Below are 230,686 nucleotides of genomic sequence, written 5' to 3' on the forward strand. Positions count from 1 at the left end.
CTGCGGATAACGAGCAGGAGCATCTGCGCCGTGAGGCGCTGAGTGATAAGGTTTGGGAACGTTATTTCTTCAATGAATCCCGCGATCCTGTCCAGCGTGAAATGGAGCAGGATCGGCTGATTAGCCATGCCAAAATGGCCCGCGAACAGCAGCGCGTTAATCCCGATTTGGTGATTATTGCCGATGTAAGCGCCATGCCTGCCCATATCAGCAAGCCTCTGCTGGAGCGAATTAAATACTTCCATAGCTTGGGCAGGGCTAAAGCTTATTCCCGCTATCTGCGCGAAACAATCAGACCGTGTCTTGAGCGGCTGGAGCGCGTGCGTGACAGCCAGGTGTCTGCGTCTTTCCGGTTCATGGCGAGCCAAGAAGGGTTGGAGGGGTTGCTGGTACTGCCTGAAATGAATCAGGATCAGGTCAAGCGCCTTTCCACGCTGGTTGCGGCACATATGAGCATGTGTCTTGATGCGGCCTGCGGTGATCTGTTTGTCAGTGACGATGTTAAACCAGAAGAAATCCGCCAGGCATGGGAAAGGGTTGCTGCAGAAGCCATGCGCCTTGAGGTCATCCCGCCTGCCTTTAAGAAGTTGCGCCGCAAAAAGCGTCGCCGCAAGCCGGTGCCTTATGAATTGATCCCACCGTCGCTGGCGCGCATGCTGTGTGCGGACTGGTGGTATCGCAAATTGTGGCAGATGCGCTGCGAGTGGCGGGAGGAGCAGCTGCGTGCCGTCTGCCTGGTCAACAAGAAAGCGTCCCCGTATGTCAGCTATGAAGCGGTGATCCATAAACGCGAGCAGCGCCGCAAATCGCTGGAGTTCTTCCGCTCGCATGAGCTGGTCAACGAAGACGGCGACATGCTGGACATGGAAGACGTGGTGAACGCCAGCAACAGCAACCCGGCACACCGCCGTAATGAAATGATGGCCTGTGTTAAGGGACTGGAGCTGATCGCGGAAATGCGCGGAGACTGCGCGGTGTTTTATACCATCACCTGCCCGTCACGCTTCCACGCAACCCTCAACAACGGCAGACCTAATCCGAAGTGGACCAGTGCCACTGTCCGGCAGAGCAGTGACTACCTGGTTGATACGTTCGCCGCTTTCCGCAAGGCCATGCACAAGGCCGGGCTGCGCTGGTATGGCGTTCGCGTTGCAGAGCCGCACCATGACGGCACCGTGCACTGGCATCTTCTGTGCTTCATGCGCAAAAAAGACCGCCGTTCCATCACCGCACTGCTGCGTAAGTTTGCCATCCGTGAAGACCGCGAGGAGCTGGGCACCAATACCGGGCCGCGCTTCAAGTCCGAGCTAATCAATCCGCGCAAGGGAACGCCGACCAGCTATATCGCCAAATACATCAGTAAGAACATCGACGGGCGTGGGCTGGCTAAAGAAATCAGCAAAGAAACCGGCAGATCACTGCGTGACAGCGCCGAGCATGTCAGCGCCTGGGCGTCACTGCACCGTGTTCAGCAATTTCGTTTCTTTGGTATTCCTGGGCGTCAGGCATACCGCGAGCTGCGCTTGCTTGCTGGTCAGGCGGCGAGAGTGCAGGGCGAACGCAAAGCGGGTGCGCCGGTACTGGATAACCCGCGTCTGGATGCGGTACTGGCAGCTGCAGATGCGGGTTGCTTTGCCACTTACATCATGAAGCAGGGCGGTGTACTGGTTCCCCGCAAACATCACCTTGTCCGCACGGCTTATGAGCTTAACGACGAACCGAGCGCCTACGGCGATCACGGTATCCGTATCTATGGCATCTGGTCCCCGATTGTTGAGGGCAAGATTTGCACGCACGCGATGAAGTGGAAAAAGATTCGTAAGGCCGTTGACGTTCAGGAGGCGGCAGCCGACCAGGGCGCTTGCGCCCCTTGGACTCGTGGCAATAACTGTCCCCCTGTTGAAAATCTGAACAAATCAGGGGGTGATTTACCCGATATTAAAACCATGGATGAGAAGGAGCTGCAGGAATATCTCCACAACATGGGCCAGAAGGAACGGCGGGAGCTGACAGCCAGGTTGAGACTGGTAAAACCGAAGCGGAAAAAAGCATACATACAGAGTATTTCGGAGCAGCAGCGCCTGCAGCTTGAGGCAGAACTGACTACCAGGGGGTTTGAAGGTAGTGCATCTGAGATTGATTTGCTTCTGCGTGGCGGCAGCATTCCATCCGGTGCCGGTTTACGTATTTTTTACCGTAACCAGAGGCTGCAGGAAGGTGACAAATGGCGTCAATGGTACTAAGGCTGCTGTTTAACATTTCGTGCTTTATTGACCGACATCAGTACATCCAATTAACTGACAAAAAAGAGTTTTACATTTTTTCTTTCCTACTGTACTGTTTATATAAACAGTGGATATATATACAGTGGTTGTGTATCCGTGTAATGATAGGAGGGAAGATGCAGGACTATCTTTTGGAGTCATTGAAGCTCCAGCGTATTGATTTTTTTATCAAGCTTGTAGCGGCTAGTGAGTGCAGCGACGAAGAAAAGCGGCTGGCTATCCAGTGGGTGTCCGAACTGACAGACGAGTTGATGGCGAAAATTCGCAGCCATGAATACAGCCGGTCAATGGACGTTACCAGTTAAAGGGAATCTGTATGCGCATTGAAATAATGATCGATAAAGAGCAGAAGATTAGCCAGGCCACACTGGAAGCCCTTGAATCCGAGCTTTACCGTAATTTGCGCCCTCTGTATCCCAAAACAGCAATTCGTATCCGCAAGGGCAGCGCCAATGGTGTTGAACTGAGTGGGTTAAAACTGGATGAAGACAAAAATCGAGTGATGGAAATTATGCAGCAGGTCTGGGAGGACGATAGCTGGCTGCATTAAGAAACATTGCAGGCGTCAGAACTTGATTCTGACGCCTGCTAGGTTGAACAACGAATAAGGCGAGGCGTTAGGTGAAGGAACTCCTTATAAGCCATCTATGAATGAAGGGTGACTTTTTTTAACGTATCAAAAACGATTTTCGTAAACTCATTTTCATTTCTAACATCAATATAAGCAAGGCCGCTATTGGTGATCTTGAGCTTACCGGAATACTCTAATGAATTAACAGAGCAAACCAGCCTGTCAATTCGTATTTTTTTACCCTCTAATTCCTCTTTATAATATTTTCTAAGGTCACTGCTGCCAATTATTTGCATTTTAGCCGTGGCGTAATCAGAGACTCTAACCCTTGAAATATCAAGCTGTGTTAAATTTATATTTACACTTGAAGATATTTCATTAAGCCAGTCTATAGGGTTTATGTCAATTTCTTCCAAACTGACACCTAAGCCAAGATTTTTTACCAAAGCCTGCGAGAAAGGCTTTAAAGTTCTGGGGGGGTTAGTAATCTGCATTACAGGAAGAGAGTCTAAAGCCACACTGAAATTTGTAGTGCGATATTCGATTCTTTCAACGGTAGTTTCACTTCCGTCAAAGCTTGATATTTTATCGTGATAAACAATACGCTCGACAAAACGCCCATTTGCAAAGTCATGGCGTATTTTGTCAAAAATGAATCCTTTCCCTTTATCCTCTGTAAAAGAATCAAGGGAAAGACGTCTAACGGCTGTTTCAAACTCAAGCCGTATGTTTAACTTAAGCCATTTAACCTTTTTCATCTTCGTTCACCTCTGACCCTATTATTATATTATAGGCATTTTCAGCGGCGGACTCAATTAATTCACTAATATGTTTTTTCTCTTGTGCCGTTGCCGCGCGAATAGTAACATTGAAACCATCTTCTTTTTGATTGTTTATCCCTTTAATTTGATAGGCAAAGTCACAGCATTTCTCTGAGTCTTTGAAAAATGCTTCGACGTTGATTCTATCTCCAATTCCACTTGTCGGTTTTGAAGACCATGCAATACGCCCGATATAATAACCCTTCTCATGTAATTGAGAAAATATAGCTGAACTATTTACCCCTTCACCATTCAGGACTGCTCTCTTAACAAATCCGGTATCAATAGTTTCTTCCTTGTCTTCATCTTCACTAGCATCAGTACTGCGATTTAATTCGACTTTTGTTACGTCATCAGTCTCATAACCACGTAGGCCATTCATTAATTCTTGAAAGAACTGGCTTCGCAATGTAGGATCAGTTATTGCTAGTAATGATATTTCGAAGCGTTCGATAGGCTCGGATTTGATTTTAGATAGCTCGTTTTGCAAGCTCTCAATAACTTTTTTTGCCTCGGGGTTTTGAGGCATACGTACTTCAACTTTGTCAGTTCCAGGGCGAAGTTCTATTATAACATTCCGCTTGTCGATCTGGCGTAATGCAGTTTTAGACAGGTCTATTTCTTCATATTTGTATTCTACTGTAAGCGAACCATCTTTTTTAGCTACAATATTCAGGCTTTGACCTTTACTAGGGGAGCATGTTTTTTTCAGTGCTTCAGCAGCACTTTTTAACTCAGCCTGATTTGTTGAGGTTTGGAAGCTTACACTAGTAGTACTTTCTCTTGGGTCATATGTTTTGACCAGTTTTTTTATGTGTTCTAATTCATTGAATCCGTGAGGAAGTTTAGATATTTCCTCAATTAGTATTTCCTTGTCGAGTTCTGGTGATAAAAACACACCTCTATTCAACAATAATTCATGTAACTTTGCAGCGGTTATCCTTTTATGATGCAATGCATCATAAATATTTTTGTCAGTTGCGAAGTATAGTTTTTTAGCCATTATCGTTGCTCCATGCCGATTTGTTCAAGATTATATTCAACAACAATTTTGTCCGTTTTGTCGAAGTCAATTTTAAGAAAAAGTCTTTCATCCTCGCCTAAGAGCCAGTCTGTACTGTATTTCTTTTTCGCTCTTTCAAAGTGATGAATGGCATTTTCATTTGGATGAATGTGACAATGGCGTAATACGATTGGTTTACCTTCGGTTAGTATTTGATAAGTTGATAACATATCAAAGAAGTAAACAAATTCGTCTACTGAATCCCCCGGTTGATTGTAATAAACAACATATCCCTCAGGGTTTTTATCTCTGAGCCAACTAAAAGCCTCATGTTTTATTATAATATATGGTGATGTTAATAATTCAATTGTTGCAGGTGTTGTCTGATTAATAGGGTGTTTTATTCTTGTTAGGGAAAGATCTGGGTAATAATATGTGAACTTATCTGGCTGGGGAAGCTTGCCTGAACCAATTAATTTGGTTATGTCAGAAGATATGTTTATCAAATCTGATATTTTATAAGGGTCAAGTAAATGTAGTTTGATGTTTGGAGGGCAATTTATAGATGAGTGATCTAATTTTTTTGTGATATTCTCATAGAAGTCCTTATCATATAAATTATCATGGTTATATAAGAATAACAACCCTCTGACGTTATAACCTAAAGAATCATCATGAACATATTTCAATCGCCATTCTTCACTCACATTTGCACACTCGGTAGCTAAAGCAAGCGATGTTAAAGCTCCCTCGACTATTTTTTTCCCAATAGTACCTTCTGCATAACTTTTGAGGTCTGTGTTGAGATAGACCATTTCCTCCTCATATGGATCAATGTAGAAAAATACAACATCGCTTGGATGCGTTTTCTTGGAATGAGCCTCTTGGCAACAGTCCCAGTTCATGTCCGCTCTAGCGGCACGATCCCATTTGAACACTGAGAAAATATCATCAGAAATCTTACCCGCGACTCGTTGTATAGCCGAAGTCTCTCCACCCATTTCAATCTCGCTCCTTTACAATTGCTGTGGCAATCTACCTGAAAATCCATCTGACTTGATGAGTAATCTAACCATATGGTTCGTATGCGTTTGTTGCATGACTATAGCGCATGAAAATGAATGATCGCAAAAGGATCGTTTTTGCTCAGGCCCGCCAGTTCTGGCGGGCTTTTGCTTATGCCATGCAGGTGCATGAAAACCACTACACAAAGCGGGCAGGCGTGGCGGGGATACGAGCGCGCGGTTTTGGGGTTAATCGCGGTTTTGGGGCCTCAATGTTGGGCGGGCATGGTCATTTTTTGGGGCTGGTCGTGCGCGCCTGCGTCGTGATGAGGCGCTGCGTTTCGTCGTGAGCTATCAGGTGGCGAAAGCGCAGGAGCGCTCAGCGAAGCGCTGAGGCGCTCTGATGGTGGGGCAGGGCGTAAGGGAATAAAAAACCGCCCGGAGAAGGGCGGTTGATATTAAAGGTTGGTCGGCTGAGCGTCAGTCTTCATCGGTCAGGTAGGGGTTAAAGCGTATCACCTCATCACCCAGCCACTCGTTAACTTCTGTGATACGGCCCTGCAGGGGGGTAAGTTCGTTGCGAACGAAAACGCGCGCCGCTTTTTCCACATCGCCAAACCCGCCGGTATTCGTTGGAATGATCCCCATCAGCTGCGGCGGCACGCGGTGAGCTGCCAGCATGTCATCACGGCTCACATTCTTGATGTTCAGAAACTCATCTTTCGCTGCGACTTCTGACAGCGGGATGATCTGAATGCCGTCTTTCTTGCCGTTCGGGCTGTACATAAACAGGTTGCGGAAGTTGCCTGGCCCTTTCGATTTTTTAAGTGCTTCGCGTATGTTGTCCACATCTTTCTGGTCGGCGGCGGGGTCGCTCATGTACATGATGAAACCAGCATGGCTACCGTTAAGGTAATATTTACGGCGAAACAGCGTGGCCGATTCATTCAGCAGGGCGGAGGGAATGGCGGAGAGGTATTCCGGCATCCCGTAAAGCTCCTGGTTAACGTCGGGTTCCATCAGATGAAACACGCTTCCCTCATCGAACTGATAGGGCTGCGAGTTGTAGCCATACTGTGCAAACCAGTAGGTGTCCTGGTCAATGCCACGACGGGTATATTTGGCAAGCGAGGCGCGCAGCTCCATGATCTGCCCTAACCGGTTCATGCGTTTTTCAAGGTAGGCATTACCGAATACCAGAAAGTCCTGGGCGAACCGGGAAAAGGCTTGTTTAGACAGCCAGCGGTGAGGGATGAAGGTACTGGTAAGAATATTGCGTTTTACCTGAATGGCACTGGAGTGATGCACGGCAGCTCGGTAAGTTCGCGCCAGGCCATCCATGCTGATCGGTGGTTCGTACCAGCGGTCCACCTGCACGCACTCCAGGTAGTCAAATAACTCCCGGCGGTCCATTACGGGGATCGGGTCACCAAAGCTGAATGCTTCCGCTGCGGGACCGGCTGGTTTAGCGTTGTGCTCTACTGATGTGCGGTTATGTTTATTTTTACGTTTGCTCATGCCGCCTGCTCCTTATCAGCCTGGGGCCATTCGCACATAAACAGCATTTTCCAGTGCTCTGCAGATAATTCTTTTTTCATGTCATTCAGCCACTCATCATCAAAGAGTTCGGCTCCGGTTGCTGCCGCGTCATCTGCGGTAAAGGTCATGATGGTTGTGCTGTTACGGGCAATCAGCTTTTTGTATTCCTGCCATGCTTCCAGGCTGGGGCTAGGGGTGGTGTAGTAGGTAGCGTGATAGCGCGCGTGCATGGACATACTTTTGGCGAGAGCAATCATATTTTTAGGGGAATCTGCCCAAGCATACTCTAATACGTAGACGTTCCCATTAAGCGCGGCGCATAGGCTTTTTGGACCGACAAAATAAATTTTCGAACCGTTTGGTAGTTCCAGATGCGCTTTACCTGATTTTATTTTCCCCAGATGCGTGTGGGCTGCGGCCTGACTTAAAAAAGCTGAAATATAGGCTTTGACTGTCAGGGCCGATGCCGGGCTGCAGCCCAGAAAAATCTGGTTGCGTCCGGTATGCAGTGCATCGTTTAGGGCTTCGTAGGCGAAAAAATAATCTGCGCCCGCCTGGCGCATTTTTGTTAGTACGCGGTTCCTGCTGCGTGCGGCACTGTTCCATCCAAGCTGGAAAGCTAAGAAAGGGCGATCTACTGGCAGGCTGGCGCTGGTCATGAGGTTGGTCGGGGTTGAGTGCATTAGAAAATCTCCACGATGTTGCTGGTACTGGCGGAGGCTCCTGCCAGTGGTTCGTTATAAAGTGCGTGCATTGTTGCCCAAGCTAAATCCGCGTGGCTGGCTTCCTCTGTGCGAGCTGCTTCGTAGGTTGGCCGGTTGCCGCTGGCGGTGGTTGAACGGCGAATGGACATAAAGGACTGCGCGATATCCAGCATCCCCGCGTCAAACTCCAGGCGGCGTCCGCTGATGATGTCGTAGGCTTTAAGCACCAGGGCATTTTTTACGGTCGGGTTGTAGACAAACTCACGTGCGGCAGGGAAGAACTGCTTAACCGTTTTGTAAACGCCATCGCCAACGCCGGTCGAGTCAATACCGATGTAGGTCACGTTGTAGCGTCTGGTTATTTCCTCAATCGCTGAGGCCTGGGCGCGAAAGTCCATCCCGCGCCACTGGTGACGCTCAAGGATACGGAATTTACCGCCGGGGACGACGGGAGGCGCAATGACCACGCAACCGGCGCTGTCACCGTTCTGCGTTCCTTTTGCCGGGTCATAGCCGATCCAGACAGGGTGGTATGCAAACGGACGTAGTAAAAGCGGTTCGAAATCGTCCCACACATCCCAGCTGTCAACCATGCAGGACTGCAGCAACGCCAGCGGGAACACGGACGCTAGGTCGTCAACAAACTGACACATCAGCAGGTTGTTGTATTCGTCCGGGCTGTACTCCAGGCGCAGCTGGTCCAGGTCGAAAAGGTTACACCCGCCGTTTACGGCATCTTCAATGGTGACTATCTGGCGGTACTGGCCGTCAGGGCATAAAACGCCGTGCGCCAGGCTACTGTGAGAAAGGTCAAATTCTACCCTGTCAGCTTTCGGGCGCCCTTTATTAAACAGGGCACCAGACCAGAACGGGTAGGCGCTGTGCGTCAGGCTGGAAGGTGTAGAGAAGTAGGTCTGACGCCATTTTTTGTGCAGCGCCATACCGGAGGCCACCTTGCGCAGCTCCTGGAATTTCGGTATCCAGAAATACTCATCAAGATACAGATTGCCGTGGTAGCTCTGCGCGGTACGGGCATTTGTACCGAGGAAGTAAAGACAGGCGCCGTTAGGCAGCACCATCGGATCGCCTTTCAGCTCAACATCCACCTCTTTTGCGAAGTCGATGATGTACTGTTTAAAAACGTGCGCCTGAGCTTTACTCGCTGACAGAAAGATTTGATTTCGACCCGTGGTGAGCGCGTCTATCAACGCTTCACGGGCGAAATAGTAGGTTGCACCGATCTGGCGTGACTTTAAGAGATTGCGGATACGGTGCTTGATGCCAGCGTCCCACCAGTGGCGCTGGTACTCGAACATCCCGGCGCGGAAAATTTCTTCCAGCTTTTCGATCTGCTCGTCGGTAAACAGGTTTTTTTCCGGCGGCTTGCGCGGGCCTTTATTGCGGTTGGACACGTTGGGATTCAGGTCTGCTTCATTCCCGCCATTGTTAAATTTGCCGATTCTGGCCTGTCGTTCGGACTGACGCGCCAGCAGGTCAATTTCTTTAAAATCCTTTCCTTCCTTCTGCTCCTTCATGACGAGCTGGCAGTAACGTGCGGCGGTGGTGAGCTGCATCTGATCCAGTGGGCCATATTCGCCCCACTTATCGCGTTTTTTCCAGCTGTGAACGGTTGCAACTTTCTCGCCCAGCATTTCAGCAATGCGGGCTACGCGGTATCCCTGAAAGTACATCAGCATTGCCTGACGACGGGGATCGAGGTCTGCGGAGGTCAGTGTTGTCATGGCACAAACATACGGCCTCAAATCAGCACTTTCCCCGGCTTCGCATTGTGTGGGAGTTCGCACAAGCCCAACGCGTTGTTTACACGCGCCTATCACCGCAAACATAAGGCTCTGAACGTGTTACGAACTAACTAACCGGAGCCGGACCGATGGCAAAAAAATCTAAGCGTTTTCGTATTGGGGTCGAAGGGGCCACCACTGACGGGCGCGTTATTGAACGTGACTGGATCACCCAGATGGCGGCGAGCTATAACCCGCAGGTATACACCGCGCTGATCAATATGGAACACATCAAGGGTTTTACCCCTGATGGGCCTTTCCGTCGTTTTGGCATGGTGGAAAAGCTGGAAGCGGAAGAAATCACCGAAGGGGCTTTGTCCGGGAAGATGGCGCTGTATGGCTGGATTGCCCCGACGGACGATCTGATCACCATGACCAGTAACTGGCAGAAGCTTTTCACCTCAATGGAAGTTAACACCAGCTTTGCCGATACCGGCTCCGCTTATCTGGTTGGTCTGGCGGTTACTGACGATCCGGCAAGCCTCGGCACTGAAATGCTGCAGTTCAGTGCCAGCGCAGAACATAACCCCCTGGCGCGCCGCAAGCTGGACAAAGACAACCTGTTTACCGCTGCTCTTGAAACGCTGATCGAGTTTGAGGACGTGCCGGAAAAAATCAGCCTGTTTACCCGCGTGAAAGAGCTGCTGTCTCGCAAAGGCGCCGATGATAACGCCCGCTTTGCTGATGTGAATCAGGCTGTTGAAACCATCGCACGTGAGCATCAGGCGCTGGCGGAGCAGGTCAGCGCCCATCAGACCGATTTCAGCAACAAGGTGAGCGATATGCAAAAGGTTGTTGATGAGACAACCAGCGCACTCTCCACCCTGCGTGAGCAGCTTTCCACTCAGGACAGCCGCAGCGAACGCCGCCCTAATGCGACCGGCAATAACGGCGCAGAACAAACCACCGATTGCTGACGGAGCAAAAGCACAATGAAAAAAGAGACACGTTTTAAATTCAACGGCTATTTGACGCAGCTCGCCAAACTCAACGGCGTATCTGTGAGCGATATCGCCTCGAAATATACGGCTGAGCCGTCAGTGGCGCAGACGGTGGAAACGAAAATCCAGGAGTCTTCCTCGTTCCTGCAGAAAATCAACATTGTCCCGGTTGATGAACAGTCCGGCGAGCGTCTGGGGCTGGGTATTGGTTCCAGTATTGCCGGAAATACTGATACCACCCAGAAAGACCGTGAACCCGTTGACCCGACTTACATCGACGGTGAAGGGTACAAGTGTACCCAGACCAACTCTGATACGGCGCTGCCCTATGCGAAGCTGGATTTATGGGCCAAATTCCAGGACTTCCAGACGCGCATCCGTGACGCCATCATTACCCGCCAGGCGCTTGACCGCATCATGATCGGATTCAACGGCGTGAAGCGTGAGAAAACGTCAGACCGCGCGACCTATCCACTGCTGCAGGATGTGAATATCGGCTGGCTGGAAAAAATCCGCAAGGAGAAACCCGTTCAGGTAATGGATAAGATCGTGTCCGAAGGCGAGGTGATTTCTCAGACTGTCCGTGTCGGTAAAGGCGGTGATTTCCTGAATCTGGACGCGCTGGTTATGGGCGCCGTGAATGAGAAAATCGCGCCGTGGTATCAGGAAGATACGGAGCTTGTGGTTATCGTCGGGCGCCAGTTACTGGCGGATAAATATTTCCCGATCGTCAACCGTGACCAGCCAAATAGCGAAGCGCAGGCGGCAGATCTTATCATCAGCCAGAAGCGTATCGGCAACCTCCCGGCCGTTCGTGCGCCGTTCTTCCCGGCGAATGCCATGCTGATCACCCGCCTGGATAACCTGTCTATTTACTGGCAATCAGGCTCCCGCCGCCGTTCAGTCATCGACAATCCGAAGCGTGACCGCGTGGAGAACTTCGAGTCCGTTAACGAGGCGTATGTTGTCGAAGATTACGACGGCGTTTGCCTGGTTGAGAACATCGAACTGTTGCCCGTGCAGGCAGGTGGCAATGCCAGCCCAGCGCTGACAACTGAAACCATCCAGGAAATCGTCACGGCAGCGGTGAAAGGTGCGCTTGATGCGCAGGCAGCTGGCGGTGCTGGCGCCGGAGCGTGATAAATGAATCCGTTCCGTGCTCACACTCAGTATGTACAGGCACAGGATGCCGCCCGTCAGGGCGGCAGTAATGCCAGCCTGACAGGCTACAACCAGATGCTGTTACAGCTGACAGAACACCGCAGGCGCCTTAAAACCGTCCAGTCAAATGAGCGCAAGGCTCAGCTCAAACGTGAGTTTCTTCCCGCTTATGCCTCATGGATTGCCGGTTTACTGGATGCTGACGCGTCAGGCCAGGACGACGTGGCGATGTACGTCATGATCTGGCGCATTGATGCCGGAGACTATACCGGCGCGCTGGACATTGCCCGTCATGCCATTAAACACGGCTGGGTCCTGCCGCAGCGATTCAACCGGACCTGTGGGACCGCTGTTGCGGAAGAGTTTGCCGACGCGGCAATGCGCGCTTTTTCTGCCGGTGAATCATTCAGTGCCGCCATTCTTACCCAGGTGCTCGATATCGTTGAAGGTCAGGATATGCCGGATCAGTCCCGCGCCAGACTTCATAAGGCGATGGGCTACGCGCTGCGGGATAACGATCAGGCAGTGGCGGCACTTAACCATCTGAAGCGTGCCCTGCAGCTGGATAACAGTTCTGGCGTCAAAACCGAAATCAACAAGTTAGAAAGCCGATTGCGACAGGCAATGTCGGCTTAACGAATCGTGCCAACGCGCGGGGCGGCACGGGGTGGCGACAGGCTTTATGCCGCGTCAAAACCCCGTCCACCGCCCAACTATTTGGGAGTGCCAGAAATATGCAATTCGTTTCGCCGGAACAGGCCGGGGAAAGTACCCAGGACGTTATTAAAAACACCAGTTTCTGGCCTGATGTCAGGGTTTCAGAGTTCCGCCGTGATATGCGCATGGATGGGAGTGTCACCGATCCACGCCTGCGTCTGGCGTTGCTGACAGCGATTGCTGAAGTTAACGCCGATCTTTATGAGTTCCGAGAGAAACAACGGGAGCAGGGGTATGCGAGCCTGGCCGACGTCCCTGCTGATGTGATCGACGGCGAAAGTCAGCGGCTCATGCTGTATCGCCGTGCGGTGTTTTGCTGGGCAAAAGCAAACCTGGTTGAGCGCTATCGCGATTTTGACGCAACCGGCGACGGAAGCAAGAAAGCCGAAGATATCGAAACAACCTTAGGCGAGCTGTGGCGCGATGTGCGTTGGGCGGAGTCCCGCCTGCGCGATATGCCACATATGACGGTGGAGCTGATTTGATGAAAGTGCGTGCGCATCAGTATGACACGGTGGACGCGCTTTGCTGGCGTCATTACGGGCGCACGCAGGGGGTCACTGAGCAGGTTCTGAAGGCAAATCCGGGGCTGGCAGAGTACGGCCCATTTTTACCGCACGGGCTGCAGGTGGAACTGCCGGACATTACGGCGTCAACCACGGCGCAGACCGTCCAGCTATGGGACTGAATTATGACGCTTGAACGAATCAGCGCCTTTATTACTTACTGCATCGCCGTGCTGCTGGCATGGCTGGGCGATCTGTCGCTCAAGGATGCATCAACGGTTGGCGGCGTGCTGATTGGTGTGCTGATGCTGGCTATCAACTGGTACTACAAACACCAGTCTTTCAGGTTGCTGCGCGATGGAAAAATTTCACGGGGGGAATATGAATCCTTCAATCGTTAAGCGCTGCCTTGTCGGGGCGGTGCTGGCTATCGCCGCCATGCTGCCCGGTTTTCAGTCGCTCAAAACCTCCGTTGAGGGGCTGAAACTGATTGCCGATTACGAGGGATGTCGCCTGCAGCCGTATCAGTGCAGCGCGGGTGTCTGGACCGACGGGATCGGCAATACGTCCGGCGTGGTACCGGGGAAAACCATCACGGAACGGCAGGCGGCGCAGGGGTTAATAAACAATGTACTACTGACTGAAAAAAGGCTGGATGCCTGCCTGACGGTTAAGCCCCCGCAACATGTCTACGATGCGCTGGTGAGTATTGGTTTCAATGTGGGGACCGGCGCGATCTGCAGGTCAACCATGGTGTCATATATCAATCGCCAGCAGTGGTGGCAGGCATGCAACCAGCTACCGCGCTGGATTTACGTTAACGGTGTGAAAAATAAAGGTCTGGAGAACCGCCGCGCGCGGGAACTGGCCTGGTGCTTAAAAGGAACTGGGGCATGACGCGCTTGCTGGCGGTAGTGCTGGCGCTGGCTTTTGCGGTGCTGGGCTGGCAGTCGTGGCGGCTTAACAATGCCAGTCACACCATCAAGGCGCAGGGCGCGGCGCTGAAAAGCAAAACGCAGGAACTGACGAAGAAAAACAGTCAGTTGATCAGCCTGTCCATTCTGACCGAAACCAACAGCCGGGAGCAGACACGGCTTTATGCGGCAGCGGAACAGACCACCGCGCTGCTGCGAAGCCGCCAGCACCGGATCGAGGAACTGAAACGTGAAAACGAGGATTTACGCCGCTGGGCTGACGCTCCTTTGCCTGCTGACATTATCAGGCTGCGCGAACGTCCGGCCCTCGCCGGAGGTGCAGCTTACCGTGAATGGCTGTCCCAGAGTGACGCAGTGCCGCCTGGAAAGGTCAGCGCCGCGCAGTAATGGCGATCTGAATGCGGCGCTGGATGAAACAGAGGCCGCCTGGGCGGCCTGTGCTGACAAAGTCGATACGATAGTTGCGTGTCAGGAGAGAAACAGTGAACAAACCGCAGTCCCTGCGCAGCGCCCTGAATAAAGCGGTGGCGTATGTCCGCGACAACCCGGATAAGCTGCACCTTTTCGTTGATAACGGCTCACTGGTGGCAACCGGGGCCAGCTCTATGTCATGGGAATACCGCTACACCCTGAACGTGGTGATCGAGGATTTCAGCGGCGACCAGAATCTACTGATGGCCCCCGTGTTGCTGTGGCTCAGAGAAAACCAGCCGGACGCCATCAACAACCCGGAGCTGCGCGAAAAACTGTTTACCTTTGAAGTGGATATTCTGCGTAACGATGTGTGCGATATCAGCATGAACCTGCAGCTGACGGAGCGTGTGCTGGTCAGCACTGACGGCAGCGTGTCAAGCGTTGAAGCGGTGCCGGAGCCGGACGAACCCGAAGAAATGTGGACGGTGAAACGTGGATGAACTGCAGAGGGTGGATGACTGGCTGACGGCGCTGCTGGCAAATCTGGAGCCTGCAGCCCGCAGCCGTATGATGCGGCAACTGGCGCAACAACTGCACCGGACGCAGCAGCAGAACATCAGGCTGCAGCGTAATCCTGACGGCAGCGGCTATGAGCCGCGCCGGGTGACAGCCCGCAGCAAGAAGGGGCGCATCAAGCGCCAGATGTTCGCAAAGCTTCGCACCACAAAATACCTGAAAACCGCCGCCAGTGCGGACTCCGCCAGCGTGCAGTTTGATGGCAAGGTGCAGCGCATTGCCCGTGTTCATCACTACGGCCTGCGTGACCGCGTCAGCCGCAAAGGCCCGGAGGTCCGCTACGCAGAGCGCCGCCTGCTGGGCGTGAATGATGAGGTGGAAACCGTTACCCGTGACACTCTGTTGCGCTGGCTGGCGGGGTGATCTTTGTTTCATCGCTGGTACAACCGCCAGAACTGCCTCCCTTTTCCCACTGATGGCAACCTTTCGTTATGAATGCACAACTGACCGAAATCATGCGCCTTATCACCAATCTGATCCGCACCGGCACTGTGACCGAAGTGGACCGGAAAAAGTGGCTGTGTCGGGTGAAAGTGGGCGAGCTTGAAACCAACTGGATTAACTGGCTGACGCTTCGCGCCGGTGGTGCCCGTACATGGTGGTGCCCGTCGCCGGATGAGCAGGTGGTGGTGCTGAGCATGGGCGGCAATCTGGAAACCGCTTTTGTGCTGCCCGCCATCTACTCCAATCAGTTTCCGTCGCCGTCGGATTCCGTGGACGGCTGCGTGACGGAGTACCCGGACGGGGGATGGTTTGAGTATGAACCCGCTACCGGACGATGGCATGTCAGGGGCATCAAATCCATGGTGATCGAGGCATCAGACAGCGTCACCTACAAAACCAGTGAGTTTGTGGTGGAGGCTGACACCACGCGCATTAACAGCGAGGTGGTGATCAATGGCGGCGTCACCCAGGGCGGCGGCGCAATGAGTTCTAACGGGATCGTAGTTGATGACCATGAGCATAGTGGTGTTCTGAAAGGCGGCGACAACACGGGAGGTCCGGTATGACGTTATATATCGGTATGAGCAGGAATGACGGGCAGGCCATTGCAGATACAGACCATCTGCGCCAGTCGGTGCGGGATATTCTGCTGACGCCGCAGGGCAGCCGTCTTGCCCGCCGGGAATATGGCTCCCTGTTGTCTGCCCTGATTGACCAGCCGCAGAACCCTGCACTGCGTCTGCAGATTATGTCTGCAGTCTATGTGGCGCTGAACCGCTGGGAGCCGCGCCTTACGCTGGACTCCATCACCATCAACGGCAATTTTGACGGCTCTATGGTGGTTGAACTTACCGGACACAGCAATAACGGCGCGCCGGTTTCCCTTTCCGTATCAACAGGAGCAGACAATGGCAGTCATTGACCTTTCCCGGCTACCGCCGCCGCAGATTGTGGACGTGCCGGACTTTGAGGCATTGCTGGCAGAACGCAAGGCCGCCTTTGTGGCCCTCCATCCGGCTGATGAACAGGAAGCCGTTATGCGCACGTTAGCGCTGGAGTCAGAACCTGTCACCAAACTGCTGCAGGAAAATACTTACCGCGAAATCCTGCTGCGTCAGCGAATTAATGAGGCTGCGCAGGCGGTCATGGTGGCCTATTCCATGGGAAATGACCTTGAACAACTGGCAGGTAACTGCAACGTGAAGCGCCTGACGGTAGTCCCTGCAGATAATGACGCGGTGCCGCCGGTCGCCGCAGTAATGGAAAGTGATGAAGCATTACGCCAGCGCATTCCTGCAGCATTTGAGGGGCTGTCCGTTGCAGGGCCGACGGGGGCCTATGAGTTCCACGCCAGAAGCGCCGACGGGCGGGTGGCTGATGCCAGCGCAACCAGTCCTGCACCGGCAGAGGTGGTGCTTACCGTGCTGAGCCGCGAGGGTGACGGTATGGCAGGGGCTGACCTGCTGGCGGTGGTTGAGCAGGCGCTTAACAGTGAAAAGGTTCGCCCGGTGGCAGACCGCCTGACGGTGCGCAGCGCTGAAATTATTCCGTACAGCGTGGATGCGACGATCTTCCTTTATCCGGGGCCGGAGGCTGAGCCGGTGATGGCAGAAGCGAAAGCCAGCCTGCAGAAGTATATCGCCAGTCAGACTCGGCTGGGACGTGATATCCGCCGCAGCGCCATTTATGCCGCGTTGCACGTGGAGGGCGTTCAGCGTGTGGAGCTGACCTCCCCTCTGGAGGATGTGGTGCTGGATAAGACGCAGGCGGCATCCTGTACTGAATGGAGCGTCACCAACGGGGGCACGGATGAATAGTCTGCTGCCGCCGGGTTCGTCGCCGCTTGAGCGTAGACTTGCGCAGACCTGCAGCGGAATTTCCGATCTGCAGGTATCACTGCGAGATTTGTGGAACCCGGCAACCTGCCCGATCAGGTTCCTGCCTTATCTGGCCTGGGCGTTTTCTGTTGACCGCTGGGATGAGGGGTGGACAGAAAGCGTCAAGCGCCGCGTTGTGCAGGATGCTTTTTATATCCATCAGCACAAGGGGACAACCAGCGCCGTGCGGCGTGTGGTGGAGCCGTTTGGCTTCCTGATCCGCATCATTGAGTGGTGGCAGACCGGCGAAACGCCGGGGACGTTCCGTCTGGATATTGGCGTGCAGGAGCAGGGCATAACAGAAGAAACCTATCTGGAGCTGGAGCGCCTGATCGGTGACGCCAAACCGTGCAGCCGTCATCTGGTTGGCATGTCCATCAATTTGCAGACAGGTGGTCCGTATTTTGTGGGTGCAGCCACCTACATCGGTGAAGAAATCACGATCTATCCGTACATCAACGAAACCATTATTTCCGGCGGCACCGCTTATGAGGGTGGTGCGGTCCATGTTATTGACACGATGAGAGTGAACCCATGAGCGCAAAATTTTACACCCTGCTGACGGATATCGGCGCGGCGAAACTGGCTAGCGCCGCCGCGCTCGGTATCCCGCTTAAAATTACCCAGATGGCGGTGGGTGACGGTGGTGGAGCGCTGCCCACTCCCAGCGCACAACAGACCGCGTTAGTGGCTGAAAAGCGCCGCGCAGCGCTGAATATGCTGTATATCGACCCGCAGAACAGCAGCCAGATTATTGCTGAGCAGGTGATCCCGGAAAATGAGGGCGGGTGGTGGATTCGTGAAGTCGGCCTGTTTGATGAAACCGGTGCGCTGATTGCTGTGGGAAACTGCCCGGAGAGCTATAAGCCGCAGTTGGCGGAGGGCAGCGGACGCACGCAGACCGTACGCATGGTGCTGATTACCAGCAGCACCGATAACATCACCCTGAAAATTGACCCTGCTGTGGTTCTGGCAACCCGCAAATATGTGGATGACAAGGTGCTGGAGCTTAAGGTGTATGTGGATGACCTGATGGCAAAACATCTTGCTGCTGCAGATCCACATACGCAATATGCGCCAAAAGCCAGTCCGACATTCACTGGTACGCCAAAAGCACCGACGGCAGCGGCAGGCAATAATTCCACGCAACTTGCTAACACGGCTTTTGTGCAGGCGGCAATTGCCGCACTGGTGGCATCTTCTCCAGCTGCACTCGATACGCTTAACGAACTGGCGGCGGCGTTGGGAAACGATCCTAATTTTGCCACCACCATGACAAATGCGCTTGCCGGAAAGATGGACAAGGCAGCCAATGGAAAAGACATTGCTGATGTTTCGGAGTTTCTCAAAAACCTTGGTTTGCACGAAACCGGATTTGCCACCCTAACGACGAGTGGAAGCTTCACTGTTCCTGTGGGCGTTACTGAACTGTGTATCTCCGCTGTTGCGGGTGGAGGTGGTGGCGGTTCTGGTGGTGGCGGTGATTCATCATTCTTTGGTGGTGGTGGTGGCTCTGGTGGGGCTGGCGAGTCCATTGTAAAAAGGAAATTTGCAGTTACACCGGGAACGGTTATCAACATCACCATTGGTTCTGGCGGGATTGGTTCAATTGCCAGTGCCGCAACCGGGTCTGCACCTACCGCTGGGGGTAATACGGTTATTGGTTCTCTGATTACACTGCATGGTGGCCAGCCAGGAATAAATGCCGGCAACGGACAAACTACTGCACCCGGTGGAGGTTACGGGCAGGGTTTCCCGACCGGAAGCTATGGTGGAGATGGCAGTTTAAATGTCGGCTCTGGTAACGGATCGCCGGGAGCCTCATCGCCGTTCGGTGGTGGCGGTGGTGCTGGTCGTGCGGGAACAGATCAGGGAACTGACGGCACGGCGGGTTCCGGGTATGGCTCCGGTGGCGGTTCTGGCGGTGGTAAATATGGTACTGCCCCCTTAACTGCTCGCGGTGGAAATGGCGGTAACGGTGCACCTGGTATTGTGATGATTGAGTGGTGATGCGATGAGCAAAACATACGCAGTAATTGAAAATAACACCGTCGTAAACGTCGTCTTATGGGATGGTGAATCAGAATGGTCGCCTGATAATGGTGTCGCAATACCTGCTGCTGATGGTGTCGGGATTGGCTGGTCATATGCTGATGGCGCTTTTACGGCTCCTGATATTCCCGATCCGGTAAAGTCTCACGCTGAATTAGTCGCACAGGCTGAAGCAGAAAAACGCGCCCGTATTGATGCGGCGACCACCAGAGTTGTCGTCTGGCAGACAAAGTTGCTGATGGGGCGCAAGCTTACGGATGCTGAATCCGCAAGCCTTAACGCCTGGATTGACTATATCGATGCGGTGACAGCAATAGATACCAGCACCGCACGGGAAATCAACTGGCCTGTTCCCCCGGAGGTGTAGGCCAGTCAGGTTTTGACGTATCAACCCGCATCAAATCCAACCGGTAGTCCTGCCAGTTTATCAGGCCGGCGGATTCTTCAGCCGTCGCTTTGCCTGCATCGACCGCGTACTGTAGAGGTCCAATTCGATTGGTTGCTTCTGACAACAGTGACTGTTTTTTGGATTCAGCAAACCACCGCTGCTCTTCTTCAGTTAATTCCGGGACGTAATCTGCGGATGGGATGATCACCGGCATTCCATCACTTCCCGGTCTGATTACGCCGCCTGCGTTCTGGGCGGTAATTAACTCAGTTCGGAGCGACTCAGCAATTTCGAGCGCATCTGCGGGAAGAGTCTGGTTATCATCATAAAAACCGTTCTGGCTGGCACTGTAAAAAACTTTCATGTTTATCTTCCTTCTGCTTTCCAGTGAAATCCAATGGCTGCAGCGATAGGTGTTGCCCCTGCGTTTGCCCCTGTCAGATATAAACGCACCCCGGTTGTTGTAATAGTTCCTACCGTCACGATGTAGTTTGCGGGTTGTTGAGATGTTGGCGTCGCCGTTACGTTGAGATTGCTAGTCGTGGTAAATGCTTTCGGGAATACGATATCGGCTATTCCGGAACTGTTAGCAGCGCCAGATCCGTGCTGAAAAATATGCTGTCCATCACCTAAAGTCTGGTATTGAGGAAAACTTCCAAAACCAACGTTTAAGAAAATGCAGTTTTATAGTCTGACTGGCATCATTTGGGCTTTTGCATAAGGGAAAGTGAATGCTGGTTGGGTATGTGCGTGTATCAACAAATGAGCAAAACACGGCGCTGCAGCGTGACGCGCTGGAACGGTAAGGATGCGAGCTGATTTTTGAAGATAAAATGAGCGGTAAAACGTCAGAACGTCCAGGGTTAAAAAAGCTGCTTAAAACCTTGTCGCCGGGGGACACGCTGGTTGTCTGGAAGCTTGATCGACTTGGGCGCAGTATGCGGCATCTGGTGGTTCTCGTTGAGGAGCTGCGGCAGCGGGCTGTTAATTTCCGCAGTTTGACGGATAGTATTGATACCTCGACACCCATGGGGCGCTTTTTTTTCCACATCATGGGCGCCCTGGCTGAAATGGAACGTGAACTGATTGTGGAAAGAACCCGTGCGGGATTGGCTGCAGCAAGGGCGCAAGGGAGAATCGGTGGGCGCCGTCCAAAGTTGTCGCCGGAACAATGGGCGCAGGCCGGGCGGCTACTGGCTGCAGGTGAAACACGTCAGCGCGTGGCGCTGCTTTTCGATGTGGGTATTTCCACGCTGTATAAGAAATTTCCCGCCAGCCAGCCAGCCAGCCAGGCTGAAAACCCCGTTATTGTGTCAGTGATGGCACAGGGATAAACGCGTGCGCCGCGTGTGTATCAACCAGAACATAAGGCATCCCTGTCAACCGGAGATAATGCCTTATGGCTCAGGATTACCACCACGGGGTGCGCGTTGTTGAAATCAACGAGGGCACCCGATCCATTACCACGGTGAGCACCGCCATCGTGGGCATGGTCTGCACCGGCGATGATGCTGATGCGTCCATGTTTCCCCTCAATAAGCCGGTTCTGTTGACGGATGTGCTGACCGCCAGCGGTAAAGCGGGAGAATCCGGCACGCTGGCCCGTTCGCTGGATGCCATTGCCGACCAGGCTAAACCCGTGACCGTCGTTGTGCGCGTGGCGCAGGGCGAAACCGAAGCGGAAACCACCTCTAACATTATCGGCGGCGTGACTGCTGACGGTAAAAAAACGGGCATGAAAGCGCTGCTTTCGGCGCAGTCGCAACTGGAAGTCAAGCCGCGCATCCTCGGTGTGCCGGGACACGACACGCAGGCGGTTGCTACTGAACTACTGAGCGTGGCGCAGAGCCTGCGCGGGTTTGCCTACCTGTCCGCCTACGGCTGCAAAACGGTGGAAGAAGCGACTGCCTACCGTGACAATTTCAGCCAGCGAGAGGGGATGCTGATCTGGCCTGACTTCATCAACTTTGACACTGTGCTGAATGCAGATGCGACGGCCTACGCCTCCGCCCGTGCGCTCGGACTGCGTGCCAAAATTGACGAGCAGACCGGCTGGCACAAGACCCTGTCCAACGTGGGCGTGAACGGCGTCACCGGCATTTCCGCCGATGTGTTCTGGGATCTGCAGGACCCGGCAACCGATGCGGGACTGCTCAACCAGAATGACGTCACCACGCTTATCCGCAAAGACGGCTTCCGCTTCTGGGGTTCCCGCTGCCTCAGTGACGATCCGCTGTTTGCTTTTGAGAACTACACCCGCACGGCGCAGGTGCTGGCTGACACAATTGCCGAAGCGCACATGTGGGCGGTGGATAAGCCGCTTAACCCGTCACTGGCCCGCGACATTATTGAAGGTATCCGCGCCAAACTGCGTAGCCTGGTGAATCAGGGGTATCTCATCGGCGCAGACTGCTGGCTGGATGAGTCCGTGAACGATAAAGACTCCCTGAAAGCCGGGAAACTCACCATCGACTACGACTACACGCCGGTGCCGCCGCTTGAAAACCTGATGCTGCGCCAGCGTATCACCGATCAGTACCTTCTGGATTTCTCCAGCAAGGTCAGCGCGTAAGGGGACACCATGGCTTTACCACGCAAGTTAAAACACCTGAACCTGTTCAACGACGGGAACAACTGGCAGGGGATCGTTGAGTCTCTGACCCTGCCGAAATTCACCCGCAAGTTTGAGAAATATCGCGGCGGCGGTATGCCAGGCGCGGTGGATGTGGACATGGGGCTGGATGACGGCGCACTGGACACGGAATTTTCAATCGGCGGCACCGAACAGCTGTTATTCAGGCAGATGGGCAAGGCAACCGTTGACGGCATCCAGCTGCGTTTAACCGGCTCCATTCAGCGTGACGATACCGGCGAAGTGCAGGCCGTTGAGCTGGTTGTGCGCGGGCGTCATAAAGAAGTGGACTCCGGCGAGTGGAAAACCGGCGAGAGCAGCAGCACCAAGGTCAGTAGCACCAACAGCTACGCGAAGCTGACCATTAACGGCGAAGTGCTCTATGAGGTCGATCTGGTCAACATGGTTGAAATCGTTGACGGCGTGGACCTGATGGAAGAACACCGTAACGCCCTCGGCCTCTGATTAACCTTAACGGCGCGGGCAGCCGCGCCAGTAGTTTATTAACAGGAAACGAACATGAGCGACAAACTGACTGAAAAGACCGTAAAACTGGATACCCCCATCATGCGCGGTAAAACTGAAATTACCGAAATTGTGCTACGCAAGCCGCAGTCCGGCGCACTGCGTGGCACCCGTCTGCAGGCCATTATGGATATGGACGTGGGGGCTATGATGACAGTGATCCCGCGTATCTCCACCCCGACGCTGACCGCACAGGAAATGGCAGAACTGGACCCCGCCGATCTCACCTCGCTGTCGGTAGAGGTGGTCACTTTTTTGTTGAAGAAGTCGGTACTTGCCGGTTTACCGACAGCCTGACGGTTGATGACCTGGTGGCGGATATCGCCACCATCTTTCACTGGTCGCCGTCCATCACTGACGTTATGCCGCTGACTGAGGTGCTGGAGTGGCGGCACAAAGCGATTCAGAGAAGCGGGGCCAGCGATGAGTGACAATAACCTGCGTCTGCAGGTGATTCTGAATGCGGTTGACAAGCTCACCCGCCCATTTCGATCCGCGCAGGCCAGCTCGAGGGAGCTGGCTGCTGTGCTTCAAACCACCCGGAACAGCCTGAAAGAACTGAATAAACAGGCCGGGCGTATTGATGAATTCCGTAAAACCAGGTCACAGCTTGCTATTACTGCAAAAAATCTCAACGCCGCACGCGAAGAAGCCGCAAAACTTGCTATTCAGTTTGCTGCAACAAACCGCCCAACCGCTGCGCAGGCCAAGTTATTTAGCCAGGCGAAAACCCGCGTACAGGAACTGCAGCAGACATACAACGGTCTGTTGGGTTCGGTACAAAGACAGCGGCAGGCGCTGAAAGAATCTGGGATCGATACTAAACAGTTAAGTAGCGCACAGCGGGAGCTGCGGAAAAATGCAGATGAAACAAGGCAGGCTCTGGAGCGTCAGCAGAAATCCCTGAAACGTCTGGGCGAACAGCAGGCGAAAATGAATGCTGTCCGTGAGCAGTATTCCCGCCGTCTTGAGGTTCGTGATCGCATTGCGGGCGCTGGGGCGACCACGGCAGCCGCCGGTGCTGCGATGGGTGCGCCGGTTGTGGCGGCGGTCAGGAGCTATGCCAGCATGGAAGATGCCATGAAAGGCGTGGCAAAACAGGTCAATGGCCTGCGGGACGACAACGGCAACCGCACAAAGCAGTTTTATGAAATGCAGGACGCCATCAAAGCTGCCAGTGAACAGTTGCCGATGGAGAATGGCGCGATTGACTACGCAGCACTGGTTGAGGGTGGCGCCCGCATGGGCGTGACCAATCAGGATGATCCGTTTGAGGACCAGAAGCGCGATTTACTGGCCTTTGCCTCAACGGCAGCGAAAGCGGCAACCGCTTTTGAACTGCCCGCCGATGAACTGGCGGAGGGGCTGGGGAAAATTGCGCAGTTGTATAAAGTGCCGACGCGCAATATTGAGCAGCTGGGCGATGCGCTGAACTACCTGGACGATAACGCCATGTCAAAGGGCGGCGACATTATCAACGTCCTGCAGCGCATGGGGGGCGTAGCTGACCGCCTCGACTTCCGCAAAGCGGCGGCGCTGGGTTCAACCTTCCTTTCTCTGGGCGCTGCGCCTGAAATTGCCGCCAGCGCTTCCAATGCCATGGTGCGCGAACTGTCCATTGCCACCATGCAAAGTAAGCGCTTCTTTGAAGGTATGGACCTGCTGAAACTCGATCCGGAAGTGATTGAAAAGCAGATGACCAAAGATGCCATGGGCACTATTCAGCATGTGCTGCAGAAGGTTAACAGCCTGCCGAAAGACAAACGGCTGTCTGCAATGACGATGATTTTTGGTAAGGAGTTTGGGGATGATGCGGCAAAGCTGGCTAACAACCTGCCGGAGCTGCAGCGCCAGCTTGAACTCACATCAGGCAGTGGTGCTAATGGCTCCATGCAGAAAGAATCCGACATCAACAAGGATTCATTGTCCGCGCAGTGGTTGCTGGTTAAGACGGGCGCGCAGAACGCTTTCAGTAGCCTGGGGGAAACCCTGCGGCAGCCACTGATGGACATTATGTCCATGGTTAAGAACGTGACCGGGGCGCTGCGGCGCTGGGTTGAACAGAATCCTGTGCTGGCTGGCACGCTGATGAAAGTGGTTGCAGCCACGGCAGCGATAACTGTTGGGCTGGGCACGCTTGCGGTGGCGGTGGCTGCAGTGCTGGGGCCGATTGCGGTGATTCGGTTCGCGTTGTCGATGCTGGCGGTTAAGGCGTTACCTTCTGCCGCTGCAGCGACGACCCGCACCGGCGGCGTGCTGCGTTTACTGGTTTCTGGCCCGCTGGCGTTACTCCGTGTGGCGCTGTTCACAGTGGGGAGTTTGCTTGGGGCGCTGCTGAGTCCGATCGGCCTGGTTGTGGCGGCGCTGGCTGGGGTGGCACTGGTGGTCTGGAAATACTGGCAGCCTATCAGCGCCTTTCTGGGTGGCGTGGTGGAAGGGTTTAAAGCGGCAGTTGCGCCAATTCTGACAGCATTTGCACCATTAATGCCCATCTTTCAATGGGTAGGGGATAAGGTCCGGGAGCTATGGGGGTGGTTCACTAATCTGCTGACGCCGGTCAAATCGACGGCGGCAGAGCTGCAGAATGCGGCATCAATGGGGCGGTTGTTCGGGGAGATGCTGGCGGAAGGGCTGAACATGGCGCTGCATCCGCTGGAGTCTCTGAAATCCGGCGTGGTCTGGTTGCTTGAAAAGCTGGGCCTGGTCAATAAGGAGGCAGCCAGCACCCGGTTGCCAAATCAGACGCCTGCCACGGTAGGCGGTAACGGCAGCGTGATGTTACCGCCCGGCGGGTTCCCGGCTTACGCGGGGATGTACGACACGGGCGGGAGCATTCCACGCGGGCAGTTTGGCATTGTTGGAGAAAATGGCCCTGAAATTGTGAACGGACCGGCAAATGTCACCAGCAGGCGGCGTACTGCTGCGCTGGCCTCTGTCGTTGCAGGCGTGATGGGGGTAGCTGCTACACCTGCAGAAGCGGCTCCGCTTCATCCGTTCAGTCTGCCTGCCAGGGCATACCAGACGCAGCCAGTTAAGGCTGACAGCCCGCCGTCAGTTATTCGTTATGAGATAAATGCGCCTATTCATATTGTCGCGCAGCCGGGACAGAGTGCGCAGGATATTGCCCGTGAAGTGGCACGCCAGCTTGACGAGCGGGAACGTAGGGCCAGGGCAAAAGCGCGGAGCAATTTCAGCGATCAGGGGGGGTATGAGTCATGATGATGGTGCTGGGTTTATATGTATTTATGTTGCGCACAGTCCCTTATCAGGAGCTTCAGTATCAGCGTAGCTGGCGACATGCAGCCAACAGCCGGGTGAACCGCCGCCCGTCAACGCAGTTTCTTGGCCCGGATAATGATTCACTGACACTGTCCGGGGTTCTGCTGCCGGAAGTGACCGGAGGCAGGTTGTCATTGCTGGCGCTGGAGTTGATGGCAGAGCAGGGCAAAGCCTGGCCTTTGATTGAAGGCAGCGGAACCATTTACGGCATGTTTGTTATTGAAAGTCTGAGCCAGACAAAGACGGAGTTTTTTGCAAGCGGAATGCCCAGGCGCATTGAGTTTACGATCACCCTCAAACGGGTTGATGAGTCGCTGTCTGACATGTTCGGGAGTCTGAGTGACCAGCTCAGCAACCTGCAGGACTCTGCAGCTTCTGCTATTGAGGGGATTAAAAACACGGTTGGAGGATTGCTGCAGTGAACGTTAATTCTGATCTCCTGAATCTGAACAGTAAAAGCCCGGCATTCAGTGTCGTCATTGAAGGTAAGGACGTGACGACCGTGTTGGATACCCGCCTGATGAGTCTGACGCTGACGGATAACCGGGGCTTTGAAGCGGACCAGCTTGATCTGGAGCTGGACGACGCCGACGGTCTGATTGCTCTGCCGCGACGTGGGGCAGTGATTCAGCTGGCGCTGGGCTGGAAAGGCCGGCCGCTTTTCCCTAAAGGGGCTTTTACCGTGGATGAAATTGAACACAGCGGTGCCCCTGACCGGCTGACCATCAGGGCGCGTAGCGCAGATTTCCGTGAAACCCTCAATACACGGCGCGAAAAATCATGGCATCAGACAACGGTGGGAGAGGTGGTAAAGGAAATCGCCGCCCGGCATAACCTCAAAATGGCGCTGGGTAAAGACCTGACGGATAAGGCGCTGGATCATCTGGACCAGACCAATGAAAGCGATGCAAGCTTTCTGATGAAACTGGCGAGACAGTATGGGGCGATTGCTTCCGTTAAGGACGGGAACCTGCTGTTTATCCGCCAGGGGCAGGGAAGAACGGCAAGCGGCAAGCCGCTGCCGGTTATCACCATCACGCGCAAAGCCGGTGACGGTCATCGGTTCACCCTTGCTGATCGTGGTGCCTATACCGGTGTTATTGCCAGCTGGTTGCATACGCGTGAACCCAGGAAAAAAGAGACAACCAGTGTTAAGCGTCGTCGAAAGAAAACCACCACCCCCAAAGAGCCGGAAGCAAAACAGGGCGATTATCTGGTGGGAACGGATGAAAACGTGCTGGTTCTTAATCGTACCTACGCCAACCGGAGCAATGCAGAGCGCGCAGCAAAAATGCAGTGGGAACGTCTGCAGCGTGGGGTTGCTTCATTTTCCCTGCAGCTCGCTGAGGGGCGGGCTGATCTCTATACGGAAATGCCGGTGAAGGTGACGGGATTTAAGCAGCCGATTGATGATGCAGAATGGACCATTACCACCCTGACGCATTCTGTCAGCCAGGATAATGGATTTACGACCAGCATGGAGCTTGAAGTAAAGATTGATGATTTAGAAATGGAATAAATAAGTTCTCAATATTGGTTATTTGTGTATCATTATTGAGATTTTAAAGGTGACGGAGAATTGAAAATGATGAATTGCCCAAAGTGTGGACATGCGGCGCACACCAGGAGTAGCTTTCAGGTTACTGATAGCACGAAGGAGCGTTACTGCCAGTGCCAGAACATTAATTGCGGCAGCACATTTGTCACCCATGAAACGGTTGTACGATTTATCGTTACACCGACAATAATCAATAATGCCCCGCCACACCCTACGCCGGGTGGTCAAGGGCACATGAATTTTTAAAACAAGAACCTGCAGCGGCAGGTTTTTTTATGTGTCAGGAATTTCACCTGTTTCTATAAAATGCGCAAAACTTTCTTCATCAATGATGATCGTACCCTTCATGCGTGCAGCATTTACTTTGGAAGGACCGGCATTGTACCCGCAACAGAGCATCTGCAGATTTTGAGTAACTGAACTTCTCACTGTCAGGCTGTGCGCTTCGGCAACTTCAATCAAACGTTCTTTATCTGCCTTTTTGAAACCTGTAAAGCAGACGTCAAAAGTGAGGGTTTTAGGCTTGGTTGCCTTGGTTAGATGAATGTAATTTTCTGGTAGGAAGGACTGACAGGCTTGCTCTGCTTCCTCAGCAGATGTGCATTCTTGAAGTATTCTATCTTTACGAAACGTTCTTATTGAATGGGCTGATTGGCATATACCCTGAATGTGGGTATCGCTGTGGCTAACACTGCTTATTGAATGGGCACCAATACGCGCATTCGCATTGATGTAAACAAAGTGCATTTCTTCCATGTGAATCACCTTTATTACACAAACGGCTAAGACGTTAATGAACGGTGGGCAAATTGGCTGCCGCCATTTTGCCGCCACAGCCAAACAAAAAGGGGTTACGTTTGCACGTAACCCCTTGTTTTATTTGGTGGAGCTGGCGGGAGTTGAACCCGCGTCCGAAATTCCTACATCCTCGGTACTACATGCTTAGTCAGTCTTTACATTCGCCTGGCACCTGCGGACAGACACGCCACTACCAGACTAGCCTGATTAGTTTTAACGCTTCAACCCCAGGCAGGGCATCCACGCGATCTCTTTTGGGTTTGACCTCTCTTTGATCCCCGTCTTAAGAGCGGAAGCTAGGGAGAGAGGGCTCAGAGCAGGTTATTAAGCTGCTAAAGCGTAGTTTTCGTCGTTTGCGACTATTTTTTTGCGGCTTTTTACGAGGCCAACCGCCCCTCGGCATGCACCTTGGGTTTCGCGAATCCCGTCGAATCCAGAATCAGCCCCAATGTGTTAGAACAAGTATAACAGACTTGTGACACGCGTGACCAGCCCCCACAACCCTTTAACCGCAAGGATTTACCGCTCGCGCAGTGCTTCTTTTGCACGATTAAATGGTTTGATTAAATAGTCGACGATGGTTTTTTCACCTGTTTTTATATCCACAGTGGCAATCATGCCCGGTACGATAGAAAAATGGCGTCCCAGCTTGTTCTGCAAGAAGTCCTGATGGGTACGGATAAACACGCGGTAGTAGAAAATTTCCGGTTTCACTTTGTCCTGAATGGTGTCCGGGGAGATGGTTTCGACCACGCCCTCCAGCCCTCCGTAAATGGCGTAGTCATAGGCAGTAATCTTCACCAGCGCCCGCTGTCCGGGGTGGATAAACGCGATATCGCGCGGTGACAGGCGGGTTTCAATCAGCAAATGATCGTCTACCGGGACAATCTCCATCATTTCGCCGTTAGGAGGGATCACGCCGCCAATCGTGGTGACCTGGATGTTTTTTACGATACCGCGCATCGGGGCGCGAACGGTCAGGCGGGTGACGGAGTCTTCGCGACCTTTTAAGATAGCCGCCAGCATATCTACCTCGGCGTTGGCCTTCGACAGCGCTTCACGCGCCTGCACGTAATATTGCGAGCGCAGATCGGTTATTTTGAGTCCAAGATCACTTTTTTGTCGTTGCAGGCGCAGCACTTCTACGTGGCTGGCGGCACCGCTTTTCTCCAGCCGCTGAGTAATGGCCAGTTCTTTATTTACCGAGACCAGCGCATCCTGTAGTTCCGCCATAGAATCAGCAAGCTGCGCGCGACGGCTTTTATACAGACGCGTTTCAGAGGCGATAAGATCCGGCCAGGCCTGCAGCGAGCTGGGGAACGTTAGCGGCAAATCGTTAACTTCGGCATTGAGCCTTGCGCTGGAGGCCAGTGATGCGCGATAGCGGGCGGCGCTTTCCCCCACGTTGGACTCCGAACGCGTTGGGTCGAGGCGGGCGACAATCTGGTTGGCCTGAACTTTATCTCCTTCGTGCACGCTGAGTTCGGCGAGGATCCCTCCGTCAAGCGACTGCAATACCTGTTCGCGCGAGCTGGGGATTACTTTCCCGCTGCCCGTTGAGACTTCATCCAGCTTGCCGAAATATGCCCAGATCCCCAGGGCGGCAAACAGCAGCGTGCTGAGCAGAATAATGCGGCTGGCCCCGGAAAAACGGTGCTCGCGGCGAATATCGAGGTCGTCCATGGCGGCGTCATGCGGATTGGTTTTCATTTTTCCACTCCCGACTGTGAGTAGGGGCAGGTGCCCGGCTCGCATTCAACGCCTGCGCTTTCGGGGCATCCATGACCAGTTGACCCTCTTTCAACACCACCACGCGTTCGACCAGTTCCAGAACCGGAACGCGATGGGTAGCAACAATCAATGTGCGGTTACCCAGCCACAGGTTCAGACGCTGAATAAACTCCCGTTCGGTGTGTTCATCCAGAGAGGCGCTGGGTTCGTCGAGCAGGACAATATTGGGTGAGCGTAGCAGCATTCTTGCCAGCAGGATCGACTGCCGTTGGCCGCCGGACAGACCGTTGCCGCCTTCCATAATGGGGTGCGCCAGCCCTTTGGCGAGTTGTTTAACGAAAGCCGCCGCGCCGCTGACCTCCAGCGCGTCGAAGATCTGCGCGTCGCTGGCATGCGGTGCGCCGAGGGTCAGGTTCTCGCGTAGGGTGCCGAAAAACAGCCGCGCATTCTGGCTGAGAAAACCGATGTTGCGGCGTAAATCGGCCATATCGATCTGCGCCAGGCTCAGGTTGTCGAGCCGGACATCGCCCTGGATAATCTCCACACCACCCGCCATGGCCTGCAGCAGCGTTGATTTCCCGGCGCCGTTACGCCCGAGGATCGCCACCCGTTCGCCGGGCATGACCTCCAGACGCGAGATGCGCAGCGGAACGCGCTGATCGTCGCTGTGGTAGCGAAAGTGTGCGTTCTCAAACAGATAATGGCCGTGAAAAATCTCCTGGTGTACCCGGTCTTCATCGTGCTGCGTCTCGGTGGGAAGTTGCATAATGCTGTCCAGCCCCATTTTGGCTGCTTTGACCTGCTGCCAGCGGGCCAGCACACCACACAGGTTTGCCATCGGGGCGATCATTCTGGAACCGAGCATTGAAGCCGCCACCACGGCCCCGGTGGTCATCGTGCCTTCAATAACCATCGGCGCACCAAACATAATGATGGCGGCGTAAACCAGGCTTTGTACTGACATCCCCCAGCCGATCAGCCCCTGGGTAAGCTTGCGTGTGCGTAACCCGGACTCTCCTGTAATGCGGATATAGCTGTTCCATTGCTGTAAAAAGCGGTTTTCCGCCTGCATCAGCTTGATGTCTTCCAGCCCCTGAACGCTCTCGACCAGCACCGCGTTGCGCAGAGTGGATTCATGTGCGGCCTGGTTAGCAAGCACCGCCAGTTTTTTTTGTAATAACAGACCCGGCAGAATCATCAGAATGGCGGCGACGGGGGCTATCCACGCCAGCGGTGGAGCAATGCACGCCAGTACGACGATAAACAGAAAGAAAAACGGCAGATCGACAATGGTCGACATGGTCGAAGAGGTGATCATCTCACGAACCTGTTCCAGCTCGCGCAGTTGAGAAATAAAGCTCCCCGTTGAGCGGGGGACGGCGCTGTTGCGTAGCCGCAATGCGTGGCTAAACACGCGATCGGAAATGCGCATATCGGCGCGTTTGCCGAGCAGGTCCATGATGTGGGTACGCGCTTCGCGCAGCAAAAAGCCAAACAGCACCGCGACCAGAACACCGGTAGAGAGAACATACAGCGTTGGATAAGACTGGGCGGGGATCACCCGGTCATAGACCTGCATCGAAAAAATAATCCCGGCGAGCGACAGGACGTTAATCAGAAAGGCGGCAATCATGACCGGCAGGTAAGGGCGGATATCTTGTAAAACCAGATCGCGTATCCAGTCGGGTCTAAAGCGCGAAATATAGCGATCAACCCGACCGTCTTTTAATGCCGATAACGGGCGCAGTGCGGTGATAGTATGGATTTCTGGCAGAAGCTCAGCCACTGCCAGCCGGTTGCGTTGTCCCTCGTCGGCGATGATAAAAACATCCAGGGCATCTTCACCGTTAAAATGTTCGATCACCATGATTTGGCCGTCGTGCATTTCCGCCACCACCGGTAAACGCCATTGGTTAAGTACCTGCTTTGCGGTATCCAGCGTATGAAAGGAAAGTCCCGCCTGGCGCGCTAATTGCGTCAAAGCAAGGGTTTTGCTTTTCCCCTCAAACCATGGGGCGTTAGCCTGAATAGCACCAGGCGAACAGGCAACGCGATAGTGGCTGGCAATATGCGTCATTGCCTGCGCCCACTGGCTCAGGGTGGGTTCGCCAATAGCATCTTCAACAACAGGCTCGACGTCGCTCATAGCTGGATCTCCACCGATTGAATGCTGCGGTTATTTAAGGCGAACGCCTGGCGCAACGATCCGGTGTTGTAGAGGCAGTTCAGTTGTAGCTGGCGAAGCTGGCTTTGGGTCTGGAGTTCGGCAAAACGGGCCTGATACACCTCCTGTTCGGCGTTAAGAACATCAAGTAATGGGCGTGAGCCGAGATCCAGATACTGCTGTTGATACAGTTCGCGCGTTTGTTCGCTCAGCCGCTGCTGGCGGCGCAGGATCTGCAATGCAGTCGCGAGACTCATTGCCTGGCTGCGGGATTCCAGTAATTTCTGTCGTACTTCGAGTCGGGTGCGCTGAATAGAGTACTGTGCGGACTCTACCGCGTGGCTGGCGGCGTTGCGTCGGGCGGTGAGCCCGCCTCCCTGATACAGCGGCATTTCGACTTTTACCCACGCTGAGTACTGCGTTTTGTCGAGCACCTCATGGCTGGGGTATTTGTCGTTGAGATAGTGCTGAACAGATGGCTCCAGGGAAATGGTTGGCGTCATCTGCGCGTTGGCGTAATCGAGGTTGGCCTGCGCGACGTTCGCCTGCGCCCAGGCCGCCAGCACTGCAGGAACTAACTTATCCTCCGGTTTTACCACATCGCAACTGCTGTCCAGTTTTACCGGAAACTCATTGCTGATGCCGTTAAGCGAGTTCCAGCCGAGATAGCTCATCAATGTCGCTTTGCTACTGTCGAGATTGGCCTGATATTGCGCCAGTTGAGAACGTGCGGACTCGATACGCGCATCGGTTTGCACTACGTCTGACAGCGAGGTCGCCCCTTCATCATTACGTTCTCTGGTCAGTCGACCAATACCGTTTAGCGCGACCAGTTGCTCTTCGGCGGCATCCACCATCTGTTGCCATGTCTGAACCTGGACGATGGCATTGGCGGTAGCGTGAGCGACAGTATCGATGCTGAGTAACACGTTTGCCTGTTGCTGCGCTGAACCGGCGGTTTCGGCGCGCACCTGGCTGGCGACTTTGCCGAAGTCATACAGCATTTGTGACACCGAAATGACCAGTGCAGGGCTGAAGCCATGGTCAGTGTAGGTATTGCTGTAGCCGTTGTTCATTCCGGCTGTAACTTGCGGGTAATATTTCGCTTTCGCCACGTCTATCTGCTCATTTTGCGAGAGCAGTTTGCCAATGGATTCACGAATAGAAGGATGCCAGCTCACGGCGCGACTCACCGCGTCGTTAAGCGTCAGGCTTCCGGGAGCGGCAACGCTTAGCGCTAGATCGGCCACAGAACCATCCAGAGAGGGAAGCATCTGACTGGTTGCCAGCCCTTCCGGCGTAATAATTTGCGGTTCATCTTCGGCATTCGCACGAACGGAACAAAACGTTAATGCCAGCAGTACAGCAACAGGGGCGACATTTCTCATAGTTTATCCCTTGCAAAATAGGGCAGTGACGATTGTTATTGCCCCGGACGTCATGGCATCCGGGGCTGTTGTTATATCGTTATAGTGGTATGGCGTTCGTTTCAGGTCACAATGTGATTTTGTTGGATCAGCTCATCGAGCGTGGTGTGTACGTTCTCCAGCGTTACGAGGTTAGTGGTGTGGTACGTGTTGCCTGTACCGTCGCGATCAATGGACACGATGGTGTTGTTACCGCTGGTGGTCACTGTGAGGTAGTTGCCGAGCGTGGCATTTTGTCCGTTCCAGCCTACCAGCAGGTCGCCGATGTCGATTTTGTCGCCCTGAGCCAGTGAAAAGTTGGTCCAGTTGTCCGCTGACCCGTTACCGCCGGTAGCGTCGTTGGCATTGAGCAGGTGATAAATCAGCGTATCGCCGTAGACCGATCCGGTGATGACGTCATGCTGTGCGGTGCTTACCATCTGCGGATTCATATTGATGGTCAGCGTAGCGGTGTCCGTGTGCCCGTTTTGGTCGTTCAGCGTATAGGTAAAGGTCTCTTTGCTGAGCATCGACGCTACGGTTGTACCCGGCTTCAGCGTGTAGATGTATGAACCATCCAGGTTCATGGTCAGTGAGCCATAATGACCCTGAATGGTTGCGCTACTGGCGCTGCCGGCCGGATTGAGGGTGGCGGTACTGCCGTTAAAACCGGTGACAGTGAGCTGGGTATGGACGGTTGAGAGCTGATCGTGCGCGCCAGCGGCATCACTGCCATCAAAAATATTGCCATTCACCGTCGTGGTGTTAACGTCCCAGGTATTGAGGTGCCATGTCGTACCCGTGACGTTTGGCGTAATGCTGACGTTGCCAACGGCCAGTCCCCCCATTGTTCCTGTGAAGCTGATGCTGTAATGACCAGCGGCTAGCTCAGCATTACCCAGCGAGACGGCAATTGAACTGCCTAACAGGCTGATAGAGCTGGCGGGTACAGAGCCAGAAAGCGAGAATCCGTCAGGACCGGTGATTGTCCAGGTTACGCCCAGCGTACCGACGGTGATAAGTGTGCCGATGCTGAAGTTGAGCGTGGCGCCTTTCAGTACGTCATTTGTTGCGATATCAAACGAACCTGTACCGGTTGCTTTGCTCCCCAGCGTCGGAATTGTCGCGGTGCCCAGCGCGCCACTTCCATATGCCGCAGAGTCCTGAATGGTACTTACCGCCATCATGCTGCTGACGTCATTTACTGCGTCCAGCGCTTGCGGGGTCGCCGTAATGTTCAGCGAGGCGCTTCCTGTATCGCCATTGGGGGCTTTGACCGTATAGACGAAACTGTCCGGTGTGCTGATACCGTCTGCGCCCAGTCCGCTTTTCAGCGTGTAGGTGTAGTTCCCTTTTGCATCAATAGTCAGCGTGCCGTACTGTCCGTTAATGGTGGTAGTGCCCGTTGCGTTAACGGCGACACCGTTCACTTCGGTGATAACGGTATTAGCCGGAGCCGAGTCGTTGGCCAGCAGATTTCCATTGGTTGCCGCACTCAGGCTGTCGACGGCGTAGGTGTGATCGGCCTGAATATTCAGGGTATAGTTGGTCAGCAGCGTCAGGCCGCCGGAAGCGTTAAGCAGGAACAGATAGTCACCGCCCGGCAGCGTAATGGTATACGCGGGTGAATTGCCGCTCAGTAGGGCGGTTACCCAGTTCGGTTGTACCCGGTACTGCTCATACTGCTGAATAGACTCGTTGAAGCGGTAGACATAGAGATCAAAGCCGCCCAGCGTTACGCCAAGTACGCTGGCCTGAACCGTTATCGTTCGGGTCGCGCCGTCATCAACGTTGAATTTAATCGGGTTGGTCAAACCGTTGACCAGGCTGACATCCAGCAATTGTCCCAAACCAACACTGGCGAGCGTGAAGCCGGTTTGTTGTGATGGATGGTTGTCGACTGCGATGACCTGCGTCCCGTAAGTCAGCGCAGCCACATCGTCTGCCGCCGTTACCGTACTGGTGGTCGGGGCCTGACCCAGCGTGACCACCAGTTTTGCCGAGGAGTGATCGCTACCATGCGTTAGCGTGTAAGTGAAACTTTCGGAACGGCCATACACTGAGATTGACGTATTGGTCAGGGTATAGGTGTAGCTACCATTCTGATTGATATGCAGAATGCCGTATTTCCCCTGCACATCAATGCCGCCCGCCGGGACGTTCACGACGTTGCCGTTACCGTCAGTGATAGCGGTGACCAGCGTGCCGGAAGGGGCGTTATCTTGACCGTTAGTTGGATCGGTATCGGTGATGATGTTACCGGATTCTGTGGTCCCCCCAGTGATGGTTCCGCCGTTGGTTTTCACCACGGCAACGTCCAGGCTGGTGTATGCGCCAGTCGCCAGCAGGTTAGTGTTGAAGCTGACCACGCGATAATCCCCGCCTGTCAGCCCATCATAATTGAGCGTCACTCCAGAGGCTCCGATGGTCAGCAAACTGGCAAAATTGGGTTTTGAGGTATCGACCACGGTTATCCAGGTGTTGAGCAAGGAGTCATAGCGCTGGATAACAATCTCCATTGAGCTTAATAGTGACAGCACAATGCCGGTCGCCGCGGCGTTAATGGTGATGGAGCCACTACCGCCAGACTGGATGCTGAAATTAACACTTGCCGTGTCGTTACCCAGCACATTGGCGACATTACCCAGTGCGTTCACCAGCAGGAAACCGTAATCGCTTTGATGCTCAGTGCTGATTGTCACGTCAGTCTGTAGCGGCAAACGGGTGACATTATCTTCAGCCAGCAGGGGGAGTACCGGCGCGATGACGCTGGCAGGCGATGACGTGTTACCTGCCGCGTCGGTTGCCGTTGCAGATAACGACTGACCTTCAATCTGGCGTACAGGCAAGGTGGCACTGTAGACGCCACTGCTGTTGGCGACCGCTGTCACGCTGGTGCCGCCAGGCAGGGATATCGTCACCGTACTGCCGGCTTCGGCAATACCGCTCACTGTTCCGCCATCGGCGCTGATCAGAATCGTAGGAGGTGGCGGTGGCGTGGTATCCACAATGACGCTGAACGAGCCAGACAAAACGCTCGAGCCGTTGGCATTTGTGGCGTTGGCGGTAAACGCGTGGTTGCCTTCGCTGAGCGCACCGGATGGGGTAAAGCTCCAGATCCCATTCCCGTCTGCGGTTGTGCTCCCCATCAACGTGCCGTTGTTATACAGGTTGATAACGGCGTTTGCCTGCGCAGTTCCGCTCAGTGTTGGGCGGGTATCATTCGTGGTTTTCCCGGCGGTGACCAGGCCCGTGATAGTGCCGACATCATCGAATACGCTGGAGATCACTGGCGCAGGCGGTACGCCGGTAAACGGGGCCAGCACGTTACCCGCCGTACCGATGTTGCCTGCGGCGTCCTGTGCGCTAACCAGCAGCGTTTGTCCACTAATTTGCGGTGGATTCAGGGTAAAGGTGAAGTTACCGGAAGCATTCGCTGTCGTGGTGCCGAGTACCGTTCCGCTACCAGAGGTGATAATGACCGTACTGTTCGCTTCGGCCACGCCGGTTAACGCCGTACCATTGGCGTTGACCGCCAGCCCGGTTGGAACACCGGGCGCGATGGTATCGACCACAATGGCTGCCGCAGACGATAATCCACTGGTATTCCCCGCCGCATCTGTCGCCGTGATGGTAAAAGAATGAGCCCCTTGAGCCAGAGCAGTGGACGGCGTGTAACTCCAGTTGCCGGTGCTGTCAGCCGTTACGCTGATAACAAAACTGCCATTATCATAAATATCGACTCGCGCGTTGGCCTCTGTGGATCCGTTCAGGGTTGGGCGTGAGTCATTGGTGGGCTGGTTGCTGCCAATCGCACCGGTGTTGGGGCCAACATCATCAATAATGCTACTTATTGAAGGCTGTGCCGGGGCTGTGGTGTCCACCACCACGGTAAAACCTACTGTTGCGCCGCTGGTATTACCTGCCGCATCGGTAGCGGTCACAGTGAAGGTATGGGACCCGGTCGCGAGCGGCGTGGTCGGAGTAAATGTCCAGCTATTATTGCCTTGCACCAGCGCAGTACCAAGCAGAGTGTTCCCGTCATAGATGCTAACAGTGCTACCGGCTTCGGCGGTACCGTTGAGCGTTGGGCGGGCATCGTTGGTTAGCTGCCCATTGTTCAGCGCTGTATTGAAAACTCCCCCTGCGATGTCATCTATGACCGAGATCAGTTGTGGGATTGGCGGTGGGGTCGTATCGACATTAATAATAAATCCGCTTGAGGTGGCACCGATATTGCCTGCGGCGTCTGTGGCGATAGCCGTGAATGTATGTTGGCCGTTGCTCAGTGTGGATGGCAGATACTCCCACGTCCCATCTATTGTGGCTGTTACCGTCCCCAGCAGCGTGCCGTTATCGTAAATCGCGACCCGGGCATTCGCTTCCGTTGAGCCACTGAGCAGCGGACGGGTGTCATTGGTCCAGGCTCCACTGGACAGAGTCCCGGTGCCGGGCTGTACATCATCGACGGCCTGGATAATGGTGGGGGCAAGCGGGGCAACGGTATCCACAATGATGTTAAATGCGGCGGATGACTGACTGACGTTTCCGGCTGCATCCGTGGCGGTCACCGTGAGCGCATGGTTACCATTTCCAAGTCCGGCTGTTGGCGTGAAGTTCCAGGCTCCATTGGCGTCTACCGGAGCGGTACCGAGATAGGTGCCATTGTCATAAATTTTGATCGTGGAATTGGCTTCTGCCGTACCACTGAGCGTGGGTTGCGCATCATTTGTGGCCTGGCCGTTGTTCAGATTGCCCGTCAGCGGGCCGACATCATCTGCGACCTGAGAAATGACGGGTATACCCGGCGATATGGTATCGACGATGAGCCCAAAGCCGTTCGACGCAAGGCTGGTGTTACCTGCACTGTCGGTCGCGGTGACGGTCAATGTATGTGGTCCGTTGCTCAGAGCATCCGTTGGGGTAAAGTTCCAGATACCTCCCGCACCCACGGTGGTAGTGCCAATGGGTTGACCATCGCTCAGAACGGTAATGGTCGCTCCCACTTCGCCCGTGCCACTCAGTGCCGGACGTGTTTCGTTTGTCGTCTGCCCATTGGTTATCGCGCCTGTTGTGGGCGCCGTATTGTCCAGCACCGTGCTAATGATGGGGGGCTGCGGGGCGATAGAATCCAGTTCGAGGGTAAAGGACGAAGATACCCCACCCATATTGCCCGCCTGATCGGTGGCAACGGCGGTAAAGATGTGTTGCCCCTGAGTCAGTGGGGCATCCGGCGTGAAGCTCCAGTTGCCGGATTCATCAACCTGGGTTGTACCAATATCAACGCCTTTATCGCGGATGGTGATAGATGCACCGATCTCTCCTTTGCCGTTCAGCGTGGGTTGTGCATCGTTAGTCAATTGTCCGTTAGTCAGCGATGTGTTGCCGGGTTGATCGTCAATCACCGAGGTAATGTTCGGCGCCGCGGGCGGCAGCGTATCAACTACCAGAACGAAAGGTGGGCTTGCCGGGCTGATATTGCCAGCGCCATCCGTGACGGTTGCGGTTAACGAATGATTGCCTTCACTAAGTGCTGGAGCCGGTGTAAAGCTCCAGTTGCCGTTTTCATCGCTGGTGGTTGTGCCAATTACCGCGCCATTATCGCGAATGGTAACCACTGAATCGGCCTCGGTGATGCCAGCAAGCGTTGGGGTGTTGTCGTTGGTTAGCTGTCCGGATGTAAGAGATTGCGGGGTACCGACGTCGTCCGTTACCGTCACAATAGAGGGCGCGCTTGGGATTAACGTATCGACAATAACCCGGAAGCTGTTGGAGGGATCGCCCTGGTTGCCTGCCGCATCCGTTGCGCGTGCGGTAAAGATATGCTCGCCTTCTCCCAACCCATTTGTCGGAGTATAGCTCCAGTATCCGCTGCCACTCACGGTGGTTGTGCCAATCGCGATACCTTTATCGTAAAGGGTGATAGTCGCACCCGCTTCGCCGGTTCCATTGAAGGTCGGGCGTGCATCGTTAGTAATTTGTCCGGTATCTAACGATCCTGTACCTGGTAACACGTCGTCAATCACACTGGTGATCGCGGGTGCTTGTGGGGCGGCTGTATCGATAGTGATGGCGTAATTGGGCGACAACCCACTGGGTTCTGAGTTTACAGTTTGCGATACGGTGAAATTGTAGGTCGTGCCGTTTGTCAGTGGAGTGGATAATGGATAGCGCCATGCGCCGGAAACGGCATCGGCGGTGACCGTAGCGATTACATTCCCATCCTGATAAATTGTAACCGTTGCTCCTGCCGTGGCGGTTCCTTGTAACAGCGGTAAGGTGTCATTGGTGGATTTACCGTTGCCAATCACTCCTGTAACGGGAGTGACATCATCAATGATTTCGAGAATTGGCGGATGCGGAATACTGGAAGTGGCCGCGTTAAACGGCGTAGGGTCGCTGCTATTGCCCGCCTGATCCTGGGCGATTGCATTCAGATTCTGCCCTGTAGTTTGTGCGGGTGATATCGTGACGGTGTAGACACCTGTAACGCTGTTCGCAATGCCCTGGCCCAGTACCGTGGTACCATTTCTGATGATGACGGTACTGCCCGGCTCGGCTGTCCCGCTCACCAGCGTGCCGTTCGGGTTAACATAGGTGACGATTGGCTCGGCAGGAGGCTGCGTATCGAGTATCAACATCACAGGGTTTCCTGCCGCCAGGGAATTACCCGCGGGATCCCTGGCGCCGAACGTCAGCGTGTGCGGGCCATCGCCCGTCAGCGTAATCTCAATACTCCAGCTACCATTCGCCGCAACGAGGGTTTCGGCAATGGGATTGCCGCCATCGAAAATGACTACCGTACTGCCCGGCGCACCGGTCCCGCTGATTGTTGGGGTGGTATCATCCGTGACGCTACCGTTGGTCAATGAACCGATAATGACGCCAGCGTCATCTTCAATATCTGTAACCTGCGGTAGGGTCAGCACGGTGCTGCTAACCGTAAATGCTACGCTGTTTGATGGGGTACTGGCGTTCCCCGCCGCATCGGTTGCAATGGCCGTTAGCGTATAACTTCCGTTTGCCAGTGCCGTCCCAGGAGTAATACTCCAGGTGGTGCCAACCACCGTTGTGGTACCGATAATCGTACTGCCGTTGTACAGCGTGATCGTGTCGCCGTCAGTGCCGGTTCCGCGAATAGTTGGCGTCGTATCATCTGTTATTGCGCCAGGTGCAAGATCGCCCTGGAAACCACCGACATTATCATTGACGGCAAGAATAACAGGGGAGGCAGAGGGCGTTGTATCGATCTCCAGGAGGATGGCATCTGATGGCGGGCTGACGTTGCCAGCAGGATCGGTCGCCGTAATGGTCACCTGATAAACATCCTGGGGAAGTGGCACTGATGGTGTAAAGCTCCAGCTACCGTCTGCCCCAACCGTTGCGGTACCCTGCGACGAAGAGTTGCCATTAAGATAGAGGGTAATGAGATCGCCGACACTCCCCGTGCCGCTGAACGTTGGCGTGGTGTCGTTAGTCATGCCGTTTGTCACGACCCCGGTTATCGGATTGACGTCGTCCGTAATGGTGGGCGGGAGCGGTTGCGTTGGCGGCAGATTATCTACCGTCAGCGTAAAGCCCGCCGATGGGATCCCTGTGTTGCCCGCCGCGTCGGTCGCCGTGGCGGTGAATTTATGCGGCCCATCGGCAAGTGAGGTCGGGGTAAATGTCCAGGTGCCGTCTGGCTGTACGGTAGTGATGCCGGCGAGGCCGCCATTCTCATAAATCGTAATTGTCGCACCCGGCTCACCTGTTCCGGACAGTTTAGGGTTGCCGCTTTTCGTGCTGCCGCCATTACTCAGTGCTTTAGTTTCAATGCCAATAAGCCCTTCCGCTGAGGTGATGATCGGGGCCGCGGGTGGTGTTGTATCGACAGTCAGCATGAAACTTCCGGCGGTACTGGCGTTACCCGCCGCGTCTGTCGCGATAGCTGACAACGTGTGCGAGCCTTCACTAAGTGGCTGGGTGACCGGGAAACTCCAGCTTCCTCCGGCCACAACGGTGGTCGTTCCAATCGGTGTGGCACCATCGTAGATAGTGATGGTGGAGCCAACTTCTCCGGTCCCCTTCAGTGACGGCAGGTTATCGTTTGAACGGCTACCAGAAGGCAAGTCAACGGGTGCATTGCCGATGTCATCTGTGGCGGCTGAAATGACCGGAGCCCCAGGAGGCTGGGTGTCAACGGTAATGGTGACAGTGACGGGGGAGGTGACGACGTTACCGGCGGCATCTGTTGCTGATACTGTAAAATGATGGTCGCGATCGGCAAGCTGCTTGTTGTCCGGGACGGTATAGCTCCAGGTACCTGACTTGTCGATGAGCATCACCGTCATCAGCAAACCATTATCATACAGGTTCACCAGCGAGCCTGGCTCGCCGGTCCCGGAGAGGGTCGGCGTGTTGTCGTTGGTTACCCCGTTGTTATTCGCGATGTTACCGGTGATGGTTCCGACGTCATCGCTAATCAGAGTAATAACCGGGACGGTCGGCGCGACGCTATCGACAATGATTTTCCAACTGGCGGCGCTACTGGTGTTGTTGGCGGCATCAGTTGCCGTAACCGTAAACACGTGTGCGCCCTGGCTCAGCGCGGTGGTCGGCGTGTAGTCCCAGTTACCATTGATATCGGCGGTAACGGTGGTTAGCAGGGTGCCATTATCATAAATTTTTACCTGCGAGCCCGCTTCGGCGGTGCCCTTAATTTCCGGTTTATCGTCGTTTGTCAACGTGTTGTTATCAATTTTTCCGATGACGTCGGGAACATCGTCTAAGACGGCAATAATAATCGGTTGGTCTGGCGCGGTAATATCCGGAGCCAGCGCGGAAGCGGGCAGACTTTCGTTGCCTGCGCTGTCCGTTGCGGTCACTTTTACCGTTTCGCCATTGTTTTGTGACGGGGTGATCGACACGGCAAAGTGACCGCCGCTGTCAGCCTGACCCACGCCAATCGTATTCCCGTTGCTGTCTTTTACGGTGATAGTGCTGCCGATTTCAGCATGTCCACTGACTGAACCACCATCCCCGGCGACAATTACCCCTGTCGGTGCGTCAGGGGCGGTGCTGTCTGGTGCGGTGACTGCTGTGTTATCACTGGTATTACCTGCTGCATCCGTTGCATTGGCGACAAGATGTTCGCCGTTCGTTTGTGGCGGAACCAGTGTGGCGGTGAAATCTCCGTCAGCATCAGCGGTGGTCGTGCCAATGATAGTGCCACCAGAATTGAGAATATGTACGGTACTGTTGGGCTCTGCCGTGCCGGAAACCTCATCGCCCGCGTTATTGATTGTCAGGTTTGCGGGCGGTAGCGGGGCGGTGATATCGGGAGCGAGTGCTGTTTCTGGCAAACTCGGGTTTCCTGCTGGATCGGTAGCGATAGCGGCTATGGTTTCGCCATTGGTTTGTGGTGGGTTTATGGTGATAGTAAACGAGCCATCTGGCCCGGTAACGCCACTGCCGATTAAATGATTATTATTGTCGGTTATAGTCACGGTACTGCCGGGTTCAGCCGTACCAGTGACGACAGCACCATCGGCAGATACGTTCAGATTGTCTGGTGATAACGGCGGCTGAGTATCGATATTGATATTGAATGCCGTCGATATTCCCCCCGTACCCAGGTGGTTGGTTGCCGTAGCGGTGAAGGCGTATGAGCCGTCCCGCAAGTTTGTGCTGGAGGTCCAGTCCCAACTACCGTTGCTGTCGGCGACGACGCTGTCGATATATGCCCCGTTATTGTAAATTTTAACCGTACTGTTGGCGTCAGCTGTCCCGGAAAGCGTTGGGGTCGCATCATTAGTGGACTGATTGTTGGTCAATGACCCAACGGAGGGCGCGACATCATCCATAACGCTGACAATCACGGGGACGCCTGGATAACCGGAATTTGAGGCACTGAATGAGGTATCTGGCCCTATATTGCCTGCTTCATCCTGAATCTTTGCTGTCAGCGTTTCACCATGTGTTTGCGAGGGTGATATGCCAATAGTGAAGGTGCCGCCTGAACCGACGATTGCTGAACCCAGAACCTGGTTGTTACTGCCAATGATGGTGACAGTGCTTCCGGGCTCTGCACTACCCGTCACCATGGTGCCTTCCAGGTTCACTGAAGAAATTACTGCGGCGGCAGGTGGGGTGGTATCGACGGTAATGACCCAACTGTCTGAGATTGCGCTGCTGCCCGCATTGTTTGATGCGCTGACCGTAAACTGGTGAGCGCCTTCCGCGAGCGGGGAAGGTGGAGTAAACGTCCAGTTGCCGTTGGCATCGATAGTGACCTGTCCTATTTCGACACCGTTATCAAAAATATGTAAGGTGGCATTTGCGGGGCCAGTGCCCTGAAGAGTAGGCGTATTATCGTTGGTGGATTCCTGCTGATTGACAGGGCCTGTAATCAGCTCCTGATTATCGATCACGCTGGTAATAACGGGCACGTCTGGCATGTTAGGGGTTGTTGTCGGCGGATCGCCACCATCGCCGTTGCCATCGCCGTTGCCATTGCCGTTGCCATTGCTATTGCCGTTCCCACCATTATCGTTTCCGGCGTTGTTATCGCTCCCCCCACCGCCACCGCCACCGCCACCGCCACCGCCGCCACCTGCAGCGAGGCCAACTCCGCCAGCGACCGCGATCCCGCCAAGAACCCAGGGCCAAACTGCGCCTCCTTCATGACTGCCTTCGCTCGCCATCAATGGGGTGAGATCGTCCAGATGCTGATAGTGGAATGCGCCATCCGTATCCTGAACCCACCATAGTGCGCCGTTGCTATCTTCAAGTACGAGCTGGCTTTGTTCATCACCTTTGCCAACGTAAAAGTTTTTAATTGTGATAGTTTCACCAGAGCGGAGTGTGACAATCAGATCCTGATTTACGCGGGTAAGCTGACTGATTTCTTCACGAGAAACAGACAGCTTCACGATGGAAGGTGAATTGAGCGTGACTTCTGAAGCTTCAATATTTGTGGAAACACCAGTCAATTTTGATACAACGGCGAGTAGACGCATATATTCACTCCTGATGGCAGGCCGAGAGTATTAATCCACAATAGCGTGTTGGGAGAATGAGCTGACAGGTGCCCGTTCATCGTATAGATGAGTTTGCACATGTGGTTTCATTGATTAGGTCACGCAAGTATCAGTTTGTTTTTCGAATACGTCAGGGCCCCTGAGTCTGAATAGTTCTTTCGTATTAGATGATATAGTCAGAAAGGATGTATTACGCAAATTATCTATATTAAAAATACATTGAGGTAATTGAAAAGGATACTTTCCAGTACGTGTTTTGGTTGTTGTTGAAATCTAACTTGCTGTATATAAAGTTGTTTTTTCTTCTTTGTGGTTTTTTACAAATCTAATAAACACCAGTAATAATAGTGTTATTGGTGAGGCGTAAAATATAAACGATACGCTCTTGAAGTTTTATTTTATTAAGCTATGGACCCGATAAAATAATGAAAAGACTATTTTAGGTTTGAACGATTCAGCGGTGTAAAAACTATAATTTTGGTGAATATAATGGGTGGGTTTCAATAACTAAACAATAAGAGCCAGCCTCATGATGAGAGACTGGCCGCTGAGAGGGGATTTATCGACCTGCATTTTTCATAATACGAGCTTTGTCCAACTGCCACTCACGTTCTTTTACATCGGAACGCTTGTCGTGCTGTTTCTTCCCTTTTGCGACGCCAATTTTGACTTTGCACCAGGCATTCTTCCAGTACAGCGAAAGTGCCACGACGGTGTAACCGTCACGATTCATGCGTCCATATAAGGAGTCAAGTTCGCGTTGGTTTAACAGAAGCTTACGGGTGCGAGTAGGGTCACACACGACGTGCGTTGAGGCAACGGCCATCGGCGTGAAGTTGGCGCCAAACAGGAACGCTTCGCCGTCTTTGAGAATGACATAGCTATCGCCAATATTGGCCTTTCCTGCGCGCAGGGATTTGACTTCCCAGCCTTGCAGTGCGAGTCCAGCTTCGAACTCTTCTTCAATAAAGTATTCGTGTCGTGCGCGCTTGTTGAGCGCGATTGTGGCTGAGCCAGGTTTGTGTGCTTTTTTCTTCGTCATAATGCCGCTCAGTATAGGTAATCTGGAATTGAAAAACACCCCATTTCATCCAGCGGGGCGCAAGGCGCTATCTTAGCACGAGTTGGGCTATAGCGTTTTTTTTAGCGGATGATAAATGGTATTATTTGCACGATTGATATTGATGGAAATTGTTATGCCTCAGATTAGCCGGACCGCTTTAGTACCTTACAGTGCGGAACAGATGTATCAGTTAGTGAATGATGTTAAATCCTATCCTCAGTTTTTACCGGGTTGCACCGGAAGCCGCGTCCTGGAGTCGACTCCGGGGCAAATGACGGCCGCTGTGGATGTCTCGAAAGCAGGGATCAGCAAAACGTTCACCACGCGTAATCAACTGACCAGTAACCAGAGCATCCTGATGCATCTGGTCGATGGACCGTTCAAGAAACTGATTGGCGGCTGGAAGTTTACGCCACTAAGTCATGAAGCGTGTCGTATTGAGTTTCATCTCGATTTTGAGTTCACCAATAAGTTAATCGAACTGGCGTTTGGCCGCATCTTTAAAGAGCTGGCTTCTAATATGGTGCAGGCCTTCACGGTTCGCGCGAAAGAGGTTTACAGTGTCAGCGTCGGCTAAAATTGTCGTTGAAGTAGCGTACGCGCTGCCCGAGAAACAGTATCTACAGCGCGTGACGTTGCAGCAGGGCGCAACCGTCGAAGAGGCGATTCGCGCTTCGGGATTGCTGGAGCTACGTACTGATATCGATCTCAGCAAAAATAAGGTGGGCATCTACAGCCGTCCGGTAAAGCTTGCTGATGTTTTGCATGACGGCGATCGGGTGGAAATTTATCGGCCATTGATTGCTGATCCGAAAGAACTGCGCAGGCAGCGGGCAGAGAAATCCGCTAAAAAATAACAGACAATAAAAAAGGTGCTCATTGAGCACCTTTTTTTGATCTCTCAAACCTACTTGTTGTCGGTCAGAGCAGGTTTGTTATCAATGTTGGTTAATACGCCGCTGCTGTTAAAGGTCAGCGTCAGCGTTTGCTGAGTAACGCCTTCATGCCCTGGCTGCTGACGGAACACATAAAACCAGGTGTTAGTACCAAAAGGATCGGACATCATTGGTGTACCCAGTGCATAAGCAACTTGCTGTTGCGTCATACCTGTACGCACTTTGGCGACATCGGTAGGTGTCAGATAATTTCCCTGGTTGATGTCAGGGCGGTAAACCACTCGCTCCAGAGTGGAACAGCCTGCAGTCAACATCAGTAGTACTGCTGCAGCAGCAGTCAGCGTTTTACAGCGCATAGTGATTTGATTCCTTTTCGGGCCCGAGCAGTACGCGGCTCATATGTAATATGCCGATGATAATAGACCTTTCACCACTTTAAAACCTTTTGCTGTCGGGTCGGTCGGCGATTTTATGTTGAACTCAGACCGTCACAAGGTAAAAAAGTTTATGCCGCCAGCAGTTCTTTTGCATTTGCGAGGGTATTACGCGTCACTTCGCTACCGCCAAGCAGGCGGGCTAATTCCTGCAGGCGAGCGCGTTTATCCAGCGGCTGCATGTGTGTTTCGGTCATTGCGCCGTCAGTTTCTTTGCTGACATAGAAATGTTGATGACCGCAGCCAGCAACCTGCGGCAGGTGAGTCACACACATCACCTGGGTTGATTCACCCAATTGACGCAGTAGCTTACCCACAACCGCTGCCGTCGGACCACTGATACCAACGTCGACTTCATCGAAAATCAGCGCAGGAGTTTCCATTTTACGCGCGGTAATCACCTGAATAGCCAGCGCAATGCGCGACAACTCACCACCGGAAGCGACTTTCGCAATCGGCTGTAACGGCTGACCCGGGTTAGTGGTAACTTTGAATTCCACACGATCGGCACCGTCTGCGCTCAGATGGTGTTCCTCAAATTTCACATCAATGCAAAAGACACCGTGCGGCATCGAGAGAGCATGCATGCTTTCTGTGATGAGTTTCCCCAATTCCTGAGCATAATGCTGGCGCTGTTGGTGCAGCATTTTTGCCGTTTCCAGCGCCTGCTGGTGGTGCGTGTTTACCGCCAGGGTTAAGGTTTCGAGCGAGTCAGCCTGATCGTCAAGCTGCTGTTGTTCATCCAGCAATGACTGATAGAACTGTGGCAGCGCTTCAGGGGCAACATGATGCTTTCGCGCCAATGAAATTTGTCTGGAAATACGCTGCTCAAGTTCGAACAAACGGTTAGGGTCTAAATCCAGACGATCGCAATAGTGGCGCAACTCATCGCTGGCTTCGCTGAGCTGGATTGTCGCCTCTTCCAGCATGTCCAGAATACCGGAGAGCTTACCGTCCATTCCTGCCAGTTCACTAACCAACTGTTTTGCCGTGTACAGCTGGCTTTGCAGATTAACGTCTTCGCCGTCTGCCATGATCGCCAGCGCTTGCTGGCTGGTGGTGAGCAACTGCCCGCTGTTAGCCAGACGCTTGTACTCTTCATCAATTTGCTCAAACTCGCCTGCCTGGGGGTTGAATTCGTTCAGCTCTTTTAACTGATATTGCAACAGTTCCGCCCGGGCAGCGCGCTCCTGGCTTTGTTGCTGATGATGCGCTAGGTCGCGGCAGCTTTGGTGCCAAAGCTGGTAGCGCGCGGACATTTCCTGAATCAGGGATGCTTCATTAGCGTAACCATCAAGCAGGGACTTTTGGTGTTCCGATTTTGTCAGGAGTTGATGTGCATGCTGGCCATGGATTTGAATAAGCAACTGGCCCAGTTCACGGAGCTGTGACAGGGGAACGGCAGTGCCATTGATAAATCCGCGGGAGCGTCCGTCGCTGCTGATTACGCGGCGTAACAAACACTCACGACCTTCTTCAAGCTGGTTCTCTTCCAGCCAGCGTAGCGCCGCAGGGGTATCTTTTAAAGAGAAGCGCGCGCACAGATCGGCGCGTGTGGCATCTGTACGCACCATGTCGGCCTCTGCCCGCCCGCCCAGACACAACCCGAGAGCATCAATGGCAATGGATTTACCCGCACCGGTCTCGCCGGTGATGACGGTCATTCCGCTTTGGAAATCGATCTCCAGTTCACGAACGATAGCAAAATTGCTGATGGTCAGTTGTGCCAACATAGTTGTTTTCCTGTATGAAAAACCATAACTGTGATTACATACAGTATAAACTGGTTTTTTATACAGTAAAGAGGTTGACGTTAAATTAGAATAATTTTTTTGACCAGCCTAATTTAGTGCTTAATGTATTGAAATAACTGTAATCTTTTGGGTGTATCAGGTTCAGATGATAATCACAGCGGCGAATCAATACGTCTTCACCTTCCTGGATAGGCAGGGCGATCTGGCTGTCACAGCTGATCTCAAGATCGTTGCGGCGATGAGAAAAGCGCAGGCGAATGGTACTGCTACTGTTGATTACCAGCGGTCGCGCGGAAAGCGTATGCGGGAACATCGGCACCAGCGTAATAGCATCCAGGGAAGGGGTGAGGATGGGACCTCCGGCAGAGAGCGAATAGGCGGTAGAGCCGGTCGGGGTGGAGATAATTAGCCCGTCTGAACGCTGGGAGAAGGCAAAGATTTCATCGATATAGACTTCAAATTCAATCATGTGCGCCACTTTACCGGGGTGCAGCACAACTTCATTGATGGCCGTGCTAATACGCTTCTGGCAATCCTGCTGGCACACCTGGGCTTCGAGTAAAAAGCGCTTTTCGCTGATGTAGTGGCCTTCCAGTACGTCAGCTAACTGTTGTTGTGCATTGTCTGGGTCAAGGTCGGTCAGAAAACCGAGATTGCCGCGGTTAATCCCGATAACTTTGATGTCATAACGTGCCAGGGTGCGTGCGGCCCCCAGCATATTGCCGTCGCCACCGACGACTACGGCGAGGTCTGCTTGCTGACCAATTTCTGCGAGCGTACCGGTTTTCACATTTTTCAACTGCAGCTCGTGGGCGATTTGTTGCTCAACGATAACCTCATAACCTTTGACGCACAGCCAGCGGTAGAGCATTTCATGTGTGGTCAGTGCAGTGGGGTGACGTGGATGCCCCACAATGCCAATACACTTGAAATGTTTGTTCATTTTCTCGAGGTCCTTGTAACGAAGATTAGTGACAATGTGAGTACTTCCCTTGAAACCCTGAATCTTATCCCCATAATAATCCAGGTTAGCGAGATGAATGCGAAAAAAACGCGGAGAAATTCATGAGTAGTAAAGAACAGAAAACGCCTGAGGGGCAAGCCCCGGAAGAAATTATCATGGATCAGCACGAAGAAGTTGAGGCGGTAGAATCAGACGCTTCTGCTGAGCAGGTGGATCCGCGCGATGAAAAGATTGCGAATCTGGAGGCTCAGCTTGCAGAAGCTGAAACGCGCGAGCGTGACAGCGTGTTGCGTATCAAAGCGGAAATGGAAAACCTGCGTCGTCGTACCGAACTTGACGTAGAAAAAGCGCATAAATTTGCGTTGGAAAAATTCGTCAACGAACTGCTGCCGGTGCTGGATAGCCTGGATCGCGCGCTGGAAGTGGCGAACAAAGATAATGACGCGATGGCGGCGATGGTTGAAGGTATTGAACTGACCCGCAAGTCGATGCTGGATGTTGTGGCGAAGTTTGGCGTGCAGGTGGTTGCGGATATCGATGTGCCGATGGACCCGAACGTACACCAGGCTATTGCAATGGTTGAGTCTGATGAAGTTGCTGCCGGTAACGTGCTGATGGTCATGCAGAAAGGCTATACCCTTAATGGACGTACCATTCGCGCGGCAATGGTGTCTGTGGCGAAAGCAAAAAGCTAATCAGCCTCAGACCGGGTAGTGCTGATGCGTTACCCGGTCTGGATTATCCTCATTGGTCAGATACGCTTTCTCGTAGCGGTTTGACCGGCAATACCTGCACCTGCTTAATCATATTGTCCTGCACGTCGAGAATATCGATATCGTACTGCCCAATACGCACTCGCGTGCCGGCAACGGGGATCTCTTCCAGTGCTTCAAGGATAATACCGTTTACCGTTCGCGCATCATCTTCCGGCAAATGCCAGTTAAATGCCTTATTGATTTCACGAACGTTGGCGCTGCCATCAATAATTACTGAACCGTCATTCTGCGGCGTGACTTCTTCGGCAAGCGTTGGTGACATTGAAGTGGTGAAGTCACCGACAATCTCCTCCAGAATATCTTCAACGGTGACCAACCCCTGAATATCGCCATATTCGTTGACCACCAGGCCGACCTTCTTCTTATTACGCTGAAATTTGATCAACTGAGTGCTGAGCGGGGTGCCTTCCGGGACAAAGTAGATCTCGTCGGCGGCGCGTAGCATGGTCTCTTTGGTGAACTCCTTTTTCTCGGCCATGAGTCGCCACGCTTCACGCACGCGCAACATGCTAATGGCATCGTCCAGCGAGTCGCGGTACAGCACAATACGCCCGTGCGGGGAGTGAGAAAGTTGGCGGACGATAGACTTCCAGTCATCGTTAATATCGATACCGATGATTTCGTTACGCGGGATCATAATGTCATCGACGCTGACTTTTTCCAGGTCCAGCACGGACAGCAGCATATCCTGGTTACGACGAGAGATTTGCGAGCGCGATTCATTCACCAGCGTGCGTAGTTCATCTTTACTCAGCGAACCGCTCACCACGATATCCGTTTTGATGCCCATCATCCGCATCAGCAGACGCGTGATGGTATTCAGTAACCAGACAAGCGGCATCATCAGTACTTGCAGTGGCGCTAACAACACGCTGCTGGGATAGGCCACTTTTTCTGGATACAGCGCGGCAATGGTTTTGGGCAATACTTCAGCAAATACCAGTACCACAAAGGTCAGGACCCCGGTGGCGATTGCCACGCCCGCATCGCCATACAGACGCATACCGACAATGGTACCGAGTGCGGAGGCCAAAATATTCACCAGGTTGTTGCCAATGAGGACCAGGCTTATCAGACGGTCGGGCTTACGAAGTAATTTCTCAACGCGTTTTGCCTGACGATTTCCCTGTTTTGCCCGGTGTCGCAGACGGTAGCGGTTCAGGGTCATCATTCCGGTTTCGGAACCGGAAAAATAGGCGGAAATGACCACCATAATGAGAAGCGTGACAATAAGCGTGGTGGTGGAGATGTGTTCCACGTAGGGTTCCTTAAAGATTTAACTCACGAACTGCTGCAGGATGCGGCTGCCGAAATAGGCCAGCGTCAGAATACCTGCGCCTGCGACGTTAAACCAGACGACACGACGTCCGCGCCAGCCTTCATGGTAATGTCCCCACAGCAGAACGATATAGACAAACCATGCCACGATAGACAGAACGGCTTTATCAATATTTTCTGTGCTGAACAGGTTGTGCATATAAAACAGGCCAGTACACAGCGTCAGCGTCAGCAGAACCACGCCTATCTGGGTGATATGAAACATCTTCCGCTCAATGCTCATCAGCGGTGGCATTTCATTGCTGAAGGCCAGTTTTTTGTTTTTCAACTGGTAGTCAATCCATGCCAGTTGCAGCGCATAGAGCGCGGCGATAATCAGCGTGGCGTAAGCGAACAGCGATAACCCGATGTGAATCATCATGCCTGGAGTTGCTTCGAGATGGGTGATGTATTCGTTGGGCATAAACGTAGCGCATGCCAGATTGATTAATGCAAACGCATAGACGATCGGTAGCAATAGCCAGCCGCGGTTGCGCGAGGCCACAATGGTCATGACAGTACAGATCATCAGGCTAACCAGAGAACCGACGTTCAGCAGGCTCAGGTTTTGTCCGCTTTCACCACCTGGCAGAATACGTGCTTCCAGGGCAAACGCGTGACAGACCAGCGCGATAACCGCAGAAAGAATAGCCATACGCCGCCAGCCGCTGTTTTTTTGCAGCAGGGCGGGAACGATCAGCGCAAGGCTGACGGAATAGGCGACAAGGGCTAACAGAGCAAAAACGGGCATATGGGTGTCGACAGTTGGCCAAGGATAAAGAAAAGCAGTATAGCGTTACGTGACCGCTGCTCCAACCGTTGCATAACAACAAAGGCGGCTTCATGTTATACTGCGACAAATTTCTGTTGATGTGTCGCTGTCGCGACCGACCGTTTCCACCCCAGGCGAGAGACAATGTTTGATAATTTAACCGATCGTTTGTCGCGCACGCTGCGCAATATCAGTGGCCGTGGACGCCTTACTGAAGACAACGTTAAAGAGACGCTGCGCGAAGTGCGCATGGCGCTACTGGAGGCTGACGTTGCGCTGCCGGTAGTGCGTGAGTTTATCAATCGCGTAAAAGAGAAAGCGGTTGGTCACGAAGTTAACAAGAGCCTGACCCCGGGTCAGGAGTTCGTTAAAATCGTTCGTAGCGAACTGGTTTCGGCGATGGGCGAAGAGAACCAGACGCTAAACCTGGCGGCACAGCCACCGGCCGTGGTGCTGATGGCGGGCCTGCAGGGTGCGGGTAAAACCACCAGCGTCGGTAAGCTGGGTAAATTCCTGCGCGAGAAGCACAAGAAGAAAGTGCTGGTGGTCTCTGCCGACGTCTATCGCCCGGCGGCGATCAAACAGCTGGAAACGTTGGCCGAACAGGTCGGCGTGGACTTCTTCCCGTCGGATGTCGGCCAGAAGCCGATTGATATTGTTAATGCCGCGCTGAAAGAAGCTAAGCTCAAATTCTACGACGTGCTACTGGTGGATACCGCCGGTCGTCTGCATGTTGATGAAGCGATGATGGACGAAATCAAACAGGTCCACGCTTCTATCAAACCGGTAGAAACGCTGTTTGTTGTCGATGCCATGACCGGTCAGGATGCTGCGAATACTGCGAAAGCGTTTAACGAAGCACTGCCGCTGACCGGTGTGGTACTGACTAAAGTCGATGGTGACGCCCGTGGCGGTGCGGCATTGTCTATTCGTCATATCACTGGTAAGCCGATTAAATTCCTCGGCGTTGGTGAGAAAACGGAAGCGCTGGAGCCGTTCCATCCGGACAGAATTGCCTCACGTATTCTCGGCATGGGCGACGTGCTGTCGCTGATCGAAGATATCGAAAGCAAAGTTGACCGTGCACAGGCAGAGAAATTAGCAAGCAAGCTGAAAAAAGGCGACGGCTTCGATCTGAACGATTTCCTTGAACAGCTTAAGCAGATGAAAAACATGGGCGGCATGGCCAGCCTGATGGGCAAGCTGCCGGGCATGGGGCAGATCCCTGACAACGTGAAATCGCAGATGGACGATAAAGTGCTGGTGCGTATGGAAGCCATCATCAACTCGATGACGATGAAAGAACGCGCTAAGCCGGAAATCATCAAAGGCTCCCGCAAACGCCGTATCGCACTGGGCTGCGGGATGCAGGTACAGGACGTTAACCGTCTTCTGAAACAGTTCGACGACATGCAGCGCATGATGAAGAAAATGAAGAAGGGCGGAATGGCGAAGATGATGCGTGGTATGAAGGGGATGATGCCGCCCGGCTTCCCCGGTAGATAAATATATCGGGCTACCTTATTTGCCATTTTGACGCCGGAGTGTGCTCGAAATGCTCACGTACTGCGTGTACGCTCCGCTTTCTGCGCGCGCGCCGACGCCAAACTGGCTGCAACGGTAACGCCCTGGTATAAAGCTTCATCACATGTTGATTGCTTTTTTCCCAGAAATCAGTAAAATTTTCGGGCTTTTAATATGACACCCGGGCTCCGTTCCTCGATGGGGCCTGGGTGTTTTATTCACACAAGAGGATGTTATGGTTACTATTCGTTTAGCTCGTCACGGCGCTAAAAAGCGTCCGTTCTACCAGGTTGTTGTTACCGACAGCCGTAATGCACGCAACGGTCGCTTCATCGAGCGCGTTGGCTTCTTTAACCCAATCGCTAGCGAAAAAGAAGAAGGCACTCGCCTGGATCTGGATCGCATCGCTCACTGGGTTGGCCAGGGCGCGACTATTTCTGATCGCGTAGCTACGCTGATCAAAGCAGCAAACAAAGCAGCTTAATCTGTCACGGTGGTCATGATGAGCAAGCAACTCGCCGCACAGGCTCCTGTAGAACCCATCGTTTTGGGGAAAATGGGGTCTTCTTACGGTATCCGTGGTTGGCTCAGAGTGTTTTCTTCCACTGAAGACGCCGAAAGCATTTTTGACTATCAGCCCTGGTTTATCCAGAAGGCGGGTCAGTGGCAGCAAGTACAGCTGGAAAGCTGGAAGCACCACAATCAGGATCTGATCATCAAGCTGAAAGGCGTTGACGATCGTGATTCGGCGAATCTACTGACTAATTGCGAAATTGTCGTGGATTCCTCGCAGTTGCCAGCGCTGGAAGATGGTTCCTACTACTGGAAAGACCTTATGGGCTGCCAGGTAGTGACCACTGAAGGCTACGATCTCGGTAAAGTCGTCGATATGATGGAAACCGGTTCTAATGACGTCATCGTCATCAAGGCAAACCTGAAAGATGCGTTTGGTATCAAGGAACGTCTTGTGCCGTTCCTCGATGGGCAGGTTATCAAGAAAGTCGATCTCGCTACTCGTACTATCGAAGTAGATTGGGATCCTGGTTTTTAAACCACCGGATAAACGGTAAAAGTCGGCGTTATGGGGATTGGCTTGTGTTTATAGGTATCGTTAGCCTGTTTCCAGAAATGTTCCGCGCAATTACCGATTACGGGGTAACTGGCCGGGCAGTAAAAAATGGCCTGCTGAACATCCAGAGTTGGAGTCCTCGTGACTTTACTCATGACCGGCACCGTACCGTGGACGATCGTCCTTACGGCGGCGGACCGGGGATGTTAATGATGGTGCAACCTTTACGGGACGCCATTCATGCAGCAAAAGCTGCGGCTGGTGAAGGCGCAAAGGTGATTTATCTGTCACCTCAGGGACGCAAGCTTGATCAAGCGGGCGTTTGCGAACTGGCAACGAATCAAAAGTTGATTCTGGTGTGCGGTCGCTATGAAGGAATAGATGAGCGCGTGATTCAAACCGAAATTGACGAAGAATGGTCAATCGGCGATTACGTTCTCAGCGGTGGTGAGTTACCGGCAATGACGCTGATCGACTCCGTTTCCCGGTTTATTCCGGGGGTTCTGGGTCATGAGGCTTCGGCAATCGAAGATTCGTTTGCTGACGGGTTGCTGGACTGTCCACACTATACCCGACCTGAAGTGTTAGAGCAGATGGAAGTACCGGCGGTATTACTGTCGGGGAACCACGCTGAGATACGTCGCTGGCGTTTGAAGCAGTCGCTGGGCCGGACCTGGCTTAGAAGACCTGAACTTCTGGAAAACCTGGCTCTGACTGAAGAGCAAGCAAGGTTGCTGGCGGAGTTCAAAAAGGAACACGCACAACAGCAACATAAACATGATGGGCAGGCGTAAGCCCCCAATATCAGTTTACCCAGGATAAGAGATTAAATTATGAGCAACATTATTAAGCAACTTGAACAAGAACAGATGAAGCAGGACGTACCTTCCTTCCGTCCGGGTGATACCGTGGAAGTGAAAGTATGGGTTGTTGAAGGTTCCAAAAAACGTCTGCAGGCATTCGAGGGCGTGGTTATCGCTATTCGTAACCGCGGTCTGCACTCTGCATTCACTGTTCGTAAAATTTCCAACGGCGAAGGCGTTGAGCGTGTCTTCCAGACTCACTCTCCGGTAGTTGACAGCATTGCTGTTAAACGTCGTGGTGCTGTTCGTAAAGCTAAACTGTACTACCTGCGTGAGCGCACTGGTAAGTCTGCTCGTATCAAAGAGCGTCTTAACTAAGATTCGCGCAAGCGACATCCTGTTAGAAAAGGGCTGGCCGAAAGGCTGGCCCTTTTTTTACTCCGACCTTTATTTTTTGTTAGATGACTGCGCGACGCGCAGCCAGTTGGATATTGATTACGGTGTCGAGATCACGACTGCAACGCGGCGGTTTTCGGCACGGCCTTTTGACGTCTGGTTGCTGGCAAGCGGGTATTTCTTCCCGAGCCCTTGGGTTGTCAGGTTAGTTCGTGGAATATTGGCACCCCGAGCCCAGGCGTCTGCAACCACATTGGCTCGTTTGAGCGACAGAGCTTCGTTGTAGCTGTCCTCGCCATAGTTATCGGTGTGACCATCCAGACGAGCATGGTTTAACCCGGTAGCAGCCAGTTTGGATGCCATTTCCTGGATTTGTTTTTCACTTTCAGGGCGGAGTTTATAGTCGTTTTTGTCAAACAGGATGGTGTCAGACAAACCCAGAGACCAGTCTCCTGAAGCTTCAGTAAATCCGTACGATTTCATAGCTGCAATTTGCTCTGGGGTAAATTTCCCCTGAGGTGCCTGACAGCCTGCCAGAATCAGCATGATGAGAATAAACGGGGATAATAAACGTCTTAGCATGTGTGTAATTCCTTATTTTTTAATAATGCGCTCAGCGCGCAAATTTTTAGCCTGATACATATTATGATCGGCAAGTTCTTGTAATTTCTCGGCAGAGGCATGTTCCCACGTCAGCGCAAAACCAATACTGAGTGTCATGCTTGCCAGATGACCGTTATGCAGGTCAAAAGGTCGATTAAACTCTTGCGACAACGCCGCGCAGATACGTTGAACTTCGTATTCAGAATGGACGCTGTAAAGCACCATGGCAAATTCATCGCCGCCAAGTCGGTATGGGTGATGCCGATTACCACCAAATTCGGCCAGCCTTTTTGCGACTTCAATCAGGACCCGATCGCCCGCAGCGTGTCCCCAGGTATCATTAATAAATTTAAAATTATCGCCATCAAGGAATAACAACGCAGAGCTGCTGTGGGCCGCGTCGTCGTTCATCAGTGCGTTAATACTGCTGCGAAATGCGGCACGGTTCGCAAGACCAGTCAAAGGGTCATGTAGCGCGGTACGCAACAGTTGGGCATTCTTTGCCTGGAGACGTAGTTGCCACTCTTCCATTTCATCCAGCAGGCTATTAAAGTCCTGCGCAAACAGATGAAATTCTTCAATCCGTTCTTCAGATACGCGCCGTGAGAAATTACGATTGGTACGAACATCATGTACCACCTCAGTAATATTTTGCAGGGCGTCCACGACACCATTGTGTAAATAACGAGTAAGCATTAATGCAATACCCGATGCCAGTAAAATGCATCCGGTAAGAACCGCCAGCGACAAATAAATGAAATGACTAATAACGCTGTCGCGAGCAATCAGGCGCACCTCACCAATAACGTCGCCATTGTGCAAAATGGGTTGAGTTACCGGTTGTGGGAACAACCAGTGGCTGATGATACTGCTGATTTTGTCAGTAGCATCCTGCGCGTCATAGCGCCAGGTGGCGATCACTTTCTGCTTTTGATTGCGGACTTCTGCAACTGAAAATTGCCCTTGCTGTCCTAGTGCCGCCAGCGTTTCCGACGCTGCGACGCTATCCGAAAAGACTAATGCGGCTTCGAGCGTGCGGGTCATGGTTGCTGCCGTGAGATCCAGATTCTTTTGTGCGTATTGCTTCAGAGCCAGCACAGACGAAATGCTAAGCAGCAGCCAAATCAGCGTCATGGTTACCAGTACGCTGACGATGCTGATACGCCGCAGCGTCCGCTTAAACGTTGGGCGTTTTATGGGAGAAGGACCCTTATTCATGCTTTTTATTCCGCGCAAGCATCAATACGTCTGGACTTACCCTTACACCGCTGCGTGACAGGGAATCCATATTTACGGAAAATCTCACGTCTTCATCTTTAATTATGAGGCAAAAAGCGCTGCCAATAACGCATTCGGGATTCTGTTCGGCAATTAATAACAATGCCTTAGTAGGATATTTATTCTTTAGTTCCGCCTGATATGTAGGGCTTTCTTTTCCAAAATAAAAACCATCACACTGCGCAACTAAAACTTCTTGTTCCGTATGAATGATGACAGGAAGATAGGGTAGTGCTCCTGCTCGGGTATCTTCCAGCACGCTGGAAAAGCGCGAAGAAGAGAATATACACAGTTTTGGTGGCCCTGAAAGTGCTGGCCAGCGTGTATAACTGACGATACCGGAAACCATAGAGCGCACAGATTTTGCCTCTTCCGTGACGCTGTGAGCGTACAGAGGTAATCCGGTCAGAAGCAGTGCCAGTAGAAGTATGAGTCGGTAAGAAAAGCTCATGAATAGGTACCTACCAGCGTTTGCCGTATTGCGTCGATATACATTCAAGATTGTTTGCAACAAAATAACATTATTTTCCCAGGGCGTCATTATTCCTGGAATGAGTGTATTGAGTATTTAAGCTAAATCTCATTAATTTATAAAATTTAAGCTCTTGTTTAATTTAACCTTGTTGAGGCTGCTCCTTCGTTTGCTCCTTTTTGCCATGCTTCATGTAATCGGCTGACATTGTCTACCGTGTCGCAACTGGCGGGGAAGGTTTTGCCGGTCAATCCTCTCGCGTAAACAAAGTCCTGCTGACAGGTTTTCCTTTGTCCTTCGGCGTACCCCTTAAGATATTGGGCACGATCGACCTCCGGGTCATCGTAGTTGTCGGCAAGTGTCTCGTTATCTTTAACGACATGGCCTGAAATGGCATCCTGTATTCCGGCATCAAACCAGTCGGTACCTGTCCAGGTAGGGGAAAAAGTATAGGGATCTATCTGACATCCGCTGAGAAATAATACAAATAAGGTACAGATGAGTTGCTTCATTGCCTGTTCTCCCCGTTTTTTAAAGCATAGCGGATTCATATATAGAATGGTGTAAATTTAATTGTACGGAATTTTGCAGTGTTTTTGCTGCAAAAAGGTCTTCCGTAAATAAAAATTTACGGAATGTGGATTGAAATCTTTACCTGTTGTGTTATCGTGATTATCTCCTCGCTGAGGAAAACTATCGCAAACGAGCTAAACAGGATCACCATCATGCAAAAAGACGCGCTGAATAACGTACACATTACCGACGAACAGGTTCTGATGACCCCAGAGCAGCTTAAAGCGGAATTTCCGCTGAGCCTTGCACAGGAGGCGCAAATCGCTCAGTCGCGTAAAACCATTTCAGACATTATCTCTGGGCGCGACCCGCGACTGCTGGTGGTGTGTGGTCCATGCTCGATTCACGATCCTGAAGCGGCTATTGAGTACGCTCGTCGATTTAAAGCCCTTGCCGCAGAGGTCAGCGATAGCCTCTATCTGGTGATGCGCGTCTACTTTGAAAAGCCCCGTACCACCGTCGGTTGGAAAGGGTTAATTAATGATCCTCATATGGATGGCTCTTTTGATGTTGAAGCAGGCTTGAAAATTGCGCGTCAACTGCTGCTTGAACTGGTGAATATGGGGCTACCGCTGGCAACAGAAGCGTTAGATCCAAACAGCCCGCAATACCTGGGCGATCTGTTTAGCTGGTCTGCTATCGGTGCGCGTACCACTGAATCACAGACGCATCGTGAAATGGCTTCTGGTCTTTCCATGCCGGTTGGTTTTAAGAATGGTACAGATGGGAGCCTGGCGACGGCAATTAACGCCATGCGCGCCGCAGCACAATCACACCGCTTTGTTGGTATTAACCAGGCGGGGCAGGTTGCACTACTGCAAACTCAGGGTAATCCAGATGGTCACGTGATCCTGCGTGGCGGTAAAGCGCCGAACTACAGCCCAGCGGATGTCGCCCAGTGTGAAAAAGAGATGGAGCAGGCAGGACTACGACCTTCTCTGATGGTAGATTGCAGTCATGGTAATTCAAATAAAGATTACCGTCGCCAGCCAGCCGTGGCTGAATCTGTGATCGCCCAAATCAAAGATGGCAATCGCTCAATCATTGGCTTGATGATTGAAAGTAATATTCACGAAGGCAACCAGTCCTCCGAACAGCCGCGTAGCGAAATGAAATACGGCGTCTCCGTAACTGATGCCTGCATTAGCTGGGAAATGACGGATGCGCTACTGCGTGAAATTAGCCAGGATTTAAACGGCCAACTGACGGCGCGTGTAGCATAAGAGGTTGGTATGGTTGCTGAATTGACCGCACTACGCGATCAAATTGATGAAGTTGATAAGGCGTTGCTGGATTTACTGGCACGGCGTCTGGAGCTGGTTGCCGAAGTCGGTGAAGTCAAAAGCCGCTTTGGGCTGCCGATCTACGTACCCGAGCGGGAAGCCTCGATGTTGGCTTCCCGCCGTGCAGAAGCTGAAGCGCTGGGGGTGCCGCCAGATCTGATCGAAGATGTATTGCGTCGGGTTATGCGCGAGTCTTATTCCAGTGAGAATGACAAAGGCTTTAAGACGCTTTGTCCTTCTTTGCGTCCGGTGGTGATCGTCGGTGGTGGCGGACAGATGGGGCGGCTGTTCGAGAAGATGCTGACGCTGTCTGGTTATCAGGTGCGGATCCTGGAACAGCAGGACTGGGATCGCGCCACGGAGATCGTCGCCGATGCAGGCATGGTGATCGTCAGTGTGCCGATCCACGTCACCGAACTGGTAATCGCCAAATTACCGCGCCTGCCGCCTGACTGTATTCTGGTTGATCTGGCCTCAGTGAAAAATGGTCCTCTGCAGGCGATGCTGGCGGCACATGACGGTCCGGTTGTGGGTTTACACCCGATGTTTGGTCCTGACAGCGGCAGCCTGGCAAAACAGGTCGTTGTTTGGTGTGATGGGCGGCAGCCGGAAGCCTATCAGTGGTTCCTTGAGCAGATTCAGGTTTGGGGCGCGAGATTGCATCGGATTAGCGCCGTTGAGCACGACCAGAATATGGCGTTCATTCAGGCGTTACGCCACTTTGCGACATTTGCGTATGGGCTGCATTTAGCGGAGGAGAATGTGCAACTGGAGCAGTTACTGGCTCTTTCTTCGCCGATTTACCGTCTTGAACTGGCAATGGTTGGCCGTCTGTTTGCCCAGGATCCGCAGCTCTATGCCGATATTATTATGTCGTCGGAGAGCAACCTTGCGCTGATCAAACGCTACTACCAACGTTTTGGTGAGGCGATCGGTTTACTGGAGCAGGGCGATAAGCAGGCTTTTATCGACAGTTTCCGTAAGGTGGAACACTGGTTTGGCGACTATGCGCAGCGCTTCCAGAGTGAAAGCCGTACTTTGTTACGCCAGGCGAATGACAGCCGTCCTTAATTAAGATGCCGGATAAGCGTAGTGCCATCCGGCATTGTCAAACGTTAGCTTGGATCGACCGGCACCACGTTTTCACTCGGATAACATCCCAATACTTTCATCGAACGCGTAATCTCACCCAGCTCTTTCAATGCTTTTTGCATTTGGGGCGATTCCAGATTGGCCTGGATATCAAGATAAAACATCTCTTCCCACGGATTGCCGTGAATCGGGCGTGACTCCAGTTTAGTCATAATCAGATTATGGTTACGCAGCACCAGCAATGCTTCTACCAGAGCACCGGCCTGTTGCCCTGTCGCCATCAGCAACGTTGTTTTCGCTGGAACCTGGTCAGAAACATTGATTGCTTTACGTGCCAGTACCACGAAGCGGGTAATGTTTTGTGTCTGATTAGCTTCAATATGCTCAAGTACCTGCAGACCATGCAGTACACCACCGGCTTCGCTTCCCAGGGCTGCCACGCGTGGCGAATTAGCCTGGGCGACCTTTTCCATCGCAGCTGAAGTGCTTTCAGTGTATTCAATCTTCCAGTGCGGGTAGCGGTTCAGGAACTTGCTGCACTGCTGGAACGGTTGCGGGTGGCTGTATACCGTGTCAATGCTCTCCAGATCGGTTGTTCCCGACACCAGTACGCAATGATCGATAGTAATCGTCATCTCGCCAACGATAGACAGGCTGGTGTGCTGCAGCAGATCGTAAACGTCATTAATCGCACCGGAACTGGTGTTTTCAATAGGCACTACCGCGTAGTCTGCCTGTCCGGTCTCAACCTGATTAAAGATATCGGCAAATTTCGCGCAGCCGCTTTCAATAAACTGCTCAAAATGACGTGCGGCATACTGACGGGCGGCGAGGTGTGAGTAAGACCCTTTTGGTCCCAGGAAGGCAACACGAGCGGAATGCGGGTTGCTCTTATTCAGATGCTGCTGAAGGAGCGCCTGCTGGGTCAGGACGGAGTCTTCGATAATCAGCTGGAACAGGCGAGTAATGTAATGAGCATCAAGATGATGTGCTTTGCCAAGCTGAATCAGGCGGTCTAACAGGTCGCGCTCACGGTCGATATCACGAACCGGACGATGTGAAAGCAGTTTAGCTTTGCCAACTTCTACGGCTAGTCCACGTCGCTCAGCCAGCAGGGCCAGTAATTTTTCATCCAGCGTGCTGATCTTATCGCGCAGCGCCAGCAATGGGTTTTCCGATGTCATAGTGTTGCCTTTCTTGTTATCAAAAAAAAGGCCTCCCGTTGTGGGAGGCCTTATTGTTCGTCTTCGCATTCTTTATCACACGACGAAACGCCTCCCATTCAGGGGAAGGTAAAAAAGAATGCGAAGAAGAACGGGACAAGTTTCATGTAATTTTCCTTTGGCTGCATCAGTAAAGTACCCGTACTGTTTTCACCATGTCAACAAAAAACGCGCCCGAAGGCGCGTTGGCGATACACTCAATGTAAGGGACTACTCTTCTTCTGCTTCGACGAAGTTGGCGTCTTTTACTGAAGTTGTTGCACGACGGGCTTCGCCTTTGTGCTGCACTTTATTGAGCTGCCGTTCCAGCTTGTTGATCAAATCGTTAATGGCGGTGTACATATCCTCGTGTTTTGCGCTGGCGACCAGATGTCCGTTCGGTGTATTGATGGTGGCATCAGCAATGAAACCCTGTGGCTCCTTAGACAGAATGATATGTGGATTAATCAGATGAGTTTGCCATTTTTCAAGTTTGGCGAGACGGTCTGCGACATGCTGGCGAATTGCCGGAGTAATTTCCATTTGTTTACTGGTAATGTTCATTGTCATAAATTTTACCTCTTGTCTTTCCCGTCTTGGTGATTCCAGCATACCGTTCCTAATGTCAAAATATGTGATCTAAATCACATATTTTTGTCGCTTTTTGTCAAGAAAACCTTTTTGTGAGGCACCGCAGGAACAGGCGATTTTTTACTTGAGGAATACCTGAAAGCAGGCCATATTTGATAGGATGCGTCGCAGCTAAACCGCTTCAGTTGTGGTGTTAACGGATAAAAAAACGGCAGCCCTTGGGCTGCCGTTTTGCATTCTGAGGTCAATCAGGTGTTGCTGCTGTTAGCGGCAATGATTTTCGCTACTTTTTCTGCCTGGGCATTCATCTGCATTTGGCGATAAGCGTTTTCCATCAACGGCAGGGCATCACGCGTTGCCTGGGTATCCGGATAGTCACGCAGCATACCTTCCACACGGTTCACGACTGCAACCCATGCGCCACGGGCGGTATAGTACTCAGCAACAGAGTATTCATACTTCGCCAGACGATCTTTCAGGAACACCAGACGCTTCGTGGCATCGGTTGTGTACTGGCTGTTCGGATAACCACGTACCAGTTTGGAAAAGTCATTAAACGCAGCTCGGGCGTGCTGTGGATCGCGATCGCTACGATCGACGCCAAAGAATCCTTGCAGCGCGCTATCATCCAACGCCATATTGGTCAGGCCACGCATGTACATGACATAATCAATGTTCGGGTGAGTCGGGTTCAGACGAATAAAACGATCGATGGCAGCCTGAGCAAGTGGCAGATCGGCGTTTTTATAGTAGGCGTAGATGAGATCTAATTGCACCTGCTGAGAATACGGTCCAAATGGATAGCGGTTATCCAACGCTTCCAATTGCGTTATTGCCTGTTTCCAGTTACCGTCCTGCAGCTTTTGCTGAGCAGTCGCGTAGATTTCATTTGGCGGATTATCGGGCACCTCTTCCTTTGAACCAGAGCAACCCGCCAAAAACAGGCTCAACGTGGCTGCTGCCACCAGATATTTCATGCGCGTCATGACGTTTTGACTTTCCTCAAAATGTAATACGGGAGATTCTCTGTTCCTGCTCCCGGTTAAGACCAGCTACAATAGCACACTATATTAAACGGCAAAGCCGTAAAACCCAACGTTAAACGAAGAAGCAGTTTATGGCACAACGAGTAGAACTCACCGCAACAGTCTCCGAAAATCAGCTTGGTCAACGCTTAGATCAGGCTTTGGCCGAATTGTTCCCTGATTATTCGCGATCGCGCATAAAAGAATGGATCCTCGACCAGCGCGTACTGGTAAATGGCAATCTTTGCGATAAGCCGAAAGAAAAAGTGTTAGGTGGAGAGCGTGTCTCCATCAATGCTGAAATTGATGAAGAGGTTCGTTTTGAAGCTCAGGATATCCCGCTGGATATCGTTTATGAAGATGACGACATTCTTGTCATCAACAAACCTCGTGACCTGGTGGTACATCCGGGCGCAGGTAATCCTGATGGTACGGTATTGAATGCGTTACTGCATTACTACCCGCCAATCGCGGATGTTCCTCGTGCCGGTATCGTACACCGTCTGGATAAAGACACAACCGGACTTATGGTTGTGGCAAAAACTGTCCCGGCGCAAACGCGCCTGGTCGAGTCATTGCAGCTGCGCGAAATCACTCGTGAGTATGAAGCCGTGGCGATTGGTCATATGACAGCGGGCGGTACAGTCGAAGAACCGATCAGCCGTCATCCAACCAAACGTACGCATATGTCAGTGCATCCAATGGGGAAACCTGCGGTAACGCACTATCGCATTATGGAGCATTTCCGTGTGCACACGCGTCTGCGGTTGCGTCTGGAAACCGGACGTACGCACCAGATCCGCGTGCACATGGCGCATATCACCCATCCGCTGGTGGGCGACCAGGTCTACGGTGGTCGTCCGCGTCCACCGAAAGGCGCTTCTGACGAGTTTATCTCCGTGCTGCGTAAGTTTGACCGTCAGGCGCTGCACGCGACCATGTTGCGTTTGTATCACCCGATTTCCGGTATTGAGATGGAATGGCATGCGCCGATTCCGCAAGATATGGTGGAGCTTATCGAAGTGATGCGCGCTGATTTCGAAGAGCATAAGGATGATGTTGCCTGGCTATGAGTAAGCTAATTGTCCCGCAGTGGCCGATACCTCAGGGTGTCGCGGCCTGTAGTTCTACCCGCATTGGCGGCGTCAGTCTGTCGCCCTATGATTCGCTTAACCTGGGTGCCCATTGTGGTGATAACCCGGAGCATGTGGAAGAGAACCGCAAGCGGCTGTTTGCTGCGGGCAATCTGCCTTCGAAACCCGTCTGGCTTGAACAGGTACACGGTAAAGACGTCCTGAAATTGAGCGGCGGGCCATACTTATCTAAACGTGCAGATGCGTCCTACAGTAATACGCCGGGCACCGTATGTGCGGTGATGACGGCGGACTGTCTGCCGGTGCTGTTTTGTAATCGTGCTGGAACAGAGGTGGCGGCGGCCCATGCGGGCTGGCGCGGGTTATGTGAAGGTGTGCTGGAAGAAACGGTGGCGTGCTTTGGCGATAAACCGGAAAACATTATTGCCTGGTTAGGACCGGCGATTGGCCCGGACGCGTTTGAAGTGGGAGCAGAAGTCCGCGAAGCGTTTATGGCAAAAGATCCGCACGCTGACAGTGCATTTGTGCCGCGTGGTGAAAAATATCTGGCGGATATCTACCAGCTTGCGCGCCAGCGTCTGGCAAATGTGGGGGTTGAGAACGTCTACGGTGGTGACCATTGCACCTTCAGCGAAAGTGAGACGTTCTTCTCTTATCGTCGCGACAATACCACGGGTCGTATGGCAAGTTTTATTTGGCTGATATAACCTAAAGAATCAAGACGATCCGGTACGTGTAATTTTCTTTTCACATAATTCAGGTCATTCACCTTGAATAATTGAGGGATGACCTCATTTAATCTCCAGTAGCAATTTTGACCTGTTATGGGAGGAGTTATGCGTCTGGATCGTCTTACCAATAAATTCCAGCTTGCTCTTGCCGATGCCCAGTCACTCGCATTGGGGCACGACAATCAATTCATCGAACCACTTCATCTAATGAGCGCCTTGCTGAATCAGGAAGGGGGATCGGTTCGTCCTTTGTTAACGTCCGCTGGCATTAATGCTGGCCAGTTACGCACAGCGATTGACCAGGCGTTGAGCCGCTTGCCGCAGGTAGAAGGTACCGGTGGTGATGTGCAGCCTTCTCAGGATCTGGTGCGCGTACTGAATCTTTGCGACAAGCTGGCGCAAAAACGTGGGGACAACTTTATTTCGTCAGAACTGTTCGTTCTGGCGGCGCTTGAGTCACGCGGTACGCTGACCGATTTATTAAAATCAGCTGGAGCGACAACCGCCAATATCACTCAGGCAATTGAACAAATGCGTGGAGGTGAAAGCGTGAATGACCAGGGGGCTGAAGACCAACGTCAGGCCTTGAAAAAATATACCGTCGACCTGACCGAGCGCGCCGAACAAGGCAAACTCGATCCGGTTATTGGTCGTGATGAAGAAATTCGCCGCACTATTCAGGTGCTGCAACGTCGTACTAAAAATAACCCGGTTTTGATCGGTGAGCCAGGTGTTGGTAAAACCGCTATCGTCGAAGGGCTGGCACAGCGAATCATTAACGGTGAAGTACCTGAAGGGTTAAAAGGTCGTCGCGTGCTGGCGCTGGATATGGGCGCGCTGGTGGCCGGGGCGAAGTATCGCGGTGAATTTGAAGAACGTTTAAAAGGTGTGCTCAACGATCTCTCGAAACAGGAAGGCAACGTCATTCTGTTCATCGATGAGTTGCATACAATGGTCGGTGCAGGTAAAGCCGATGGCGCGATGGACGCCGGCAACATGTTGAAACCAGCGCTGGCGCGCGGGGAGCTGCACTGCGTAGGGGCCACCACGCTTGATGAATACCGCCAGTACATCGAAAAAGATGCGGCGCTGGAACGTCGTTTCCAGAAAGTGTTTGTGGCTGAGCCATCAGTAGAAGACACCATCGCCATTTTGCGTGGACTGAAAGAACGTTACGAGCTGCACCACCATGTACAGATTACTGATCCGGCAATTGTTGCGGCAGCTACGCTGTCTCACCGCTATATTGCCGATCGTCAGTTGCCGGATAAAGCTATCGACCTCATTGACGAAGCGGCATCCAGCATTCGTATGCAGATTGACTCCAAGCCGGAGGAACTCGACAGACTCGACCGTCGTATCATCCAGCTCAAGCTGGAACAGCAGGCGTTAATGAAAGAGTCTGATGAGGCGAGCAAAAAACGTCTTGATATGCTTAATGAAGAGCTGGACGACAAAGAGCGCCAGTACTCTGAGTTAGAAGAAGAGTGGAAAGCTGAAAAAGCGTCCCTCTCCGGCACGCAAACCATCAAGGCAGAGCTGGAACAGGCAAAAATCGCTATCGAACAGGCGCGTCGTGTCGGCGACCTGGCGCGCATGTCCGAGCTGCAGTACGGCAAAATTCCGGAACTGGAAAAACAGCTGGAAGCAGCCACCCAGTCTGAAGGCAAAACCATGCGTCTGCTGCGTAATAAAGTGACGGATGCAGAAATTGCAGAAGTGTTGGCGCGCTGGACCGGGATCCCGGTGGCTCGTATGTTGGAAGGCGAGCGGGAAAAATTATTGCGGATGGAACAGGATCTGCACAGCCGCGTGATTGGCCAGAACGAAGCGGTAGAAGCGGTATCTAATGCCATCCGCCGTAGCCGTGCGGGTTTGTCCGATCCGAATCGTCCGATTGGTTCATTCCTGTTCCTTGGCCCAACCGGTGTCGGTAAAACCGAACTGTGTAAGGCGCTGGCTAATTTTATGTTCGACAGCGACGACGCGATGGTGCGTATCGATATGTCCGAGTTTATGGAGAAACATTCTGTCTCTCGTCTGGTCGGGGCGCCTCCGGGATATGTCGGTTATGAAGAAGGTGGGTATCTGACGGAAGCGGTACGCCGTCGTCCTTACTCTGTCATTCTGCTGGATGAAGTGGAAAAAGCGCATCCGGATGTATTTAACATTCTGTTGCAGGTGCTTGACGATGGTCGTTTGACTGACGGGCAGGGGAGAACGGTCGATTTCCGTAATACGGTTGTCATCATGACCTCGAACCTTGGCTCTGATCTGATTCAGGAACGCTTCGGTGAGCTGGATTATGGTCACATGAAGGATATGGTGCTGGGCGTCGTGAGCCAGAACTTCCGCCCGGAATTCATCAACCGTATAGATGAGGTTGTTGTATTCCATCCATTGGGTGAGAAACACATTGCTTCTATTGCTCAGATCCAACTGCAGCGTCTGTATAAACGTCTGGAAGAGCGTGGCTATGAAATTCACATCTCTGACGAGGCGCTTAAACTGCTGAGCGCGAATGGTTACGATCCGGTATATGGTGCACGTCCATTGAAACGTGCTATCCAGCAGCAGATCGAAAACCCGCTGGCGCAGCAAATCCTGTCTGGTGAGCTGATTCCAGGCAAAACGATTCGTCTGGAAGTGAATGACGATCGCATTGTGGCAGTGCAGTAAGTCACAAAACCTCAATAAACGGGCCCTGCGGGGCTCGTTTTTGTTTAATAACCAGGCAAGAATAGAGCTGTTGATTAAAAAGTAATCGCTTGATAAGTTTTTTGTATTTTTAACTTGTCAGTCTGAAATAACTCCCTATAATGCGCCTCCACTGACACGGAACAACGGCACGCAAGCCGCCGGGTCAGCGGGGTTCCACTGAGAACTCCGGCGAAGAAGGCGAAATTAAATGCTTGACTTCGTAGCGGGATGGCGTAATATGCACACCCCGCGCCGCTGAGAAAAAGCGAAGCGGCACTGCTCTTTAACAATTTATCAGACAATCTGTGTGGGCACTCGAAGATACGGATTCTTAACGTCGCAAGACGAAAAATGAATACCAAGTCTCTGAGTGAACATACGTAATTCATTACGAAGTTTAATTCACGAGCATCAAACTTAAATTGAAGAGTTTGATCATGGCTCAGATTGAACGCTGGCGGCAGGCCTAACACATGCAAGTCGAACGGTAGCACAGAGGAGCTTGCTCCTTGGGTGACGAGTGGCGGACGGGTGAGTAATGTCTGGGAAACTGCCCGATGGAGGGGGATAACTACTGGAAACGGTAGCTAATACCGCATAACGTCGCAAGACCAAAGAGGGGGACCTTCGGGCCTCTTGCCATCGGATGTGCCCAGATGGGATTAGCTAGTAGGTGGGGTAACGGCTCACCTAGGCGACGATCCCTAGCTGGTCTGAGAGGATGACCAGCCACACTGGAACTGAGACACGGTCCAGACTCCTACGGGAGGCAGCAGTGGGGAATATTGCACAATGGGCGCAAGCCTGATGCAGCCATGCCGCGTGTATGAAGAAGGCCTTCGGGTTGTAAAGTACTTTCAGCGAGGAGGAAGGCGTTGTGGTTAATAACCGCAGCGATTGACGTTACTCGCAGAAGAAGCACCGGCTAACTCCGTGCCAGCAGCCGCGGTAATACGGAGGGTGCAAGCGTTAATCGGAATTACTGGGCGTAAAGCGCACGCAGGCGGTCTGTCAAGTCGGATGTGAAATCCCCGGGCTCAACCTGGGAACTGCATCCGAAACTGGCAGGCTAGAGTCTTGTAGAGGGGGGTAGAATTCCAGGTGTAGCGGTGAAATGCGTAGAGATCTGGAGGAATACCGGTGGCGAAGGCGGCCCCCTGGACAAAGACTGACGCTCAGGTGCGAAAGCGTGGGGAGCAAACAGGATTAGATACCCTGGTAGTCCACGCCGTAAACGATGTCGACTTGGAGGTTGTGCCCTTGAGGCGTGGCTTCCGGAGCTAACGCGTTAAGTCGACCGCCTGGGGAGTACGGCCGCAAGGTTAAAACTCAAATGAATTGACGGGGGCCCGCACAAGCGGTGGAGCATGTGGTTTAATTCGATGCAACGCGAAGAACCTTACCTACTCTTGACATCCAGAGAACTTGGCAGAGATGCTTTGGTGCCTTCGGGAACTCTGAGACAGGTGCTGCATGGCTGTCGTCAGCTCGTGTTGTGAAATGTTGGGTTAAGTCCCGCAACGAGCGCAACCCTTATCCTTTGTTGCCAGCGATTCGGTCGGGAACTCAAAGGAGACTGCCAGTGATAAACTGGAGGAAGGTGGGGATGACGTCAAGTCATCATGGCCCTTACGAGTAGGGCTACACACGTGCTACAATGGCGCATACAAAGAGAAGCGACCTCGCGAGAGCAAGCGGACCTCATAAAGTGCGTCGTAGTCCGGATTGGAGTCTGCAACTCGACTCCATGAAGTCGGAATCGCTAGTAATCGTGGATCAGAATGCCACGGTGAATACGTTCCCGGGCCTTGTACACACCGCCCGTCACACCATGGGAGTGGGTTGCAAAAGAAGTAGGTAGCTTAACCTTCGGGAGGGCGCTTACCACTTTGTGATTCATGACTGGGGTGAAGTCGTAACAAGGTAACCGTAGGGGAACCTGCGGTTGGATCACCTCCTTACCTTAAAGAAACGTTCTTTGTAGTGCTCACACAGATTGTCTGATGAAAAGTAAATAGCAAGGCGTCTTGCGATTGAGACTGACACGTCCCCTTCGTCTAGAGGCCCAGGACACCGCCCTTTCACGGCGGTAACAGGGGTTCGAATCCCCTAGGGGACGCCACTTGCTGGTTTGTGTGAGTGAAAGTCGCCGGCCCTAATATCTCAAAACTTACCTTCGGGTGACGTTTGAGATATTTGCTCTTTAAAAATCTGGATCAAGCTGAAAATTGAAACGACACACTGTTTCATTTCTCCGTAATAAGAAATGAAAAATGGTGTGTTCGAGTCTCTCAAATTTTCGCAACACGGTGGTGTTTTACGAAACATCTTCGGGTTGTGAGGTTAAGCGACTAAGCGTACACGGTGGATGCCCTGGCAGTCAGAGGCGATGAAGGACGTGCTAATCTGCGATAAGCGTCGGTAAGGTGATATGAACCGTTATAACCGGCGATTTCCGAATGGGGAAACCCAGTGTGTTTCGACACACTATCATTACGTGAATACATAGCGTAATGAAGCGAACCGGGGGAACTGAAACATCTAAGTACCCCGAGGAAAAGAAATCAACCGAGATTCCCCCAGTAGCGGCGAGCGAACGGGGAGCAGCCCAGAGTCTGAATCAGCTTGTGTGTTAGTGGAACGGTCTGGAAAGTCCGACGGTACAGGGTGATAGTCCCGTACACCAAAATGCACAGGTTGTGAACTCGAAGAGTAGGGCGGGACACGTGGTATCCTGTCTGAATATGGGGGGACCATCCTCCAAGGCTAAATACTCCTGACTGACCGATAGTGAACCAGTACCGTGAGGGAAAGGCGAAAAGAACCCCGGCGAGGGGAGTGAAAAAGAACCTGAAACCGTGTACGTACAAGCAGTGGGAGCCTCTTTATGGGGTGACTGCGTACCTTTTGTATAATGGGTCAGCGACTTATATTCTGTAGCAAGGTTAACCGAATAGGGGAGCCGAAGGGAAACCGAGTCTTAACTGGGCGTTAAGTTGCAGGGTATAGACCCGAAACCCGGTGATCTAGCCATGGGCAGGTTGAAGGTTGGGTAACACTAACTGGAGGACCGAACCGACTAATGTTGAAAAATTAGCGGATGACTTGTGGCTGGGGGTGAAAGGCCAATCAAACCGGGAGATAGCTGGTTCTCCCCGAAAGCTATTTAGGTAGCGCCTCGTGAACTCATCTTCGGGGGTAGAGCACTGTTTCGGCTAGGGGGTCATCCCGACTTACCAACCCGATGCAAACTGCGAATACCGAAGAATGTTATCACGGGAGACACACGGCGGGTGCTAACGTCCGTCGTGAAGAGGGAAACAACCCAGACCGCCAGCTAAGGTCCCAAAGTCACAGTTAAGTGGGAAACGATGTGGGAAGGCACAGACAGCCAGGATGTTGGCTTAGAAGCAGCCATCATTTAAAGAAAGCGTAATAGCTCACTGGTCGAGTCGGCCTGCGCGGAAGATGTAACGGGGCTAAACTGTGCACCGAAGCTGCGGCAGCGACACTATGTGTTGTTGGGTAGGGGAGCGTTCTGTAAGCCGTTGAAGGTGTGTTGTGAGGCATGCTGGAGGTATCAGAAGTGCGAATGCTGACATAAGTAACGATAATGCGGGTGAAAAACCCGCACGCCGGAAGACCAAGGGTTCCTGTCCAACGTTAATCGGGGCAGGGTGAGTCGACCCCTAAGGCGAGGCCGAAAGGCGTAGTCGATGGGAAACAGGTTAATATTCCTGTACTTGGTGTTACTGCGAAGGGGGGACGGAGAAGGCTATGTTAGCCGGGCGACGGTTGTCCCGGTTTAAGCATGTAGGCGGAGGTTCCAGGTAAATCCGGTACCTTATTAACGCTGAGGTGTGATGACGAGGCACTACGGTGCTGAAGTAACAAATGCCCTGCTTCCAGGAAAAGCCTCTAAGCATCAGGTAACACGAAATCGTACCCCAAACCGACACAGGTGGTCAGGTAGAGAATACCAAGGCGCTTGAGAGAACTCGGGTGAAGGAACTAGGCAAAATGGTGCCGTAACTTCGGGAGAAGGCACGCTGATATGTAGGTGAAGTGATTTACTCATGGAGCTGAAATCAGTCGAAGATACCAGCTGGCTGCAACTGTTTATTAAAAACACAGCACTGTGCAAACACGAAAGTGGACGTATACGGTGTGACGCCTGCCCGGTGCCGGAAGGTTAATTGATGGGGTTATCCGTAAGGAGAAGCTCTTGATCGAAGCCCCGGTAAACGGCGGCCGTAACTATAACGGTCCTAAGGTAGCGAAATTCCTTGTCGGGTAAGTTCCGACCTGCACGAATGGCGTAATGATGGCCAGGCTGTCTCCACCCGAGACTCAGTGAAATTGAACTCGCTGTGAAGATGCAGTGTACCCGCGGCAAGACGGAAAGACCCCGTGAACCTTTACTATAGCTTGACACTGAACACTGGTCCTTGATGTGTAGGATAGGTGGGAGGCTTTGAAGTGTGGACGCCAGTCTGCATGGAGCCGACCTTGAAATACCACCCTTTAATGGCTGGTGTTCTAACGTGGACCCGTTATCCGGGTTGCGGACAGTGTCTGGTGGGTAGTTTGACTGGGGCGGTCTCCTCCTAAAGAGTAACGGAGGAGCACGAAGGTTAGCTAATCCTGGTCGGACATCAGGAGGTTAGTGCAAAGGCATAAGCTAGCTTGACTGCGAGAGTGACGGCTCGAGCAGGTGCGAAAGCAGGTCTTAGTGATCCGGTGGTTCTGAATGGAAGGGCCATCGCTCAACGGATAAAAGGTACTCCGGGGATAACAGGCTGATACCGCCCAAGAGTTCATATCGACGGCGGTGTTTGGCACCTCGATGTCGGCTCATCACATCCTGGGGCTGAAGTAGGTCCCAAGGGTATGGCTGTTCGCCATTTAAAGTGGTACGCGAGCTGGGTTTAGAACGTCGTGAGACAGTTCGGTCCCTATCTGCCGTGGGCGCTGGAGAATTGAGGGGGGCTGCTCCTAGTACGAGAGGACCGGAGTGGACGCATCACTGGTGTTCGGGTTGTCATGCCAATGGCATTGCCCGGTAGCTAAATGCGGAAGAGATAAGTGCTGAAAGCATCTAAGCACGAAACTTGCCCCGAGATGAGTTCTCCCTGAGACTTTAAGTCTCCTGAAGGAACGTTGAAGACGACGACGTTGATAGGTCGGGTGTGTAAGTGTAGCGATACATTGAGCTAACCGATACTAATGAACCGTGAGGCTTAACCTTACAACGCCGAAGATGTTTTGGCGAAGAGACAGACATCAGATTCAGCTTGATACAGATGACATCAGAACGCATAAAGCGGTCTGATAAACAGAATTTGCCTGGCGGCTGTAGCGCGGTGGTCCCACCTGACCCCATGCCGAACTCAGAAGTGAAACGCCGTAGCGCCGATGGTAGTGTGGGGTCTCCCCATGCGAGAGTAGGGAACTGCCAGGCATCAAATAAAAGCAAAAGGCCCGGTCGAAAGACCGGGCCTTTTGTTTTATCTGTGGTCTGTCGGTGAGCGCTCTCCTGAGCAGGACAAATCCGCCGGGAGCGGATTTGAACGTTGCGCAGCAACGGCCCGGAGGGTGGCGGGCAGGACGCCCGCCATAAACTGCCAGGCATCAATTAAAGTGAAGAAGCCCATCCTGACGGATGGGCTTTTTTGCGTCTGTGCGGGGTGCACATTGCCGGATTAAGCGCAGCGCATCAGGCAATTCTGACCGCCAACCTGGTTCTCTTCCTTCGAACATTTCTTAATCCTTTTCCTGCTAATTAAAATCGTGATCTATCTCTCATAATAAATTATAACAATTATATAACATTTAATTTACTAAAACAGACATGAAACGTCATTGATAGATTCATAAGATCCTGGCAGGGGTACAATTCTAATGGCTGATAGCAGTGTAACTGAGAACGGGGCGCTGGCAGATGGCGACACCCGTCGTCGTATATGGGCAATTGTTGGTGCATCGTCAGGGAATCTGGTTGAATGGTTTGATTTCTATATTTACTCTTTCTGCTCTCTCTACTTTGCTCATATCTTTTTTCCATCTGGAAACACCACCACGCAACTCTTACAAACTGCCGGCGTTTTTGCTGCAGGCTTTCTGATGCGGCCAATCGGGGGATGGCTTTTTGGTCGTATTGCGGATAAACACGGGCGTAAAAAGTCTATGCTGCTGTCCGTTTGTATGATGTGCATGGGATCGTTGGTGATCGCTTGTCTTCCGGGATATGAAACCATCGGCACCTGGGCTCCCGCGCTATTACTGCTGGCCAGATTATTCCAGGGGTTATCTGTTGGTGGGGAATACGGAACCAGCGCTACCTATATGAGTGAAGTAGCCGTTGAAGGTAAGAAAGGTTTTTATGCCTCATTCCAGTATGTGACGTTAATCGGCGGGCAGTTACTGGCATTGCTGGTTGTGGTCATATTACAGCAAACGTTAGAAGACTCGGCGCTAAGAGCGTGGGGCTGGCGTATTCCGTTTGCGCTGGGTGCTGTGTTAGCTATTGTGGCATTGTGGTTGCGTCGTCAACTGGATGAAACATCAAAACAGGATGTCCGTGCGTTGAAAGAAGCGGGTTCTCTGAAAGGGCTGTGGCGTAACCGCAGAGCCTTTCTTATGGTACTGGGATTCACCGCTGCTGGCTCGCTGTGTTTTTATACGTTTACGACCTACATGCAGAAATATCTGGTTAATACGGCTGGTATGCATGCCAACGTGGCCAGCGGCATTATGACAGCTGCATTGTGCGTGTTTATGCTGGTGCAACCGCTGTTCGGTGCGTTGTCAGATAAAATAGGCCGACGGACTTCAATGCTGTGTTTTGGCGCGTTAGCCGCGATTTTTACTGTTCCCATTTTGACCGCGTTGCAAAGCGTGACGTCTCCTTACATGGCGTTTGCTCTGGTGATGTGTGCCTTGTTGATCGTGAGTTTCTATACGTCAATTAGCGGTATTCTGAAGGCCGAAATGTTCCCGGCGCAGGTGCGTGCTCTGGGGGTTGGGTTATCTTATGCGGTGGCTAATGCTTTGTTTGGTGGTTCAGCCGAATATGTTGCGTTATCCCTGAAGTCTGTCGGCATGGAGACATCATTCTTCTGGTATGTCACCGTGATGGCGGTGGTCGCATTCCTGGTTTCGCTGATGTTACACAGTAAGGGAAAAGGTTTACGCCTCTAATGGTGTGCCAGTTGCCAAACGGTATAGCCGGTTGATGCGCCCGCCACATCCCAGGCAAAGTCTTTCCAGCTCCAGCCGCTCCCAGCGGGGCGGCTATCCCACAGCTCTTTTGATGCACCCAGGCTGACTGAGAACATCAAACCGATAGCTGCGCTACGATCGCGATTGTTTCCCTGATGCTGTGCATACTCGTTCCCCGCTGCGGCAAGCATGGCCGAGGCGATAAAGTGTTGAGCTTTGTCTTGCCCACTCCAGCTGTCGTTAGCCATGTGGCTACAACCGGAAAGAAGCAAAACACTGGCAATAATACACAGACGCATCGTTGCCTCCATAGGAAAAACCCCGTCGCTGGACGGGGTCTTGATTACAGAATACGGCTGATTAATCTGTCGATTCGAATACGGCGTAATCGACGGATGAGCTTACGTACTTTGACTGGATAGTCGGCAATGCTCTGCAGGTCGCGATAGTGTTTCACGACGGTGGTGTGCGTGCGGATAAGCTCCAGCTCTTTATCACGCTGAGGAGTCAGTTCCTGCTGGGGATCATGGATAAGAATGGCGTTTTCCAAATCCAGCCGCCAGGCGCGGGGGTTAAGATTATTGCCGGTAAGCAGCATCCATTTATCATCAACCCACATGCCTTTCAGATGATAGGTGTTGTCATCATCTTTCCATAAGCGCACGACCAACTGGTCGGTATTCACGTAATACTGCAGTCTGCTCAGGAAACGGCGCAGATTTATTTCATACAGATAAGGCAGCGCACCGATGATCTTGAATGGCTCATCTTCCGGAATGAAGAAGTCGTTGGCGGTTTTATCACCGACAATGATTTCGACCTTTTTCCCTTCACGCAGTAGTTGAATGATATTGCGCACCAGGATGGCTGGTAGGTTGAAATAAGGCGTACAAATGGTGAGTTTGTGCTCCGCGCAGGGCATGAGGTGGAAAATAGTCTTATTTAACAGACTGGATTTTCCGAGCCCAACCAGCGGCGTGACCGAAAGCTGTTCGTTATCCGCATCACCCTGAAAATGGAAGGATGCATCGCGCAATTCCTGACGGTACAGGCGGATATCATTTTTAATTTCCGGGCTTTTAGGACGATGGATATCATCGAGACGATTAACGCCGCGCCCATTCATCAGGTTCTGCGTAACCCAATCGTACATGATATCGGCCATCTTCGCGTTGCGAATCAGCTGATAGCGGTCATAGCGGTATTTATCATGTTGGTGTAAGTAAACATCGTTCAGACTGGCCCCGCTATACAGGACGCTATCATCAATGATAAAGCCTTTAAAATGCAGAACACCAAGCGCTTCACGGGTGTTAATTGGCACGCCGTAGACAGGGATATCGATACCAGGATTTTCTTGCGCCATGCGGCAATACCAGTCAGCGTTGGTATTGGATGCCGCAACACCAATGCGTCCACGCTGGGCTCGATGCCAGTCGACAAGCACCCGGATATCCAGTTCAGGACGCTGCCGCTTTGCCGCATAGAGCGCGTCGAGTATGCCTTTACCGCCGTCATCCTGTTCCAGGTACAGCGCAATAATGCAGATCCGTCGCGTCGCGCTGGCTATTTTCTCCAGCAGAGTCTCCCTGAAATTTGCGGGAGCATAAAAGAAATCTACATCATCAACTGACTGAGAAATCTTAGGTAGTTGGGCAAGGTGTTGTTGATGTTTATTACGCTTAAATTTTGACAACATCACAGTGCATTTCTTCTCTGTTCATTGAAGGGTCCTCTGTGCTTTGCAGACGACATAAGCGGGCAATGATACCACCAGTACCCATGAATGTGGTCAACATTTCCAGTACCTTACTCACGATTCCTCATATTGGGCCAGATTCAGCGTTAGCCCAACAATTCCCTCTTCGAGCTGGACATCGACATCAAACCCGAGTTTTCGGGCCAGGGCGACCATCCCCCGATTGTTTGGCATCGTAATACCATTTAAACGTCTAAGTCCGTGATCTCGGGTGTATGCAATCAACTTTTCCATCAACCGACGACCTAAGCCCAGCCCTTTGAGGTCAGAACGAACCAGCACGGCAAACTCGGCGTCAACGTTATCAGGATCCGAGATTGCCCTCGTTACGCCGAGGATCTCTTGCTGATTATCTTTACAGCGTACCGCCACAAAGGCCATTTCCCGATCGTAGTCGATCTGCGTCATATTGGCTAAATCTTCGTGGGTAAATTCGTTGATCTCACTGAAATAGCGATAATAAAGATCTTCTTTCGTTACCTGAGATATGAACTGCTGCAGATGAGGTTCGTCCTCCGGTAAAATGGGACGGAACAGGCAGCGATCGCCGTTTTTCAACTCCACCCATTCTTCAAGCTGATGGGGGTAGGGACGCACAGCCAGTCGGCTTTCGTTATCCCCCGTGAAAGGGGCAATGTCCAGCGTGACATCCAGTGCGGTAAATTCACCGGCGGAGGCCAGCAGCGGATGAATATCCAGCCGCTGAATTTCCGGGCAATCGACGATCAGGTTGGAGACCTGCACCAGAAGCTGACTTAACCCGGCGATATCCAGCGGGCGTAGTGCGCTGCGAGCGCGGATCTTTTTATTTTTGATCCCCTGAATAACCAGATAACGCGCCAGATTCATGTTCAATGGCGGCAGGGCCACCACGGCTTGCTCGTCTGGTCGCCACTCAACCCCGCCTTCGCCCAGCATAATCAACGGGCCAAATACCGGGTCGTGTTCAACGACGACGCGCAGTTCCTGAGCGCCAGCGCGATTCGCCATACTTTGTACTAATAAACCGTGAATGCGCGCCTGCGGCCAGGCCATTTTTACCCGATCAAAAATCGCATTGGCTGCCTGCTGCACCTCTGTTGCCGTACGCAGATAGAGCATTACCCCCTGAACTTCCGATTTATGCGGGATATCAGGAGAACGCAGCTTTAGCGCCACCGGGTAGCCGATTTGCTCCGCGATGTGTACGGCTTCCGCACTGTCGCTGGCGATCCATGTCGGCAGCGTGTGTAAGCCATAGGCGTGTAAAATAGGCTGCACTTCATGGGTATCCAGCGACGTTGCGCCTTCTGCAATCGCCTGCTGTAACAGATTATGCGCTTCGGCGGTGTTGGTGGTCAGATTGTCGGGCAGCGCAGGCGTTTCCCGTAGTTGCTTCTGGTTACGCCGGTATTCCACCATATGCATAAACGCCGTGATGGTGCCTTCTGGCGTGCGGTAGGTTGGTAATCCAGCTTCGCTAAACAGTCTGCGGGCTTCCTGTGAGGAAAACTCTCCGCACCAGTTGGTCAGCAACGAGACGAACTTGCCGCGCGGATGACGCTTTACCGCTTCGATCAACGCTTGCGCGCTTTCGGTTCCGGGGGCGGCTGCGCTGGGTGAGTGAATCACCATTAGCGCGTCGAAATCCTGGCTGGCGAGCAAAATATCCAGTGTCTTAACATAGTGCTCGCTGCTGGCGTCGTCCCGCAGATCCAGCGGGTTGGCGATATCAACGTGTCCAGGAAGCGCATCGCGTAATTTCTGGCAGGTATCTTCACTCAATGTCGCCAGCTTGCCATTTTTTGACCACAGTTCATCTAATGCCAGTGCGGCAGGCGCGGCTCCATTGCTGATGATCATCAGCCTGTCGCCACGCAGCGGGCGCATGTGGCTCAGGGTTTCCACCGCTGAGAACAGCTCGTGAGTGTCTTGTACGCGTAATAAACCGGCGCGCTGAATAGCCGCATCCCACGCGGGGTCCATCCCGGCACTGGTATGCAGCAGGCGCTGAGCCGCCGGACTGCGACCGCTCTTGATCACCAGAATGGGTTTATTGCGCGATGCGCTACGGGCGGCGGAGACAAAGCGGCGGGCATCGCTTAAATGTTCGAGATACAGCAAGATTGCGCTGGTTTTGCTGTCGCGGGCCAGGTAATCAAGCAACTCATCAACGTCGATATCCAGGCTGTCACCCAGCGCGATAAACCAGGAAAAACCCATGTCGCGCTGCTGCGCCCAGTCCAGAATGGTGTTGGAAATCGCAGCCGACTGGGAAATAAATGCCAGCTTGCCGCGCTTGATGGGGACGGGGGAAAAGCTGGCGTTAAGCCCCTGCCAGGGCGCGAGAAGTCCCAGGCTGTTGGGCCCCAGCAGACGTATGTTGTAGCGTGATGCACAGGCCAGCAGCTCCGCGTGTTGCGCCGTGGGAGCCGAGAGAATAATGCAGGTTTTGCAGCCTTTCTCGCCAAGTGCTTCGAGCAACGTCAGGTTGCGGCTGGCATTGGTGCACAACACGGCGAGATCGGGGCTAAAAGGCAGGCTGCTGATATTGGGCCACGCCAGTACGCCCAACACGGCTTTCCAGGCGGGGGTCACTGGTAAAACGGGGCCGTTGAACCCTCCTGCCAGCAGGTTACGCATCATCAGGTATCCTGCTCGATTGGGCTTCATTGACGCCCCAATCACGGCAATGGATTTCGGTCGCAGTAGCGCTTCCAGACCACGTTGACTCATATCGGCTTCCTTAATGACTCCAGTGACCGAATGATTTTAAACGCTTTCTGTTGAGTCTGCTGTGACGCTTCCCTGATGTTGAGTTTTTCCTGCCAGGTAGCGTGTTTTAAAGCGCGTGAAGTGCTCACCTAATCCTTCGGCTGCCTGCGTATCACCTGCCAGATCCAGTAAAGCAATTGCCACTTCGGCAGTGCAATATTGCCCCTCGGCATGGACTTCGCGCAGATGGTAAGCGGAGAGGCGTGATAAATCGACGGAGATCACCGGCAGGTTATCAAGGTACGGGCTTTTGCGGAACATTTTGCGTGCTTCTGGCCAGGTGCCATCAAGCATAATGAATAGCGGTGGTTTACCGGCTGGTGGTGTGAAAATGACCTCACGCCCCTCGTCGGCATAAGATGCCGGGAATACGACCATCGGCTGATAATCCGGATTTTTCACCAGTTCAAGCAGCGCCTGCGGTGGCTCGGTGCGTGACCACTGAAAAGCCGTTGTTTCGGGCAGGATATCGGCAATTAAACGCCCGGTATTGCTGGGCTTCATCGGTTCGGTATCAAACATCACCAGGCAAAAACGGCTTTTCGCCTGAGCTGGCGTCAGCGTTTCACACAGGCACAGTTTCAGCGGCAGCAGGCAGCGCTGACAGCGACGGATGCGATTACCTCGGGCAAGAAAAGGGCGCGTGGCGCGCGCAAGACGCTCGGCACGTAACTGGAGAACGGCGTTATTGGTCATCGGGAAGCACGTTGAAAAATGCTATTGTCTCAGAGGACAAAACGGGGCACAAGATGTGCCCCGCAGAGTTTATAATGATTCGTTAAGCCAGCTATCAAACGGAGCCTTAGGTACGGCACCATTAAGCATGTCGACGATTTCACCTTTTCTGAAGATCATGATGGTCGGGATGCTGCGGATACCGAAGCGGGCGCTGAGCTCACGTTCGGCTTCCGTATTCACTTTAACAAAACGTACTTTACCGCTACGTTCTTCCGCGACATCTTCAAAAATCGGGGCGAAGTTACGACATGGACCACACCAGGGGGCCCAAAAATCAACCACCACAGGGAGATCGTCTTTTAACAGTTTATCCAGTGTTTCACCGGTCGCATTGATCACCTCCCCATCAAACAGGTCGTGACCACAGCGTCCGCATTTAGCCGCTTCCTGGACACGATCGTCGGGGATGCGGTTGATAGCCTGGCAGCTGGTACAAACGGTATTCATAACTAACCTCTGGATGAGTGGAGTGGACTTCATGGCAGTAACGCCAGTATGTTTCTATTATGTTACATATTATCGGGGAGTCTGTTCTAAACAACAATGCGTTTTATTCAATGAGTACAATAGTCCTTAGCTTTTAAATGAAATAATGGCTAACGACGTGCACATCGGGTAATCTGCGCGCTTCGCGCAGAGCAGGTGGAGAAAAACATGAGCGACGAACTGAAGAACAAAAACGGCAAGGTCAAAGTGATGTACGTCCGCAGTGACGATGACTCGGATAAACGCACCCAAAATCCACGTACTGGTAAAGGCGGCGGTCGCCCCGGTACTTCCCGAGCCGAAGGCGGTCGTCGCCCTGCCCGTGATGACAGAAAGGGTCCGAACAGCGAACGAGGCCGTGAACGTGGTCGTGACCGCGATGTTGAACGCGATCGTAAACGTGAGGATTCGCCATGGCGTACCGTGTCCCGCGCCCCGAGTGATGACGCAGCGGAAAAAGCCGATCACGGCGGTATCAGCGGCAAAAGCTTTATCGATCCGGAAGTATTACGTCGCCAGCGCGCGGAAGAAACTCGCGTTTACGGTGAGAATGCCTGTCAGGCTCTGTTCCAGAGTCGTCCGGACGCTATCGTCCGCGCCTGGTTTGTTCAGAGCGTCACCCCGCGCTTTAAAGAAGCATTACGCTGGATGGCGGCAAACCGCAAAGCCTACCACGTGGTTGACGAAGCCGAACTGGCGAAGGCCTCCGGCACTGAACACCACGGTGGTGTCTGTTTCCTGATTAAAAAACGTAACGGTACCACCGTTAAGCAGTGGGTTGGTCAGGCGGGCGCGCAGGATTGCGTACTGGCGCTGGAAGATATCGCCAACCCGCATAACCTGGGCGGTATGATGCGTAGCTGCGCACACTTCGGTGTGAAAGGCGTGGTGGTGCAGGATGCGGCGCTGCTGGAATCGGGTGCGGCTATCCGTACCGCTGAAGGGGGGGCTGAGCACGTTCAGCCGATTACCGGTGACAGTATTGTCGACGTGCTGGACGATTTCCGTAACGCGGGTTACACGATAGTGATGACCTCAAGCGTGAAAGGTAAACCGCTGTTTACGACCACGCTGCCGGAAAAAATGGTGCTGGTATTAGGGCGTGAGCGTGAAGCTCTGCCGGAAGCGGCATGCTCAGCCGACGATTTGTGCGTGGCGATTGACGGTACCGGCAACGTAGAAACGCTTAACGTTTCTGTTGCGACCGGCGTGCTACTCGCGGAGTGGTGGCGTCAGAACAAAGCCTGATAATAAAAATGCCAGCGAATCGCTGGCATTTTTTTACTCGCTTTCTGCGGGTAATACCGGCATCCAGTCAATCGGTTTTTCACCTCGTTGTTCCAGCCATTCATTAGCCAGTACAAAGTGATTGCAGCCAAAGAAACCGCGATGTGCAGAGAGCGGTGATGGGTGTGGCGCTTTCAACACATGGTGACGCTGCGCATCAATAATCGCGCCTTTCTTCTGAGCATGTGAACCCCAGAGCAGGAAAACCACACCTTCCCGATGTTGGTTAATCAGGCTGATGACTTTATCAGTAAACGTTTCCCATCCCAGACTGGCATGCGAATGCGCCTGACCCGCCCGAACGGTGAGAACGGTGTTGAGTAACAATACGCCCTGGCGTGCCCAGCTTTCCAGGTATCCATGTGTCGGACGGGTAAATCCCGGGATGGTGGCTTCCAGCTCTTTATACATGTTCAGTAGTGACGGCGGAGTGGCGATGCCAGGGCGTACAGAGAAGGCGAGACCGTGTGCCTGGCCTGGGCCGTGGTAGGGATCTTGTCCCAGAATGACAACTTTAACGTCGCCAAGCTCAGTAAAGCGAAACGCGTTAAACACATCTTTTTGCGGTGGATAGATTGTCATACCCGACTGACGCTCGCCGGCAACGGTATGCAGCGTGTTAACAAAGTAAGGCTGCTGTTTCTCTTCAGCCAGCACATCGTGCCAGGTTAATTCGGTGGCCATCTCGCTCTCCTGCGATTTTTTCAATCCCCATAGCTTAACTGCTTCTTTCAACGGCGCAAAATTCTGCACGTTTCTCAAAGCGCTACCTATTAAAGATAGTTGAAAATTTATGTAAAAAGTTTACCCGTGCATATGGTGTAAGTTGATGTAAAACAATAAAATCCACCTATCACCACTTTTCATGTGTGGTTTTTGTTGATTTAAATCAAAGATTCAAGGGTGTGTGAGGGGTATATATACATTCAAGCAACAATGGTTTTACCAATTGGCCGGATGAGGCCAACCGAAATCAAATAATTTTGCCGGGGAGGCATCAACATGATTACAGGTATCCAGATTACTAAAGCTGCAAACGACGACCTGCTGAACTCTTTCTGGCTGCTGGACAGCGAAAAAGGCGAAGCACGCTGCATCGTTGCCAAAGCAGGTTTCAATGCTGATGACGTCGTTGCCGTCAGCAAACTGGGCGAAATCGAATACCGTGAAGTACCGGTAGATGTACAGCCGGAAGTTCGTGTAGAAGGTGGTCAGCACCTGAACGTTAACGTTCTGCGTCGTGAAACACTGGAAGATGCAGTTAAGCACCCGGAAAAATATCCGCAGCTGACCATCCGTGTTTCTGGTTATGCAGTGCGTTTCAACTCTCTGACCCCAGAGCAGCAGCGCGACGTTATTGCTCGTACCTTTACTGAGAGCCTGTAAGGCTCGCCGGGAATAACCCCGCTCAGCAGAGAATCTACAAGCGGAAGACGCCAGTGCGTCTTCCGCTTTTTTGTATCCGTTAGTAAAAAATCCTCACCGCACAATACACCAACAGTAATGCCAGAATGATATTCAACTGCCGACCGTAACGGCGAAAAACGCGCTGAAAAAGATGGCCCGCCAGCGCCCAGCAGGCATTTCCGAAGGTGCCGATGAGCGCCAGCAGAATACTCACTCCAATCAGCCAGTGCGCGTCCTGTGTATACGGCAATACAAATGTGGATAACGCGGTAATGCCGTACAAAATGATTTTGACGTTCACAAACTGCAAACCAAAACTCGCCCAAAAGCTAATCGGTTCCGCCTGCAGGCTATCGTTTGAGGCTGGGCCGGTGGCGATTTTCAGCGCCAGCCATAAAATGTAGGCTGCCCCTGCCCAACTCAGCCAATGAATAATAGCCGGATCCATGACCGCCAGCGAAAACGAGATCCCGGCGCACAGCAGCATGACGATTAAAAAGCCCAGACTCATTCCGGCCAGAACACGCGTGCTTTGACGTAAGCCATGTGATGTCGCCGCACTCAGCGCGAGGATATTATTCGGGCCGGGTGTTAGCGCAGTAATCAGTGTATAGGTCCAGAATGCACTTAAAAGCATGGGGGTCACTTGTTATCTCCTCTGTTTTGGTAGACAGTACCCGAGACAAAACATTTAAAAAAATGAATGTTTTTGCATTCTGAATTCGATATTTTCGATGGGTTGGTGCGAATGGATTTACGTCGGTTTATTACGTTAAAAACAGTGGTGGAAGAGGGCTCATTCCTTCGGGCTTCACAAAAGCTTTGCTGTACGCAATCAACCGTAACGTTTCATATTCAACAGCTTGAACAAGAACTCTCAGTACAGCTATTCGAAAAAATTGGCCGGCGGATGTGTCTCACCAGTGAGGGCAAACGGCTGATGCCGCATATACATGACCTGACGCGTGTGATGGCATCGATCCGACAGTCAGCACATCAGGATGCGCAGCCGAGCGGCGATCTCCGCGTCGCAACCGGAGAAACGTTACTGGCCTATAAAATGCCGCAGGTTTTACAGCGCTTTAAACAACGCGCTCCCAATGTTCGGTTGTCCCTACAGTCGCTCAATTGTTATGTCATTCGTGATGCCCTGCTGGACGATGAGGTTGATCTGGGGGTGTTTTATCGGGTTGGGAATGATGAGGCGCTTGAGATGCTGTCACTGGGTGAACAGTCACTGGCGCTGGTCGCCTCTCCGGCTCTTCAGGATGTTGATTTCACTCAGCATAATCAGCATATTCCCTGCAGTTTTATCATTAATGAACCGCAATGTATTTTTAGACAGCGTTTTGAAAGTCTGCTGCGTAAGCGGCAGATAACGCTGGAAAATACTATTGAGCTATGGAGTATCGAAAGCATCAAGCAGTGTGTCTCTGCGAATCTTGGTGTCAGTTTTTTACCGCGGTTTACCGTTGAGAAGGAATTACACTCAGGAGAATTAATCGAGTTGCCGTTCAGTGAAAAGCCTGAATTGATTACCGCATTGTGCGCACATCATGCCGGAAAAGTCGTTAGCCCGGCGATACGGGTGTTTATTGAATGTATTGAAGAGAGTTTTGCATCATGTGAAAAAATGCCGGGCTAAACGGCCCGGCATTCGGTTTACTCTTTGTCGGACTGCTGGGTAGCAGCTCCGCTCGGCTTACGACGTTTGCCGATATTTTTAGCGTCGCGGTGACGTTTTTTCACCCGCGGCTTCTCTTTCTCTTTCGCTTTTTTCTCGGCGCGCTTCGCCAGCACTTTCTTGGATGGCTTACCGTTGGATTTCTCACTTGGCGCGCGCGTGGTTGGGCGCAGTTCGTCGATGACGCGTGCTTTCAGCGGCTCGTCAATATAGCGGCTCGCTTTGCCGAGAAGCAGATGGTCGTGCGCTTCAACCAAAGAGATCGCAGTACCTTTACGACCTGCGCGACCGGTACGGCCAATGCGGTGCAGATAGGCATCGCCACTGCGCGGCATGTCGAAGTTAAACACATGGCTGACGTCAGGAATATCGATCCCGCGAGCGGCAACGTCGGTGGCTACCAGCACGTTCACGCGGCCATCGGTCAGGCGTTTGATCGCTTCATTGCGTTTGTTCTGCACCATCTCGCCTTCGAGATAGCAGTTGTTAATGCCCGCCTGGCGCAGCCAACCTGCCAGCTCGTGCACACGCTCGCGTTTACGTACGAAGACAATCGAGCGGGTCGCTTCCGGCTGTTTTAACAGGTGGATCAGCATGGCAGTTTTGTGCTCGATGTCATCGGCACGGTAGTAAAACTGATGGATCTTCTTGCGTTCGCGGGTGGACGGATCCGCTGAGACTTCGACCGGATCTTCCAACAGACGCTCGGCAAAATCTTTAATCGCATCGCCTTCCAGCGTGGCGGAGAACAGCATGGTTTGCTTACGCCAGCGGGTTTCACCGGCGATATGTTCGATGTCCTGGGCAAAGCCCATGTCCAGCATACGATCTGCTTCATCGAGAATTAGCGTTTCAACCGCATGGCAGTCGAAGTTTTCTTCTTTAATGTATTGCAGCAGACGACCCGTGGTGGCAACCACGATGTCCTGGTTTTCGCTAAAGACTTCCATGTGGTTCATGTAAGCCACGCCGCCGGTAATGGTCGCGATATCCAGGTGCGTATTCTTCGCCAGCTCACGGGCGTGTTCAGCAACCTGCATCGCCAGTTCGCGCGTTGGCGTCAGGATTAAAATGCGCGGCGGACCAGATTTCTTGCGTGGGAAGTCGAGCAGGTGCTGCAACGCTGGCAGCAAATATGCCGCCGTTTTACCGGTGCCTGTCGGCGCAGAACCGAGTACATCACGGCCATCGAGCGCAGGCGGAATGGCGGCAGCCTGAATGGCGGTCGGGCGAGTGAAACCTTTTTCCTGGAGGGCATCCAGAAGGCTTTCATCGAGTTCAAGTTCGGAAAAAGTCGTTACAGTCATGTTCTACCTCTGAGTGGGGCGCTGATTATAGACGTTACGGCTGCAATCTTCATCTGTTTGTATGGATATACCTTCTCAGGTATTGTTTTTATCCTATGTTATCGTTTTTTTTCCAGGAAGGTTGTTCTTCATGCCCCAGTCTACATCCGTACTGAAACGTAATGGATTTACTTTTAAGCAGTTTTTTGTGGCACACGATCGCTGTGCAATGAAAGTCGGAACGGACGGCATTTTATTGGGGGCCTGGGCCCCCGTTGCGGGTGTTAAACGAATCCTGGATATTGGTACCGGGAGCGGTCTGTTGGCGCTGATGCTGGCCCAGCGCACTGATGAAAACGTCATCATTGATGCTGTGGAACTCGACGTTGACGCCGCGCAGCAGGCGCAGGAGAACATCGCGCAATCTCCGTGGATGCATCGTGTGAACGTGCATACGGAAGATGCCCAGCAGTGGATACCGCGCCAGACCGTGCGTTTTGATTTGATAATCAGCAATCCTCCCTATTATGAACAGGGCGTGGAGTGCGCTACACCGCAGCGCGAGCAGGCTCGCTATACCACCTCGCTCGATCACCAGGCGTTGCTTACGCTGGCGGCGGACAGCATTACGGAAGACGGTTTTTTTTGTGTAGTGCTACCGGAGCAGATTGGTAACGCATTTACTCAGCAGGCGCTTAGCCTGGGCTGGCATCTGCGATTGCGCACGGATGTAGCAGAAACCGAGGCCCGTCTACCGCATCGGGTATTGCTGGCATTCTCCCCGCAGGCCGGGGAGTACTTTAGCGACAGGCTGGTGATCCGTGGGCCAGACCAGCGTTACTCTGAAGGTTATACGGCGCTGACCCAGGCGTTCTATCTGTTTATGTGATGACTGAGCGGCGAGAGAATTGACGGGCCCGCCTCTGGAAGCTGTTCTGGGTAATCCAGCGTGTAGTGCAGGCCCCGACTCTCTTTGCGCATCATCGCGCAGCGGACAATCAGCTCAGCAACCTGCACCAGATTGCGCAGTTCCAGCAAATTGTTCGACACACGGAAATGGGCGTAATACTCGTCGATTTCCTGTTGCAGCATGGTGATACGGCGCAGGGCGCGCTCCAGACGTTTAGTGGTGCGCACGATGCCGACGTAATCCCACATAAACAGCCGCAGCTCATGCCAGTTATGCTGAATGACAACCAACTCATCCGGGTTTTCTACCCGGCTTTCATCCCAACCCGGGAGCGAGTTAACGCCGCGGGCATAAGGCATTCTGCGGTCAATATCTTCCGCCGCAGACCAGCCATACACCAGACACTCCAGCAGCGAGTTCGACGCCATGCGGTTGGCGCCATGCAGGCCGGTATAACTCACTTCGCCGATCGCATACAGCCCGTCGACATCTGTACGACCAAAGTCATCAACCATCACGCCGCCGCAGGTATAGTGCGCGGCAGGAACGATAGGGACCGGCTCTTTGGTCAGATCGATGCCCAGTCCCAGCAATTTTTCGTAAATCATCGGGAAATGCTGGCGAACAAACTCTTCGGGCTTATGGCTGATGTCGAGGAACATACAGTCAGCACCGAGGCGCTTCATTTCGTGGTCGATGGCACGGGCGACAATATCACGTGGGGCCAGCTCGCCGCGCTTGTCAAAGTCGGGCATAAAGCGTGAGCCATCCGGGCGTTTCAGGTGTGCGCCTTCGCCGCGAAGCGCTTCAGTCAGCAGAAAATTGCGCGCCTGTGGATGATACAGCGCGGTTGGGTGAAATTGGTTAAATTCCAGATTGGCGACGCGGCATCCTGCGCGCCAGGCCATCGCAATACCGTCGCCCGAAGAAATATCCGGATTGGTGGTGTATTGATACACTTTAGAAGCGCCGCCAGTGGCCAACACTACCGACTTCGCATGGCAGGTCTCAACGGCTTCTTTATTACGATTCCAGATCCAGGCTCCGACAACCCGACGCGTCCCCGGTAGACCAACTTTATCTGAGATGATCAGGTCCACGGCGTTACTGCGCTCCAGTACCCGAATATTCGGATGACTTTGCGCCTGGCTGACCAATGTGGTTTCGACCTCTTTACCAGTGGCATCTGCCGCATGCAGGATTCGTCGATGGCTATGGCCGCCTTCTCGGGTCAGATGATAGCTCTCTTCGCCATTGGGTTGAACCTGAGTATCAAATAAGACGCCTTGATCAATTAGCCACTGGACACACGAGCGGGCGTTACTGGCTACAAACTCAACGGCATGACGATCGCAAAGACCGGCCCCTGCAATCAGCGTGTCTTCAACGTGGGAGTCAATGCTGTCGGTTTCATCGAAAACCGCGGCGATGCCACCCTGAGCATAAAATGTCGAGCCTTCACTAACTGGTCCTTTGCTCAGGACAATGACCTGATGTTTTTCAGCCAGGCGTAGCGCCAGTGAGAGTCCGGCAGCCCCGCTGCCAATGATCAGCACGTCACAGGATAATTCGGGAGTCGTATTCATGATTTTTGTTTAATTTACTAAACAGTGTTCGCTCACCATAGCACCATACTGCGCGATGCTGCACGTTTTATTTTCAACCGTGTTGCAATGGCTAAACACAGGGGAAGGGAATGTGGATGAGTGAAAGAGCAAAAATATTTTGTGAAGCAGGCCGTTAGCATCAGATTATGAGGTGAAATAAAGTGGCTGTTGGGTTACTCTGCTGGCGGTGAAATGGGCATTTCTATACAGATAGTGCGTTGATCGGGTTATGTAGACTTATAATGAGAGATAAGACCTGTCTACAACATGACAAACAAAAACAAATGCGTAACGGAACTTTACGAAACTTGAGCACTCTAAGCTTTTGCTTGCTCATAGTGAAGCTTATGGAGTGGCGTTTCGAAAGCGCGTGGAAATTTGGTTTGGGGAGACTTTACCTCGGATGAGCGAGCAGTTAACGGACCAGGTCCTGGTTGAACGGGTCCAGAAGGGAGATCAGAAAGCCTTTAACTTACTGGTGGTTCGCTACCAGCATAAAGTGGCGAGTCTGGTTTCCCGCTATGTACCGTCGGGCGATGTTCCCGATGTTGTACAAGAAGCATTTATCAAGGCCTATCGTGCGCTGGACTCGTTCCGGGGAGATAGTGCTTTTTATACCTGGCTGTATCGTATTGCGGTCAATACAGCGAAGAATTACCTGGTCGCTCAGGGGCGTCGTCCACCTTCCAGTGATATAGATGCGATAGAAGCAGAAAATTACGAAAGTGGCGGTGCGCTGAAAGAAATTTCGAACCCTGAGAACTTAATGTTGTCAGAAGAACTGAGACAGATAGTTTTCCGAACTATTGAGTCCCTCCCGGAAGATTTACGCATGGCAATAACCTTGCGGGAGCTGGATGGCCTGAGCTATGAAGAGATAGCCGCTATCATGGATTGTCCGGTGGGTACGGTGCGTTCACGTATCTTCCGAGCGAGGGAAGCTATTGATAATAAAGTTCAACCGCTTATCAGGCGTTGACGATAGCGGGATACTGGAAAAGGTATTAGGCATGCAGAAAGAAAAACTTTCCGCTTTAATGGATGGCGAAACGCTGGACACTGAGTTGCTCAAAGAGCTGGCTCATGACCCGGAAATGCAAAAAACCTGGGAGAGTTATCACCTGATTCGCGATTCCATGCGAGGTGATACCGCCGACGTTCTCCATTTCGATATTTCCGACCGCGTAATGGCTGCTATCGCAGATGAGCCAGTACGTCAGGCGGTGCCATTGATCCCTGAGGCCCAGCCAGCACCGCATCAGTGGCAGAAAATGCCATTCTGGAAGAAAATGCGTCCGTGGGCTGCGCAGCTTACCCAAATGGGTGTGGCCGCGTGTGTATCACTTGCAGTTATTGTTGGCGTCCAGCACTATAATGGACAATCTGAAACGTCCCAGCAGCCCGAAACGCCGGTATTTAATACATTACCGATGATGGGTAAAGCCAGTCCGGTGAGCCTGGGTGTACCTTCTGACGCGACTGCCAGCGGCGGTCAGCAACAGCAGGTACAGGAGCAGCGTCGTCGTATTAATGCCATGTTGCAGGATTACGAACTGCAACGTCGACTGCACTCCGAACAGCTTCAGTTTGAGCAGGCGCAAACACAGCAAGCCGCTGTCCAGGTGCCAGGAATTCAAACTTTAGGAACGCAATCGCAGTAATGAAGCAACTTTGGTTTGCCATGTCACTTGTGGCTGGTAGCCTGTTCTTCTCTGTAAACGCCTCGGCCAATCCTGCGTCCGGGGCGTTGTTGCAGCAGATGAATCTGGCCAGCCAGTCGCTCACCTATGAGCTGTCATTTGTCAGCATCAATAAGCAGGGCGTTGAATCCCTACGTTATCGCCATGCCCGCCAGGACAACCGCCCTCTTGCACAGTTGTTGCAAATGGATGGACCGCGTCGGGAAGTGGTGCAACGTGGCAATGAAATCAGTTACTTTGAGCCAGGACTCGAACCGTTCACGCTGAATGGCGACTATATTGTTGATTCTCTGCCATCCCTGATTTACACCGATTTTAAACGTCTTGCACCCTACTATGATTTTATCGCGGTAGGACGCACGCGTATTGCCGACCGACTCTGTGAAGTTATCCGCGTGGTAGCGCGTGACGGTACGCGTTACAGCTACATCGTCTGGATGGACACCGAAACCAAGCTGCCAATGCGTGTCGATCTCCTCGATCGGGATGGCGAAACGCTTGAACAATTCCGCGTTATCGCCTTTACCGTCAATAACGGGGTTAGCGACAGCATGCAGACGCTGGCGAAAGCAAATCTTCCGCCGTTATTGTCAGTTCCTGCGGGGGAGAAAACGAACTTCAACTGGAGTCCATCGTGGTTACCGCAAGGCTTCAGCGAGGTTTCCAGCAGTCGACGCCCGCTGCCGACAATGGATAACATGCCGATTGAATCGCGCCTGTATTCTGATGGCCTGTTCAGTTTTTCTGTGAACGTGAACCGCGCGTCGCAAAACAGCGCCGATCAACTGCTGCGTACCGGACGTCGAACGGTCAGTACTACCGTGCGGGATAATGCCGAAATCACCATTGTGGGCGAGCTCCCGCCGCAAACGGCAAAGCGTATCGCGGATAATATTAAGTTCAGGGCCGCGCAATGATTAAAGAATGGGCAACAGTCGTCTCCTGGCAAAATGGTCTGGCGACGGTCAGCTGCGATGTTAAAGCATCGTGTAGCAGCTGCGCGTCGCGGGCTGGATGTGGCAGTCGTGTGCTGAACAAACTGGGGCCGCAAACAACGCATACTATCGTGGTACCCAGCGATGAACCGCTGACGCCTGGGCAGAAAGTTGAACTGGGTATTGCCGAAGGGAGCCTGTTAGGCTCGGCGATGCTGGTTTATATGTCTCCGCTGGCGGGACTCTTTATTTTTGCTGCGCTGTTTCAGGTGCTGTTTGGCAGCGATATCGCCGCACTCAGCGGGGCGATACTGGGCGGTGTGGGGGGATTCCTGATTGCGCGAGGATATTCCCGTAAGCTTGCTGAGCGCGAAGCCTGGCAACCGGTTATTCTCAACGTAGCTCTCCCGCCCGATCTGATTCGTGTTGAAACCCCGCAGTGATATCTTTGCCTGATGGCGCTGCGCTTATCAGGCCTACAGCGTCCTCAGATGCAAAGGTAGGCCGGATAAGGCGTTTATGCCGCCATCCGGCAAAAGTTTCACTGACTTTGCAAAGTTGTTTCCAGTTCCCGCTATCCTTGCTCTATGAACATTTCCTCGCCTCAGCGATGTAGTGTAGAATGCGGCGTTTCACTAAAACAGACGTTAAGCTCAGAACAGCGACTTCTCAGAGCCTGCCCAGGCAGGCGTAAGGCACAATAATTACACTATATGAAGAACATACGTAACTTTTCAATCATAGCTCACATCGACCACGGTAAATCGACGCTGTCTGACCGTATTATCCAGATCTGCGGTGGCCTGTCTGACCGTGAAATGGAAGCGCAGGTTCTCGACTCGATGGATCTTGAGCGTGAGCGCGGTATTACTATCAAAGCGCAGAGCGTGACGCTCGATTTCAAAGCATCTGATGGTGAAACCTACCAGCTTAACTTTATCGACACCCCGGGCCACGTTGACTTCTCTTATGAAGTTTCACGCTCGCTTGCCGCCTGTGAAGGCGCACTGCTGGTGGTTGATGCCGGGCAGGGTGTTGAAGCGCAAACACTGGCTAACTGCTATACCGCCATGGAAATGGATCTGGAAGTAGTGCCAGTACTGAACAAAATTGACCTGCCAGCCGCCGATCCAGAGCGTGTGGCGGAAGAGATTGAAGATATCGTCGGTATTGATGCGGCTGACGCTGTCCGTTGCTCGGCGAAAACCGGTGTTGGCGTGACCGACGTTCTTGAACGTCTGGTGCGTGATATTCCGCCACCAGAAGGCGACCCGGAAGGCCCGTTACAGGCGCTTATCATCGACTCCTGGTTCGACAACTATCTCGGTGTGGTCTCGCTGGTGCGTATTAAAAACGGTACCATGCGTAAAGGCGACAAAATCAAAGTGATGAGTACCGGTCAGGTCTACAACGCAGATCGCCTGGGTATCTTTACGCCGAAACAGGTTGACCGTACAGAACTGAAGTGTGGCGAGGTAGGTTGGTTAGTTTGCGCCATTAAAGACATCCTCGGCGCGCCGGTAGGCGATACCCTGACGCTGGCTCGTAACCCGGCAGATAAACCCCTGCCTGGCTTTAAAAAAGTGAAGCCGCAGGTATATGCGGGTCTGTTCCCGGTCAGCTCCGACGACTACGAAAACTTCCGTGATGCGCTTGGTAAGCTGAGCCTCAACGATGCTTCCCTGTTCTACGAACCGGAAAGTTCTACCGCGCTGGGCTTCGGTTTCCGCTGTGGCTTCCTGGGGCTGCTGCACATGGAGATCATTCAGGAGCGTCTGGAACGTGAATACGATCTGGATCTGATCACCACTGCGCCGACCGTAGTTTATGAAGTGGAAACCACGGCGAAAGAGACTATCTACGTCGACAGCCCGTCCAAGCTGCCGCCGCTGAACAACATCTACGAACTGCGTGAGCCGATCGCTGAGTGTCACATGCTGCTGCCGCAGGCATACCTCGGCAACGTTATTACGCTGTGTATCGAGAAGCGTGGCGTCCAGACCAACATGGTTTACCACGGTAACCAGGTTGCGTTGACCTATGAAATTCCAATGGCGGAAGTGGTACTCGACTTCTTCGACCGTCTGAAGTCGACTTCTCGCGGCTATGCGTCGCTGGATTATAACTTCAAACGTTTCCAGGCCTCCGACATGGTACGCGTTGATGTCCTCATCAACAACGAACGCGTCGATGCACTGGCGCTGATTACCCACCGCGATAACTCCCAGAGCCGTGGCCGTGAACTGGTCGAGAAGATGAAAGATCTGATCCCTCGCCAGCAGTTCGATATCGCAATTCAGGCGGCCATTGGTACGCACATCATTGCGCGTTCAACGGTTAAGCAACTGCGTAAAAACGTTCTGGCTAAGTGCTACGGTGGCGATATCAGCCGTAAGAAAAAGCTGCTGCAAAAACAGAAAGAGGGTAAAAAGCGAATGAAGCAGATCGGTAACGTCGAACTGCCGCAGGAAGCCTTCCTCGCTATTCTGCATGTCGGTAAAGACAGCAAATAATCTTAAGGAGTTGGCATGGCGAACATGTTTGCCCTGATTCTGGTGATTGCCACACTGGTGACGGGCATTTTATGGTGCGTAGATAAGTTTGTCTTCGCGCCAAAACGCCGGGAGCGCCAGGCTGCGGCACAGGCCGCTGCAGGCGATTCACTGGATAAAGCAACGCTGAAAAAAGTTGCCCCTAAGCCGGGTTGGCTGGAAACCGGTGCGTCCGTTTTCCCGGTACTGGCTATTGTGCTGGTGGTGCGTTCATTTATTTATGAACCGTTCCAGATCCCGTCGGGTTCGATGATGCCAACACTGTTGATTGGTGATTTTATTCTGGTAGAGAAATTTGCCTACGGAATTAAAGATCCGATTTATCAGAAAACGTTGATCGAAACTGGCCACCCGAAACGCGGTGATATCGTGGTATTTAAATACCCGGAAGATCCGCGTCTGGACTACATCAAACGCGCTGTCGGTTTACCGGGAGACAAAGTGACGTACGATCCGGTGGCGAAAGAGGTGACGATTCAGCCAGGATGCCGTTCCGGTCAGGCTTGTGAAAACGCGCTGCCGGTAACGTACTCTGATGTTCAGCCAAGTGATTTTGTGCAGACGTTTGCTCGCCGCAACGGCGGGGAAGCGACCAGCGGTTTCTTTGAAGTTCCGCTGAACGAAACGAAAGACAACGGTATTCGCCTGACCGAGCGTAAAGAAACGCTGGGTGAGGTAACTCACCGCATTCTGATGGTGCCAATCGCGCAGGATCAGGTGGGGATGTATTACCGTCAGCCGGGTCAGCAGTTAGCCACCTGGATCGTTCCACCGGGGCATTACTTCATGATGGGCGATAACCGTGACAACAGCGCGGACAGCCGTTACTGGGGATTTGTACCGGAAGCGAATCTGGTAGGTAAAGCGACCGCAATCTGGATGAGTTTCGACAAACAAGAAGGTGAGTGGCCAACCGGTGTTCGTTTGAGTCGCATTGGCGGCATCCACTAATTGCTGATAATGGTTCACGCTGTCGTCTTAATAACGACAGCGTGAATTATTTCTCGGATTAATTCCCTCAGACTAACGACATCCCTTGTCGTTGTGTATAGAATATTCCCCCGAAGTTTTAGGTTGGCACCGTCAGGTTGCCACGGCACACGAAACAGCATTGGTCTCTCTAATGACGGGTGTATATCAGGTCTGTTTCGTGTGCTGAATTGTTGACGCATTCATTTATTGGTATCGCATGAATCCCATCGTAATTAATCGGCTTCAACGGAAGCTGGGCTACACTTTTAATCATCAGGAGCTGTTGCAGCAGGCATTAACTCACCGTAGTGCCAGCAGCAAACATAACGAGCGTTTAGAATTTTTAGGCGACTCTATTTTGAGCTTTGTTATTGCGAATGCGCTGTATCACCGTTTCCCTCGAGTGGACGAAGGTGACATGAGCCGCATGCGCGCCACGCTGGTGCGTGGAAATACGCTGGCTGAATTAGCCCGTGAATTTGACCTCGGTGAATGTTTACGCCTGGGACCGGGCGAGCTGAAAAGCGGTGGTTTTCGTCGCGAATCAATTCTGGCGGATACCGTCGAAGCGTTGATCGGCGGCGTCTTCCTCGACAGCGATATTCAAACCGTTGAACAGCTGATCCTGAACTGGTATCAAACGCGTCTGGACGAAATTAGCCCAGGCGATAAACAAAAAGATCCGAAAACGCGCCTGCAGGAGTATTTGCAGGGTCGCCACCTGCCGCTGCCGTCTTATCTGGTGGTGCAGGTTCGTGGTGAAGCACACGATCAAGAATTTACTATCCACTGCCAGGTTAGCGGCCTGAGTGAACCGGTGGTTGGCACAGGTTCGAGCCGTCGTAAGGCTGAGCAGGCTGCCGCCGAACAGGCGTTAAAAAAACTGGAGCTGGAATGAGCATCGACAAAACCTATTGCGGATTTATTGCCATCGTCGGTCGCCCGAACGTCGGCAAATCCACCCTGTTGAATAATCTGCTTGGGCAGAAGATTTCCATTACCTCACGTAAGGCTCAGACAACACGTCACCGTATTGTTGGCATCCATACTGAAGGCGCGTATCAGGCGATTTATGTCGATACCCCGGGCCTGCATATGGAAGAGAAACGTGCCATCAACCGCCTGATGAACAAAGCGGCCAGCAGCTCGATTGGTGATGTTGAACTGGTTATTTTCGTTGTGGAAGGCACCCGCTGGACGCCGGACGACGAAATGGTGCTCAACAAGCTGCGCGACGGTAAAGCGCCGGTAATTCTGGCCGTGAACAAAGTAGACAACGTTCAGGAAAAAGCCGATCTGCTGCCGCACCTGCAGTTCCTGGCAAGCCAGATGAACTTCCTCGATATCGTGCCGATCTCTGCCGAGACCGGTCTGAATGTTGATACCGTTGCGGGCATCGTACGTAAGCATCTGCCGGAAGCTATCCATCACTTCCCGGAAGATTACATCACTGACCGTTCTCAGCGTTTTATGGCTTCTGAAATCATCCGCGAAAAGCTGATGCGTTTTCTGGGGGCTGAACTGCCGTATTCCGTTACTGTGGAAATTGAGCGTTTTATCTCCAACGAGCGCGGTGGTTACGATATTAACGGTCTGATCCTCGTTGAACGTGAAGGGCAGAAAAAGATGGTTATTGGCAACAAAGGGGCCAAAATCAAAACCATCGGCATCGAAGCGCGTAAAGACATGCAGGAGATGTTCGAAGCGCCCGTTCACCTCGAACTGTGGGTGAAAGTGAAATCTGGCTGGGCCGATGACGAACGCGCGCTGCGTAGCCTCGGTTACGGCGACGACGTCTAAACCCATCTTCTGAAACACGGCGAGTATATGGAAGGATGGCAACGAGCCTTTGTCTTGCATAGTCGCCCCTGGAGCGAAACCAGTCTCGTGCTGGACGTCTTCACGGAAGAGTCGGGTCGCGTGCGCCTGGTGGCTAAAGGCGCACGTTCCAAACGTTCTAATCTCAAAGGCGCACTCCAGCCTTTTACCCCGTTGTTACTTCGCTTTGGCGGCCGCGGTGAGGTCAAAACCCTGCGTAGCGCTGAAGCCGTTTCTCTGGCGCTCCCTCTTAGCGGTATCACGCTGTACAGCGGCTTGTATATCAACGAACTTATCTCCCGCGTCCTCGAGTACGAGACCCGTTTTTCTGAACTCTTTTTCGATTATCTGAACTGTATTCAGGCGCTGGCTGGTGCGACGGGTTCGCCAGAGCCTGCGCTGCGTCGCTTTGAGCTGGCCTTACTTGGACATCTGGGGTACGGCGTCGATTTTACCCATTGTGCGGGCAGCGGCGAGCCGGTAGACGACACCATGACCTATCGTTACCGGGAAGAAAAAGGGTTTATCGCCAGCGTAGTGATCGATAATTCCACTTTTACCGGACGCCATCTCAAAGCGCTTGAGTCACGTGAATTTCCCGATGTCGATACGTTACGCGCCGCGAAACGCTTTACCCGCATGGCGTTAAAGCCGTATCTTGGTGGTAAGCCGTTAAAAAGCCGGGAACTGTTCCGGCAATTTATGCCAAAACGCGCGGTAAAAACAAATAATGATTAACGAGGATTGTCATGGCTGAATTACTGTTAGGCGTCAATATTGACCACATTGCCACGTTACGTAATGCACGCGGCACCGCATACCCGGATCCGGTTCAGGCGGCGTTTATCGTTGAGCAGGCGGGCGCGGACGGTATTACCGTACACCTGCGTGAAGACCGCCGCCATATCACCGACCGCGACGTACGTATTCTGCGCCAGACGCTGGATACGCGCATGAATCTGGAAATGGCGGTCACCGACGAAATGTTGGCAATCGCCGTCGAGACGAAGCCGCATTTTTGCTGTCTGGTGCCGGAAAAACGTCAGGAAGTGACTACTGAAGGTGGTCTGGACGTCGCCGGCCAGCGTGACAAGATGCGCGATGCCTGCAAGCGACTGGCTGATGCCGGAATTCTGGTCTCGTTGTTTATCGATGCCGATGAAGAACAGATTAAGGCCGCTGCGGAAGTTGGCGCGCCGTTTATTGAAATTCACACCGGCTGTTACGCCGATGCGAAAACCGATGCGGAACAGGCCAGCGAACTGGCACGTATTGCTAAAGCGGCGACTTTTGCTGCCAGCCTGGGCCTGAAGGTGAATGCGGGTCACGGTCTGACGTATCACAACGTTAAAGCCATTGCGCGGATCCCGGAAATGCACGAGCTGAATATTGGCCATGCCATTATCGGACGCGCGGTGATGAGCGGTCTGAAAGACGCCGTGGTGGAAATGAAACGCCTGATGCTGGAAGCGCGTGGCTAATGGCTATTCTGGGATTAGGCACGGATATCGTGGAGATTGCCCGCATTGAAGCGGTGATCTCCCGTTCCGGTGACCGTCTGGCAAGACGCGTGCTCAGTGACAACGAATGGGCAATCTGGGAGACGCATCAGCAGCCGGTGCGTTTTCTGGCAAAGCGCTTTGCGGTCAAAGAGGCCGCAGCAAAAGCCTTTGGGACGGGTATTCGCAATGGGCTGGCGTTTAATCAGTTTGAAGTCTTCAACGATGAACTCGGTAAGCCGCGTCTGCGGTTATGGGGGGAGGCGTTAAAACTGGCGGAAAAACTGGGTGTCGCGCATATGCATGTGACGCTGGCCGATGAGCGTCACTACGCCTGCGCCACGGTGATTATCGAGAGTTAGATTCTGTACGTTGCCGGATGGCGACGCGGTTAAAGTTTATCGGCGTGGTGCATCAGCACAAACTTATCCCACAACTGCTCTTCCGTTTCGACATGTGCCGGATCTTTCAAAATAGTATTGGGGATCGGGCACACCTTCTGGCAGGTTGGCGTGTCGTAATGGCCAACGCATTCCGTACATTTGTCGCTGTTAATCTCGTAAATGCTGTCACCCATCGAAATTGCCTCATTCGGGCATTCGGGTTCGCACATATCGCAATTGATACACTTTTTAGTGATTAACAGGGCCATCAGGAAACTCTCAAAACATCACAAATCGGGCGGGCATTATACGCGCATTCTTTGCTCAGACCAGTTTTTTTACCAGTGCTTCGCTGTGGCGAATGCGTTCCGGAGCATGTTCTAAATCTTGCTGAACCAGCGCCATAAACAGTAAATCCGTGAGCATCATCTGCGCGTGCGTCGATGAAATTGCCGCGCTGCGTGTCGCTTGTTCTTCGGCAATCGTATACAGGCAATGGCTTGCTCGCTGTTGCAGGGCGTTCGGTGTAAATCCAGTGATGGCGAGGATTTTCGCGCCGGTGCGCAACGTTTCATCCGCAGCCAGGTTGAGCTCGCGGCGCTCTCCGGTATACGAAATCGCCAACAGGAGATCGCCCGGCGAAAGCGCCTGTACCGTTGCCAGCAGGGCGTGCATATCGCGTTCCACTACCGCGTTAAAACCTATTTTCAACAGTTTCCAGGCAAAATTCTGTGCTACCAACCCCGATGCACCAATTCCGGTCAGGACAATGCGTCGGGCGGAGCGTAACAATGCGACGCTTTCCATCAGCTTTTCTTCGCTGTTGATATCCAGTGTGGCGTGCATGGCCGCCACGTTCTCCTGAATCAGTTTTTCACCCACCAGACGCATAGGGTCGTCGCCGCGAATCTGATTATGCACTGGGATAGAGTGGGGATTGGGATTACTGGCCAGTGCTTCACTGATCGCCAGTTTGAGTGCAGGAAATCCTTTGAAACCCATCTTTTGCGCGAACTTCACCACGCTGGACTGGCTGACGCCCGCTTCAAAGGCGAGTTGCTGTGAACTGAGATGACGCGCAGTATCCGGCTGTGCGAGGAGGTAATCCGCAAGCTTTTTATCGCTTTGCGCGAGGTCCGGGTAACGCTGACGAATGCGAATCAAACAGTTCATGCTGTCTCCTGGCGAAAACGTGATGGCGATTACAAAACAAAATTTCACTCGCCTGGGTGAATATTATATTCCATTATAACGGATTACTATGAATTAAAAATTCCTAAGGAACAAAAAATGAATCTCGGTGCGTTAGTGTCAGAAAGCCGCAATCCTCAGACCATGGATCTTGATGCGTTATCCACACTTGAGTTGGTTCATCGTTTTAATCAACAGGATACGCTGGTAGCCGTTGCTGTAAAAGCAACGCTGACTGAAGTTGCGCTTGCGGTCGATGCAGCGGCTGACGCGTTAAAAGCGGGTGGACGGATTATCTACATGGGGGCGGGGACCAGTGGGCGTCTTGGCGTACTGGATGCGTCTGAGTGCCCACCGACTTTTGGTGTACCGCATGGACGGGTTGTTGGCCTGATTGCTGGTGGGCCGGGCGCATTGCTGAAGGCCGTTGAAGGTGCAGAAGATAACCCGCAGCTGGGTGAAGATGATCTTCGTTCGCTCAACCTTACGGCTCAGGATGTGGTGGTGGGTCTGGCTGCATCCGGGCGTACACCGTATGTGATTGGCGGCTTGCAATATGCCCGTTCCGTTGGCTGCACCACGGTGGCGATTTCCTGTAATCCGGATTCCCCCATCGCGCGTGAAGCGGACATCGCCATATCACCGGTTGTTGGCCCGGAGGCTCTGACAGGGTCAACGCGACTGAAGTCCGGTACTGCGCAAAAACTGGTACTCAATATGATTTCTACCGGCGCAATGGTGAAGTTTGGCAAGGTGTATCAGAACCTGATGGTGGATATGAAAGCGACCAACGTTAAGCTGGTAGACCGGGCTTGTCGCATGGTCGTGGAAGCTACCGGTATTGCGTATGACCAGGCGCAAGCTCTGCTGAAACAGACCGATTTTGATGTTAAGCCCGCCATTCTGATGGCTCTCACGGGGCTCGATGCCGCTGCAGCCCGCGAAAAGCTTGCCGCTCACCAGGGTTTTTTACGCGCGGCGTTAGAACACTAAGAGGTGTATATGGATAAGACGGCGGTGCTGGCCAGCGATATCCTGCTGGGCGTGGGCGGAGAGAAAAATATTCTGCGCCTGGAAAACTGTATGACCCGCGTCAGAGTGGAGGTACAGGATGACGCTCAGCTCGATATTTCCCGACTCAAGCAACTGCCGGGCGTTAGCGGCTACGTGAAGCAAGGGGCGCAGCACCAGATCATTGTCGGCCCCGGCAAAGCCGCGAAAGTGGTCGATGCCATGCGTTCCCTGATTGCCGATGGCGGTGAACGTTCCAATGTGGGGGATATTGAGCGAACAAAATCAGAGGCCAAAGCGAAGTACAAAGCGCCGATGAGTGACGCGCTACGCAAGCTGGCTAACGTTTTTATCCCGCTTATTCCGGCGTTTATCGCCTCCGGTTTGATTACCGGCATCATTAACATCCTTAAGCGACCGGATATCGTTGGAGATTTTGCGACCCACTATCCAAATATGCTTGGGCTGATGGGAATATTTGGCAGCGCCGTGTTTGCCATCATGAATATTCTGGTCGGAGTGAATACCGCCAAAGTGTTTGGCGGTTCGCTGGCGATGGGCGGGGTGATGGCCGGTATTCTCTCCAGCCCGCAACTGGCGCAAATTACCTTGTTTGGCGAGGCATTGCAGCCGGGACGCGGTGGAGTGATCGCAGTGCTGCTGGTGGTGGCGTTGATGTGCTGGATCGAACGCAAATTCCGCGAAGTGCTGCCGGAGTCTCTCGAACTGATCCTCAATCCACTGCTGACCACCCTTATTACCGGGACAATCGCCATTGTGGCGCTGCAACCGCTTGGCGGCTGGATTTCTGAATCGATTGCTCACGGCGCATCCTGGGCTATCGATCGCGGCGGTTTCCTGGTGGGAGCCGTGCTGGCTGGGACTTTCCTGCCGTTGGTGCTCACCGGACTTCATCAGGGGTTGGTGCCGATCCACGTTGAACTGGTACAGGCGCATGGTTATAACGCGCTCTTTCCTATTCTGGCGATGGCAGGAGTGGGGCAAATCGGTGCGGCTATTGCGGTACTGATGAAAACCCGTAACGCACGGCTGAAAAAAGTGATTAAAAGCGCGCTGCCGGTTGGATTGCTGGGCATTGGTGAACCGCTGATTTTTGGGGTGACGTTGCCATTAGGCAAGCCGTTTATCGGTGCCTGTCTCGGTGGTGCAGTCGGTGGGGCGCTGATCAGCTACTGGAAGGTGGCGACGGTCATCACCTTTGGCATCTCGGGATTGCCGCTGGCACTGACGATTGTTGCCGGAAAAGTGATGTTCTATCTGTTAGGCTATCTGGTAGCGGTTATTGCCGGGTTCCTGTTTACCTGGCTATTGGGGTTCAACGATCCAGAGGAATAAGGTTTGACCAGTCACCAGCGTCGCGTTGTTTTTTTTGATTTGGATGGCACGTTACACCAGCAGGATATGTTCGGTAGTTTCTTACGTTTTCTGCTGCGTCGCCAACCGCTAAATGCGTTGCTGGTGCTGCCCCTGTTGCCAATTATTGCGCTGGCAATGTTAATTAAAGGGCGCGCCGCCCGCTGGCCCATGAGCCTGCTGTTATGGGGCTGTACCTTTGGTCGCAGCGAAGCGCGTCTGAAAGCGCATCAGGCCGATTTTGTGCGCTGGTTTCGCGGGCATGTGACGGCATTTCCGGTCGTGCAGCAGCGTCTGACGACGTACCTGTTAAGCTCCGATGCTGATATCTGGCTTATCACCGGTTCTCCGCAGTCGCTGGTCGAGCAGGTTTACTTCGACACGCCGTGGCTACCGCGTGTCAATCTGATCGCCAGTCAAATGGCGCGGGGATACGGTGGCTGGGTATTGCCGCTACGCTGTCTGGGGCATGAAAAAGTCGCGCAACTGGAACGGCAGATTGGCGCACCGCTGTCTCTTTACAGCGGCTACAGCGATAGTAAGCAGGACAATCCACTGCTCTCTTTTTGCCAGCATCGCTGGCGCGTCACGCCGCGCGGAGAGCTGCAACAACTCGAATAGAGTAAACGATAGCGTCTGTGTATAATGCGCCCGCTTTGATTACTGGAGTTACCCCTTTGTCTGAAGTTGAATTTAGCCACGAATACTGGATGCGTCATGCTTTAACGCTGGCTAAGCGCGCCTGGGATGAGCGTGAAGTCCCGGTGGGTGCGGTATTGGTACATAACAACCGCGTTATTGGCGAAGGCTGGAACCGACCGATTGGCCATCATGATCCTACCGCCCACGCTGAAATCATGGCGTTGCGCCAGGGCGGTCTGGTGCTACAAAACTACCGTCTGCTGGATGCAACGTTGTATGTAACACTGGAGCCGTGCGTGATGTGCGCAGGCGCGATGGTCCATAGCCGTATCGGTCGGGTGGTTTTTGGCGCACGCGATGCGAAAACGGGCGCTGCCGGGTCATTAATGGATGTGCTGCATCACCCTGGAATGAATCATCGGGTTGACGTGACCGAAGGGGTGTTACGCGATGAATGCGCCACGCTGCTCAGTGATTTCTTTCGCATGCGTCGGCAGGAAATCAAAGCGTTGAAAAAATCTGCCAATCAGTAAATACCAATCAGACTACTTGTCCTCTTTCTTCTGTGCTGAAAACAGCAGAGAAGGGGAGTGCGACAGATAGTTTGACGACGTCTGAGTCAGAAACGCTGAAAGCGGAAATTTATCTTTACCTAACAGCTCAGCCGGTGACACAGCCGGGTAATCCTGTGCCAGTTGCTGCGTTTCCTGCGCCTGTTTTTCTTTCTCCTGCAGATACCCCACCAGGCTAATCTGGTATTTACGGATGTTTTCCACATAGGCGTAGGCTTCGTGACCGCGCGCATAGCCATAGGTCAACTTGTTGTAATACGGCTTTTGGCTGAGCAGCGGCAGACGCTGTTTTACGTCGGACCAACTGTTCGGATTACCTTTGGTTTTCACCGTCAGTGCCCGCGCATCCAGCATGTGCGCATAACCCATGTTGTAGGCGGCAAGCGCAAACCAGATGCGTTCCCCTTCGGGGACGGTATCCGGCACTTTGCTCATCATGTCCTGCAAATACCGCGCGCCGCCGCTGATGCTCTGCTCGGCATCGGTACGGTCAGTTAGCCCGAGACTCTGGGCGGTATTTTTGGTCAGCATCATCAGCCCGCGTACACCGGTCGGGGAAGTCGCCTGCGCGTCCCAGTGCGACTCCTGATAGGATATTGCGGCGAGCAGTCGCCAGTCTATCTCCTGCGCATACTTCTCAAAAAGCGGCTTGAGGTCCGGCAACACGCTGTCTACGGCGCGCAAAAAGGTGCGGGTATCAACATAGTCAAAATCATCGCCATGCCCAAGGTACTTTTCTTCCAGTCGCGCAAGCGAGCCGTCTTCATTCATGGTATTGAAGAAATCCAGCAGGGCAGCAGACAGCGTATTGTCATCGTCCAGACGACTGAACCAGGTCACCGGCTGTTCGTCAGAGACGTCCAGCGCCACGGCCAGCTCAGGATGAACGCGCTGATATAAGCTGATGGCAACGGAATCGGCAATGGTGTAATCCAGCTTACCGGCGATGACATCATCAAGCAGTTCAGTGGTGCCCTTTTTCTCATCAACTTTCCAGCTCAGGTCCGGGTATTTTTTTTCTTTTAGCTGCTGGAGGTCGTTAACCACCACATGCCCCGGGGCGATAGTCAGTTGGTTTTCGTTCACGGTGGCAAGCGTACGCGGGCGGTATTGCCCAACCCGATACACCAGTTGTTGCGATACGGAATAGTAGGTCGGACCCGGCTGATAATTTTTAACGCGCTCGCTGTTATACACCAGACCAGCGGCTAACAGATCGGCATTACCGTTATCCAGGTCGTCAAAAAGCTGGCTGATGTTCTGGCGTACGGTGATTTTCAGCTTCACACCCAGGTAGTTGGCGAAGGCTTTGGTCAGTTCGTAATCCAGGCCAAATTTTTTCCCATTAAGCGCGGCGTAAGTGAGCGGTGAGTCGATGGTACTGACGCGCAGCTCTCCCCGCGACTGAATGGCGGCGATACGATTGTCGGCTTTACCGAACCAGGGGATAGATGGCCAGAGGGCCGCTGCCAACAACAGCGTCAAAATACCGATGAACAGATAATTAATCTTTAATTTTTTCAATTAGTTAATTCTCTGAACCGTACGTTGTCTCTGCGTGCTGTGGTATTGATTAAGAAGTGAAGTCGTCATTAATGAGCGGCATTTTGCTTAAACTTGCGCCAGTTGGCAACTTATTCAGAAACCAGACCGCATTTGATGATAAGAAGAGGCCGTGATTTTATTTCGACGCAAACGGTTTCGTCGGCGCGCCAGATTCTTTATAATGACGCCCGTTTCCCCCACTTGGGCACACCGAAAGCTTAGAAGACGAGAGACTTATGATGGAAATTCTGCGTGGTTCACCTGCACTGTCTGCATTCCGTATTAACAAACTGCTGGCACGTTTTCAGGCTGCCAACCTCCAGGTCCACAATATTTACGCCGAGTACGTCCATTTTGCCGATCTGAATGCACCATTGAATGAGGATGAGCGCGCGCAACTTGCACGTCTGCTGAAATATGGTCCTGCTCTTCACAGCCACGCCCCTGAAGGCAAACTGCTGCTGGTCACGCCTCGCCCGGGTACCATTTCCCCGTGGTCTTCTAAAGCGACTGATATTGCCCATAACTGCGGCCTGCAACAGATTAGCCGCCTGGAACGTGGCATTGCCTGGTATGTTGAGGCCTCCACGTTGACCGCTGAGCAGTGGCTGACGGTTGCCGATATTTTGCACGACCGCATGATGGAAACGGTTTTCTCTGCGCTGAGCGATGCTGAAAAACTGTTTGTTCATCACCAGCCTGCGCCGGTTTCCAGCGTTGATCTGCTTGGTGAGGGACGCCAGGCGCTGATCGACGCTAACCTGCGTCTGGGCCTGGCGCTGGCGGAAGACGAAATCGACTATCTGCAGGATGCGTTCACCAAACTGGGACGCAACCCGAACGACATTGAACTGTACATGTTCGCGCAGGCTAACTCCGAGCACTGCCGCCACAAGATTTTTAACGCCGACTGGGTTATCGATGGTAAACAACAGCCTAAGTCGCTGTTCAAGATGATCAAGAATACCTTCGAAACCACGCCGGACCACGTGCTGTCTGCCTATAAAGACAACGCCGCGGTAATGGAAGGTTCTGAAGTGGGCCGCTATTTTGCCGACCATAAAACCGGCCGCTACGATTTCCATCAGGAACCAGCCCACATCCTGATGAAGGTAGAAACTCATAACCACCCGACGGCTATCTCTCCGTGGCCAGGCGCGGCAACCGGCTCTGGCGGTGAAATTCGCGATGAGGGTGCAACCGGTCGTGGTGCAAAACCGAAAGCCGGGCTGGTAGGCTTCTCCGTCTCCAACCTGCGTATTCCTGGCTTTGAACAGCCGTGGGAAGAAGATTTTGGTAAGCCGGATCGTATTGTCACCGCGCTCGACATCATGACCGAAGGCCCGCTGGGTGGTGCTGCGTTTAACAACGAATTTGGTCGTCCTGCGCTGACGGGCTACTTCCGTACCTATGAAGAAAAGGTTAACAGCCATAACGGCGAAGAGCTGCGCGGTTACCATAAACCGATCATGCTGGCAGGTGGGATCGGCAATATCCGTGCCGATCACGTACAGAAAGGCGAGATCGTGGTGGGTGCTAAGCTTATCGTCCTCGGCGGTCCGGCGATGAACATCGGTCTTGGCGGTGGGGCTGCATCATCCATGGCTTCCGGTCAGTCTGATGCCGATCTTGATTTCGCTTCTGTACAGCGCGACAACCCGGAAATGGAACGTCGCTGCCAGGAAGTTATCGACCGTTGCTGGCAGATGGGCGATGCCAACCCGATTCTGTTTATCCATGACGTTGGTGCGGGCGGCCTGTCTAACGCCATGCCGGAGCTGGTCAGCGATGGCGGTCGCGGCGGTAAGTTCCAGCTGCGTGACATCCTCAGCGACGAGCCGGGTATGAGCCCGCTGGAAATCTGGTGTAACGAATCCCAGGAGCGCTATGTGCTGGCGGTTGCCGCCGATCAATTGCCGCTGTTTGACGAACTGTGTAAGCGTGAGCGCGCGCCGTATGCGGTGATCGGTGAAGCCACCGAAGAACAGCATCTGACTCTGAGCGATAGCCACTTCGACAATCAGCCGATCGACATGCCGCTCGATGTGTTGTTGGGCAAAACGCCGAAAATGACCCGCGATGTGCAGACGCTGAAAGCCAAAGGCGATGCCCTGAATCGTGGCGAAATCTCGATTGCAGATGCGGTTAACCGTGTGCTGCATCTGCCGACTGTTGCTGAAAAAACGTTCCTCGTGACTATCGGCGACCGTACCGTTACCGGTATGGTGGCGCGCGATCAGATGGTGGGGCCATGGCAGATCCCGGTCGCCAACTGCGCGGTCACTACTGCAAGCCTTGATAGCTACTACGGCGAAGCGATGTCTCTCGGCGAGCGCGCGCCAGTCGCATTGCTCGACTTCTCAGCCTCTGCGCGTCTGGCGGTCGGTGAGGCACTGACCAACATTGCGGCAACGCAGATTGGCGATATCAAACGCATTAAACTGTCGGCCAACTGGATGGCGGCTGCGGGTCACCCTGGCGAAGACGCCGGACTGTACGAAGCGGTAAAAGCCGTTGGAGAAGAATTATGTCCGGCGCTTGGCCTGACCATTCCGGTGGGCAAAGACTCTATGTCGATGAAAACCCGCTGGCAGGAAGGCAACGAACAGCGTGAAATGACCTCGCCGCTGTCGCTGGTGATCACCGCCTTTGCCCGCGTGGAAGATGTGCGCCACACGATTACCCCGCAACTGTCTACTGAAGACAATGCGCTGCTGCTGATTGATCTTGGCCTTGGCCACAATGCGCTGGGTGCGACGGCGCTGGCGCAGGTTTACCGTCAACTGGGCGATAAGCCTGCCGATGTGCGTAACGTAGAGCAGCTGAAAGGCTTCTACGACGCCATTCAGGCGCTGGTGGCACAGCGTAAGCTGCTGGCCTACCACGACCGTTCCGACGGCGGCCTGCTGGTTACGCTGGCAGAAATGGCCTTCACCGGTCACTGCGGCGTTGAAGCAGACATCGGCACTCTGGGCGATGATCATCTGGCGGCGCTGTTTAATGAAGAGTTGGGGGCTGTCATTCAGGTTCGCGCCGCTGACCGTGTAGCGGTTGAGGCGTTGCTGGCTCAACATGGCCTGGCCGATTGCGTGCACTATCTGGGTAAAGCCGTGCAGGGCGACCGCTTCGTGGTCGAAGCAGATGGTCAGGCGGTGTTCAGCGAAAGCCGTACTACTCTGCGTATGTGGTGGGCGGAAACAACCTGGCAGATGCAGCGTCTGCGCGACAATCCAGAGTGCGCCGATCAGGAACATAACGCTAAAACCAACGATGCCGATCCTGGCCTCAACGTTAAACTGTCGTTTGACATCAACGAAGATATTGCGGCTCCGTATATCGCTACCGGTGCGCGTCCAAAAGTGGCCGTGCTGCGCGAACAGGGCGTTAACTCCCACGTAGAAATGGCGGCCGCTTTCCACCGTGCGGGTTTTGACGCTATCGACGTGCATATGAGCGATCTGCTGGGTGGGCGCATCGGGTTGGGCAACTTCCAGGCGCTGGTGGCCTGTGGTGGCTTCTCTTACGGTGATGTGCTTGGCGCAGGCGAAGGTTGGGCGAAGTCGATTCTGTTCAACAATCGGGTCCGTGATGAGTTCGAAACCTTTTTCCATCGCCCGCAAACGCTGGCACTCGGCGTGTGTAACGGTTGTCAGATGATGTCTAACCTGCGCGAGCTGATCCCAGGAAGCGATCTGTGGCCACGCTTTGTGCGTAACCACTCCGATCGCTTTGAAGCGCGTTTCAGCCTGGTCGAAGTGACACAAAGCCCGTCTCTGCTGCTTGCCGGTATGGTTGGGTCACAGATGCCAATCGCTGTTTCTCACGGTGAAGGCCGCGTGGAAGTGCGTGACGGTGCGCATCTGGCAGGACTGGAGAGCAAAGGGCTGGTGGCACTGCGCTACGTTGATAACTTCGGTAAGGTGACCGAAACCTATCCGGCTAACCCGAACGGTTCGCCAAACGGTATCACTGCTGTTACCACCGAAAATGGTCGTGTAACCATTATGATGCCACACCCGGAACGCGTGTTCCGTACCGTGAGCAACTCCTGGCACCCGGAAAACTGGGGCGAGGATAGCCCGTGGATGCGTATCTTCCGTAATGCGCGTAAACAGCTCGGTTAATTGGCCTGCAATCATCAAGCCCCTCTTCGTGAGGGGCTTTTTTTATATCACAGGCCGGATAAGGCGTTTACGCCGCCATCCGGCAATAAACTCAGCGCTTATGCCACAAAATTAAAGTGTCGGGAAATCCCGACATTGGCAGGGTTGGCTTGTCGCCAAAAAGAGACACTTAATGATTTGATTTATAATGATTTTGTTTTTAAGTACAGCGAGTGTTGCTGATTAGCGACAGAATGAACAAAAAACACTCAACTCTTATTTTTACACAATTATTCATATTTCTTATATTTATCATTGTGTTAATAAAGTGTTTTGAATATTGGCACAGATGCTGCATAATATTAACCAGTGGCTCATTCACCTTCTTATGTCAGCCCCTTCGGGACGTGCTACATAAACTTCGAATGACGCACAACAAGGTGCCTGCCGTCCAACATCTGATATTAGCGAAGCTCATATCAACCTTCGGGCGAAACGTCGAGTTAGGCACCGCCTTATTCCATAACAAAGCCGGGTTAATCCCGGCTTTGTTGTATCTGACGTTCCCCTCAGTTAGCATCGTCTTATTCCCGTCCATTGAGAGTAACGCCTTGAAGCGCTGGTCTGTTTTCCCCCGATCATTACGTCAGCTGGTGACACTGGCATTTTTGCTGATCCTGCTCCCTTTGCTCGTACTGGCCTGGCAAGCGTGGCAGAGCCTGAACGCCCTGAGCGCGCAGGCGGCGCTGACTAACAGAACCACGCTCATTGATGCCCGACGCAGTGAGGCAATGACCAACGCCGCGCTGGAGATGGAGCGTAGCTACCGACAGTATTGTGTGCTGGATGATCCGACGCTGGCAAAGGTTTACCAGAGCCAGCGTAAACGTTATAGCGACATGCTGGATGCGCATGCGGGCGTGTTGCCGGACAACAAGCTCTACCAGGCGTTGCGGCAGGATCTCAACGATCTCGCCCAATTGCAGTGTAATAACAGTGGTCCTGACAGCCAGGCGGCAGCCCGCCTGGAAGCCTTCGCTAATGCGAATACCGACATGGTGCAGGCCACACGTACCGTGGTCTTTTCGCGTGGTCAGCAGTTACAACAAGAAATTGCCGAACGAGGTCAGTTCTTTGGCTGGCAGGCGCTGGTGCTGTTTCTCGTTAGTCTGGCGATGGTGCTGCTGTTTACCCGTATGATCATCGGTCCGGTGAAGGGCATCGAGCGGATGATTAACCGTCTGGGGGAAGGGCGCTCGCTGGGTGATAGCGTATTATTTACCGGGCCCCGGGAGCTGCGGTCCGTGGGGCAGCGCATTATCTGGTTGAGTGAACGTCTCTCCTGGCTTGAGTCGCAACGGCATCAGTTTTTACGCCATCTTTCCCATGAGCTGAAAACACCGCTTGCGAGCATGCGCGAAGGTACCGAATTGTTAGCCGATCAGGTAGTTGGCCCGTTAACGCCGGAGCAAAAAGAGGTAGTCGGGATTCTGGATGACAGCAGCCGTAATCTGCAAAAGTTGATTGAGCAATTGCTTGATTACAACCGCAAGCTGGCGGATGACGAGGTTGAGCTTGAAACTGTAGAAATCGCGCCGCTGGTGGAAAGCGTGGTTTCAGCACATAGCCTGCCTGCTCGCGCCAAAATGATCCATACTGATGTTGCGCTGGCGGCGAACGCTTGTCTGGCCGAACCCATGCTGTTAATGAGCGTGCTGGACAATCTTTATTCCAATGCGGTGCACTATGGCGCTGAATCCGGTAACATTTGGATCCGCAGCAGTTTGCATGGCTCAACGGTATATATTGATGTCATAAATACCGGCACACCGATTCCAGAAGCAGAACAGGCGATGATCTTCGAGCCTTTTTTCCAGGGCAGCCATCAGCGAAAAGGGGCAGTCAAAGGAAGCGGGTTGGGACTGAGCATCGCCAAAGACTGTATCCGCCGTATGCGGGGAAAACTGTATCTGGTTGATGAGCATGCGCAAAGCGTTTGTTTCCGCATAGAACTGCCGCTATCTGCATCGAAAAACCACTAAAATGAACCTAAGTCTGGTGAGTATGCCACACGTTGTTGCCCGAATGCTTAAACGAGATTTTATTCGCCGCGTCTTACTCGCAAGTCTGCCATGCCTGGCGCTGGTCGGCTGCGTTCCAAATGCGGTGAATCACATTATCGGCGATCCTTCGCAGGAGAAAATCCCGCCGCATCAACTCGCTGATTACCTTGCCACCGAATGTACGGATATCTGGTCGCTAACGGGTCAGTCCACGGATACCAACCCGTTGTATTGGCTGCGGGCGATGGATTGCGCCGATCGCATGATGCCAGTGCAGGCGCGCAGTGAAGCCAGTAGCCAACTTACGGATACCTGGCAGGGCGCTTTTAAGCGTGGGATCCTGCTCGATAACGCCCGTATTACCCCGCCTGAACGGCGGGAGGTCGTTACGCGTCTCGACGCGTTAAGTCCACAAATTCCGACTCAGGTTCGACCGCTTTATCAGGCCTGGTTCCGTAACCAAATGTTGCAGTTACAGCTTGCCGAAGAACGCATGCGTTACAGTAAGCTCCAGCAGTCGTCAGATAGCGATCTCGATACGCTGCGTCAGCAGCAACAGCATTTGCAGAGTCAGCTCGATCTCACCACCCGTAAGCTGGAAAATCTGACCGATATTGAACGACAACTGTCCACCCGTAAACCTGCCGGCAGCTATAATCCCGATGCGTTGCACGGTACTGATAAACTCACGACGCCCGATGATGGGGAGGCCATGCCATGATAAGCCGCAAGCCCGCGCATCTGCTGCTCGTCGATGACGATCCGGGGCTGTTGAAATTGCTCGGTATGCGACTGACCAGCGAAGGTTACAGCGTCGTAACCGCAGAAAGTGGGCAGGAAGGATTACGGGTACTGAATCGTGAAAAAGTGGATCTGGTCATTAGCGACCTGCGCATGGATGAAATGGACGGCATGCAGCTGTTCACTGAAATCCAGAAAGTGCAGCCGGGGATGCCGGTTATTATCCTGACAGCGCACGGCTCCATTCCTGATGCTGTCGCGGCAACGCAGCAGGGTGTTTTCAGCTTTCTCACCAAGCCGGTCGATAAAGATGCGCTCTACAAAGCGATTGACGGTGCGCTGGAACAGTCCGCGCCTGCTACCGATGACAGCTGGCGTGAATCAATTGTTACCCGTAGCCCGTTAATGTTGCGTTTGTTAGAACAGGCGCGGATGGTCGCGCAATCGGATGTCAGCGTATTGATCAATGGTCAGAGCGGCACCGGGAAAGAGGTGTTTGCCCAGGCGATTCACAACGCCAGCCCGCGCAGCCATAAGCCCTTTATTGCCATTAACTGTGGCGCGTTGCCGGAACAACTGCTGGAGTCTGAACTGTTTGGCCATGCGCGCGGCGCTTTTACCGGCGCGGTGAGTAATCGTGAAGGGCTGTTTCAGGCCGCGGAAGGCGGCACGCTTTTTCTCGATGAGATTGGCGATATGCCTGCACCGTTACAGGTGAAACTGCTGCGCGTATTGCAGGAACGAAAAGTCAGACCGTTGGGCAGTAACCGCGATATCGACATTGATGTGCGGATCGTTTCTGCGACCCACCGCGATTTACCCAAAGCGATGGCTCGGGGCGAATTTCGCGAGGATTTGTACTATCGCCTCAACGTGGTGAGTCTGAAGATCCCGGCGCTGGCCGAGCGTACGGAAGATATTCCGCTGCTGGCGAACCATCTGCTGCGCCAGTCTGCTGAACGGCACAAACCGTTCGTACGCGCCTTTTCAACCGATGCCATGAAGCGGTTAATGACCGCCAGCTGGCCGGGCAACGTGCGTCAGTTAGTCAACGTAATTGAGCAGTGCGTGGCGTTGACCTCTTCGCCAGTGATCAGCGACGCGCTGGTGGAGCAGGCGCTGGAAGGGGAAAACACCGCGCTGCCGACATTTGTTGAGGCGCGTAACCAGTTTGAGCTCAACTATCTGCGTAAGCTGCTGCAAATCACCAAGGGCAATGTGACTCACGCAGCAAGAATGGCGGGGCGCAACCGCACCGAATTCTATAAGTTGCTTTCTCGACACGAGCTGGATGCAAACGATTTCAAAGAATAAATCTGCGGATTATGTTAGCTTTATTCGATCAAAAGACAGGCGACCTTTTCAAGGAATAGCATGAAAAAGATTGATGCGATTATTAAACCCTTCAAGCTGGACGACGTCCGCGAAGCGCTGGCAGAAGTCGGTATCACCGGGATGACGGTAACGGAAGTGAAAGGCTTTGGCCGTCAGAAAGGCCATACCGAGCTGTACCGTGGCGCGGAATATATGGTGGATTTTCTGCCGAAGGTAAAAATTGAAATTGTGGTTACCGACGACATCGTCGATACCTGCGTCGACACCATTATTCGTACTGCCCAGACCGGCAAGATCGGCGACGGTAAGATTTTTGTCTTTGATGTCGCGCGCGTTATTCGTATTCGTACCGGTGAAGAAGACGACGCGGCAATCTAAGCCGCGCCTTGCTTGCCGGATGGCGGTGTAAACACCTTATCAGGCCTACAATATCTCGTAGGCCTGATAAGCGCAGCGCCATCAGGCATAACGTAATTACAGAACTTTATGCGGACCGAAGCATTCGTAATGAATGTTCTCGTTTTTCACGCCCAGGCCGACCAGCTGCTTTGCGGCAAACTGCATAAAGCCAACCGGACCGCACAGATAAAACTGCATCGCCGGATCGCTGATTGCGCTTTCCAGTTTGTTCAAATCCATCAGACCTACACTATCAAACGCGCCTTTCGCGCGATCGGCTTCGGTTGGCTCACGATACCAGGTGTGCGCACTAAAGCGTGGCAGCGTTTTGCCGAGTTCATTTACTTCATCAGCGAAGGCATGGACATCACCGTTTTCAGCCGCATGGAACCAGTTAACCTGCGCCGTATGGTTTGCTTTCGCCAGCGTATCCAGCATTGCCAGCATTGGGGTCTGACCTACGCCTGCGGAAATCAGAGACACAGGGGTATCGGTCGCGACGTCCATAAAGAAATCGCCCGCAGGTGCGGCCAGGTGAACAACGTCGCCAACATTTGCATGGTTGTGCAGCCAGGTGGAAACCTGACCACCGTCTTCACGCTTAACGGCAATCCGATAGCCTTTGCCATCAGGTTTTCGGGTCAGTGAGTACTGACGAATTTCCTGATGCGGGAAACCTTCCGGCTTCAGCCAGACGCCCAGGTATTGCCCCGGATGATATTCAGCTACTGCGCCACCGTCGACAGGCTCAAACTCAAAGCTGGTAATCAGTGCACTTCGCGGCGTTTTTGCCACGATGCGGAAAGGACGGGTACCTTCCCAGCCGCCATTTTTATTGGCATTTTCGCTATAGATTTGTGCTTCACGGTTGATGAAAACGTTCGCCAGTACGCCATACGCTTTACCCCACGCATCCAGGACTTCCTGGCCTGGGCTGAACATTTCGTCCAGCGTTGCCAGCAAATGACCACCCACGATGTTGTACTGCTCTGGTTTAATCTGGAAGCTGGTATGCTTTTGCGCGATTTTCTCAACCGCCGGCAACAGCGCCGCCAGGTTTTCGATATTGCTGGCATACGCGGCAATCGCGTTAAACAGCGCCTCGCGCTGATCGCCATTACGCTGGTTACTCATGTTGAAAATTTCTTTCAGCTCTGGGTTATGCGTAAACATGCGATCGTAGAAATGGGCGGTCAGCTTCGGACCTGTTTCAACCAGCAGGGGAATGGTGGCTTTCACTGTAGCGATGGTTTGTGCGTCAAGCATACGGTCTTCCTTTATCTGAGACTTTAATGATGTATGTCAAATACATCTTATAAAAAATACCCCTGCATTGTAAATGGTTCTTTGTAACTTTGCGTTGTAAAGGTTACATCGTGAAAAATCTGCATCACAAACCTGAAAAGAAATCCGTTGAAATTCAGCAGACCTTTGTTCTCCAAAGCCTTGCGTGCCGTGAAGGTAATCGTTTGCGTAAAATCCTTTGTCAAGACCTGTTATCGAAGAATGATTCGGTTATACTGTTGGCCGAAGTCCTAGGGACTGCCTTTTTAGGCCGAAATTCTATTGTTAGCTGAGTCAGGAGATGCGGATGTTAAAGCGTGAAATGAACATTGCCGATTATGATGCCGAACTGTGGCAGGCTATGGAGCAGGAAAAAGTACGTCAGGAAGAGCACATCGAACTGATCGCCTCCGAAAACTACACCAGCCCGCGTGTTATGCAGGCGCAGGGTTCTCAGCTGACCAACAAATATGCTGAAGGTTATCCGGGCAAACGCTACTACGGCGGTTGCGAGTACGTTGATATCGTTGAGCAACTGGCTATCGATCGTGCCAAAGAACTGTTTGGCGCTGACTACGCTAACGTACAGCCGCACTCTGGTTCTCAGGCTAACTTCGCTGTTTACACCGCTCTGCTGCAACCGGGCGATACCGTTCTGGGTATGAACCTGGCACAAGGCGGCCACCTGACTCACGGCTCCCCGGTTAACTTCTCCGGCAAACTGTACAACATCATCCCTTACGGTATTGATGAGTCCGGCAAAATTGACTACGAAGACATGGCGAAGCAGGCCAAAGAGCACAAACCGAAGATGATCATCGGTGGCTTCTCTGCTTACTCCGGCGTTGTTGACTGGGCAAAAATGCGTGAAATCGCTGACAGCATCGGCGCATACCTGTTCGTCGATATGGCGCACGTTGCGGGGCTGATTGCCGCAGGCGTTTATCCGAACCCGGTTCCACACGCACACGTTGTCACCACCACCACCCACAAAACTCTGGCGGGTCCGCGCGGCGGCCTGATCCTGGCGAAAGGCGGTGACGAAGAGCTGTACAAAAAACTGAACTCTGCGGTGTTCCCAAGCGCGCAGGGCGGCCCGCTGATGCATGTGATCGCGGCGAAAGCTGTGGCGCTGAAAGAAGCGATGGAGCCTGAGTTCAAGGTTTACCAGCAGCAGGTTGCTAAAAACGCCAAAGCGATGGTGGAAGTGTTCCTGAACCGTGGCTACAAAGTGGTTTCTGGCGGTACTGAAAACCACCTGTTCCTGCTGGATCTGGTTGATAAAAACCTGACCGGTAAAGAAGCTGATGCCGCGCTGGGCCGTGCTAACATCACCGTTAACAAAAACAGCGTACCGAACGATCCGAAGAGCCCGTTTGTGACTTCCGGTATCCGTATCGGTTCTCCGGCAATCACTCGCCGCGGCTTCAAAGAAGCGGAAGCGAAAGAGCTGGCTGGCTGGATGTGTGACGTGCTGGACAACATCAATGACGAAGCCGTAATCGAGCGCGTCAAAGGTAAAGTTCTGGATATCTGCGCACGCTTCCCGGTTTACGCGTAAGCCATACTGATTGCCGGATGACGGTGTAAACACCTTATCCGGCCTACAGGTAACTCACATGTAGGCCGGATAAACGAAGTGCCATCCGGCAGTTATATTGACTTAAGCAAGATTGTTTCATCGACTAAAGCCGCCATGGGTGGCTTTTTCTTTGCCTGAATCCATTTTCTCAGTAAACGTATTTCTCGGCCCTGATTCAACGTTACTGCGCCGACAATCACGCCATCCTGCAGGTTAAACCATATCGCTTTCTGCGCATCAGCATCGCCGCGTACAAGCCAGCTATCTCCCTGCATTTCGCCAATGAACTGCAAATTATCCTGGTATTGGTCAGTCCAGAACCAGCCTGGTGTCTTCTCCGGCAACGGCGAATTAAGCATTGCGGCAGCGGCAATTTGTGCCTGGATATTGGCATTTTCCCAGCTTTCTACACGCGCCAACGAACCGTCGGGCTGATGCGTCAGCGCAACGTCACCGGCGGCGAAAATGTCCGGGTCGGCGGTGGTGCAGGCGCTATCAACGATAATGCCGTTTGCCGTCTCCAGACCGGCGTCGCGGGCCAGCGTATCATTCGCCACGATACCGATGCCGTAGATCACCGTATCAGCGGTGAGAGTTTCGCCGTTTTGCAGCGTCAGCGAGAGAAACTCTCCCGCTTCGGCGTGTTCAATGGCGCTGTTGAGTAACACCCGTACGCCCGCCTGCTGGTGGCGGGCAAGCAGGTAGTCGCGCACCGGAGCAGGCGCATTGCGGCCCATCACCGTTGGCGCCTGCTCCACTACGGTTACCCGGCAGCCGCGCTGGGTCGCGCTGGCCGCCAGTTCCAGACCAATGGTGCCCGCCCCGACTATCACAATCGATTTACCGGGGAGTAAAGCGTCTCGCAGACGAGTCGCGTCGTCAACGTGGCGCAGGGTAAAGCAGCGATCGCCCAGTTTATCCAGCAGCGGAAGAGGACGGGCCGCGGCACCGGTGGCAATCAATAGCTGATCCCACGGATAAACCTGGCCGTCAGCCAGCACCAACTGATGCGTTTGGCGGCCGAGCGTCTGGATAGTCACGTTCAGATGCAGATGAACATTTTTTTCCTGCCACCAGGCCGTGTTTAGCACCGGCTGTAGCTGTGGTGCGTCGTCCAGCAGCATAGCTTTGGACAATGGCGGGCGTTCGTACGGCAGATACGGCTCATTGGAGAACAGATGTATCTCGCCGTCAAACCCTTGCTGGCGCAGTGCTACCGCCGCCATCGCTGCGGCCTGTCCACCGCCGACGATAGCAATAATTTTGTTGTGCATAACGCCTCCTCAGAGATCCAGACCAGCGGCGACGTGGCGAATACCGCGAATACCCAGCCCGGCATCGGCATTGATCATCACGCCGCTTAAGGTGCGGTTGTTGCGACGCGACGCCAGCATCACGTATGGCCCGGTAAAGTCGGCTGGGTCGGGGAAGAACTGTAGCGGCAAAATAGCGGCGATTTTTTCCGGCGTCAGTGACTGCATAATTGAGGTATCGCTTTGCCCCAGCGCCTGTGGGCCGCGCAGATCGGTGGCCATACCGCACGGACCGACGCCGTTCACCCGCACTTTAGGCGCCAGCTCGTAGGCCAACTGGCGAATCAGCCCGGTAGCAGCGTGCTTACTGGCGGTGTACAGCGGCCCGCCGCCGCCGGGATACCAGGCAGCGTTTGACAGGGTAAAGATGATGCTGCCTTCGCTGGCGATCAGCGCCGGGGCACAGGCTTTCGCCCCCAGCAGATAACCCAGCACATTGACGTTAAATAACTCGTGAAAGCCGCTCTCCAGCGCTTCAGCAGAGGTGTTCACCAGCGTTGCGTTGTGATCCCAGATGCCCGCATTGCCAATAAAACAGTCCAGCTTGCCAGACACGGTGAGGATCTGATCGACCGCACGCTGATAGTCGGCGTAGCAGGTGACGTTGCCCTCTACCGCCAATACATGTTCGCCAAAACGCTGGCGCAGGCTGGCGACTTTGGCTGGCGACAGTTCGAGCGTAGCGACCTTCGCGCCTTCTTCAATAAAGCGCTCGACCAGCGCCAGGCCGAGGCCGGAACCGCCGCCGGTAATAAAAACCACGTTATCGCGTAAATCGCTCATCGGGCGTCCTCTGGAATATCAACAAATACATCGCTACCGTCCACATATACTGCGTAGGTGGTTAGCGGATCGGTGGCGGGCAGGCATAGCGCTTTGCCTGTTTTCAGACAAAAACTGGCCGCATGCAGCGGGCATTCCACGGTGGCATCGTCTTCCAGATAACCTTCCGACATCGAGGCGTTGCCGTGGCTACAGCGATCGTTAATGGCATAAAACTCGCCGCCAACATTGAACAGCGCGATGACGGGCGAGGTGTCGAGCCGGAGGGCTTCACCCTCCGGCAAATCCCCTACGGGGCAGGCATAAATACGACTCATCAGAACAGTACACTCAGGTTATGGGAGGTAATAACCGCCTGATCCAGCACGATCTCGCGCGCCAGTAAGCGCCACTCGTTGCCCGGCAAACGACGGACTTTATCCACGCGCATGCCGACGTAAAACGTCTCGTCCCGCTCTTTTTGCGCGCGATACAGCAGATAGTTGAGGCGCACGGCGAACACGTCCGGTTGATCAGTCTCGCTGATTTGTAGGTTGCTAATCAGATGACGGGTACGCGACGGCGGCTCTTCTGCCCAGGCCATGCCGGTTTCCAGCCGTGCGATGCGGCGTTCGAGCTGGTCTTTGTTGTCGTTGAAAATCCACGTCGTCGGCGGTTGTACGCCTTTGCGACGGTCGCGGGTCTGAGCATTGACCGTGGTACGCATAGTGTAGCGAATGTCATCATCCAGCTGCGCCAGCCAGTCGCGAAACTGCCAGTCGTCCAGCAGACGCGCTTCTTCATACAGAAACTGGCTGATGCGATGATGCAGTTCGAGAGAAACTAACGCGCTCATTTCATCACCTCCTGCTGGTACGCGGCGGTTTTCTCGTGCACGTCCTGCCAGCTTTCGCTGCTGAGCAAATCGGCCCAGCGCTGGTACATACCGCGCGCCGCAGTTTCCGAAAAGATGTAGTTGGTGATCCCCGGAATGCCGTCTTCACGACGTTTCTCCTGGCCAAGCCCCATTTCCAGACACAATTTCGTGTTGCGTGCGCGGTGGCCTTTGAGCAGTTTTTGAATTTCACACCAGTTTTCCGAGTCGTCCTGCTCCAGGAACCCGGCGGGGCCAAAAGCCCGCGTGGCGCTGTTTTCAAACGCGGCTTTCACTTCATCAGAGGCGGCTTTATCGGTAATACAGAACGCCCACACTTCAACCCGATCCGGCCCACGCGGGTGCCAGACGCGCAGCGTGGCGGTACCGTTGAGCCAGGAAAGCGTGGGGAAGATGTTGTTGTGACCAGCCAGACGCAGGGCGCGAACCTTGCCCAAACGCTCTTCGGCTTCCGCGTAGGTGTCGCGGTAGTAGCTGGAGACTTCACCGTCGACCCACACGTTGGCGTCCGGTTTCTCGGTAAAGAAGAAGCCGCTGCCGTGGCCGTCCTGGCCGAATTGTAGTGCGTCTTTGGCGGTTTCCCACACCGGGCGGGCGGTCTGACCGTCGCCGAGGCGCTTATCGCTGCCGTCGTCTTTCGCCCCCAGCACCTGCACCGCAGAGGCATGGCTGAACAGCGCGTGATACTGGTCGCTGGCAAACTGTTCGGCGGGGAATTTCCAGTTGCAGTCGATGGTCCATTTCTGGACGCCGCCGACGATTTCGGTGCCACCTTCACGGCGGTCGAGTACGCCGTCGAGATACCAGGCGATGTCGCCGAGGTAGTCGCGCAGGTTTGGTGCGCTGGTATCCCAGTTGCCGAAAATCAGCCCTTTATAGCTCTCGACGCCAGGCACTTCGTTCAGTCCCCAATGCGATTTGCATAAACCTTGCGGATAAGCGCGCGGCTCCAGTGGGACGTCGATCAGCTCGCCGTTAATACCGTAAGACCAGCCGTGATACGGGCAGGTGAAGGCGCGGGTATTGCCGCAGTCAGCGTAGCTGACGCGCATCGCGCGGTGGCGGCACTGGTTGAGAAACGCTTTAATGCTGCCGTCTTTCTGGCGAACCACCACCACCGCATCCTCGCCCATGTAGGTGTTAAAAAAATCACCGGGTTTGGGGATTTGGCTTTCGTGGGCGAGAAATAGCCAGCAGCGTCCGAAGATGCGTTCCAGCTCCAGTTGGTAAATTTCAGGGTCGGTATAAATTCGTGGGGTTACGCGACCGTTTTGCGTGTCGATCAGTTGGTAGATGTCTAAATTTGAGGGTGTGGTCATATTTTTTAATCCTGAAAGCTAAGATGTATTGACCTTCATTTTTTGTGCCATAAGGATGTTGCTGGTTAGTTATCAATCTGTGAAATAGTAAATTTCTACCAGTTGAGACATTTTTTCGATAACAAGGAGCAGGGCATGGAACTGAGGCACTTACGCTATTTTGTGGCGGTGGCGCAGGCGCTGAATTTCACCCGGGCGGCAGAAAAATTGCATACCTCCCAGCCATCGTTAAGCAGTCAGATCCGCGATCTGGAAACTTGCGTAGGCGTTTCGTTACTGGTGCGCGATAAGCGAAAAGTTGCGCTGACGGCGGCCGGTGAGTGCTTTTTACAGGATGCGCTGGCGATCCTCGAGCAGGCGGAAAACGCCAAAGTTCGCGCTCGTAAAACGGTGCAGGAAGACAACCATTTTGCCATTGGTTTTGTCCCTTCCGCAGAGGTGAATTTGCTACCGAAGGTGCTGCCCTTGTTTCGTTTAAAGCAGCCGGATACGCACATTGAACTGGTGAGTCTGATAACCACCGAGCAGGAAGAGAAGATCCTGAGTGGGGAGCTGGATGTTGGCTTAATGCGCCACCCGGTGTACAGCCCGGAACTGGAGTATCTGGAGCTCATTCATGAGCCGCTGGTGGTAGTGCTACCGGTTAACCATCCGTTAGCCAGTGAACAGGCGATATCGGCACAGCAACTGAACGGTGTCAATTTTGTCAGCACCGATCCCGCTTATTCCGGCGTATTAGCGAAGATTGTCAAAAACTGGTTTCAGCAGCAGAAAAGCCAGCCCAATATTGTGCAGGTGGCGACCAATATTCTGGTGACGATGAACCTGGTCGGTATGGGGCTGGGGGTCACTTTGATACCCGGTTATATGAATAATTTTAATACCGGACAGGTGGTTTTTCGCCCTATTGCTGGCGATGCCCCGACTATTGCGCTGCTGATGTCGTGGAAAAAAGGATCGCTCAAACCGGCACTGACCGATTTTATCGCCACGGTGCATGAACGTTTAGCGGTGAGCCTTGCGGAGTAATGGTTACAACTCGCTGAGCTGTGACTCGACATAAAGATAGCCAATTCCCATGAGTTGCTGGGCGCGATTGAGCTGGCCGAAACTTATCTGAGTCGCCCTGGCGCGCGGGTTATCACCGTGATCAAATGGGTTAAACCCCGTTTGCTGCACCAGCGTATTAAGCCAGCTATCGCCGAAAGCGCAGCTACGGCCGTACAACCATATCTGGTTAATATTCAGTATATTCAGAAAGTTATATAAACTTAACCCGATGGCGCTGGCGGCATGTTCGGCCCAGGCCTGAATACGAACATCACCGTTCTGCCAAGCTGTAATAAGCTGGTCGGTGGTGAGTGTTTCCGGATCGTAAAGGGACGTCGGCTGCGATTTCATCCACACGCGGGCCTGTTTTTTCAACGCGCTCAATGACGCCACCGTTTCCAGACAGCCATAGCGACCGCAGTCACAGGCAATTCCATCGGGATGAACGATGGTGTGTCCAATCTGGCCGCTGCCATACAGACTACCGCGCCAGATATTGTCGTTAATCACAAACGATGAGCCAATGCCGTAATCAACGTTAATCACGCAAAAATCACCGTTAGCCGCTGGGTTTTGCCATTTTTCGGCCAGCGCCAGCATCACGCAGTCATTGTCCAGGCGGACCTGAACGCCGAGCATCTCCTCCAGCAGATATTTTATTTCCACCGGTGTTTTCCACGGTGCCTGGGGCATGGTTTTTGATGCGCCGGTGATTGGATCAACCTGGCCGTGAACGCCGAGCGCCAGATTAATCGTGACCTCGGGAAATTGTCGACGGTATTCCCGCCAGTGTGTAGCCAGGGCCGACAGCAGCGCTTTGGGCGTTTCCGGCTTGATGACCTCATGACGCCAGTCGCCGATGGCAACCAGCCGTGCGTCTGCCAGTTGACTGGTGATGCTGGTAGGGGTGACGTTGATACATAGCGTCCATGCGCCTTTTTCTGGCAAATGATAACTGCCGCTGCTCAAACCGCGCTGGCTTAAGGTTTCTCGCGAGTGGCTGATTCTCCTTTCATCCATCAGCTCTTCGAGGATATTGCTGACCGCCGGGATCGACAGACTGGTGAGCTGCGCCAGCTGTGACTTGCTGAGCTGCTTTTCCCGCCACAGGTGCGACAAAAAGATCTGTTTATTCGCCTGACGAACCCTGGCGTTGTTGAACCCCGAACGCTGCATTCACTTAACTCCCTTAACTGTATTGCGTGAGCATTGCGCATTTTAGCGCCACTTAACTGCCGCAGAATAGCATCAAGTTGAATTTTTACTTTTGTTTATTGAGTGGAGAGCGGCATGTACGGTTCAGTTAAAGTCTGGCAAGAAACGATCACCCTCCCAACGTGGACGGCGGGTGAAGAAGACGCTAACCCCATGTTTCTGGAGAAAAGGGTTTATCAGGGATCTTCTGGCGCGGTGTATCCGTATGGCGTGATTGATACGCTGACCGGCAAACGTGAAATGCGCGACTACAAGGCGGTGTGGATGGAGAATGACTTCATTCGCGTCATGCTGTTGCCGGAGCTAGGCGGGCGTATTCATCGAGCGTATGACAAAGTACAGCAGCGCGATTTTGTCTACTACAACGAAGTGGTGAAGCCCGCTTTGGTTGGTTTGCTTGGGCCGTGGATCTCTGGTGGCATTGAATTTAACTGGCCGCAGCATCATCGCCCAACCACTTTTATGCCGGTGGATTTTACGCAGCAACAGGGTGAACACGGCGAATATACCGTATGGATGGGTGAGGTAGAACCTATGCGCGGTTTACAGGTGATGACCGGATTTACGCTGTATCCGGATCGCGCCCTGATCGAGATAACCGGGAAGGTGTTTAACGGTAACGCTACGCCGCGCCATTTTTTATGGTGGGCGAATCCAGCGGTGAAGGGCGGCGACGACCACCAGAGCGTGTTTCCGCCGGATGTGACCGCAGTATTTGACCACGGTAAGCGTGATGTTTCTGCGTTTCCTATCGCCACCGGCACATACTATAAAGTGGACTACTCGGCTGGCGTGGATATCTCGCGCTACAAAAACGTGCCGGTACCGACCTCCTACATGGCTGAAAAATCAGATTATGATTTTGTTGGTGCATGGCATCACGGTGAGCGAGGCGGGCTGCTACATGTGGCTGACCACCACGTTTCGCCAGGGAAAAAACAGTGGACCTGGGGCTATGGCGACTTTGGCGTTGCCTGGGATCGTAACCTTACCGATGACAACGGTCCTTATATTGAACTGATGACCGGGGTCTTTACCGACAACCAGCCGGATTTCACCTGGCTTGCGCCGTACGAAGAGAAAGTCTTCGTACAAAACTTCCTGCCCTACAGCGAACTGGGCATGGTGCAAAACGCCAGTACGCAGTTGGCGCTTCGTCTGGTACGTGAGAGTAACCAGCTTTCTGTGGGCGTTTATGCGATTGCGCCGCTGCACGACGTGCAGATTACGCTTTCTGCCGATGGACAACCGTTCTATGAGCATACGCTGACCCTGGAGCCCGGACAAAGCTGGCTGGCTGATGTGTCTGACGATAACCATGCGCGGGTAACGATGACTGTCACTGGCGCCGATGGCACTACGCTTTTGCAGTACGAAGAGCACATCGCGCAAGAGTTACCACTGCCATCGGCGGCCGTCGCGCCAGCGCTGCCAGAAGTGCTTTCTAATACCGATGAACTCTATTTTATTGGTCAGCATCTGGAGCAGTACAACCATGCCAGTCGCTATGCCGAAGATTATTATCGCCGCGCGCTGGACGTTGATCCGCTGGATTACCGCAATAATGTGGCCCTGGGGACGCTGGCGTTAAACCGCGCCGACTGGGCGCTGGCGGCACAATGTGCCGGCAAGGCGCTGGAGCGGGCGCATAAGCTCAATAAAAATCCGCGTGATGGCGAGGCGAGTATGCTGCTGGCCGCCGCACAGGAACGTCAGGGCGACGACGACAGCGCGTGGGATAATTATTATAAGGCCAGCTGGAGCGGCAACTGCCGGGATGCGGCTTTCTGGTCGTTAGCGCGTTTGGCGATGAAGCGTCAGGATTACGCTGGCGCGTTGGAAAAGGTGGAGCAGAGCCTGCGCTTTAACGGCAGTAATAACCTGGCGATGGGACTGAAAGCGCTGGCGCTGACAAAGCTTGATCGCAATGCGCAAGCGCTGGACTACATTCGCCAACAGCTGGTGGATTATCCGCTGAGCTATACCCTGCACTATGCGCGCTGGGCTATCTGCCAGGACGAGGCGACAGCGCTTGCGCTGATCTCGATTACCGGGCGTCGCGGGACCAACGCGTGTGAACTGGCAGGCTGGCTGACCTCTTTGGGGCAAAAGGATGCTGCCCGTGGCGTGCTGGAACTGCTCGACAGCCAGGAAACGCTGCCGATGCTGTGGCGCGCCTCGCTGAGCGATAATCCACAACCCTTCATTGAACGTGCTCGTGAGTGTCTGCAAAACCGCGTGCGTTTCCCCAATACGCTGGATGAAGTGCAGATGCTGCAAACTCTTGAGCAAAGCGCTTTTGCCCGCTATTTACTCGGCTGTTTCTGGTACAGCAAACGGCGTTATGCCGAGGCGGTTTCCTGCTGGCAGTTCACGCTTGCGCAGGAAGCGGATTTCGCTCCGGCGCATCGTTTACTGGGGATTTACGCCTGGAACAAACTGCACGATGCGCAGCAGGCGAAACAGTATCTGTCGCAAGCCGTGGCGCTGGAGCCGCAAAATGCCCGCTTCCTGTTTGAACTCGACTATCTCAACAAGCTGATGGCACAACCGGCTGAACAGCGCCTGCAGCGGCTGGAAGCCAGTAAAGAGATTGTCTTCCTGCGTGATGATCTGACGGTGGAACTGCTCAGCTTGTGGAATGGGTTGGGGCGCTATGACGATGCCGCCGCAGTATTACGTGAGCGGGTGTTCCATCCGTGGGAAGGCGGTGAAGGTAAAGCCACCGGGCAATATCTGCTTAATCAATTACATCGCGCGCTGGCTGCCGTGCAGTCCGGCGACCCGCAAACTGCTATTACGCAACTGCAACAGGCGCTGCACTATCCGCAAAACCTCGGGGAAGGCCGTTTGCCAGGGCAAACGGATAACGACATCTGGTATTTGCTGGGGTATTGCGCGCAGCTGCAAGGCCATTTCGAAGAGTCTCAGCGCTACTTCTCCCGTGCGACGCGAGGCGGAAGCTCACTGGATGCCGGACGTTACTACAACGACCAGCCAGTGGACTATCTCTTCTGGCAGGGTATGGCGCAGAGAAAACTTGGCGATGATGCAGAGGCGGACGCTCTGTTCAATAGCTTCCTGCAATGGGTTGAGTCGCATCACGACAACGTGCCGGATGTCGATTTCTTTGCCGTATCGCTACCCGACCTGGTGGTGCTGGATACCTCAGCAGAAGCAAAACACCAGCAACACTGCCTGTTTATCAATGCGCTCGGGCATCTGGGGCTAGGAAATAGCGCAGCCTGTCAGCGTGAACTTGATGAACTCCTGCAACTCAATCCGGCACATGACAAGGCATTACTGCTGCGTCACGCCATTAACGTAAGGCTTTTCCAGTAACACCCGAAACGGGTGGGGGGAACCTCACCCGAAACCTACTGTACCCTGCGTTTCCCTGAAAGAGGAATCATAATGAATAACGCGCAGACACATTTAAAGATTGGTTACGTCTGGACTATCTGCCTGGTTGCGGCCTGCGGAGGTTTACTGTTTGGCTATGACTGGGTGGTGATCGGCGGGGCAAAACCCTTCTATGAAGCATATTTCTCGATTACCGATCCGGCGCAATCCGGCTGGGCGATGAGTTCCGCGCTGGTTGGCTGTATCTTTGGCGCGCTGATTTCCGGCTGGTGCGCCGATAAATTTGGCCGAAAAATGCCGCTGATTCTCTCAGCGATCCTCTTTAGCGCTTCCGCCTGGGGAACCGCCGTCGCCAGTAACTTCGATATGTTTATTGTCTATCGCATTGTGGGCGGCGTGGGTATTGGTCTGGCGTCTGCGCTAAGTCCGCTGTATATCGCCGAGGTCAGCCCCGCTGAAAAGCGTGGTCGCTTTGTGGCCGTTAACCAGCTCACCATCGTCATTGGCGTGCTGGCGGCGCAGCTTATCAACCTGATGATTGCCGAACCTGTTGCCACAGGCGCTACGCAGCAGGCAATTGTTGAAAGCTGGAACGGTCAGACAGGCTGGCGCTGGATGTTTGGTGCTGAATTAGTGCCTGCGGTAATTTTCCTGGTGCTGATGTTCTTTGTACCTGAATCGCCGCGCTGGCTGGTGAAAGCGGGCAAACCCGATCGTGCGCGTGCCATGCTGCAGCGCATTGGTTCGGCGGAATATGCCGGGCAAACGCTGAAAGAGATTGAACATACGCTGCAAAAAGATAATCACAAGGTCGCGTGGTCAACGCTGTTACAACCGCAGATCAAACCGATCGTGATTATTGGCATGGTGCTGGCAGTGTTCCAGCAGTGGTGTGGGATCAACGTTATTTTCAACTATGCGCAGGAGATCTTCGCCTCTGCCGGATTCGACATCAACGGTACGTTAAAATCGATCGTGGCGACAGGGATCATCAATCTGGTCTTTACCCTTGCCGCTCTGCCGTTAGTGGACAAAATTGGCCGTCGTAAACTGATGCTGTTCGGCGCGTCAGGATTGACGGTTATCTACGTACTGATTGCCGGGGCGTACGGGTTGGGCATTATGGGCTGGCCGGTTCTGGTTCTGGTGCTGGCGGCAATCGCGATTTATGCTCTGACGCTGGCGCCGGTGACCTGGGTGCTGCTATCAGAAATTTTTCCCAACCGCGTGCGCGGGCTGGCAATGTCGCTGGGGACGCTGGCGCTGTGGATTGCTTGTTTCCTGCTGACCTATACCTTCCCGCTGCTCAATGCGAGTCTGGGCGCGTCGGGAAGCTTCCTGCTGTACGGTGTGATTTGCGCGATGGGCTTCATCTATGTTCTGCGTAATGTACCGGAAACCAAAGGCGTGACGCTGGAAGCACTGGAAGAACAGCTGGCGGCGCAGCATACGAAAGTTGGTGCATCAACCCAACCGCGAAGCGCCCGCTAATGGAGGGGCTGCTGACGCTACAAAATGCACATCTGCGGATGTGCGTCGATCCGCAGGGCGCTTCTCTATTAAGCCTGGTTTCGTTACAACATCAACAGGCCATTTTACGCGAAGGTCATGGTCAGCAGCCTGGTGATTGCGGCCTGTTCCCGATGCTGCCGGTCGCGAATCGGGTGGCGGGAAATCGTTTTATGCTGCGCGGTGAAGAGGTGGTTTTACCTCAGCATGGCGCAGATAACACCTTTTTCCTGCACGGTGACGGCTGGCTGCAACGCTGGCAGGTTATCACCGTCACCCAAAGCGGTTGTCTGCTGCAGTTGCGCAGTTGGCACCCCTGCGGCTACGACTATACGGCGCGGCTTTGTTATCAACTGGAAACCTCAAGCCTGCACGCCTCGTTGACGCTCACCCATTGCGGTGAACAGCCAATGATTTATGGCTGTGGGTTCCATCCGTTTTTCGCCTTTGATAAGCGCAGCACGGCGCAGTTCACCGCCAGCGGCTACTGGCCGGAGGGGGAGCAGCATCTGCCGCTGAAATGGCAACGCGATATCCCTTCAGCGGCGGATTTCATGCTTGCGCAATACGGTGAGGATAGCTGGCTGAACGTCGGATATTCTGGCTGGAGCGGGCGGGCCGTTATTCAGCGGGATGTGATGAAAGTCACGATTTTAGCGCAAACTCCGTGGTTGATGCTGTTCAGAATGTCGGGTGAGGAGTTCCTGTGCCTGGAGCCGCAAACGCATCCGGTGAATGCCCACAACATGCAGGGGCAGCCGGGATTGCAGGTTTTAGCGCAGGGAGAACGCTGCCATTTTGCGATGCAAATTAGCGTCGAATAGGGCAAAAATCATGTTATCTGCCTGTTAATGCTCTCTTGCGCCAGCCTGCGTTTGTCGCCAGACTATCGCCTCCAAACGGGAGGGATTCATGGCTTTGCATTCCACGCGCTGGCTGGCGCTCGGTTATTTCACCTACTTCTTTAGCTACGGTATCTTTCTGCCTTTCTGGAGCGTCTGGCTCGAAGGGTTAGGGCTGACGCCGGAAACCATCGGTTTACTGCTGGGCGCGGGGCTGATTGCCCGTTTTCTCGGTAGCTTGCTGATTGCGCCGCGTGTGAGCGATCCCTCTCGGCTGATCTCAGCGTTACGTATTCTGGCCCTGTTGACGTTGGTGTTTGCGCTGGCCTTCTGGGCGGGGACTAACGTGGCGTGGCTGATGGTGGTGATGGTCGGCTTTAACCTGTTTTTCTCGCCGCTGGTACCGCTGACGGATGCGCTGGCCAACACCTGGCAAAAACAGATAACCATGGATTACGGTCGGGTGCGACTGTGGGGATCCGTGGCCTTTGTGATCGGTTCCGCGCTGACCGGCAAACTGGTGAGCTTGTTCGACTATCGGGTGATCCTGGTCCTGTTATCGCTTGGCGCCGCTTCAATGCTGCTGGGCATGATGATTCGCCCGAGCGTGCAGCCAGCGGGTGAAAACCGTCAGCAGGAGAGCGCGGGATGGCCCGCCTGGCGCGCGCTGATAACCCAAAGCTGGCGCTTTCTGGCCTGCGTGAGTCTGCTGCAGGGCGCGCATGCAGCTTATTACGGTTTCAGCGCCATTTACTGGCAGTCTGCCGGGTATTCCGCTTCGGCGGTGGGCTATTTATGGTCATTAGGCGTGGTGGCGGAAGTGATTATTTTTGCGCTCAGCCACAAGCTGTTCCGCCGTTTTAGCGCTCGCGATCTTCTGCTGCTTTCCGCCGTTTGCGGCGTGGCGCGTTGGGGGCTGATGGGCTGGAGCACAGAGCTGCCATGGCTGATTATGGTGCAAATTCTTCATTGCGGAACGTTTACCGTCTGCCACCTGGCGGCGATGCGTTACATTGCGGCACGCCAGGGTAGCGAAGTGATTCGTCTGCAGGCGGTATATTCTGCGGTGGCGATGGGCGGCAGTATCGCCATCATGACCGTTTTCGCCGGCTATCTGTACCAGAACCTGGGCAGCGGCGTATTCTGGGTGATGGCGCTGGTGGCGCTCCCGGCAATCGTTCTGCGCCCGAAAGTGGTGGCGCAGCCTGCGACGTTATGATTCAAGGATTTTGCGGATCTGCTGCTGCTGGTGAGACGTAAGCGCCAGATCCGCATGAATCAGCGGGGGAGAAAACAGCGGTAGCGGCGTGGTGTACGGCGTAATAATCAGCGTTACGCCACGCGGCGCTCCCTCTTTTTGAAAGTCCTGCATCGGCATATGCTTTACGTTGAGCGGCAGCAGCGTCAGTTCGCGCAGCTGTTGCTCTATATGCGCTTCAAGTTGTTCGTTACTACCGGTCAGCAGGATAATCTGCTTTTCGTGCAAATCCTTCTCCTGCATCAGCCAGGCGCCGAAAATAACGGCGACCAGGCCGATCTCTTCTTCTGAAAACTGGACATCGTATTCCGCTTCAAAGCCGTGAATCGCCTCGCGGGTAGTTCGAACCAGCCGGGGATAAAGTCGGCTGAACTCCTCTGGCAGCGTGTTATCAATGCCGATGGCAAACACGCTGCGGTTCAGTGCCTGGGCCAGGTGGATATACAACTGGTCATTCAGCCCTTGCTCGTCGCTGAAGCGCACGTTGCCATACTCGCGAAAACGCAGCACCAGCCGCGCAATAGCAAGGCGCAGGCGGCGATCCTGCTGGTGATTATCGCGGATCGGGTCGGGGATGCGAATCATTGAGAATAACAACGCCATAAACAGCGATTCACCCAGCGGCGCACGTTGCATGACGTGGCGCTGCCAGTGGCGGCCAATTTCCTCGGCGAGCGGATACTCCGCGCAGGATTGCGCCCACCGTTGCTGGAGTGGGTTAAATTCCGGGGTAATCCCCGCGTGGTGCTGTAGCAGGCAATACTGTAAATACAAGCGCAGGAACTGGATGTCACGACACTCAAACGGCTTCTGTAAGCGCCGGGAGCACAGATTGATGAGTGCATGCAGATTGGTGTCGTCATACAGCGTACGTGCGATACCTTGTTGTTTAAGAGCAATTTTTAAAGTGGGCGTGAAATGCTGAGCGATAAAAGTAGGGCAAATCCGCAGGCCACGGCGCAGCCACTGCAACAGACACAGACGCTGATTTAGCGGGGTTCCTTCGATCGCATAGCCACCATTCTGCGCGGTGGCTATCGTGAGCCGGTGATAGCGCTGGATTTCGAGCCCTGCGCCAATAATATCTTCCTGAACCGTGGCATCATCGACACCGTTGAGGCTGCTGAAGGTTTGTGTAGTAGCGATTTGCCCCGGCAGGAAAAGCGTCAGCAGTACCTGGCAACGGCGCTGGGGAGCGGAAAGTACAGATGGCGGAGCAAGCGTTGACATCATCTGTAGGGTCCCCCGTAAGTATGTTTGATAAGAATAGCTAAAGTTTGCTCATAGATTTGGAGAATGGAATGCTTTCCACCAGGAATGCTGGAGAGCGTCACAGAATTTTTAACGTGCGGAACAGATAGCGGGAGTGGAACGCAGCGCGTTAATCCGTTTTTTCACTGTTTTATCTTTTGTTGAGATATAAAAAAATGCCAGAGGGGGGAATGCTGGCGGAGGGAGGTATGAACATGCTATCGCAGAGAAGTGAAAAACCTAAAGTGAACGTAGCAATACGACGGAGGCAACAGATTCATTACCTCCGGAACAGCTGTCTGGCGTTACTTCTCACGGCTCAGCGTTAATCCCACATCGCCGCCCGGATGTACCGCCAGCAGCGTTTCCTTTGAGTAGCCGCTTTCGTTCATCAGACAGGCGCAGGTGGCGTCAAAGATAGCCAGCACCAGTAAAATTGAGGTGGTGGCTAACATGTTCAGCGGGTCGGCCTCACGCTGGACGCCGGTGGAAATCACCAGCCTCGACGCTTTAGCGATGGCCGAATCCGGGTTTTCAGTCACGCTCAGGATGGGCACATTTCTCGCAGCTAGTCCGGGCAGCAGACGGGTGAGCTCGTCCGAATTACCCCCGCGCGACAGCATAATCACCAGGTCGTCGGCGCGTAAAAAACCGAGATCGCCATGCGCTGCGTCCGTTGCGTTGAGGTAAATCGCCGGACGTTCCACGCAGGCCAGCATATGCGCGACTTTACGCGCTGCAATGCCAGAGGTACCGACGCCGGTGACGACGATTTTTCCCTGACAACCGCGCAACTCCGCCATCAGCGACTGCCAGACTGGTTCAGTCAGATGCTGCCCCAGACCCGCCAGGGCATCGCTATAGAGCTGAAATACGTCGGTGGCCTGAGACCAGGAGTTACTCATGCGTCCTCCTGCATCAACTGGCGGTATTTCATATGATCCTGATACATCTCGTGGAATACCCGATATTTGCGATCGTAGTACTGCTTAATGCGATTAGTCTGCGGGGTAACCGTTTTACCAATCCGGCTCATCGCCGACATCGCTTCCGGGAAGGTATCGAACACGCCCGCGGCGATAGTTCCCATCATAGCGCCACCCAGCAGCATGGCTTCGCTCTCTTCAGGCAGCAGCATCGCACAGCCGGTGGCGTTGGCATGCTCCTGAACGAAGATCGGGTTTTTCGTCCCGCCGCCGCTGGCCATAATGGTATCGATGGTGTAGCCGCTTTGATTCATCGTTTCAATGATATGACGGGTTCCCAGCGCAATGGCCTGGATGGTCGCGAGGTACTGTAACGCCATATCTTCCGGCGTGCGCGACAGCTTCAGTCCGGTGATAGCGCCTGTGAGCGTTGGGTTGGCGCGCGGTGAACGGTTGCCGTGGAAATAGGGCAGGATGTGCATGTCACGGGTTAAAAATGCGATATCTTCCGGCTCACCGGCCATTTTACGCAGCTGCGCATTCAGCACTTCATAAATGGTCTGCCCTTGAGATTTCGCCTGGGTCAACAAGGTTTCGTAACAAGGATGCGACTGAATAACGTGGTCGATTAACGCCCCGGTTGCCGACTGTCCACCTTCGTTAAGCCAGTATTCTGGCAGCACTGCTGAGTAGTAAGGACCCCAAACTCCGCCGATAAAACGCGGCTCTTTGGAAATCGCCATGTGTCCGGTAGAGGTGCCGCCAATCAGCGCGATACGACGGTCAAAATCCGCCACCTCGCCGGAAACACCGCTCGCGCCGAGCGTGCCGAGCGTACCGGCGTGGGCATCGATGATCGAGACGCTGACCGCGGTCCCCGGAATCAGCCCCATTTCGCTGGCGGCGCGCGCAGAAAGACCATGACCGAGCGGCTCGCCCATGGTTTTCACGTAGCGACCAATTTTGGCGGCATCATGTTCCAGCAAGTCTTCCAGCCCAATCTGGCGGAAATAGCTGGCATCCCATTTGTCTTCATGGCCCATATAGGTCCATTTACACACCGTCGAGCACAGTGAGCGCGTGTCATCGCCCGTTGCGCGCCAGGTCAGGAAATCGGGCAGGTCAAAGTAGTATCCCGCATTGGCCCAGGTGTTGGGCATATGTTGCTTCAGCCACAGCAGTTTGGGCGTTTGCATTTCCGGGGAGATAATACCGCCAACGTAGTCCAGCACCCGATGATGCAGGGCGTTAATCCGCTCGGCCTGAGTAATGGCGCGGTGATCCATCCACACAATGATATTCTGTTCGCTGCGCCCTGACGGGCTAATGGTCAGCGGTTTACCTTCTTTATCCAACACCACCAGTGAACAGGTCGCGTCAAAGCCCAGACCTTTCACCTGGATAGGGTTGATATCCGACTGGTTAATCGCATCGCGAACCGCGTTACACACTGCCTGCCAGATGTTATCGGAAGACTGCTCAACAAAATCGGCCTGCGGGCGGTAAATCTCGATGGCCCGACTGGCCTGGCCGACCATTCTGCCGTTGAGATCAAACACGCCAGCACGGGCGCTTCCGGTTCCGACATCCACACCAATAAAGTAACTTGCCATAATTTTTTCTCCTGAAATCAGGCTTTACGATTCTGTAATGCGATAAAGAGGATCAGCACCGCGCCCCACAGCGCCATCGTCAGATAGCTGCTGACCCCCAGCAAGTTAAGGCCGCTTTCCAGCATTTGCAGCACAATCAGCGCCAGTACCAGGCCGATAATGCGTCCGAAGCCGCCATCCGGATTGATGCCGCCAAGTACGGAGGCAAGGATGGTGACCAGCAGGTAGGACTCACCGTATCCGGCTTTTGCCGAGTTGAATTTCGCCATCATCAAAATGGCGGCGACCCAGCCGAGCAGGGCTGAAATAACGTACACGGAAATTTGTACCCGCACGGTATTCACGCCGCTGTAGCGGGTAGCTTGTTCATTGGAACCGACGAGATACAGGCTGCGCCCCAGCGTGGTGTGCTCCAGCAGTACCCATAGCAGGATTGCCACCAGGAAAAAGAGCAACAGCGCCACCGGAATACCCGCAATCGTGGCGTTGCCAAGGTACTGAATGGCGGTCGGGAAACCCGAAATCACCGTCCCGTTGGAGAGCAGAATATTCAGCCCGGAGATAAGCGTCATCGTGCCGAGGGTGGCGAGAATCGGTGAGACGCCGACCCAGGCAATCAGCGCGCCGTTGAGCGTACCGATAGCCACCGCAACGGCAGCCCCTGCCAGCAGCGCCAGCACCAGAAACAGCGGGTTATCCGGATGGGTGACGATAATCGCCGCCATCACCAGCGAGCAGGCGTTCGCCCCGGCAATAATTGACAGGTTAATGCCGCCGGTCAGCATGGTCATACCCATTCCGAGGGCCAGCATGCCGAGGATCGGTAACTGCGAGCCAATCGACTGGAAGTTAGCGACGCTAAAAAAACGGCTGCCGAGCAGGGCTGAGAAAACCAGGGCGACGACCACAATAATGACGCATTGCAGACGAATGATGGCATCACCGGGTAAAAATCTGGCGATTGTTTTCATCTCAAAGCTCCCTTGCCAGTTTGCGTTTTTCGTTCCAGGCCGTGGCACTGATGCTGACCAGGATAATGGCGCCGCTGAATACGGTGTGCCAGTAAGAGGAGACGCTGAGTAGCGTCAGACCATTTTGTAAGAAGGCGAGCAAGACAACGCCGAGCAGGGTTCCGGTCAACGTACCGCGCCCGCCGCTCATGCTGGTTCCGCCGAGTACGACCGCCGCCAGCACCGTCAGCTCAAAGCCGAGCAGCGAATTGGGTGCAACTGACTGGGTGATTTGCGCCTGAACCACGGCGGCAACACCTGCCAGAATGCCCATATAGCCATAGACGTAGAAATGCAGTTTCAGCAGATTTAACCCCAGACGTGAGGCCGCGTCGCGGTTGCCGCCCATGGCGTAAACCTGACGGCCAAGACGGGTATAGTTCATCAGCACTGCGGTAAAGACGATCACCGCCGCCAGGCACAGCAGGGGCAGGGTCAGGCCGTAGTCGTAGCCATCTGCTGCGGTGAAGGAGAACCAGTTAATGCCGTTCATAAACCAGTCAGGGAAACCGTACAGCCAGGTGCCTTTGGTGGCGTAAACCAGCAGACCGTAGTAGACGTTCAGCGTGGCGATGGTAATGATGATTGCCGGAACGCGCAGCCAGTAGACCAGGAAGCCATTAATCAGCCCAAGCAGCAGGCCCACCGCAATCGCAATAGTTAACGCCAGAGCGAAGTTGCCGCCGTGGCCGATCACCCAACTGGCCATCGCATACTGGGCAATCGCGGTCATCGCCGGAAATGAGATATCGATCCCGCCGGAAATCAGCACCACAAACAGCCCACAGGCAAGGATGCCGAGAATCGCGTAGCTGGTGGCCACATCCGTCAGGTTCCCCAAAGACAAGAACTCGTCGGTGCTGATGCTCAGCCCAACGGCCAGCGCTACAACCAGCAGGCCCAGCCAGAATTCATGTTGCCCGATTAAACGGGACAGATGCATCTTATTCATTGATTACCTCGACCACTTCAGCAATCTCCTCTTCACGGCAGTGATGAGGATTAAATTCCGCCACCAGTCTGCCGCGACGCATCACCAGCACGCGGTGGCTGTTGTAATACGCTTCCGGGATTTCATCGCAAATCATCAGCACCGCCATACCCTGTTCCGCCAGATCGCGAGCTATCTGGTAAATGCCCTCTTTGTTGGCGATATCCACGCCGACGGTAGGCGAGTCGAGGATCAGAATGCGGGGATTGGTCGCCACCCATTTGGCAATGGCGATACGCTGGGCATTCCCGCCGGAGAGGGTTTTGACCGGCAGGTGCGGATCGGACACTTTGATATTCAGTTCGCGGATTAAATCGGCGACCAGCTTTTGCGCTTTACGATGATCGAGCAAGCCGCTACCGGTGTGCAGTTGATCAAACACCGTGACGATGGTGTTGTCGTAAATCGACTGCTCCATGATCAGCCCCTGCGTCAGGCGATCTTCTGAGACATAACCGATCCCGTGTTTGATGGCGTCATGGTTATTGCGCAGAGTAACCGGCTGGCCGTTAATGCGCATCTCGCCGCTTTCCGGGTGCGTCATGCCGAACAGGCTCAGACAAAGCTCGGTACGCCCGGCGCCCAGCAGGCCGACAATGGAGACAATCTCGCCGCCGTGCAGCGACAGATTGATGTTCTGGTATTTGCCTCTGCGGCTGAGGTTGCGCAGCTCCAGCAGGGGGGCTCGAGCGTCGAATGATTTCTCCGGCAACGGACTGTAATGGAAGCGTTGTCCGGTCATCAGGAATGCCAGCTCGTGGCTGTCCAGTTCGCTGGCAGGATATGTGCCCACCAGTTTGCCGTCGCGCATCACGCTGATGCGGTCTGCCACTTCCATTACTTCATCCAGACGATGGCTGACAAACACCACGCAAATGCCGGCCGCTTTCAGTTCGTTAACCACCTTCAGCAGGCCATTGACCTCCTGGCGGGTTAGCGAGGCGGTGGGCTCGTCCATAATCACCAGACGTGCATCGGCGGCAATCGCCCGGCAAATGGCGACCAGCTGTCGATCAGCAATCGAGAGTTTTTCTACTTTTTTATCGGGATCGATATTCACCCCGATACGTTTCATGGCGGCCAGCGCCTGCTGTTTCATAGCACCACGACGTACCCAGATATCACCGCCCGGCAGATAGCGGTTGACCGCGATATTTTCTGCGACGCTAAAGTTGGGGAACAACGACAGGTCCTGGTAGATAACCTGAATGCCATAATGGGAAGAGAGCTGCGGCGTCAGGTGATGGAACAGTTTGCCATCGAGTAAAATCTGCGCGCCTTTTTCCGGGTGATATACCCCGGAGATCACTTTAATAATGGTGCTTTTACCACAGCCGTTTTGACCCGCCAGACAGTGAACTTCGCCTTTTCTCAGCGTCAGATTCACGTTATCCAGCGCCAGCACGCCCGGGAATTGTTTGCTGATATTCTCAAGAGTGATAAATGCGGTGGTGTCTGTCATGGACAATACCCCTGCGAGCGCCCTGATGGACGCTGAGTGTTAGTTTGGTAGATAGCGCCGACCAGACGGTCGGCGTTATGGTTTCCCTGGTGTTGGCAAAAGCCTTAGAAACCGAGTGACTGTGCGTTGTCTTTGGTGACTTCGAGGATCTTGTTAAAGCGGATCACTTTCTTCTCCGTGTCGATATCGGCTTTCCCTAAACCGTCGATACTCAGATCTGCATTGACTTCTTTGCCCTGCAACAGCTGATCGGCAACCGTTACCAGCGCATAGCCCGCATCTTTTGGATCCCACAGCAGCGCTTTTTTGATATCACCGCGCATCAGGTAAGGCGCAGCTTGTGCTGGCATGGCGATCCCGACGACGGCAATTTTATCTTTGGCGCGTTTTTTCTGCACAGCCTGACCCGCACCAATTGGACCCAGTGAGCCGAAGCCGATAATGCCCTTCATCTGCGGATAGGTTTTCATCAGATCCAGCGTTGTGGCGTAGGATTTATCGATGCTTTCCGCGACCGGCAGACGTGAAGTGACCTCGAACATTTCCGGATATTTTTCTTTCTGGTACTTAATTGCATAATCTGCCCACGCGTTATGCAGTGGGACCGTCAGCGAACCAACATAGATTGCATACCCGCCTTTACCGCCCATGTTTTTCGCTAACTCATCGACGTTGGCTTGTGCGTATTTTTCACTATCGATGGTTTCGATATCCCACTGACCGATTTGCTCATCCGGGGATTCGTGCGTCAGGACCACAATGCCTTTATCGCGTGCTTTTTTCAGTACTGGCTCAAGAACCTTGGCATCGTTTGGTACCACGATGATCGCGTTGACGTTTTTGGCGATCAGATCCTCAATCACTTTGACCTGCTGTGCCGGGTCCGGCGTAGACGGACCGGTCTGGTAAGCGTTCACATCCAGTTTTTTTGCTGCTTCGTTAACACCGGTTTCCATGCGGTTAAACCAGGGAATACCGGTGACTTTGGCAACCACAGCAATTTCATATTTTTCCGCCGCAAAGGACGTGCCGGACAACATGCATGCAGAAACCAGGGTTGCACTGAGTAATGCGAGTTTGAATTTCATAGTTGTACCTTTCGTAGGGGGCAGGACATGTCACGGCGTGAAGTTAACAACGAATGGAAGAGGGAATGAATCATAAGTTTGGAGAATGTGATATACGCCCATTATTGTGAATTTATGGAAACAAAATAGTTAATAATTGGTTAAAATTGCATGGTTTTACATTCAAATGTTCAAATTAATTGTTAATTAAACATTAAAATGAAACCGTTAATTAACATTTAATTATCATTTGACTTAGGCTTTGACGCCGAAAAGGTGTTTGGGTGGAATTTCCCGAAGAAGAAATTATCGAAATTGAGAACTGAATCGATACCGGAAAAGGGTGCTCAATATTTTTTCGTTCAATGGTATCCTCGGCACACTTGCGCCAAATACGACATCATTATTTGTGGCGGTGTTGATTTTTAACGTGGAGAACTCATGCAAGGCGTTAAACGTATCATTATGACGTGGTTTCTCGTTGTTCTGTCCTTTGGCGCAGGTGCGCATCCCCATAGCTTTATTCATTTGAAAACCGAAGTTGTGAGCGAGAATGATCGGTTCGTCGCGCTGAAAATGCGCTGGACGATGGATGAAATCACTTCGGCCGATCTGCTTTACGACGCGGGGAATGCTAAACCTGGTGATGAAATTTGGAAAAAACTGGCGGCGGAAGTGATGGCTAACGTTCTCGGGCAGCACTATTTCACCGAAGTGTGGCACGATGGGAAAAAGGTAAAGTTTAAAAACAGACCGACTGAATATGGCATGGAGCGTGAAGAACACCAGGCGGTGCTGACGTTCGTTCTGCCGCTGGCCGAAGCTCAACCACTGAGCGGTCAAAAATATACTATTTCAACCTTCGATCCGACCTACTACGTCGATATGAGTTATGACAAAGACAGCGACGCCCGGCTTTCGCAGACCATAAGCCAGCAATGCCATATTTCAGTGCATACGCCGACGCCGAATGAACACATGCTGAGCTTTGCGCAGTCGCTGGATAAAGAAGACGCACCGCCGGAGGATATGGAGTTGGGTAAACAGTTTGCACAGACGGTGACGCTGCAATGTCAGTAGTTTATCAACAACGCGCAGCCAGACGCCGTTGGCTCACGCTATGGCCGCTGGCGGTCTTTTTGTTGCTGGCGACAGGCGGGGTGCTGTGGTTGTGGCAGGCCTGGCCTCAGGTAATGATGCAAAGTGTCGTCTGGCAGCGCGACGTTAACCAGCAGATGAGCGGGTTGCTGAAAGCGGTTGCCGCGAACCCCACTCGTGCGGGCGGATCTCTGCTGCTGTTTAGCTTTATTTATGGGGTATTGCACGCATTGGGGCCGGGGCACGGCAAAATCGTCATCACGACCTGGCTGGCGACGCATCCGTCGAAACTCAAGTCGAGCATTGGGCTGACGCTGGCGTCTTCCCTATTGCAGGGGCTGGTGGCAATAGGACTGGTGGTTGTAGTCCTCACCGTCTTGCAACTGCCTGCCCGACAGCTGCATATGAGCAGTTTCTGGCTGGAGAAAGGAAGTTATGCGCTGGTTGGCGTGTTGGGCGTTTTATTGTGTGTCCGCGCGCTAAAGAAATTGCGCCAGCTGCTGCGCCGCCCGAAATTCACCGCTTTTACGCCGCACCATGTGCATCACGAGGGCTGCGGCTGCGGGCATCAGCATTTGCCCAACCCGGAACAACTGCAAAGCGGTGATGACTGGCGCGCCCGGTTGATGATTATTCTCTCTATGGGCATGCGCCCATGCTCTGGCGCAATTATGGTGCTGCTGTTCAGTAAAGTGGTTGGCGTCTTTAGCTGGGGTATGGCGTCGGCGTTGGCGATGGCGGCAGGAACCTCTTTGACGATTACGTCACTGGCTCTGCTGGTACACAGTTTTCGCTCGCTGGCGGTGAGAATTAGCGGGCATAAAGCGCCGGTGCTGTGGCGGCAAATCGGATGGACAACGCTGGCGTTAGCCGGTGGTGCGGTGCTTATTGTTGCTGCAGTAGTGATGTGGATGAGCGCGGTGCCGGTAGGGCGAGGGATAAGACCGTTTTAGGTTAGTGAGCGGAATGGTATGACTTGTAGGCCGGATAAGACGCGAAAGCGTCGCATCCGGCACCACAGCAGATTAACGCTTCAGCGCATCGCTCAGTTCGTCACGCATGTTAGCCAACATGGCTTTAACAACGCGCGGGTTGCCTGCAACGATGTTGCCGGTTGCCAGGTAGTTATGACCACCGGTGAAGTCGCAAACCAGTGCGCCAGCTTCACGCGCAATCAGCTCACCTGCTGCGAAATCCCATGGTTTCAGACCGATTTCGAAGTAACCGTCAACGCGCGCAGCGGCAACGTAAGCCAGATCCAGCGCAGCAGAACCTGTGCGGCGGAAGTCAGCGCACTCGGTAAACATTTTACCAAGAATTTTCATGTAAGAAGCGGCGTGCTGCTTCGCTTTGAACGGGAAACCGGTGGCGATGATGGTGCCGTCCAGATCGCGGGCGGTGCTGCCACGCAGACGATAGCCGTTCAGCTGTGCGCCCTGGCCGCGAGTGGCGGTGAACAGTTCGTTACGCATTGGATCGTAAACAACGGCGACTTCAGTACGGCCTTTAATGCGTACTGCGATAGATACCGCGAAGTGCGGCAGACGTTTTACGAAGTTGGTAGTGCCATCCAGTGGATCGATAACCCATTGAACATCCTGATCTTCACCTGCGTGCTCACCGCTTTCTTCGGTGATGATGGTGTGCTGTGGGTAAGATTTGCGAATAGTTTCGATAATAATCGCTTCGGCGGCTTTATCGACATTAGTCACGAAATCATTGCTGCCTTTCTGGCTGGTTTCTACAGAGTCTGGGGTTTCGTAGTGTTTGGCAATTACATTACCCGCCTTGCGCGCTGCGCGCACGGCGATGGTCAGCATCGGATGCATCGGTCTCTCTCACTGGATGTTAAAGAACGGGAAAACGGCGCAGAGTATAGCAGCGAGTTCGGAATATGTCTTCGTTTTATGATAATATGCCCGAATAATCTTTAGCCGAAGAAATACAATGCTGCAAAATATTCGAATCGTGCTGGTGGAAACCTCTCACACTGGCAACATGGGCTCTGTAGCCCGCGCAATGAAAACCATGGGTTTAACCAATCTGTGGCTGGTAAATCCGCTGGTTAAACCGGACTCTCAGGCCATCGCTCTGGCGGCAGGTGCCAGTGATGTAATCGGCAGCGCGCAGATCGTCGATACTCTTGATGAAGCGCTGGCAGGTTGCAGCCTGGTAGTAGGCACCAGCGCGCGCTCCCGTACGCTACCGTGGCCGATGCTGGATCCGCGTGAATGCGGTTTAAAAAGCGTCTCTGAAGCGACGAATTCGCCGGTGGCGCTGGTGTTTGGCCGTGAACGTGTTGGCCTGACGAATGAAGAACTGCAGAAGTGCCATTACCACGTCGCTATTGCCGCGAACCCGGAATACAGCTCGCTGAACCTGGCGATGGCGGTGCAGGTCATCTCTTATGAAGTGCGCATGGCCTGGTTGGCAACGCAGGAAAGCGAGAAGACCACAGAATACGAAGAAGCTGAGTACCCGCTGGTCGATGATTTAGAGCGTTTTTACGGTCATCTGGAACAAACGCTGCTGTCGACCGGGTTTATCCGTGAAGGGCATCCGGGACAGGTGATGAATAAGCTGCGCCGTCTGTTTACGCGCGCGCGTCCTGAGAGCCAGGAGCTGAACATTTTGCGCGGAATTTTAGCTTCAATTGAGCAACAGAATAAAGGCAAGTAAACGTAACGCCTCCGGCAAGTAAAAATGGCACTGAAGGTTAAATACCTGACTAAATTAGTCAAGTAAATAGTTGACTGATTTAGTCGGGAATGTCAGACTTGCCCCTGCTATGCAATACCCCCATTTTACAATAAAAAACCCCGGGCAGGGGCGAGTTTGAGGCTAAGTAAGACATGAGACTGACATCAAAAGGGCGTTATGCCGTGACCGCAATGTTGGACGTTGCGCTCAACTCCGAAACGGGCCCGGTACCGTTGGCTGATATTTCTGAACGTCAGGGAATTTCCCTGTCATATCTGGAGCAGCTGTTTTCCCGTTTGCGTAAAAACGGTCTGGTTTCCAGCGTACGTGGACCAGGCGGCGGGTATCTGCTGGGTAAAGATGCCGGCAGCATCGCAGTAGGTGAAGTAATCAGCGCTGTGGACGAGTCTGTAGATGCGACCCGTTGCCAGGGCAAAGGCGGTTGTCAGGGCGGCGATAAATGCCTGACCCACGCGCTGTGGCGCGATCTGAGCGATCGTCTGACCGGTTTCCTCAACAACATTACGTTGGGCGAACTGGTGAATAATCAGGAAGTCCTGGATGTGTCTGGTCGCCAGCATACCCATGACGCTCCACGCACTAATCGTGCACAAGACGCGATCGACGTTAAGTTACGCGCATAATAATAGTATTTTAGAATCAGGCCGGGGCGTCAGACGCCCCGTTAACTCGGTCGTACATCCAGCCGGTTGCCTGATTCCTTGCATTGAAGCGATGTACGGAGTTTATAGAGCAATGAAATTACCGATCTATCTCGACTACTCCGCAACCACGCCGGTGGACCCGCGTGTTGCCGAGAAAATGATGCAGTGTCTGACCCTGGACGGAAACTTTGGTAACCCAGCGTCTCGTTCACACCGTTTCGGCTGGCAGGCTGAAGAGGCGGTAGATATCGCCCGTAACCAGATTGCCGATCTTGTGGGTGCCGACCCGCGTGAAATCGTCTTTACTTCCGGTGCGACTGAATCCGATAACCTGGCGATTAAAGGTGCAGCCAACTTTTATCAGAAAAAAGGCAAGCACATCATCACCAGCAAAACCGAACACAAAGCCGTGCTGGACACCTGCCGTCAGCTGGAGCGCGAAGGGTTTGAAGTCACCTACCTCGCCCCGCAGCGTAACGGCATTATCGACCTTCAAGAACTTGAAGCGGCAATGCGTGACGACACCATCCTCGTGTCCATCATGCACGTGAACAACGAAATCGGCGTGGTGCAGGATATCGCGACTATCGGCGAAATGTGCCGTGCACGCGGCATCATCTATCACGTTGATGCGACCCAGAGCGTGGGCAAACTGCCTATCGATCTGAGCCAACTGAAAGTGGACCTGATGTCCTTCTCCGGTCACAAAATCTATGGCCCGAAAGGTATCGGTGCGCTGTACGTGCGTCGTAAACCGCGTATTCGTATTGAAGCCCAGATGCACGGCGGCGGTCACGAGCGCGGTATGCGTTCCGGTACGCTGCCTGTGCACCAGATCGTCGGCATGGGTGAAGCATACCGTATCGCTAAAGAAGAGATGGAAACCGAGATGGCGCGCCTGCGTAGCCTGCGTAACCGTCTGTGGAACGGCGTGAAAGATATGGAAGAAGTGTATCTTAACGGTGACCTCGAGCAGGGCGCACCGAACATTCTCAACGTCAGCTTCAACTTTGTTGAAGGCGAGTCGCTGATTATGGCGCTGAAAGATCTGGCTGTATCCTCCGGTTCTGCATGTACTTCTGCAAGCCTGGAGCCATCCTACGTGCTGCGTGCGCTGGGGATGACCGACGAGCTGGCACACAGCTCAATTCGTTTCTCTTTAGGTCGTTTCACTACCGAAGAAGAGATTGACTACGCCATCAATCTGGTTCGCAACTCCATCGGCCGCCTGCGTGACCTTTCTCCACTGTGGGAAATGTTCAAACAGGGCGTGGATCTGAACAGCATTGAATGGTCACATCACTAATCGGTACCGATAAGGAGAATTCAGCATGGCTTACAGCGAAAAAGTAATCGATCATTACGAGAATCCACGTAACGTGGGTTCTTTTGACAACAGCGACGAGAACGTGGGCAGCGGCATGGTGGGTGCACCAGCCTGTGGCGACGTGATGAAGTTGCAGATCAAAGTCAACAATGAGGGTATCATTGAAGACGCGCGTTTCAAGACTTACGGCTGCGGTTCCGCTATTGCTTCCAGCTCTCTGGTTACCGAATGGGTAAAAGGGAAATCTCTGGACGAAGCACAGGCGATTAAAAACACCGATATCGCCGACGAGCTTGAACTGCCACCGGTGAAAATTCACTGCTCTATTCTGGCTGAAGACGCGATTAAAGCCGCGATTGCGGATTACAAAAGCAAACGTGAAGCAAAATAATTAAGAGTTGAGGTTTTATTATGTCGATTACCTTAAGCGACAGTGCAGCAGCGCGTGTAAATACCTTCCTGGCAAACCGCGGTAAAGGGTTTGGTCTGCGTCTGGGCGTGAGAACCTCCGGCTGCTCAGGTATGGCCTATGTACTGGAATTTGTTGACGAGCCGGCGGCTGAAGATACCGTGTTTGAAGACAAAGGCGTAAAAGTTGTGGTCGACGGTAAGAGCCTGCAATTCCTCGACGGTACGCAGTTAGACTTCGTCAAAGAAGGTCTGAACGAAGGGTTTAAGTTCACTAACCCGAACGTGAAAGACGAATGTGGATGCGGCGAAAGCTTCCACGTGTAACGCGCTTACTGATAACCCCACCGTGGTCGCCTGCGCGTGGGGTTTGTTTTACCTGACTCTCTGGTTTTGCCTCATCGAACAACAGAGAATCGATGCCCTGAGAATGTTATGGACTACTTCACCCTCTTTGGCTTACCGGCCCGTTATCAGCTCGATACTCAGGCGCTGAGCCTACGTTTTCAGGATCTACAACGTCAGTATCATCCTGATAAATTCGCCAGCGGTTCCCAGGCGGAACAACTTGCTGCGGTTTCGCAGTCCGCCACTATCAACCAGGCCTGGCAAACGCTGCGTCATCCTTTGATGCGCGCTGAATACTTATTGTCTTTACACGGCTTTGATATCCGCAGCGAGCAGCATACGGTGCGCGATACCGCGTTTCTGATGGAACAGCTTACGCTTCGCGAAGAGCTGGACGAAATTGAACAGGCAAAAGACAGTCAACGTTTAGATGCGTTTATGCAACGCGTCAGCGAAATGTATAACGTTCGTCATCAACTGATGGTGGAACAGCTGGATAGCGAGACGTGGGACGCAGCGGCAGATACCGTGCGTAAGCTGCGTTTTCTCGATAAACTGCGAAGCAGTGCAGAACAACTCGAAGAAAAACTGCTCGATTTTTAATTTCCGGAAGCGAAAATGGCCTTATTACAAATTAGTGAGCCTGGTCTGAGCGCCGCGCCGCACCAGCGTCGTCTGGCGGTAGGTATCGATTTAGGCACCACCAACTCCCTGGTTGCGACCGTACGCAGCGGCCAGGCCGAAACGCTGGCAGACCATGAAGGTCGCCACCTGTTGCCGTCAGTGGTTCACTATCAGCAGCAGGGCTACTCTGTTGGTTACGATGCCCGCGCCAATGCCGCGCTGGATACGGCAAACACCGTCAGTTCGGTAAAACGCATGATGGGCCGCTCTCTGGCAGATATCCAGGCGCGTTACCCGCATCTGCCTTATACCTTCCAGGCAAGTGAAAATGGCTTGCCGATGATTGAAACCGCTGCCGGTTTGCTTAATCCGGTGCGCGTCTCCGCTGACATTCTGAAAGCGCTGGCCGCGCGGGCAACCGAATCACTGTCCGGCGAACTGGACGGCGTGGTGATCACCGTTCCGGCTTACTTTGACGATGCACAGCGTCAGGGGACCAAAGACGCCGCGCGTCTGGCGGGTCTGCACGTATTGCGCCTGCTGAACGAACCGACCGCAGCTGCGATTGCCTATGGTCTGGACTCCGGTCAGGAAGGCGTGATTGCGGTCTACGATCTTGGCGGCGGTACTTTTGATATTTCTATTCTGCGCCTGAGTCGCGGCGTATTCGAAGTGCTGGCGACCGGCGGTGATTCCGCGCTCGGCGGCGACGACTTTGACCATCTGCTGGCGGATTACATTCGCGAGCAGGCGGGTGTTGCCGATCGTAGCGATAACCGCGTACAGCGCGAACTGCTGGATGCCGCTATTGCAGCGAAAATCGCGCTCAGCGATGCCGATTATGTGACGGTTAATGTGGCGGGATGGCAGGGTGAAATCACCCGTGAAATCTTTAATGAACTCATTTCCGCACTGGTCAAGCGTACGCTGCTGGCCTGCCGTCGCGCGCTGAAAGATGCGGGCGTGGAGCCGCAGGATGTGCTGGAAGTGGTGATGGTCGGTGGTTCAACGCGCGTGCCATTGGTGCGTGAACGCGTCGGTGAATTTTTTGGCCGTACGCCGCTGACTTCTATCGACCCGGACAAAGTGGTCGCCATTGGTGCGGCAATTCAGGCGGATATTCTGGTCGGGAACAAACCAGACAGCGAAATGCTGCTGTTGGACGTTATCCCGCTGTCGCTCGGTCTTGAAACTATGGGCGGTCTGGTGGAGAAAGTGATCCCACGTAACACCACTATCCCGGTGGCGCGCGCGCAGGATTTCACCACCTTTAAAGATGGCCAAACCGCGATGTCCATTCACGTGATGCAGGGCGAACGTGAGCTGGTGCAGGACTGCCGTTCACTGGCGCGTTTTGCGCTGCGCGGCATCCCGGCATTGCCAGCTGGCGGCGCACACATCCGCGTGACCTTCCAGGTGGACGCCGATGGTCTGCTGAGCGTCACCGCCATGGAGAAATCCACCGGCGTTGAGTCCTCAATTCAGGTTAAACCGTCCTACGGTCTGACCGACAGTGAAATCGCCTCCATGATTCAGGATTCGATGAGTTTTGCCGAGCAGGACGTTAAAGCCCGTTGGCTTGCAGAACAGAAAGTCGAAGCGGCACGCGTACTGGAAAGTTTATCCGGTGCGCTGAACGCTGATGCCGCGCTGTTAAGCGCCGCAGAACGTCAGGCTATCGACACCGCCGCCGCGCACTTGAGCGAGGTTGCACAGGGTGACGATGTTGACGCGATAGAACAAGCCATTAAAAACGTAGACAAACAAACCCAGGAATTCGCTGCTCGCCGCATGGACAAATCCGTCCGTAGCGCGCTGAAAGGCCATTCCGTGGACGAGGTTTAATATGCCAAAGATTGTTATTTTGCCTCATCAGGATCTCTGTCCCGATGGCGCAGTTCTGGAAGCTGAGACCGGCGAAACCATTCTTGACGTTGCCCTGCGTAACGGTATCGAGATTGAACACGCCTGTGAAAAATCCTGTGCCTGCACAACCTGCCACTGCATCGTACGTGAAGGTTTTGATTCTTTGCCGGAAAGCACAGAAGAAGAAGACGACATGCTGGATAAAGCCTGGGGACTGGAGCCGGAGAGCCGTTTAAGCTGTCAGGCACGTGTCACCGAGGACGATTTAGTGGTCGAAATCCCACGTTACACAATCAATCATGCACGTGAGCATTAACAGAGGGTAGTATGGGACTGAAGTGGACCGATAGCCGTGAAATCGGCGAAGCGCTGTACGACGCGTTCCCCGATCTCGACCCCAAGACCGTTCGTTTCACCGATCTGCACCAGTGGATCTGTGACCTGGAAGAGTTCGATGATGATCCACAGGCATCGAACGAAAAAATCCTTGAGGCCATTTTGCTGGTCTGGCTGGACGAAGCCGAATAAGTCAACGGGCTGCCCACGGGCGGCCCGTTTTCCTGTATGCGCGAAAATAAGGATAAATAAAATGACAGAAGCCATGAAAATTACGCTTTCCACGCAACCCGCCGATGCCCGCTGGGGTGAAAAGGCGACATACAGCATTAATAATGATGGCATTACCCTGCACCTGAACGGGAAAGATGACCTCGGCCTTATCCAGCGCGCCGCCCGTAAAATTGACGGCCTGGGTATTAAACATGTCCAACTGGACGGTGAAGGCTGGGATACCGAACGTAGCTGGGCGTTCTGGCAGGGCTACAAAGGACCAAAAGGCACCCGCAAAGTTGAGTGGGCCGCTCTGGATGAGGCGCAGCGCAAAGAGCTGGATAACCGCCTGAAAATTATTGACTGGGTGCGCGATACCATTAACGCCCCGGCAGAAGAGCTGGGCCCGGAACAGTTGGCGCAACGCGCAGTAGACCTGCTGTGCTCTGTTGCCTGCGATAACGTCTCTTACCGCATCACTAAAGGCGAAGATCTGCGCGAGCAGAACTACATGGGATTGCATACCGTAGGTCGTGGATCTGAACGTCCGCCAGTATTGCTGGCGCTGGATTACAATCCAACTGGCGATAAAGAAGCGCCGGTTTATGCCTGTCTGGTTGGCAAGGGAATTACCTTTGATTCCGGCGGATACAGCATCAAGCAAAGCGCATTTATGGACTCGATGAAGTCTGATATGGGCGGTGCGGCCACGGTGACCGGCGCGCTGGCGTTCGCCATCACCCGTGGTCTGAACAAGCGCGTTAAGCTGTATCTGTGCTGCGCGGATAACCTGATCAGCGGCAACGCCTTTAAGCTCGGTGATATTATTCACTATCGCAACGGTAAAAAAGTTGAAGTGATGAATACCGATGCCGAAGGACGTCTGGTACTGGCCGATGGCCTGATTGACGCCAGCGCGCAAAAACCAGAATTGATCATTGATGCTGCCACGTTGACTGGCGCGGCGAAAACGGCACTGGGCAACGATTACCACGCGCTGTTTAGCTTTGACGATCAACTGGCTACCCGTCTGCTGGCAAGTGCGGCGCAAGAAAACGAACCGTTCTGGCGTCTGCCGTTGGCAGAGTTCCACCGTAGCCAGCTGCCGTCTAACTTTGCCGAGCTGAATAATACCGGCAGCGCGGCTTATCCGGCGGGTGCCAGCACTGCGGCGGGCTTCCTGTCCCATTTCGTGGAAAACTATCAGCAGGGCTGGCTGCACATCGACTGCTCTGCAACCTATCGCAAAGCTCCGGTTGAGCAGTGGTCTGCGGGCGCAACCGGTCTGGGCGTGCGTACTATCGCGAATCTGCTGACCGCATAATTCATGATTGTATGGCCGGATGGCGCTACGCTTATCCGGCCTACATGTATTTATCCAATTTGTGATCCTTATGTCCGAAACAAAAAACGAATTAGAAACCCTGCTGGAGCAAGCGGCGACAGAGCCTGCGCATCGTCCGGCATTTTTCCGTACTTTACTGGAGTCTACCGTCTGGGTGCCGGGTACTGCCGCAGAAGGTGAGGCGGTGGTTGAAGACAGCGCCCTCGACCTTCAGCACTGGGAAAAAGAAGACGGCACCACCGTGATCCCGTTCTTCACCTCCCTGGAAGCTCTGCAGCAGGCGGTTGAAGATGAGCAGGCATTTGTCGTCATGCCGGTGCGTACATTGTTTGAAATGACGCTCGGCGAAACGCTGTTTCTCAACGCGAAACTGCCGACCGGCAAAGAATTTATGCCGCGTGAAATCAGCCTGCTGATGGGGGAAGAAGGGAATCCGCTCAGCACCCAGGAAGTACTGGAAGGCGGTGAATCGCTGATCCTCTCTGAAGTCGCTGAACCTCCGGCGCAGATGATTGACTCGCTGACTACGCTGTTTAAAACCATTAAGCCGGTAAAACGCGCGTTTCTCTGCTCGATCAAAGAAAGTCCGGATGCCCAACCCAACCTGCTGATTGGCATTGAAGCCGATGGCGATATTGAAGAGATTATTCATGCCACGGGGAGTGTTGCAACGGATACGTTACCGGGTGATGAACCGATTGATATCTGCCAGGTGGTGAAAGGTGAGAAAGGGGTCAGCCACTTTATTACCGAACACATCGCGCCTTTCTACGAGCGTCGCTGGGGCGGTTTCCTGCGGGATTTCAAACAGAACAGGATTATCTGAGTAAAGGAAAGCCGCCCCGTAGGGCGGCTACCTGGCTTACTTGCCCTGGGCGCTGAGCGTCACGCGTGCAAAATTACCTGAGTAACTCCGATCACCGTGAAGACACAACGCGCCAGATACAACAAGCACGATACAGAAGTACCGTATTTTCATTGCGCGGTCCATGCGAAGACCGCATCACGACAGCACCACTGGCGATCATGCCGTGATAGCAAGCACTGAGGTGCGCCTGCGTATACGGCCATACAATGACCTTCCCTAAAGCCAGTGCCCGTTTGCGAGACAGCGGAAAGGGCCGCTCAGAATAATACATTAAATGTTGAATAGTTTCCCTGTTAATTAACTTGACTTTTATTCTCTTAAACCGGAATATTGAGCTCCTGAGGTGTGCCTGCGTTGCTATGGCAACACAGCCTGCTGGAAAGGCCGCGAACCGGACTGGCACAAAAAAACCGCTCATTTGAGCGGTTTTTTTGTGGGCGAAAAAGATGTGTAAATCAGATTTTATTTAGTTTCGGGTTCTACCGGTAAATCGTTGCGCGCTCCCCATTCGCTCCATGCGCCGTCGTACAGCGCGACGTTGGAAACGCCCAGCGTCGCAAGCGCCAGCACCACCACGGCCGCCGTTACGCCGGATCCGCAACTGGCGATTATCGGTCTGTCAAAGCTCACGCCGTGGCTGAAGAAAATAGCATCCAGCTCATCGGTGGTTTTCAGTTCGCCGTCACGAACCAACTCTGTCCACGGTACGTTCAGCGCACCGGGAACATGGCCGCGCTTGAGGCCTGGTCGGGGTTCGTCAACTTCTGCGTTAAAACGCGCAGCCGGGCGCGCATCGACAATCTGTGCGGTTTTTTCATGGCTGGCCAGCAGGACATCGGTCACCCGCACGACGGCCTCTGGCGTAAACACGGCGTCAAATTCACCTTCGGGCAAGTCAACATTTCCTGTCTGCAAGGGGAGCTCATCACGCTGCCAGCTCGCAAAACCGCCTGCCAAAATGGAGACATTTTCGACGCCAAATGTGCGCAGCATCCACCAGGCACGTGGGGCAGAAAACAGATTGCCATCGTCGTAGATGACCAGGTGTTTATCCTGATGTACGCCCAGCTCGCGCATGGCGACGGCGAAAGCCTCCGGACGTGGCAGCATATGCGGTAACGCAGAAGTATGGTCGGAGAGCGCTTCGATATCAAAAAAGACCGCACCAGGAATATGGCCGGCGCGATACTCCTCGCCAACATCGCGATCTTCCTGGCCTGGAGGTGCCATCCGGGCATCAAGAATTTGTATTTCCGGGTCGTCAATATGTTCGACAAGCCAGTCGGCAGCGACAAAGAAGGCGGTAGTCATAGGCATCTCCATTTTTACCAGGTTTCGGCAAATTGTCGGATGTTTGGTGCAAAGCGACAAGTAAAAGAGGCTGATTTGTCAGGTGGTCCCACATTAATCACGAAAATTCAGACAACAACATCTTATTACTGACTTCCACCTGCTGAAATCTGACGCATAATAGTTGTTCTACGTTGCTAACGGGCCACTCAGGCCAGGGATGAAAAATGAAACATTTACGCGTAGCGGCCTGTATGCTGATGTTGGCGCTGGCGGGGTGCGATAATAACGATAAGCCGTCGACGACGGCAAAAAATGATACGCCCGCCCCACAGACCACACCGGCAAAAGATCCGGCGCAATTACAAAAGCTGATGCAGCAAAGCCAGGGCAAGCCGTTGACGCTGCTGGATTCCTCAGAAGTCCAGTTGGATGGTGCGGCGACGCTGGTGCTGACTTTTTCTATTCCTCTCGATCCTGAACAAGATTTTTCTCGCGTACTGCACGCTGTCGATAAAAAAAGCGGCAAAGTGGATGGGGCCTGGGAGCTGGCACCAAACCTGAAAGAGCTACGCTTACGCCATCTCGAACCCAACCGCGAACTGGTGGTGACCATCGAGCGTGATTTGCTGGCGCTGAATAAAGCGACGTTCGCTATCGACTATGAAAAAAATATTACCACCCGCGACGTCCAGCCAAGCGTAGGCTTTGCCAGTCGCGGCTCGCTGCTGCCGGGCAAAGTCGTCGAAGGACTGCCGGTAATGGCGCTGAACGTCAATAGCGTGGATGTGAACTTCTATCGCGTGAAGCCCGAGTCGCTCGGCGCATTTGTCAGCCAGTGGGAATACCGCAATTCGTTGTCTAACTGGGAATCCGACAATCTGCTGAAAATGGCGGAGCTGGTTTATACCGGGCGCTTTGACCTCAACCCGGCGCGTAACACCCGTGAGAAGCTGCTGCTGCCGCTCAGCGAGATTAAGCCGTTGCAGCAGGCGGGCGTTTACATTGCGGTGATGAATCAGGCCGGACATTACAACTACAGCAATGCCGCCACGCTGTTTACGCTCAGCGATATTGGCGTGTCCGCGCACCGTTACCATAACCAGCTGGATGTCTTTACGCAGAGCCTGGAAAACGGCGCTGCGCAGCAGGGGATTGATGTCACCTTACTCAATGAGAAAGGGCAGACGCTGGCACAGGCGACCAGCGATGCGCAGGGGCACGTGAAGCTCGAGACGGATAAAGATGCCGCCTTATTGTTGGCCCGTAAAGACGGGCAGACCACGCTGCTGGATCTGAAGCTCCCGGCGTTGGATCTGGCTGAATTTGATATTGCCGGCGCGCCGGGATACAGCAAACAGTTCTTTATGTTCGGCCCCCGCGACCTCTATCGACCCGGTGAAACGGTGATCCTCAACGGATTACTGCGCGACAGCGACGGCAAAACGTTGCCTGACCAGCCGGTGAAGCTGGAGGTTGTGAAGCCTGACGGACAGGTTTTACGCACGGTAGTTAGCCAGCCGGAAAACGGTCTGTACCGCTTTAGCTGGCCGCTGGACAGCAGCGCGCCAACGGGTATGTGGCATATTCGTGCTAATACGGGCGACAACCAGTCACGGATGTGGGATTTCCACGTCGAAGATTTTATGCCTGAGCGGATGGCGCTCAATCTCTCCGCCAATAAGATCCCGGTGGCACCAACTGATGACGTGAAGTTTTCGGTAGTGGGCTACTACCTGTACGGCGCGCCCGCTAACGGCAATGCTCTGCAAGGGCAGCTTTTCCTGCGCCCGCTGCGCGAAGCGGTGCAGGCATTGCCGGGGTTCCAGTTTGGTAATATTGCCGAAGAAAACCTGTCCCGCAGCCTCGATGAAGTTCAGCTTACGCTGGATGACCACGGACGCGGCGAAGTGACCACCAACAGCCAATGGCAGGAGACGCATTCTCCGTTACAGGTGATCCTGCAAGCCAGCCTGCTGGAATCGGGCGGTCGCCCGGTGACGCGTCGGGTTGAACAAGCTATCTGGCCTGCGGATACGCTGCCGGGTATTCGTCCGCAGTTTGCGGCGAAAGCCGTCTATGACTACCGCACCGATACCACCGTGAATCAACCTATCGTTGATGAAGACAGCAACGCCGCGTTCGATATCGTGTATGCCGATGCGCAAGGCGAGAAAAAAGCGGTATCCGGTTTGCAGGTGCGTTTGATCCGCGAGCGACGAGATTATTACTGGAACTGGTCTGAAGGCGAGGGCTGGCAATCACAGTTCGATCAAAAGGATCTGGTTGAAGGTGAGCAGACTCTGGATCTTAAGGCCGATGAAACCGGTAAAGTCAGTTTCCCGGTTGAGTGGGGCGCCTATCGTCTGGAAGTGAAAGCCCCTAATGATGCGGTGAGCAGCGTACGCTTCTGGGCCGGTTATAGCTGGCAGGATAATAGCGACGGCAGTGGGGCTGTGCGTCCCGATCGCGTGACGCTGAAACTGGACAAACCCAGCTATCGTCCCGGTGATACCATGAAGCTGCACGTTGCCGCTCCCGCTGCTGGCAAAGGTTATGCGATGGTGGAATCCAGCGAAGGCCCGCTGTGGTGGCAAGAAATAGACGTACCGGCGGATGGTCTCGATATCTCCATCCCAATCGATAAAACCTGGAATCGCCACGATTTGTATCTTAGTGCGCTGGTGGTTCGTCCTGGCGACAAGTCCCGTTCGGCAACGCCAAAACGTGCGGTCGGTTTACTGCATTTACCGTTAGGTGATGAAACCCGTCGTCTGGCGCTGGCGCTGGAAAACCCGGCGAAAATACGTCCAAACCAGCCGTTGACCGTCAAGATTAAAGCCAGCGTTAAAAATGGCGAGATACCAAAACAGGTTAACGTGCTGGTCTCTGCCGTTGATAGCGGAGTGCTGAATATTACCGATTACGCCACGCCGGATCCGTGGCAGGCGTTTTTCGGGCAAAAACGCTATGGCGCGGATATTTATGATATTTACGGCCAGGTGATCGAAGGGCAAGGACGTCTGGCAGCGCTGCGCTTTGGTGGTGACGGCGATGAATTAAAACGTGGCGGTAAGCCACCGGTTAATCACGTCAATATCGTGGCGCAACAGGCGCTGCCGGTCACGCTTAACGAGCAGGGCGAAGGTACGGTGACGTTACCTATCGGTGATTTCAACGGCGAGCTGCGGGTAATGGCGCAGGCCTGGACGGCGGATGACTTTGGCAGCAGCGAAAGCAAAGTGATCGTCGCCGCGCCGGTGATTGCTGAACTGAACATGCCGCGCTTTCTGGCGGGGGGCGATACCTCGCGCCTGACGCTGGACGTAACCAACCTGACTGATAAACCGCAAACGCTGGACATTAAGCTCGCGGCCAGCGGTTTACTGGAGCTGGTTGGACAAGCCCCTGAACCGGTAAATCTGGCGCCGGGCGTGCGTACGACGTTGTTTGTTCCGGTACGTGCGCGGGAAGGTTTTGGCGATGGCGAAATTCAGGCGCAGATAAGCGGCCTGACTCTGCCGGGTGAAACGCTGCCTGCTCAGCATAAACAGTGGAAGATTGGCGTGCGTCCGGCGTTTCCGGCGCAAACTGTTAACCACGGCGTCGCGCTCCAGCCGGGCGAAACATGGCAGCTTCCGGGCGAAGAACTGGCGAATTTCTCACCGGTAACGATGCAGGGACAACTGTTGTTCAGCGGTAAACCGCCGCTGAATCTGGCGCGCTACATCCGCGAACTGAAAGCTTACCCTTACGGATGCCTGGAGCAAACGGCGAGCGGGTTGTTCCCGTCCTTATATACCAACGCCGCGCAGTTGAAGGCGCTAGGTATCGCGGGCGACAGCGACGAAAAACGCCGTGCGGCAATAGAGCTTGGCATCTCCCGTTTACTGCAAATGCAGCGTGATAACGGCGGTTTTGCGCTGTGGGATAAAAACGGCCCGGAAGAGTACTGGCTGACCGCGTACGTGATGGATTTCCTCGTCCGGGCGAATGAACAGGGCTACAGCGTCCCGGCTGAGGTGATTAACCGGGGTAACGAGCGGTTGCTGCGCTATTTGCAGGATCCGGGCATGATGTCGATTCGTTATACCGACGATTCATCAGCGAGCCGGTTTGCGGTGCAGACCTACGCCGCGCTGGTACTGGCCCGTCAGCAGAAAGCCCCGCTCGGCGCATTGCGGGATATCTGGGAGCGTCGTGCGCAGGCGGCTTCCGGTTTACCGCTGTTGCAGCTGGGGATCGCGCTGAAAAACATGGGCGATGCCAGTCGCAGTGAACAGGCGGTGACGTTAGCGCTGAACACGCCGCGTCGCGATACGCAACAGTGGATGGCGGATTACGGCAGTCAGCTACGCGACAACGCGCTGATGCTGGCATTACTGGAAGAGAACAAGCTCAAACCTGACGTGCAGAATACGCTGCTGAACACCTTGTCAGAACAGGCCTTTGGGCAGCGCTGGCTCTCAACTCAGGAAAATAATGCGCTGTTCCTTGCCGCGCGTACGCTACAGGACTTGCCTGGCACGTGGCAGGCGCAAACGTCACTCTCAGCGCAACCGTTAGCAGGGGAGAAATCACAAACCCGCAGTCTGGAAGCCGACGCGCTGTCTACGCTGAGCGTTACCAATACCGGTAGTCTGCCGCTGTGGCTGCGTCTGGATGTGAGTGGTTACCCGCAAACCTCGCCGACGCCTGCCAGCAACGTTTTGCAGATTGAGCGCCAAATTCTGGGAACCGATGGGCGCAGCAAATCGCTGGAGTCTCTGCGCAGCGGCGAGCTGGTACTGGTCTGGCTGGAGGTGAAAGCCAGCCAGAACGTACCGGATGCGCTGGTGGTCGATTTACTGCCAGCGGGCCTGGAGCTGGAAAACCAGAATCTGGCCAACGGCAGCGCCAGCCTGCAGGACAGCGGTAGCGAAGTGGCGAATCTACTCAATCAGATGCAGCAGGCGGATATCCAGCACGTTGAGTTCCGTGACGATCGCTTTGTCGCCGCGGTGGCGGTCAACGAAGGGCAGCCGGTGACGCTGGTGTATCTGGCTCGAGCGGTAACGCCGGGAACGTATCAGGTTCCCGTCCCGCAGGTGGAATCAATGTACGTTCCGCAGTGGCGGGCGACCGGCGCGACAGAGGGACTGCTGATTGTCAGACCGTAAATGATGCGCGGGTTAGGTAAACGCGGCTGCTGGCTGTGGCTGGCAGCCGTTGCGCTGGTTGTTGTGGGCGCTGTGTGGGCGGCAGATAAAATCTGGCCGCTGCCGCTTCACGAAGTTGATCCGGCGCGTGTCGTGGTGGCCTATGATGGTACGCCGCTCTGGCGCTTTGCCGACGCGGACGGCATCTGGCGTTATCCGGTGACCATTGAAGATGTCTCGCCCCGCTATCTCGAGGCGTTAATCAATTACGAAGATCGCTGGTTCTGGAAACATCCCGGCGTCAATCCGTTTTCTGTACTGCGCGCGGCATGGCAGGACCTCTCCTCAGGACGCGTGGTTTCGGGCGGCAGTACGCTTACCATGCAGGTCGCACGATTACTCGATCCCCATCCGCGAACCTTCGGCGGCAAGTTTCGCCAGCTCTGGCGCGCATTGCAGCTGGAATGGCATCTCTCCAAACGCGACATCCTGACACTGTATCTCAACCGTGCGCCGTTCGGCGGTACGCTGCAGGGCGTGGGGGCGGCAAGCTGGGCTTATCTTGGTAAATCACCCGCGCAATTGAGTTACTCCGATGCCGCGCTGCTGGCTGTTTTGCCACAGGCACCGAGTCGCTTGCGTCCGGATCGCTGGCCGGACCGCGCTGAAGCGGCGCGTAATAAAGTGCTCGAACGTATGGCCACCCAGGGCATTTGGCCTGCCAGACAGGTACAGGAGTCGCGTGAAGAACCGGTCTGGCTGGCGCCCCGGCAAATGCCGCAGTTAGCACCGTTATTCTCGCGCATGATGCTGGGAAAAAGCCGAAGCGATAAAATCGTGACTACCCTAGATGCCGGATTGCAGCGTCAACTGGAAGAGCTGGCGCAAAACTGGAAGGGGCGCTTACCTGCACGCAGTTCGCTGGCGATGATTGTAGTCGATCATACCGATATGAGCGTGCGTGGCTGGGTCGGCTCGGTAGATATGAATGACGACTCCCGTTTTGGTCATGTGGATATGGTGAATGCGATCCGTTCGCCGGGCTCGGTGCTAAAGCCGTTTGTTTATGGTCTCGCGCTGGATGACGGACTCATTCATCCGGCTTCATTGTTGCAGGATGTCCCGCGGCGAACCGGGGACTATCGACCGGGGAATTTTGACAGCGGTTTTCATGGCCCGGTGAGTATGAGCGAAGCGCTGGTGCGCTCGCTGAATTTACCCGCCGTGCAGGTTCTTGAAGCCTATGGTCCAAAGCGTTTTGCCGCATCGTTACGTAACGTCGGTTTACCGCTGTATCTGCCCGCGGGGGCCGCACCGAATCTGTCGCTGATTTTGGGCGGTGCGGGGGCAAGGCTTGAGGATATGGCGGCGGCGTACAGCGCCTTTGCCCGCCAGGGGAAAGCGGGAAAACTGCGTCTGCAGCCAGACGATCCACTGCTGGAACGTCCGTTGATGTCGGCGGGCGCGGCGTGGATTATTCGCCGCATTATGGCTGACGAAGCGCAACCGCTGCCGGATAACGCGCTGAGCCGCGTGGTGCCGTTGGCGTGGAAAACGGGCACCAGCTATGGCTATCGCGATGCGTGGGCGATTGGTGTTAACGCCCGTTATGTGATTGGCATCTGGACCGGCAGGCCAGACGGTACGCCGGTGGTGGGACAGTTTGGTTTTGCCAGCGCCGTGCCGTTGCTCAATCAGGTCAACAATCTTTTGCTCTCTCGCGGGACAAATCAGCCGGAAGATCCACGCCCTGAATCCGTGAGTCGCGGTGTGGTGTGCTGGCCGGGCGGGCAATCTCTTGCCCCCAGTGACAGCAACTGCCGTCGCCGTCTGGCAACCTGGTTACTGGATGGCAGTCAGCCGCCAACGTTATTATTGCCCGAGCAGGAAGGGGTTAATGGAATTCGTTTTCCTGTCTGGCTGGATGATGAAGGCAAACGTGTGGCGGCGGATTGTCCGCAGGCGCACGAGCAAACGTTAATCGTCTGGCCGTTGCCGCTGGAGCCATGGTTACCGGAATCAGAACGCCGTGGGGCGAGATTACCGCCAGTTTCTGCCACATGTCCGCCGCTGGGACAAGACGCTTCGCAGCCGTTGCAGTTGACAGGCATTCGCGATGGCGCGATTGTGAAGCGTTTACCCGGTTCTGCTCAAGCCTCATTGCCGGTGCAAACCAGCGGTGGGAGCGGTGAACGATGGTGGTTTCTTAACGGTGAACGGCTGGATGAACGCGGACGTCGTCTGACGCTACAGCTGGCGACCAAAGGGGATTATCAACTGCTGGTGATGGATGACGCCGGACAGGTAGCGACGGTGAGATTTTCGTTGCAGTAGACCAGTTGGTCACTGTTTGTTGCTAAAATTCATCTTATTTTAAAGAAATGTTATCTTCGTCAATAGTCAATTGCCGGGATGCTCTTTATAATCCGCGCCAGGTAAACCACAACAAAACATCTTTTTCAGAGGTAATCATGGCTATTGAACGTACTTTTTCCATCATCAAACCAAACGCGGTGGCAAAAAACGTTATTGGGAGCATCTTTGCGCGCTTTGAAGCTGCAGGGTTCAAAATTGTCGGTACTAAAATGCTGCACCTGACCGTTGAGCAGGCGCGCGGCTTCTACGCCGAGCATGATGGCAAGCCGTTCTTTGACGGTCTGGTTGAATTCATGACCTCTGGTCCGATCGTTGTTTCTGTGCTGGAAAGCGAAAATGCCGTACAGCGCCACCGCGATCTGCTGGGTGCAACCAACCCGGCAAATGCGCTGGCAGGCACGCTGCGCGCAGATTACGCTGACAGTTTTACTGAGAACGGCACCCATGGTTCTGACTCCGTTGAGTCAGCGGCGCGTGAAATCGCCTATTTCTTTGGTGAAGGTGAGGTTTGCCCACGCACTCGCTAATCTCCCGCGTCTTTCACGTTGCAGATGCGTTGGCTGCGTTCGTTTACCTCGGCCACATAGTTTTCTATGCTCCCGGGGGGGCTCGAACTAGCCGCCTTCCTGCGACGCGAAATCCTTTGGAGATGAATTAGCGATTTACATATTATTTTCGCTAATGCTTCGTGCAAACGTGGCATCCCTGCGCCAGACTTTGTACAATGCAACGCCCCGGAAGAGCAGATCGCTTGCCGGGGCGTTTCTTTTTAACCCTCCACGGGCCACAACGTGTAACAACGAGGCCGGAAAAAATTATGTCTGAATTAGTTAACACCTCTGAAGTCGTCATTCCTGCGGTTCCAAATAAAAATGGAAAAATTAACCTGCTGGATCTGAACCGTCAGCAAATGCGCGAATTCTTCAAAGAGATGGGCGAAAAACCGTTTCGTGCCGATCAGGTCATGAAGTGGATGTACCACTATTGCAGCGACAACTTTGATGACATGACTGACATCAATAAGGTGCTGCGTAACAAGCTGAAAGAAGTGGCTGAAATTCGCGCCCCGGAAGTGGTGGAAGAGCAGCGCTCCTCTGACGGTACGATCAAATGGGCCATCGCGGTTGGCGATCAGCGCGTAGAAACCGTGTATATCCCGGAAGACGATCGCGCCACCCTGTGTGTTTCTTCACAGGTCGGTTGCGCATTAGAGTGTAAATTCTGCTCTACGGCGCAGCAGGGCTTTAACCGTAACCTGCGAGTGTCGGAGATCATTGGTCAGGTCTGGCGTGCGGCGAAAATCGTCGGCGCGGTGAAAGCAACGGGCGTGCGTCCTATCACCAACGTGGTGATGATGGGGATGGGCGAGCCGCTGCTAAACCTGACCAACGTCGTTCCGGCGATGGAAATCATGCTGGACGACTTTGGTTTTGGGCTGTCCAAGCGTCGCGTTACGCTGTCCACTTCGGGCGTTGTCCCTGCGCTGGATAAACTGGGCGATATGATCGACGTCGCGCTGGCGATTTCTTTGCATGCGCCAAATGATGAAATTCGTGACGAAATTGTACCGATCAACAAAAAGTACAATATCGAAACGTTCCTCGGGGCTGTGCGCCGTTATCTGGAGAAATCCAATGCGAATCAGGGTCGTGTAACCATTGAATATGTGATGTTAGATCACATCAATGACGGCACTGAACACGCGCATCAGTTGGCCGAGCTGCTGAAAGATACGCCGTGTAAGATCAACCTGATCCCGTGGAACCCGTTCCCGGGCGCGCCGTATGGCCGCAGTTCCAACAGCCGTATCGATCGTTTCTCCAAAGTGTTGATGAGCTATGGTTTCACCACCATCGTGCGTAAAACACGAGGCGATGACATCGATGCAGCCTGCGGTCAGCTGGCGGGCGACGTTATTGACCGTACCAAGCGTACTCTGCGTAAGCGTATGCAGGGTGATGCTATCGACATCAAGACCGTTTGATGTTGGCGCACTACGGTATAATTAATGTACCGTAGTGTAACGTAAACCAGATGAGGTTCTTTGTTGTTGTCGTCAGGTCAATAATAACGGTGCGTTTTTGTCGACTTTAAGGCAGTATGTAACGGCGCAACAAGCGTTTAGCCCTCAGGTTTACGCTGTTTTGTCATTGATGGTCTGACGGTTTTATACTGTCTGACAAAGGTTAACTGACCAGATGTTTCGCGGTGTGGGTGAGCATTGTGGCTCGCCGGCATCAGAACCCAAATATTACGCAGCTGTAGCGAATGAATACTGAAGCCACGCACGACAAAAATGAAGCACTCTCCACCGGCGTTCGTCTGCGCAATGCCCGTGAACAACTCGGATTCAGCCAACAGGTGGTCGCGGAACGACTCTGCCTGAAGGTTTCCACGGTACGCGATATTGAAGAAGATAAGGCACCAGCCGATCTCGCTTCAACATTCCTGCGCGGGTATATCCGTTCTTATGCGCGTCTGGTGCATATTCCTGAAGAAGAACTGTTGCCAGGGCTGGAAAAACAGGCTCCGATTCGTCCTGCCAACGTCGCACCGATGCAAAGTTTTTCGCTCGGTAAGCGTCGTAAGAAACGCGACGGCTGGCTAATGACCTTTACCTGGCTGGTACTGTTTGTCGTTGTCGGACTGACCGGCGCCTGGTGGTGGCAGAATCATAAAGCGCAGCAGGAAGAGATCACCACCATGGCCGATCAATCTTCCGCTGAACTGAATGCCGGTAAAGATAACGCACAGAGTGTGCCGCTGGATACCAGCGCCTCTGCAAGTCAGGACAGTACACCGGCTCCGGATGATGCCGCTCAAACGCCGGATACCGCAGCGACTCCGGCTCCTGGCGCAGATCAAAACGCCGTTGTGGCTCCGTCTCAGGCCAATGTTGATACTGCAGCGACCACACCCACTGCACCGGCGACAGCGGCACCGCTGCCGACTGACCAGGCTGGCGTCACTACACCGGCTGGCGATCCTAACGCGCTGGTGATGAATTTCACCGCTGATTGCTGGCTGGAAGTGACCGACGCAACCGGTAAAAAACTGTTCAGCGGCATGCAGCGTAAAGATGGCAATCTGAATCTGGTCGGTCAGGCGCCATATAAACTGAAAATTGGCGCTCCGGCGGCAGTGCAGATTCAGTTCCAGGGTAAACCTGTCGACCTGAGTCGTTTTATCAGAACTAACCAGGTTGCGCGTCTGACCGTTAATGCCGAACAATCACCGGCTCAGTAACAGACGGCAATGCGGGAGATTTTTTAATGCATAACCAGGCTCCAATTCAACGTAGAAAATCGACACGCATTTACGTTGGGAACGTGCCGATCGGCGATGGCGCGCCCATCGCCGTACAGTCGATGACCAATACGCGTACCACGGATGTGGAAGCGACGGTTAATCAGATTAAAGCGCTGGAACGCGTAGGCGCAGACATTGTTCGTGTCTCTGTACCGACAATGGATGCTGCAGAAGCGTTCAAGCTTATCAAACAGCAGGTTAACGTCCCGCTGGTTGCCGATATTCACTTCGACTATCGTATCGCGCTGAAGGTGGCGGAATACGGCGTTGATTGCCTGCGTATCAACCCAGGTAATATCGGTAATGAAGAGCGTATTCGCATGGTGGTGGACTGCGCTCGTGATAAAAACATTCCTATCCGCATCGGCGTCAACGCCGGATCGCTGGAAAAAGATCTGCAGGAAAAATACGGTGAACCGACGCCGCAAGCGCTGCTGGAGTCCGCAATGCGCCATGTGGATCACCTCGATCGTCTGAACTTCGATCAATTCAAAGTCAGCGTTAAAGCGTCTGATGTTTTCCTTGCCGTAGAATCCTATCGCCTGCTGGCGAAACAGATCGATCAACCTCTGCATCTGGGGATCACCGAAGCCGGTGGCCTGCGTAGCGGCTCGGTAAAATCCGCGATCGGTTTAGGATTGCTGCTGTCTGAAGGGATCGGCGATACGCTGCGCGTATCTCTGGCGGCCGATCCGGTAGAAGAGATCAAAGTTGGCTTCGACATCCTGAAATCGCTGCGCATTCGTGCGCGTGGCATCAACTTTATCGCTTGCCCAACCTGCTCGCGTCAGGAGTTTGACGTTATCGGTACAGTGAACGCGCTGGAGCAACGTCTGGAAGATATTATTACGCCAATGGACGTTTCGATCATCGGTTGTGTGGTAAACGGCCCTGGTGAAGCGCTGGTTTCTACGCTGGGCGTGACGGGCGGTAACAAGAAAAGCGGCCTGTATGAAGACGGCGTGCGTAAGGACCGACTCGATAACGACGATATGATCACGCAGCTCGAAGCCCGTATTCGCGCCAAAGCGAGTATTCTGGACGAAGCGCGACGCATTGACGTGCAGCAGCTTGAAAAATAATAACGTGATGGGAAGCGGCGTGCTTCCCGTGTATGATTGAACCCGCATGGCGCCCGTATTATCCGGGTTAGCGCTGAGGGTTCATTTTTATATCCATAAAGAGAATAAACGTGGCAAAAAACATTCAAGCCATTCGCGGCATGAACGATTATCTGCCTGGCGAAACCGCCATCTGGCAGCGCATTGAAGGCACTCTTAAAAACGTGCTCGGCAGCTACGGTTACAGTGAAATCCGCTTGCCGATTGTAGAGCAGACCCCGTTATTCAAACGCGCGATCGGTGAAGTCACCGACGTCGTTGAAAAAGAGATGTATACCTTTGAGGACCGCAATGGCGATAGCCTGACCCTGCGCCCTGAAGGCACTGCGGGCTGCGTACGCGCCGGCATCGAACATGGTCTCCTGTACAATCAGGAACAGCGTCTGTGGTATATCGGGCCGATGTTCCGCCACGAACGTCCGCAAAAAGGGCGCTATCGTCAATTCCATCAGTTGGGTTGCGAAGTGTTTGGCCTGCAAGGCCCGGACATCGATGCTGAACTCATTCTGCTGACCGCCCGCTGGTGGCGTGCGTTGGGGATTTCTCAGCATGTCAGCCTTGAGCTGAACTCCATTGGGTCGCTTGAAGCCCGTGCGAACTACCGCGATGCGCTGGTCGCTTATCTGGAACAGTATAAAGATAAACTGGACGAAGACTGTAAGCGGCGCATGTACACCAACCCACTGCGCGTGCTCGACTCCAAAAACCCGGAAGTACAGGCGCTGTTGAACGACGCGCCTGCGCTGGGCGACTATCTGGATGACGACTCGCGCGAGCATTTTGCGGGCTTGTGCAAACTGCTGGAGTCCGCAGGTATTGCCTACACCGTCAATCAGCGTCTGGTTCGTGGTCTTGATTACTACAACCGCACCGTATTTGAGTGGGTCACCACCAGCCTGGGCTCACAGGGTACCGTCTGTGCAGGTGGCCGTTATGACGGTCTGGTAGAGCAACTTGGCGGCCGCGCAACGCCGGCCGTAGGCTTTGCCATGGGCCTGGAACGACTTGTTTTGTTAGTTCAGGCAGTTAATCCGGAATTTAACGCCGATCCTGTTGTCGATATATACCTGGTCGCTTCGGGGGCAGACACGCAGTCGGCGGCAATGCGGCTTGCAGAACGTCTGCGCGATGAAGTTCCTGGTGTGAAACTGATGACAAACCACGGCGGCGGCAACTTTAAGAAACAGTTTGCCCGCGCCGATAAGTGGGGCGCCCGCGTTGCACTGGTACTGGGTGAGTCCGAAGTGGCTGACGGTACCGTTGTAGTGAAGGATTTGCGCTCTGGTGAGCAAACGGCAGTAGCGCAGGATAGCGTTGCCACGCATTTGCGCACTCTACTGGGCTAAGGAGAAGGACAGCGTGGAAATTTACGAGAACGAACACGACCAGGTTGATGCGGTAAAACGCTTCTTTGCTGAAAACGGCAAAGCGCTGGTTGTTGGGGTAATTTTAGGGGTTGGCGCGCTGGTTGGCTGGCGTTACTGGACCAGCCATCAGACGGAGTCCGCACGCTCTGCTTCTCTGGCGTATCAAAATACGGTGACTGCGGTTAGCGCAGGTAAGCCTGATAGCATTCCTGCCGCAGAGAAATTTGCCGCAGAGAACAAAAATACTTACGGCGCATTAGCGTCAATGGAACTGGCACAGCAGTTTGTTGACCAAAACGAACTAGAGAAAGCCGCGGCCCAGTTACAACAAGGCCTGGCTGCCACCAGCGATGAGAATCTCAAAGCGGTGCTTAATCTGCGTCTTGCTCGTGTTCAGGTTCAGCTTAAGCAGGCTGATACCGCGCTGAAAACACTCGATACCATTAAAGGTGAAGGGTGGGCGGCAATTGTGGCCGATCTGCGTGGTGAAGCGTTGCTGAGCAAAGGCGACAAACAAGGTGCGCGTAGCGCATGGGAAGCGGGTGTGAAAAGCGATGCCTCTCCTGCTCTGAGCGAAATGATGCAGATGAAAATCAATAATTTGTCCATCTGAGAGGGACCCGATGCAATTGCGTAAATTACTTCTGCCAGGGCTGCTTTCCGTTACCCTATTGAGCGGCTGTTCACTGTTTAGTGGCGAAGAAGATGTCGTTAAGATGTCCCCGTTACCGGTGGTTGAAAACCAGTTTACTCCGTCTACTGCCTGGAGCACTTCTGTAGGCAACGGTATTGGTGATTTCTACTCCAACCTTCATCCTGCACTGGCGGATAACGTGGTCTATGCTGCCTCTCGCGCCGGTGTGGTGAAAGCGCTGAACGCAGACGACGGCAAAGAAGTCTGGTCTGTTAATCTGGGTGAGAAAGACGGCTGGTTCTCCCGTGCATCTGCTCAGCTTTCTGGCGGAGTTACCGTGTCCGGCGGCCATGTTTATATTGGCAGCGAAAAAGCACAGGTTTATGCGCTGAACACCAGCGACGGCACAACCGCATGGCAGACGAAAGTTGCCGGGGAAGCGCTGTCTCGCCCGGTGGTGAGCGATGGCATGGTGTTAATCCACACCAGCAACGGCCAGTTGCAGGCCTTGAACGAAGCTGACGGCGCCATCAAATGGACCGTTAACCTCGATATGCCTTCTCTGTCACTGCGCGGCGAATCTGCTCCAGCGACCGCCTTTGGCGCAGCTATTGTGGGTGGCGATAATGGTCGCGTAAGTGCCGTACTGATGCAGCAGGGCCAGATGATTTGGCAGCAGCGTATCTCTCAGGCCACTGGCCCAACCGAAATCGATCGTCTGAGTGATGTCGATACCACGCCGGTTATCGTCAATGGCGTAGTTTACGCACTGGCTTATAATGGTAACCTGACGGCGCTGGATCTGCGCAGTGGCCAGATCATGTGGAAACGTGAGCTCGGCTCGGTGAATGATTTCATCGTCGATGGTAATCGTATCTATCTGGTTGATCAGAATGACCGTGTGCTGGCGCTGACCACCGACGGCGGCGTGACGCTGTGGACGCAAAGCGATCTGCTGCACCGTCTGCTGACGTCTCCGGCTCTGTATAACGGTAACCTGGTCGTAGGCGATAGCGAAGGCTACCTGCACTGGATTAACGTTGAAGATGGTCGCTTTGTCGCTCAGCAGAAAGTCGATAGCTCAGGTTTCCTGACCGAGCCGGTCGCTGCTGATGGTAAACTGCTGATCCAGGCGAAAGACGGTACGCTGTACTCCATTACGCGTTAATCGTCCTGGCCGCTCGCTTTGAAAAACGGCTCCTGGTGCAGGGGCCGTTTTACTGTTTTTAACAATGGCGCAAAAATAGCGTCCGTTGTCTGATGATTTTTTAAATGAGGCTTTAAACATGGTACCTGTGGTCGCGCTTGTCGGGCGCCCTAACGTTGGCAAATCCACGTTATTTAACCGTCTAACTCGCACCCGAGATGCGCTGGTTGCGGATTTCCCGGGTCTGACTCGTGACCGTAAGTACGGTCGTGCGGAAATTGAAGGCCGCGAGTTTATCTGCATTGATACTGGTGGTATTGATGGCACCGAAGACGGTGTTGAAACCCGTATGGCTGAGCAGTCGTTGCTGGCTATCGAAGAAGCGGACGTTGTGCTGTTTATGGTGGATGCGCGTGCTGGCCTGATGCCGGCAGATGAAGCCATTGCCAAGCATCTGCGTGCGCGCCAGAAACCAACCTTCCTTGTTGCCAACAAAACTGACGGACTCGATCCGGATCAGGCTGTTGTCGATTTCTATTCACTGGGGCTGGGCGAAATTTACCCCATCGCGGCGTCCCATGGTCGCGGCGTCCTCAGCCTGCTGGAGCATGTTCTGCTGCCGTGGATGGATGATATCGCACCGCAGGAAGAAGTGGATGAAGATGCGGAATACTGGGCGAAACTGGAAGCCGAGGAAAACGGCGAAGAAGAGCCTGAAGACGACTTCAATCCGCAGGATCTGCCGATCAAACTGGCGATTGTCGGGCGCCCGAACGTAGGTAAGTCTACACTGACTAACCGTATTCTTGGCGAAGACCGCGTGGTGGTTTACGACATGCCGGGGACCACGCGTGACAGTATTTATATCCCAATGCAGCGTGATGAGCGCGAATATGTGCTGATTGACACTGCGGGGGTACGTAAGCGCGGTAAAATTACCGAAGCGGTAGAAAAATTCTCCGTAATCAAAACGTTGCAGGCAATTGAAGATGCCAACGTGGTGATGCTGGTGATTGACGCTCGCGAAGGGATCTCCGATCAGGACCTCTCGCTGTTGGGCTTTATCCTCAATAGTGGGCGCTCACTTGTTATCGTCGTCAACAAGTGGGATGGCCTGACGCAGGAAGTGAAAGAACAGGTAAAAGAGACACTGGACTTCCGTCTGGGCTTTATCGACTTTGCCCGTGTTCACTTTATCTCCGCGCTGCACGGCAGCGGTGTAGGTAACCTGTTCGAATCCGTGCGCGAAGCGTATGACAGCTCAACCCGTCGCGTCAGCACCGCGATGCTGACTCGCATCATGACCATGGCAGTAGAAGATCATCAGCCGCCGCTGGTGCGTGGTCGCCGTGTGAAGCTTAAGTACGCACACGCCGGTGGTTATAACCCGCCGATTGTGGTGATCCACGGTAACCAGGTGAAAGACCTGCCGGATTCATACAAGCGCTATCTGATGAACTACTTCCGCAAATCACTGGAAGTCATGGGTACACCAATCCGTATTCAGTTCAAGGAAGGGGAAAACCCGTTTGCCAACAAACGTAATACACTGACACCAACGCAGATGCGTAAGCGTAAGCGTTTGATTAAGCACATCAAAAAAAGTAAGTAACCTTGCTGATGGCGATAGAGGCCCGCGTAAATCGCGGGCTTTTTTTCGCCTGTACCTGTCTGTTTGCTGTCAATGACTATTCGCTTTTTACCAAGTTTAAATCTAAGAAAGTAGACAATTGTCGAATTTTCATCTTAAAGTCACCCGGTTGGTACTAGACAAAACTACTGTCAGGTTATCAAATGGTTAAATAACTCTTCGCCGTATGTAAAAAATCGACCAGCTACGTAACTGGCCGGCGTACATCACGGTGTTTACAAGCACACGACATATCTTTTCGGGAGAATTATGCAATCCTCTGTTAATCAAAAAGAAAGCCGAACTTTCTTCGGTCATCCTTATCCGCTCGGCTCATTGTTCTTTACTGAGATGTGGGAGCGTTTTTCGTTTTATGGCATTCGTCCGTTACTGATCCTGTTTATGGCGGCTACCGTTTATGACGGCGGTATGGGGCTGGCGCGTGAAAATGCCTCGGCGATTGTCGGTATCTTTGCCGGTACCATGTATCTTGCTGCGCTGCCAGGTGGCTGGCTGGCGGATAACTGGCTCGGCCAACAAAAGGCGGTATGGTATGGCTCCATCCTGATTGCGCTTGGTCACCTGTCGATTGCGCTCTCGGCCATCATGGGTGACAACCTGTTCTTTATCGGCCTGATGTTTATCGTGCTCGGCTCTGGTCTGTTCAAGACCTGTATCTCGGTGATGGTCGGCACGCTGTATAAAAAAGGCGATGCGCGTCGTGATGGCGGTTTCTCGCTGTTCTATATGGGCATCAACATGGGCTCCTTCATCGCGCCGTTGATCTCCGGGTGGCTGATTAAATCTCATGGCTGGCATTGGGGTTTTGGAATCGGTGGCATCGGGATGTTGGTCGCGTTAATTATCTTCCGCGTATTTGCTGTTCCGGCGATGAAACGCTACGACAGCGAAGTCGGGCTGGACTCTACCTGGAACAGCCCGGTTGTGAAGCGTAACGGTGTGGGCACGTGGCTGCTGGCGCTGGCAGTTGGTGTAGCAATTGTTGTTACCCTGATTGCGCAGGGAGTGATTGTGATTAACCCGGTCGCGGTAGCCAGTGTGCTGGTGTATGTGATTGCGGCATCCGTAGCCCTCTACTTCATCTACCTGTTTGTCTTTGCGGGGCTGAACCGTAAAGAGCGCGCCAGACTGTTGGTCTGCTTTATTCTGCTGGTTTCCGCGGCCTTCTTCTGGTCGGCATTTGAGCAAAAACCAACGTCGTTTAACCTGTTCGCTAACGACTACACTAATCGTATGATCGGCGATTTTGAAATCCCGGCGGTGTGGTTCCAGTCGATCAACGCGCTGTTTATCATCTTGCTGGCACCAGTGTTCAGCTGGGCGTGGCCGAAACTTGCCAGCTTGAACATTCGCCCGAGCAGCATCACCAAGTTCGTTATCGGTATTCTGTGTGCCGCAGCGGGTTTTGGCCTGATGATGCTGGCAGCGCAAAACGTGCTGAATAATGGTGGTGCAGGCGTTTCGCCATTCTGGCTGGTGGGTAGTATTCTGATGCTGACGCTTGGCGAACTGTGTCTGAGCCCGATTGGTCTGGCAACCATGACGCTGCTGGCGCCGGAAAGAATGCGTGGACAGATGATGGGTCTGTGGTTCTGCGCCAGTGCGCTGGGTAACCTGGCCGCGGGTCTGATTGGTGGCCATGTGAAGGCTGACCAACTGGATATGCTGCCGGATCTCTTCGCGCGCTGTTCGATTGCGCTGCTGATCTGCGCTGCAGTACTGATCGTCCTCATTGTTCCGATTCGTCGCATGCTGGAGAATACACAAACTAAACCGGTGACCAGCGCCTGATAACACTTCGATTGTGCCGGGGCAGACGTTGTGTCCCGGCCATTTAATTTTCGAGGTAAGAACATGCTGTTTGGGTTTGTTGGACTTGGCGCAGTCGTTGAAACGGCATACTTGCCTGCATTACGTAACATGTTCGGTGATTCACTACGCTGCGTGGGATTTGACGTTCAACCCACAAAACAGCCAGCAGGCGTGACGCGTTGTACGTCGCTCGAAGAGCTGCTTACTCAGCCTCTTGATACCCTGTTTATCACGACCGCATCCCTACATCACCTTGAGGTGCTTGAACAATCCCTGGCCTCTCCCATTGCACGTATCGTGGTTGAAAAACCTATTGTCGCCACGCTTTCCCAAATTGAAAAACTGAAAATGCTGCTGGTTCAACCCGGCGTTGCTGATCGCGTGCTGGCGCTAGACCACTGGATGGCGCGCATCGAAACGGTGAAACGAGGGTTGGTCAGCACTTTTGCCGAGATTGTGAAAATCGAAGGTTTCTTGCAGGAGCCAAGCGGGTTTAACACCGCAGGGGAGCCGATAGCGCTTAACTTTGCCACCGGTGAACCGGACACGCGTGAACTTCGCCACCCGGATGGCGTGATTCTGGATATCGGTACACACGTGTTAGCAATGCTGCGGGAAACGGTACGGTATCTGGGAGGGAATAATGAGATGGTGCTGCGGTTAGTGAGTGCTAAAGACCGTCTGGGGCGTGATATCCCCCAGAGTGACCTGACCACGGCAGAGGGTGAAGCTCATCTTCAGGGGCAGATTAGCGGCATACCGCTGGATATCTGGCTGAATAAGTACGCGGGTCCAACTGGCGGTCAAAAAGGTTTGCGTCTGTATCTGAGCGATGGTCGTATCATCAGTCATGATCGGCGCGGTACAGAAGATGTACTGGAAGTGATTGACGGTGATGCTGTGCGTCGCTGGAAGCTTCCTGGCACGATTTATGCCCATTGTCTGGCGGAACATATTCTGGGGGCGCAAAGTCTGTTTGAACGCAACCCACAGGAGGTGAGGCGCACAACGCAGCGCAGACTGGAGGAGGTTGAACGATTACTCACCTTGCAGCAACAGCTGCGTGGCCCACACTAAGCGTATCGTGGTAAAATTAGCGCAGAGCTGAACGCCCTTTATAGGAGTTACCATGTCAATGAACTGCCCGGAATGTCACGCAGAACTGGAACAGCAAAACGGTGTGGCGCACTGTGAAAACTGCAAAAAAGTTATTCCGTTAGAAGCGCGCTGTCCGGAGTGCCATCTGCCACTGCAAGTGTTAAAAGCCTGCGGCGCAGTGGATTATTTCTGTCAGAACGGCCATGGCCTTATCTCGAAAAAACGCGTGGAGTTTGCGCCGGTTTAATCCGGCTTTTTTTTACGCGTTTTCTTTGCCGCCGTTACGCCTTTCACTTCGCTCTCTACCCAGCCATCTGACAGTCGGGTGGTGAGCACATCACCGGCCTTCACTTGTTTGGTTTGCTTCAGCACTTTGCCGTCTGTCGCGGTAGTGACGCTATAACCACGTGCCAGCGTTGCCAGTGGGCTGACGGCTTCCAGATGCGTGACCGCATTGCCGAAACGTTCGCGTTGCTCGCTGACGCGCGATCGAATATTGTCCGCCAGTCGGTATTCCAGTTGCTGAATACGTGTTTGCGCGCGGTGAATACGCGGCTGCGGGGTTTGCTGATTTAGACGCTGCAGCATGCGCTGTTGGCGCTGATTTGCCTGTTTAATCTTATTCTCAAGAGTGGCGTTCATTCTCTGACGCAGTCGTTCCAGCACGGTCTGCTGACGGGCCAGACGCAATTGAGGGTGCTGCTGTTGCAAGCGGTGATTAAGCAGGGTAAATCGGCGAGTTCGGTTGGCGAGATAGTAATCCATCGCCATTTCCAGACGTTGCTGACCCTGCTGAATTTGACGCAGCAGTTCAAGCTGGTTGCGGCTGACAATTTCGGCCGCCGCAGATGGCGTTGGCGCGCGCAGATCGCCGACGAAGTCAGCGATGGTCACATCGGTTTCATGGCCGACGGCGCTGACGACTGGAATCCGGCTGGCAAAGATCGCCCGCGCTACCCGTTCGTCGTTAAAGCTCCATAAATCTTCCAGCGAGCCGCCACCACGACCGACAATCAGTACATCACACTCGCCCCGCGCGTTCGCCAGCGCAATGGCGCGCACAATCTGTCCCGGCGCATCGTCGCCCTGGACGGCGGTTGGGTAGATAATCACGGGCAGGGAAGGGTCTCGACGCTTCAGCACGTGGAGAATATCGTGCAGCGCGGCGCCGGTTTTCGAGGTGATGACCCCAACGCAGTGCGCTGGTGAGGGGAGCGGCTGTTTGAACTGTTGGTCAAAGAGGCCTTCGGCCTGGAGCTTCGCCTTCAGTTGCTCGTATTTCTGCTGCAACAACCCTTCGCCGGCTGGCTGCATGCTCTCGACGATTATCTGGTAGTCCCCACGCGGCTCATACAATGTAATGTTGGCGCGTACCAGTACCTGCTGCCCGTGCTGTGGGCGGAACGTTACCCGGCGGTTGCTGTTGCGAAACATCGCGCAGCGAACCTGAGCGGTGTCATCTTTGAGCGTAAAATACCAATGACCCGAGGACGGCTGAGTGAAATTGGAGATTTCACCGCTGATCCACACTTGCCCCATTTCTTGCTCAAGCAGCAAACGAACCGTCTGATTCAGGCGGCTTACGGTAAAAATTGAGGTGGTCTGAGAGGATAACATGTGAGCGGGATCAAATTCTAAATCAGCAGGTTATTCAGTCGAAAGTAACATGCTCACAGAGGAGCGCAAGGTTTTTTTGCAAAAAAGTGTGGATGCAATCGGTTACGCTCTGTATAATGCCGCGGCAATATTTAATAACCTCCCAGGTGAGATATTGCCCATGCTACGTATCGCAAAAGAAGCCCTGACGTTTGACGACGTCCTCCTCGTTCCCGCTCATTCTACCGTTCTGCCGAATACTGCTGATCTTAGCACCCAGTTGACGAAAACCATTCGCCTGAACATTCCTATGCTCTCCGCGGCAATGGACACCGTGACGGAAGCGCGCCTGGCAATTGCCCTGGCCCAGGAAGGCGGCATCGGTTTTATCCACAAAAACATGTCCATCGAGCGCCAGGCCGAAGAAGTTAAACGTGTGAAAAAACACGAATCTGGCGTGGTGACCGACCCGCAGACCGTTCTGCCAACCACCACGCTGCGCGAAGTGAAAGAACTGACCGAGCGTAACGGTTTTGCAGGCTACCCGGTTGTGACTGAAGATAACGAACTGGTCGGCATCATCACCGGTCGTGACGTACGTTTTGTGACCGATCTCAGCCAGCCAGTGAGCGTTTACATGACGCCGAAAGAGCGTCTGGTGACCGTTCGCGAAGGCGAAGCGCGCGATGTCGTGTTTGCCAAAATGCACGAAAAACGCGTTGAGAAAGCGCTGGTTGTTGATGACAGCTTCCACCTGCTCGGCATGATCACGGTTAAAGATTTCCAGAAAGCGGAACGTAAACCTAACGCCTGTAAAGACGAGCATGGTCGTCTGCGCGTTGGCGCTGCTGTCGGTGCGGGTGCAGGTAACGAAGAGCGCGTTGATGCGCTGGTTGCCGCGGGCGTTGACGTACTGCTGATTGACTCCTCTCACGGTCACTCTGAAGGCGTACTGCAGCGTATTCGTGAAACTCGCGCTAAATATCCTGATCTGCAGATAATCGGTGGTAACGTGGCAACTGGCGCTGGTGCTCGCGCACTGGCGGAAGCCGGCTGCAGCGCGGTGAAAGTCGGTATCGGCCCAGGCTCCATCTGTACTACCCGTATCGTTACCGGCGTAGGTGTACCGCAGATCACCGCTGTTTCTGACGCGGTTGCAGCGCTGGAAGGCACCGGTATTCCGGTTATCGCCGATGGTGGTATTCGTTTCTCCGGCGACATCGCGAAAGCGATTGCTGCAGGTGCTGCTGCAGTCATGGTTGGCTCCATGCTGGCGGGTACCGAAGAATCCCCGGGTGAAATCGAACTGTACCAGGGCCGTTCTTACAAATCATACCGCGGTATGGGCTCTCTGGGCGCGATGTCCAAAGGCTCCTCCGACCGTTACTTCCAGAGCGATAACGCCGCCGACAAACTGGTCCCGGAAGGTATCGAAGGCCGCGTAGCGTATAAAGGTCGCCTGAAAGAGATCATTCACCAGCAGATGGGCGGGCTGCGCTCCTGTATGGGGCTGACCGGCTGTGGTACTATCGACGCGCTGCGTACTCAGGCTGAATTTGTCCGTATCAGCGGTGCGGGTATTCAGGAAAGTCACGTTCACGATGTGACCATCACCAAAGAGTCCCCTAACTACCGCATGGGCTCCTGATAAGTTTCCGCGCCCGGCTCTGTGCCGGGCGAATTTGTTTCACTTGCCTCGGAATTAGCGTCAATGACAGACAATATTCATAAACATCGCATTCTCATCCTCGATTTCGGATCGCAGTACACTCAGCTGGTCGCACGCCGCGTACGTGAGCTGGGCGTCTACTGTGAACTGTGGGCATGGGATGTTACGGAAGCACAAATTCGCGAATTCAACCCAAGCGGTATTATTCTTTCCGGTGGTCCGGAAAGTACCACCGAAGCAAACAGCCCGCGTGCGCCAGAGTACGTGTTCAATGCCGGCGTGCCGGTGTTCGGCGTTTGCTACGGCATGCAGACCATGGCAATGCAGCTCGGTGGCCATGTTGAAGGGTCTAACGAACGTGAATTCGGCTATGCGCAGGTAGAGGTTCAGACTGACAGCGCGCTTGTCCGCGGTATTGAAGACTCCCTGACCGCCGACGGCAAACCTCTGCTGGACGTATGGATGAGTCACGGCGATAAAGTGACTGCCATTCCGGAAGGTTTCGTGACTGTTGCCAGCACTGACAGCTGCCCGTTTGCTATCATGGCGCACGAAGAAAAACGCTTCTACGGCGTGCAGTTCCACCCGGAAGTTACCCACACCCGTCAGGGCATGCGCATGCTGGAGCGTTTTGTGCGCGACATCTGCCAGTGTGAAGCGCTTTGGACGCCGGCAAAAATTATCGATGACGCCGTTGCCCGCATTCGTGAGCAGGTTGGCAATGATAAAGTTATCCTCGGTCTGTCCGGTGGCGTTGACTCCTCTGTGACTGCGATGCTGCTGCACCGTGCAATCGGAAAAAACCTGACCTGCGTGTTCGTCGACAACGGTCTGCTGCGCCTGAACGAAGCCCAGCAGGTAATGGATATGTTTGGTGACCATTTCGGCCTGAACATCGTTCACGTTGAAGGCGAACAGCGTTTCCTCGACGCGCTGAAAGGCGAGAACGATCCTGAAGCGAAACGTAAGATCATCGGCCGCGTATTCGTTGAAGTGTTCGATGAAGAAGCACTGAAACTGGAAGACGTTAAATGGCTGGCGCAGGGTACTATCTATCCGGACGTGATTGAATCCGCGGCTTCCGCCACCGGTAAAGCGCACGTTATCAAATCTCACCACAACGTGGGCGGCCTGCCGAAAGAGATGAAGATGGGTCTGGTTGAACCGCTGCGCGAGCTGTTCAAGGACGAAGTGCGTAAGATTGGTCTGGAGCTGGGCCTGCCGTACGACATGCTGTTCCGTCACCCGTTCCCGGGGCCGGGTCTGGGTGTTCGCGTACTGGGCGAAGTGAAGAAAGAGTACTGCGACCTGCTGCGTCGCGCGGATGCTATCTTCATCGAAGAACTGCACAAAGCCGACCTGTACAACAAAGTCAGCCAGGCGTTCACTGTGTTCCTGCCGGTACGTTCCGTTGGCGTCATGGGCGATGGCCGTAAGTACGACTGGGTTGTTTCCCTGCGAGCAGTAGAAACCATCGACTTTATGACCGCACATTGGGCGCACCTGCCGTATGACTTCTTAGGCCGCGTTTCCAACCGCATCATCAACGAAGTTAACGGTATCTCCCGCGTGGTGTATGACATCAGCGGTAAGCCGCCGGCTACCATTGAGTGGGAATAAGCCGATAACCCTTTCTGAGTTTTCATGAACAGGTAAAAATGCAATCAACCCTCTGTTTTTACAGAGGGTTTTTATTTATGTGTATTCATGAATTTTCTATGTGGCCGTATCGCCCACCGGACCTCGCTTGCTGCGAAGAAACGTGATGGTAAAATCTGATCAGAAATGCGGAAACTTTCACAAATTTTAGCTCAATGATATGCGACGAACGGTCTGCATTTTATTGCATGAGGCTGGGGATCCATCAGGCTGGGCAGAAAAGTGCCTCGCGCATGAGCAAAAAGGGTTAAGGGAATCTTGTTGAAATGTTTGCGCTTTCTGTTTCATCAACGCCTAAGTTTAAGCTGAGGTAGCCAAAATTCAGGAGGTATGAGTTGGCATTCCCAATGCTTCCCATTCTGCCCCTCTGTTAGTGCGTAGTGCCCATGTTCTTGGGAAAGATAAAGTTTTATTGATAGCCGTTCGTGCAGCATCCCAAGTCGAGTCATAAAGAAAATCATTTAATAATAATGAATATCCATATTGATTACTTCTGGGAGTCCATGCTCTGCTTATTATTTGAACAAGGTCTTGCGCTCCAAATATTGCATATGAATCCGATGTTGAACTATCTTTTGCTGAAATCCACAATAGTCTTTCGCCGGGAAACAATGTTTCTCTTCAGTTAATAAAACCATTTTGGGCAAAATATTCACGGTTAAGGAATGGGATAGGATTAAAAGTTGAATAAGGATCGTTATTACTAAAACTGGATATATTCTTGCAGAATTTATAGCGTATGTTTCAAGTTGATCGCCATTAGAATGGGATTGCCAAATATCAATAATTTGTGGATATCACCGCCAGCACACCTTCATCCTCTTGGTTGGCGAGATGCCGCTGCTCCAGCCGCGACATCTCGTATTGTATAGCCAATTCTTGACGTTTAGTTAGCGTCGGTATGCTAACGCAAAAAGCGACCTCTCAGCACCTTATTATCCACAATCTCTAACAATACCTGCGGTGATTGGGCTGCCTGGATGCGTTCGCCGAGTTGTGTAAGTAAAACGTTATCAGTATTAAGTAGGCTATCCGTTTGATTTAGCTTGCGTTCTACCTGTAAGGCATTTGCCTGGGTGCTGCTTGTTCGTTCAAATAATGGCTTCATCTTGCTTAGATGATGGGCGACTTTACGTTTTATTTTTTCCCATTGCTGAAATATGCCGTTGCTGGCATTCAGTTCTTTTAAATATAATTCGCTTGTCAGGACAAACTCTTGGTTGCCGTCATGCTTGATGAACAGGATGAGATTAGCAACTAACAAACATTGCATACCCGTCAGATACTCACGCTGCAACCGTTCAACATTGCTGATTTTCAGTTTGAGCGCTTCCCGGAGATCGTCAGATCCAAACCAACTGGTCGGTTCAAATTGTTCAATTTCTCGATATGCCTGAGTGATATCCTTTTCAAGATGCTTAACCTGCGAGCGCACTTCCTGCGCGCTTTTGGCGAGGTTCAGTAGTGACTCTTTGGTGATAATTTCATTACGGCTCAGTAATAAACCAATAATATTGAGATGTTCATGGAAAGTCTGGATATTCGCGAGGCGCGATTGTTCAAGATGGCCTTTAATCGAATCGATCTTTTGTTCGATGATCCGCAGTCTCTCATTAATATCGGCAAGATGTTTTTGGGCCAGAAGTTGTGACGCGATATTAAAAACCAGGCTGGCATTGACCAGCGACTTCAGATTTTCAGCTTCGTGAAATCGGGCTTGTGCGCCAATTTTGTTGGTGTCTGGATTAAGTACCGCACCGATTGCTCCGCTGCCATCTTTCGCCTGTACCAGTTGGCTGTATTCGAAAGAACAGGTCATTAATTGTGTCGCGTTACCTGCAATGGCAGTGGCGACGGTGGGGACGCTACTGAGCCAGTGATTAAAGAGTGAAATGCTGCTGGGATCCAGTTCCGTCTGTGAGTCCTGTTGCGCAAGATCTTGCCAGTATCCAGGCTGGCTGTGTATTTTCACCAGGGCATTATTTTGCGCGTCGACGATGTCCACTTCGAAGGCCGCTTCTTGCTCAGGTATCTGATTGTTATTCGCTAAAGTTGACATAGGGTGAATTCTGCTCGATTAGTTACGGTATTTTTACTGCGCTATTTTGGGCGAGTGAAGCATGTTGAGCATCGCGATATGAGCAATGAACGGAATTGTCACCCGGTATGCCTCCCCAAGCGTTTGGTTAGCAAGGCTGACCGTACTGACGATAGCAGTGACGGGATGTAAGCGGAGCGCGGTAAATGCCGCTACGCTTGCCGCAGCTGACAGGCCGATAACAACCCCTTTATCGTTTATGCGCAGATTATCCTGCATCTTGAAAAAACCGGAGATAACTTTCGTTTCTGTGCAGCGCTCCCAACGTTCATGATCGGCTAATGACTGCCAGTCATCACCAAACAAACTTAGGACGATTTCCCGTTCTTTTGTGGCGTTATTTTTTTTCTTGCTGTCTTTGCCATTGAGCTTTTTATGAACATCGGTTAATAACTCAGAATAAGGCAATGGCTCACTGCGGAAAATATTAACGAGCGAGTGTCCGCCATATTCCTGCAATTCATGTAGCAGATGCCGCAGCCCACGCTCGCTGTAGTCCCGTTCTGCCTTCTCTTCGAGTAGTAAGTCCTTAACGGACGATGATAATGCTACCCGGCCTTTACCGTTGTCTGTCAGTACGTCGACCAGATAGTCAATGTGATTGAGGGAGGTTTTTTTCAGTAACGACAGGATATGTGGGTCACATTTGACCGGTTGTTCCATTTTTATGGATTCCTTCATCATGAATAAAGCATAGAAAACGATAGAGAGTATTGTACAGATATGTTGGGGAGGGGAGGAGGTTGTTTTTTGTAGCCTGTAATGTGAGACATGGAAACATGTAACGATGATGATATTTACGGTTTCTTTTTTAGCATTTAATTTTTAAATTTTATCTAAGGATGGGTGTTTAAGCGATTAGTCAACGCTAATGCGGCCCAGCAGAGGGAATAAATATTTTAATCGACAATCTGCAGGTGAGGCTGTGATTGTGATGGGGCGTTTTGAGCACGGCTATCCATCTGCGGATAGGGCAAGTCGATATGGTTGGCATCCATCGCTTCTTTGATGTTTTCCAGCAGATCGTAATAGGTATTCCAGTATTCGCCGTTACGCACCCAAACGCGAACATAGAAGTTAAGCGATGAGGCGGCAAGTTCGCCCAGATGCACGGTCACACCGCGACTCCGATCAACGCGTTCATCCTGCTCGATGATATGCGTAATGACGCGTTTCACTTCCGCAATCCGACGCTGGTAGCCTATGCCAATGATGGCGATAATGAATTTTTGGGAAAAAATGAAAAACAACTCATAGTATTATCCTGTTTGTGTTCAAAAATGGTAACGATTCAAATAAATATTTAATTTTCATGCAAAACATTGATGTATACGTCAGTGATATATGCTGGCGATATTAATTAGCGTCTGTTTGAACTGTATTTGTCTTTTTTATGCCCAGTAAACAAGAACGTAAAAATGAGCGCGAATGGTGAGGTGAAGTGGGATTAAAAGATTGTGCATTTGTGCGAAAAACACGGTCTTTTATCCGATAACTTAGTGCGTGTGGTGGGTAAGACAGCGTATTGTTTCATCGCTCAAATCCCTTACCGGATGGTTAAATGTCAGGCGATTAGCCATCCGGTAAGGAATCTTAAGACAGGGGATCACAGATACGAGCGTTCAGCGTTCGTCAGTTTGAGCAGGAGAAGTCTGTTGCGGCAAGGTGGTCTGCTGGGATTCTTTCTTGTCCTGGTGGTGGTGCCACGCACCGATAGCAGAGTAGACGAAGCGTCCGAAGAAGAAGATGAAGCTGATAAGCAGTACGATCCGGATCATGCGACTGTTAAATCGGTGTCGTTTGCGTAGGCTGGTAACCTGGCTCACAAAAGGTTCCTTAAAGTGTACCCAACCAGTGGGCGATACTTACATTAAGGCACACTAAGAGGGAATGGTCAATTCTTCGTTATGTAAAATTGCATCAACGGTTTTATCCACTTATGTTATGGAAACTAATATTATTATTTGCATTAATAATGAATAAACGATCATAAATAAAGAAAAAGGTAATAATTGATTAATGGGGGATATTTTTTTTGACATATATCAAACCCCGTCGGTTATCCGTAACTAAAATTGATGAGTCATTGTGATGTGTATTACATCATAGTTTTAAAGTCAGGTGGGATGCCTGTCTGAATGCCCTTCACAGAAAATACCCCTACATGATGTGAGGGATTCTACTGAGCATCTATGAAACTCAATAAAAACTATATAAATATTAGAGATAAATGGTGGGCGCTGCCCCTCATCTTACCATCTTTACTGTTGCCGTTATTGAGCACTGCCAATACCTACGCACATATTAGTACCGGTACAGTCATCCTTTTTTACCTGCCTTTAGCGCTGATGATTAGCTTGATGTTGTTTTTTAGTTGGGCGGCACTGCCAGGAATAATCATTGCTATCAGTTGGTACAAATATCCGCAGGTTGGGTTATTTGAAACGCTGTCAATTATTACGCACTTTATAGTTACAGTGGTGCTTAGTTGGGGCGGATATAAAGTTTTTGCTCCCCGGAGAAACAACGTGGCGCACGGCGACTCCCATCTGATGTTTCAGCGAATATTTTGGCAGGTTTTCTGTCCGGCAACGCTATTCCTGATTCTCTTCCAGTTCGCTGCGTTTGTTGGTGTATACGAGAGCAAATCAGGTATGGTGGGCGTTATGCCCTTTAATACCGGAACGTTGATCAACTACCAGGCTATGCTGGTAGGGAACCTTGTTGGTATACCTCTATGCTATTTTATCATCCGAACCATTCGAAACCCGCTGCATATACGGGGCTATTATTCGCAATTAAAGCAGCAATTTGACACCAAAGTAACGCGAACAGAGTTTGCTGTCTGGTTGATAATATTGACTTTATTGATGGCTCTGTTGTGTATGCCGTTAAATGAACAGAGTTCGATATTCAGCACAAATTATACCTTGTCTCTGTTACTGCCCGTCATGTTATGGGGCGCAATGCGTTACGGTTACCGATTTATTTCAATGATATGGACAGTCGTGTTGATAACTGCCATTCATTATTATCAGCGCTATATGCCCTGGTATTCGGGTTACGATACACAACTTGCAATTACCTCTTCGAGTTACCTCGTTTTTTCTTTCATCGTAAATTACATTGCCGTGCTGGCAACGCGTCAGCGATTTGTCACCCGACGCACACATCGTCTGGCATATTTTGATCCGATGGTGCATTTGCCAAACCTGCGGGCATTGAACCGAACGCTGAAAAAAGCGCCATGGTCAGTGCTTTGTTTTCTGCGTATACCGGGCATGGAACTGTTGGTGAAAAACTACGGTATTATGTTGCGTATCCAGTACAAGCAAAAACTCTCACATTGGATAGCGCCGTTGCTGGAACAAGACGAATATGTTTTTCAATTATCCGGTAATGATTTAATACTGCGTTTTAATACTGAGTCACATCAGCAGCGTATTGAAGCGCTGGACAAACATATCAGGCAATTCCGTTTTGTCTGGGATGGCATGCCCCTGCAACCGCAGGTTGGGATCAGTTTTTGCTATGTTCGCTCACCCGTTAACCACATTTATCTGTTACTGGGGGAGTTAAGCACCATCGCCGAGCTCTCGCTGGCAACCAATATGCCGGAGAGTTTGCAGCGACGTGGCGTAATGCACCTGCAGCGGGATCTGAAAGATAAAGTGGCAATGATGAATCGTTTGCAGCAGGCACTGGAGCATGATCGCTTCTTCCTGATGGCACAGCCGATTTCTGGCGTACGCGGCGATATTTATCATGAAATCCTGCTGCGTCTTCAGGGCGATGAAGGTGAAACGATTGCTCCTGATAATTTCTTACCGGTAGCCCATGAGTTTGGCTTGTCATCCAGCATTGATCTGTGGGTCATTGAAAATACGCTGAAATTTATGGCGCAGAATCGGGAGAAAATGCCCGCTCATCGGTTTGCCATTAACTTGTCACCCACGTCGATATGTCGCGCCCGACTTCCGCATGACATCAACCAGCTACTGGTTAAGTACAAGGTTGAAGCGTGGCAGTTGATTTTTGAAGTCACGGAAAGCAACGCTTTAACCAATGCGGAACAGGCACAGGCAACGTTACTGCAGCTGCAATCATTGGGCTGTCAGATTGCAATCGATGATTTTGGTACCGGCTATGCCAGCTATGCGCGGTTGAAAAATGTGAGTGCCGACATCCTGAAGATTGACGGAAGCTTTATCCGTAACATTGTCTCAAATAGTCTCGACTACCAAATCGTGGCCTCGATTTGTCACCTGGCGCGGATGAAAAAAATGTTGGTGGTCGCGGAGTATGTTGAAAGCGAAGAAATACGCAGTGCGGTGATTTCTCTGGGGATTGATTATTTGCAGGGCTATCTGATTGGTGAGCCTCGACCGCTGCATAAAACTCTGGAAGAACAGGTGCCAGTCACGCTGGCACCTGTCGATCACTCACGCAGCGATATCGGGTGAGTTTTCTTCCTCAATTTTAAGGCACCAGCCTGTGACGGCTTCCCAGTATTGCTGCTCTTTTTCCAGATCGAGCAGCACCAGCGCGTTCTGGCTAAACCAGTCGTGCGGGAAGCGTAGCGTCCAGTGGTTATCGTCGGTAATCAACGTGAGCGTCGGCGGCGTAGTGGTTGCCTGGCGCTGGTTGTTGAGCAATACCCCAAGTCGCAACAGCTGAATTAGCGGCAGGAACTGCTTTTTCTTGAACAGCGTAAAGCGGGGTAAATCATCCAGCTTAACCGCTTTACGATGATAGCGAACCAGGGTTGCCATCATCAGCTGTTGCTCCTGGTTGAAACCTGGCAGGTCGCTGTTTTGCAGAATATAAGCCGAGTGGCGATGCAGTCCGCTGTGGTTGATGTTCAGCCCAACCTCATGCAGCATCGCTGCCCAGCGCAGTAACGCTTCCAGTTGAGGATTGGCCAGTTTGGGCTGTTGTGTATGCCACTGGTCGTACATTTGCATGGTCGTTTCCAGCACACGCCGGGCCTGTTCGCTGTCGATGTTGTACTGGTTTGCCAGGCTGCTGGCGGTACGACTACGAACGTCCTGGTGGCGAAAACGGCCTTCCATCTCATACAGTACACCTTCACGCAGCGCGCCATCGGAAAGCCGGAGTTCACGAATAGCGAGGGCATCAAAAACACCGCACAGTATTGCCAGACCGGGAACAAAAACCGCCTTTCGTTCTTCTGACAGCCCCGGCATGCTGAGTGCCTCAAATGACGTATGCTTCAGGACTTCTGTTGTCAGCTTGTCCAGACGTTCAGGGGTGATAAAACCATCTTTCTCACCCATTTCCAGCAGCACTTCATGGGCTGCTTTGATGGTGCCTGAAGCTCCCAGTGCAACGTTCCAGCCCTGGATTCGAAATTGCCAGGTGAGCGTTTCCAGTTTTTGCGCTGCCGCCATACGGGCGCGCTGGAAGTTTTCCCGGCTGATCGCACCACCCGGAAAGTACATCTGGGCAAAACTGACGCAACCCATACGGCGACTTTCGACCAGTTTAGGCTCGAAATCTTCGCCGATCACCAGTTCTGTTGAGCCGCCGCCGATATCGATAACCAGCTTGCGACCTTTTTCCGGCTGGGTGTGCTCCACGCCCATAAAAATCAGTCGGGCTTCTTCGTTACCGGAAATAATCTCAATCGGGTAGGGGATGACTTTTTCCGCTCGCTTGAGAAAATCTGGCGCATTCAGCGCCTGACGCAAAGTATGGGTTCCCACGATGCATACGCTTGACGGGGGAAAGCCCTGCAGGCGTTCGGCGAACAGCGACAGGCAGCTTAATCCGCGTTCCATCGCTTCTTCGCTTAGCTTGTTATCCGCGCCAAGGCCGTCCGCCAGATGTACGCGTTGTTTCAGTCGCCCGATAATTTGCATTGCGCCATCAACCACGCGGGCAATGACCATATGGAAACTGTTTGAACCAAGGTCGACCGCAGCAAATTCCTGCGGTCGTGGAGACTTGTCGTGTATTGGCATAGAGTTAGTCAGGTTGCTCGAGTGATTTGATGTAGTCGTAAATCGCTAATTGTGACTGAACCTTACGGCGGTTTCCGCGCGGTACGTAGCGATTACTCAGTTCTTTATCAATAAAGCGGGCTTTCACCGTGTCGCTGAACAGGATATCGATAATATCCAGCACGCGCTGCTTAAGGCGTGGGTCAAGAAGCGGTGTGGCAACTTCAATTCGATAATCGATGTTCCTGGTCATCCAGTCAGCAGAGGAGAGATACACCTGCTTATCGCCCCCGTTCTCGAAGATATAGACCCGGTCATGTTCGAGATAGCGGTCAACAATGCTGATGACGCGAATATTGTCACTGATGCCTTCCAGATTCGGGATCAGTGAGCACATACCGCGGATCAATAAATTAACGGGGACACCTGAACATGAAGCCGCATACAGGCGGTCAACCAGCCCTTTATCGACCAGATTATTCAGCTTCAGGGTAATGCCAGAAGGCAACCCTTGCTGTGCATTAGCGATCTCTTTGTCGATCATGCTGTACAGCAGGCGCCGTGAGTTCTGCGGGGAGACCAGCAGATAATCGAACGTTACCGGGCGATACGGGTTTTCGATGAAGTTAAACACCCGACGGACTTCGTTGGTAATGCGTGAATCGGCGGTCAGCAACGAGTAGTCGGTATACAGACGCGCTGTTTTTTCGTTGAAGTTCCCGGTGCCGATATGTGCATAGCGCACGACGTCATCGCCTTCTTTACGCGAAATCAGGAACAGTTTGGCGTGAATTTTCAGGCCTGGTGCGGAGAAGATGACGTGAACGCCCGCTTCGGTCAAACGCTTGGCCCAATGAATGTTGGCTTCTTCATCAAAGCGCGCCTGCAGTTCCACCACCACGGTCACTTTTTTACCGTTATGCGCAGCATGGATCATCGAGTCGATGATGCGCGAATCTTTTGCCACACGGTAAATGTTGATTTTTATCGCCAGCACACTCGGGTCGAATGAGGCCTGGCGCAGCAGTTCAAGAACGTGTTCAAAGGTGTGATACGGATAATAAAGCAACACATCGCGTTCACGTACGGCATCAAAGCCGTTACGAAACTTCTCTTTATCGAACCAGATATGGCGCAGACGCGGCAGGGGTTTGTTCACCAGGTTAGCTTTGCCAACGTTGGGAAAGTTAATAAAGTCTTTGAAGTTATGATAACGCCCGCCGGGGACAATGGAGTCGTAGCGAGAGATCGTCAGCTTTTCACGCAGTACTTCAACCAGCGCATTGGGCATATCGCGCTGATAAACAAAACGTACAGGCTCTGCGGTCAGACGCTGTTTCAGGCTGGATGACATCAGTTCCATCAGGCTCGATTCCATCTCGTGCACCAAATCGTATTCGGCATCACGGGTCATTTTCATCGAATAGGCGTTCAGCGCATCGTAATCAAAGAAACCTTTGAAAATGTCGTCAAGGCAGTAACGTAAGATGTTGTCCAGCAGGATCATCGGTTTGCGGCGACGCGGGGTTTCCGGCGGCAGATTCACAAAACGGGGAACCTTGTCAGAAGGGATTTCCAGCAACGCGTAGCGGATTGTATCGCCGCGGATAATTTCCACCGCCAGATAGGTGTAGTCATCTTTCAGAAACTGGACTAAATCCGTCTCGCGGTTAATCAGGATCGGCGTAATGTGCTGACGCAGATATTGCTTGAAGTAGTGGCGTAACCAGCTCTGTTGATTGGCTGATAGCTGACGTTCGTTGATGAGGAAAATCTGGTTGCGCGCCATCTCCAGCAGCAGCTCGTTGTACAGGCCGTCAAATTCCTGATCGGCTTTTAATACCCGAGCCTGGATTTTGCCTAACAGATGGCGGGAGTGAGAGTTTGAACCCTGTTCTTCGCTAATAATGATTCGGCGCTTCAGTTCGGCAAAACGCACCTTGTAAAATTCGTCGAGGTTGTTGGAATAGATGCCTAAGAAACGCATCCGTTCGATCAACGGGTTTGACTTATCAGCAGCTTCCTGGAGTACGCGTTCGTTGAACGCTAACCAGCTGAGTTCTTTCTCGATGTATAGCTTTTCCTGACCCATTACCACTTTTACTCCGTTTCATTCACGGGACACTACCGGTTAATTATGGCGAGCATTGCTCTCAGATGTCCAACTGTGCCAGAAAAATATGACAATAAACCGTCTGATAGCAAAGAGAAAGGGGGAGCGTAGATGAATACCGGAGATGTTAACCGGAAAAGGTATTTATGCCTGTAGACCGGAGGGTGAGATCCGGTTTACAGGTTGGATTTTATTATTCGTCGGCGGCGTAGCCTTGTGGCGGCAGACGAACGCCATCCAGCCATGCAGCGTTATCACGCATCTTCAGACGGCCATCGGTAAACCAGCTTACCACCAACGGGTAAATGGTATGTTCCTGGGCCTGAACCCGCGCCGTGACGTCATCTTCGCTATCGCCTTCAAATACCGGAACCTTGGCCTGGAGAATAACCGGTCCGCCGTCCAGTTCATCAGTGACGAAGTGGACGGAGGTACCATGCTCTTCATCGCCATTTTCCAGTACCTGGCGGTGCGTATGCAAGCCAGGGTACTTCGGCAATAAAGACGGGTGGATATTCAGCAATCGTTCAGCATAGTGAGCGACAAACGCCGGGCTGAGGATGCGCATATAACCGGCCAGCACCACGACATCCGGCGCCCAGGCGTCAATTTCTTGCATCAGTTGGCGGTCGAAGGCTTCGCGACTGGCAAACTGGGTGGCTTCCAGCGAGTACGCTGGAATATTCGCTTCGCGTGCGCGTTCAAGGCCGAACGCATCGGCCTTGTTACTGAAAACTGCACGTATGGTGCCATTGATTTTTTTCTGTTCGCAGGCGTCAATTATCGCCTGCAAATTGCTTCCGTTACCGGAAATGAGCACCACAATGTTTTTCATTCAATGACCACACGCTGTTCGGAATCAGAAGCTTTGATGGTACCGATTTTCCATGCGTTTTCACCTTTCTCATTGAGCAAAGCCAGGGCTTTGTCCACTTCCGGAGCTGGCAGGGCGATAACCATGCCTACGCCGCAGTTAAAGGTGCGATACATCTCATGCTGGCTGACGTTACCTGCCGTTTGCAGCCAGTTGAAGACGGCTGGCCACTGCCATGAAGATTCGTCGATCACGGCCTGCGTGTTGTCTGGCAGAACGCGAGGAATATTTTCCCAGAAGCCGCCGCCAGTCAGGTGCGCGATGGCATGCACATCAACCTTCTCGATCAGTTCCAGAATGGATTTTACGTAAATGCGGGTCGGAGCCAGCAAGTGATCGGCCAGCGACTTGCCTTCAAGCTCGGTGGTTTCCGGGTCACAACCGCTGACTTCAACGATTTTACGCACCAGAGAGTAACCGTTGGAGTGTGGACCGCTGGAGCCGAGCGCAATCAGTACGTCGCCGTCAGCCACTTTAGAACCGTCGATAATTTCTGATTTTTCGACGACGCCAACGCAGAAACCTGCCACGTCGTAATCTTCGCCGTGGTACATCCCCGGCATTTCAGCTGTTTCCCCACCGACCAGCGCACAGCCAGACTGCAGGCAGCCTTCTGCAATCCCGTTAATGACGCTGGCTGCGGTGTCCACATCCAGTTTGCCGGTTGCATAGTAGTCGAGGAAGAACAGCGGCTCAGCGCCCTGAACCACGAGGTCGTTGACGCACATTGCGACGAGGTCAATGCCGATAGTGTCGTGGCGTTTCAGATCCATCGCCAGACGCAGTTTTGTACCAACACCATCAGTGCCGGAAACCAGTACCGGTTCACGATATTTTTGCGGCAATGCGCACAGCGCACCGAAGCCACCCAGACCACCCATAACTTCCGGACGACGCGTTTTCTTTACTACGCCTTTGATTCGATCAACCAGAGCATTACCTGCATCAATATCAACACCGGCATCTTTGTAGCTAAGAGAGGTTTTATCGGTCACTGCCTGCTTCCCCACATGTTTACTTGCAGTAAAAGTTAAATTCGGCGCAATTCTAACAGGGAAAGCAAACGTTTGCGAGCCTGCTCTGCATCAAGTTTTATCTGCTGGTTTTTTCAGCATTTTACAATCATTTATCTATTTGTTTGAACTGTGCCACGAAAATGAAACCGGGTACAGTCTTGTGCTTGAAACCTGCCAGCCGAATGCACAGTATCGTACTGAAACCGGTTTCTGTTTTCTGTTGCGGAGCTCATTTATACCCTAAATAATTCGAGTTGCAGGAAGGCGGCGACGCAGCGAATCTCCAGGAGCGTACATAAGTACGTGACTGGAGTGAGCGAGAAAAGCCAACGCACATGCAGCTTGAAGTATGACGGGTATAGAGCGTTTTGCGCAGACTCATCACGATAGGGGAAGGGGATGTCAGGATTTAAAGCAGATTTCATGTGGGGTGGCGCTGTCGCCGCTCATCAACTGGAAGGTGGCTGGCAGGAGGGCGGTAAAGGCATTAGCGTTGCTGATGTCATGACTGCGGGGGCGCACGGCGTGGCGCGTGAAATTACTGACGGTGTGATTGCCGGTAAAAACTACCCTAACCACGATGCCATCGATTTTTATCATCGCTATAAAGACGACATAAAGCTGTTTGCCGAAATGGGGTTTAAATGCTTTCGTACTTCTATTGCCTGGACGCGGATTTTCCCTTTAGGTGATGAAGCGCAACCTAATGAAGCTGGCCTGCAGTTCTATGATGACCTGTTTGACGAATGCCTGAAATATGGCATTGAGCCGGTGATTACGTTGTCGCACTTCGAGATGCCCTACCATCTGGTGACGGAATATGGCGGCTGGCGCAACCGTAAACTTATCGACTTTTTTGTCCGTTTTGCCCGGGTGGTTTTCACTCGTTACCAGTACAAAGTGAAGTACTGGATGACGTTTAATGAGATTAACAATCAGGCAAATTATCACGAAGACTTCGCGCCGTTCACTAACTCTGGCTTGAAATATCTGCCTGGTGAAGACCGCGAGCCGGTCATGTACCAGGCGGCGCACTACGAGCTGGTGGCCAGCGCGCTGGCGGTAAAGGTCGCTCGTGAAATTAACCCGGCGCTGCAAATTGGCTGCATGATTGCGATGTGCCCAATTTATCCGCTGACCTGTGTGCCGAACGACATGATGATGGCGATGAACGCTATGCACCGGCGTTACTGGTTTACTGACGTCCATGTGCGCGGCAAATACCCGCAGCATCTTCTCAATTACTTTACCCGTCGTGGCTTTGAACTGGATATCACCGAGGAAGACCGTCAGGCGCTGACCGAGGGCTGCGTTGATTACATCGGCTTTAGCTATTATATGTCTTTCGCGACCCAGGCAACGGCGGACAACCCACAGCTGGATTACGACGAGTCGAAAAGCCTGGTTTCCAACCCGTATGTGCAGAAATCGGACTGGGGCTGGCAGATTGATCCGGTTGGCCTGCGCTATTCGCTGAACTGGTTCTGGGATCATTATCAGTTGCCGCTGTTTATTGTAGAAAATGGCTTTGGCGCGATTGACGTGCAGCAGGCTGACGGCTCGGTGGATGATTCCTATCGTATTGACTATATGGTCGCACATATCCGCGAAATGAAAAAAGCGGTGGTGGAAGATGGCGTGGATCTGATGGGCTATACCCCGTGGGGCTGTATTGATTTAGTCTCAGCCGGGACGGGGGAGATGAAAAAACGCTACGGCTTTATCTATGTTGATAAAAATAATGACGGGAGTGGGACATTAGCACGCTCGCCGAAGAAATCTTTTTCCTGGTATAGAAACGCCATCCAGATCAATGCTGAAAATCTATAAAATTCATAATGTTGATAATAAGCTCCGCACTCAAAGCGGGGCTTGTTTTATACTCATCATCCGGACGCAAACGATTTTGGTTGATCCATATCAAGCGTATGCAGTGTTGCGCCAGAGACGAAAAGCGGTATAATCCGGCGATTTTTTTTGTGGTTGCCACTCGTCTGAGGAAAGGAGAAGAGTATGAAGATCGTGGAAGTCAAACACCCACTCGTCAAACACAAGCTGGGACTGATGCGTGAAAACGACATCAGCACTAAACGCTTTCGTGAACTCGCCTCGGAAGTTGGCAGCCTGCTGACTTATGAAGCAACCGCTGGTCTGGAAACCGAAAAGGTGACCATCGAAGGCTGGAACGGTCCGGTTGAAGTTGACCAAATCAAAGGTAAAAAAATCACCGTTGTGCCAATCCTGCGTGCGGGCCTGGGCATGATGGAAGGCGTACTGGAAAACGTTCCGAGCGCGCGTATCAGCGTGGTGGGGATGTACCGTAACGAAGAGACGCTGGAGCCGGTTCCGTACTTCCAGAAGCTGGTTTCTAACATCGATGAGCGTATGGCGCTGATCGTTGACCCGATGCTGGCAACCGGCGGTTCCGTTATCGCTACCATCGACCTGCTGAAAAAAGCAGGCTGCAGCAGCATTAAAGTCCTGGTGCTGGTTGCAGCGCCGGAAGGTATCGCGGCGCTGGAAAAAGCGCACCCGGATGTTGAGCTGTACACTGCCTCCATCGATCAGGGACTGAACGAGCACGGATACATTATTCCGGGGCTCGGCGATGCCGGCGATAAGATTTTTGGTACCAAGTAAACGAATAAGTGAAAAGAAGCCGACTTTAAGAGTCGGCTTTTTTTTGAATAAAACAACCCAATCGCTAATAACAAACAACACTCAGAGGAAAACACTATGACGCGCCGTGCTATCGGGGTGAGTGAAAGACCGCCGCTTTTACAGACAATCCCGCTTAGTTTGCAGCACCTGTTCGCCATGTTTGGCGCAACGGTACTGGTGCCAGTCCTGTTTCATATCAACCCAGCTACCGTTCTGCTGTTTAACGGCATTGGTACGTTACTGTATCTCTTTATTTGTAAAGGAAAAATTCCGGCTTACCTCGGTTCAAGCTTTGCGTTCATTTCCCCGGTTCTGCTGCTGCTGCCGCTAGGGTATGAAGTGGCGCTGGGCGGTTTCATTATGTGTGGCATCCTGTTCTGCCTGGTTTCGTTCATCGTTAAGAAAGCCGGTACTGGCTGGCTGGATGTGATGTTCCCGCCTGCGGCGATGGGCGCAATCGTTGCCGTCATCGGTCTGGAGCTGGCGGGTGTCGCTGCGGGTATGGCGGGATTACTGCCTGCTGAAGGACAAGCGCCAGACTCAACAACCATCATCATCTCAATGGTGACGCTGGCGGTGACGGTATTTGGTTCCGTACTGTTCCGTGGCTTTATGGCGATTATCCCGATTTTGATTGGGGTGCTGGCCGGGTACGCGCTCTCCTTTGTGATGGGCGTCGTGGACACTACGCCGATAGCGCAGGCCCACTGGTTTGCTCTGCCAACGTTTTACACGCCGCGCTTTGAATGGGTCGCTATTCTGACCATTCTGCCTGCGGCGCTGGTGGTGATTGCTGAACACGTCGGCCACCTGGTGGTAACGGCGAATATCGTGAAAAAAGATTTGATTCGCGATCCTGGCCTGCATCGTTCTATGTTTGCTAACGGCCTGTCGACGGTGATCTCCGGCTTCTTCGGTTCGACGCCTAACACCACCTACGGCGAAAACATCGGCGTCATGGCGATTACCCGCGTTTACAGTACCTGGGTTATTGGCGGCGCGGCGATTTTCGCCATTCTGCTCTCCTGCGTGGGTAAACTGGCTGCGGCGATCCAAATTATTCCACTGCCGGTCATGGGCGGTGTATCTCTGCTGCTGTACGGCGTGATTGGCGCTTCCGGTATTCGCGTACTGATCGAGTCAAAAGTTGACTACAACAAAGCACAGAACCTGATCCTGACCTCGGTCATTTTGATCATCGGCGTCAGCGGCGCGAAAGTTCACATCGGTGCTGCTGAGCTGAAAGGCATGGCGCTGGCGACCATTGTGGGTGTCTGTCTGAGTCTGATTTTCAAAGTTATCAGCCTGCTGCGTCCGGAAGAAGTGGTGCTCGACGCCAAAGATGCCGACACTGAGCAACAGTAAACCTTTGACCGGGCGGCGATGCTGCCCGGTTCTATCGCGACGTATTTCTGTGTTAAACTCAACGCGATTTTATGAAATCCTGGGTTGAGGTATCTCTGAACACACCGGCACAGCTCTCTTTGCCACTTTATCTTCCTGACGACGAAACTTTCGCAAGTTTCTGGCCGGGGGATAACTCCTCTTTACTGGCTGCACTGCAAAACGTGCTGCGTCAGGAACATAGCGGGTATATTTATCTCTGGTCGCGTGAAGGCGCTGGCCGTAGTCATTTGCTGCATGCAGCCTGTGCGGAACTGTCCGCGCGCGGCGATGCGGTAGGCTACGTACCGCTCGACAAACGCACCTGGTTCGTCCCCGAGGTGCTCGACGGGATGGAGCATTTATCGCTGGTATGCATCGATAACATCGAATGTGTGGCCGGTGATTCGCTGTGGGAAATGGCGATCTTTGATCTCTACAACCGTATCCTGGAGTCGGGGAAAACACGCCTGCTGATCACCGGCGATCGCCCGCCAAGACAGCTAAATCTGGGATTGCCGGATCTCGCCTCGCGTCTGGACTGGGGACAAATCTACAAGCTACAGCCGCTTTCTGATGAAGATAAACTGCAGGCGTTGCAATTACGCGCCAGGCTACGTGGGTTTGAACTGCCGGAAGATGTGGGACGCTTCCTGCTTAAGCGTCTGGATCGGGAAATGCGTACGCTGTTTATGACGCTGGATCAGCTTGATCACGCATCGATCACCGCCCAGCGAAAGCTGACCATTCCGTTCGTAAAAGAAATTCTGAAGCTGTAAGCGCCGCAGCCGGAAAACTGCGGCAGTCTTAAGATTAACCGACGATTTCCAGTACCTGCTCCGGCGGACGTCCAATTCGCGCCTGGCCTTTGGCAACCACAATTGGACGCTCCATCAGTTTCGGGTTTTCCACCATTGCCTGAATCAGTGCATCTTCACTCAGATTTTTGTCCGCCAGGTTAAGCGATTTATAGAGATCTTCTTTCTGGCGCATCAGCTCACGCGCGCTGGACATACCCAGCATCTGCAGAAGTTCACGCAGAGTCGCGGCGTCAGCCGGGGTTTCCAGATACAGCACCACTTCCGGGTCCACGCCGTTGGACTTCAGTAATTCCAGCGTTTCACGGCTCTTGGAGCAGCGTGGGTTATGGTAGATTTTAATCGCGTCTGACATTTTTCTTTCCTGTTACATCTTGGTGTACGGTTTAAAGCGCTCTTGCAGCTGGCGTAGCTGGTCGATACGGGCATCGTATCTGGCCTGCTGCTGGCTGCCCAGTTTCACCTGAGAGCTTGCGCTGCTGAGCATTGAAATCGCCTGATCCAGACGTCCGGCGAGGGCATACCCTTCTGCGCGCGCCGCCAGCTCCTGATCGCGGTTATTCAGGTTGGCTTCCGTTTGCGCTAACAAATCCCAGCCGTTAGGGTCGTCCTTATGGTTAAACGTATAGCGATTCAGGATGGTCGCCGCCTCTTTGGCTTGTCCACCCTGTAAATACGCATTCGCCAGGTTGAGCTGCAGTACCGGGTTAGTGCGCAGGTCGCGGGCGTTTTTCAGGCGGTTAATGGCATCACTGGTTTTCTTCTGGCCGAGATCGATATCCGTTGCCAGGTCGAGATACCAGGCATTATTTGGATCTGCCGCGAGCAGCGGCTGTAGCGCTTTACGTGCTTCGTCATATTTGCTGGCTTCCATCGCCTGTAATGCCCGGCCATACTGGGCTGCACGTTGTTCACGTACGTTGCCTTTCGACCAGTTATCCAGTAGATCGCTGGTTAACTGGTTGCGACCCGAGTTGTACATGCCTAAGGTTCGCGCCTTGGCCAGATAAAAATCTTCCGACGATTGGACGACCACCGGACGCATCTGGTTGGCGCGGTTACGGGCATCCGCCAGACGGCTTTCAGGCAGGGGGTGAGTCAGCAAAATTTCCGGCGGACGCGAAGAGTAACGAGCCTGATCGAGCAGTTTTTCGAGGAACGTTGGCATGGCCTGAGGATCAAAGCCCGAACGTTGCAGTACCTGAATACCGATGCGGTCTGCTTCCTGTTCATTTTGTTGCGTAAAGCTAATCATCCCCTGGCGAGTACCCGCCAGCGTACCGGTTAACGCCGCCATCCCTGCCTGCGGGCTGGCCATTGCTAATAAAATCGAGCCTAATGCGCCAACCCATGTCAGCGGTGCGCTGCGTTTCTGATCTTCCATCGCGCGCGCCAGGTGGCGCTGCGTGACGTGGGAGATTTCGTGCGCCATGACCGATGCTAACTGGCTTTCGTTATCGGAATAGCGGAATAGCGCGGAGTGCAAAACAACGTTGCCGCCAAAGAAAGCAAAGGCGTTGATTTCATCGTTGTTAATCAAAAAGAAGGTGAAGGGCGTTTTTACCGAGTCGGCGTGCGAAACCAGACGCATACCCAGAGAATTAATGTATTGGGTCAGCAGTGGATCGTTAATTAATGGCGCACTACCGCGCAACTGGCGTACGTAATAATCGCCCATCTGCATTTCCTGTCCTATGGAAAGCGTACTCCCTGCCGAGGTTCCCATATCAGGCAGGGTGTCCGCGGTGTCTGCAAATGCGGGCGCGACCTGACCGATGGTCAGTGCGGCAATGAGGGTAGCAACCAGGTTTTTTTTCAACTGCCTGAACATAACCTCTGTCCTGTATTCTTTTTTGAGATAGCCATTTGACCAATGCCGTGAAGTATCGTTCACACTCCGCAAGCTTACGGAGTGTAACTGTGAAACCTGACGATGAACACCCAGGAAAAATGTCTTTTCACTTTGCGTAATCAGTCATAAAAAGCGAAGTCTTTTTTGTGACATTTCGATACAATTCGGGATCGCAATCCCGCTATTGAGGTTCAGGGAAGGTTTTATGCTCGAAATGTTGACGCAATGGTATCGCCGCCGCTTTAGCGACCCAGAGGCTATTGCCTTGCTGATTATTCTGGTTGCCGGTTTTGGCATCCTGTTCTTCTTTAGTGGTCTGTTGGCGCCGCTGCTGGTCGCGATTGTGCTGGCTTATCTGCTGGAATGGCCTACCGCCCGGCTGGAAAATATCGGTTGCTCGCGGCGCTGGGCGACGTCAATTGTGCTGGTGGTGTTTGTCGGTATTTTACTGCTGATGGCGTTTGTGGTGATGCCCGTTGCATGGCAGCAGGGGATCTATCTGATCCGCGACATGCCCGGCATGCTTAATAAATTGTCTGATTTTGCCGCCACCTTGCCTCGGCGTTATCCGGCGCTGATGGATGCGGGCATCATTGATGCGATGGCGGAAAATATGCGCTCGCGAATGCTCACCATGGGCGATTCAGTGGTGAAATATTCGCTGGCTTCTCTGGTTGGGTTGTTGACGCTGGCGGTCTATCTGGTGCTTGTCCCACTGATGGTATTCTTTTTGGTGAAGGATAAAAGCCAGATGTTGAATGCTGTGCGCCGGGTGCTGCCGCGAAATCGTGGACTGGCAGGACAGGTCTGGAAAGAAATGAACCAGCAAATCACCAACTATATCCGCGGTAAAGTACTGGAGATGGTGGTGGTCGGTGTTGCAACCTGGCTGGGCTTCCTGATGTTTGGCCTTAACTACTCTCTGCTGCTGGCGGTGCTGGTCGGGTTCTCTGTGCTGATCCCGTATATCGGCGCTTTTGTGGTGACGATTCCGGTGGTTGGCGTGGCGCTGTTTCAGTTCGGGCTTGGCACCGAGTTCTGGAGCTGTTTTGCCGTGTACCTGATAATCCAGGCGCTGGACGGCAATCTGCTGGTTCCCGTACTCTTCTCCGAAGCCGTAAATTTGCATCCGCTGGTCATTATTCTCTCAGTCGTAATATTCGGTGGCCTGTGGGGATTCTGGGGCGTTTTCTTTGCCATTCCGCTGGCGACGCTAATCAAAGCCGTGGTGCATGCCTGGCCGGATGGTCAGACGGTTGACGATCGCTAATCCGTCAGTTCCGACGGCATAACGCCGTCGGAACTGAACTTATCTGACTTCTATCCACACTTTCTGAGTAATTTCCTCCGGTATCGTTTTTCTCCGTGTTTGTCTTTAATTTGGTCCTCCTGATGTTTTTTTCGTTACGCAAGGAATAAGACCAGCAGGAGAATTAAATGGGCCACAACACACACGCGCAACAAAAAGTGGGATGGGGCGGCGTCGGCGTTTGTGCCAGTCTGGTTGTTGCTGGTACGCTTTCGGGACATGATGCGACTGTATTGCTACCGGCTATCTACCTGATGGGCAATCCGGTGCAAAATGTGGGACGCTGCCTGGGAACTGCGGGGGGCCATCCCCGTTACTACCCGCTGATTATTGCGGTATGCGTCATTAATGCGCTGCTCTCTATTTGGGTTATGCAGGTAATTGCCTGACAAGGAAGGTTATGAACTGTTCCATTCTTAATTTGACGTTGTTCCGGCAGGGACACGTGTACGCGCCGGAAGATTTAGGGCGACAGGATATACTGGTCTCCGGCAGTAAAATTGTCGCCATCGCCCCGTCTATCGCAGCAGAAGATTTTCCCGGTTGTGAGTGCATCAACCTTGATGGGGCAATTGTTTGTCCCGGCTTTATCGATCAGCACGTCCATCTGATTGGCGGTGGCGGAGAGGCAGGGCCACATACCCGCACGCCGGAAGTGCGCTTGTCACGACTGGTGGAAGCTGGCGTCACCTCGGTGGTGGGATTGCTGGGTACCGATGGCATCACCCGTCACCCGGAATCGCTGCTGGCGAAAACACGTGCGCTGGAGTTTGAAGGCATCAGCGCATGGATGCTGACCGGGGCTTATTCTCTGCCATCGCCGACCATCACCGGCAGTATCGATCGCGACGTGGCGCTGATCGATAAAGTCATTGGCGTGAAATGTGCGGTTTCGGACCATCGTTCCTCCGCCCCGGACACCTCGGCGCTGGCGAACATGGCGGCGCAGTCGCGGGTAGGTGGATTGTTAGGGCGCAAACCGGGGGTAAGCGTTTTCCACATGGGTGACAGCCCGCGCATGCTGGAGCCGTTGTACAACATCCTCGAGTGCTGTGATGTCCCGATTACCAAACTGTTGCCAACGCATGTTAATCGTGCGGAACCGCTGTTCCAGGCGGCGCTGGAGTATGCCCGCCAGGGCGGTTATATCGATATCACCAGCAGCATTGATGAGCCTGTTGATCCGGCAATGGCGATTGCTACAGCGTTGCGCCAGAACGTGCCACTGTCGCGCATTACCCTGAGCTCGGATGGCAACGGCAGCCAGCCGGAATTTGATGAGTTAGGTAATCTCACCGGTATCGGTGTCGCGGGGTTTGAATCACTGGCGGAAACGGTGCGCCAGTTGGTGAAAGTTCATGCCATACCGCTGGAACAGGCGCTGTGTCCGCTGACGCGTACGGTCGCAGAATTTTTGGGACTAGAGCATAAAGGGCGTTTGGCGGTGGGATGCGATGCGGACATTCTGGTGCTGAACGACGCGCTGGAAGTGAATTACCTTTGGGCAAAGGGGAAAGCCATGGTGAAAGAGAAGCAAGCGTGTGTAAAAGGAACGTTTGAATAAACGACCTTTATGCCGGGGGGCGGCTACGCCTTACCCGGCCTACAAGTTTCGCAATATTAATAAGCTGCGTAGGCCTGATAAGCGAAGCGCCATCAGGCTTTTTCCAGCAAAACGTAAATCAGGCGTTCTCTTTCAGCCAGTTCAGTACCACGTCGTGGTGATTGCTGGTTTTGAAATCATCAAACACATGTTCAATTTTGCCTTCGGCATCAATAAGGAAGCTGATGCGGTGGATGCCATCGTAGGTCTTACCCATAAATGACTTTTCACCCCAGACGCCAAATTGCTCGCAAACCTGATGATCTTCATCAGACAGGAGCGTGAAGTTAAGCACTTCTTTCTCCGCAAATCGGGAAAGCTTCTCTGGTTTATCGGTGCTTATCCCCAGCACTTCAACACCGGCTTTTTTTAACTGATCCATGTTATCGCGCAAGCCACAGGCCTGTACGGTACAGCCGGGCGTCATGGCTTTCGGGTAGAAATAAACCAGAACACGCTGTCCCTGGAAGTCGGTTAAATTTACTTGTTCTCCGTCTTGATCCGGCAAGCTAAATTTCGGTGCGATATCACCGGCTTTCAGTGGGTTCATTACTTAACTCCATCCTGTTCATCATGCTGTGAGTAATTGACGACGTTAATACTGCCTTGCGCATTGAGTTCTGTACAGAGTGCTTTAAACGCATCCTCAATATTTGCCGAATCATGTGACGCAGGACTATGTGCGGTAATTTGAATAAACAACTGTGCAGTCTTGCCGTTTTCAGCCGGCTGTGTGCGCGAAACCAGTTCCGCAATATTCATTTGATGGCTGTCAAAAAGGGCGGTAAAGCGCTCAATCAAATGAGGCGAGTCGGGGACATCGACCTGTACCCATACCGTGGCGGGCATCGCCGGACGGGGACGCGCGGTCGTACGCTTCATCACAATCAATAAATCCAGCTCTGCGCCTTTCAACGGCAAGGTTGATTCAATCAGGGTGATGGCATTCCAGGTTCCGGATAACAGCATGATAAACGTAAACTCGTCACCCAGCATGGCCAGTCGGCTGTCTTCGATATTACAGCCACAACTGCTGACATGACGGGTGATAGTGTTCACAATTCCCGGGCGATCAGCACCCAGCGCAGTAATGACCAGATAGTGTTGCGATGGCGATGTCAAACCTGTTCTTCCTTTGAGCGGTGAGGTAATCATAAGGAAAGCATAAAAAAAACATGCATACAACAATCAGAAGGGCTATGGTCGCTTGCTTTTATTGTCGTACCAAACGTACCATTGAGACACTTGTTTGCACAGAGGATGGCCCATGTTCACGGGAAGTATTGTCGCGCTTATTACGCCGATGGATGAGAAAGGTAAAGTCTGCCGGTCGAGCCTGAAAAAACTGATTGATTATCATGTCGCCAGCGGCACCTCGGCGATCGTTTCGGTTGGCACCACCGGTGAGTCCGCTACCCTGAGTCATGATGAACATGGCGATGTGGTAATGATGACGCTGGAGCTGGCCGATGGGCGTATTCCGGTTATTGCCGGAACGGGCGCCAATGCGACCGCAGAAGGCATTAGTCTGACGCAGCGTTTTAACGACAGCGGTGTTGTCGGCTGCCTGACGGTGACGCCTTACTACAACCGCCCAACTCAGGAAGGTTTGTTCCAGCATTTCAAAGCCATCGCGGAACATACTGACCTGCCGCAAATTCTGTATAATGTGCCGTCCCGTACTGGCTGCGATATGCTGCCGGAAACCGTGGGTCGCCTGGCGAAGGTAAAAAATATTGTCGCTATCAAAGAGGCCACAGGGAACTTAAGTCGTGTTCACCAGATCAAAGAGCTGGTTTCAGACGATTTTATTCTGCTTAGCGGTGATGATGCGACCGGACTGGACTTCATGCAGCTTGGTGGTCATGGCGTGATTTCCGTAACGGCTAACGTTGCGGCACGCGATATGGCCGAAATGTGCAAACTGGCGGCAGAAGGGCATTTTGCCGAGGCGCGGGTGATCAACCAACGTCTGATGCCGTTACACAACAAACTATTTGTCGAACCCAATCCTATCCCAGTGAAATGGGCATGTAAGGAGTTGGGACTTGTGGCGACCGATACGCTACGTTTGCCGATGACGCCAATCACGGACAATGCTCGTGATATCGTCAAAGCGGCGCTTAAGCATGCCGGTTTGCTGTAAAGTTTAGGGAGATTTGATGGCTTACTCAGTACAAAAGTCGCGCCTGGCCAAGGTTGCGGGTGTTTCGCTTGTTATGTTGCTCGCGGCCTGTAGTTCTGACTCGCGCTATAAGCGCCAGGTGAGCGGTGATGAATCCTATCTGGAGGCCGCACCGCTTGCTGAGCTTCACGCGCCAGCTGGGATGATTCTGCCGGTTATGACCGGCGACTATAACATCCCGGTAACCAACGGCAGCGGTGCCGTGGGTAAAGCGCTGGATATTCGCCCACCGGCTCAGCCATTAGCATTAGTTACTGGCGCCCGTACTCAGATCGCGGGCGATACAGCGACATTGTTGGTGGAAAATGGTCGTGGCAACACGCTGTGGCCGCAGGTCGTGAGCGTTGTTCAGTCTAAAAACTACACCATCGCCAAACGTGATGATGCCAGCCAGACGCTGACTACCGATTGGGTTGACTGGAACCGTCTGGATGAAGACGAACAGTACCGTGGGCGTTATCAAATCTCGGTTAAACCGCAGGGCTATCAGCAAGCGGTGACGGTGAAACTGATTAACCTCGAGCAGGCAGGTAAACCGGTAGCCGATGCGGCATCAATGCAGCGTTACAGCGCTGAGATGATGAACGTTATCTCTGCTGGCCTGGATAAGAACGCCACCGACGCCGCGAATGCCGCGCAGAACCGTTCTGCCGCGACAATGGACGTTCAGAGTGCTGCAGATGACACCGGTTTACCGATGCTGGTGGTACGTGGACCGTTCAACGTGGTATGGCAGCGTCTGCCGGCAGCGCTGGAAAAAGTGGGGATGAAAGTGACCGACAGCACCCGCTCTCAGGGCAGCATCGCTGTGACTTACAAACCACTGTCAGACAGTAACTGGCAGGAGCTGGGCGCGAGCGATCCGGGTTTGGTATCCGGCGACTACAAACTGCAGGTCGGTGATTTAGACAACCGCAGTAGTTTGCAGTTTATCGATCCTAAGGGGCATACCCTGACGCAAAGCCAGAACGACGCGCTGGTCGCCGTCTTCCAGGCAGCGTTCAGTAAGTAAAAATAAAGGGCTGGATAACTCCAGCCCTTTTTTTCTGATATGATACGCAAACGTGTGCGTCGGCAGAAAAACGCAATATTTATCGTTAATTCACACCCAGGAGTAATAAAGATGCAAAAGCAAGCTGAGTTGTATCGTGGTAAAGCGAAGACCGTATACAGCACGGAAAACCCGGACCTGTTGGTGCTCGAATTCCGCAATGATACGTCAGCAGGGGATGGCGCGCGCATTGAACAGTTTGACCGTAAAGGTATGGTGAATAACAAATTCAACCATTTCATTATGACCAAACTGCAAGAAGCAGGCATTCCTACCCAGATGGAGCGACTGCTATCCGATACTGAATGTCTGGTGAAAAAACTGGAGATGGTACCGGTTGAATGTGTGGTACGTAACCGCGCGGCAGGCTCACTGGTTAAGCGTTTAGGCGTTGAGGAAGGTATTGAACTGAATCCGCCGTTGTTTGATCTGTTCCTGAAAAACGATGCTATGCACGATCCAATGATTAACGATTCCTATTGCGAAACTTTTGGTTGGGTGAGCAAAGAGAATCTGGCACGTATGAAAGAGCTGACTTACAAAGCCAACGACGTGCTGAAAAAGATGTTTGATGATGCTGGTCTGATTCTGGTCGACTTCAAACTTGAGTTTGGCTTGTACAAAGGCGAAGTCGTGCTGGGCGACGAATTCTCACCGGACGGTAGCCGTCTGTGGGACAAAGAAACGCTGGATAAAATGGACAAAGATCGCTTCCGCCAGAGTCTGGGCGGCCTGATCGAAGCCTATGAAGCTGTCGCGCATCGTCTGGGTGTGAAGTTAGACTAACGCCCCCCTGAGCCGGCGATCGCTCTCCGGCTCATCAATCCCGCCGATTTTGATTACTGTTTCTTATGGTAATCCTGTTCCGAACCGCCTACGATCATCATCATAATGAATAAAAAGTTGAGGTGATTATGCGCTGGCAAGGGCGTCGTGAAAGTGACAATGTGGAAGACAGACGAAACAGCGCCGGCGGCGGCCCTTCTATGGGCGGACCGGGTTTTCGTTTGCCCAGTGGTAAAGGCGGTATCATCCTGCTGATTGTGGTGCTGGTGGCGGGCTATTATGGCGTGGATCTTACCGGATTAATGACCGGCCAACCTGTATCCCAACAGCAATCATCACACTCCATTAGCCCAAATGATGATGAAGCGGCAAAATTCACCTCGGTGATACTGGCAACGACCGAAGATACCTGGGGGCAGCAGTTTGAAAAAATGGGCCGGACCTACCAACAGCCGAAGCTGGTGATGTATCGTGGCGCGACGCGTACCGGCTGCGGTGCGGGCCAGTCCGTGATGGGGCCGTTTTATTGCCCGGCGGATGGTACGGTGTATATCGACCTCTCATTCTATGATGACATGAAAAACAAGCTGGGCGCTGATGGCGATTTTGCTCAGGGCTATGTCATTGCGCACGAAGTGGGCCACCACGTGCAGAAACTGCTGGGTATTGAACCGAAAGTTCGTCAGATGCAGCAAAATGCCTCTCAGGCCGAAGTGAATCGCCTTTCCGTTCGTATGGAGCTGCAGGCAGATTGCTTTGCCGGTGTCTGGGGACACAGTATGCAACAGCAGGGTGTACTTGAATCTGGCGATCTGGAAGAGGCGCTAAACGCCGCTCAGGCCATTGGTGATGATCGTTTGCAACAGCAGGGGCAAGGGCGCGTTGTGCCCGATAGTTTTACTCACGGCACCTCGCAGCAACGTTACACCTGGTTTAAACGCGGCTTTAACAGTGGCGATCCGGGACAATGTAATACCTTTGGCAAAGGCATTTAAGATATTGAGGCAGGGATGTCTGACAATGCAGCACTGAGTGCGCTCACTGAACGCATGGCCAGAGAAGGAATTCGTCGTCTGCTGGTCATCAGCGGCGAAGAAAACTGGTGCCAGGCGCAAGCGTTAGCGCTACGCAAAACATTGCCCGGTGACTGGCTGTGGGTAGGGGCAACAGCCCCCGCAGAGCCAGGTTGCACACCACAGGCGCTGCAAACGTTACTGGGGCGCGAGTTTCGTCACGCGGTTTTCGACGCCGGACAGGGATTTGACGCGGCGGCGTTTGCCGCACTCAGCGGCACGCTCCGCGCCGGGAGTTGGCTGGTGTTGCTGACCCCACCCTGGCAGGCCTGGCAAACGTCTCCGGACATGGATTCCCTGCGCTGGAGCGACTGCGCCGAACCTATCCCAACACCGCACTTTGTTGAACACTTCATGCGAGCAGTGACTCGTGAAGGGGAAACGTTGCACTGGCAACAGCATCAGGCGAAATCCTATCCGCACTTTCCTGTACGGGCAGACTGGCAGGCGGCAAACGGCGATCCCCTGCCGGAACAGGCGAAGATTTTACATCATTTGCTGGATATGCCTCCGGGTGTGGTTGCGGTGACCGCCGCGCGTGGCCGGGGTAAATCTGCGCTGGCAGGACAGTTGATTTCGCGCATGACGGGGACGGCTATCGTTACCGCTCCGGCGAAAGCGGCAACGGATGTACTGGCGCAATTTGCTGGGGAACGCTACTGCTTTATGGCCCCGGATGCGCTGTTAAGCAGTACTGCAACTGCAGACTGGCTGATCGTGGATGAAGCCGCCGCGATCCCCGCGCCGCTGCTACACCAACTGGTGGCGCGTTTTCCCCGAACAATGTTAACCACCACCGTTCAGGGCTATGAAGGAACTGGCAGAGGGTTTTTGTTGAAATTCTGCGCTCGCTTCCCCTATCTGCGGCGCTATGAACTGCAGCAGCCCATCAGGTGGGCTCTGGGGTGCCCGCTGGAAAAAATCGTCAGCGAGGCACTGGTGTTCGACGACGAAACCTTTTCGCATCCCCCTCAGGGCAATATCCACTTCTCTGCCTTTGAGTCGACCGCCTGGCATCGCAATCCGCATCTGCCTCTGGCGGTCTACCAACTGCTTTCCGGGGCGCATTACCGTACCTCTCCGCTGGACCTGCGACGCATGATGGATGCACCAGGTCAGCATTTTCTGCATGCTTCGGCTGCTGGCTCGGTCGCGGGAGCCGTCTGGTTGGTCGATGAAGGGGGATTATCCGCAGAATTAAGCCAGGCCGTTTGGGCAGGATATCGCCGGCCAAGAGGCAATCTGGTTGCGCAGTCACTGGCGGCGCATGGTGGTGACCCGTTGGCGGCGACGCTCGTCGGGAGACGAGTTAGTCGAATTGCGGTTCATCCCGCTCGCCAGCGGGAAGGTATCGGGCAACAGCTGATTATGCAGGCCCATCAGTATTCCTCGCAGTGTGACTATCTTTCCGTCAGTTTTGGTTATACGGCCGAATTGTGGCGTTTTTGGCAGCGATGCGGTTTTGTCATGGTGCGAATGGGGAATCATCGTGAAGCCAGCAGCGGGTGCTATACGGCAATGGCGTTGCTTCCCATCAGTGATGCCGGGCAGCGTCTGGCTGAGCGGGAGCATCAGCGATTGCGTCGCGATGCGGCGATCCTCGCACAATGGAATGATGAGTGTATCCCGGTCGTCCCACTGAAAGAGTCTACGCTTAATGATGATGACTGGGATGAGCTGGCAGGGTTTGCCTTCGCGCATCGGCCGTTACTCACCTCACTCGGTTGCTTAAGCCGTCTTCTCCAGCACTGTGAACAGCCTCTCCCGGCGCTGCGTGGGCGTTTACAGGAAAAATGCAGTGACGCAGAACTGTGCAAGTGGCTGAAGGTCTCGGGGCGCAAAGCATTGCTGCTGGTTCAGCGTGAGGAGGCGGCACAGGCGTTAGCGCAGTTGGATACCGAACGTCAGCAACGGTTACGTAATCGCATTATGCAATGGCAATTTTTTCACTAACTTCTTCAATTTCCTGGCATGGTCATTGCGGTTAAGCGGCGTAGAATAATTCTCATCAGTTAAGGAGATCGCCATGAAACATGACCATTTTGTTGTTCAAAGTCCCGATAAACCCGCTCAACAGCTACTGTTGCTGTTTCATGGCGTCGGCGATAACCCGGTTGCCATGGGCGAAATTGGTTCCTGGTTTGCACCACTGTTTCCGGACGCGCTGATTGTCAGTATTGGTGGCGCTGAGCCTTATAGCGCTGCCGGTGGGCGTCAATGGTTTTCTGTTCAGGGTGTAACAGAAGAGAACCGTCAGGCGCGTATTGATGCCATCATGCCGGTGTTTATCGAAACCGTTCGCTATTGGCAGAAACAGAGTGGTGTGTCACCTCAGGCCACCGCGCTGATTGGCTTTTCGCAAGGGGCGATTATGTCGCTTGAGAGCATCAAAGCCGAGCCAGGGCTGGCATCGCGGGTCATTGCCTTTAATGGTCGTTACGCCACCTTGCCGGAAGCCGCTACCACCACTACCACAGTGCATTTGATTCACGGCGGTGAAGATCGGGTGATTGAGTTATCTCATGCGGTTGCTGCGCAGGAAGCGTTAATTCGTGCAGGTGGGGATGTGACTCTGGATATCGTCGAAAATCTGGGGCACGCCATTGATGAGCACAGCATGCAGTTCGCGCTTGATCATCTGCGCTTTACCGTACCGAAGCACTACTTTGATGAAGCGCTGAGCGGTGGTAAGCCTCACGATGATGATGTGATTGAAATGATATAACGTGTAGGCCGGATAAGGCGAAGCCGCCATCCGGCATGACAGTCAGTGATAGTGCCGGATAGCAACGTGATATGTGTTATCCGGCTTACAAATTATTTCTTCGGCTGATCCTTATTCGGCCAATCGTCGTCATCGTCCCATTTATCGTTAAAATCACGATGCGGGGGAAGTTCCGGCTTATTGGCGAGAAACTTCTTGTGGTCGACACGCTTAAGATCTTTGATCACATTCAGCAGTACCCCCACCAGAAACACCAGCACTAAAATCCACCAATATTTTGCCAGCCAGTCCATGCTCATTTCCTCTTGCAGGAACACTCATCAGGCGACGAGTTGTTCCATGATACGTTGATACATACGGGCAAGCAGCTGCAGGTCGGCGGCATTGACGCATTCATTTATTTTATGAATGGTGGCATTGACCGGCCCAAGTTCCACCACCTGTGCCCCCATGCGGGCAATAAAGCGCCCGTCGGATGTCCCGCCTGTCGTCAGTAACTGCGGTTTAATCTCATTATAGTGCTCAATGGCGTTCACCACTGCATCCACCAGTTTACCGCGTTCGGTCAGGAACGGTTGACCGGAAAGCCACCAGTCTACTGTGTAACGCAGTTGGTGCTTGTCCAACAGTTCCAATACCCGCGACTTAATCATTTCGTCGTTTAATTCGGTGCTGAAACGGAAGTTGAACTGAATAAACAGTTCGCCAGGGATGACGTTGTTGCTGCCCGTGCCCGCCTGAATATTGGCAATCTGCATGCTGGTTGCCGGGAAGAACTCATTGCCTTGATCCCACTCAATCGCCACCAGCTCATTGAGCATTGGCGCAGCCCGGTGCACCGGGTTATCGGCCAGATGTGGGTAGGCTACGTGGCCCTGCACGCCATGAATGGTCAGGTTGCAGGTCAGTGAACCACGACGTCCATTTTTCACCACGTCACCGACGATTTCGGTGCTGGACGGCTCACCGACCAGGCAATAATCCAGCCGCTCATTACGCGCCATCAGCGTTTCAACCACCTTCACGGTGCCGTTTTTAGCGCTGGCTTCTTCGTCAGAGGTTATCAAAAACGCCAGACGACCCTGATGGTCTGGATGCTGTGCGACAAAACGCTCTGCGGCCACGACCATTGCCGCCAGCGAACCTTTCATATCGGCCGCACCGCGTCCGAACAGCATGCCGTCGCGAATGGTCGGTTCAAACGGCGGATTGATCCACCGATCAACATCGCCTGCGGGCACTACGTCGGTGTGACCGGCAAATGCCAGGGTCTCACCTTTTCCGCGCCATGCCCAAAAATTCTGTGTGTCACCAAAATCCATTCGCTCAACGGTAAAACCTACCGCACGCAGGCGTTCAATCATTAACGCCTGGCACCCGGCATCATCCGGGCTCAGAGATGGACGGCGAATAAGCTGCTGTGTCAGCTCAATAACCGGGCACGACATAGATTACACCTCATTAAAAAACTGCGTATAACTGGATTCGCTGAAACCAAGCAGCATAGGCTTACCCGGCGCGCAGAGCAATGGGCGTTTGATAATTGCAGGCATTTCAATCATCAATGAGGCGGCAGCAGTGGCATTAGTGATTTGATTACGCGTTGCTTCATCCAGTTTGCGCCAGGTGGTTCCCCGCGTATTGAGCAGCGCCTCCCAGCCTAACTCGTTGATAAAGGACTGTAACAGCGTGTTGTCCAGACCGTCGACACGATAATCATGGAAGCGGTAGTCAATACCCTGCGTTTCCAGCCAGCGTCGGGCCTTTTTAATTGTATCGCAATTCTTAATGCCGTAGAGGGTGATCATGTGAATCCTTATTAACGTATTTTGAATACTTATTCTTGTATTCTCGCGTTTCTGATAATACATATTGTCATTCATTCGTTATAGAAAAATATAACATTGTTGAACAACGGTGAATAATGATTCCTGAAAGTTCCAAAATTTCACGTCGATCGGTATTTCAGAATTAACCTGTTTGCATCAGTCTGTTTTTCCATCAAAATTGTCAAAGTCGTAGATTATGTGTGAATATTTCAAAATATTGCAGTGAGTCACATAAAATTTATGGGTATAGCGCATAGTGATGACATGACCCCAAGCACTGGAGGATGTAATCACAACCATCGGTTAAATTATCTTCTTTTAATGAGGATGATTTCGTAGAATGCTCATAATAATAAGAGAGGTTGTTATGATTGAACGTGAACTGGGGAACTGGAAAGACTTTATCGAAGTGATGCTTCGTAAATAATTTTCTGGAAGAAATTCATATCCTGCAAAGGATGAAAAAGGCGACTCATCGTAAGTCGCCTTTTTTGTGCCCGATTATTCCGGGCGTGGTTTCAACGGGAAGCGTCTGCGTACCAGCACAAAGAACAGAGGCACGAAGTAAATCGCCAGGATCGTGGCTGAAATCATCCCGCCCATTACGCCAGTCCCCACCGCATGCTGGCCGCCGGAGCCAGCACCGCTGCTGATTGTCATCGGCAGTACCCCGAAGATAAACGCCAGTGACGTCATCAGAATCGGACGCAAGCGCTGGCGACAGGCATGCAGTGTGGCATCGAGCAGATCGTGTCCTTTTTCGTTCATCTCATTGGCGAATTCAACAATCAATATCGCGTTCTTTGCCGAAAGCCCGATAACGGTGAGTAACCCGACCTGGAAGTACACATCGTTTTCCAGACCACGCATCCAGGTCGCCAACAGCGCGCCAATGACACCCAACGGTACGACCAGCATAACGGAGAACGGTACCGACCAGCTCTCGTATAGCGCAGCCAGACACAGGAACACGACCAACAGTGAAATAGCGTACAGGGCAGGAGCCTGAGATCCCGATAACCGTTCCTGATAAGACATCGCTGTCCATTCGAGGCCGAATCCGGTCGGCAACTGATGGACCAGCGATTCCATAATGTCCATCGCAGTACCAGTGCTGACGCCGGGGGCGGCTTCGCCGACGATCTCGACGGCGGAGTAGCCGTTATAGCGTTCCAGACGCGGTGAACCGGTTTCCCAGCGCGATGTGGCAAAGGCCGAGAAAGGCACCATGCCGCCGCTATTGTTGCGCACGTACCACAGGTTTATATCGTCCGGGAGCATGCGGTATTTTGCCGCAGCCTGGACGTAAACCTTCTTCACGCGGCCCCTGTCCATAAAGTCGTTTACGTAACTGGAGCCCCACGCCGTTTGCAATGTGTCGTTGATGTCATCAATGGAAACGCCCAGCGCCTGAGCTTTACGCTGATCGATATCAATTTGCAGTTGCGGACTGTCATCCAGGCCGTTATGACGAACACGGGTCAGTGAAGAGTCGTTCCCGGCAAGCTCAATTAATTTGTCGCGTGCGGCCATTAACGCGTCATGTCCCGCACCAGCGTGATCCTGCAGCTCCATATCGAAACCGGCAGAGCTTCCGAGGCCACTGATAGCCGGAGGGCTACTGGCGAAGACGCGGGCTTCTTTAATCTTATTGAAGGCTTTGGTTGCACGCTCGATAATGGCGAAAGAGGTTCCGGTAGTGGTGTCGCGCTCATCCCAGTCTTTTAAGCGGACAAACATACGCGCCACGTTTTGACCGTTCCCGCCTGGACCGGAACCGACCGTGGAAAAGACCGACATAATGTTGTCTTTTTCGTGGGTGAAGTAGTACTTCTCGACTTCCTCAACGACTTTTAATGTTTGCTGCTGCGTGGAGCCGCTCGGCAACTGTACCGAGGTGGTAAACATCCCGCGGTCTTCTAACGGCAAGAAGGACGTTGGCAGGCGCAGGAACAGGAACACCATGCCGCCAAGCAGCAGTCCGTAGATCAGTATCCAGCGCAGGCTGCGATGCAGGATCCGCGCAACGCCTTTTTCGTAACGCTCAGCGTTGCGGTTAAACATCCGATTAAACCAGCCGAAGAAGCCTGTTTGACCATGATGCTCACCTTTATGCAGCGGTTTAAGTAGCGTAGCGCACAGGGCAGGGGTCAGGATCATCGCCACCAGAACAGACAGCACCATTGCGGAGACGATAGTAATTGAGAACTGGCGGTAAATAGCCCCTGTTGTGCCACCGAAGAAGGCCATCGGGATAAACACCGCCGACAGCACCATGGCGATACCGACCAGCGCTCCCTGGATTTGCCCCATCGATTTTCGCGTCGCTTCACGCGGTGAGAGGCCTTCCTCACTCATAATACGCTCGACGTTTTCCACCACCACGATGGCATCATCGACCAGCAGGCCAATTGCCAGCACCATTGCAAACATTGTTAAGGTGTTGACGCTGTAGCCAAAACCATAAAGCACGGAGAAGGTGCCCATCAGGACGACGGGAACGGCGATGGTCGGGATAAGCGTGGCGCGGAAGTTTTGCAGAAACAGATACATCACGAGGAATACCAGCGCGATGGCTTCCAGCAGCGTTTTCACCACGTCGATAATTGAGGCTTTAACAAAGGAGGTGGTTTCATACGCGACCTTGTATTCCAGCCCGTGCGGGAAATACTGTGACAGTTCGTCAAGGCGGTTAAGCACCAGCTCTGCCGTTGCCATTTCATTGGCGCCGGAGGCCAGTTTCACCCCCAGACCGGAAGCCGGGTTGCCATTAAACCGGCTGAGGTAGTCGTACTTCTCGGCCCCCATTTCGACCGTTGCCACATCGCCCAGTTTAACTTCAGACCCGTCCTGGTTAACGCGAAGCGTAATTGCACGGAATTCATCCGGCGTTTGCAGCAGGGACTGGGCGTTGATCGTCGCATTTAGCGCCTGTTTGTCCACCGAAGGCGTACCGCCAAGCTGCCCAACCGCAATTTGCGCATTCTGTGATTCAATAGCGTCAGTCACATCTTTGGCGGTCATCTGAAAGCTGTTAAGTTTGGCCGGGTCGAGCCAGATACGCATCGAGTACTGTGAACCGTAAGCATCAATATCCCCTACACCGTTAATACGGCTAAGCGGGTCCTGAATATTACTCGCCACGTAGTCGGCGATGTCCTGCTTATCCATTGAGCCATCGGTGGAAACAAAGGCGATTGTCAGAATATTGGTGTCCCCGGTCTTACGCACCGTGACCCCCTGATCCTGTACCGCCTGCGGCAGCTTACGCATTGCCGATTGCAGCTGGTTTTGCACCTGCTGGACGGCCTCGTCAGGATCGGTTCCGGCAACGAAGCTAAGCGTCACCGTAGCCTGGCCTGTCCCGCTGCTCTGCGACGACATGTACATCAGGTTATCGAGACCGGTCATGTTCTGCTCGATCACCTGGGTGACGGTGTTTTCCAGAGTCTGAGCCGATGCGCCAGGATAGTTGGCGGTGACCCGCACGTTTGGCGGTGCCAGGTCGGGATATTGCTCAACGGGCAGCGAAAAAATAGCCAGGGCTCCTGTCAGGCACAACAGGATAGCTAACACCCAGGCAAAAATGGGGCGATCGATGAAAAAATTCGCCATTAAAAGAGGACCTCGTGTTTCTGCGTATCGTTATGGGTATGGCTTGCTTCACTTTAGCGGCAAGGTACGGGTCAAACGTGGAGAAAAAAAGAAGATAATGTAAATTATCATGCCCGTTTACAGCATACCTTTCGTGCCAACGCCATCAGGCCTGGATCCAGACCCGACGGCGCTTTGCGGTTCTTTACGTTAGCTCACTGTCTGATTCAGCTGAACGGAAACTGATACTCACCAGCGTTCCCCCGCCGGAAGGTTGCGAGAAGGTCAGCGTACCGCTGAGTCTCTCTGCACGCTCACGCATGATATTCAGACCGTAGTGCCCCGTAGGCTCATGAGGCTCACCGATACCGACACCGTTATCACGGATATAAACGGTATGATTACCATCCGGCGCGGTCACACAGCTGACAGCAATTTCGCTGGCATTGGCATGCTTAATGGCATTCAGCACCGCTTCACGGACGATTTGTAACAGATGCACCTGCATTTGCGCGTCCAGTGCCAGTGTTGGCAGTCGACAATCGAGAGTCAGTTTAGCCGATGTTTGATTTTGCAACGTTTCCAGCATTTCATGCAGGGCAGAAGGCAAATCGGCCTGCTGTAAGGTCAGGCGGAAGGTGGTAAGCAGTTCGCGCAATTGGCGATAAGCATCATTCAGCGCCTGGGAGAAGTCCGCCATGATGCTTTGCGCCGGAACGTTATCCTGCGGAATAGCGCGTTTCAGTAGCGTAAGCTGAATACGTAAATAAGAGAGCACCTGCGCCAGCGAGTCGTGCAGCTCGCGGGCGATAGTTGCTCGCTCTTCCATTAGCAGCAGTTGCTGAAAATGCTTTTGCGCCTGGTTGAAGTACAGCCCGCGCCCGAGCATAGTTGATACGCTGTTGAGCAGTGGTGTGGAAGCATTCACATTCGGGCTTTGCCAGTGCAGTTCACCGTAAACTGTATCTTGCATCGTGACGGGCAGGATCTGCATTGGCAGTTCAGGGCTTGCCGTTCCTTCGCTGATTCGCCAGTTATCACCGACGGTGAGCTCCAGGAAATACGCGGCGTCATGTTCGCGGACAATCTGTAAAATATGGCGGAAGCAGTACACATCAATCTGGCTGGTATTCAGTGCCTGGGAACATTGATATAACACTTCCAGACGGCGATTGGCTTCGTGGAGATCGTGGGTTTTCTCGGCGACGGAGGCTTCCAGTGAACGGTACAGCTTATGCAACTCACTCGACATCTGGCTAAACGTTTTTGCCAGTAATCCCAGTTCGTTGGGGAGTTGTGTATCCAGCGGTGAGATATCAAACCGACCGTGTTCAATATGCTGGCTGGCCATCACCAGCTTATTCAGCGGACGCACCACCTGCTGGCGAATACGCCGTAGCGTAAAGAAGACGAGGGTGAAGATGCCGATCCCCCCCGCCAGCGATATGCCAAAAACCAACATCACCTTGCGTTCGGCATAATGCTGAAGTGCCAGCACGAAGAGATCGATTTGATCGACATAGCTATTGATATTGGCCTGGTACCATTTTAAATCGCCATCGATCAGACGGGCGTTCATTTCCAGCCAGTTGGCATGCAGGCGGCCATAGCGGCTTTTTACCGCTTGCGGGACATACCATGCGTTCAGATTTTGTAATGCGGGCGAGTTTAACGCCTGCTGGAAAAGCTGGCGGTGAGCGTTGAGCTGTGGGCTTTGGCTTTGCAGATCGTAACCCAAACGGTAGCTTTGCATGCGCAATGAGCCCGCAACGTTGATGGCCTCAGCATCCCGCAAGCTGCTGGTCAGCGTAAGCAGTGCAATACCCGTTGAGAGAATCGACAGCAACACTATATAGAAAAAAGCCTTAGCCAGGCTGGCTGAGACCGGACGCTTTACCGTCACTTGCGCACCCTCACACAATTCACGCCACGCTCCGACTCAACCTGAACGATTCAGCGTATTTGATAAATGTTAAAAAAGTAATCATGAAACTGATTGTTAAATGAAACACAATTTCATATTCGATGAAATAAATTGATCTGCCACAGGTTCTGGATAAATAGTTGTGCTTCCTGGGCAAATGAACATTGCCGCCCTCTTCAGGGTCGGTTAATAACAACAGTCATATAAAGAATAAGGTTTTCGCAACCAAAAAAGAAGGAAGCCATGAATCGTTTTATTATGGTCAATAGCCAACAGTGCCTGGGATGCCACGCCTGTGAGGTCGCCTGTGTCATGGCCCACAACGGCGAGCAGCATGTCCTGAGCCAACGGCATTTTCAGCCCCGAATTACTGTCATCAAGCATCAGCAACAACGCAGTGCAGTCACCTGCCACCACTGTGAAGATGCCCCCTGCGCCAGAAGTTGCCCGAATGGGGCCATTAGTCATGAGTACGACAGCGTTCAGGTAAATGCGCAAAAGTGTATTGGCTGCAAATCGTGCGTCGTGGCCTGTCCTTTTGGTACGATGCAGATCGTACTCACTCCGGTCGCTAAAGGAAAGGTAAAAGCAACGGCGCACAAATGCGACCTGTGTCATGGGCGTGAAGAGGGCCCGGCTTGCGTGGAGAACTGTCCGGCGCAGGCGTTGCAACTGGTGACGGAGAATTCGCTTACCGGTCTGTCAAAAGCGCGCAGGTTGCGTACCGCCAGTCTGGAAAGCCAGCCATGGCATACCAGCGCTACCGATTTTGTTCCACATATCATCACCAAACGTGAGCAAATGCAGGCGACGCCTGCGCGTGGCGAGCCGGATAAACTGCCGATTGAGGCGCGTAAAACCAGTTTTGAAGAGATCTATCTGCCGTTTCGCACAGTGCAGGCTGAACGGGAAGCGTCCCGCTGCCTGAAATGCGGCGACCACAGTATTTGCGAATGGACCTGTCCGTTGCATAACCACATCCCGCAGTGGATTGAACTGGTAAAAGCCGGGAATATCGATGCGGCGGTTGAGCTTTCACATCAAACCAACTGCTTGCCGGAGGTGACCGGGCGCGTGTGCCCGCAGGATCGACTCTGCGAAGGGGCATGCACGGTGCGTAACGAGCATGGCGCGGTGACTATCGGTAATATTGAGCGTTACATCTCCGATCGGGCGCTGAGCAAAGGATGGCGACCCGACTTAAGCCATGTGCAGAAAGTCGATAAACGCGTTGCCATCATCGGCGCAGGTCCGGCGGGCCTGGCCTGCGCCGATGTGCTGGCGCGTAGCGGTATCAGCGCTACCGTGTACGATCGCCACCCCGAAATCGGCGGTTTGCTGACGTTCGGCATTCCGGCCTTCAAACTGGACAAATCGCTGCTGACGCGTCGCCGTGAAATCTTCAGCGCCATGGGTATTCATTTCGAACTGAACTGTGAGGTCGGCAAGGACGTGGCACTGGCCGCGTTACTCGAGGACTACGATGCCGTGTTTGTGGGCGTCGGGACTTATCGCTCGATGAAGGCGGATCTGCCGAATGAAGACGCGCCTGGCGTGTATGACGCGCTGCCGTTCCTGATTGCCAATACCAAGCAGGTGATGGGGCTGGACGAGTTGCCTGAAGAGCCGTTTATCGACACTGCAGGGCTGAACGTGGTCGTGCTGGGCGGCGGTGATACGGCGATGGATTGTGTACGTACCGCGCTGCGTCACGGTGCAAGCCAGGTGACCTGCGCCTATCGTCGTGATGAAGCCAACATGCCAGGTTCGAAAAAAGAGGTGAAGAACGCGCGTGAAGAGGGGGCCAATTTCGAGTTTAACGTCCAGCCGGTGGAGCTGGTGCTGAATGCCGACGGTCGCGTCAGCGGCGTGCGTTTCTTACGAACCCAGCTCGGTGAGCCTGATGCGCAGGGGCGTCGTCGCCCGGTTCCCATCGCCGGGAGTGAGTTTGTCATGCCAGCAGATGCGGTGATCATGGCGTTTGGTTTTCACCCGCATGGCATGCCGTGGCTCGAGAGTCAGGGTGTGAAGGTCGATAACTGGGGACGTATTGCCGCCGATGTTGAAAGCGCATACCGTTATCAAACCAGCAACCCGAAAATCTTTGCCGGTGGTGATGCGGTTCGCGGTGCGGATCTGGTTGTTACAGCGATGGCGGAAGGGCGGCATGCCGCACAAGGCATCATTGATTGGCTGGGTGTAAAATCAGTCAAATCTCACTAATCAGCGTCCAGGCCGGATAAAACGCGTTAGCGTTGCCATCCGGCAATGTGCCGGATGAATGCCTGATGGCGCTTTGCTTATCAGGCATTCATAGTTCCAGGACAAACCCGGTTTCACGGCGTAGTATTATTTCTCACTTCTCACCGTGGAGTCGGTATGTCGCAAAAAATCACCCTCATCAAAGATAAAGTCCTGTCCGATAACTACTTCATCCTGCGCAATATCACCTATGACCTGACCCGCAGCAATGGCGAGGTCATTCGCCACAAACGTGAGGTTTACGATCGCGGTAACGGTGCCACAGTTTTGCTGTATAACCCGGAGAAAAAAACCGTCGTGCTGACCCGTCAGTTTCGTATTGCGACCTGGGTTAACGGCAATGAAAGTGGACAATTGATTGAAGCCTGCGCCGGGTTGCTGGACAACGATGAGCCGGAAGTTTGCATTCGTAAAGAAGCCATTGAAGAGACTGGCTATGAAGTGGGCGAAGCACGGAAACTTTTTGAGTTATATATGTCGCCGGGTGGCGTGACGGAGATAATCCACTTTTTTATCGCGCAATACAGTGACAGTCAGCGCGCAAATGCGGGTGGCGGTATTGAAGATGAGGATATTGAAGTACTGGAATTGCCTTTTGAACAGGCACTGTCGATGATCAAAACGGGCGAGATTCGCGACGGGAAAACGGTGCTGCTACTGAACTACCTGCAATCGTCGCATCTTATGGATTAGCGAGCAGGGCTTATATTTCTTTACAAAGATACAGGCCAATCCGACGATTCTTATTGAGCCTCATTAGTCGCGCAAGGAAGATACCGCCTGGGCTGTGTGTTTTGATTTCGGAGTTGTACCGTCCATGCGCTATCGCATTATTTTCGTGTTCCTGCTCGGCCTGCTACCGGCCCATTTGCTGTGGGCGGCACCTGCGCAACAGGCGTTTGCTGACTGGCAGGTGACGTGCAATAACCAAAACTTCTGCGTGGCGCGAAATACGGGAGATCATCACGGTCTGGTGATGACCCTGAGCCGCAGCGCCGGGGCACATACCGATGCCGTGTTGCGTATTGAACTTGGCGGTATGGATTCTCCTGATGTCAAAGAGGCAGATATTGCGCCGCGCTTGCTGCTGGACGGCGCACCACTCCCACTGGCCGGTGAACACTGGCGTCTTACGCCCTGGCATTTGATGACGGATGATCCGGCTACCATCGCTACATTTTTACAAGCCGTGCAGGATGCGAAAGCCATTACCCTGCAAAAAGGTACGCAAACGCTTTCTCTGTCTGGGCTGAAAGCAGCATTGTTGTTTATTGATGCGCAACAAAAGCGCGTCGGTAGCGAAACCGCCTGGATTGAGAAAGGTGACGAGCCGCCGCTCAGCGTTCCGCCAGCTCCCGCTCTGAAAGGTGTGGCGGTGGTTAATTCCACGCCAACGCCACTCACTCAACAGGAGCGTAATGAGCTGTTGGATTATGGCAACTGGCGGATCAATGGCATCCGCTGTTCACTCGATCCCATGCGTCGTGAGATGCGGGTTTTCGCCTTAACGGACGACAAAGCTCTGCTGATGATCGGCTGCGAAGCAGGGGCATACAACACGATCGATCTGGCATGGACCGTTTCTCGTACCACACCGTTTACCTCTCGCGCTGTACGTCTGAGCCTGCCATTTAAAACCGATGCTGACAGTACCGACATGGAGCTGACCAACGCTACGTTTGACGAGAAATCTCGCGAATTGGTCACTCTCGCCAAAGGGCGAGGTTTATCGGACTGCGGGATCCAGACTCGCTGGCGGTTTGACGGCCAGCGCTTTCGTTTGGTGCGTTACGCACAAGAGCCAAGCTGTGATAACTGGCATGGACCAGATGCCTGGCCCACGCTGTGGATTACGCGTTAATTTAATGCCGGATGCGACTGCGCCTTATACGGCCTGATGGTGATAGATGTCGTAGGCCTGATAAGACGCGTGAGCGTCGCCATCAGGCGTTCAGCACCTTATGCGCTTTGTCGACGATGTTCTCCACCGTAAAGCCGAAGAACGGGAACAGCTTGTCTGCCGGGGCAGATTCCCCATAACCGGTCATGCCGACAATAGCCCCTTTCAGGCCGACATATTTGTACCAATAGTCGGCAATACCCGCTTCTATCGCCACGCGTGCGCTGACGTTTGCCGGCAGGACCGACTCCCGGTACGTCTCATCCTGGGCGTCGAAGATATCAGTTGAGGGCAGAGAAACTACCCGTACGTTACGGCCTTCACCGGTCAGTTTTTCCGCCGCCAGCAATGTAATTTCCATTTCTGAACCTGTGGCAATCAGGATGACATCCGGCTTACCGCCGCTATCCTTCAGCACATAGCCGCCGCGGGCAATCTGCTGCACCTGCTCAGGCGTGCGTTCAACCTGTGCCAGATTCTGCCTGGAGAGTATTAGCGCCGTTGGTCCGTTATGACGCTCGACTGCCAGCTTCCAACCCACTGCCGCCTCAACCTGATCGCACGGTCGCCAGGTGCTGAAATTCGGCGTCAGTCGCAGGCTGGCGAGCTGTTCGACGGCCTGGTGTGTGGGACCGTCTTCCCCCAGACCAATTGAGTCGTGGGTATAAACCATAATTTGTCGGGCTTTCATCAGCGCCGCCATGCGCGCGGCATTACGGGCATATTCAACAAACATCAGGAACGTTGCGGTGTACGGTACGAAGCCACCGTGGTGCGCGATACCGTTGGCAATGGCGGTCATGCCAAATTCACGCACGCCGTAGTGGATGTAGTTTCCTGCATGATCCTCTTTAAGAGAGGAGGAGCCTTTCCAGATGGTCAGGTTGCTGGGTGCCAGATCCGCCGAGCCGCCGAGCAGTTCTGGCAGTATCGGCCCATAGGCGTTCAGGGTATTTTGCGAAGCTTTACGGGTGGCTATTTTGGCTGGGTTGGCTTGCAGGTCGGTAATATATTTCTGGGTTGTTGCTTCCCACTCCTTAGGCAGTCCGCCGCTCATCCGGCGAGTAAACTCTGCCGCCAGTTCCGGGTAGGCTTGTTCGTAAGCTGCGAATTTCTCCTTCCAGCCTTGTTGCGCTTTTTCGCCTTTCTCGCGTGCGTCCCACGCCCGGTAAATCTCTTTCGGGATCTCAAAAGCAGGATGATGCCACCCCAGTTTCTGCCGGGTCAACGCCACCTCTTCTTCGCCCAGCGCAGCGCCGTGCGCTTCCTCTTTCCCGGCTTTATTCGGTGAGCCAAAACCAATCACCGTGCGGCAGATAATCAGTGACGGTTTATCGGTAACAGCCTGCGCTTCCTGAATCGCTTTTTTCACCGCCTCAGGATCGTGACCGTCAATATCGTGTATCACATGCCAGTGGTAGGCCTCAAAGCGTTTTGCAGTATCGTCGGTAAACCAGCCGTCGGTTTCGCCATCAATTGAGATGCCGTTGTGATCGTAGAAGCCGATGAGTTTGCCAAGCCCCAGCGTGCCCGCCAGCGAACAAGCCTCGTGTGAAATACCCTCCATCAGACAGCCGTCGCCCATAAAGACCCAGGTAAAGTGGTTAACAATCTCATGGTCCGGTTGGTTAAACTGGGCTGCCAGCGTGCGTTCGGCAATGGCCATGCCGACGGCGTTGGCTAAACCCTGGCCCAGCGGTCCGGTGGTGGTTTCCACGCCCGGCGTGTAGCCAATTTCCGGATGACCTGGCGTCTTCGAATGGAGCTGACGGAAGTTCTTTAATTCTTCGATCGGCAGGTCGTAACCGGAAAGATGCAATAGGCTGTAAAGCAGCATTGAGGCGTGGCCGTTGGACAGAATAAACCGGTCACGATCGTACCAGGTGGGATCGGTCGGGTTATGGCGTAGAAAATCGTTCCACAGCACTTCGGCGATATCTGCCATTCCCATCGGTGCGCCGGGATGGCCTGAGTTGGCTTTTTGGACGGCATCCATACTCAGCGCACGAATGGCATTGGCAAGCTCTTTACGGGTCATAGGAAATACTCCTTGAAAAGTAAAGCGTTAGAGCGTGTGTTAATTCACACTTTTGGAGAATTTGCAGGCGTTGTCAGCAAAAAGCATAGCAGACAGGCATGGTATTGCTGGCTTAAGCAGGTAACATGGCTGTTATAAATTGATAACAAATTCTTTCTTTGAGTAGTGAGAGTTTGGCGACCTTCAAAGTTTGCGCCGCTGACAGAGGTGATAATGTGCGGCTCAATAGAAGGGTTACCTGCGACACTTTTTTGATCGATACGTGAAAGGAACAACAAGATGGATGACCAGTTAAAACAAAGCGCCCTCGATTTCCACGAATTTCCAGTACCAGGCAAAATTCAGGTTTCTCCGACCAAACCGCTTGCCACTCAACGTGACCTTGCGCTGGCCTATTCACCCGGTGTTGCAGCTCCGTGTCTGGAAATTGAAAAAGACCCGCTGGCCGCCTACAAATACACCGCGCGCGGTAATCTGGTTGCGGTTATTTCCAACGGTACGGCGGTGCTGGGGCTGGGCAACATTGGCGCGCTGGCTGGCAAGCCGGTGATGGAAGGGAAAGGCGTTCTGTTTAAGAAATTCGCCGGAATTGACGTGTTTGACATCGAAGTTGATGAACTCGATCCGGATAAATTTATCAACGTGGTCGCGGCTCTTGAGCCGACGTTTGGCGGTATCAACCTCGAGGATATCAAAGCGCCGGAATGCTTCTACATTGAGCAAAAGCTGCGTGAGCGCATGAATATTCCGGTCTTCCACGACGATCAGCACGGCACGGCAATCATCAGTACCGCCGCCATTCTTAACGGTCTGCGGGTGGTGGAGAAAAATATCTCCGACGTGCGCATGGTGGTGTCTGGCGCAGGCGCGGCGGCGATTGCCTGTATGAACCTGCTAGTGGCGCTGGGCATGCAGAAACACAACATTGTGGTCTGCGACTCCAAAGGCGTGATTTATAAAGATCGTGAACCGAATATGGCCGAAACCAAAGCGGCCTACGCGGTGGTGGATGACGGTAAGCGCACGCTGGACGACGTGATTGATGGCGCAGACATTTTCCTCGGTTGCTCCGGCCCGAAAGTGCTGACCCAGGAAATGGTCAAGAAAATGGCGCGCGCGCCAATGATTCTGGCGCTGGCGAACCCGGAACCGGAAATTCTGCCGCCGCTGGCAAAAGAGGTTCGTCCCGACGCCATCATCTGCACCGGCCGCTCTGATTATCCGAACCAGGTTAACAACGTGCTGTGCTTCCCGTTCATCTTCCGCGGCGCGCTGGACGTCGGTGCTACCGCCATCAACGAAGAGATGAAGCTGGCCGCGGTACATGCCATTGCGGAACTGGCGCATGCCGAGCAGAGCGAAGTTGTGGCCTCAGCCTATGGCGATCAGGACCTGAGCTTTGGCCCGGAATACATTATTCCTAAACCGTTCGACCCGCGCCTGATCGTCAAAATAGCGCCTGCGGTGGCGAAGGCGGCGATGGACTCTGGCGTGGCGACGCGCCCGATTGCCGACTTTGATGCTTACATCGATAAGCTGAGTGAGTTTGTCTACAAAACTAACTTGTTCATGAAGCCGATTTTCTCGCTGGCACGCAAAGCGCCGAAGCGCGTGGTATTGACGGAAGGGGAAGAGGCGCGTGTGCTGCACGCCACCCAGGAATTGATCACTTTAGGTCTGGCGAAGCCGATCCTGATTGGTCGTCCGAGCGTGATCGAGATGCGCATCCAGAAACTGGGTCTGCAGATCAAAGCGGGCGTTGATTTTGAAATAGTCAACAATGAATCCGATCCGCGCTTTAAAGAGTACTGGAGTGAGTATTATCAGATCATGAAGCGCCGTGGGATAACCCAGGAGCAGGCGCAGCGGGCGGTGATTGCTAATACCACGGTGATCGGCGCGATCATGGTGCAGCGCGGTGAAGCGGATGCGATGATCTGCGGTACGATCGGCGACTACCACGAGCACTTCAGCGTGGTGAACGCGGTATTTGGTCACCGTGACGGTGTGCATACGGCGGGGGCAATGAACGCGCTGCTGCTGCCAAGCGGTAATACCTTTATCGCCGATACCTACGTCAACGACGACCCGACGCCGGATCAACTGGCTGAAATCGCCATTATGGCGGCAGAGACTGTGCGTCGCTTTGGTATCGAACCGAAGGTAGCGTTGCTGTCGCACTCCAACTTTGGCTCATCTAACTGCCCGTCGGCCAGCAAAATGCGCGAAGCGCTGGCGCTGATTAAGGCACGTGCGCCAGAACTGATGATTGACGGTGAAATGCACGGTGACGCCGCGCTGGTGGAAAGTATTCGTAATGACCGCATGCCGGACAGCCCGCTGAAAGGCTCCGCCAATATTCTGGTGATGCCGAATATGGAAGCCGCGCGTATTAGTTACAACTTACTACGTGTTTCAAGTTCCGAGGGCGTAACGGTTGGCCCGGTACTGATGGGCGTAGCGAAACCGGTTCACGTATTAACACCGATCGCCTCTGTTCGTCGTATCGTTAATATGGTGGCGCTGGCGGTCGTTGAAGCACAGACTCAGCCACTGTAATTTCACTTTAATTAATTCCGGCGCGGGTTTCTCCCGCGCCTTTTTATTTCCCTTTTCTTAGTGATCCACTTCACCTTTTAAACCTGGTTGCCGAATTTTGTTATTTACTCTGACAAAAAATTGCCACGATGGGGGCAGTTTTAGCGGAGGCGGTGAGCAATGGAAAAAGAACGCATTATTCAGGAATTTGTGCCGGGGAAACAGGTCACGCTGGCGCATCTCATTGCGCACCCCGGTGAGGAACTGGCGAAAAAGATCGGCGTTCCCGAAGCGGGCGCTATCGGCATTATGACGCTGACGCCAGGTGAAACCGCAATGATTGCTGGTGACTTAGCCATGAAAGCGGCGGATGTACATATCGGCTTTCTCGATAGATTCAGCGGCGCGCTGGTGATCTACGGCTCGGTTGGCGCGGTAGAAGAAGCGTTATTACAGACGGTAAGCGGTCTGGGGCGATTATTAAATTTCACTTTGTGCAACCTGACAAAAAGTTAATCCGAGGCGGCGATGAAACGTATTGCATTCGTCGGTACGGTGGGGGCGGGGAAAACAACGCTCTTTAATGCGCTACAGGGGAATTATTCCCTCGCCAGAAAAACACAGGCCGTGGAGTTTAATGAAAACGGCGATATCGATACGCCAGGAGAATATTTTAGCCATCCGCGCTGGTATCACGCCTTAATTACCACGCTGCAGGATGTCGATACGTTGATTTATATACATGCGGCAAATGATAAAGAAAGTCGCTTACCTGCCGGGCTGTTGGATATCGGCGCCAGTAAACGACAAATCGCCGTTATCAGCAAAACGGATGTGCCGGATGCCAATGTCGCCGCAACGCGACAATTACTTCGCGGGCTAGGGTTTCAGGAGCCGATTTTTGAGCTCAATAGCCACGACCCAAGCAGTGTGCAGCACCTGGTGGATTATCTGACTGAGCTCAGCCAAAAGGAGGAAAGGGCAGGTGAAAAAACTCATCACAGCTAACGATATTCGTGCGGCCCACGCACGCGGCGAACAGGACGTATCGGTTGTTCTGCGCGCCAGCATCATCACCCCGGAGGCGCGCGAAGTTGCGGCGCTGCTCGGCGTCACTATCACTGAATGCGATGAATCCGCGCCAACTGCCACCGCACCTGCTGCGGTGGATGACGGCAAAACGGAAAGCCAGCGTATTCGTGAAACCATCATTGCACAACTGCCGGAAGGACAGTTTACCGAAAGCCTGGTCGCGCAGCTGATGGACAAAGTGATGAAAGAAAAGCAGTCGCTGGAGCAGGGCGGAATGCAGCCGAGCTTTAACTCGGTGACCGGCAAAGGCGGCGTGAAAGTTATCGACGGCAGCAGTGTGAAGTTTGGCCGTTTTGATGGCGCGCAACCGCACTGCGTCGGCTTAACCGACTTAGTCACTGACCAGGACGGTAGCAGCATGGCCGCCGGGTTTATGCAGTGGGATAACGCATTTTTCCCATGGACGCTGAACTACGACGAAATCGACATGATTCTGGAAGGCGAGCTGCACGTTCGCCATGAAGGCGAAACCATGATTGCCAAAGCCGGGGACGTGATGTTTATCCCGAAAGGCTCCAGCATCGAATTTGGTACGCCATCAACAGTGAAGTTCCTGTATGTGGCCTGGCCTGCGAACTGGCAGTCCTGCTAAGGCGGATGTATGAAGGATTTCATTACCGAAGCATGGCTCAGAGCGAATCATACGCTCAGCGAAGGGGCTGAAATTCATCTTCCCGCTGATGCCCGCCTGACGCCGTCTGCCCGGGAGCTGCTGGAAAGCCGTCGTCTGCGCATTAAGTATATCGACGAGCTGGGAAGCTTGTTTGTTGACAACGAGGAACAGCAGCCGCAGCCGGTACATGGTTTGACCAGCAGCGATACACATCCGCAGGCGACCTGTGAACTGTGTCATCAACCGGTGGCGAAGAAACCTGACACGCTGACACATCTGACGGCGGACAAAATGGTCGCCAAAAGTGACCCCAGACTTGGATTTCGCGCCGCGCTGGACAGCACCATTGGTCTGGCCGTGTGGTTGCAAATTGAACTGGCGGAACCCTGGCAGCCGTGGCTGGCGGATATTCGCTCGCGCCTGGGCAACATTATGCGTGCTGATGCTGTGGACGAACCGCTGGCCGCACAGGCCATCGTTGGCTTAAGCGACGAAGATTTACACCGGCTTTCGCATCAGCCGCTGCGTTACCTGGACCACGATCATCTGGTGCCGGAAGCCAGCCACGGACGTGATTGCGCGCTGCTTAATCTGCTGCGTACCAAAGTCCGCGAAACGGAAACGGTGGCCGCTCAGGTGTTTATCACCCGCAGTTTTGACGTTATGCGGCCGGACATTCTGCAGGCGCTCAACCGTCTTTCCAGCACGGTTTACGTGATGATGATTCTGAGCGTAGCGAAGCATCCGCTAAGCGTCAGCCAAATCCAACAGCGACTGGGGGAGAAGTCATGATCATTGAACGTGCTCGCCAACTCGCTAAACAAACGCCGGCTCGGGTGGTGTTCCCGGATGCGCTGGATGTACGGGTGCTGAAAGCCGCCAATTACCTGCACCAGCATGGTCTGGCACGCCCCATTCTCGTCGCCAGCCCGTTTGCGCTGCGTCAGTTTGCGCTCAGCCATCGCGTAGCCATGGACGGTATTCAGGTTATTGATCCACAAAGCAATGTACAGATGCGTGAAGAGTTTGCTCTGCGCTGGCTGGCCCGCGCGGGCGAAAAAACACCGCCAGATGCGCGAGAGAAGCTCAACGATCCGCTGATGTTTGCCGCCGCGATGGTCAGCGCCGGTAAAGCCGATGTGTGTATTGCGGGCAACCTGTCGTCAACGGCAAATGTGCTGCGTGCAGGATTGCGCATTATTGGATTACAACCTGGTTGCAAAACGCTGTCGTCAATTTTCCTGATGCTGCCGCAGTATCTCGGGCCGTCATTAGGGTTTGCAGATTGTAGCGTTGTGCCGCAGCCCACCGCTGCACAGCTGGCGGACATCGCCATCGCCAGCGCTGAAACCTGGAAAGCGATTACCGGTGAAGAACCGCGTGTCGCCATGCTGTCGTTTTCCAGCAACGGCAGTGCTCGTCATCCCAATGTCGCTAACGTGCAGCAGGCGACCGAGATCGTTCGTGAGCGCGCTCCACAGCTTACCGTGGATGGGGAACTGCAGTTTGATGCTGCCTTTGTGCCGGATGTCGCCGCGCAAAAAGCGCCCGCCAGTCCGTTAAAGGGCAATGCCAATGTGATGGTTTTCCCATCGCTGGAGGCAGGCAATATTGGTTATAAAATCGCCCAGCGTTTGGGAGGGTATCGTGCCGTTGGCCCCTTGATTCAGGGACTTGCCGCACCACTCCACGACCTCTCTCGCGGCTGTAGCGTACAGGAAATTATCGAACTGGCGTTGGTGGCAGCTGTGCCGCGCCAGACTGACGTGAGCCGTGAAAGCGTCTCGCAAACACTGGTTGAATGAACGGTCCCGTTCTGGACCCCTTTGATTAAGAGGAAAGCACAATGGAAGCATTAGGAATGATTGAAACCCGGGGCCTGGTTGCACTGATTGAGGCTTCTGACGCGATGGTTAAAGCGGCACGCGTGAAACTGGTTGGCGTGAAGCAGATCGGTGGCGGCCTGTGTACTGCCATGGTTCGTGGTGATGTTGCAGCCTGCAAAGCGGCTACGGATGCCGGTGCTGCTGCCGCGCAGCGTATCGGTGAACTGGTTTCTGTACACGTTATCCCGCGTCCGCATGGCGATCTGGAAGAAGTGTTCCCGATCAGCTTCAAAGGCGACAGCAACGATATGTAAGTCGTCCATGTGACGCCACTGGATCGTTAAGAGAAAGCTGGCGTCACCCTCTCTCCTTTTCACATTACCTTCTGCGGAGGGTAGGGGGAGGTTTTACCTGAAATATGCCACGGAGGCGGGTATGAAACTGGCAATCGTCACAGGACAAATTGTTTGTACCGTTCGCCATCAGGGGCTCGCGCACGACAAGTTGCTGATGGTGGAAATGATTGATGCCCAGGGAAATCCCGACGGGCAGTGCGCTGTTGCGATAGACAGCATCGGGGCGGGAACCGGAGAGTGGGTGCTGCTGGTCAGTGGAAGCTCAGCCCGCCAGGCGCACCATAACGACTCATCGCCTGTCGATCTGTGCGTGATTGGCATCGTCGATGAAGTGGTGGCAGGTGGGAAAGTGGTATTTCACAAATAAGGCAGAAAATCATGAATCAACAGGATATTGAACAGGTCGTGAAAGCGGTGCTGCTGAAAATGAAAGACAGCAGTCAACCCGTCAGTGCCGTTCAAGAAATGGGCGTCTTTGCCTCCCTGGATGACGCAGTGGCGGCAGCAAAACTGGCCCAGCAGGGGCTGAAAAGCGTCGCTATGCGCCAACTGGCCATTCACGCCATTCGTGAAGCGGGCGAAAAACACGCCAGAGAATTAGCGGAATTTGCCGTCAGTGAAACCGGCATGGGACGCGTTGAAGATAAATTTGCCAAAAACGTGGCGCAGGCTCGCGGTACCCCGGGCGTGGAATGCCTGTCTCCACAGGTATTGACCGGCGATAACGGCCTGACGCTGATTGAAAACGCACCGTGGGGCGTGGTGGCTTCGGTAACGCCGTCCACCAACCCGGCGGCGACCGTCATTAACAACGCCATCAGCCTGATTGCCGCGGGTAACAGCGTCGTCTTTGCGCCGCACCCGGCAGCAAAAGGCGTTTCTCAGCGCGCGATCGGCCTGCTTAACCAGGCGGTAGTCGCCGCAGGTGGTCCGGCAAACCTGCTGGTTACCGTTGCTAACCCGGATATCGAAACCGCACAGCGTCTGTTCAAATACCCGGGCATCGGACTGCTGGTCGTCACCGGTGGTGAAGCGGTGGTGGAGTCTGCGCGTAAGCATACCAACAAGCGTCTGATTGCCGCTGGTGCCGGTAACCCGCCGGTGGTGGTGGATGAAACGGCCGATCTGACCCGCGCCGCGCAGTCCATCGTCAAAGGCGCATCGTTTGATAACAACATTATCTGTGCCGATGAAAAAGTGCTGATTGTCGTGGATAGCGTTGCTGATGAGCTGATGCGTCTGATGGAAGGCCAGCACGCGGTCAAACTGACGACCGCCCAGGCTGAACAGCTGCAACCGGTGCTGCTGAAAAATATTGATGAGCGCGGTAAAGGCACGGTCAGTCGTGACTGGGTTGGTCGTGACGCAGGCAAAATCGCTGCGGCGATTGGTCTGAACGTACCGGAGCAAACCCGTCTGTTATTCGTCGAAACCTCCGCGACGCATCCGTTTGCCGTCACCGAACTGATGATGCCGGTTCTACCGGTGGTGCGGGTAGCTAACGTTGACGAAGCCATTGCGCTGGCCGTTACGCTCGAAGGTGGTTGTCACCATACGGCGGCGATGCACTCACGCAACATCGACAACATGAACCGTATGGCTAACGCCATCGACACCAGCATTTTCGTCAAGAACGGACCGTGCATTGCCGGCCTTGGGCTTGGCGGCGAAGGCTGGACGACCATGACCATTACCACGCCAACCGGGGAAGGGGTGACCAGTGCGCGCACGTTTGTACGCCTGCGTCGCTGTGTGCTGGTGGATGCGTTTCGCATCGTATAAGGAGTGAAAGAGATGGCGCATGACGAACAACTGTGGCTCACACCCAGACTGCAAAAAGCGGCATCGCTGTGTAACCAGACGCCTGCCGTAAGCGATTCACCGCTGTGGCTGGGCGTTGATTTGGGGACCTGTGATGTGGTGTCGATGGTTGTTGACAGCGATGGGCAGCCGGTTGCGGTTTGTCTGGACTGGGCTGACGTCGTGCGCGATGGCATCGTCTGGGATTTCTTCGGTGCTGTGACCATTGTTCGTCGCCATCTCGATACGCTCGAGCAACAACTGGGTTGCCGTTTTACTCATGCGGCTACCTCATTCCCGCCGGGCACTGACCCGCGTATCTCCATCAACGTGCTGGAGTCTGCCGGGCTTGAGGTGAGCCATGTGCTGGATGAGCCAACCGCCGTGGCGGATCTGCTGGCGCTTGATAACGCCGGAGTCGTCGATATCGGCGGTGGTACGACCGGTATCGCCATTGTGAAACAGGGCAAAGTGACTTACTCCGCCGATGAAGCGACCGGTGGGCACCACATTTCCCTGACGCTTGCCGGGAACCGTCGTATTCAACTGGAAGAAGCCGAGCAGTTCAAACGCAGCAACGGCAAAGAAATCTGGCCGGTGGTTAAGCCGGTTTACGAAAAGATGGCGGAAATCGTCGCCCATCATATTGCCGGACAAGGGATAACGGATTTATGGCTGGCTGGTGGGTCCTGTATGCAGCCGGGTGTTGATGAGCTTTTTCGTAAGCGTTTCCCGGAGCTGCAGGTGCATTTACCGCAGCACAGTCTGTTTATGACCCCGCTGGCGATTGCCAATAGCGGAAAAGTAAAAGCGGAAGGAATCTATGCAAGCTGAATTGCAGACCGCGCTCTTTCAGGCATTCGATGCCCTGAATCTGCAACGCGTAAAAACGTTCAGCGTTCCACCGGTCACATTATGCGGACTGGGAGCGCTCAGCACCTGCGGACAGGAAGCGCAAACGCGCGGACTGACGCATATGTTCGTCATGGTTGACAGCTTCCTGCATCAGGCGGGGATGACCGCCGCTCTGGAACGTAGCCTGGCGATGAAAGGCGTGGCAATGACGCTGTGGCCATGTCCGGTCGGCGAGCCGTGTATTACGGACGTCTGCGCGGCAGTCGCGCAACTGCGCGAATCAAAATGTGACGGCGTGGTGGCCTTTGGCGGCGGCTCTGTACTGGATGCCGCTAAAGCAGTGGCGCTGCTGGTGACCAACCCGACGCAAACACTGGCTGACATGACGGAGCACAGCGTGCTGCGCCCGCGTCTGCCGCTGATTGCCGTGCCAACCACCGCCGGGACCGGGTCAGAAACCACCAACGTTACGGTGATTATCGACGCCGCCACCGGACTCAAAAAAGTGCTGGCCCACGCAACCCTGATGCCGGACGTCGCCATTCTGGATGCCGCGGTAACGGAAGGCGTTCCGGCGCACGTGACGGCAATGACCGGCATTGACGCGCTGACCCATGCCGTTGAAGCGTACAGCGCGCTGAACGCGACGCCGTTTACCGACAGCCTGGCGATTGGCGCGATTGCGATGATAGGTAAATCGCTGCCGAAGGCCGTCGGCTACGGTCAGGATCTGGCGGCGCGGGAAAGCATGTTACTGGCGTCCTGCATGGCGGGAATGGCGTTTTCCAGTGCGGGGCTGGGTCTGTGTCACGCGATGGCGCACCAGCCGGGTGCGACGCTGCACATCCCACACGGACAGGCTAACGCCATGCTGCTACCCACGGTAATGGGATTCAACCGCATGGTGTGTCGTGAGCGCTTCAGCCATATCG

204 protein-coding genes, 1 tRNA gene, 3 rRNA genes, 1 other RNA gene, 4 pseudogenes and 1 other annotated feature (2 of these 214 running past the window's edge) are annotated in these 230,686 nt (G+C 53.3%); of the genes and pseudogenes, 136 read left to right on the forward strand and 77 right to left on the reverse strand.

Annotated features, from left to right (window positions below; genetic code table 11):
• From G8S19_RS05330 to G8S19_RS05340, 3 genes are all read left to right on the forward strand, one after another.
• A protein-coding gene (locus G8S19_RS05330; protein WP_253686227.1) for a replication endonuclease crosses the window boundary here: on the forward strand, positions 1 to 2,243 show its 3' portion. The gene continues 166 nt to the left of window position 1, outside the view; 2,243 of the gene's 2,409 nt are visible here — the last part of the coding sequence; the start codon falls outside the window, past its left edge; its stop codon occupies positions 2,241 to 2,243.
• A gap of 158 nt (positions 2,244 to 2,401) precedes the next feature.
• A complete protein-coding gene (locus G8S19_RS05335; protein WP_001154444.1) occupies positions 2,402 to 2,590 on the forward strand; it encodes a hypothetical protein in 189 nt (62 codons plus the stop codon).
• An 11-nt stretch (positions 2,591 to 2,601) separates the two neighbouring features.
• Entirely contained in the window at positions 2,602 to 2,835 is a 234-nt protein-coding gene (locus G8S19_RS05340; RefSeq protein WP_016150815.1) for a DinI family protein, read from the forward strand.
• Positions 2,836 to 2,930: 95 nt separating this feature from the next.
• Here the strand turns inward: G8S19_RS05340 and G8S19_RS05345 are convergent, their stop codons facing one another.
• Genes G8S19_RS05345 through G8S19_RS05355 form a run of 3 tightly spaced genes read right to left on the reverse strand, consistent with a single transcriptional unit; the run spans position 2,931 to position 5,681 of the window.
• Positions 2,931 to 3,614 (reverse strand): hypothetical protein, encoded by a 684-nt coding sequence (locus G8S19_RS05345; protein ID WP_253686229.1) that lies wholly within the window; start codon positions 3,612 to 3,614, stop codon positions 2,931 to 2,933.
• The gene (locus G8S19_RS05350) at positions 3,601 to 4,680 is read right to left on the reverse strand and encodes a hypothetical protein (RefSeq protein WP_016150813.1); all 1,080 of its coding nucleotides are present in this window, start codon (positions 4,678 to 4,680) and stop codon (positions 3,601 to 3,603) included. The genes G8S19_RS05345 and G8S19_RS05350 overlap by 14 nt, the downstream gene beginning before the upstream one ends.
• Positions 4,680 to 5,681 carry a hypothetical protein gene (locus tag G8S19_RS05355; protein ID WP_000508501.1) on the reverse strand — a complete coding sequence of 334 codons (1,002 nt, stop codon included), beginning with the start codon at positions 5,679 to 5,681 and terminating at the stop codon, positions 4,680 to 4,682. Before G8S19_RS05355 ends, G8S19_RS05350 begins: the two co-directional genes overlap by 1 nt.
• 110 nt (positions 5,682 to 5,791) lie before the next feature.
• On the opposite strand from G8S19_RS05355, the gene G8S19_RS05360 reads away from it, so the two are divergent.
• Complete coding sequence (locus G8S19_RS05360) at positions 5,792 to 6,034, forward strand: hypothetical protein (RefSeq protein WP_253686231.1); 243 nt, start codon at positions 5,792 to 5,794, stop codon at positions 6,032 to 6,034.
• 130 nt (positions 6,035 to 6,164) lie between these two features.
• Here G8S19_RS05360 and G8S19_RS05365 read toward each other — a convergent pair whose 3' ends face one another.
• Genes G8S19_RS05365 through G8S19_RS05375 form a run of 3 tightly spaced genes read right to left on the reverse strand, consistent with a single transcriptional unit; the run spans position 6,165 to position 9,669 of the window.
• Positions 6,165 to 7,202, reverse strand: coding sequence for a phage portal protein (locus tag G8S19_RS05365; RefSeq protein WP_253686233.1), 1,038 nt, complete (start codon positions 7,200 to 7,202; stop codon positions 6,165 to 6,167).
• Positions 7,199 to 7,906: a terminase large subunit domain-containing protein gene (locus G8S19_RS05370; protein WP_101742974.1), complete on the reverse strand. Its 708-nt coding sequence runs from the start codon at positions 7,904 to 7,906 to the stop codon at positions 7,199 to 7,201. Before G8S19_RS05370 ends, G8S19_RS05365 begins: the two co-directional genes overlap by 4 nt.
• Positions 7,906 to 9,669 carry a terminase ATPase subunit family protein gene (locus G8S19_RS05375; RefSeq protein ID WP_253686235.1) on the reverse strand — a complete coding sequence of 588 codons (1,764 nt, stop codon included), beginning with the start codon at positions 9,667 to 9,669 and terminating at the stop codon, positions 7,906 to 7,908. Before G8S19_RS05375 ends, G8S19_RS05370 begins: the two co-directional genes overlap by 1 nt.
• 149 nt (positions 9,670 to 9,818) lie before the next feature.
• Here G8S19_RS05375 and G8S19_RS05380 point away from each other — a divergent pair, with 149 nt between their 5' ends.
• From G8S19_RS05380 to G8S19_RS05460, 17 genes are all read left to right on the forward strand, one after another.
• A complete protein-coding gene (locus G8S19_RS05380) occupies positions 9,819 to 10,646 on the forward strand; it encodes a GPO family capsid scaffolding protein (protein WP_253686237.1) in 828 nt (275 codons plus the stop codon).
• 15 nt (positions 10,647 to 10,661) lie between these two features.
• Positions 10,662 to 11,810: a phage major capsid protein, P2 family gene (locus G8S19_RS05385; RefSeq protein ID WP_253686239.1), complete on the forward strand. Its 1,149-nt coding sequence runs from the start codon at positions 10,662 to 10,664 to the stop codon at positions 11,808 to 11,810.
• 3 nt (positions 11,811 to 11,813) lie between these two features.
• A complete protein-coding gene (gpM, locus tag G8S19_RS05390) occupies positions 11,814 to 12,467 on the forward strand; it encodes a phage terminase small subunit (RefSeq protein WP_006777754.1) in 654 nt (217 codons plus the stop codon).
• Positions 12,468 to 12,565: 98 nt separating this feature from the next.
• Positions 12,566 to 13,033, forward strand: a complete 468-nt coding sequence (locus G8S19_RS05395) for a head completion/stabilization protein (protein WP_023305010.1) — start codon at positions 12,566 to 12,568, stop codon at positions 13,031 to 13,033.
• Positions 13,033 to 13,236 (forward strand): tail protein X, encoded by a 204-nt coding sequence (locus G8S19_RS05400; RefSeq protein WP_001397651.1) that lies wholly within the window; start codon positions 13,033 to 13,035, stop codon positions 13,234 to 13,236. The genes G8S19_RS05395 and G8S19_RS05400 overlap by 1 nt, the downstream gene beginning before the upstream one ends.
• A 3-nt stretch (positions 13,237 to 13,239) precedes the next feature.
• Positions 13,240 to 13,455, forward strand: coding sequence for an HP1 family phage holin (locus G8S19_RS05405; protein WP_001397650.1), 216 nt, complete (start codon positions 13,240 to 13,242; stop codon positions 13,453 to 13,455).
• Complete coding sequence (locus G8S19_RS05410) at positions 13,436 to 13,951, forward strand: lysozyme (RefSeq protein ID WP_253686241.1); 516 nt, start codon at positions 13,436 to 13,438, stop codon at positions 13,949 to 13,951. Before G8S19_RS05405 ends, G8S19_RS05410 begins: the two co-directional genes overlap by 20 nt.
• Positions 13,948 to 14,376: an Rz-like lysis system protein LysB gene (gene lysB / locus G8S19_RS05415; protein WP_253686243.1), complete on the forward strand. Its 429-nt coding sequence runs from the start codon at positions 13,948 to 13,950 to the stop codon at positions 14,374 to 14,376. Before G8S19_RS05410 ends, lysB begins: the two co-directional genes overlap by 4 nt.
• Complete coding sequence (gene lysC, locus G8S19_RS05420) at positions 14,261 to 14,509, forward strand: Rz1-like lysis system protein LysC (protein ID WP_253686608.1); 249 nt, start codon at positions 14,261 to 14,263, stop codon at positions 14,507 to 14,509. Before lysB ends, lysC begins: the two co-directional genes overlap by 116 nt.
• On the forward strand, positions 14,472 to 14,903 hold the full coding sequence (locus tag G8S19_RS05425) for a phage tail protein (protein ID WP_253686245.1): 432 nt from the start codon (positions 14,472 to 14,474) through the stop codon (positions 14,901 to 14,903). The genes lysC and G8S19_RS05425 overlap by 38 nt, the downstream gene beginning before the upstream one ends.
• Entirely contained in the window at positions 14,896 to 15,342 is a 447-nt protein-coding gene (locus G8S19_RS05430) for a phage virion morphogenesis protein (protein ID WP_253686247.1), read from the forward strand. Before G8S19_RS05425 ends, G8S19_RS05430 begins: the two co-directional genes overlap by 8 nt.
• 68 nt (positions 15,343 to 15,410) lie before the next feature.
• Complete coding sequence (locus tag G8S19_RS05435) at positions 15,411 to 15,989, forward strand: phage baseplate assembly protein V (RefSeq protein ID WP_119922122.1); 579 nt, start codon at positions 15,411 to 15,413, stop codon at positions 15,987 to 15,989.
• On the forward strand, positions 15,986 to 16,345 hold the full coding sequence (locus tag G8S19_RS05440) for a GPW/gp25 family protein (protein ID WP_080088961.1): 360 nt from the start codon (positions 15,986 to 15,988) through the stop codon (positions 16,343 to 16,345). The genes G8S19_RS05435 and G8S19_RS05440 overlap by 4 nt, the downstream gene beginning before the upstream one ends.
• Entirely contained in the window at positions 16,332 to 17,240 is a 909-nt protein-coding gene (locus G8S19_RS05445; RefSeq protein WP_253686249.1) for a baseplate assembly protein, read from the forward strand. The genes G8S19_RS05440 and G8S19_RS05445 overlap by 14 nt, the downstream gene beginning before the upstream one ends.
• Entirely contained in the window at positions 17,233 to 17,838 is a 606-nt protein-coding gene (locus G8S19_RS05450; RefSeq protein ID WP_253686252.1) for a phage tail protein I, read from the forward strand. The genes G8S19_RS05445 and G8S19_RS05450 overlap by 8 nt, the downstream gene beginning before the upstream one ends.
• Complete coding sequence (locus tag G8S19_RS05455; protein ID WP_253686254.1) at positions 17,835 to 19,310, forward strand: phage tail protein; 1,476 nt, start codon at positions 17,835 to 17,837, stop codon at positions 19,308 to 19,310. The genes G8S19_RS05450 and G8S19_RS05455 overlap by 4 nt, the downstream gene beginning before the upstream one ends.
• Positions 19,311 to 19,314: 4 nt before the next feature.
• Complete coding sequence (locus G8S19_RS05460) at positions 19,315 to 19,719, forward strand: tail fiber assembly protein (RefSeq protein WP_253686256.1); 405 nt, start codon at positions 19,315 to 19,317, stop codon at positions 19,717 to 19,719.
• On the opposite strand, the gene G8S19_RS05465 is transcribed toward G8S19_RS05460, so the two are convergent.
• Together G8S19_RS05465 and G8S19_RS22460 are read right to left on the reverse strand one after the other, a co-directional pair.
• Positions 19,691 to 20,104 carry a tail fiber assembly protein gene (locus G8S19_RS05465; RefSeq protein WP_253686258.1) on the reverse strand — a complete coding sequence of 138 codons (414 nt, stop codon included), beginning with the start codon at positions 20,102 to 20,104 and terminating at the stop codon, positions 19,691 to 19,693. The genes G8S19_RS05460 and G8S19_RS05465 overlap by 29 nt on opposite strands.
• 2 nt (positions 20,105 to 20,106) lie before the next feature.
• On the reverse strand, positions 20,107 to 20,418 hold the full coding sequence (locus G8S19_RS22460; RefSeq protein ID WP_371925584.1) for a hypothetical protein: 312 nt from the start codon (positions 20,416 to 20,418) through the stop codon (positions 20,107 to 20,109).
• Positions 20,419 to 20,471: 53 nt separating this feature from the next.
• Here G8S19_RS22460 and G8S19_RS05470 point away from each other — a divergent pair.
• From G8S19_RS05470 to G8S19_RS05510, 9 genes and pseudogenes are all read left to right on the forward strand, one after another.
• A pseudogene (locus G8S19_RS05470) lies at positions 20,472 to 21,074 on the forward strand (recombinase family protein).
• Positions 21,075 to 21,139: 65 nt separating this feature from the next.
• Positions 21,140 to 22,312 carry a phage tail sheath protein gene (locus G8S19_RS05475; protein WP_119922116.1) on the forward strand — a complete coding sequence of 391 codons (1,173 nt, stop codon included), beginning with the start codon at positions 21,140 to 21,142 and terminating at the stop codon, positions 22,310 to 22,312.
• Between the two features lie 9 nt (positions 22,313 to 22,321).
• Positions 22,322 to 22,837: a phage major tail tube protein gene (locus G8S19_RS05480; RefSeq protein ID WP_253686260.1), complete on the forward strand. Its 516-nt coding sequence runs from the start codon at positions 22,322 to 22,324 to the stop codon at positions 22,835 to 22,837.
• A gap of 54 nt (positions 22,838 to 22,891) precedes the next feature.
• Complete coding sequence (locus tag G8S19_RS05485) at positions 22,892 to 23,194, forward strand: phage tail assembly protein (RefSeq protein WP_119922114.1); 303 nt, start codon at positions 22,892 to 22,894, stop codon at positions 23,192 to 23,194.
• 14 nt (positions 23,195 to 23,208) lie between these two features.
• Positions 23,209 to 23,328: a GpE family phage tail protein gene (locus G8S19_RS05490; protein WP_001397628.1), complete on the forward strand. Its 120-nt coding sequence runs from the start codon at positions 23,209 to 23,211 to the stop codon at positions 23,326 to 23,328.
• Positions 23,321 to 26,116: a phage tail tape measure protein gene (locus G8S19_RS05495; RefSeq protein WP_253686262.1), complete on the forward strand. Its 2,796-nt coding sequence runs from the start codon at positions 23,321 to 23,323 to the stop codon at positions 26,114 to 26,116. Before G8S19_RS05490 ends, G8S19_RS05495 begins: the two co-directional genes overlap by 8 nt.
• Positions 26,113 to 26,598: a phage tail protein gene (locus G8S19_RS05500; protein ID WP_119922112.1), complete on the forward strand. Its 486-nt coding sequence runs from the start codon at positions 26,113 to 26,115 to the stop codon at positions 26,596 to 26,598. The genes G8S19_RS05495 and G8S19_RS05500 overlap by 4 nt, the downstream gene beginning before the upstream one ends.
• Positions 26,595 to 27,695 carry a phage late control D family protein gene (locus tag G8S19_RS05505; RefSeq protein WP_253686264.1) on the forward strand — a complete coding sequence of 367 codons (1,101 nt, stop codon included), beginning with the start codon at positions 26,595 to 26,597 and terminating at the stop codon, positions 27,693 to 27,695. Before G8S19_RS05500 ends, G8S19_RS05505 begins: the two co-directional genes overlap by 4 nt.
• Positions 27,696 to 27,761: 66 nt before the next feature.
• Entirely contained in the window at positions 27,762 to 27,980 is a 219-nt protein-coding gene (locus G8S19_RS05510) for an ogr/Delta-like zinc finger family protein (RefSeq protein ID WP_023184674.1), read from the forward strand.
• 27 nt (positions 27,981 to 28,007) lie between these two features.
• Here G8S19_RS05510 and G8S19_RS05515 read toward each other — a convergent pair whose 3' ends face one another.
• The 7 genes from G8S19_RS05515 to smpB form a co-directional block, all read right to left on the reverse strand.
• Positions 28,008 to 28,490 (reverse strand): hypothetical protein, encoded by a 483-nt coding sequence (locus G8S19_RS05515; protein ID WP_253686266.1) that lies wholly within the window; start codon positions 28,488 to 28,490, stop codon positions 28,008 to 28,010.
• Positions 28,491 to 28,615: 125 nt separating this feature from the next.
• Positions 28,616 to 28,979: a transfer-messenger RNA gene (gene ssrA, locus G8S19_RS05520) on the reverse strand.
• Between the two features lie 72 nt (positions 28,980 to 29,051).
• On the reverse strand, positions 29,052 to 30,215 hold the full coding sequence (locus tag G8S19_RS05525) for an HlyD family efflux transporter periplasmic adaptor subunit (RefSeq protein ID WP_253686610.1): 1,164 nt from the start codon (positions 30,213 to 30,215) through the stop codon (positions 29,052 to 29,054).
• Between the two features lie 7 nt (positions 30,216 to 30,222).
• A complete protein-coding gene (locus G8S19_RS05530) occupies positions 30,223 to 32,409 on the reverse strand; it encodes a type I secretion system permease/ATPase (RefSeq protein WP_253686268.1) in 2,187 nt (728 codons plus the stop codon).
• Positions 32,406 to 33,815 (reverse strand): TolC family outer membrane protein, encoded by a 1,410-nt coding sequence (locus G8S19_RS05535; protein ID WP_253686270.1) that lies wholly within the window; start codon positions 33,813 to 33,815, stop codon positions 32,406 to 32,408. The genes G8S19_RS05530 and G8S19_RS05535 overlap by 4 nt, the downstream gene beginning before the upstream one ends.
• Before the next feature lie 101 nt (positions 33,816 to 33,916).
• Complete coding sequence (locus G8S19_RS05540; RefSeq protein ID WP_253686272.1) at positions 33,917 to 44,833, reverse strand: BapA/Bap/LapF family large adhesin; 10,917 nt, start codon at positions 44,831 to 44,833, stop codon at positions 33,917 to 33,919.
• Between the two features lie 580 nt (positions 44,834 to 45,413).
• A complete protein-coding gene (gene smpB / locus G8S19_RS05545) occupies positions 45,414 to 45,896 on the reverse strand; it encodes an SsrA-binding protein SmpB (RefSeq protein ID WP_003031211.1) in 483 nt (160 codons plus the stop codon).
• Between the two features lie 154 nt (positions 45,897 to 46,050).
• On the opposite strand from smpB, the gene ratA reads away from it, so the two are divergent.
• Positions 46,051 to 46,494, forward strand: coding sequence for a type II toxin-antitoxin system toxin RatA (gene ratA / locus G8S19_RS05550; protein WP_003031213.1), 444 nt, complete (start codon positions 46,051 to 46,053; stop codon positions 46,492 to 46,494).
• Positions 46,478 to 46,774, forward strand: a complete 297-nt coding sequence (locus G8S19_RS05555; protein ID WP_003839823.1) for an RnfH family protein — start codon at positions 46,478 to 46,480, stop codon at positions 46,772 to 46,774. The genes ratA and G8S19_RS05555 overlap by 17 nt, the downstream gene beginning before the upstream one ends.
• A 50-nt stretch (positions 46,775 to 46,824) precedes the next feature.
• Here G8S19_RS05555 and bamE read toward each other — a convergent pair whose 3' ends face one another.
• From bamE to nadK, 3 genes are all read right to left on the reverse strand, one after another.
• Positions 46,825 to 47,169, reverse strand: coding sequence for an outer membrane protein assembly factor BamE (bamE, locus tag G8S19_RS05560; RefSeq protein WP_003826401.1), 345 nt, complete (start codon positions 47,167 to 47,169; stop codon positions 46,825 to 46,827).
• A gap of 149 nt (positions 47,170 to 47,318) precedes the next feature.
• Positions 47,319 to 48,980, reverse strand: a complete 1,662-nt coding sequence (gene recN / locus G8S19_RS05565; protein WP_115601632.1) for a DNA repair protein RecN — start codon at positions 48,978 to 48,980, stop codon at positions 47,319 to 47,321.
• Between the two features lie 85 nt (positions 48,981 to 49,065).
• Positions 49,066 to 49,944, reverse strand: coding sequence for an NAD(+) kinase (gene nadK, locus G8S19_RS05570; RefSeq protein WP_005130436.1), 879 nt, complete (start codon positions 49,942 to 49,944; stop codon positions 49,066 to 49,068).
• A gap of 122 nt (positions 49,945 to 50,066) precedes the next feature.
• Between nadK and grpE the strand changes: the two genes are divergently transcribed.
• Positions 50,067 to 50,660: a nucleotide exchange factor GrpE gene (gene grpE / locus G8S19_RS05575; protein ID WP_048212941.1), complete on the forward strand. Its 594-nt coding sequence runs from the start codon at positions 50,067 to 50,069 to the stop codon at positions 50,658 to 50,660.
• Positions 50,661 to 50,709: 49 nt separating this feature from the next.
• Here the strand turns inward: grpE and G8S19_RS05580 are convergent, their stop codons facing one another.
• Both G8S19_RS05580 and G8S19_RS05585 read right to left on the reverse strand, forming a co-directional pair.
• Entirely contained in the window at positions 50,710 to 51,999 is a 1,290-nt protein-coding gene (locus G8S19_RS05580; RefSeq protein WP_101742785.1) for an HlyC/CorC family transporter, read from the reverse strand.
• 18 nt (positions 52,000 to 52,017) lie between these two features.
• On the reverse strand, positions 52,018 to 52,809 hold the full coding sequence (locus tag G8S19_RS05585) for an inner membrane protein YpjD (protein WP_048212939.1): 792 nt from the start codon (positions 52,807 to 52,809) through the stop codon (positions 52,018 to 52,020).
• 165 nt (positions 52,810 to 52,974) lie between these two features.
• On the opposite strand from G8S19_RS05585, the gene ffh reads away from it, so the two are divergent.
• From ffh to rplS, 5 genes are all read left to right on the forward strand, one after another.
• Positions 52,975 to 54,336: a signal recognition particle protein gene (gene ffh / locus G8S19_RS05590; protein WP_199975489.1), complete on the forward strand. Its 1,362-nt coding sequence runs from the start codon at positions 52,975 to 52,977 to the stop codon at positions 54,334 to 54,336.
• Between the two features lie 253 nt (positions 54,337 to 54,589).
• Positions 54,590 to 54,838 (forward strand): 30S ribosomal protein S16, encoded by a 249-nt coding sequence (gene rpsP / locus G8S19_RS05595; protein WP_003031228.1) that lies wholly within the window; start codon positions 54,590 to 54,592, stop codon positions 54,836 to 54,838.
• Positions 54,839 to 54,856: 18 nt separating this feature from the next.
• Complete coding sequence (rimM, locus tag G8S19_RS05600) at positions 54,857 to 55,405, forward strand: ribosome maturation factor RimM (protein ID WP_003031230.1); 549 nt, start codon at positions 54,857 to 54,859, stop codon at positions 55,403 to 55,405.
• A 44-nt stretch (positions 55,406 to 55,449) separates the two neighbouring features.
• A complete protein-coding gene (trmD, locus tag G8S19_RS05605; protein WP_061068379.1) occupies positions 55,450 to 56,217 on the forward strand; it encodes a tRNA (guanosine(37)-N1)-methyltransferase TrmD in 768 nt (255 codons plus the stop codon).
• Positions 56,218 to 56,256: 39 nt separating this feature from the next.
• Positions 56,257 to 56,604: a 50S ribosomal protein L19 gene (rplS, locus tag G8S19_RS05610; RefSeq protein WP_002914145.1), complete on the forward strand. Its 348-nt coding sequence runs from the start codon at positions 56,257 to 56,259 to the stop codon at positions 56,602 to 56,604.
• A 117-nt stretch (positions 56,605 to 56,721) separates the two neighbouring features.
• Here rplS and G8S19_RS05615 read toward each other — a convergent pair whose 3' ends face one another.
• The 4 genes from G8S19_RS05615 to G8S19_RS05630 form a co-directional block, all read right to left on the reverse strand.
• Entirely contained in the window at positions 56,722 to 57,204 is a 483-nt protein-coding gene (locus G8S19_RS05615; RefSeq protein ID WP_048212937.1) for an OmpA family protein, read from the reverse strand.
• Between the two features lie 12 nt (positions 57,205 to 57,216).
• Positions 57,217 to 58,443, reverse strand: a complete 1,227-nt coding sequence (gene dgcN, locus G8S19_RS05620; RefSeq protein WP_061068378.1) for a diguanylate cyclase DgcN — start codon at positions 58,441 to 58,443, stop codon at positions 57,217 to 57,219.
• Positions 58,436 to 58,954: a YfiR family protein gene (locus tag G8S19_RS05625; protein WP_040234078.1), complete on the reverse strand. Its 519-nt coding sequence runs from the start codon at positions 58,952 to 58,954 to the stop codon at positions 58,436 to 58,438. The genes dgcN and G8S19_RS05625 overlap by 8 nt, the downstream gene beginning before the upstream one ends.
• 158 nt (positions 58,955 to 59,112) lie before the next feature.
• Positions 59,113 to 59,487 carry a DUF2799 domain-containing protein gene (locus tag G8S19_RS05630; RefSeq protein WP_253686274.1) on the reverse strand — a complete coding sequence of 125 codons (375 nt, stop codon included), beginning with the start codon at positions 59,485 to 59,487 and terminating at the stop codon, positions 59,113 to 59,115.
• Between the two features lie 213 nt (positions 59,488 to 59,700).
• On the opposite strand from G8S19_RS05630, the gene aroF reads away from it, so the two are divergent.
• Together aroF and tyrA are read left to right on the forward strand one after the other, a co-directional pair.
• Positions 59,701 to 60,771 (forward strand): 3-deoxy-7-phosphoheptulonate synthase AroF, encoded by a 1,071-nt coding sequence (gene aroF, locus G8S19_RS05635; protein WP_005130422.1) that lies wholly within the window; start codon positions 59,701 to 59,703, stop codon positions 60,769 to 60,771.
• A 9-nt stretch (positions 60,772 to 60,780) separates the two neighbouring features.
• Positions 60,781 to 61,902 carry a bifunctional chorismate mutase/prephenate dehydrogenase gene (gene tyrA / locus G8S19_RS05640; protein ID WP_048212934.1) on the forward strand — a complete coding sequence of 374 codons (1,122 nt, stop codon included), beginning with the start codon at positions 60,781 to 60,783 and terminating at the stop codon, positions 61,900 to 61,902.
• A 44-nt stretch (positions 61,903 to 61,946) separates the two neighbouring features.
• Here the strand turns inward: tyrA and pheA are convergent, their stop codons facing one another.
• The 4 genes from pheA to bamD form a co-directional block, all read right to left on the reverse strand.
• The gene (gene pheA / locus G8S19_RS05645; RefSeq protein WP_061068376.1) at positions 61,947 to 63,107 is read right to left on the reverse strand and encodes a bifunctional chorismate mutase/prephenate dehydratase; all 1,161 of its coding nucleotides are present in this window, start codon (positions 63,105 to 63,107) and stop codon (positions 61,947 to 61,949) included.
• 21 nt (positions 63,108 to 63,128) lie between these two features.
• Positions 63,129 to 63,254 (reverse strand) — a sequence feature (Phe leader region).
• The gene (gene pheL, locus G8S19_RS05650; RefSeq protein ID WP_100250063.1) at positions 63,206 to 63,253 is read right to left on the reverse strand and encodes a pheA operon leader peptide PheL; all 48 of its coding nucleotides are present in this window, start codon (positions 63,251 to 63,253) and stop codon (positions 63,206 to 63,208) included. It overlaps the preceding feature by 48 nt.
• A gap of 102 nt (positions 63,255 to 63,356) precedes the next feature.
• The gene (gene raiA, locus G8S19_RS05655) at positions 63,357 to 63,695 is read right to left on the reverse strand and encodes a ribosome-associated translation inhibitor RaiA (RefSeq protein WP_003031244.1); all 339 of its coding nucleotides are present in this window, start codon (positions 63,693 to 63,695) and stop codon (positions 63,357 to 63,359) included.
• Between the two features lie 269 nt (positions 63,696 to 63,964).
• Entirely contained in the window at positions 63,965 to 64,702 is a 738-nt protein-coding gene (bamD, locus tag G8S19_RS05660) for an outer membrane protein assembly factor BamD (RefSeq protein WP_005130417.1), read from the reverse strand.
• Between the two features lie 131 nt (positions 64,703 to 64,833).
• Here bamD and rluD point away from each other — a divergent pair, with 131 nt between their 5' ends.
• From rluD to G8S19_RS05700, 8 genes are all read left to right on the forward strand, one after another.
• Positions 64,834 to 65,814 (forward strand): 23S rRNA pseudouridine(1911/1915/1917) synthase RluD, encoded by a 981-nt coding sequence (gene rluD, locus G8S19_RS05665; protein ID WP_005130415.1) that lies wholly within the window; start codon positions 64,834 to 64,836, stop codon positions 65,812 to 65,814.
• Entirely contained in the window at positions 65,811 to 66,542 is a 732-nt protein-coding gene (gene yfiH, locus G8S19_RS05670; RefSeq protein WP_048212932.1) for a purine nucleoside phosphorylase YfiH, read from the forward strand. Before rluD ends, yfiH begins: the two co-directional genes overlap by 4 nt.
• Before the next feature lie 129 nt (positions 66,543 to 66,671).
• Complete coding sequence (gene clpB, locus G8S19_RS05675; protein ID WP_115601639.1) at positions 66,672 to 69,245, forward strand: ATP-dependent chaperone ClpB; 2,574 nt, start codon at positions 66,672 to 66,674, stop codon at positions 69,243 to 69,245.
• A gap of 440 nt (positions 69,246 to 69,685) precedes the next feature.
• Positions 69,686 to 71,227 (forward strand): 16S ribosomal RNA (locus tag G8S19_RS05680).
• A gap of 85 nt (positions 71,228 to 71,312) precedes the next feature.
• Positions 71,313 to 71,388: transfer RNA gene (locus tag G8S19_RS05685), tRNA-Glu, on the forward strand.
• Between the two features lie 219 nt (positions 71,389 to 71,607).
• A 23S ribosomal RNA gene (locus tag G8S19_RS05690) occupies positions 71,608 to 74,514 on the forward strand.
• A 97-nt stretch (positions 74,515 to 74,611) separates the two neighbouring features.
• Positions 74,612 to 74,727, forward strand: a 5S ribosomal RNA gene (rrf, locus tag G8S19_RS05695).
• Together the 16S, 23S and 5S rRNA genes with 1 tRNA gene alongside form the textbook arrangement of a ribosomal RNA operon.
• Before the next feature lie 440 nt (positions 74,728 to 75,167).
• A complete protein-coding gene (locus G8S19_RS05700; RefSeq protein ID WP_048210875.1) occupies positions 75,168 to 76,466 on the forward strand; it encodes an MFS transporter in 1,299 nt (432 codons plus the stop codon).
• On the opposite strand, the gene G8S19_RS05705 is transcribed toward G8S19_RS05700, so the two are convergent.
• The 5 genes from G8S19_RS05705 to trxC all read right to left on the reverse strand — a co-directional run bounded on the left by G8S19_RS05705 (position 76,463) and on the right by trxC (position 82,185).
• Positions 76,463 to 76,786, reverse strand: coding sequence for a YfiM family lipoprotein (locus G8S19_RS05705; protein WP_124022168.1), 324 nt, complete (start codon positions 76,784 to 76,786; stop codon positions 76,463 to 76,465). The two genes, G8S19_RS05700 and G8S19_RS05705, sit on opposite strands and share 4 nt — an antisense overlap.
• Before the next feature lie 44 nt (positions 76,787 to 76,830).
• Complete coding sequence (pssA, locus tag G8S19_RS05710) at positions 76,831 to 78,186, reverse strand: CDP-diacylglycerol--serine O-phosphatidyltransferase (protein WP_048210877.1); 1,356 nt, start codon at positions 78,184 to 78,186, stop codon at positions 76,831 to 76,833.
• A gap of 114 nt (positions 78,187 to 78,300) precedes the next feature.
• On the reverse strand, positions 78,301 to 80,961 hold the full coding sequence (gene pat / locus G8S19_RS05720) for a protein lysine acetyltransferase (RefSeq protein WP_253686276.1): 2,661 nt from the start codon (positions 80,959 to 80,961) through the stop codon (positions 78,301 to 78,303).
• Between the two features lie 36 nt (positions 80,962 to 80,997).
• Positions 80,998 to 81,696: a tRNA-uridine aminocarboxypropyltransferase gene (gene tapT, locus G8S19_RS05725; protein WP_061068369.1), complete on the reverse strand. Its 699-nt coding sequence runs from the start codon at positions 81,694 to 81,696 to the stop codon at positions 80,998 to 81,000.
• 69 nt (positions 81,697 to 81,765) lie between these two features.
• Complete coding sequence (gene trxC, locus G8S19_RS05730) at positions 81,766 to 82,185, reverse strand: thioredoxin TrxC (protein WP_003037559.1); 420 nt, start codon at positions 82,183 to 82,185, stop codon at positions 81,766 to 81,768.
• Between the two features lie 207 nt (positions 82,186 to 82,392).
• Here trxC and G8S19_RS05735 point away from each other — a divergent pair, with 207 nt between their 5' ends.
• The gene (locus G8S19_RS05735) at positions 82,393 to 83,472 is read left to right on the forward strand and encodes a tRNA/rRNA methyltransferase (protein ID WP_048210880.1); all 1,080 of its coding nucleotides are present in this window, start codon (positions 82,393 to 82,395) and stop codon (positions 83,470 to 83,472) included.
• Between the two features lie 33 nt (positions 83,473 to 83,505).
• Here G8S19_RS05735 and ung read toward each other — a convergent pair whose 3' ends face one another.
• Positions 83,506 to 84,195, reverse strand: coding sequence for a uracil-DNA glycosylase (gene ung, locus G8S19_RS05740; protein ID WP_003037561.1), 690 nt, complete (start codon positions 84,193 to 84,195; stop codon positions 83,506 to 83,508).
• A 318-nt stretch (positions 84,196 to 84,513) separates the two neighbouring features.
• Here ung and grcA point away from each other — a divergent pair, with 318 nt between their 5' ends.
• Positions 84,514 to 84,897 carry an autonomous glycyl radical cofactor GrcA gene (gene grcA, locus G8S19_RS05745; RefSeq protein ID WP_005121223.1) on the forward strand — a complete coding sequence of 128 codons (384 nt, stop codon included), beginning with the start codon at positions 84,514 to 84,516 and terminating at the stop codon, positions 84,895 to 84,897.
• Positions 84,898 to 84,976: 79 nt separating this feature from the next.
• Here the strand turns inward: grcA and eamB are convergent, their stop codons facing one another.
• Positions 84,977 to 85,564 (reverse strand): cysteine/O-acetylserine transporter, encoded by a 588-nt coding sequence (eamB, locus tag G8S19_RS05750; protein WP_253686278.1) that lies wholly within the window; start codon positions 85,562 to 85,564, stop codon positions 84,977 to 84,979.
• 102 nt (positions 85,565 to 85,666) lie between these two features.
• Here eamB and G8S19_RS05755 point away from each other — a divergent pair, with 102 nt between their 5' ends.
• Entirely contained in the window at positions 85,667 to 86,563 is an 897-nt protein-coding gene (locus G8S19_RS05755; protein WP_253686280.1) for a LysR family transcriptional regulator, read from the forward strand.
• Between the two features lie 17 nt (positions 86,564 to 86,580).
• Here the strand turns inward: G8S19_RS05755 and srmB are convergent, their stop codons facing one another.
• The gene (gene srmB, locus G8S19_RS05760) at positions 86,581 to 87,909 is read right to left on the reverse strand and encodes an ATP-dependent RNA helicase SrmB (protein ID WP_003835340.1); all 1,329 of its coding nucleotides are present in this window, start codon (positions 87,907 to 87,909) and stop codon (positions 86,581 to 86,583) included.
• Positions 87,910 to 88,039: 130 nt separating this feature from the next.
• Here srmB and trmN point away from each other — a divergent pair, with 130 nt between their 5' ends.
• Complete coding sequence (gene trmN / locus G8S19_RS05765) at positions 88,040 to 88,777, forward strand: tRNA(1)(Val) (adenine(37)-N(6))-methyltransferase TrmN (protein ID WP_192465357.1); 738 nt, start codon at positions 88,040 to 88,042, stop codon at positions 88,775 to 88,777.
• Here the strand turns inward: trmN and nadB are convergent.
• Positions 88,762 to 90,384 (reverse strand): L-aspartate oxidase, encoded by a 1,623-nt coding sequence (gene nadB / locus G8S19_RS05770; protein ID WP_061068365.1) that lies wholly within the window; start codon positions 90,382 to 90,384, stop codon positions 88,762 to 88,764. The genes trmN and nadB overlap by 16 nt on opposite strands.
• 263 nt (positions 90,385 to 90,647) lie before the next feature.
• Between nadB and rseD the strand changes: the two genes are divergently transcribed.
• From rseD to acpS, 12 genes are all read left to right on the forward strand, one after another.
• On the forward strand, positions 90,648 to 90,812 hold the full coding sequence (gene rseD, locus G8S19_RS05775) for a rpoE leader peptide RseD (protein WP_124022090.1): 165 nt from the start codon (positions 90,648 to 90,650) through the stop codon (positions 90,810 to 90,812).
• Positions 90,809 to 91,384: an RNA polymerase sigma factor RpoE gene (rpoE, locus tag G8S19_RS05780; protein WP_003037573.1), complete on the forward strand. Its 576-nt coding sequence runs from the start codon at positions 90,809 to 90,811 to the stop codon at positions 91,382 to 91,384. The genes rseD and rpoE overlap by 4 nt, the downstream gene beginning before the upstream one ends.
• Positions 91,385 to 91,415: 31 nt before the next feature.
• Positions 91,416 to 92,066 carry an anti-sigma-E factor RseA gene (gene rseA, locus G8S19_RS05785; protein ID WP_005130332.1) on the forward strand — a complete coding sequence of 217 codons (651 nt, stop codon included), beginning with the start codon at positions 91,416 to 91,418 and terminating at the stop codon, positions 92,064 to 92,066.
• Positions 92,066 to 93,022 carry a sigma-E factor regulatory protein RseB gene (rseB, locus tag G8S19_RS05790; RefSeq protein ID WP_048210886.1) on the forward strand — a complete coding sequence of 319 codons (957 nt, stop codon included), beginning with the start codon at positions 92,066 to 92,068 and terminating at the stop codon, positions 93,020 to 93,022. The genes rseA and rseB overlap by 1 nt, the downstream gene beginning before the upstream one ends.
• Positions 93,019 to 93,483, forward strand: coding sequence for a SoxR-reducing system protein RseC (gene rseC / locus G8S19_RS05795; protein ID WP_048210887.1), 465 nt, complete (start codon positions 93,019 to 93,021; stop codon positions 93,481 to 93,483). The genes rseB and rseC overlap by 4 nt, the downstream gene beginning before the upstream one ends.
• A 270-nt stretch (positions 93,484 to 93,753) precedes the next feature.
• Positions 93,754 to 95,553, forward strand: a complete 1,800-nt coding sequence (lepA, locus tag G8S19_RS05800) for a translation elongation factor 4 (RefSeq protein ID WP_005130327.1) — start codon at positions 93,754 to 93,756, stop codon at positions 95,551 to 95,553.
• 15 nt (positions 95,554 to 95,568) lie between these two features.
• On the forward strand, positions 95,569 to 96,543 hold the full coding sequence (gene lepB / locus G8S19_RS05805) for a signal peptidase I (RefSeq protein WP_199970555.1): 975 nt from the start codon (positions 95,569 to 95,571) through the stop codon (positions 96,541 to 96,543).
• A gap of 238 nt (positions 96,544 to 96,781) precedes the next feature.
• A complete protein-coding gene (rnc, locus tag G8S19_RS05810; RefSeq protein WP_003037579.1) occupies positions 96,782 to 97,462 on the forward strand; it encodes a ribonuclease III in 681 nt (226 codons plus the stop codon).
• Positions 97,459 to 98,364, forward strand: a complete 906-nt coding sequence (gene era / locus G8S19_RS05815) for a GTPase Era (RefSeq protein WP_048210889.1) — start codon at positions 97,459 to 97,461, stop codon at positions 98,362 to 98,364. The genes rnc and era overlap by 4 nt, the downstream gene beginning before the upstream one ends.
• 27 nt (positions 98,365 to 98,391) lie before the next feature.
• Complete coding sequence (gene recO / locus G8S19_RS05820; protein ID WP_061068364.1) at positions 98,392 to 99,120, forward strand: DNA repair protein RecO; 729 nt, start codon at positions 98,392 to 98,394, stop codon at positions 99,118 to 99,120.
• A gap of 11 nt (positions 99,121 to 99,131) precedes the next feature.
• Positions 99,132 to 99,863: a pyridoxine 5'-phosphate synthase gene (gene pdxJ, locus G8S19_RS05825; RefSeq protein WP_061068363.1), complete on the forward strand. Its 732-nt coding sequence runs from the start codon at positions 99,132 to 99,134 to the stop codon at positions 99,861 to 99,863.
• Positions 99,863 to 100,243, forward strand: coding sequence for a holo-ACP synthase (gene acpS, locus G8S19_RS05830; protein WP_003037588.1), 381 nt, complete (start codon positions 99,863 to 99,865; stop codon positions 100,241 to 100,243). Before pdxJ ends, acpS begins: the two co-directional genes overlap by 1 nt.
• 29 nt (positions 100,244 to 100,272) lie before the next feature.
• Here acpS and G8S19_RS05835 read toward each other — a convergent pair whose 3' ends face one another.
• Both G8S19_RS05835 and G8S19_RS05840 read right to left on the reverse strand, forming a co-directional pair.
• On the reverse strand, positions 100,273 to 100,533 hold the full coding sequence (locus tag G8S19_RS05835) for a YfhL family 4Fe-4S dicluster ferredoxin (RefSeq protein WP_003037590.1): 261 nt from the start codon (positions 100,531 to 100,533) through the stop codon (positions 100,273 to 100,275).
• A 55-nt stretch (positions 100,534 to 100,588) separates the two neighbouring features.
• Positions 100,589 to 101,437: a MurR/RpiR family transcriptional regulator gene (locus tag G8S19_RS05840; protein ID WP_048210891.1), complete on the reverse strand. Its 849-nt coding sequence runs from the start codon at positions 101,435 to 101,437 to the stop codon at positions 100,589 to 100,591.
• A gap of 117 nt (positions 101,438 to 101,554) precedes the next feature.
• Here G8S19_RS05840 and murQ point away from each other — a divergent pair, with 117 nt between their 5' ends.
• The 4 genes from murQ (at position 101,555) to tadA (ending at position 105,015) form a co-directional block, all read left to right on the forward strand.
• Positions 101,555 to 102,448: an N-acetylmuramic acid 6-phosphate etherase gene (murQ, locus tag G8S19_RS05845; protein WP_061068362.1), complete on the forward strand. Its 894-nt coding sequence runs from the start codon at positions 101,555 to 101,557 to the stop codon at positions 102,446 to 102,448.
• Between the two features lie 9 nt (positions 102,449 to 102,457).
• Positions 102,458 to 103,822: a PTS transporter subunit EIIC gene (locus G8S19_RS05850; protein ID WP_048210893.1), complete on the forward strand. Its 1,365-nt coding sequence runs from the start codon at positions 102,458 to 102,460 to the stop codon at positions 103,820 to 103,822.
• A gap of 3 nt (positions 103,823 to 103,825) precedes the next feature.
• Complete coding sequence (gene yfhb / locus G8S19_RS05855; RefSeq protein ID WP_061068361.1) at positions 103,826 to 104,461, forward strand: phosphatidylglycerophosphatase C; 636 nt, start codon at positions 103,826 to 103,828, stop codon at positions 104,459 to 104,461.
• An 89-nt stretch (positions 104,462 to 104,550) separates the two neighbouring features.
• Positions 104,551 to 105,015 carry a tRNA adenosine(34) deaminase TadA gene (tadA, locus tag G8S19_RS05860; protein ID WP_232034709.1) on the forward strand — a complete coding sequence of 155 codons (465 nt, stop codon included), beginning with the start codon at positions 104,551 to 104,553 and terminating at the stop codon, positions 105,013 to 105,015.
• Between the two features lie 12 nt (positions 105,016 to 105,027).
• Here the strand turns inward: tadA and mltF are convergent, their stop codons facing one another.
• Positions 105,028 to 106,578 (reverse strand): membrane-bound lytic murein transglycosylase MltF, encoded by a 1,551-nt coding sequence (mltF, locus tag G8S19_RS05865; RefSeq protein WP_115643079.1) that lies wholly within the window; start codon positions 106,576 to 106,578, stop codon positions 105,028 to 105,030.
• A 257-nt stretch (positions 106,579 to 106,835) separates the two neighbouring features.
• On the opposite strand from mltF, the gene purL reads away from it, so the two are divergent.
• The 5 genes from purL (at position 106,836) to glnB (ending at position 115,219) form a co-directional block, all read left to right on the forward strand.
• Positions 106,836 to 110,723: a phosphoribosylformylglycinamidine synthase gene (purL, locus tag G8S19_RS05870; RefSeq protein ID WP_253686282.1), complete on the forward strand. Its 3,888-nt coding sequence runs from the start codon at positions 106,836 to 106,838 to the stop codon at positions 110,721 to 110,723.
• A 590-nt stretch (positions 110,724 to 111,313) separates the two neighbouring features.
• On the forward strand, positions 111,314 to 112,744 hold the full coding sequence (gene qseE / locus G8S19_RS05875; RefSeq protein ID WP_124022102.1) for a two component system sensor histidine kinase QseE/GlrK: 1,431 nt from the start codon (positions 111,314 to 111,316) through the stop codon (positions 112,742 to 112,744).
• 22 nt (positions 112,745 to 112,766) lie between these two features.
• A complete protein-coding gene (gene qseG, locus G8S19_RS05880) occupies positions 112,767 to 113,486 on the forward strand; it encodes a two-component system QseEF-associated lipoprotein QseG (protein WP_061068356.1) in 720 nt (239 codons plus the stop codon).
• Entirely contained in the window at positions 113,486 to 114,820 is a 1,335-nt protein-coding gene (glrR, locus tag G8S19_RS05885; RefSeq protein WP_305764056.1) for a two-component system response regulator GlrR, read from the forward strand. Before qseG ends, glrR begins: the two co-directional genes overlap by 1 nt.
• Positions 114,821 to 114,880: 60 nt before the next feature.
• Positions 114,881 to 115,219 (forward strand): nitrogen regulatory protein P-II, encoded by a 339-nt coding sequence (glnB, locus tag G8S19_RS05890; RefSeq protein ID WP_002914032.1) that lies wholly within the window; start codon positions 114,881 to 114,883, stop codon positions 115,217 to 115,219.
• Here the strand turns inward: glnB and G8S19_RS22465 are convergent.
• Both G8S19_RS22465 and hmpA read right to left on the reverse strand, forming a co-directional pair.
• A pseudogene (locus G8S19_RS22465) lies at positions 115,216 to 115,311 on the reverse strand (hypothetical protein); the annotation flags it as partial. The gene glnB and the pseudogene G8S19_RS22465 overlap by 4 nt on opposite strands.
• Positions 115,312 to 115,315: 4 nt before the next feature.
• Positions 115,316 to 116,506, reverse strand: coding sequence for an NO-inducible flavohemoprotein (hmpA, locus tag G8S19_RS05895; RefSeq protein WP_101742026.1), 1,191 nt, complete (start codon positions 116,504 to 116,506; stop codon positions 115,316 to 115,318).
• Positions 116,507 to 116,831: 325 nt separating this feature from the next.
• Here hmpA and glyA point away from each other — a divergent pair, with 325 nt between their 5' ends.
• Entirely contained in the window at positions 116,832 to 118,085 is a 1,254-nt protein-coding gene (gene glyA, locus G8S19_RS05900) for a serine hydroxymethyltransferase (protein WP_003037627.1), read from the forward strand.
• A gap of 92 nt (positions 118,086 to 118,177) precedes the next feature.
• On the opposite strand, the gene hcaD is transcribed toward glyA, so the two are convergent.
• The 5 genes from hcaD to hcaE are packed head-to-tail and all read right to left on the reverse strand — an operon-like array spanning position 118,178 to position 122,395.
• Positions 118,178 to 119,380: a phenylpropionate dioxygenase ferredoxin reductase subunit gene (gene hcaD, locus G8S19_RS05905; protein ID WP_253686291.1), complete on the reverse strand. Its 1,203-nt coding sequence runs from the start codon at positions 119,378 to 119,380 to the stop codon at positions 118,178 to 118,180.
• 9 nt (positions 119,381 to 119,389) lie between these two features.
• Positions 119,390 to 120,202, reverse strand: a complete 813-nt coding sequence (gene hcaB / locus G8S19_RS05910) for a 3-phenylpropionate-dihydrodiol/cinnamic acid-dihydrodiol dehydrogenase (protein WP_253686293.1) — start codon at positions 120,200 to 120,202, stop codon at positions 119,390 to 119,392.
• Entirely contained in the window at positions 120,199 to 120,519 is a 321-nt protein-coding gene (hcaC, locus tag G8S19_RS05915) for a 3-phenylpropionate/cinnamic acid dioxygenase ferredoxin subunit (RefSeq protein WP_061068352.1), read from the reverse strand. Before hcaC ends, hcaB begins: the two co-directional genes overlap by 4 nt.
• Positions 120,519 to 121,037, reverse strand: a complete 519-nt coding sequence (gene hcaF, locus G8S19_RS05920) for a 3-phenylpropionate/cinnamic acid dioxygenase subunit beta (protein ID WP_219351764.1) — start codon at positions 121,035 to 121,037, stop codon at positions 120,519 to 120,521. The genes hcaC and hcaF overlap by 1 nt, the downstream gene beginning before the upstream one ends.
• Positions 121,034 to 122,395: a 3-phenylpropionate/cinnamic acid dioxygenase subunit alpha gene (hcaE, locus tag G8S19_RS05925; protein ID WP_048210906.1), complete on the reverse strand. Its 1,362-nt coding sequence runs from the start codon at positions 122,393 to 122,395 to the stop codon at positions 121,034 to 121,036. Before hcaE ends, hcaF begins: the two co-directional genes overlap by 4 nt.
• Positions 122,396 to 122,530: 135 nt before the next feature.
• On the opposite strand from hcaE, the gene hcaR reads away from it, so the two are divergent.
• Entirely contained in the window at positions 122,531 to 123,424 is an 894-nt protein-coding gene (gene hcaR, locus G8S19_RS05930) for a DNA-binding transcriptional regulator HcaR (RefSeq protein WP_124022099.1), read from the forward strand.
• A 3-nt stretch (positions 123,425 to 123,427) separates the two neighbouring features.
• Here hcaR and G8S19_RS05935 read toward each other — a convergent pair whose 3' ends face one another.
• Positions 123,428 to 124,621, reverse strand: a complete 1,194-nt coding sequence (locus G8S19_RS05935; protein WP_124022100.1) for an ROK family protein — start codon at positions 124,619 to 124,621, stop codon at positions 123,428 to 123,430.
• A gap of 114 nt (positions 124,622 to 124,735) precedes the next feature.
• Between G8S19_RS05935 and G8S19_RS05940 the strand changes: the two genes are divergently transcribed.
• The 4 genes from G8S19_RS05940 (at position 124,736) to G8S19_RS05955 (ending at position 131,593) form a co-directional block, all read left to right on the forward strand.
• Entirely contained in the window at positions 124,736 to 128,002 is a 3,267-nt protein-coding gene (locus G8S19_RS05940) for a DUF5107 domain-containing protein (protein ID WP_126320150.1), read from the forward strand.
• Between the two features lie 72 nt (positions 128,003 to 128,074).
• Positions 128,075 to 129,514, forward strand: coding sequence for a sugar porter family MFS transporter (locus G8S19_RS05945; RefSeq protein ID WP_253686295.1), 1,440 nt, complete (start codon positions 128,075 to 128,077; stop codon positions 129,512 to 129,514).
• A complete protein-coding gene (locus G8S19_RS05950; protein WP_253686297.1) occupies positions 129,514 to 130,356 on the forward strand; it encodes an aldose 1-epimerase in 843 nt (280 codons plus the stop codon). The genes G8S19_RS05945 and G8S19_RS05950 overlap by 1 nt, the downstream gene beginning before the upstream one ends.
• Positions 130,357 to 130,444: 88 nt before the next feature.
• A complete protein-coding gene (locus tag G8S19_RS05955; protein ID WP_253686299.1) occupies positions 130,445 to 131,593 on the forward strand; it encodes a 3-phenylpropionate MFS transporter in 1,149 nt (382 codons plus the stop codon).
• Here G8S19_RS05955 and csiE read toward each other — a convergent pair.
• The 7 genes from csiE to G8S19_RS05990 all read right to left on the reverse strand — a co-directional run bounded on the left by csiE (position 131,588) and on the right by G8S19_RS05990 (position 139,973).
• Positions 131,588 to 132,865 carry a stationary phase inducible protein CsiE gene (gene csiE, locus G8S19_RS05960; protein ID WP_253686301.1) on the reverse strand — a complete coding sequence of 426 codons (1,278 nt, stop codon included), beginning with the start codon at positions 132,863 to 132,865 and terminating at the stop codon, positions 131,588 to 131,590. The genes G8S19_RS05955 and csiE overlap by 6 nt on opposite strands.
• Before the next feature lie 323 nt (positions 132,866 to 133,188).
• A complete protein-coding gene (locus tag G8S19_RS05965) occupies positions 133,189 to 133,788 on the reverse strand; it encodes an SIS domain-containing protein (protein WP_253686303.1) in 600 nt (199 codons plus the stop codon).
• Positions 133,785 to 135,422: an FGGY-family carbohydrate kinase gene (locus tag G8S19_RS05970; RefSeq protein WP_253686305.1), complete on the reverse strand. Its 1,638-nt coding sequence runs from the start codon at positions 135,420 to 135,422 to the stop codon at positions 133,785 to 133,787. The genes G8S19_RS05965 and G8S19_RS05970 overlap by 4 nt, the downstream gene beginning before the upstream one ends.
• Positions 135,423 to 135,439: 17 nt before the next feature.
• On the reverse strand, positions 135,440 to 136,393 hold the full coding sequence (locus G8S19_RS05975) for an ABC transporter permease (protein ID WP_003037658.1): 954 nt from the start codon (positions 136,391 to 136,393) through the stop codon (positions 135,440 to 135,442).
• A 1-nt stretch (position 136,394) separates the two neighbouring features.
• On the reverse strand, positions 136,395 to 137,384 hold the full coding sequence (locus tag G8S19_RS05980) for an ABC transporter permease (protein WP_115601659.1): 990 nt from the start codon (positions 137,382 to 137,384) through the stop codon (positions 136,395 to 136,397).
• On the reverse strand, positions 137,377 to 138,885 hold the full coding sequence (locus G8S19_RS05985) for a sugar ABC transporter ATP-binding protein (RefSeq protein ID WP_048210916.1): 1,509 nt from the start codon (positions 138,883 to 138,885) through the stop codon (positions 137,377 to 137,379). Before G8S19_RS05985 ends, G8S19_RS05980 begins: the two co-directional genes overlap by 8 nt.
• A gap of 104 nt (positions 138,886 to 138,989) precedes the next feature.
• Complete coding sequence (locus G8S19_RS05990) at positions 138,990 to 139,973, reverse strand: autoinducer 2 ABC transporter substrate-binding protein (RefSeq protein ID WP_003037665.1); 984 nt, start codon at positions 139,971 to 139,973, stop codon at positions 138,990 to 138,992.
• Between the two features lie 420 nt (positions 139,974 to 140,393).
• On the opposite strand from G8S19_RS05990, the gene G8S19_RS05995 reads away from it, so the two are divergent.
• Both G8S19_RS05995 and G8S19_RS06000 read left to right on the forward strand, forming a co-directional pair.
• Positions 140,394 to 141,032: a DUF1007 family protein gene (locus tag G8S19_RS05995; RefSeq protein ID WP_124021369.1), complete on the forward strand. Its 639-nt coding sequence runs from the start codon at positions 140,394 to 140,396 to the stop codon at positions 141,030 to 141,032.
• Complete coding sequence (locus G8S19_RS06000) at positions 141,023 to 142,003, forward strand: nickel/cobalt transporter (RefSeq protein ID WP_253686307.1); 981 nt, start codon at positions 141,023 to 141,025, stop codon at positions 142,001 to 142,003. The genes G8S19_RS05995 and G8S19_RS06000 overlap by 10 nt, the downstream gene beginning before the upstream one ends.
• Positions 142,004 to 142,075: 72 nt before the next feature.
• On the opposite strand, the gene suhB is transcribed toward G8S19_RS06000, so the two are convergent.
• On the reverse strand, positions 142,076 to 142,879 hold the full coding sequence (gene suhB, locus G8S19_RS06005; RefSeq protein WP_003037670.1) for an inositol-1-monophosphatase: 804 nt from the start codon (positions 142,877 to 142,879) through the stop codon (positions 142,076 to 142,078).
• Positions 142,880 to 142,997: 118 nt separating this feature from the next.
• Here suhB and trmJ point away from each other — a divergent pair, with 118 nt between their 5' ends.
• The 11 genes from trmJ to sseB all read left to right on the forward strand — a co-directional run bounded on the left by trmJ (position 142,998) and on the right by sseB (position 151,708).
• The gene (gene trmJ / locus G8S19_RS06010) at positions 142,998 to 143,729 is read left to right on the forward strand and encodes a tRNA (cytosine(32)/uridine(32)-2'-O)-methyltransferase TrmJ (protein WP_048218399.1); all 732 of its coding nucleotides are present in this window, start codon (positions 142,998 to 143,000) and stop codon (positions 143,727 to 143,729) included.
• Between the two features lie 173 nt (positions 143,730 to 143,902).
• On the forward strand, positions 143,903 to 144,394 hold the full coding sequence (gene iscR / locus G8S19_RS06015) for a Fe-S cluster assembly transcriptional regulator IscR (protein WP_003037674.1): 492 nt from the start codon (positions 143,903 to 143,905) through the stop codon (positions 144,392 to 144,394).
• Positions 144,395 to 144,506: 112 nt separating this feature from the next.
• Positions 144,507 to 145,721 carry a cysteine desulfurase gene (iscS, locus tag G8S19_RS06020; RefSeq protein ID WP_253686309.1) on the forward strand — a complete coding sequence of 405 codons (1,215 nt, stop codon included), beginning with the start codon at positions 144,507 to 144,509 and terminating at the stop codon, positions 145,719 to 145,721.
• Positions 145,722 to 145,746: 25 nt separating this feature from the next.
• Positions 145,747 to 146,133 (forward strand): Fe-S cluster assembly scaffold IscU, encoded by a 387-nt coding sequence (gene iscU / locus G8S19_RS06025; RefSeq protein ID WP_002913991.1) that lies wholly within the window; start codon positions 145,747 to 145,749, stop codon positions 146,131 to 146,133.
• 20 nt (positions 146,134 to 146,153) lie between these two features.
• Positions 146,154 to 146,477, forward strand: coding sequence for an iron-sulfur cluster assembly protein IscA (iscA, locus tag G8S19_RS06030; RefSeq protein ID WP_003037681.1), 324 nt, complete (start codon positions 146,154 to 146,156; stop codon positions 146,475 to 146,477).
• 108 nt (positions 146,478 to 146,585) lie between these two features.
• The gene (hscB, locus tag G8S19_RS06035; RefSeq protein WP_124021371.1) at positions 146,586 to 147,101 is read left to right on the forward strand and encodes a co-chaperone HscB; all 516 of its coding nucleotides are present in this window, start codon (positions 146,586 to 146,588) and stop codon (positions 147,099 to 147,101) included.
• 15 nt (positions 147,102 to 147,116) lie between these two features.
• The gene (gene hscA / locus G8S19_RS06040; RefSeq protein ID WP_172742406.1) at positions 147,117 to 148,967 is read left to right on the forward strand and encodes a Fe-S protein assembly chaperone HscA; all 1,851 of its coding nucleotides are present in this window, start codon (positions 147,117 to 147,119) and stop codon (positions 148,965 to 148,967) included.
• A gap of 1 nt (position 148,968) precedes the next feature.
• A complete protein-coding gene (gene fdx / locus G8S19_RS06045) occupies positions 148,969 to 149,304 on the forward strand; it encodes an ISC system 2Fe-2S type ferredoxin (protein ID WP_003037690.1) in 336 nt (111 codons plus the stop codon).
• An 11-nt stretch (positions 149,305 to 149,315) separates the two neighbouring features.
• Positions 149,316 to 149,516 (forward strand): Fe-S cluster assembly protein IscX, encoded by a 201-nt coding sequence (gene iscX / locus G8S19_RS06050; RefSeq protein WP_003037694.1) that lies wholly within the window; start codon positions 149,316 to 149,318, stop codon positions 149,514 to 149,516.
• Positions 149,517 to 149,577: 61 nt separating this feature from the next.
• A complete protein-coding gene (pepB, locus tag G8S19_RS06055; RefSeq protein ID WP_061068340.1) occupies positions 149,578 to 150,861 on the forward strand; it encodes an aminopeptidase PepB in 1,284 nt (427 codons plus the stop codon).
• A gap of 70 nt (positions 150,862 to 150,931) precedes the next feature.
• Positions 150,932 to 151,708: an enhanced serine sensitivity protein SseB gene (gene sseB, locus G8S19_RS06060; RefSeq protein ID WP_005120414.1), complete on the forward strand. Its 777-nt coding sequence runs from the start codon at positions 150,932 to 150,934 to the stop codon at positions 151,706 to 151,708.
• Between the two features lie 36 nt (positions 151,709 to 151,744).
• On the opposite strand, the gene timP is transcribed toward sseB, so the two are convergent.
• Both timP and sseA read right to left on the reverse strand, forming a co-directional pair.
• Entirely contained in the window at positions 151,745 to 151,873 is a 129-nt protein-coding gene (gene timP / locus G8S19_RS06065; RefSeq protein WP_371925579.1) for a small toxic inner membrane protein TimP, read from the reverse strand.
• Between the two features lie 339 nt (positions 151,874 to 152,212).
• Positions 152,213 to 153,061 carry a 3-mercaptopyruvate sulfurtransferase gene (sseA, locus tag G8S19_RS06070; RefSeq protein WP_061068338.1) on the reverse strand — a complete coding sequence of 283 codons (849 nt, stop codon included), beginning with the start codon at positions 153,059 to 153,061 and terminating at the stop codon, positions 152,213 to 152,215.
• A 206-nt stretch (positions 153,062 to 153,267) separates the two neighbouring features.
• Between sseA and G8S19_RS06075 the strand changes: the two genes are divergently transcribed.
• The 13 genes from G8S19_RS06075 (at position 153,268) to G8S19_RS06135 (ending at position 172,940) form a co-directional block, all read left to right on the forward strand.
• Positions 153,268 to 158,199 (forward strand): alpha-2-macroglobulin, encoded by a 4,932-nt coding sequence (locus G8S19_RS06075; RefSeq protein WP_253686313.1) that lies wholly within the window; start codon positions 153,268 to 153,270, stop codon positions 158,197 to 158,199.
• On the forward strand, positions 158,200 to 160,512 hold the full coding sequence (gene pbpC / locus G8S19_RS06080; protein ID WP_253686315.1) for a peptidoglycan glycosyltransferase PbpC: 2,313 nt from the start codon (positions 158,200 to 158,202) through the stop codon (positions 160,510 to 160,512). It begins immediately after the preceding gene.
• 137 nt (positions 160,513 to 160,649) lie between these two features.
• On the forward strand, positions 160,650 to 161,081 hold the full coding sequence (ndk, locus tag G8S19_RS06085; RefSeq protein ID WP_003037710.1) for a nucleoside-diphosphate kinase: 432 nt from the start codon (positions 160,650 to 160,652) through the stop codon (positions 161,079 to 161,081).
• A gap of 290 nt (positions 161,082 to 161,371) precedes the next feature.
• Complete coding sequence (locus G8S19_RS06090) at positions 161,372 to 162,538, forward strand: bifunctional tRNA (adenosine(37)-C2)-methyltransferase TrmG/ribosomal RNA large subunit methyltransferase RlmN (RefSeq protein ID WP_003037713.1); 1,167 nt, start codon at positions 161,372 to 161,374, stop codon at positions 162,536 to 162,538.
• A 284-nt stretch (positions 162,539 to 162,822) separates the two neighbouring features.
• Positions 162,823 to 163,800, forward strand: a complete 978-nt coding sequence (rodZ, locus tag G8S19_RS06095; protein WP_101742002.1) for a cytoskeleton protein RodZ — start codon at positions 162,823 to 162,825, stop codon at positions 163,798 to 163,800.
• Positions 163,801 to 163,826: 26 nt separating this feature from the next.
• Complete coding sequence (gene ispG / locus G8S19_RS06100; protein WP_040233471.1) at positions 163,827 to 164,945, forward strand: flavodoxin-dependent (E)-4-hydroxy-3-methylbut-2-enyl-diphosphate synthase; 1,119 nt, start codon at positions 163,827 to 163,829, stop codon at positions 164,943 to 164,945.
• Between the two features lie 110 nt (positions 164,946 to 165,055).
• Complete coding sequence (gene hisS / locus G8S19_RS06105) at positions 165,056 to 166,330, forward strand: histidine--tRNA ligase (protein WP_061068334.1); 1,275 nt, start codon at positions 165,056 to 165,058, stop codon at positions 166,328 to 166,330.
• A 13-nt stretch (positions 166,331 to 166,343) separates the two neighbouring features.
• A complete protein-coding gene (locus tag G8S19_RS06110; protein ID WP_005120429.1) occupies positions 166,344 to 166,964 on the forward strand; it encodes a YfgM family protein in 621 nt (206 codons plus the stop codon).
• 10 nt (positions 166,965 to 166,974) lie between these two features.
• Positions 166,975 to 168,153 carry an outer membrane protein assembly factor BamB gene (gene bamB, locus G8S19_RS06115; RefSeq protein WP_048210928.1) on the forward strand — a complete coding sequence of 393 codons (1,179 nt, stop codon included), beginning with the start codon at positions 166,975 to 166,977 and terminating at the stop codon, positions 168,151 to 168,153.
• A gap of 118 nt (positions 168,154 to 168,271) precedes the next feature.
• Positions 168,272 to 169,744, forward strand: a complete 1,473-nt coding sequence (gene der, locus G8S19_RS06120) for a ribosome biogenesis GTPase Der (protein WP_048210929.1) — start codon at positions 168,272 to 168,274, stop codon at positions 169,742 to 169,744.
• Positions 169,745 to 170,032: 288 nt separating this feature from the next.
• Positions 170,033 to 171,574, forward strand: a complete 1,542-nt coding sequence (locus G8S19_RS06125) for a peptide MFS transporter (RefSeq protein WP_124021375.1) — start codon at positions 170,033 to 170,035, stop codon at positions 171,572 to 171,574.
• A gap of 63 nt (positions 171,575 to 171,637) precedes the next feature.
• Entirely contained in the window at positions 171,638 to 172,672 is a 1,035-nt protein-coding gene (locus G8S19_RS06130) for a Gfo/Idh/MocA family oxidoreductase (protein WP_121584905.1), read from the forward strand.
• Positions 172,673 to 172,724: 52 nt separating this feature from the next.
• The gene (locus tag G8S19_RS06135) at positions 172,725 to 172,940 is read left to right on the forward strand and encodes a zinc ribbon domain-containing protein (protein ID WP_048210932.1); all 216 of its coding nucleotides are present in this window, start codon (positions 172,725 to 172,727) and stop codon (positions 172,938 to 172,940) included.
• On the opposite strand, the gene xseA is transcribed toward G8S19_RS06135, so the two are convergent.
• A complete protein-coding gene (gene xseA / locus G8S19_RS06140; protein ID WP_253686317.1) occupies positions 172,937 to 174,310 on the reverse strand; it encodes an exodeoxyribonuclease VII large subunit in 1,374 nt (457 codons plus the stop codon). The genes G8S19_RS06135 and xseA overlap by 4 nt on opposite strands.
• Positions 174,311 to 174,470: 160 nt before the next feature.
• On the opposite strand from xseA, the gene guaB reads away from it, so the two are divergent.
• The gene (gene guaB, locus G8S19_RS06145; RefSeq protein ID WP_048210934.1) at positions 174,471 to 175,937 is read left to right on the forward strand and encodes an IMP dehydrogenase; all 1,467 of its coding nucleotides are present in this window, start codon (positions 174,471 to 174,473) and stop codon (positions 175,935 to 175,937) included.
• A 63-nt stretch (positions 175,938 to 176,000) separates the two neighbouring features.
• A complete protein-coding gene (gene guaA / locus G8S19_RS06150; protein ID WP_199970521.1) occupies positions 176,001 to 177,578 on the forward strand; it encodes a glutamine-hydrolyzing GMP synthase in 1,578 nt (525 codons plus the stop codon).
• Between the two features lie 943 nt (positions 177,579 to 178,521).
• On the opposite strand, the gene G8S19_RS06155 is transcribed toward guaA, so the two are convergent.
• The 4 genes and pseudogenes from G8S19_RS06155 to G8S19_RS06170 form a co-directional block, all read right to left on the reverse strand.
• Positions 178,522 to 179,676, reverse strand: a complete 1,155-nt coding sequence (locus G8S19_RS06155; protein ID WP_061068328.1) for a hypothetical protein — start codon at positions 179,674 to 179,676, stop codon at positions 178,522 to 178,524.
• A gap of 33 nt (positions 179,677 to 179,709) precedes the next feature.
• On the reverse strand, positions 179,710 to 180,378 hold the full coding sequence (locus G8S19_RS06160) for a hypothetical protein (protein ID WP_115601673.1): 669 nt from the start codon (positions 180,376 to 180,378) through the stop codon (positions 179,710 to 179,712).
• Between the two features lie 236 nt (positions 180,379 to 180,614).
• Positions 180,615 to 180,929 (reverse strand): annotated as a pseudogene (locus G8S19_RS06165) (mechanosensitive ion channel protein MscS); the annotation flags it as partial.
• Between the two features lie 408 nt (positions 180,930 to 181,337).
• Positions 181,338 to 181,541 (reverse strand): YfgG family protein, encoded by a 204-nt coding sequence (locus G8S19_RS06170; protein ID WP_071887371.1) that lies wholly within the window; start codon positions 181,539 to 181,541, stop codon positions 181,338 to 181,340.
• Positions 181,542 to 181,907: 366 nt separating this feature from the next.
• On the opposite strand from G8S19_RS06170, the gene G8S19_RS06175 reads away from it, so the two are divergent.
• Positions 181,908 to 184,178, forward strand: a complete 2,271-nt coding sequence (locus tag G8S19_RS06175; RefSeq protein ID WP_253686319.1) for a sensor domain-containing phosphodiesterase — start codon at positions 181,908 to 181,910, stop codon at positions 184,176 to 184,178.
• Here G8S19_RS06175 and ppx read toward each other — a convergent pair.
• The 4 genes from ppx to purM form a co-directional block, all read right to left on the reverse strand.
• Positions 184,158 to 185,699, reverse strand: coding sequence for an exopolyphosphatase (ppx, locus tag G8S19_RS06180; RefSeq protein ID WP_048210938.1), 1,542 nt, complete (start codon positions 185,697 to 185,699; stop codon positions 184,158 to 184,160). The two genes, G8S19_RS06175 and ppx, sit on opposite strands and share 21 nt — an antisense overlap.
• A 4-nt stretch (positions 185,700 to 185,703) precedes the next feature.
• Complete coding sequence (gene ppk1 / locus G8S19_RS06185; RefSeq protein WP_101741994.1) at positions 185,704 to 187,770, reverse strand: polyphosphate kinase 1; 2,067 nt, start codon at positions 187,768 to 187,770, stop codon at positions 185,704 to 185,706.
• Between the two features lie 214 nt (positions 187,771 to 187,984).
• Positions 187,985 to 188,626 carry a phosphoribosylglycinamide formyltransferase gene (purN, locus tag G8S19_RS06190; protein ID WP_253686321.1) on the reverse strand — a complete coding sequence of 214 codons (642 nt, stop codon included), beginning with the start codon at positions 188,624 to 188,626 and terminating at the stop codon, positions 187,985 to 187,987.
• Positions 188,623 to 189,660, reverse strand: a complete 1,038-nt coding sequence (gene purM / locus G8S19_RS06195; RefSeq protein ID WP_253686323.1) for a phosphoribosylformylglycinamidine cyclo-ligase — start codon at positions 189,658 to 189,660, stop codon at positions 188,623 to 188,625. Before purM ends, purN begins: the two co-directional genes overlap by 4 nt.
• A 420-nt stretch (positions 189,661 to 190,080) precedes the next feature.
• Between purM and G8S19_RS06200 the strand changes: the two genes are divergently transcribed.
• The 4 genes from G8S19_RS06200 to G8S19_RS06215 all read left to right on the forward strand — a co-directional run bounded on the left by G8S19_RS06200 (position 190,081) and on the right by G8S19_RS06215 (position 194,504).
• Positions 190,081 to 191,511 carry a 6-phospho-beta-glucosidase gene (locus G8S19_RS06200; RefSeq protein ID WP_253686325.1) on the forward strand — a complete coding sequence of 477 codons (1,431 nt, stop codon included), beginning with the start codon at positions 190,081 to 190,083 and terminating at the stop codon, positions 191,509 to 191,511.
• A 183-nt stretch (positions 191,512 to 191,694) separates the two neighbouring features.
• Positions 191,695 to 192,321 carry a uracil phosphoribosyltransferase gene (gene upp, locus G8S19_RS06205; RefSeq protein ID WP_003037929.1) on the forward strand — a complete coding sequence of 209 codons (627 nt, stop codon included), beginning with the start codon at positions 191,695 to 191,697 and terminating at the stop codon, positions 192,319 to 192,321.
• A 96-nt stretch (positions 192,322 to 192,417) separates the two neighbouring features.
• Complete coding sequence (uraA, locus tag G8S19_RS06210) at positions 192,418 to 193,707, forward strand: uracil permease (RefSeq protein WP_003037932.1); 1,290 nt, start codon at positions 192,418 to 192,420, stop codon at positions 193,705 to 193,707.
• Between the two features lie 95 nt (positions 193,708 to 193,802).
• Complete coding sequence (locus G8S19_RS06215; protein WP_211924219.1) at positions 193,803 to 194,504, forward strand: DnaA inactivator Hda; 702 nt, start codon at positions 193,803 to 193,805, stop codon at positions 194,502 to 194,504.
• A 34-nt stretch (positions 194,505 to 194,538) separates the two neighbouring features.
• On the opposite strand, the gene arsC is transcribed toward G8S19_RS06215, so the two are convergent.
• Positions 194,539 to 194,898 carry an arsenate reductase (glutaredoxin) gene (gene arsC / locus G8S19_RS06220; protein ID WP_003037937.1) on the reverse strand — a complete coding sequence of 120 codons (360 nt, stop codon included), beginning with the start codon at positions 194,896 to 194,898 and terminating at the stop codon, positions 194,539 to 194,541.
• A 12-nt stretch (positions 194,899 to 194,910) separates the two neighbouring features.
• A complete protein-coding gene (gene bepA, locus G8S19_RS06225) occupies positions 194,911 to 196,374 on the reverse strand; it encodes a beta-barrel assembly-enhancing protease (protein ID WP_101741992.1) in 1,464 nt (487 codons plus the stop codon).
• Positions 196,375 to 196,600: 226 nt separating this feature from the next.
• Between bepA and G8S19_RS06230 the strand changes: the two genes are divergently transcribed.
• The 3 genes and pseudogenes from G8S19_RS06230 to iadA all read left to right on the forward strand — a co-directional run bounded on the left by G8S19_RS06230 (position 196,601) and on the right by iadA (position 199,268).
• Positions 196,601 to 197,665: an AI-2E family transporter gene (locus tag G8S19_RS06230; protein WP_005121878.1), complete on the forward strand. Its 1,065-nt coding sequence runs from the start codon at positions 196,601 to 196,603 to the stop codon at positions 197,663 to 197,665.
• A 206-nt stretch (positions 197,666 to 197,871) separates the two neighbouring features.
• Positions 197,872 to 198,093, forward strand: a pseudogene (locus G8S19_RS06235) (hypothetical protein); the annotation flags it as partial.
• An 11-nt stretch (positions 198,094 to 198,104) separates the two neighbouring features.
• Positions 198,105 to 199,268, forward strand: a complete 1,164-nt coding sequence (gene iadA, locus G8S19_RS06240; RefSeq protein WP_124021384.1) for a beta-aspartyl-peptidase — start codon at positions 198,105 to 198,107, stop codon at positions 199,266 to 199,268.
• Positions 199,269 to 199,386: 118 nt separating this feature from the next.
• On the opposite strand, the gene bcp is transcribed toward iadA, so the two are convergent.
• Positions 199,387 to 199,857 (reverse strand): thioredoxin-dependent thiol peroxidase, encoded by a 471-nt coding sequence (gene bcp / locus G8S19_RS06245; protein ID WP_048210945.1) that lies wholly within the window; start codon positions 199,855 to 199,857, stop codon positions 199,387 to 199,389.
• Positions 199,857 to 200,429, reverse strand: a complete 573-nt coding sequence (locus G8S19_RS06250; RefSeq protein ID WP_197081302.1) for a glycine cleavage system transcriptional repressor — start codon at positions 200,427 to 200,429, stop codon at positions 199,857 to 199,859. Before G8S19_RS06250 ends, bcp begins: the two co-directional genes overlap by 1 nt.
• A 145-nt stretch (positions 200,430 to 200,574) precedes the next feature.
• On the opposite strand from G8S19_RS06250, the gene dapA reads away from it, so the two are divergent.
• From dapA to ypfH, 6 genes are all read left to right on the forward strand, one after another.
• A complete protein-coding gene (gene dapA / locus G8S19_RS06255) occupies positions 200,575 to 201,453 on the forward strand; it encodes a 4-hydroxy-tetrahydrodipicolinate synthase (protein ID WP_005121885.1) in 879 nt (292 codons plus the stop codon).
• Between the two features lie 16 nt (positions 201,454 to 201,469).
• Positions 201,470 to 202,504: an outer membrane protein assembly factor BamC gene (gene bamC, locus G8S19_RS06260; RefSeq protein ID WP_048210947.1), complete on the forward strand. Its 1,035-nt coding sequence runs from the start codon at positions 201,470 to 201,472 to the stop codon at positions 202,502 to 202,504.
• A 111-nt stretch (positions 202,505 to 202,615) separates the two neighbouring features.
• Positions 202,616 to 203,329 carry a phosphoribosylaminoimidazolesuccinocarboxamide synthase gene (purC, locus tag G8S19_RS06265; RefSeq protein WP_003835086.1) on the forward strand — a complete coding sequence of 238 codons (714 nt, stop codon included), beginning with the start codon at positions 202,616 to 202,618 and terminating at the stop codon, positions 203,327 to 203,329.
• Positions 203,330 to 203,457: 128 nt separating this feature from the next.
• The gene (locus tag G8S19_RS06270) at positions 203,458 to 204,324 is read left to right on the forward strand and encodes a neutral zinc metallopeptidase (protein WP_253686327.1); all 867 of its coding nucleotides are present in this window, start codon (positions 203,458 to 203,460) and stop codon (positions 204,322 to 204,324) included.
• 15 nt (positions 204,325 to 204,339) lie between these two features.
• The gene (locus tag G8S19_RS06275) at positions 204,340 to 206,355 is read left to right on the forward strand and encodes a tRNA(Met) cytidine acetyltransferase TmcA (protein ID WP_253686329.1); all 2,016 of its coding nucleotides are present in this window, start codon (positions 204,340 to 204,342) and stop codon (positions 206,353 to 206,355) included.
• A gap of 73 nt (positions 206,356 to 206,428) precedes the next feature.
• Positions 206,429 to 207,127: an esterase gene (gene ypfH, locus G8S19_RS06280; protein ID WP_253686331.1), complete on the forward strand. Its 699-nt coding sequence runs from the start codon at positions 206,429 to 206,431 to the stop codon at positions 207,125 to 207,127.
• Between the two features lie 92 nt (positions 207,128 to 207,219).
• Here the strand turns inward: ypfH and G8S19_RS06285 are convergent, their stop codons facing one another.
• From G8S19_RS06285 to G8S19_RS06295, 3 genes are read right to left on the reverse strand one after another with little or no spacing between them, the layout of a single operon-like run.
• Entirely contained in the window at positions 207,220 to 207,420 is a 201-nt protein-coding gene (locus tag G8S19_RS06285; RefSeq protein ID WP_003835080.1) for a YpfN family protein, read from the reverse strand.
• Between the two features lie 27 nt (positions 207,421 to 207,447).
• Entirely contained in the window at positions 207,448 to 208,575 is a 1,128-nt protein-coding gene (dapE, locus tag G8S19_RS06290; RefSeq protein ID WP_061068318.1) for a succinyl-diaminopimelate desuccinylase, read from the reverse strand.
• A gap of 3 nt (positions 208,576 to 208,578) precedes the next feature.
• Positions 208,579 to 208,935: an ArsC family reductase gene (locus G8S19_RS06295; RefSeq protein ID WP_115601680.1), complete on the reverse strand. Its 357-nt coding sequence runs from the start codon at positions 208,933 to 208,935 to the stop codon at positions 208,579 to 208,581.
• Positions 208,936 to 209,323: 388 nt separating this feature from the next.
• Between G8S19_RS06295 and ypfM the strand changes: the two genes are divergently transcribed.
• Positions 209,324 to 209,383, forward strand: a complete 60-nt coding sequence (gene ypfM, locus G8S19_RS06300) for a protein YpfM (protein ID WP_001386977.1) — start codon at positions 209,324 to 209,326, stop codon at positions 209,381 to 209,383.
• A gap of 74 nt (positions 209,384 to 209,457) precedes the next feature.
• Here the strand turns inward: ypfM and acrD are convergent, their stop codons facing one another.
• Complete coding sequence (gene acrD / locus G8S19_RS06305; protein ID WP_101742249.1) at positions 209,458 to 212,571, reverse strand: multidrug efflux RND transporter permease AcrD; 3,114 nt, start codon at positions 212,569 to 212,571, stop codon at positions 209,458 to 209,460.
• 184 nt (positions 212,572 to 212,755) lie between these two features.
• Positions 212,756 to 214,453 (reverse strand): nitrate/nitrite two-component system sensor histidine kinase NarQ, encoded by a 1,698-nt coding sequence (gene narQ / locus G8S19_RS06310; RefSeq protein ID WP_048210954.1) that lies wholly within the window; start codon positions 214,451 to 214,453, stop codon positions 212,756 to 212,758.
• Positions 214,454 to 214,717: 264 nt separating this feature from the next.
• On the opposite strand from narQ, the gene aegA reads away from it, so the two are divergent.
• The 3 genes from aegA (at position 214,718) to G8S19_RS06325 (ending at position 218,597) form a co-directional block, all read left to right on the forward strand.
• Positions 214,718 to 216,697, forward strand: coding sequence for a formate-dependent uric acid utilization protein AegA (aegA, locus tag G8S19_RS06315; protein ID WP_048210955.1), 1,980 nt, complete (start codon positions 214,718 to 214,720; stop codon positions 216,695 to 216,697).
• 156 nt (positions 216,698 to 216,853) lie between these two features.
• Positions 216,854 to 217,429, forward strand: a complete 576-nt coding sequence (gene nudK / locus G8S19_RS06320) for a GDP-mannose pyrophosphatase NudK (RefSeq protein WP_061068315.1) — start codon at positions 216,854 to 216,856, stop codon at positions 217,427 to 217,429.
• Between the two features lie 124 nt (positions 217,430 to 217,553).
• The gene (locus tag G8S19_RS06325; protein WP_048212548.1) at positions 217,554 to 218,597 is read left to right on the forward strand and encodes a DUF1176 domain-containing protein; all 1,044 of its coding nucleotides are present in this window, start codon (positions 217,554 to 217,556) and stop codon (positions 218,595 to 218,597) included.
• Between the two features lie 82 nt (positions 218,598 to 218,679).
• Here the strand turns inward: G8S19_RS06325 and tkt are convergent, their stop codons facing one another.
• On the reverse strand, positions 218,680 to 220,674 hold the full coding sequence (gene tkt / locus G8S19_RS06330; RefSeq protein WP_253686333.1) for a transketolase: 1,995 nt from the start codon (positions 220,672 to 220,674) through the stop codon (positions 218,680 to 218,682).
• 279 nt (positions 220,675 to 220,953) lie between these two features.
• Here tkt and maeB point away from each other — a divergent pair, with 279 nt between their 5' ends.
• The 11 genes from maeB to eutG form a co-directional block, all read left to right on the forward strand.
• Positions 220,954 to 223,233, forward strand: coding sequence for an NADP-dependent oxaloacetate-decarboxylating malate dehydrogenase (gene maeB / locus G8S19_RS06335; protein ID WP_048210958.1), 2,280 nt, complete (start codon positions 220,954 to 220,956; stop codon positions 223,231 to 223,233).
• A gap of 159 nt (positions 223,234 to 223,392) precedes the next feature.
• On the forward strand, positions 223,393 to 223,728 hold the full coding sequence (gene eutS / locus G8S19_RS06340; protein ID WP_003037995.1) for an ethanolamine utilization microcompartment protein EutS: 336 nt from the start codon (positions 223,393 to 223,395) through the stop codon (positions 223,726 to 223,728).
• A gap of 12 nt (positions 223,729 to 223,740) precedes the next feature.
• Entirely contained in the window at positions 223,741 to 224,220 is a 480-nt protein-coding gene (gene eutP / locus G8S19_RS06345; RefSeq protein WP_048210959.1) for an ethanolamine utilization acetate kinase EutP, read from the forward strand.
• Positions 224,198 to 224,896, forward strand: coding sequence for an ethanolamine utilization acetate kinase EutQ (gene eutQ, locus G8S19_RS06350; RefSeq protein WP_061068313.1), 699 nt, complete (start codon positions 224,198 to 224,200; stop codon positions 224,894 to 224,896). The genes eutP and eutQ overlap by 23 nt, the downstream gene beginning before the upstream one ends.
• 9 nt (positions 224,897 to 224,905) lie before the next feature.
• Positions 224,906 to 225,709: an ethanolamine utilization cob(I)yrinic acid a,c-diamide adenosyltransferase EutT gene (eutT, locus tag G8S19_RS06355; RefSeq protein ID WP_199953906.1), complete on the forward strand. Its 804-nt coding sequence runs from the start codon at positions 224,906 to 224,908 to the stop codon at positions 225,707 to 225,709.
• Positions 225,706 to 226,722, forward strand: coding sequence for a phosphate acetyltransferase (pta, locus tag G8S19_RS06360; protein WP_048210962.1), 1,017 nt, complete (start codon positions 225,706 to 225,708; stop codon positions 226,720 to 226,722). The genes eutT and pta overlap by 4 nt, the downstream gene beginning before the upstream one ends.
• A 41-nt stretch (positions 226,723 to 226,763) precedes the next feature.
• Positions 226,764 to 227,057, forward strand: a complete 294-nt coding sequence (gene eutM / locus G8S19_RS06365; RefSeq protein WP_005121908.1) for an ethanolamine utilization microcompartment protein EutM — start codon at positions 226,764 to 226,766, stop codon at positions 227,055 to 227,057.
• Between the two features lie 121 nt (positions 227,058 to 227,178).
• Positions 227,179 to 227,466 (forward strand): ethanolamine utilization microcompartment protein EutN, encoded by a 288-nt coding sequence (gene eutN / locus G8S19_RS06370; protein WP_005121909.1) that lies wholly within the window; start codon positions 227,179 to 227,181, stop codon positions 227,464 to 227,466.
• A gap of 11 nt (positions 227,467 to 227,477) precedes the next feature.
• On the forward strand, positions 227,478 to 228,881 hold the full coding sequence (locus G8S19_RS06375; RefSeq protein WP_253686335.1) for an aldehyde dehydrogenase family protein: 1,404 nt from the start codon (positions 227,478 to 227,480) through the stop codon (positions 228,879 to 228,881).
• A 12-nt stretch (positions 228,882 to 228,893) separates the two neighbouring features.
• Positions 228,894 to 229,733 (forward strand): ethanolamine utilization protein EutJ, encoded by an 840-nt coding sequence (eutJ, locus tag G8S19_RS06380; RefSeq protein WP_061068310.1) that lies wholly within the window; start codon positions 228,894 to 228,896, stop codon positions 229,731 to 229,733.
• Positions 229,723 to 230,686, forward strand: the 5' portion of a protein-coding gene (gene eutG, locus G8S19_RS06385) for an ethanolamine utilization ethanol dehydrogenase EutG (protein WP_253686337.1). The gene runs 224 nt beyond the window's last position; the window shows 964 of its 1,188 coding nt (coding positions 1-964); its start codon is at positions 229,723 to 229,725; its stop codon lies beyond the right edge, outside the window. The genes eutJ and eutG overlap by 11 nt, the downstream gene beginning before the upstream one ends.

The organism is Citrobacter sp. SX206 (genome assembly GCF_024181025.1).
GTDB lineage: Bacteria > Pseudomonadota > Gammaproteobacteria > Enterobacterales > Enterobacteriaceae > Citrobacter > Citrobacter youngae.

Coding starts and splice junctions, on each gene's coding strand:
- G8S19_RS05335 (WP_001154444.1), top strand. CDS start 2,402: ATGCAGGACTATCTTTTGGAGTCATTGAAGCTCCAGCGTATTGATTTT.
- G8S19_RS05340 (WP_016150815.1), top strand. CDS start 2,602: ATGCGCATTGAAATAATGATCGATAAAGAGCAGAAGATTAGCCAGGCC.
- G8S19_RS05345 (WP_253686229.1), bottom strand. CDS start 3,614: ATGAAAAAGGTTAAATGGCTTAAGTTAAACATACGGCTTGAGTTTGAA.
- G8S19_RS05350 (WP_016150813.1), bottom strand. CDS start 4,680: ATGGCTAAAAAACTATACTTCGCAACTGACAAAAATATTTATGATGCA.
- G8S19_RS05355 (WP_000508501.1), bottom strand. CDS start 5,681: ATGGGTGGAGAGACTTCGGCTATACAACGAGTCGCGGGTAAGATTTCT.
- G8S19_RS05360 (WP_253686231.1), top strand. CDS start 5,792: ATGAAAATGAATGATCGCAAAAGGATCGTTTTTGCTCAGGCCCGCCAG.
- G8S19_RS05365 (WP_253686233.1), bottom strand. CDS start 7,202: ATGAGCAAACGTAAAAATAAACATAACCGCACATCAGTAGAGCACAAC.
- G8S19_RS05370 (WP_101742974.1), bottom strand. CDS start 7,906: ATGCACTCAACCCCGACCAACCTCATGACCAGCGCCAGCCTGCCAGTA.
- G8S19_RS05375 (WP_253686235.1), bottom strand. CDS start 9,669: ATGACAACACTGACCTCCGCAGACCTCGATCCCCGTCGTCAGGCAATG.
- G8S19_RS05380 (WP_253686237.1), top strand. CDS start 9,819: ATGGCAAAAAAATCTAAGCGTTTTCGTATTGGGGTCGAAGGGGCCACC.
- G8S19_RS05385 (WP_253686239.1), top strand. CDS start 10,662: ATGAAAAAAGAGACACGTTTTAAATTCAACGGCTATTTGACGCAGCTC.
- gpM (WP_006777754.1), top strand. CDS start 11,814: ATGAATCCGTTCCGTGCTCACACTCAGTATGTACAGGCACAGGATGCC.
- G8S19_RS05395 (WP_023305010.1), top strand. CDS start 12,566: ATGCAATTCGTTTCGCCGGAACAGGCCGGGGAAAGTACCCAGGACGTT.
- G8S19_RS05400 (WP_001397651.1), top strand. CDS start 13,033: ATGAAAGTGCGTGCGCATCAGTATGACACGGTGGACGCGCTTTGCTGG.
- G8S19_RS05405 (WP_001397650.1), top strand. CDS start 13,240: ATGACGCTTGAACGAATCAGCGCCTTTATTACTTACTGCATCGCCGTG.
- G8S19_RS05410 (WP_253686241.1), top strand. CDS start 13,436: ATGAATCCTTCAATCGTTAAGCGCTGCCTTGTCGGGGCGGTGCTGGCT.
- lysB (WP_253686243.1), top strand. CDS start 13,948: ATGACGCGCTTGCTGGCGGTAGTGCTGGCGCTGGCTTTTGCGGTGCTG.
- G8S19_RS05435 (WP_119922122.1), top strand. CDS start 15,411: ATGAATGCACAACTGACCGAAATCATGCGCCTTATCACCAATCTGATC.
- G8S19_RS05440 (WP_080088961.1), top strand. CDS start 15,986: ATGACGTTATATATCGGTATGAGCAGGAATGACGGGCAGGCCATTGCA.
- G8S19_RS05445 (WP_253686249.1), top strand. CDS start 16,332: ATGGCAGTCATTGACCTTTCCCGGCTACCGCCGCCGCAGATTGTGGAC.
- G8S19_RS05450 (WP_253686252.1), top strand. CDS start 17,233: ATGAATAGTCTGCTGCCGCCGGGTTCGTCGCCGCTTGAGCGTAGACTT.
- G8S19_RS05455 (WP_253686254.1), top strand. CDS start 17,835: ATGAGCGCAAAATTTTACACCCTGCTGACGGATATCGGCGCGGCGAAA.
- G8S19_RS05460 (WP_253686256.1), top strand. CDS start 19,315: ATGAGCAAAACATACGCAGTAATTGAAAATAACACCGTCGTAAACGTC.
- G8S19_RS05465 (WP_253686258.1), bottom strand. CDS start 20,104: ATGAAAGTTTTTTACAGTGCCAGCCAGAACGGTTTTTATGATGATAAC.
- G8S19_RS05475 (WP_119922116.1), top strand. CDS start 21,140: ATGGCTCAGGATTACCACCACGGGGTGCGCGTTGTTGAAATCAACGAG.
- G8S19_RS05480 (WP_253686260.1), top strand. CDS start 22,322: ATGGCTTTACCACGCAAGTTAAAACACCTGAACCTGTTCAACGACGGG.
- G8S19_RS05485 (WP_119922114.1), top strand. CDS start 22,892: ATGAGCGACAAACTGACTGAAAAGACCGTAAAACTGGATACCCCCATC.
- G8S19_RS05495 (WP_253686262.1), top strand. CDS start 23,321: ATGAGTGACAATAACCTGCGTCTGCAGGTGATTCTGAATGCGGTTGAC.
- G8S19_RS05500 (WP_119922112.1), top strand. CDS start 26,113: ATGATGATGGTGCTGGGTTTATATGTATTTATGTTGCGCACAGTCCCT.
- G8S19_RS05510 (WP_023184674.1), top strand. CDS start 27,762: ATGATGAATTGCCCAAAGTGTGGACATGCGGCGCACACCAGGAGTAGC.
- G8S19_RS05515 (WP_253686266.1), bottom strand. CDS start 28,490: ATGGAAGAAATGCACTTTGTTTACATCAATGCGAATGCGCGTATTGGT.
- G8S19_RS05525 (WP_253686610.1), bottom strand. CDS start 30,215: ATGGACGACCTCGATATTCGCCGCGAGCACCGTTTTTCCGGGGCCAGC.
- G8S19_RS05530 (WP_253686268.1), bottom strand. CDS start 32,409: ATGAGCGACGTCGAGCCTGTTGTTGAAGATGCTATTGGCGAACCCACC.
- G8S19_RS05535 (WP_253686270.1), bottom strand. CDS start 33,815: ATGAGAAATGTCGCCCCTGTTGCTGTACTGCTGGCATTAACGTTTTGT.
- G8S19_RS05540 (WP_253686272.1), bottom strand. CDS start 44,833: ATGCGTCTACTCGCCGTTGTATCAAAATTGACTGGTGTTTCCACAAAT.
- smpB (WP_003031211.1), bottom strand. CDS start 45,896: ATGACGAAGAAAAAAGCACACAAACCTGGCTCAGCCACAATCGCGCTC.
- ratA (WP_003031213.1), top strand. CDS start 46,051: ATGCCTCAGATTAGCCGGACCGCTTTAGTACCTTACAGTGCGGAACAG.
- bamE (WP_003826401.1), bottom strand. CDS start 47,169: ATGCGCTGTAAAACGCTGACTGCTGCTGCAGCAGTACTACTGATGTTG.
- recN (WP_115601632.1), bottom strand. CDS start 48,980: ATGTTGGCACAACTGACCATCAGCAATTTTGCTATCGTTCGTGAACTG.
- nadK (WP_005130436.1), bottom strand. CDS start 49,944: ATGAACAAACATTTCAAGTGTATTGGCATTGTGGGGCATCCACGTCAC.
- grpE (WP_048212941.1), top strand. CDS start 50,067: ATGAGTAGTAAAGAACAGAAAACGCCTGAGGGGCAAGCCCCGGAAGAA.
- G8S19_RS05585 (WP_048212939.1), bottom strand. CDS start 52,809: ATGCCCGTTTTTGCTCTGTTAGCCCTTGTCGCCTATTCCGTCAGCCTT.
- ffh (WP_199975489.1), top strand. CDS start 52,975: ATGTTTGATAATTTAACCGATCGTTTGTCGCGCACGCTGCGCAATATC.
- rpsP (WP_003031228.1), top strand. CDS start 54,590: ATGGTTACTATTCGTTTAGCTCGTCACGGCGCTAAAAAGCGTCCGTTC.
- rimM (WP_003031230.1), top strand. CDS start 54,857: ATGAGCAAGCAACTCGCCGCACAGGCTCCTGTAGAACCCATCGTTTTG.
- rplS (WP_002914145.1), top strand. CDS start 56,257: ATGAGCAACATTATTAAGCAACTTGAACAAGAACAGATGAAGCAGGAC.
- G8S19_RS05615 (WP_048212937.1), bottom strand. CDS start 57,204: ATGCTAAGACGTTTATTATCCCCGTTTATTCTCATCATGCTGATTCTG.
- dgcN (WP_061068378.1), bottom strand. CDS start 58,443: ATGAATAAGGGTCCTTCTCCCATAAAACGCCCAACGTTTAAGCGGACG.
- G8S19_RS05625 (WP_040234078.1), bottom strand. CDS start 58,954: ATGAGCTTTTCTTACCGACTCATACTTCTACTGGCACTGCTTCTGACC.
- G8S19_RS05630 (WP_253686274.1), bottom strand. CDS start 59,487: ATGAAGCAACTCATCTGTACCTTATTTGTATTATTTCTCAGCGGATGT.
- aroF (WP_005130422.1), top strand. CDS start 59,701: ATGCAAAAAGACGCGCTGAATAACGTACACATTACCGACGAACAGGTT.
- tyrA (WP_048212934.1), top strand. CDS start 60,781: ATGGTTGCTGAATTGACCGCACTACGCGATCAAATTGATGAAGTTGAT.
- pheA (WP_061068376.1), bottom strand. CDS start 63,107: ATGACATCGGAAAACCCATTGCTGGCGCTGCGCGATAAGATCAGCACG.
- raiA (WP_003031244.1), bottom strand. CDS start 63,695: ATGACAATGAACATTACCAGTAAACAAATGGAAATTACTCCGGCAATT.
- bamD (WP_005130417.1), bottom strand. CDS start 64,702: ATGACGCGCATGAAATATCTGGTGGCAGCAGCCACGTTGAGCCTGTTT.
- rluD (WP_005130415.1), top strand. CDS start 64,834: ATGGCACAACGAGTAGAACTCACCGCAACAGTCTCCGAAAATCAGCTT.
- yfiH (WP_048212932.1), top strand. CDS start 65,811: ATGAGTAAGCTAATTGTCCCGCAGTGGCCGATACCTCAGGGTGTCGCG.
- clpB (WP_115601639.1), top strand. CDS start 66,672: ATGCGTCTGGATCGTCTTACCAATAAATTCCAGCTTGCTCTTGCCGAT.
- G8S19_RS05700 (WP_048210875.1), top strand. CDS start 75,168: ATGGCTGATAGCAGTGTAACTGAGAACGGGGCGCTGGCAGATGGCGAC.
- G8S19_RS05705 (WP_124022168.1), bottom strand. CDS start 76,786: ATGCGTCTGTGTATTATTGCCAGTGTTTTGCTTCTTTCCGGTTGTAGC.
- pssA (WP_048210877.1), bottom strand. CDS start 78,186: ATGTTGTCAAAATTTAAGCGTAATAAACATCAACAACACCTTGCCCAA.
- pat (WP_253686276.1), bottom strand. CDS start 80,961: ATGAGTCAACGTGGTCTGGAAGCGCTACTGCGACCGAAATCCATTGCC.
- tapT (WP_061068369.1), bottom strand. CDS start 81,696: ATGACCAATAACGCCGTTCTCCAGTTACGTGCCGAGCGTCTTGCGCGC.
- trxC (WP_003037559.1), bottom strand. CDS start 82,185: ATGAATACCGTTTGTACCAGCTGCCAGGCTATCAACCGCATCCCCGAC.
- G8S19_RS05735 (WP_048210880.1), top strand. CDS start 82,393: ATGAGCGACGAACTGAAGAACAAAAACGGCAAGGTCAAAGTGATGTAC.
- ung (WP_003037561.1), bottom strand. CDS start 84,195: ATGGCCACCGAATTAACCTGGCACGATGTGCTGGCTGAAGAGAAACAG.
- grcA (WP_005121223.1), top strand. CDS start 84,514: ATGATTACAGGTATCCAGATTACTAAAGCTGCAAACGACGACCTGCTG.
- G8S19_RS05755 (WP_253686280.1), top strand. CDS start 85,667: ATGGATTTACGTCGGTTTATTACGTTAAAAACAGTGGTGGAAGAGGGC.
- srmB (WP_003835340.1), bottom strand. CDS start 87,909: ATGACTGTAACGACTTTTTCCGAACTTGAACTCGATGAAAGCCTTCTG.
- trmN (WP_192465357.1), top strand. CDS start 88,040: ATGCCCCAGTCTACATCCGTACTGAAACGTAATGGATTTACTTTTAAG.
- nadB (WP_061068365.1), bottom strand. CDS start 90,384: ATGAATACGACTCCCGAATTATCCTGTGACGTGCTGATCATTGGCAGC.
- rseD (WP_124022090.1), top strand. CDS start 90,648: ATGAGAGATAAGACCTGTCTACAACATGACAAACAAAAACAAATGCGT.
- rpoE (WP_003037573.1), top strand. CDS start 90,809: ATGAGCGAGCAGTTAACGGACCAGGTCCTGGTTGAACGGGTCCAGAAG.
- rseA (WP_005130332.1), top strand. CDS start 91,416: ATGCAGAAAGAAAAACTTTCCGCTTTAATGGATGGCGAAACGCTGGAC.
- rseB (WP_048210886.1), top strand. CDS start 92,066: ATGAAGCAACTTTGGTTTGCCATGTCACTTGTGGCTGGTAGCCTGTTC.
- rseC (WP_048210887.1), top strand. CDS start 93,019: ATGATTAAAGAATGGGCAACAGTCGTCTCCTGGCAAAATGGTCTGGCG.
- lepA (WP_005130327.1), top strand. CDS start 93,754: ATGAAGAACATACGTAACTTTTCAATCATAGCTCACATCGACCACGGT.
- lepB (WP_199970555.1), top strand. CDS start 95,569: ATGGCGAACATGTTTGCCCTGATTCTGGTGATTGCCACACTGGTGACG.
- rnc (WP_003037579.1), top strand. CDS start 96,782: ATGAATCCCATCGTAATTAATCGGCTTCAACGGAAGCTGGGCTACACT.
- era (WP_048210889.1), top strand. CDS start 97,459: ATGAGCATCGACAAAACCTATTGCGGATTTATTGCCATCGTCGGTCGC.
- recO (WP_061068364.1), top strand. CDS start 98,392: ATGGAAGGATGGCAACGAGCCTTTGTCTTGCATAGTCGCCCCTGGAGC.
- pdxJ (WP_061068363.1), top strand. CDS start 99,132: ATGGCTGAATTACTGTTAGGCGTCAATATTGACCACATTGCCACGTTA.
- acpS (WP_003037588.1), top strand. CDS start 99,863: ATGGCTATTCTGGGATTAGGCACGGATATCGTGGAGATTGCCCGCATT.
- G8S19_RS05835 (WP_003037590.1), bottom strand. CDS start 100,533: ATGGCCCTGTTAATCACTAAAAAGTGTATCAATTGCGATATGTGCGAA.
- G8S19_RS05840 (WP_048210891.1), bottom strand. CDS start 101,437: ATGAACTGTTTGATTCGCATTCGTCAGCGTTACCCGGACCTCGCGCAA.
- murQ (WP_061068362.1), top strand. CDS start 101,555: ATGAATCTCGGTGCGTTAGTGTCAGAAAGCCGCAATCCTCAGACCATG.
- G8S19_RS05850 (WP_048210893.1), top strand. CDS start 102,458: ATGGATAAGACGGCGGTGCTGGCCAGCGATATCCTGCTGGGCGTGGGC.
- tadA (WP_232034709.1), top strand. CDS start 104,551: ATGCGTCATGCTTTAACGCTGGCTAAGCGCGCCTGGGATGAGCGTGAA.
- purL (WP_253686282.1), top strand. CDS start 106,836: ATGATGGAAATTCTGCGTGGTTCACCTGCACTGTCTGCATTCCGTATT.
- qseG (WP_061068356.1), top strand. CDS start 112,767: ATGCCACACGTTGTTGCCCGAATGCTTAAACGAGATTTTATTCGCCGC.
- glnB (WP_002914032.1), top strand. CDS start 114,881: ATGAAAAAGATTGATGCGATTATTAAACCCTTCAAGCTGGACGACGTC.
- hmpA (WP_101742026.1), bottom strand. CDS start 116,506: ATGCTTGACGCACAAACCATCGCTACAGTGAAAGCCACCATTCCCCTG.
- glyA (WP_003037627.1), top strand. CDS start 116,832: ATGTTAAAGCGTGAAATGAACATTGCCGATTATGATGCCGAACTGTGG.
- hcaD (WP_253686291.1), bottom strand. CDS start 119,380: ATGCACAACAAAATTATTGCTATCGTCGGCGGTGGACAGGCCGCAGCG.
- hcaB (WP_253686293.1), bottom strand. CDS start 120,202: ATGAGCGATTTACGCGATAACGTGGTTTTTATTACCGGCGGCGGTTCC.
- hcaC (WP_061068352.1), bottom strand. CDS start 120,519: ATGAGTCGTATTTATGCCTGCCCCGTAGGGGATTTGCCGGAGGGTGAA.
- hcaF (WP_219351764.1), bottom strand. CDS start 121,037: ATGAGCGCGTTAGTTTCTCTCGAACTGCATCATCGCATCAGCCAGTTT.
- hcaE (WP_048210906.1), bottom strand. CDS start 122,395: ATGACCACACCCTCAAATTTAGACATCTACCAACTGATCGACACGCAA.
- hcaR (WP_124022099.1), top strand. CDS start 122,531: ATGGAACTGAGGCACTTACGCTATTTTGTGGCGGTGGCGCAGGCGCTG.
- G8S19_RS05935 (WP_124022100.1), bottom strand. CDS start 124,621: ATGCAGCGTTCGGGGTTCAACAACGCCAGGGTTCGTCAGGCGAATAAA.
- G8S19_RS05940 (WP_126320150.1), top strand. CDS start 124,736: ATGTACGGTTCAGTTAAAGTCTGGCAAGAAACGATCACCCTCCCAACG.
- G8S19_RS05945 (WP_253686295.1), top strand. CDS start 128,075: ATGAATAACGCGCAGACACATTTAAAGATTGGTTACGTCTGGACTATC.
- G8S19_RS05950 (WP_253686297.1), top strand. CDS start 129,514: ATGGAGGGGCTGCTGACGCTACAAAATGCACATCTGCGGATGTGCGTC.
- G8S19_RS05955 (WP_253686299.1), top strand. CDS start 130,445: ATGGCTTTGCATTCCACGCGCTGGCTGGCGCTCGGTTATTTCACCTAC.
- csiE (WP_253686301.1), bottom strand. CDS start 132,865: ATGATGTCAACGCTTGCTCCGCCATCTGTACTTTCCGCTCCCCAGCGC.
- G8S19_RS05965 (WP_253686303.1), bottom strand. CDS start 133,788: ATGAGTAACTCCTGGTCTCAGGCCACCGACGTATTTCAGCTCTATAGC.
- G8S19_RS05970 (WP_253686305.1), bottom strand. CDS start 135,422: ATGGCAAGTTACTTTATTGGTGTGGATGTCGGAACCGGAAGCGCCCGT.
- G8S19_RS05975 (WP_003037658.1), bottom strand. CDS start 136,393: ATGAAAACAATCGCCAGATTTTTACCCGGTGATGCCATCATTCGTCTG.
- G8S19_RS05980 (WP_115601659.1), bottom strand. CDS start 137,384: ATGAATAAGATGCATCTGTCCCGTTTAATCGGGCAACATGAATTCTGG.
- G8S19_RS05985 (WP_048210916.1), bottom strand. CDS start 138,885: ATGACAGACACCACCGCATTTATCACTCTTGAGAATATCAGCAAACAA.
- G8S19_RS05990 (WP_003037665.1), bottom strand. CDS start 139,973: ATGAAATTCAAACTCGCATTACTCAGTGCAACCCTGGTTTCTGCATGC.
- G8S19_RS05995 (WP_124021369.1), top strand. CDS start 140,394: ATGCAAGGCGTTAAACGTATCATTATGACGTGGTTTCTCGTTGTTCTG.
- G8S19_RS06000 (WP_253686307.1), top strand. CDS start 141,023: ATGTCAGTAGTTTATCAACAACGCGCAGCCAGACGCCGTTGGCTCACG.
- suhB (WP_003037670.1), bottom strand. CDS start 142,879: ATGCATCCGATGCTGACCATCGCCGTGCGCGCAGCGCGCAAGGCGGGT.
- trmJ (WP_048218399.1), top strand. CDS start 142,998: ATGCTGCAAAATATTCGAATCGTGCTGGTGGAAACCTCTCACACTGGC.
- iscR (WP_003037674.1), top strand. CDS start 143,903: ATGAGACTGACATCAAAAGGGCGTTATGCCGTGACCGCAATGTTGGAC.
- iscS (WP_253686309.1), top strand. CDS start 144,507: ATGAAATTACCGATCTATCTCGACTACTCCGCAACCACGCCGGTGGAC.
- iscU (WP_002913991.1), top strand. CDS start 145,747: ATGGCTTACAGCGAAAAAGTAATCGATCATTACGAGAATCCACGTAAC.
- iscA (WP_003037681.1), top strand. CDS start 146,154: ATGTCGATTACCTTAAGCGACAGTGCAGCAGCGCGTGTAAATACCTTC.
- hscB (WP_124021371.1), top strand. CDS start 146,586: ATGGACTACTTCACCCTCTTTGGCTTACCGGCCCGTTATCAGCTCGAT.
- hscA (WP_172742406.1), top strand. CDS start 147,117: ATGGCCTTATTACAAATTAGTGAGCCTGGTCTGAGCGCCGCGCCGCAC.
- fdx (WP_003037690.1), top strand. CDS start 148,969: ATGCCAAAGATTGTTATTTTGCCTCATCAGGATCTCTGTCCCGATGGC.
- iscX (WP_003037694.1), top strand. CDS start 149,316: ATGGGACTGAAGTGGACCGATAGCCGTGAAATCGGCGAAGCGCTGTAC.
- pepB (WP_061068340.1), top strand. CDS start 149,578: ATGACAGAAGCCATGAAAATTACGCTTTCCACGCAACCCGCCGATGCC.
- sseB (WP_005120414.1), top strand. CDS start 150,932: ATGTCCGAAACAAAAAACGAATTAGAAACCCTGCTGGAGCAAGCGGCG.
- timP (WP_371925579.1), bottom strand. CDS start 151,873: ATGGACCGCGCAATGAAAATACGGTACTTCTGTATCGTGCTTGTTGTA.
- sseA (WP_061068338.1), bottom strand. CDS start 153,061: ATGACTACCGCCTTCTTTGTCGCTGCCGACTGGCTTGTCGAACATATT.
- G8S19_RS06075 (WP_253686313.1), top strand. CDS start 153,268: ATGAAACATTTACGCGTAGCGGCCTGTATGCTGATGTTGGCGCTGGCG.
- pbpC (WP_253686315.1), top strand. CDS start 158,200: ATGATGCGCGGGTTAGGTAAACGCGGCTGCTGGCTGTGGCTGGCAGCC.
- ndk (WP_003037710.1), top strand. CDS start 160,650: ATGGCTATTGAACGTACTTTTTCCATCATCAAACCAAACGCGGTGGCA.
- G8S19_RS06090 (WP_003037713.1), top strand. CDS start 161,372: ATGTCTGAATTAGTTAACACCTCTGAAGTCGTCATTCCTGCGGTTCCA.
- rodZ (WP_101742002.1), top strand. CDS start 162,823: ATGAATACTGAAGCCACGCACGACAAAAATGAAGCACTCTCCACCGGC.
- ispG (WP_040233471.1), top strand. CDS start 163,827: ATGCATAACCAGGCTCCAATTCAACGTAGAAAATCGACACGCATTTAC.
- bamB (WP_048210928.1), top strand. CDS start 166,975: ATGCAATTGCGTAAATTACTTCTGCCAGGGCTGCTTTCCGTTACCCTA.
- der (WP_048210929.1), top strand. CDS start 168,272: ATGGTACCTGTGGTCGCGCTTGTCGGGCGCCCTAACGTTGGCAAATCC.
- G8S19_RS06125 (WP_124021375.1), top strand. CDS start 170,033: ATGCAATCCTCTGTTAATCAAAAAGAAAGCCGAACTTTCTTCGGTCAT.
- G8S19_RS06130 (WP_121584905.1), top strand. CDS start 171,638: ATGCTGTTTGGGTTTGTTGGACTTGGCGCAGTCGTTGAAACGGCATAC.
- G8S19_RS06135 (WP_048210932.1), top strand. CDS start 172,725: ATGTCAATGAACTGCCCGGAATGTCACGCAGAACTGGAACAGCAAAAC.
- xseA (WP_253686317.1), bottom strand. CDS start 174,310: ATGTTATCCTCTCAGACCACCTCAATTTTTACCGTAAGCCGCCTGAAT.
- guaB (WP_048210934.1), top strand. CDS start 174,471: ATGCTACGTATCGCAAAAGAAGCCCTGACGTTTGACGACGTCCTCCTC.
- guaA (WP_199970521.1), top strand. CDS start 176,001: ATGACAGACAATATTCATAAACATCGCATTCTCATCCTCGATTTCGGA.
- G8S19_RS06155 (WP_061068328.1), bottom strand. CDS start 179,676: ATGTCAACTTTAGCGAATAACAATCAGATACCTGAGCAAGAAGCGGCC.
- G8S19_RS06160 (WP_115601673.1), bottom strand. CDS start 180,378: ATGGAACAACCGGTCAAATGTGACCCACATATCCTGTCGTTACTGAAA.
- G8S19_RS06175 (WP_253686319.1), top strand. CDS start 181,908: ATGAAACTCAATAAAAACTATATAAATATTAGAGATAAATGGTGGGCG.
- ppx (WP_048210938.1), bottom strand. CDS start 185,699: ATGCCAATACACGACAAGTCTCCACGACCGCAGGAATTTGCTGCGGTC.
- ppk1 (WP_101741994.1), bottom strand. CDS start 187,770: ATGGGTCAGGAAAAGCTATACATCGAGAAAGAACTCAGCTGGTTAGCG.
- purN (WP_253686321.1), bottom strand. CDS start 188,626: ATGAAAAACATTGTGGTGCTCATTTCCGGTAACGGAAGCAATTTGCAG.
- G8S19_RS06200 (WP_253686325.1), top strand. CDS start 190,081: ATGTCAGGATTTAAAGCAGATTTCATGTGGGGTGGCGCTGTCGCCGCT.
- upp (WP_003037929.1), top strand. CDS start 191,695: ATGAAGATCGTGGAAGTCAAACACCCACTCGTCAAACACAAGCTGGGA.
- uraA (WP_003037932.1), top strand. CDS start 192,418: ATGACGCGCCGTGCTATCGGGGTGAGTGAAAGACCGCCGCTTTTACAG.
- arsC (WP_003037937.1), bottom strand. CDS start 194,898: ATGTCAGACGCGATTAAAATCTACCATAACCCACGCTGCTCCAAGAGC.
- bepA (WP_101741992.1), bottom strand. CDS start 196,374: ATGTTCAGGCAGTTGAAAAAAAACCTGGTTGCTACCCTCATTGCCGCA.
- G8S19_RS06230 (WP_005121878.1), top strand. CDS start 196,601: ATGCTCGAAATGTTGACGCAATGGTATCGCCGCCGCTTTAGCGACCCA.
- iadA (WP_124021384.1), top strand. CDS start 198,105: ATGAACTGTTCCATTCTTAATTTGACGTTGTTCCGGCAGGGACACGTG.
- bcp (WP_048210945.1), bottom strand. CDS start 199,857: ATGAACCCACTGAAAGCCGGTGATATCGCACCGAAATTTAGCTTGCCG.
- dapA (WP_005121885.1), top strand. CDS start 200,575: ATGTTCACGGGAAGTATTGTCGCGCTTATTACGCCGATGGATGAGAAA.
- bamC (WP_048210947.1), top strand. CDS start 201,470: ATGGCTTACTCAGTACAAAAGTCGCGCCTGGCCAAGGTTGCGGGTGTT.
- purC (WP_003835086.1), top strand. CDS start 202,616: ATGCAAAAGCAAGCTGAGTTGTATCGTGGTAAAGCGAAGACCGTATAC.
- G8S19_RS06270 (WP_253686327.1), top strand. CDS start 203,458: ATGCGCTGGCAAGGGCGTCGTGAAAGTGACAATGTGGAAGACAGACGA.
- G8S19_RS06275 (WP_253686329.1), top strand. CDS start 204,340: ATGTCTGACAATGCAGCACTGAGTGCGCTCACTGAACGCATGGCCAGA.
- ypfH (WP_253686331.1), top strand. CDS start 206,429: ATGAAACATGACCATTTTGTTGTTCAAAGTCCCGATAAACCCGCTCAA.
- G8S19_RS06285 (WP_003835080.1), bottom strand. CDS start 207,420: ATGGACTGGCTGGCAAAATATTGGTGGATTTTAGTGCTGGTGTTTCTG.
- dapE (WP_061068318.1), bottom strand. CDS start 208,575: ATGTCGTGCCCGGTTATTGAGCTGACACAGCAGCTTATTCGCCGTCCA.
- G8S19_RS06295 (WP_115601680.1), bottom strand. CDS start 208,935: ATGATCACCCTCTACGGCATTAAGAATTGCGATACAATTAAAAAGGCC.
- acrD (WP_101742249.1), bottom strand. CDS start 212,571: ATGGCGAATTTTTTCATCGATCGCCCCATTTTTGCCTGGGTGTTAGCT.
- aegA (WP_048210955.1), top strand. CDS start 214,718: ATGAATCGTTTTATTATGGTCAATAGCCAACAGTGCCTGGGATGCCAC.
- nudK (WP_061068315.1), top strand. CDS start 216,854: ATGTCGCAAAAAATCACCCTCATCAAAGATAAAGTCCTGTCCGATAAC.
- G8S19_RS06325 (WP_048212548.1), top strand. CDS start 217,554: ATGCGCTATCGCATTATTTTCGTGTTCCTGCTCGGCCTGCTACCGGCC.
- tkt (WP_253686333.1), bottom strand. CDS start 220,674: ATGACCCGTAAAGAGCTTGCCAATGCCATTCGTGCGCTGAGTATGGAT.
- maeB (WP_048210958.1), top strand. CDS start 220,954: ATGGATGACCAGTTAAAACAAAGCGCCCTCGATTTCCACGAATTTCCA.
- eutS (WP_003037995.1), top strand. CDS start 223,393: ATGGAAAAAGAACGCATTATTCAGGAATTTGTGCCGGGGAAACAGGTC.
- eutP (WP_048210959.1), top strand. CDS start 223,741: ATGAAACGTATTGCATTCGTCGGTACGGTGGGGGCGGGGAAAACAACG.
- eutT (WP_199953906.1), top strand. CDS start 224,906: ATGAAGGATTTCATTACCGAAGCATGGCTCAGAGCGAATCATACGCTC.
- pta (WP_048210962.1), top strand. CDS start 225,706: ATGATCATTGAACGTGCTCGCCAACTCGCTAAACAAACGCCGGCTCGG.
- eutM (WP_005121908.1), top strand. CDS start 226,764: ATGGAAGCATTAGGAATGATTGAAACCCGGGGCCTGGTTGCACTGATT.
- eutN (WP_005121909.1), top strand. CDS start 227,179: ATGAAACTGGCAATCGTCACAGGACAAATTGTTTGTACCGTTCGCCAT.
- G8S19_RS06375 (WP_253686335.1), top strand. CDS start 227,478: ATGAATCAACAGGATATTGAACAGGTCGTGAAAGCGGTGCTGCTGAAA.
- eutJ (WP_061068310.1), top strand. CDS start 228,894: ATGGCGCATGACGAACAACTGTGGCTCACACCCAGACTGCAAAAAGCG.